At 71.9% G+C, this 222,595-nt stretch carries 213 protein-coding genes and 10 pseudogenes (2 of these 223 running past the window's edge); 119 read left to right on the top strand and 104 right to left on the bottom strand.

Annotated features, from left to right (window positions below):
• Positions 1-6: the 5' portion of a Tat pathway signal sequence domain protein gene (locus FBY22_RS12765; RefSeq protein ID WP_142145150.1), read on the bottom strand. The gene continues 1,368 nt to the left of window position 1, outside the view; 6 of the gene's 1,374 nt are visible here — the first part of the coding sequence; it begins with the start codon at positions 4-6; its stop codon lies off the left edge, out of view.
• 183 nt (positions 7-189) lie between these two features.
• Between FBY22_RS12765 and FBY22_RS12770 the strand changes: the two genes are divergently transcribed.
• Together FBY22_RS12770 and FBY22_RS12775 are read left to right on the top strand one after the other, a co-directional pair.
• Positions 190-795 (top strand): PadR family transcriptional regulator, encoded by a 606-nt coding sequence (locus tag FBY22_RS12770; RefSeq protein WP_142145152.1) that lies wholly within the window; start codon positions 190-192, stop codon positions 793-795.
• A 158-nt stretch (positions 796-953) separates the two neighbouring features.
• Positions 954-1,655, top strand: coding sequence for an SDR family oxidoreductase (locus tag FBY22_RS12775; protein ID WP_142145154.1), 702 nt, complete (start codon positions 954-956; stop codon positions 1,653-1,655).
• A 4-nt stretch (positions 1,656-1,659) separates the two neighbouring features.
• Here FBY22_RS12775 and FBY22_RS12780 read toward each other — a convergent pair whose 3' ends face one another.
• Complete coding sequence (locus FBY22_RS12780) at positions 1,660-2,067, bottom strand: ATP-binding protein (RefSeq protein WP_142145156.1); 408 nt, start codon at positions 2,065-2,067, stop codon at positions 1,660-1,662.
• A 387-nt stretch (positions 2,068-2,454) separates the two neighbouring features.
• On the opposite strand from FBY22_RS12780, the gene FBY22_RS12785 reads away from it, so the two are divergent.
• Positions 2,455-2,961 (top strand): MarR family winged helix-turn-helix transcriptional regulator, encoded by a 507-nt coding sequence (locus FBY22_RS12785; protein WP_142145158.1) that lies wholly within the window; start codon positions 2,455-2,457, stop codon positions 2,959-2,961.
• 93 nt (positions 2,962-3,054) lie between these two features.
• Here FBY22_RS12785 and FBY22_RS12790 read toward each other — a convergent pair whose 3' ends face one another.
• The gene (locus FBY22_RS12790; protein ID WP_260844817.1) at positions 3,055-3,348 is read right to left on the bottom strand and encodes a hypothetical protein; all 294 of its coding nucleotides are present in this window, start codon (positions 3,346-3,348) and stop codon (positions 3,055-3,057) included.
• Positions 3,349-3,540: 192 nt separating this feature from the next.
• Between FBY22_RS12790 and FBY22_RS12795 the strand changes: the two genes are divergently transcribed.
• Positions 3,541-4,401: a fructosamine kinase family protein gene (locus FBY22_RS12795; RefSeq protein ID WP_142145160.1), complete on the top strand. Its 861-nt coding sequence runs from the start codon at positions 3,541-3,543 to the stop codon at positions 4,399-4,401.
• A gap of 15 nt (positions 4,402-4,416) precedes the next feature.
• On the opposite strand, the gene FBY22_RS12800 is transcribed toward FBY22_RS12795, so the two are convergent.
• A complete protein-coding gene (locus tag FBY22_RS12800; protein ID WP_142145162.1) occupies positions 4,417-5,373 on the bottom strand; it encodes a LysR family transcriptional regulator in 957 nt (318 codons plus the stop codon).
• Between the two features lie 121 nt (positions 5,374-5,494).
• Here FBY22_RS12800 and FBY22_RS12805 point away from each other — a divergent pair, with 121 nt between their 5' ends.
• Together FBY22_RS12805 and FBY22_RS12810 are read left to right on the top strand one after the other, a co-directional pair.
• Positions 5,495-6,190 (top strand): type 1 glutamine amidotransferase domain-containing protein, encoded by a 696-nt coding sequence (locus FBY22_RS12805; RefSeq protein ID WP_142145164.1) that lies wholly within the window; start codon positions 5,495-5,497, stop codon positions 6,188-6,190.
• A gap of 115 nt (positions 6,191-6,305) precedes the next feature.
• Positions 6,306-6,779: a carboxymuconolactone decarboxylase family protein gene (locus FBY22_RS12810; protein WP_142145166.1), complete on the top strand. Its 474-nt coding sequence runs from the start codon at positions 6,306-6,308 to the stop codon at positions 6,777-6,779.
• A gap of 74 nt (positions 6,780-6,853) precedes the next feature.
• Here FBY22_RS12810 and FBY22_RS12815 read toward each other — a convergent pair whose 3' ends face one another.
• The 5 genes from FBY22_RS12815 to FBY22_RS12835 all read right to left on the bottom strand — a co-directional run bounded on the left by FBY22_RS12815 (position 6,854) and on the right by FBY22_RS12835 (position 13,700).
• A complete protein-coding gene (locus tag FBY22_RS12815) occupies positions 6,854-8,599 on the bottom strand; it encodes an RICIN domain-containing protein (RefSeq protein WP_142145168.1) in 1,746 nt (581 codons plus the stop codon).
• Between the two features lie 107 nt (positions 8,600-8,706).
• Positions 8,707-9,468, bottom strand: coding sequence for a carbohydrate ABC transporter permease (locus tag FBY22_RS12820; RefSeq protein WP_384811192.1), 762 nt, complete (start codon positions 9,466-9,468; stop codon positions 8,707-8,709).
• 56 nt (positions 9,469-9,524) lie between these two features.
• Positions 9,525-10,496: a carbohydrate ABC transporter permease gene (locus tag FBY22_RS12825; RefSeq protein ID WP_142145172.1), complete on the bottom strand. Its 972-nt coding sequence runs from the start codon at positions 10,494-10,496 to the stop codon at positions 9,525-9,527.
• 7 nt (positions 10,497-10,503) lie between these two features.
• Positions 10,504-11,727, bottom strand: coding sequence for an extracellular solute-binding protein (locus FBY22_RS12830; protein ID WP_142145174.1), 1,224 nt, complete (start codon positions 11,725-11,727; stop codon positions 10,504-10,506).
• Between the two features lie 53 nt (positions 11,728-11,780).
• Positions 11,781-13,700: a glycoside hydrolase family 127 protein gene (locus tag FBY22_RS12835; RefSeq protein WP_142145176.1), complete on the bottom strand. Its 1,920-nt coding sequence runs from the start codon at positions 13,698-13,700 to the stop codon at positions 11,781-11,783.
• Between the two features lie 220 nt (positions 13,701-13,920).
• Between FBY22_RS12835 and FBY22_RS12840 the strand changes: the two genes are divergently transcribed.
• On the top strand, positions 13,921-14,943 hold the full coding sequence (locus FBY22_RS12840; protein ID WP_142145178.1) for a LacI family DNA-binding transcriptional regulator: 1,023 nt from the start codon (positions 13,921-13,923) through the stop codon (positions 14,941-14,943).
• Positions 14,944-14,991: 48 nt separating this feature from the next.
• On the opposite strand, the gene FBY22_RS12845 is transcribed toward FBY22_RS12840, so the two are convergent.
• Entirely contained in the window at positions 14,992-15,834 is an 843-nt protein-coding gene (locus FBY22_RS12845; protein WP_142145180.1) for a helix-turn-helix transcriptional regulator, read from the bottom strand.
• A 103-nt stretch (positions 15,835-15,937) separates the two neighbouring features.
• Between FBY22_RS12845 and FBY22_RS12850 the strand changes: the two genes are divergently transcribed.
• Positions 15,938-16,645, top strand: a complete 708-nt coding sequence (locus tag FBY22_RS12850; RefSeq protein ID WP_142145182.1) for an SDR family oxidoreductase — start codon at positions 15,938-15,940, stop codon at positions 16,643-16,645.
• Here FBY22_RS12850 and FBY22_RS12855 read toward each other — a convergent pair.
• The 3 genes from FBY22_RS12855 to FBY22_RS12865 are packed head-to-tail and all read right to left on the bottom strand — an operon-like array spanning position 16,612 to position 19,806.
• Entirely contained in the window at positions 16,612-17,409 is a 798-nt protein-coding gene (locus tag FBY22_RS12855) for a GntR family transcriptional regulator (RefSeq protein WP_142145184.1), read from the bottom strand. The genes FBY22_RS12850 and FBY22_RS12855 overlap by 34 nt on opposite strands.
• Entirely contained in the window at positions 17,402-18,568 is a 1,167-nt protein-coding gene (locus FBY22_RS12860; protein WP_142145186.1) for an acyl-CoA dehydrogenase family protein, read from the bottom strand. The genes FBY22_RS12855 and FBY22_RS12860 overlap by 8 nt, the downstream gene beginning before the upstream one ends.
• Positions 18,569-18,624: 56 nt before the next feature.
• On the bottom strand, positions 18,625-19,806 hold the full coding sequence (locus tag FBY22_RS12865; RefSeq protein ID WP_260844818.1) for a CaiB/BaiF CoA-transferase family protein: 1,182 nt from the start codon (positions 19,804-19,806) through the stop codon (positions 18,625-18,627).
• A 140-nt stretch (positions 19,807-19,946) separates the two neighbouring features.
• Between FBY22_RS12865 and FBY22_RS12870 the strand changes: the two genes are divergently transcribed.
• Positions 19,947-20,198 (top strand): hypothetical protein, encoded by a 252-nt coding sequence (locus FBY22_RS12870; protein WP_186363010.1) that lies wholly within the window; start codon positions 19,947-19,949, stop codon positions 20,196-20,198.
• Positions 20,199-20,262: 64 nt separating this feature from the next.
• Here the strand turns inward: FBY22_RS12870 and FBY22_RS12875 are convergent, their stop codons facing one another.
• Positions 20,263-21,504 (bottom strand): MFS transporter, encoded by a 1,242-nt coding sequence (locus FBY22_RS12875; RefSeq protein ID WP_142145190.1) that lies wholly within the window; start codon positions 21,502-21,504, stop codon positions 20,263-20,265.
• A 184-nt stretch (positions 21,505-21,688) separates the two neighbouring features.
• Between FBY22_RS12875 and FBY22_RS12880 the strand changes: the two genes are divergently transcribed.
• Entirely contained in the window at positions 21,689-22,609 is a 921-nt protein-coding gene (locus tag FBY22_RS12880) for a LysR family transcriptional regulator (protein WP_142145192.1), read from the top strand.
• 578 nt (positions 22,610-23,187) lie between these two features.
• On the opposite strand, the gene FBY22_RS12885 is transcribed toward FBY22_RS12880, so the two are convergent.
• Both FBY22_RS12885 and FBY22_RS12890 read right to left on the bottom strand, forming a co-directional pair.
• Complete coding sequence (locus FBY22_RS12885) at positions 23,188-24,399, bottom strand: MFS transporter (RefSeq protein ID WP_142145194.1); 1,212 nt, start codon at positions 24,397-24,399, stop codon at positions 23,188-23,190.
• 168 nt (positions 24,400-24,567) lie between these two features.
• Positions 24,568-25,026: a MarR family winged helix-turn-helix transcriptional regulator gene (locus tag FBY22_RS12890; RefSeq protein ID WP_142145196.1), complete on the bottom strand. Its 459-nt coding sequence runs from the start codon at positions 25,024-25,026 to the stop codon at positions 24,568-24,570.
• 147 nt (positions 25,027-25,173) lie between these two features.
• On the opposite strand from FBY22_RS12890, the gene FBY22_RS12895 reads away from it, so the two are divergent.
• Together FBY22_RS12895 and FBY22_RS12900 are read left to right on the top strand one after the other, a co-directional pair.
• Positions 25,174-25,707, top strand: a complete 534-nt coding sequence (locus FBY22_RS12895) for a 2'-5' RNA ligase family protein (protein ID WP_142145198.1) — start codon at positions 25,174-25,176, stop codon at positions 25,705-25,707.
• A gap of 19 nt (positions 25,708-25,726) precedes the next feature.
• Positions 25,727-26,080, top strand: a complete 354-nt coding sequence (locus FBY22_RS12900; RefSeq protein ID WP_142145200.1) for a hypothetical protein — start codon at positions 25,727-25,729, stop codon at positions 26,078-26,080.
• 31 nt (positions 26,081-26,111) lie between these two features.
• Here the strand turns inward: FBY22_RS12900 and FBY22_RS12905 are convergent, their stop codons facing one another.
• Entirely contained in the window at positions 26,112-27,128 is a 1,017-nt protein-coding gene (locus FBY22_RS12905) for a helix-turn-helix domain-containing protein (protein WP_142147578.1), read from the bottom strand.
• A gap of 475 nt (positions 27,129-27,603) precedes the next feature.
• Positions 27,604-28,578: an alpha/beta hydrolase gene (locus FBY22_RS12910; RefSeq protein ID WP_142145202.1), complete on the bottom strand. Its 975-nt coding sequence runs from the start codon at positions 28,576-28,578 to the stop codon at positions 27,604-27,606.
• Between the two features lie 215 nt (positions 28,579-28,793).
• Here FBY22_RS12910 and FBY22_RS12915 point away from each other — a divergent pair, with 215 nt between their 5' ends.
• Positions 28,794-29,675 (top strand): LLM class F420-dependent oxidoreductase, encoded by an 882-nt coding sequence (locus tag FBY22_RS12915; protein WP_142145204.1) that lies wholly within the window; start codon positions 28,794-28,796, stop codon positions 29,673-29,675.
• An 8-nt stretch (positions 29,676-29,683) separates the two neighbouring features.
• Here the strand turns inward: FBY22_RS12915 and FBY22_RS12920 are convergent, their stop codons facing one another.
• Positions 29,684-29,878, bottom strand: coding sequence for a hypothetical protein (locus FBY22_RS12920; RefSeq protein ID WP_142145206.1), 195 nt, complete (start codon positions 29,876-29,878; stop codon positions 29,684-29,686).
• A 118-nt stretch (positions 29,879-29,996) separates the two neighbouring features.
• Between FBY22_RS12920 and FBY22_RS12925 the strand changes: the two genes are divergently transcribed.
• Entirely contained in the window at positions 29,997-30,902 is a 906-nt protein-coding gene (locus FBY22_RS12925; RefSeq protein WP_142145208.1) for a LysR family transcriptional regulator, read from the top strand.
• A 124-nt stretch (positions 30,903-31,026) separates the two neighbouring features.
• Here the strand turns inward: FBY22_RS12925 and FBY22_RS12930 are convergent, their stop codons facing one another.
• A complete protein-coding gene (locus tag FBY22_RS12930) occupies positions 31,027-31,590 on the bottom strand; it encodes an NAD(P)H-dependent oxidoreductase (RefSeq protein ID WP_142145210.1) in 564 nt (187 codons plus the stop codon).
• Between the two features lie 100 nt (positions 31,591-31,690).
• On the opposite strand from FBY22_RS12930, the gene FBY22_RS12935 reads away from it, so the two are divergent.
• Positions 31,691-32,371: a TetR/AcrR family transcriptional regulator gene (locus FBY22_RS12935; RefSeq protein ID WP_174267133.1), complete on the top strand. Its 681-nt coding sequence runs from the start codon at positions 31,691-31,693 to the stop codon at positions 32,369-32,371.
• A gap of 329 nt (positions 32,372-32,700) precedes the next feature.
• On the opposite strand, the gene FBY22_RS12940 is transcribed toward FBY22_RS12935, so the two are convergent.
• Together FBY22_RS12940 and FBY22_RS12945 are read right to left on the bottom strand one after the other, a co-directional pair.
• Positions 32,701-33,834: an NAD(P)/FAD-dependent oxidoreductase gene (locus FBY22_RS12940; RefSeq protein ID WP_142145212.1), complete on the bottom strand. Its 1,134-nt coding sequence runs from the start codon at positions 33,832-33,834 to the stop codon at positions 32,701-32,703.
• A 37-nt stretch (positions 33,835-33,871) separates the two neighbouring features.
• Positions 33,872-34,543: a TetR/AcrR family transcriptional regulator gene (locus FBY22_RS12945; RefSeq protein WP_142145214.1), complete on the bottom strand. Its 672-nt coding sequence runs from the start codon at positions 34,541-34,543 to the stop codon at positions 33,872-33,874.
• A 161-nt stretch (positions 34,544-34,704) separates the two neighbouring features.
• Between FBY22_RS12945 and FBY22_RS12950 the strand changes: the two genes are divergently transcribed.
• From FBY22_RS12950 to FBY22_RS12960, 3 genes are read left to right on the top strand one after another with little or no spacing between them, the layout of a single operon-like run.
• Complete coding sequence (locus tag FBY22_RS12950; RefSeq protein WP_142145216.1) at positions 34,705-35,751, top strand: LacI family DNA-binding transcriptional regulator; 1,047 nt, start codon at positions 34,705-34,707, stop codon at positions 35,749-35,751.
• A gap of 17 nt (positions 35,752-35,768) precedes the next feature.
• A complete protein-coding gene (locus tag FBY22_RS12955; protein ID WP_142145218.1) occupies positions 35,769-36,947 on the top strand; it encodes a 4-hydroxybenzoate 3-monooxygenase in 1,179 nt (392 codons plus the stop codon).
• Between the two features lie 28 nt (positions 36,948-36,975).
• Positions 36,976-38,412, top strand: coding sequence for a benzaldehyde dehydrogenase (locus FBY22_RS12960; RefSeq protein ID WP_142145220.1), 1,437 nt, complete (start codon positions 36,976-36,978; stop codon positions 38,410-38,412).
• A gap of 24 nt (positions 38,413-38,436) precedes the next feature.
• On the opposite strand, the gene trxA is transcribed toward FBY22_RS12960, so the two are convergent.
• A complete protein-coding gene (gene trxA / locus FBY22_RS12965; protein WP_142145221.1) occupies positions 38,437-38,823 on the bottom strand; it encodes a thioredoxin in 387 nt (128 codons plus the stop codon).
• A 123-nt stretch (positions 38,824-38,946) separates the two neighbouring features.
• Here trxA and FBY22_RS12970 point away from each other — a divergent pair, with 123 nt between their 5' ends.
• Positions 38,947-40,380 carry an NAD(P)/FAD-dependent oxidoreductase gene (locus FBY22_RS12970; RefSeq protein ID WP_142145223.1) on the top strand — a complete coding sequence of 478 codons (1,434 nt, stop codon included), beginning with the start codon at positions 38,947-38,949 and terminating at the stop codon, positions 40,378-40,380.
• Positions 40,381-40,405: 25 nt separating this feature from the next.
• Here FBY22_RS12970 and FBY22_RS12975 read toward each other — a convergent pair whose 3' ends face one another.
• Complete coding sequence (locus FBY22_RS12975; RefSeq protein WP_142145225.1) at positions 40,406-41,050, bottom strand: peptide deformylase; 645 nt, start codon at positions 41,048-41,050, stop codon at positions 40,406-40,408.
• A gap of 147 nt (positions 41,051-41,197) precedes the next feature.
• On the opposite strand from FBY22_RS12975, the gene FBY22_RS12980 reads away from it, so the two are divergent.
• The gene (locus FBY22_RS12980; RefSeq protein WP_142145227.1) at positions 41,198-42,634 is read left to right on the top strand and encodes a PepSY domain-containing protein; all 1,437 of its coding nucleotides are present in this window, start codon (positions 41,198-41,200) and stop codon (positions 42,632-42,634) included.
• A gap of 61 nt (positions 42,635-42,695) precedes the next feature.
• On the opposite strand, the gene FBY22_RS12985 is transcribed toward FBY22_RS12980, so the two are convergent.
• The 3 genes from FBY22_RS12985 to FBY22_RS12995 all read right to left on the bottom strand — a co-directional run bounded on the left by FBY22_RS12985 (position 42,696) and on the right by FBY22_RS12995 (position 44,043).
• Positions 42,696-43,043: a tetratricopeptide repeat protein gene (locus tag FBY22_RS12985; RefSeq protein ID WP_142145229.1), complete on the bottom strand. Its 348-nt coding sequence runs from the start codon at positions 43,041-43,043 to the stop codon at positions 42,696-42,698.
• Between the two features lie 68 nt (positions 43,044-43,111).
• Positions 43,112-43,555, bottom strand: a complete 444-nt coding sequence (locus FBY22_RS12990) for a helix-turn-helix domain-containing protein (protein ID WP_142145231.1) — start codon at positions 43,553-43,555, stop codon at positions 43,112-43,114.
• Complete coding sequence (locus tag FBY22_RS12995) at positions 43,552-44,043, bottom strand: MarR family winged helix-turn-helix transcriptional regulator (RefSeq protein WP_142145233.1); 492 nt, start codon at positions 44,041-44,043, stop codon at positions 43,552-43,554. The genes FBY22_RS12990 and FBY22_RS12995 overlap by 4 nt, the downstream gene beginning before the upstream one ends.
• A gap of 147 nt (positions 44,044-44,190) precedes the next feature.
• Between FBY22_RS12995 and FBY22_RS13000 the strand changes: the two genes are divergently transcribed.
• On the top strand, positions 44,191-45,156 hold the full coding sequence (locus FBY22_RS13000; protein WP_142145235.1) for a pirin family protein: 966 nt from the start codon (positions 44,191-44,193) through the stop codon (positions 45,154-45,156).
• A 170-nt stretch (positions 45,157-45,326) separates the two neighbouring features.
• Positions 45,327-45,590: pseudogene (locus tag FBY22_RS13005) on the top strand (hypothetical protein); the annotation flags it as partial.
• 24 nt (positions 45,591-45,614) lie between these two features.
• On the opposite strand, the gene FBY22_RS13010 reads toward FBY22_RS13005, so the two are convergent.
• Both FBY22_RS13010 and FBY22_RS13015 read right to left on the bottom strand, forming a co-directional pair.
• Positions 45,615-46,436 (bottom strand): SCO6745 family protein, encoded by an 822-nt coding sequence (locus FBY22_RS13010; RefSeq protein ID WP_142145237.1) that lies wholly within the window; start codon positions 46,434-46,436, stop codon positions 45,615-45,617.
• 59 nt (positions 46,437-46,495) lie between these two features.
• The gene (locus tag FBY22_RS13015) at positions 46,496-47,329 is read right to left on the bottom strand and encodes an alpha/beta hydrolase (RefSeq protein WP_313905380.1); all 834 of its coding nucleotides are present in this window, start codon (positions 47,327-47,329) and stop codon (positions 46,496-46,498) included.
• Between the two features lie 165 nt (positions 47,330-47,494).
• Between FBY22_RS13015 and FBY22_RS13020 the strand changes: the two genes are divergently transcribed.
• From FBY22_RS13020 to FBY22_RS45720, 7 genes and pseudogenes are all read left to right on the top strand, one after another.
• On the top strand, positions 47,495-48,694 hold the full coding sequence (locus FBY22_RS13020; RefSeq protein ID WP_142145240.1) for an acetyl-CoA C-acyltransferase: 1,200 nt from the start codon (positions 47,495-47,497) through the stop codon (positions 48,692-48,694).
• Positions 48,694-49,320: an HAD family phosphatase gene (locus FBY22_RS13025; RefSeq protein WP_142145242.1), complete on the top strand. Its 627-nt coding sequence runs from the start codon at positions 48,694-48,696 to the stop codon at positions 49,318-49,320. The genes FBY22_RS13020 and FBY22_RS13025 overlap by 1 nt, the downstream gene beginning before the upstream one ends.
• A gap of 102 nt (positions 49,321-49,422) precedes the next feature.
• Positions 49,423-50,115, top strand: coding sequence for a TetR/AcrR family transcriptional regulator (locus FBY22_RS13030; RefSeq protein ID WP_142145244.1), 693 nt, complete (start codon positions 49,423-49,425; stop codon positions 50,113-50,115).
• 137 nt (positions 50,116-50,252) lie between these two features.
• Positions 50,253-50,498, top strand: a pseudogene (locus FBY22_RS45910) (SDR family NAD(P)-dependent oxidoreductase); the annotation flags it as partial.
• 14 nt (positions 50,499-50,512) lie between these two features.
• Positions 50,513-51,664: pseudogene (locus FBY22_RS13040) on the top strand (acyl-CoA dehydrogenase family protein); the annotation flags it as partial.
• 1 nt (position 51,665) lies between these two features.
• A pseudogene (locus FBY22_RS45715) lies at positions 51,666-51,905 on the top strand (SDR family NAD(P)-dependent oxidoreductase); the annotation flags it as partial.
• 97 nt (positions 51,906-52,002) lie between these two features.
• Entirely contained in the window at positions 52,003-52,449 is a 447-nt protein-coding gene (locus tag FBY22_RS45720) for an SDR family oxidoreductase (RefSeq protein ID WP_313905381.1), read from the top strand.
• 21 nt (positions 52,450-52,470) lie between these two features.
• Here FBY22_RS45720 and FBY22_RS13050 read toward each other — a convergent pair whose 3' ends face one another.
• The 3 genes from FBY22_RS13050 to FBY22_RS13060 are packed head-to-tail and all read right to left on the bottom strand — an operon-like array spanning position 52,471 to position 55,106.
• Positions 52,471-53,118 carry a dihydrofolate reductase family protein gene (locus FBY22_RS13050; RefSeq protein WP_142145246.1) on the bottom strand — a complete coding sequence of 216 codons (648 nt, stop codon included), beginning with the start codon at positions 53,116-53,118 and terminating at the stop codon, positions 52,471-52,473.
• 27 nt (positions 53,119-53,145) lie between these two features.
• Complete coding sequence (locus tag FBY22_RS13055) at positions 53,146-53,814, bottom strand: TetR/AcrR family transcriptional regulator (RefSeq protein WP_222127754.1); 669 nt, start codon at positions 53,812-53,814, stop codon at positions 53,146-53,148.
• Positions 53,811-55,106, bottom strand: a complete 1,296-nt coding sequence (locus tag FBY22_RS13060; RefSeq protein WP_142145248.1) for a CdaR family transcriptional regulator — start codon at positions 55,104-55,106, stop codon at positions 53,811-53,813. Before FBY22_RS13060 ends, FBY22_RS13055 begins: the two co-directional genes overlap by 4 nt.
• Positions 55,107-55,293: 187 nt before the next feature.
• On the opposite strand from FBY22_RS13060, the gene FBY22_RS13065 reads away from it, so the two are divergent.
• The 5 genes from FBY22_RS13065 to FBY22_RS13085 are packed head-to-tail and all read left to right on the top strand — an operon-like array spanning position 55,294 to position 60,221.
• A complete protein-coding gene (locus FBY22_RS13065; RefSeq protein WP_142145250.1) occupies positions 55,294-56,052 on the top strand; it encodes an ABC transporter ATP-binding protein in 759 nt (252 codons plus the stop codon).
• On the top strand, positions 56,049-56,861 hold the full coding sequence (locus tag FBY22_RS13070; protein WP_142145252.1) for an ABC transporter ATP-binding protein: 813 nt from the start codon (positions 56,049-56,051) through the stop codon (positions 56,859-56,861). Before FBY22_RS13065 ends, FBY22_RS13070 begins: the two co-directional genes overlap by 4 nt.
• 5 nt (positions 56,862-56,866) lie before the next feature.
• Complete coding sequence (locus tag FBY22_RS13075; RefSeq protein WP_142145254.1) at positions 56,867-57,748, top strand: branched-chain amino acid ABC transporter permease; 882 nt, start codon at positions 56,867-56,869, stop codon at positions 57,746-57,748.
• Complete coding sequence (locus tag FBY22_RS13080; RefSeq protein WP_142145256.1) at positions 57,745-58,938, top strand: branched-chain amino acid ABC transporter permease; 1,194 nt, start codon at positions 57,745-57,747, stop codon at positions 58,936-58,938. Before FBY22_RS13075 ends, FBY22_RS13080 begins: the two co-directional genes overlap by 4 nt.
• A 5-nt stretch (positions 58,939-58,943) precedes the next feature.
• Entirely contained in the window at positions 58,944-60,221 is a 1,278-nt protein-coding gene (locus tag FBY22_RS13085; RefSeq protein ID WP_142145258.1) for an ABC transporter substrate-binding protein, read from the top strand.
• A gap of 301 nt (positions 60,222-60,522) precedes the next feature.
• On the opposite strand, the gene FBY22_RS13090 is transcribed toward FBY22_RS13085, so the two are convergent.
• Together FBY22_RS13090 and FBY22_RS44135 are read right to left on the bottom strand one after the other, a co-directional pair.
• On the bottom strand, positions 60,523-60,720 hold the full coding sequence (locus FBY22_RS13090) for a carboxymuconolactone decarboxylase family protein (RefSeq protein ID WP_142145260.1): 198 nt from the start codon (positions 60,718-60,720) through the stop codon (positions 60,523-60,525).
• Between the two features lie 81 nt (positions 60,721-60,801).
• Positions 60,802-61,302: a hypothetical protein gene (locus FBY22_RS44135; protein WP_174267049.1), complete on the bottom strand. Its 501-nt coding sequence runs from the start codon at positions 61,300-61,302 to the stop codon at positions 60,802-60,804.
• On the opposite strand from FBY22_RS44135, the pseudogene FBY22_RS45915 reads away from it, so the two are divergent.
• Both FBY22_RS45915 and FBY22_RS13100 read left to right on the top strand, forming a co-directional pair.
• A pseudogene (locus FBY22_RS45915) lies at positions 61,270-61,344 on the top strand (helix-turn-helix domain-containing protein); the annotation flags it as partial. The gene FBY22_RS44135 and the pseudogene FBY22_RS45915 overlap by 33 nt on opposite strands.
• A gap of 178 nt (positions 61,345-61,522) precedes the next feature.
• Positions 61,523-63,943, top strand: coding sequence for a SpoIIE family protein phosphatase (locus tag FBY22_RS13100; protein WP_174267134.1), 2,421 nt, complete (start codon positions 61,523-61,525; stop codon positions 63,941-63,943).
• A 16-nt stretch (positions 63,944-63,959) separates the two neighbouring features.
• Here the strand turns inward: FBY22_RS13100 and FBY22_RS13105 are convergent, their stop codons facing one another.
• Together FBY22_RS13105 and FBY22_RS13110 are read right to left on the bottom strand one after the other, a co-directional pair.
• Positions 63,960-65,576: a cation acetate symporter gene (locus FBY22_RS13105; RefSeq protein WP_142145265.1), complete on the bottom strand. Its 1,617-nt coding sequence runs from the start codon at positions 65,574-65,576 to the stop codon at positions 63,960-63,962.
• Complete coding sequence (locus tag FBY22_RS13110) at positions 65,573-66,082, bottom strand: DUF485 domain-containing protein (RefSeq protein ID WP_142145267.1); 510 nt, start codon at positions 66,080-66,082, stop codon at positions 65,573-65,575. The genes FBY22_RS13105 and FBY22_RS13110 overlap by 4 nt, the downstream gene beginning before the upstream one ends.
• Before the next feature lie 214 nt (positions 66,083-66,296).
• On the opposite strand from FBY22_RS13110, the gene FBY22_RS13115 reads away from it, so the two are divergent.
• Positions 66,297-67,304, top strand: coding sequence for an NADP-dependent oxidoreductase (locus FBY22_RS13115; RefSeq protein ID WP_174267135.1), 1,008 nt, complete (start codon positions 66,297-66,299; stop codon positions 67,302-67,304).
• A complete protein-coding gene (locus tag FBY22_RS13120; protein WP_142145269.1) occupies positions 67,301-68,104 on the top strand; it encodes an SDR family NAD(P)-dependent oxidoreductase in 804 nt (267 codons plus the stop codon). The genes FBY22_RS13115 and FBY22_RS13120 overlap by 4 nt, the downstream gene beginning before the upstream one ends.
• On the opposite strand, the gene FBY22_RS13125 is transcribed toward FBY22_RS13120, so the two are convergent.
• On the bottom strand, positions 68,028-68,309 hold the full coding sequence (locus FBY22_RS13125) for a hypothetical protein (protein WP_313905382.1): 282 nt from the start codon (positions 68,307-68,309) through the stop codon (positions 68,028-68,030). The genes FBY22_RS13120 and FBY22_RS13125 overlap by 77 nt on opposite strands.
• Positions 68,310-68,814: 505 nt before the next feature.
• Between FBY22_RS13125 and FBY22_RS13130 the strand changes: the two genes are divergently transcribed.
• On the top strand, positions 68,815-70,587 hold the full coding sequence (locus FBY22_RS13130) for a hypothetical protein (RefSeq protein ID WP_142145271.1): 1,773 nt from the start codon (positions 68,815-68,817) through the stop codon (positions 70,585-70,587).
• A 31-nt stretch (positions 70,588-70,618) separates the two neighbouring features.
• Here the strand turns inward: FBY22_RS13130 and FBY22_RS13135 are convergent, their stop codons facing one another.
• Entirely contained in the window at positions 70,619-71,182 is a 564-nt protein-coding gene (locus FBY22_RS13135; protein WP_142145273.1) for an ABATE domain-containing protein, read from the bottom strand.
• A gap of 177 nt (positions 71,183-71,359) precedes the next feature.
• On the opposite strand from FBY22_RS13135, the gene FBY22_RS13140 reads away from it, so the two are divergent.
• Positions 71,360-72,196, top strand: coding sequence for a prephenate dehydratase (locus FBY22_RS13140; protein ID WP_142145275.1), 837 nt, complete (start codon positions 71,360-71,362; stop codon positions 72,194-72,196).
• A gap of 320 nt (positions 72,197-72,516) precedes the next feature.
• Here FBY22_RS13140 and FBY22_RS13145 read toward each other — a convergent pair whose 3' ends face one another.
• Positions 72,517-73,005, bottom strand: a complete 489-nt coding sequence (locus tag FBY22_RS13145) for a TetR/AcrR family transcriptional regulator (RefSeq protein ID WP_142147586.1) — start codon at positions 73,003-73,005, stop codon at positions 72,517-72,519.
• A 385-nt stretch (positions 73,006-73,390) separates the two neighbouring features.
• Between FBY22_RS13145 and msrA the strand changes: the two genes are divergently transcribed.
• The 4 genes from msrA to FBY22_RS13165 all read left to right on the top strand — a co-directional run bounded on the left by msrA (position 73,391) and on the right by FBY22_RS13165 (position 76,463).
• Positions 73,391-73,906: a peptide-methionine (S)-S-oxide reductase MsrA gene (msrA, locus tag FBY22_RS13150; protein ID WP_142145277.1), complete on the top strand. Its 516-nt coding sequence runs from the start codon at positions 73,391-73,393 to the stop codon at positions 73,904-73,906.
• A gap of 180 nt (positions 73,907-74,086) precedes the next feature.
• Complete coding sequence (locus FBY22_RS13155) at positions 74,087-75,529, top strand: aldehyde dehydrogenase (RefSeq protein WP_142145279.1); 1,443 nt, start codon at positions 74,087-74,089, stop codon at positions 75,527-75,529.
• Between the two features lie 182 nt (positions 75,530-75,711).
• On the top strand, positions 75,712-75,909 hold the full coding sequence (locus FBY22_RS13160; protein ID WP_142145281.1) for a hypothetical protein: 198 nt from the start codon (positions 75,712-75,714) through the stop codon (positions 75,907-75,909).
• 107 nt (positions 75,910-76,016) lie between these two features.
• Positions 76,017-76,463 (top strand): VOC family protein, encoded by a 447-nt coding sequence (locus FBY22_RS13165; RefSeq protein ID WP_142145283.1) that lies wholly within the window; start codon positions 76,017-76,019, stop codon positions 76,461-76,463.
• Here the strand turns inward: FBY22_RS13165 and FBY22_RS13170 are convergent.
• Positions 76,438-77,361: a helix-turn-helix transcriptional regulator gene (locus tag FBY22_RS13170; protein WP_399211024.1), complete on the bottom strand. Its 924-nt coding sequence runs from the start codon at positions 77,359-77,361 to the stop codon at positions 76,438-76,440. The genes FBY22_RS13165 and FBY22_RS13170 overlap by 26 nt on opposite strands.
• Before the next feature lie 104 nt (positions 77,362-77,465).
• Here FBY22_RS13170 and FBY22_RS13175 point away from each other — a divergent pair, with 104 nt between their 5' ends.
• From FBY22_RS13175 to FBY22_RS13190, 4 genes are all read left to right on the top strand, one after another.
• Positions 77,466-78,164, top strand: coding sequence for an SDR family NAD(P)-dependent oxidoreductase (locus tag FBY22_RS13175; RefSeq protein WP_142145287.1), 699 nt, complete (start codon positions 77,466-77,468; stop codon positions 78,162-78,164).
• An 81-nt stretch (positions 78,165-78,245) separates the two neighbouring features.
• On the top strand, positions 78,246-79,601 hold the full coding sequence (locus FBY22_RS13180) for a hypothetical protein (protein WP_142145289.1): 1,356 nt from the start codon (positions 78,246-78,248) through the stop codon (positions 79,599-79,601).
• 4 nt (positions 79,602-79,605) lie between these two features.
• Positions 79,606-80,292: a transcriptional regulator gene (locus FBY22_RS13185; protein WP_142145291.1), complete on the top strand. Its 687-nt coding sequence runs from the start codon at positions 79,606-79,608 to the stop codon at positions 80,290-80,292.
• Positions 80,289-81,272 (top strand): threo-3-hydroxy-L-aspartate ammonia-lyase, encoded by a 984-nt coding sequence (locus tag FBY22_RS13190; protein WP_142145293.1) that lies wholly within the window; start codon positions 80,289-80,291, stop codon positions 81,270-81,272. Before FBY22_RS13185 ends, FBY22_RS13190 begins: the two co-directional genes overlap by 4 nt.
• Here FBY22_RS13190 and FBY22_RS13195 read toward each other — a convergent pair.
• Positions 81,267-81,662 carry a nuclear transport factor 2 family protein gene (locus tag FBY22_RS13195; RefSeq protein ID WP_142145295.1) on the bottom strand — a complete coding sequence of 132 codons (396 nt, stop codon included), beginning with the start codon at positions 81,660-81,662 and terminating at the stop codon, positions 81,267-81,269. The two genes, FBY22_RS13190 and FBY22_RS13195, sit on opposite strands and share 6 nt — an antisense overlap.
• Positions 81,663-81,794: 132 nt before the next feature.
• On the opposite strand from FBY22_RS13195, the gene FBY22_RS13200 reads away from it, so the two are divergent.
• Positions 81,795-82,157: a cupin domain-containing protein gene (locus tag FBY22_RS13200; protein ID WP_142145297.1), complete on the top strand. Its 363-nt coding sequence runs from the start codon at positions 81,795-81,797 to the stop codon at positions 82,155-82,157.
• 3 nt (positions 82,158-82,160) lie between these two features.
• On the opposite strand, the gene FBY22_RS13205 is transcribed toward FBY22_RS13200, so the two are convergent.
• Both FBY22_RS13205 and FBY22_RS13210 read right to left on the bottom strand, forming a co-directional pair.
• Positions 82,161-83,516: a VWA domain-containing protein gene (locus FBY22_RS13205; protein ID WP_142145299.1), complete on the bottom strand. Its 1,356-nt coding sequence runs from the start codon at positions 83,514-83,516 to the stop codon at positions 82,161-82,163.
• Positions 83,513-84,370 carry a MoxR family ATPase gene (locus FBY22_RS13210; protein ID WP_142147588.1) on the bottom strand — a complete coding sequence of 286 codons (858 nt, stop codon included), beginning with the start codon at positions 84,368-84,370 and terminating at the stop codon, positions 83,513-83,515. The genes FBY22_RS13205 and FBY22_RS13210 overlap by 4 nt, the downstream gene beginning before the upstream one ends.
• A 137-nt stretch (positions 84,371-84,507) precedes the next feature.
• Here FBY22_RS13210 and FBY22_RS13215 point away from each other — a divergent pair, with 137 nt between their 5' ends.
• The 3 genes from FBY22_RS13215 (at position 84,508) to FBY22_RS13225 (ending at position 86,787) form a co-directional block, all read left to right on the top strand.
• Positions 84,508-85,098, top strand: a complete 591-nt coding sequence (locus FBY22_RS13215; RefSeq protein WP_142145301.1) for a TetR/AcrR family transcriptional regulator — start codon at positions 84,508-84,510, stop codon at positions 85,096-85,098.
• Positions 85,099-85,137: 39 nt separating this feature from the next.
• Positions 85,138-85,713, top strand: a complete 576-nt coding sequence (locus tag FBY22_RS13220) for a hypothetical protein (protein WP_142145303.1) — start codon at positions 85,138-85,140, stop codon at positions 85,711-85,713.
• Positions 85,714-85,821: 108 nt separating this feature from the next.
• Complete coding sequence (locus FBY22_RS13225) at positions 85,822-86,787, top strand: MC/SLC25 family protein (RefSeq protein WP_142145305.1); 966 nt, start codon at positions 85,822-85,824, stop codon at positions 86,785-86,787.
• Positions 86,788-86,922: 135 nt separating this feature from the next.
• Here the strand turns inward: FBY22_RS13225 and FBY22_RS13230 are convergent, their stop codons facing one another.
• The 6 genes from FBY22_RS13230 to rhaI all read right to left on the bottom strand — a co-directional run bounded on the left by FBY22_RS13230 (position 86,923) and on the right by rhaI (position 94,584).
• A complete protein-coding gene (locus FBY22_RS13230; RefSeq protein ID WP_142145307.1) occupies positions 86,923-87,585 on the bottom strand; it encodes a lactate utilization protein C in 663 nt (220 codons plus the stop codon).
• Positions 87,582-89,060 (bottom strand): LutB/LldF family L-lactate oxidation iron-sulfur protein, encoded by a 1,479-nt coding sequence (locus tag FBY22_RS13235; RefSeq protein ID WP_142145309.1) that lies wholly within the window; start codon positions 89,058-89,060, stop codon positions 87,582-87,584. The genes FBY22_RS13230 and FBY22_RS13235 overlap by 4 nt, the downstream gene beginning before the upstream one ends.
• A complete protein-coding gene (locus FBY22_RS13240) occupies positions 89,057-89,812 on the bottom strand; it encodes a (Fe-S)-binding protein (RefSeq protein WP_142145311.1) in 756 nt (251 codons plus the stop codon). The genes FBY22_RS13235 and FBY22_RS13240 overlap by 4 nt, the downstream gene beginning before the upstream one ends.
• 72 nt (positions 89,813-89,884) lie before the next feature.
• Entirely contained in the window at positions 89,885-91,321 is a 1,437-nt protein-coding gene (locus FBY22_RS13245) for a rhamnulokinase family protein (RefSeq protein ID WP_142147590.1), read from the bottom strand.
• A gap of 8 nt (positions 91,322-91,329) precedes the next feature.
• Positions 91,330-93,369: a bifunctional aldolase/short-chain dehydrogenase gene (locus FBY22_RS13250; protein WP_142145313.1), complete on the bottom strand. Its 2,040-nt coding sequence runs from the start codon at positions 93,367-93,369 to the stop codon at positions 91,330-91,332.
• A 54-nt stretch (positions 93,370-93,423) separates the two neighbouring features.
• Complete coding sequence (gene rhaI, locus FBY22_RS13255) at positions 93,424-94,584, bottom strand: L-rhamnose isomerase (RefSeq protein WP_142145315.1); 1,161 nt, start codon at positions 94,582-94,584, stop codon at positions 93,424-93,426.
• Positions 94,585-94,867: 283 nt separating this feature from the next.
• On the opposite strand from rhaI, the gene FBY22_RS13260 reads away from it, so the two are divergent.
• From FBY22_RS13260 to FBY22_RS13300, 9 genes are all read left to right on the top strand, one after another.
• A complete protein-coding gene (locus FBY22_RS13260; RefSeq protein ID WP_142145317.1) occupies positions 94,868-96,385 on the top strand; it encodes a sugar ABC transporter ATP-binding protein in 1,518 nt (505 codons plus the stop codon).
• Positions 96,382-97,422 (top strand): ABC transporter permease, encoded by a 1,041-nt coding sequence (locus FBY22_RS13265; RefSeq protein ID WP_142145319.1) that lies wholly within the window; start codon positions 96,382-96,384, stop codon positions 97,420-97,422. The genes FBY22_RS13260 and FBY22_RS13265 overlap by 4 nt, the downstream gene beginning before the upstream one ends.
• Entirely contained in the window at positions 97,415-98,407 is a 993-nt protein-coding gene (locus FBY22_RS13270) for an ABC transporter permease (RefSeq protein WP_142145321.1), read from the top strand. The genes FBY22_RS13265 and FBY22_RS13270 overlap by 8 nt, the downstream gene beginning before the upstream one ends.
• Before the next feature lie 29 nt (positions 98,408-98,436).
• Complete coding sequence (rhaS, locus tag FBY22_RS13275; protein WP_142145323.1) at positions 98,437-99,516, top strand: rhamnose ABC transporter substrate-binding protein; 1,080 nt, start codon at positions 98,437-98,439, stop codon at positions 99,514-99,516.
• Between the two features lie 33 nt (positions 99,517-99,549).
• Positions 99,550-99,870, top strand: a complete 321-nt coding sequence (locus FBY22_RS13280; RefSeq protein ID WP_142145325.1) for an L-rhamnose mutarotase — start codon at positions 99,550-99,552, stop codon at positions 99,868-99,870.
• Positions 99,871-99,910: 40 nt separating this feature from the next.
• On the top strand, positions 99,911-101,323 hold the full coding sequence (locus FBY22_RS13285; protein WP_142145326.1) for a BNR repeat-containing protein: 1,413 nt from the start codon (positions 99,911-99,913) through the stop codon (positions 101,321-101,323).
• 82 nt (positions 101,324-101,405) lie between these two features.
• On the top strand, positions 101,406-102,431 hold the full coding sequence (locus FBY22_RS13290; RefSeq protein WP_142145329.1) for a LacI family DNA-binding transcriptional regulator: 1,026 nt from the start codon (positions 101,406-101,408) through the stop codon (positions 102,429-102,431).
• A gap of 100 nt (positions 102,432-102,531) precedes the next feature.
• Entirely contained in the window at positions 102,532-103,833 is a 1,302-nt protein-coding gene (locus tag FBY22_RS13295) for an alpha/beta fold hydrolase (RefSeq protein WP_142145331.1), read from the top strand.
• 18 nt (positions 103,834-103,851) lie between these two features.
• The gene (locus FBY22_RS13300; protein WP_142145333.1) at positions 103,852-104,595 is read left to right on the top strand and encodes a PIG-L deacetylase family protein; all 744 of its coding nucleotides are present in this window, start codon (positions 103,852-103,854) and stop codon (positions 104,593-104,595) included.
• 17 nt (positions 104,596-104,612) lie between these two features.
• On the opposite strand, the gene FBY22_RS13305 is transcribed toward FBY22_RS13300, so the two are convergent.
• Positions 104,613-104,813 carry a DUF5999 family protein gene (locus FBY22_RS13305; RefSeq protein WP_142145335.1) on the bottom strand — a complete coding sequence of 67 codons (201 nt, stop codon included), beginning with the start codon at positions 104,811-104,813 and terminating at the stop codon, positions 104,613-104,615.
• 189 nt (positions 104,814-105,002) lie between these two features.
• Here FBY22_RS13305 and FBY22_RS13310 point away from each other — a divergent pair, with 189 nt between their 5' ends.
• A complete protein-coding gene (locus tag FBY22_RS13310; protein WP_142145337.1) occupies positions 105,003-105,782 on the top strand; it encodes a phosphotransferase enzyme family protein in 780 nt (259 codons plus the stop codon).
• Between the two features lie 62 nt (positions 105,783-105,844).
• Positions 105,845-106,675, top strand: a complete 831-nt coding sequence (locus tag FBY22_RS13315; RefSeq protein WP_142145339.1) for a pentapeptide repeat-containing protein — start codon at positions 105,845-105,847, stop codon at positions 106,673-106,675.
• Here the strand turns inward: FBY22_RS13315 and FBY22_RS13320 are convergent.
• Positions 106,637-108,142, bottom strand: coding sequence for a cytochrome P450 (locus tag FBY22_RS13320; protein WP_142145341.1), 1,506 nt, complete (start codon positions 108,140-108,142; stop codon positions 106,637-106,639). The two genes, FBY22_RS13315 and FBY22_RS13320, sit on opposite strands and share 39 nt — an antisense overlap.
• Before the next feature lie 107 nt (positions 108,143-108,249).
• Between FBY22_RS13320 and FBY22_RS13325 the strand changes: the two genes are divergently transcribed.
• Complete coding sequence (locus FBY22_RS13325; protein ID WP_142145342.1) at positions 108,250-108,858, top strand: TetR/AcrR family transcriptional regulator; 609 nt, start codon at positions 108,250-108,252, stop codon at positions 108,856-108,858.
• Positions 108,859-108,944: 86 nt separating this feature from the next.
• The gene (locus tag FBY22_RS13330) at positions 108,945-109,670 is read left to right on the top strand and encodes a DUF2470 domain-containing protein (RefSeq protein WP_142145344.1); all 726 of its coding nucleotides are present in this window, start codon (positions 108,945-108,947) and stop codon (positions 109,668-109,670) included.
• Here the strand turns inward: FBY22_RS13330 and FBY22_RS13335 are convergent.
• From FBY22_RS13335 to FBY22_RS13345, 3 genes are all read right to left on the bottom strand, one after another.
• On the bottom strand, positions 109,638-110,873 hold the full coding sequence (locus FBY22_RS13335) for a lactonase family protein (RefSeq protein WP_142145346.1): 1,236 nt from the start codon (positions 110,871-110,873) through the stop codon (positions 109,638-109,640). The two genes, FBY22_RS13330 and FBY22_RS13335, sit on opposite strands and share 33 nt — an antisense overlap.
• A 627-nt stretch (positions 110,874-111,500) precedes the next feature.
• Positions 111,501-112,547: a hypothetical protein gene (locus FBY22_RS13340; RefSeq protein WP_142145348.1), complete on the bottom strand. Its 1,047-nt coding sequence runs from the start codon at positions 112,545-112,547 to the stop codon at positions 111,501-111,503.
• A 58-nt stretch (positions 112,548-112,605) separates the two neighbouring features.
• On the bottom strand, positions 112,606-113,877 hold the full coding sequence (locus FBY22_RS13345) for an aromatic acid exporter family protein (protein WP_142145350.1): 1,272 nt from the start codon (positions 113,875-113,877) through the stop codon (positions 112,606-112,608).
• A gap of 123 nt (positions 113,878-114,000) precedes the next feature.
• Between FBY22_RS13345 and FBY22_RS13350 the strand changes: the two genes are divergently transcribed.
• Both FBY22_RS13350 and FBY22_RS13355 read left to right on the top strand, forming a co-directional pair.
• Complete coding sequence (locus FBY22_RS13350) at positions 114,001-114,585, top strand: TIGR03086 family metal-binding protein (RefSeq protein ID WP_142145352.1); 585 nt, start codon at positions 114,001-114,003, stop codon at positions 114,583-114,585.
• Positions 114,586-114,681: 96 nt separating this feature from the next.
• A complete protein-coding gene (locus tag FBY22_RS13355) occupies positions 114,682-115,584 on the top strand; it encodes a DUF3626 domain-containing protein (protein WP_142145354.1) in 903 nt (300 codons plus the stop codon).
• On the opposite strand, the pseudogene FBY22_RS44830 reads toward FBY22_RS13355, so the two are convergent.
• Positions 115,536-115,722: pseudogene (locus FBY22_RS44830) on the bottom strand (diguanylate cyclase); the annotation flags it as partial. The gene FBY22_RS13355 and the pseudogene FBY22_RS44830 overlap by 49 nt on opposite strands.
• Before the next feature lie 220 nt (positions 115,723-115,942).
• A complete protein-coding gene (locus FBY22_RS13365; protein ID WP_142145356.1) occupies positions 115,943-117,580 on the bottom strand; it encodes a glycoside hydrolase family 13 protein in 1,638 nt (545 codons plus the stop codon).
• A 134-nt stretch (positions 117,581-117,714) separates the two neighbouring features.
• Between FBY22_RS13365 and FBY22_RS13370 the strand changes: the two genes are divergently transcribed.
• From FBY22_RS13370 to nrfD, 8 genes and pseudogenes are all read left to right on the top strand, one after another.
• Positions 117,715-118,752 carry a LacI family DNA-binding transcriptional regulator gene (locus FBY22_RS13370; protein WP_313905385.1) on the top strand — a complete coding sequence of 346 codons (1,038 nt, stop codon included), beginning with the start codon at positions 117,715-117,717 and terminating at the stop codon, positions 118,750-118,752.
• Between the two features lie 35 nt (positions 118,753-118,787).
• Positions 118,788-119,161: pseudogene (locus FBY22_RS44835) on the top strand (hypothetical protein); the annotation flags it as partial.
• 26 nt (positions 119,162-119,187) lie between these two features.
• A complete protein-coding gene (locus FBY22_RS13380) occupies positions 119,188-120,153 on the top strand; it encodes a phosphotransferase family protein (protein ID WP_142145358.1) in 966 nt (321 codons plus the stop codon).
• Positions 120,154-120,243: 90 nt separating this feature from the next.
• Positions 120,244-121,533, top strand: coding sequence for an ROK family transcriptional regulator (locus FBY22_RS13385; protein WP_142145359.1), 1,290 nt, complete (start codon positions 120,244-120,246; stop codon positions 121,531-121,533).
• Between the two features lie 153 nt (positions 121,534-121,686).
• Positions 121,687-121,920 carry a hypothetical protein gene (locus tag FBY22_RS13390; protein ID WP_142145361.1) on the top strand — a complete coding sequence of 78 codons (234 nt, stop codon included), beginning with the start codon at positions 121,687-121,689 and terminating at the stop codon, positions 121,918-121,920.
• Between the two features lie 12 nt (positions 121,921-121,932).
• On the top strand, positions 121,933-125,178 hold the full coding sequence (fdh, locus tag FBY22_RS13395; RefSeq protein WP_142145363.1) for a formate dehydrogenase: 3,246 nt from the start codon (positions 121,933-121,935) through the stop codon (positions 125,176-125,178).
• Positions 125,175-126,020: a 4Fe-4S dicluster domain-containing protein gene (locus FBY22_RS13400; RefSeq protein ID WP_142145365.1), complete on the top strand. Its 846-nt coding sequence runs from the start codon at positions 125,175-125,177 to the stop codon at positions 126,018-126,020. The genes fdh and FBY22_RS13400 overlap by 4 nt, the downstream gene beginning before the upstream one ends.
• Positions 126,017-126,988, top strand: coding sequence for an NrfD/PsrC family molybdoenzyme membrane anchor subunit (gene nrfD / locus FBY22_RS13405; protein ID WP_142145367.1), 972 nt, complete (start codon positions 126,017-126,019; stop codon positions 126,986-126,988). Before FBY22_RS13400 ends, nrfD begins: the two co-directional genes overlap by 4 nt.
• Before the next feature lie 139 nt (positions 126,989-127,127).
• On the opposite strand, the gene FBY22_RS13410 is transcribed toward nrfD, so the two are convergent.
• Positions 127,128-128,156, bottom strand: coding sequence for an SDR family oxidoreductase (locus FBY22_RS13410; protein WP_142145369.1), 1,029 nt, complete (start codon positions 128,154-128,156; stop codon positions 127,128-127,130).
• A gap of 160 nt (positions 128,157-128,316) precedes the next feature.
• Between FBY22_RS13410 and FBY22_RS13415 the strand changes: the two genes are divergently transcribed.
• Both FBY22_RS13415 and FBY22_RS13420 read left to right on the top strand, forming a co-directional pair.
• Positions 128,317-129,147 carry an alpha/beta fold hydrolase gene (locus FBY22_RS13415; RefSeq protein WP_142145371.1) on the top strand — a complete coding sequence of 277 codons (831 nt, stop codon included), beginning with the start codon at positions 128,317-128,319 and terminating at the stop codon, positions 129,145-129,147.
• A gap of 36 nt (positions 129,148-129,183) precedes the next feature.
• Positions 129,184-129,840, top strand: coding sequence for a M15 family metallopeptidase (locus tag FBY22_RS13420; protein ID WP_142145373.1), 657 nt, complete (start codon positions 129,184-129,186; stop codon positions 129,838-129,840).
• Here the strand turns inward: FBY22_RS13420 and FBY22_RS13425 are convergent.
• From FBY22_RS13425 to FBY22_RS13440, 4 genes are all read right to left on the bottom strand, one after another.
• On the bottom strand, positions 129,837-130,796 hold the full coding sequence (locus FBY22_RS13425; RefSeq protein WP_142145375.1) for an SDR family NAD(P)-dependent oxidoreductase: 960 nt from the start codon (positions 130,794-130,796) through the stop codon (positions 129,837-129,839). The two genes, FBY22_RS13420 and FBY22_RS13425, sit on opposite strands and share 4 nt — an antisense overlap.
• 244 nt (positions 130,797-131,040) lie before the next feature.
• Positions 131,041-132,249 (bottom strand): aromatic acid exporter family protein, encoded by a 1,209-nt coding sequence (locus FBY22_RS13430; RefSeq protein ID WP_142145377.1) that lies wholly within the window; start codon positions 132,247-132,249, stop codon positions 131,041-131,043.
• 61 nt (positions 132,250-132,310) lie between these two features.
• Positions 132,311-132,967, bottom strand: a complete 657-nt coding sequence (locus FBY22_RS13435; RefSeq protein WP_142145379.1) for an HAD family hydrolase — start codon at positions 132,965-132,967, stop codon at positions 132,311-132,313.
• A gap of 62 nt (positions 132,968-133,029) precedes the next feature.
• Positions 133,030-134,070, bottom strand: a complete 1,041-nt coding sequence (locus tag FBY22_RS13440) for a PHP domain-containing protein (RefSeq protein WP_142145381.1) — start codon at positions 134,068-134,070, stop codon at positions 133,030-133,032.
• Positions 134,071-134,180: 110 nt separating this feature from the next.
• Here FBY22_RS13440 and FBY22_RS13445 point away from each other — a divergent pair, with 110 nt between their 5' ends.
• Genes FBY22_RS13445 through FBY22_RS13455 form a run of 3 tightly spaced genes read left to right on the top strand, consistent with a single transcriptional unit; the run spans position 134,181 to position 136,292 of the window.
• Positions 134,181-134,984, top strand: coding sequence for an SDR family oxidoreductase (locus tag FBY22_RS13445; RefSeq protein WP_142145382.1), 804 nt, complete (start codon positions 134,181-134,183; stop codon positions 134,982-134,984).
• Positions 134,985-134,994: 10 nt separating this feature from the next.
• The gene (locus FBY22_RS13450; protein WP_142145384.1) at positions 134,995-136,005 is read left to right on the top strand and encodes a DNA topoisomerase IB; all 1,011 of its coding nucleotides are present in this window, start codon (positions 134,995-134,997) and stop codon (positions 136,003-136,005) included.
• Positions 136,006-136,055: 50 nt separating this feature from the next.
• Positions 136,056-136,292 (top strand): hypothetical protein, encoded by a 237-nt coding sequence (locus FBY22_RS13455; RefSeq protein WP_142145386.1) that lies wholly within the window; start codon positions 136,056-136,058, stop codon positions 136,290-136,292.
• A gap of 15 nt (positions 136,293-136,307) precedes the next feature.
• On the opposite strand, the gene FBY22_RS13460 is transcribed toward FBY22_RS13455, so the two are convergent.
• Both FBY22_RS13460 and FBY22_RS13465 read right to left on the bottom strand, forming a co-directional pair.
• Complete coding sequence (locus FBY22_RS13460) at positions 136,308-137,537, bottom strand: lectin (RefSeq protein WP_142145388.1); 1,230 nt, start codon at positions 137,535-137,537, stop codon at positions 136,308-136,310.
• Positions 137,538-137,676: 139 nt separating this feature from the next.
• Positions 137,677-138,297 (bottom strand): VanZ family protein, encoded by a 621-nt coding sequence (locus tag FBY22_RS13465; RefSeq protein ID WP_142145391.1) that lies wholly within the window; start codon positions 138,295-138,297, stop codon positions 137,677-137,679.
• Between the two features lie 247 nt (positions 138,298-138,544).
• Between FBY22_RS13465 and FBY22_RS13470 the strand changes: the two genes are divergently transcribed.
• From FBY22_RS13470 to FBY22_RS13495, 6 genes are read left to right on the top strand one after another with little or no spacing between them, the layout of a single operon-like run.
• Positions 138,545-138,727 (top strand): hypothetical protein, encoded by a 183-nt coding sequence (locus FBY22_RS13470; RefSeq protein WP_142145393.1) that lies wholly within the window; start codon positions 138,545-138,547, stop codon positions 138,725-138,727.
• Entirely contained in the window at positions 138,724-139,176 is a 453-nt protein-coding gene (locus FBY22_RS13475; protein ID WP_142145395.1) for an MrpF/PhaF family protein, read from the top strand. Before FBY22_RS13470 ends, FBY22_RS13475 begins: the two co-directional genes overlap by 4 nt.
• Positions 139,169-139,429 carry a hydrogenase subunit MbhD domain-containing protein gene (locus FBY22_RS13480; RefSeq protein WP_142145397.1) on the top strand — a complete coding sequence of 87 codons (261 nt, stop codon included), beginning with the start codon at positions 139,169-139,171 and terminating at the stop codon, positions 139,427-139,429. The genes FBY22_RS13475 and FBY22_RS13480 overlap by 8 nt, the downstream gene beginning before the upstream one ends.
• Entirely contained in the window at positions 139,426-140,166 is a 741-nt protein-coding gene (locus FBY22_RS13485) for an MnhB domain-containing protein (protein ID WP_142145399.1), read from the top strand. Before FBY22_RS13480 ends, FBY22_RS13485 begins: the two co-directional genes overlap by 4 nt.
• An 8-nt stretch (positions 140,167-140,174) precedes the next feature.
• A complete protein-coding gene (locus FBY22_RS13490) occupies positions 140,175-140,522 on the top strand; it encodes a sodium:proton antiporter (RefSeq protein WP_142147594.1) in 348 nt (115 codons plus the stop codon).
• Positions 140,522-142,294, top strand: coding sequence for a complex I subunit 5 family protein (locus FBY22_RS13495; protein WP_142145401.1), 1,773 nt, complete (start codon positions 140,522-140,524; stop codon positions 142,292-142,294). Before FBY22_RS13490 ends, FBY22_RS13495 begins: the two co-directional genes overlap by 1 nt.
• On the opposite strand, the gene FBY22_RS13500 is transcribed toward FBY22_RS13495, so the two are convergent.
• The gene (locus FBY22_RS13500) at positions 142,295-142,957 is read right to left on the bottom strand and encodes a DUF4230 domain-containing protein (RefSeq protein ID WP_142145403.1); all 663 of its coding nucleotides are present in this window, start codon (positions 142,955-142,957) and stop codon (positions 142,295-142,297) included.
• Positions 142,958-143,102: 145 nt separating this feature from the next.
• On the opposite strand from FBY22_RS13500, the gene FBY22_RS13505 reads away from it, so the two are divergent.
• Entirely contained in the window at positions 143,103-144,293 is a 1,191-nt protein-coding gene (locus tag FBY22_RS13505; protein ID WP_142145405.1) for a cytochrome P450, read from the top strand.
• Here FBY22_RS13505 and FBY22_RS44840 read toward each other — a convergent pair.
• Positions 144,220-144,447 (bottom strand): annotated as a pseudogene (locus FBY22_RS44840) (hypothetical protein); the annotation flags it as partial. The gene FBY22_RS13505 and the pseudogene FBY22_RS44840 overlap by 74 nt on opposite strands.
• Between FBY22_RS44840 and prs the strand changes: the two are divergent.
• A pseudogene (prs, locus tag FBY22_RS13515) lies at positions 144,442-144,942 on the top strand (ribose-phosphate diphosphokinase); the annotation flags it as partial. The pseudogenes FBY22_RS44840 and prs overlap by 6 nt on opposite strands.
• Before the next feature lie 47 nt (positions 144,943-144,989).
• Here prs and FBY22_RS13520 read toward each other — a convergent pair.
• Together FBY22_RS13520 and FBY22_RS13525 are read right to left on the bottom strand one after the other, a co-directional pair.
• Positions 144,990-145,370, bottom strand: a complete 381-nt coding sequence (locus FBY22_RS13520; RefSeq protein ID WP_260844821.1) for an anti-sigma factor antagonist — start codon at positions 145,368-145,370, stop codon at positions 144,990-144,992.
• 205 nt (positions 145,371-145,575) lie between these two features.
• Entirely contained in the window at positions 145,576-146,013 is a 438-nt protein-coding gene (locus FBY22_RS13525) for a MarR family winged helix-turn-helix transcriptional regulator (RefSeq protein ID WP_142145411.1), read from the bottom strand.
• A gap of 103 nt (positions 146,014-146,116) precedes the next feature.
• Here FBY22_RS13525 and FBY22_RS13530 point away from each other — a divergent pair, with 103 nt between their 5' ends.
• Entirely contained in the window at positions 146,117-147,571 is a 1,455-nt protein-coding gene (locus tag FBY22_RS13530; protein ID WP_142145413.1) for an aldehyde dehydrogenase, read from the top strand.
• Positions 147,572-147,611: 40 nt separating this feature from the next.
• Positions 147,612-148,718, top strand: a complete 1,107-nt coding sequence (locus tag FBY22_RS13535; RefSeq protein WP_142145415.1) for an NAD(P)-dependent alcohol dehydrogenase — start codon at positions 147,612-147,614, stop codon at positions 148,716-148,718.
• Between the two features lies 1 nt (position 148,719).
• On the opposite strand, the gene FBY22_RS13540 is transcribed toward FBY22_RS13535, so the two are convergent.
• Positions 148,720-149,670 (bottom strand): NADP-dependent oxidoreductase, encoded by a 951-nt coding sequence (locus FBY22_RS13540; protein ID WP_174267136.1) that lies wholly within the window; start codon positions 149,668-149,670, stop codon positions 148,720-148,722.
• 71 nt (positions 149,671-149,741) lie between these two features.
• Here FBY22_RS13540 and FBY22_RS13545 point away from each other — a divergent pair, with 71 nt between their 5' ends.
• Both FBY22_RS13545 and FBY22_RS13550 read left to right on the top strand, forming a co-directional pair.
• The gene (locus FBY22_RS13545; RefSeq protein WP_142145417.1) at positions 149,742-150,701 is read left to right on the top strand and encodes a GlxA family transcriptional regulator; all 960 of its coding nucleotides are present in this window, start codon (positions 149,742-149,744) and stop codon (positions 150,699-150,701) included.
• A gap of 68 nt (positions 150,702-150,769) precedes the next feature.
• On the top strand, positions 150,770-151,624 hold the full coding sequence (locus tag FBY22_RS13550; protein WP_142145419.1) for a hypothetical protein: 855 nt from the start codon (positions 150,770-150,772) through the stop codon (positions 151,622-151,624).
• 7 nt (positions 151,625-151,631) lie between these two features.
• Here FBY22_RS13550 and FBY22_RS13555 read toward each other — a convergent pair whose 3' ends face one another.
• A complete protein-coding gene (locus FBY22_RS13555; protein WP_142145421.1) occupies positions 151,632-152,195 on the bottom strand; it encodes a TetR/AcrR family transcriptional regulator in 564 nt (187 codons plus the stop codon).
• Positions 152,192-152,554, bottom strand: a complete 363-nt coding sequence (locus tag FBY22_RS13560) for a DUF1304 domain-containing protein (protein ID WP_142145423.1) — start codon at positions 152,552-152,554, stop codon at positions 152,192-152,194. Before FBY22_RS13560 ends, FBY22_RS13555 begins: the two co-directional genes overlap by 4 nt.
• A 287-nt stretch (positions 152,555-152,841) precedes the next feature.
• On the opposite strand from FBY22_RS13560, the gene FBY22_RS13565 reads away from it, so the two are divergent.
• Genes FBY22_RS13565 through FBY22_RS13585 form a run of 5 tightly spaced genes read left to right on the top strand, consistent with a single transcriptional unit; the run spans position 152,842 to position 157,237 of the window.
• Positions 152,842-154,620: an ATP-binding protein gene (locus tag FBY22_RS13565; RefSeq protein WP_142145425.1), complete on the top strand. Its 1,779-nt coding sequence runs from the start codon at positions 152,842-152,844 to the stop codon at positions 154,618-154,620.
• Between the two features lie 5 nt (positions 154,621-154,625).
• Positions 154,626-155,036 (top strand): roadblock/LC7 domain-containing protein, encoded by a 411-nt coding sequence (locus FBY22_RS13570; protein ID WP_030043913.1) that lies wholly within the window; start codon positions 154,626-154,628, stop codon positions 155,034-155,036.
• Positions 155,033-155,404 carry a DUF742 domain-containing protein gene (locus tag FBY22_RS13575; protein ID WP_058921397.1) on the top strand — a complete coding sequence of 124 codons (372 nt, stop codon included), beginning with the start codon at positions 155,033-155,035 and terminating at the stop codon, positions 155,402-155,404. Before FBY22_RS13570 ends, FBY22_RS13575 begins: the two co-directional genes overlap by 4 nt.
• Positions 155,385-155,993, top strand: coding sequence for an ATP/GTP-binding protein (locus FBY22_RS13580; RefSeq protein WP_142145427.1), 609 nt, complete (start codon positions 155,385-155,387; stop codon positions 155,991-155,993). Before FBY22_RS13575 ends, FBY22_RS13580 begins: the two co-directional genes overlap by 20 nt.
• Positions 155,990-157,237: a cytochrome P450 gene (locus tag FBY22_RS13585; protein WP_142145429.1), complete on the top strand. Its 1,248-nt coding sequence runs from the start codon at positions 155,990-155,992 to the stop codon at positions 157,235-157,237. The genes FBY22_RS13580 and FBY22_RS13585 overlap by 4 nt, the downstream gene beginning before the upstream one ends.
• 78 nt (positions 157,238-157,315) lie before the next feature.
• On the opposite strand, the gene FBY22_RS13590 is transcribed toward FBY22_RS13585, so the two are convergent.
• The 3 genes from FBY22_RS13590 to FBY22_RS13600 form a co-directional block, all read right to left on the bottom strand.
• Entirely contained in the window at positions 157,316-159,046 is a 1,731-nt protein-coding gene (locus FBY22_RS13590) for a hypothetical protein (protein ID WP_260844824.1), read from the bottom strand.
• Between the two features lie 524 nt (positions 159,047-159,570).
• Positions 159,571-161,205 (bottom strand): amidohydrolase, encoded by a 1,635-nt coding sequence (locus tag FBY22_RS13595; protein WP_142145431.1) that lies wholly within the window; start codon positions 161,203-161,205, stop codon positions 159,571-159,573.
• An 11-nt stretch (positions 161,206-161,216) separates the two neighbouring features.
• A complete protein-coding gene (locus FBY22_RS13600) occupies positions 161,217-162,719 on the bottom strand; it encodes an APC family permease (protein ID WP_142145433.1) in 1,503 nt (500 codons plus the stop codon).
• Positions 162,720-162,844: 125 nt separating this feature from the next.
• On the opposite strand from FBY22_RS13600, the gene FBY22_RS13605 reads away from it, so the two are divergent.
• Both FBY22_RS13605 and FBY22_RS13610 read left to right on the top strand, forming a co-directional pair.
• Positions 162,845-163,573 (top strand): TetR/AcrR family transcriptional regulator, encoded by a 729-nt coding sequence (locus tag FBY22_RS13605; RefSeq protein ID WP_142145435.1) that lies wholly within the window; start codon positions 162,845-162,847, stop codon positions 163,571-163,573.
• Positions 163,574-163,688: 115 nt separating this feature from the next.
• Complete coding sequence (locus tag FBY22_RS13610; RefSeq protein WP_142145437.1) at positions 163,689-164,081, top strand: VOC family protein; 393 nt, start codon at positions 163,689-163,691, stop codon at positions 164,079-164,081.
• Positions 164,082-164,137: 56 nt separating this feature from the next.
• Here the strand turns inward: FBY22_RS13610 and FBY22_RS13615 are convergent, their stop codons facing one another.
• Both FBY22_RS13615 and FBY22_RS13620 read right to left on the bottom strand, forming a co-directional pair.
• On the bottom strand, positions 164,138-164,422 hold the full coding sequence (locus tag FBY22_RS13615) for a DUF4235 domain-containing protein (RefSeq protein WP_142147600.1): 285 nt from the start codon (positions 164,420-164,422) through the stop codon (positions 164,138-164,140).
• Between the two features lie 49 nt (positions 164,423-164,471).
• A complete protein-coding gene (locus FBY22_RS13620; protein ID WP_142145439.1) occupies positions 164,472-165,485 on the bottom strand; it encodes a glutathione S-transferase family protein in 1,014 nt (337 codons plus the stop codon).
• A 148-nt stretch (positions 165,486-165,633) separates the two neighbouring features.
• Between FBY22_RS13620 and FBY22_RS13625 the strand changes: the two genes are divergently transcribed.
• Positions 165,634-166,554, top strand: a complete 921-nt coding sequence (locus tag FBY22_RS13625; RefSeq protein WP_399211052.1) for a cation diffusion facilitator family transporter — start codon at positions 165,634-165,636, stop codon at positions 166,552-166,554.
• A gap of 132 nt (positions 166,555-166,686) precedes the next feature.
• Here FBY22_RS13625 and FBY22_RS13630 read toward each other — a convergent pair whose 3' ends face one another.
• Positions 166,687-167,139, bottom strand: a complete 453-nt coding sequence (locus FBY22_RS13630) for a nitroreductase family deazaflavin-dependent oxidoreductase (RefSeq protein WP_142145443.1) — start codon at positions 167,137-167,139, stop codon at positions 166,687-166,689.
• A gap of 260 nt (positions 167,140-167,399) precedes the next feature.
• On the opposite strand from FBY22_RS13630, the gene FBY22_RS13635 reads away from it, so the two are divergent.
• Together FBY22_RS13635 and FBY22_RS13640 are read left to right on the top strand one after the other, a co-directional pair.
• Positions 167,400-168,599 (top strand): cytochrome P450, encoded by a 1,200-nt coding sequence (locus FBY22_RS13635; protein WP_142145445.1) that lies wholly within the window; start codon positions 167,400-167,402, stop codon positions 168,597-168,599.
• Between the two features lie 12 nt (positions 168,600-168,611).
• On the top strand, positions 168,612-168,806 hold the full coding sequence (locus tag FBY22_RS13640) for a ferredoxin (protein ID WP_142145447.1): 195 nt from the start codon (positions 168,612-168,614) through the stop codon (positions 168,804-168,806).
• A 155-nt stretch (positions 168,807-168,961) separates the two neighbouring features.
• Here the strand turns inward: FBY22_RS13640 and FBY22_RS13645 are convergent, their stop codons facing one another.
• Positions 168,962-169,522 (bottom strand): TetR/AcrR family transcriptional regulator, encoded by a 561-nt coding sequence (locus tag FBY22_RS13645; protein WP_142145449.1) that lies wholly within the window; start codon positions 169,520-169,522, stop codon positions 168,962-168,964.
• A 113-nt stretch (positions 169,523-169,635) separates the two neighbouring features.
• Here FBY22_RS13645 and FBY22_RS13650 point away from each other — a divergent pair, with 113 nt between their 5' ends.
• The 3 genes from FBY22_RS13650 to FBY22_RS13660 all read left to right on the top strand — a co-directional run bounded on the left by FBY22_RS13650 (position 169,636) and on the right by FBY22_RS13660 (position 171,686).
• Positions 169,636-170,094 carry a nuclear transport factor 2 family protein gene (locus tag FBY22_RS13650; protein ID WP_142145451.1) on the top strand — a complete coding sequence of 153 codons (459 nt, stop codon included), beginning with the start codon at positions 169,636-169,638 and terminating at the stop codon, positions 170,092-170,094.
• Between the two features lie 9 nt (positions 170,095-170,103).
• On the top strand, positions 170,104-170,637 hold the full coding sequence (locus FBY22_RS13655) for a flavoprotein (protein WP_142145453.1): 534 nt from the start codon (positions 170,104-170,106) through the stop codon (positions 170,635-170,637).
• 77 nt (positions 170,638-170,714) lie between these two features.
• Positions 170,715-171,686, top strand: a complete 972-nt coding sequence (locus FBY22_RS13660; RefSeq protein ID WP_142145455.1) for an aldo/keto reductase — start codon at positions 170,715-170,717, stop codon at positions 171,684-171,686.
• On the opposite strand, the gene FBY22_RS13665 is transcribed toward FBY22_RS13660, so the two are convergent.
• Positions 171,687-172,505: a phytanoyl-CoA dioxygenase family protein gene (locus FBY22_RS13665; protein ID WP_142145458.1), complete on the bottom strand. Its 819-nt coding sequence runs from the start codon at positions 172,503-172,505 to the stop codon at positions 171,687-171,689.
• 73 nt (positions 172,506-172,578) lie between these two features.
• Here FBY22_RS13665 and FBY22_RS13670 point away from each other — a divergent pair, with 73 nt between their 5' ends.
• Positions 172,579-173,484, top strand: a complete 906-nt coding sequence (locus tag FBY22_RS13670; protein ID WP_142145459.1) for a helix-turn-helix domain-containing protein — start codon at positions 172,579-172,581, stop codon at positions 173,482-173,484.
• Positions 173,485-173,875: 391 nt separating this feature from the next.
• Complete coding sequence (locus tag FBY22_RS13675; RefSeq protein ID WP_260844827.1) at positions 173,876-175,756, top strand: RICIN domain-containing protein; 1,881 nt, start codon at positions 173,876-173,878, stop codon at positions 175,754-175,756.
• Between the two features lie 21 nt (positions 175,757-175,777).
• On the opposite strand, the gene FBY22_RS13680 is transcribed toward FBY22_RS13675, so the two are convergent.
• From FBY22_RS13680 to FBY22_RS13690, 3 genes are all read right to left on the bottom strand, one after another.
• Positions 175,778-177,031 (bottom strand): SLC13 family permease, encoded by a 1,254-nt coding sequence (locus FBY22_RS13680; RefSeq protein ID WP_174267200.1) that lies wholly within the window; start codon positions 177,029-177,031, stop codon positions 175,778-175,780.
• Between the two features lie 81 nt (positions 177,032-177,112).
• Positions 177,113-177,799, bottom strand: a complete 687-nt coding sequence (locus FBY22_RS13685; protein ID WP_142145465.1) for a DUF4232 domain-containing protein — start codon at positions 177,797-177,799, stop codon at positions 177,113-177,115.
• Positions 177,800-177,926: 127 nt separating this feature from the next.
• The gene (locus FBY22_RS13690; protein ID WP_142145467.1) at positions 177,927-179,303 is read right to left on the bottom strand and encodes a serine/threonine-protein kinase; all 1,377 of its coding nucleotides are present in this window, start codon (positions 179,301-179,303) and stop codon (positions 177,927-177,929) included.
• 19 nt (positions 179,304-179,322) lie between these two features.
• Between FBY22_RS13690 and FBY22_RS13695 the strand changes: the two genes are divergently transcribed.
• Positions 179,323-179,892 (top strand): RNA polymerase sigma factor, encoded by a 570-nt coding sequence (locus tag FBY22_RS13695; RefSeq protein ID WP_142145469.1) that lies wholly within the window; start codon positions 179,323-179,325, stop codon positions 179,890-179,892.
• A 33-nt stretch (positions 179,893-179,925) separates the two neighbouring features.
• On the opposite strand, the gene FBY22_RS13700 is transcribed toward FBY22_RS13695, so the two are convergent.
• Positions 179,926-182,298, bottom strand: coding sequence for a SpoIIE family protein phosphatase (locus FBY22_RS13700; RefSeq protein ID WP_142145471.1), 2,373 nt, complete (start codon positions 182,296-182,298; stop codon positions 179,926-179,928).
• 255 nt (positions 182,299-182,553) lie between these two features.
• Here FBY22_RS13700 and FBY22_RS13705 point away from each other — a divergent pair, with 255 nt between their 5' ends.
• The gene (locus tag FBY22_RS13705; RefSeq protein ID WP_142145474.1) at positions 182,554-185,652 is read left to right on the top strand and encodes a glycoside hydrolase family 2 TIM barrel-domain containing protein; all 3,099 of its coding nucleotides are present in this window, start codon (positions 182,554-182,556) and stop codon (positions 185,650-185,652) included.
• Between the two features lie 156 nt (positions 185,653-185,808).
• Positions 185,809-188,052, top strand: a complete 2,244-nt coding sequence (locus FBY22_RS13710) for a glycoside hydrolase family 9 protein (RefSeq protein WP_142145476.1) — start codon at positions 185,809-185,811, stop codon at positions 188,050-188,052.
• 6 nt (positions 188,053-188,058) lie between these two features.
• Here FBY22_RS13710 and FBY22_RS13715 read toward each other — a convergent pair whose 3' ends face one another.
• Together FBY22_RS13715 and FBY22_RS13720 are read right to left on the bottom strand one after the other, a co-directional pair.
• A complete protein-coding gene (locus tag FBY22_RS13715) occupies positions 188,059-189,531 on the bottom strand; it encodes a cytochrome bc complex cytochrome b subunit (protein ID WP_399211059.1) in 1,473 nt (490 codons plus the stop codon).
• Entirely contained in the window at positions 189,528-190,280 is a 753-nt protein-coding gene (locus FBY22_RS13720) for a sigma factor-like helix-turn-helix DNA-binding protein (protein ID WP_142145478.1), read from the bottom strand. The genes FBY22_RS13715 and FBY22_RS13720 overlap by 4 nt, the downstream gene beginning before the upstream one ends.
• A gap of 174 nt (positions 190,281-190,454) precedes the next feature.
• Here FBY22_RS13720 and FBY22_RS13725 point away from each other — a divergent pair, with 174 nt between their 5' ends.
• The gene (locus FBY22_RS13725) at positions 190,455-191,066 is read left to right on the top strand and encodes a hemerythrin domain-containing protein (RefSeq protein WP_142145480.1); all 612 of its coding nucleotides are present in this window, start codon (positions 190,455-190,457) and stop codon (positions 191,064-191,066) included.
• A 167-nt stretch (positions 191,067-191,233) separates the two neighbouring features.
• Here FBY22_RS13725 and FBY22_RS13730 read toward each other — a convergent pair whose 3' ends face one another.
• Together FBY22_RS13730 and FBY22_RS13735 are read right to left on the bottom strand one after the other, a co-directional pair.
• Positions 191,234-191,956 carry a 2OG-Fe(II) oxygenase gene (locus FBY22_RS13730; RefSeq protein WP_142145482.1) on the bottom strand — a complete coding sequence of 241 codons (723 nt, stop codon included), beginning with the start codon at positions 191,954-191,956 and terminating at the stop codon, positions 191,234-191,236.
• Between the two features lie 14 nt (positions 191,957-191,970).
• On the bottom strand, positions 191,971-192,462 hold the full coding sequence (locus tag FBY22_RS13735) for a methylated-DNA--[protein]-cysteine S-methyltransferase (protein WP_142145484.1): 492 nt from the start codon (positions 192,460-192,462) through the stop codon (positions 191,971-191,973).
• Positions 192,463-192,608: 146 nt separating this feature from the next.
• On the opposite strand from FBY22_RS13735, the gene FBY22_RS13740 reads away from it, so the two are divergent.
• The 3 genes from FBY22_RS13740 (at position 192,609) to FBY22_RS13750 (ending at position 195,318) form a co-directional block, all read left to right on the top strand.
• Positions 192,609-192,854 carry a hypothetical protein gene (locus FBY22_RS13740; protein ID WP_058921364.1) on the top strand — a complete coding sequence of 82 codons (246 nt, stop codon included), beginning with the start codon at positions 192,609-192,611 and terminating at the stop codon, positions 192,852-192,854.
• Between the two features lie 3 nt (positions 192,855-192,857).
• On the top strand, positions 192,858-193,235 hold the full coding sequence (locus FBY22_RS13745; protein ID WP_142145486.1) for a toxin Doc: 378 nt from the start codon (positions 192,858-192,860) through the stop codon (positions 193,233-193,235).
• Positions 193,236-193,716: 481 nt separating this feature from the next.
• Entirely contained in the window at positions 193,717-195,318 is a 1,602-nt protein-coding gene (locus tag FBY22_RS13750) for an RICIN domain-containing protein (protein ID WP_142145488.1), read from the top strand.
• Between the two features lie 83 nt (positions 195,319-195,401).
• On the opposite strand, the gene FBY22_RS13755 is transcribed toward FBY22_RS13750, so the two are convergent.
• Together FBY22_RS13755 and FBY22_RS13760 are read right to left on the bottom strand one after the other, a co-directional pair.
• Positions 195,402-196,571, bottom strand: coding sequence for a lactate 2-monooxygenase (locus tag FBY22_RS13755; RefSeq protein WP_142145490.1), 1,170 nt, complete (start codon positions 196,569-196,571; stop codon positions 195,402-195,404).
• Positions 196,572-196,668: 97 nt separating this feature from the next.
• Positions 196,669-197,226: a hypothetical protein gene (locus tag FBY22_RS13760; protein WP_142145492.1), complete on the bottom strand. Its 558-nt coding sequence runs from the start codon at positions 197,224-197,226 to the stop codon at positions 196,669-196,671.
• Between the two features lie 325 nt (positions 197,227-197,551).
• Here FBY22_RS13760 and FBY22_RS13765 point away from each other — a divergent pair, with 325 nt between their 5' ends.
• Complete coding sequence (locus FBY22_RS13765; RefSeq protein ID WP_142145494.1) at positions 197,552-197,971, top strand: subtilase-type protease inhibitor; 420 nt, start codon at positions 197,552-197,554, stop codon at positions 197,969-197,971.
• Between the two features lie 136 nt (positions 197,972-198,107).
• On the opposite strand, the gene FBY22_RS13770 is transcribed toward FBY22_RS13765, so the two are convergent.
• The 7 genes from FBY22_RS13770 to FBY22_RS13795 all read right to left on the bottom strand — a co-directional run bounded on the left by FBY22_RS13770 (position 198,108) and on the right by FBY22_RS13795 (position 203,428).
• Entirely contained in the window at positions 198,108-198,485 is a 378-nt protein-coding gene (locus tag FBY22_RS13770) for an STAS domain-containing protein (RefSeq protein WP_142145496.1), read from the bottom strand.
• 144 nt (positions 198,486-198,629) lie between these two features.
• Positions 198,630-198,827 (bottom strand): CDGSH iron-sulfur domain-containing protein, encoded by a 198-nt coding sequence (locus FBY22_RS13775; protein WP_142145498.1) that lies wholly within the window; start codon positions 198,825-198,827, stop codon positions 198,630-198,632.
• Complete coding sequence (locus FBY22_RS13780; RefSeq protein ID WP_142147604.1) at positions 198,808-199,470, bottom strand: HemK2/MTQ2 family protein methyltransferase; 663 nt, start codon at positions 199,468-199,470, stop codon at positions 198,808-198,810. Before FBY22_RS13780 ends, FBY22_RS13775 begins: the two co-directional genes overlap by 20 nt.
• Before the next feature lie 12 nt (positions 199,471-199,482).
• Positions 199,483-200,496: an iron-containing redox enzyme family protein gene (locus tag FBY22_RS13785; RefSeq protein ID WP_142145500.1), complete on the bottom strand. Its 1,014-nt coding sequence runs from the start codon at positions 200,494-200,496 to the stop codon at positions 199,483-199,485.
• Between the two features lie 82 nt (positions 200,497-200,578).
• Positions 200,579-200,749 carry a hypothetical protein gene (locus FBY22_RS44140; RefSeq protein ID WP_174267137.1) on the bottom strand — a complete coding sequence of 57 codons (171 nt, stop codon included), beginning with the start codon at positions 200,747-200,749 and terminating at the stop codon, positions 200,579-200,581.
• Between the two features lie 15 nt (positions 200,750-200,764).
• On the bottom strand, positions 200,765-201,772 hold the full coding sequence (locus tag FBY22_RS13790; RefSeq protein WP_142145502.1) for a Ppx/GppA family phosphatase: 1,008 nt from the start codon (positions 201,770-201,772) through the stop codon (positions 200,765-200,767).
• A 153-nt stretch (positions 201,773-201,925) separates the two neighbouring features.
• The gene (locus FBY22_RS13795) at positions 201,926-203,428 is read right to left on the bottom strand and encodes an MFS transporter (RefSeq protein WP_142145503.1); all 1,503 of its coding nucleotides are present in this window, start codon (positions 203,426-203,428) and stop codon (positions 201,926-201,928) included.
• Between the two features lie 187 nt (positions 203,429-203,615).
• Here FBY22_RS13795 and FBY22_RS13800 point away from each other — a divergent pair, with 187 nt between their 5' ends.
• Positions 203,616-204,143, top strand: a complete 528-nt coding sequence (locus FBY22_RS13800; RefSeq protein ID WP_142145505.1) for an SRPBCC family protein — start codon at positions 203,616-203,618, stop codon at positions 204,141-204,143.
• A gap of 7 nt (positions 204,144-204,150) precedes the next feature.
• On the opposite strand, the gene FBY22_RS13805 is transcribed toward FBY22_RS13800, so the two are convergent.
• The 5 genes from FBY22_RS13805 to FBY22_RS13825 all read right to left on the bottom strand — a co-directional run bounded on the left by FBY22_RS13805 (position 204,151) and on the right by FBY22_RS13825 (position 211,222).
• Complete coding sequence (locus FBY22_RS13805; protein WP_142145521.1) at positions 204,151-206,967, bottom strand: NHLP bacteriocin export ABC transporter permease/ATPase subunit; 2,817 nt, start codon at positions 206,965-206,967, stop codon at positions 204,151-204,153.
• Position 206,968: 1 nt separating this feature from the next.
• Positions 206,969-209,191 (bottom strand): NHLP family bacteriocin export ABC transporter peptidase/permease/ATPase subunit, encoded by a 2,223-nt coding sequence (locus FBY22_RS13810; protein ID WP_142145523.1) that lies wholly within the window; start codon positions 209,189-209,191, stop codon positions 206,969-206,971.
• Positions 209,188-209,994, bottom strand: a complete 807-nt coding sequence (locus FBY22_RS13815) for an HlyD family efflux transporter periplasmic adaptor subunit (protein WP_142145525.1) — start codon at positions 209,992-209,994, stop codon at positions 209,188-209,190. The genes FBY22_RS13810 and FBY22_RS13815 overlap by 4 nt, the downstream gene beginning before the upstream one ends.
• A gap of 120 nt (positions 209,995-210,114) precedes the next feature.
• Positions 210,115-210,330, bottom strand: coding sequence for a hypothetical protein (locus FBY22_RS13820; protein ID WP_058921350.1), 216 nt, complete (start codon positions 210,328-210,330; stop codon positions 210,115-210,117).
• A gap of 478 nt (positions 210,331-210,808) precedes the next feature.
• The gene (locus FBY22_RS13825; RefSeq protein ID WP_142145527.1) at positions 210,809-211,222 is read right to left on the bottom strand and encodes a PaaI family thioesterase; all 414 of its coding nucleotides are present in this window, start codon (positions 211,220-211,222) and stop codon (positions 210,809-210,811) included.
• A 191-nt stretch (positions 211,223-211,413) separates the two neighbouring features.
• Here FBY22_RS13825 and FBY22_RS13830 point away from each other — a divergent pair, with 191 nt between their 5' ends.
• A complete protein-coding gene (locus FBY22_RS13830; RefSeq protein ID WP_174267138.1) occupies positions 211,414-212,868 on the top strand; it encodes a S1 family peptidase in 1,455 nt (484 codons plus the stop codon).
• Positions 212,869-213,577: 709 nt separating this feature from the next.
• A pseudogene (locus FBY22_RS45725) lies at positions 213,578-213,922 on the top strand (LuxR C-terminal-related transcriptional regulator); the annotation flags it as partial.
• Here the strand turns inward: FBY22_RS45725 and FBY22_RS13840 are convergent.
• The 4 genes from FBY22_RS13840 to lanKC form a co-directional block, all read right to left on the bottom strand.
• Complete coding sequence (locus FBY22_RS13840; protein WP_313905391.1) at positions 213,845-215,881, bottom strand: ATP-binding cassette domain-containing protein; 2,037 nt, start codon at positions 215,879-215,881, stop codon at positions 213,845-213,847. The pseudogene FBY22_RS45725 and the gene FBY22_RS13840 sit on opposite strands and share 78 nt — an antisense overlap.
• Positions 215,878-217,602 carry an ABC transporter ATP-binding protein gene (locus FBY22_RS13845; protein WP_142145531.1) on the bottom strand — a complete coding sequence of 575 codons (1,725 nt, stop codon included), beginning with the start codon at positions 217,600-217,602 and terminating at the stop codon, positions 215,878-215,880. The genes FBY22_RS13840 and FBY22_RS13845 overlap by 4 nt, the downstream gene beginning before the upstream one ends.
• Positions 217,603-217,711: 109 nt before the next feature.
• Positions 217,712-217,828, bottom strand: coding sequence for a SapB/AmfS family lanthipeptide (locus FBY22_RS13850; RefSeq protein ID WP_030937754.1), 117 nt, complete (start codon positions 217,826-217,828; stop codon positions 217,712-217,714).
• 75 nt (positions 217,829-217,903) lie between these two features.
• Positions 217,904-220,468, bottom strand: a complete 2,565-nt coding sequence (gene lanKC, locus FBY22_RS13855; protein WP_142145533.1) for a class III lanthionine synthetase LanKC — start codon at positions 220,466-220,468, stop codon at positions 217,904-217,906.
• Positions 220,469-220,655: 187 nt separating this feature from the next.
• On the opposite strand from lanKC, the gene FBY22_RS13860 reads away from it, so the two are divergent.
• A protein-coding gene (locus tag FBY22_RS13860) for a SpoIIE family protein phosphatase (protein WP_142145535.1) crosses the window boundary here: on the top strand, positions 220,656-222,595 show its 5' portion. The gene runs 520 nt beyond the window's last position; the window shows 1,940 of its 2,460 coding nt (coding positions 1-1,940); it begins with the start codon at positions 220,656-220,658; its stop codon lies beyond the right edge, outside the window.

A 222,595-nucleotide genomic window follows, 5' to 3' on the forward strand; every position in this document is an offset into this window, starting at 1 on the left:
GGTCATGGGTCTCCTCGGGAGTGTGGGAAGGAGCTGCTCTTGAGAGCGCTCTCAAAGATGCGCGCTCATTGTGCTGTGGGGGTGGTGTTTGGTCAACGCCTCTCACGCTGGGACGACTTGGCGGCCATGTTTCCCGACCCCGTCCATCAGTCACCGTGTTGATTAGTCAACGCGGTGTAATTTGGGTCGATGGCATTGCGCAACGCGGTGATGGCCGCACTCCTGGAGGGCGAGGCGTCCGGCTACGACCTCGCCAAGGGCTTCGAGGCCTCCGTCGCCAACTTCTGGATGGCGACACCGCAGCAGCTGTACCGGGAACTCGAGCGCATGGAGAGCGAGGGGCTCGTCTCGGCGCGGGTCGTCCACCAGGAACGCCGCCCCAACAAACGGCTGTTCTCGCTCACCGAGGCCGGCCGCGAGGTGCTGCGCGACTACGTCCTCGCCGCCCCGTCCAAGCCGCTGGCGCTCCGCGACGAGCTGATGGTCAAGGTGCAGTGCGTGGACATCGCCGACGCGGACGCCGTCGACGCCGTACGGGCCGCGGTCGCCGAGCGCGTCGAGCGGGCCAGGACCAAGCTCGGCCGGTACGAGCGGCTGCGGGAGCGGCTGCTCGACGGACGGGACGAGGACGAGTACTTCGCCGAAGTCGAACGCATCGGCCCCTACCTCACGCTCCTGGGCGGCCTGGCCCTGGAGCGCGCCAACGTGCAGTGGGGGGAGACGGCTCTGCGGCGGCTCGACGGCCGCGCGCAGACGCTCCGGCAGTCGCGGACCGGCGCCGGCGGCCGCCCGTGAGCAGGGTCTGGAGCACTCCCGCGTTCTTCCGCGGACAGCCGACGGCCGAGGTGTGACCGTCGGCTCACCCGTCTGCCTTGAGACTCGGAAACCGATCGGTTTACAGTGAGTGGAAACCGATCGGTTTACCGAGAGATCATCGAGTTGGGGAGTCAGTCATGACCGCGATCAAGGACGCTGTCGTTCTCGTCACCGGCGGCAGCCGGGGCATCGGCAAGGCGCTGGTGGAGGAGCTGTACGCGCGAGGCGCCGGCAAGGTGTACGCGACGGCCCGCGACCCGCGCACGGTGACGCACCCCGACACCGTACCCCTGGCGCTGGAGGTCACCGACCCGCAGTCCGTGGCGGCGGCCGCGGCGCAGGCCCAGGACGTCACCGTCCTGGTCAACAACGCCGGAGTCTCCGTCGGCGGCCCCTTCCTGACCACCCCGGTGGACGACGTGCGCCGCGAGTTCGAGATCAATTTCTACGGGCCCCTGCTGGTCACCCGCGCCTTCGTGCCGGTCATCGAGCGCAACGGCGGCGGGCACGTCCTCAACGTCCACTCCGTGCTGTCCTGGCTGGGCAACGCCGGTTCCTACAGCGCGTCGAAGGCCGCCCTGTGGCAGCAGACCAACTCACTGCGCCTGGAGCTGCAGCCGCGCGGCATCGCGGTGACCGGCCTGCACGTCGGATACGTGGACACCGACCTCACCGCACGCATCGACGCACCCAAGTCCGCCGCCCGCGACGTCGCGGCGCTCGCCGTCGACGGCATCGAGACCGGCGCGTACGAGGTGCTGGCCGACGACCTGTCGCGGCAGGTGAAGGCGGGCCTGTCGGGCGAACTCGCGGCGCTCTACCCCCAGTTGGCGCAGTAGCGCCTCATGGGGCGGCGTCGCCCACCAGCGCCCACACGGTCTTGCCGTGCCGCCCCCGGTGCCGTACGCCCCACGTCCGCGCCACCTGGTCGACCAGGTGCAGACCGTGGCCGCGCTCGTCGTCCGCGCCCTGCGCGGCCTGCAGGACGGGCTGCGCGGGGCTCGCGTCGGAGACGGCGATGAGGCACGAGCCGTCCGCCCGCGCCGTCACTGACAGCTCGAACTCCCGCTGCAGTATGGGGCCGTGCCGGACGACGTTGGCGGCCAGCTCGGAGGCGAGCAGCACGACGTCCTCCGTGAGCGCGTCGTCCTCGGCGTACCCCCAGGTGGCCAGATGCTGCCGGACTTGATGCCGGGCGAAGCCGACCGAAGCCGGATGCCTGGGCAGCCGCAAGGCCTCACGTCTCAGCACGAGCGTCCCCTCCTCGATCGACGCCGAAAAGCCCCCCACTGGAAGAGCGCACAGTGGCAGATCAACGTCACCGCGCCCACGACGCGCAAAGCAATCCGGCCAGTGCCGGACCTTCGGTGAAATGCCGGAACGCCTGAGCGCACCTCCCTGCGGTCGGTGAGCGGAAGATCGTCGCGGTTATCGAGAGCTGCAGGTCATAGGGTATTTGGCACGATAGGGAGCCGGACCGTGGGGGTGCGGGTACCGGTGGGCGGGGTGACAGGGCGACAGTCGTCGGCGCGTGGTCAGAATGGCCGACTCGCGCGGGTTCAAAGGTGTGCGTCGTCGGGGTCACCGGCCACGGAGCTGTGAGTGAACCTTCAAACGGGAGCTGGCTAGAGTGAGCGCATGTCCGTGACGCCGCGCTGGCTCGACGCCGAGGAGCGACGGGCCTGGCTGGCCTACGTCGACTTCTCCACCCTGCTCGCCGACCATCTCAACCGGCAGTTGCGGAGGGACGCCGGTGTGACGCACGCCGACTACAGCCTGCTGGTCCATCTCTCCGCGGCGCCCGACGGCACCCTCGGCATGTCCGACCTGGCCCAACGGCTGAAGATCACCCGCAGTCGGCTCACCCACGCCGTGAACCGGCTTCGGGAGGCCGGATTGGTGGACCGGCGCGAGGACCCCGCCGACGGCCGCGGCCAGCTCGCCGTCCTCACGGGCGAGGGACGGGCCCTGCTCGAGCGGGCCGCGCCCGGCCATGTGGAGGCCGTCCGGCAGGCGGTGTTCGACGCCCTGACACCGGAGCAAGTCCGGCAGTTCGCGCAGATCGGCGAGGCCATCAGCGACGCCCTGCACCGGGCCGAGAACGGCGGGACGGACCCGGCGACGCTGCCGTGGCGGCGCCGCTGAGCGCCCCGGACACCCTCAGTCGCCGACCGGCCCCGGGCCCGCGCGGGCCGGCTCCGGACGGTGTCCCGTACGCCACGCACCGGACGGGGCTGCTCAGGCGCGCGCGTCCCCTCCCATCATCTCGTCGAGGTGGGTGGTCTCCTCCTGCCGGTACGTCCGCGGCCTGCGGCGTCGGCGGTGGAGCGACCCGCTCAGCATGGCCAGGGCCAAGCAGAAGAGGAGCGCCAGGGCCAGGCCGGAGCAGAAGACGGCGAGCGTGTTCATCGTGGCGATGTGGTGACCCAGCACCGACACGGTGTACTCGGGCCCCCCGGACAGGTTGCCGGCGATCACCAGAGCGGTGAAGGCACCGGTGGCTCCGAGGAGGAGCAGTCCGATGAACAGCATCCGAGTCACCTCCTCACAATGAGGTCTTTCACTGCCACGGGTACCCCTGACCGGGCGGTCCATGAGCGCGGGCACGGCCGACCGTCCCGGGCGGGGACCCGTCCGTACGCTGGAGCCCGTGCGCCTCTTCCCCTCCCGCGTGACACACCTCGTCCGGACGCCTTCCGTCACGACGATGAGCGGAGCCGTCACGTGAGCGCGCGAACGCCGGGCGCGGTCGCGGCACGGTTCACCGGGTGCGGCGTGCTGGGCGAGCGGCGGCTGTCGGGGGCGCTCACCGAGGTCGGCCTCGACGGCGGACGGACGGTCGTCGTCAAGCGCGGCGACGCTCCGGGCGCGGTGCGTGCCGAGGCGGCCGGGCTGCGCTGGCTGGCCGCGGCCGACGCGGTCCGGGTGCCCGAGGTACGGGGACACGACGAGAACTGGCTGGTCACCGACCTGGTCCCGCGCGGTCGGCCGACGGCCGCGGCGGCACGGGCGCTGGGGCGTGGGCTGGCCGCTCTGCACGCCGCCGGCGCCCCCGCGTTCGGCGCGCCGCCGCCGGACGGCCCCGTGGACGCGTACATCGGCCTCGCCCCCATGCGCAACACCACCGGCACCGACTGGCCCCACTGGTACGCCGAGCACCGTGTACTGCCGTACCTTCGCTCAGCCGTCGACGACGGCACGATCCGCCCCGCCGAGGCGGCCGTGGTGGAACGCGTCTGCGAACGGCTGCCCGAACTCGCCGGCCCCGCCGAGCCGCCCGCCCGTCTGCACGGCGACCTGTGGAACGGCAACGTGCTGTGGGGCGCCGACGGACACGCCTGGCTGATCGACCCGGCTGCGCACGGCGGTCACCGGGAGACCGACCTGGCGATGCTCCACCTCTTCGGCTGCCCGCACCTGGAGGACGTCCTCGACGGCTACCGACGGGCGGCGCCGCTCGCCGACGGCTGGCGGGAGCGCGTCGCACTGCACCAGCTGTTCCCGCTGCTGGTGCACGCGGTGCTGTTCGGGCGCGGCTACGCCGAGCAGGCGCTGGCGACGGCACGGGCCGCCTTGACACGATGACCGCGAACGCGGGCTTCACCAGTCCCGTGCCGCCCGCAGCAGATGGTCGCGTACGAGGTCCACGTGCGGGTTGGCCGAGGCGCCGGGGCGCTGCACCAGGAAACCGGTGTTGATCGGCGGGTCGTCCGGGTCGTGCAGCAGGACCAGCGCGCCGGAGGCGAGATCGGCGGCGCAGAGGTAGCGGGGGAGGACCGTGAAGCCCGTACCGCCGAGGACCGCCGCCCGGACCGCGTGCAGGTCGGGCACCGTGACCGCGGCCTGATGCACCAGCCGCCGGCCGAAGACATGGCGCCAGTAGCGGCGGACGATCGGCAGGTCCTCGGCGTACGCGATCAGCGGGACGCCGTGCAGGGCGGCGGGGCCGTCGGCGGCGACGCGGGCCGGGCCGCCGACGCGCTCCGCCCACGCGGGGGAGGCGACCAGGATGAACTCCTCGTCGGTGAGAGGGGTCGCCGCCAGGGCGCGGCCGCGCGGCCGGAAGGTCGCGATCAGCAAGTCGTAGCGGCCCGCGCGCAGCTCGTCGAGGAGGGGCTCGGTCAGGCCGGGCGTGACCCGCAGGCGTACCCCCCGGGCGACCAGGGGCGCGAGCCCCGGCAGGACGCAACGGGTGAGCAGTTCGTTCGGCCCGGCCAGGTGCACCGGCTCCGGCGGCCGGCCCTCGCCCGCGAGCCCGGGGCCGGTGACCGCGGCGAGGGAGTCCAGCGGCTCCACCACGCGGGAGGCGAGCTCGTCGGCGTAGGGGACGGGGGAGGCCCCGCGGGCCTGCCGCTCGAACAGCTCCCGGCCCAACTGCCTTTCCAGCGTGCGTACCTGTGTGGTGACGGTCGGCTGCGACAGGCCGAGCAGGCGGGCCGCGGCCGTGAAGGAACCGGTGCGGTAGACGGCCAGGAACGTGCGCAGCAGGTTCAGGTCCAGCGCCGCCGCGCCCACCTGCTCCGATCCCTGCCGACCATTGGTCTCCCTATGCCTCATATGTATGAGCCTATTGGAATCCAATGGGTGGGTGAGGTTACGGTCGGTGCATCGCCGTGCCGGCGATCCGCTCGCGCGAGGTCGGCACGGCCCCCCACCGGCGACCACCGAGAGAGACACCATGTCGAAGATCCTGTTCGTGATGACCGGCGCCGACCACTGGACGCTGGCCGACGGCACCCTGCACCCCACCGGCTTCTGGGCCGAGGAGGCCGTCGCCCCCTACGAGGCGTTCAAGGCCGCCGGCCACGAGATCGTCGTGGCCACCCCGGGCGGCGTGGTGCCGACCGTGGACAAGGGCAGCCTCGCGGCCGAGGTGAACGGCGGCCAGGAGAACGCCGACCGGATCGCCGGTGCGCTCGACGCAGCGGACGAGCTGCGGAACCCGATCCGGCTGGAGGACGTCGACCTCGACGACTACGCCGCCGTCTTCTACCCCGGCGGCCACGGCCCCATGGAGGACCTCGCCGTCAACGCCGACTCCGGCAGGCTGCTGACCTCGGCCCTGGAGTCCGGCAAGCCCCTCGGGGTCGTTTGCCACGCCCCGGCCGCCCTGCTCGCCGCCACCGGCGCGGACGGCGCCAACACCTTCGCCGGATACCGGGTGGCGGCGTTCACCAACGCAGAGGAGACCCAGGCCGGCTTCGCCGACAAGGCCAAGTGGCTGCTGCAGGACCGGCTGACCGAGGCGGGCGTGCAGGTGCAGGCGGGCGAGCCGTGGGCGCCGAACGTCGTCGTCGACCGCAACCTGGTCACCGGCCAGAACCCGGCGTCCTCCGCCCCGCTCGCCGCCGAACTGCTGAAGGCGCTCGGCTGAACCCCGGCCCCGCGGCTCCACTTGGTGAGGCGCAGGTCACATTCCGTCCTGTCACATCCCGTCGGGCTGCTCCGTCAATGAGGTGCAACCCACGACGACGACACAGGAGCGGACCATGGAAGCTCGCCTCAACCTCTTCGAGAACCCCGTTGCCGCCAAGATCTTCCGGTACGTCAACTCCGCGGGCCGGGCGCTCTCCGAGTCCACGCTGCCGGCGGCGACGCAGGAACTGGTGAAGCTCCGGGCCAGCCAGATCAACGGCTGCGGCTTCTGCACCGACATGCACACCAAGGACGCCCTGGCCGCCGGGGAGACGCAGCAGCGGCTCAACCTGGTGGCGGCCTGGCGCGAGGCCAAGGTGTTCACCGAGGCCGAGCGGGCCGCCCTGGAGCTGACGGAGCAGGGCACCCGGATCGCCGACGCGGCCGGCGGCGTCCCGGACGAGGTGTGGGCCAACGCCGCCAAGCACTATGACGAGGACCAGCTCGCGGCCCTGGTGGCCGCCATCGCCCTGATCAACATGTACAACCGGTTCAACGTCCTCGTGCAGCAGCCGGCCGGCGACTACCAGCCCGGCCAGTTCGGCTGACGACGGACCCCGACACCGGGCGTGCGAAGCGCACGCCCGGCGTCGGGTCTTCGACCGGGCCACCCCGGCCCGGCTCAGCGGGAGGTGAGCCTCCACAGGTGGTCGGCCGTGCCGTTGTCGGTCCACTGCAGGACCTGGGCGCCGGAGGCGGTGCTCATGTTGTTCACGCCGAGCAGCAGACCGCTGTTGTAGTTGGCGATCTTGTAGTAGCCGCTGCCGTCCGGGACCAGCTGCCACAGGTGGTCGGCCGTGCCGTTGTCACCCCAAATCACCGCGGTTCCGCCGTCACTGGTACTCATGTTGGTGATGCCCAGGAGCAGACCGCTCGCCTGCTGCTGGATCTTGTACAACCCGTTTCCGGCGGCCACCAGGGTCCAGTGCTGGTCGGTACCGGTGCCGGCGGTGGCCTGGACGACGGCGGTGCCCTGCGCGGTGCCCGCGCCGCTGGTGTCCAGTGCCAGCCCGCTGTTCTTGTTGGTGATCTGGTAGCGCCCGGCAAGCGAGGTCGCGGTACCGCTGGGGGTGATCACCAGGTGGTAGCCGTCGGAGGCGTTCATGGTGACGGGCACGGTGATGGACCCGCCGGTCACCGTGTAGTCGGCGTCCGAGACGGTGATCGGGCCGGAGACCGCCGTCGTACGGCCCTTGGACGGGGTGTACTCCAGCTTGACGTGCACGGTGGAGCCGAAGGCCGACAGCGAGGACAGGCCGTTGACGGTGACCGCGCACGAACCGGTGCAGCCGCCGGTGACGACGCTGATCTGGTTGCCCGAGCCGTTCAGGGAGGCGAAGCCGTCGATGCCCGTCTGCGCCGGAGGCGTGGTGACCAGCATGTTCCCCGACATGTCGCCGTACCACTTGTAGAGCCAGTACGAGCCGTTCGGGGAGGCGCCGGTGTCGGTCAGGGTGTCGCCGAGGGTGCCGTAGTGGTTCCAGAAGGCCAGCTCGGCGTCGTGAACGCCGGTCCGCTCGAACTTGGCGACATAGCCGACCAGCGGTCCGGGCACGCCGACCTCGCTCGGGGTGCCGTACTCCTCGATCGCGATCGGCCGCGGGCTGATGCCGAGACTCGACTCCAGCGCGCGGTAGGCGGAGACGTGTGCGGCGATGTTCTGCGAACCCTGCAACTCGTGCCAGGCGATGATGTCCGGCACCGTGCCGCTCGCCTTGGCGTCGGTGAGGAAGGTGCTCATCCAGGACTGGTTCCAGGCGGAGTAACTGGGGCCTTGGATGGGCGTCTTGGTGTCCTTGGCGCGGACCTCCTTGTACGTCCGTGCCCAGCCGGCGTCGAACGCGCCCGCGTTGGTGGTGTCCCAGGTCCAGTCGGGCTCGTTCCACAGCTCGTACGCGGCGATGTTCGTGGCGCCGGAGGACTGCACGGAGGCGATCTGCTTGTCCACCGCGGACAGCCAGTCGCTCCAGCTCACCCATTTGTAGGGGAAGTTCGGATACCAGTCCGGCATCCGCACGACCACCTTGGCGCCCGCCTTCGCCGCCTTTGCGGCCACCACCAGGGCGTCGCCCGCCGGTTTCGGTTCGCCGTTGGGCAGCTGGGAGCCGCCCGGGGCCATCTGGACGAAGGTGTTGGGCTTGAGCGGGGTGACCAGGCTGTCGGCCGGGGTGCTCGCGTCGGCGAGACCGTAGAGGCTGCCGGTGGCCACGTGGGTGACCGGGCGCAGGGTCTGGGCGGCGTTGACGACCAGGTTGGTGGAGGCGGTGGGGGCCGCCTGGGCGGGGAAGGCGGTGGCGAGCGCGGCCGCGGTGAGGGCGGCGGCGCCCAGTGCCGCGGTCAGGCGTACGGGGGGTCTTGTGCGGCTCATGGCAGGGGTTCTCCTCACGGAGTCGGTTGGGGGGGGCGCCCCTTCAGGGGTGCGGGGAACTGCGCGAGCAACCACGGCGAGGCCGCGGACGACCGGCGACGAACGGCCTAGTCCTTGACGGCGCCTGCCGTCACACCCGCGGCGACGTATCGCTGCGCGAGCACCAGCAGGACGGCCGCGGGCACGGACGCGACCACCGCGGTGGCCATGATCGCGTTCCACTCCTGGTTGTTGTTGCCGATGTACTTGTAGATGCCGAGGGTGATCGGCCGTAGATCGCCGCCGCCGTCGAGGGTGTTGGCGAAGACGAAGTCGGACCAGGCCCACAGGAAGCTGAACAGGGACACGGTGACCAGGGCGTTGCGGCTGACCGGCAGCACGACCGACCAGAAGGTGCGGAAGGTGCCGGCGCCGTCGATCCGGGAGGCGGCGATCAGCTCGCCGGGGATGCCCGACATGAACGCCGTGAAGATCATGACGCCGAACGGCACGGCGATGGTGGAGTCCGCGATGATCAGCCCCCACCAGGAGTTGAGCAGACCGAGGTCCAGGAAGATGCCGTAGAAGCCCATCGCCATGACGATCCCGGGGACCATCTGCGCGATCAGCAAAGCCAGTCCCAGGCCGCCGCCCCCGCGCGGGCGGAGTTTCGCCAGCGAGTAGCCGGCCGGGGCCGCGAGGACGAGGGTCAGGGCGACGGTGCCCAGGCCGATCAGCAGGCTGGTGCCGAGGTACGGCAACTGGTCGTCCAGGACGGCCCGGTAGCCCTCGAAGGTGGGGTGCAGCGGCAACAGGTCGGGCGGGTCCTTGCGCATGTCCTGCTGCGGGGTGAGCGAGACGTTCACCATCCAGTACACCGGGAACAGCATGAGCGCGGTGAGGACGACCCCGATGACGGTGTGACGGCGGCCGGTGGAGGGGGACTTCACGCTTCCTGCCTCCTCTGGACGCGGATGTACAGCAGCCCGAAGACGAGTGCGATGAGGATGAGGATGTTGCCGACCGCGGCCCCTGGGCCGAACTTGGGCAGCAGGGTGCCGAATCCGAGCTGGTACGACCACGTCGCCAGGGTCGAGGAGGCGTCGCCCGGACCGCCCTTGGTCATGATCCAGATCAGGTCGAACACCTTCAGCGTGTAGACCAGCCCGAGCAGCAGGGTGATCGCCGACACCGGGCGCAGCAGGGGGAAGGTGATCCGGCGGAACTGCTGCCAGGCGCTCGCCCCGTCCAGGGACGCCGCCTCGTACAGCTCGGCCGGGATGTTCTGCAGTCCGCTGTAGAGGATCACCAGGTTGAACGGGATGCCGATCCAGATGTTGGCGACGATCACCGACGTCAGCGCCCAGTCCGGCGAGGTCAGCCAGCCGACCGGCGCCACACCGAAGAAGTGCAGGAGGTAGTTCACCACACCCGACTCGCTGTTGAACATCCACGACCACGTCGACGCCGACACGATCAGCGGCAGCAGCCACGGGATCAGGAACAGCGCGCGCAGGGTGGGCGCGAGCCGGAAGTGGCGGTTGAAGAAGACCGCGAGGGCGAGCCCGATGGCGTACTGGAAGGCGATCGACACGAAGGTGAAGACCATCGTGTGCCGCATCGCCGGACCGAACGTCGGATCGTCCAGCACCGTGCGGAAGTTGTGCCAGCCGGAGAACGGCGCGTCGCCCGCCACGAACGACCGCACGGTGTAGTCGCGCAGGCTCAGGTCGAGGTTGCGGTAGAGCGGGTAGAGGTAGAAGGCGGCGAGGTAGGCGAGCAGGGGGGTGACGAAGGCGAGCGCGGTCAGGCGGCTCCTGCGCCGCTGACGGCGGCGCAGGGACGGTGCGTCGGCGCCGCTCGCCCCCGCCGCGGCGGCCGGTGCCCGCCGCGGACGGTCGACCCGGGCGATGGTCATGCCGGTCCTAGCCCTTCTGCGCGCTCTGCTGGGCGGTGGCCAGGGCGTCCTGCGGGCTCTTGCTGCCCGACAGCGCCGCCTGGACGGCGGTCCACATCGGCTGGGAGATCGTCGGGTACTTGGTGCCGAGGCCGCCACTGGTCCGGCCTCGGGCCGCGGCCACCGCGTCCACCCACGGCTTGAGCTTCGGGTTCTGCTTGACCTGCTGGGCCTGGACGGCGGCCGTGGGCGCGACGTACTGCAGTGTCGTGTCGGTCGGCAGCAGGTTGGCGTCGCTGGTCAGACACGCGACGATCTTCTTGCTGACGTCATAGCGCCCGGTGTCCTTCTGCACGGGCACGGTCACGAACTCCCCGCCGGTCGGCACCGGTGCCGAACCGCCGTTCTGCGCGGGGATGTTGATGATGCCGTAGTCGAAACCGGCCTTCTCCGCGTTGCCCAGCTGCCAGGTGCCGTTCTCGCCGAACGCGTAGTCGCCGGTGGCGAACTCCTGCCAGCTGGTGGTCTGCGTGTTCTGCAGGACGTCCTTGGGCGCGTACCCCGAGTCGACCCACTGCTTCCACAAGGACAGCGCGGCGACGCCCCTGGCGGAGTCGAGCTTCGTCAGATCGCCGCCCGCGCCCCAGAACCAGGGCAGGAACTGGAAGCTGCCCTCCTCGGTGTTGATCGCCGAGAACGTGATGCCCTTCTTGCCGGCCCCGTTGACCTTCTTCAGCGCGGCCGTGAGGGAGTTCCAGTCCTTGACGGACGCGGGGTCGACGCCGGCGGCGGAGAGGACCTTCTTGTTGTAGTAGAGGGCCAGGGTGTTCGCGCCGATCGGCACACCGTACGAGGCGCCGTCCAGGGTGCCCGCGCCGATGATGTTCTTCTGGATCGACGCCGTGTCGAGCCCCAGGTCGCTCGTCTTGTTGAGGATCCCCGCCTCCACCAGCGTGGAGACGACCGGGTTGTCGACGAGCATCACATCCGGCGCGTTGCCCTGCTGGGCCGCCAGCAGGGCCTTGTTGCCCAGGTCGGTGGTGTCGTAGGAGGTCCGCTTGAGCTTCACCCCGGCCTTGGTCCCGCACGAGGTCACGAGCTTGCCCCAGGCCGAGGAGGCGTTGAACTGGGGGTAGGGGTCCCAGAAGGCGTACGTGCCCTTGGACCCGCCCGACGAGGAGTCCGAGGAGCTGGAACCGCCTCCGCAGGCGGTGAGGGAGGCGAGGGTGCCGACGGCGGCGAGTGCTGCCATGAGGGTACGGCGGGTGGGTATCACGGGGTGACCTCGTTGTCGTAGGGCGGGTGTCAGGAGGTGGGGAGCCAGACGCGCATGCTGCCGTCCTCGCGGTTGGCCCAGGCGTAGTAGGGGATCGCGGTCAACTCGACGGGCTCGCCGTCGGGTTCGGAGGCGGCCTCGGTGTCGGCGGAGGCGTACGGCCACCAGCCCCGGTCGGGGGTGCGGCGCCGCCGCCCGGCGGCCACCACGGTGGTGACGCCGCCGAGCAGGTCCGGCCGGTGTTTCACGGCGAGCGGGCGGGAGGTGTCCAGGACGATGTCGTCCAGCCCGCCGCCGGGATGGTCGACCTGCTCCAGGCAGTGGACGAGCGGCCCGCGTTCGATCGCCACACAGCCGCGTACGGCGTCCACCCGCGGGTCGGCCGCGGTCAGCCGGGGCTCCATCGAGAGCTCCAGCACGACCCGGTCGCCGGGCGCCCAGGTCCGCTCCAGCCGCAGCCAGCCGTCGTCCGCCGCGCGGTCGTACGTCTCCCGACCGCACCGCACCCGGACGTCGCGGCACCACTGCGGGACGCGCAGGGACAGCGTCCAGGGACGGTCGGTGGGCGTGCCCTCGACGGTGAGGGCGACCGTGCCGTCCCAGGGATAGTCGGTCTCGGCCCGCACGACGATCGGCCCGGTGGTGTAGCGGCCGGTGACGTACTGGTGGATCTGCAGGCCGTCGTCGTCGCCCGAGGCGAGATAGTGCTCCAGGCCGGCCAGCAGGCGCATCACGTTCGGCGGGCAGCAGGCGCAGCGGAACCAGCGGGTGCGGCGCGCTGACTGGTCGCCACCCGGGTCGGTGTGACCGTCGCGGACCTGGAGCGGGTTGACGTACAGCCAGCTCTCGCCGTCCAGCGAGACACCGGCCAGAAAGCCGTTGAAGAGGGTGCGTTCGACCAGGTCCGAGTAGCGGGCCTCACCGGTGAGCAGGGCCATGCGCCAGCTCCACTGGATCGAGGCGATCGCGGCGCAGGTCTCGCAGTAGGCGCGCTCGTTGGGCAGCTCGTAGGGGTCGCCGAAGTCCTCCCAGTCGTGGTGGGCGCCGAGGCCGCCGGTGACATGGGTCTTGGTGGTGGTCATGGCGTGCCACAACCGCTCGGCGGCGGACCGCAGTTCGGCCTCGCCGGTCTCCGTGGCCAGGTCCGCGACGGCGGCCAGCAGGTACAACTGCCGTACGGCATGGCCCTCGACGTTCGTCGCCTCGCGCACCGGCACCCGGTCCTGGCAGTAGGCCTCGCCGCCGAGCAGCCCGTGGCCGTGCCGGTCGACGAAGTAGCCGGCAAGGTCGAGGTAGCGGCGCTCGCCGGTCTCCCGGTACAGCTCGACCAGGGCGGTCTCCACCTCGGGGTGGCCGTCGATGCCGTCGATCTCCTTGCCGCTGCCGGGCGGCCCGAAGACCGAGTCGATGTGGTCGGCGAACTTCACGGCCACGTCGAGGAGTTCGGTGCGCCCGGTGGCCCGGTGGTGGGCGACGGCGGCCTGGACGAGATGGCCCGCGCAGTACAGTTCGTGGCCCCAGCGCAGGTCCTGGTAGCGCTCGCCGCCCTTGACCAGCTGGAACCAGGTGTTGAGGTAGCCGTCGGGCTGCTGGGCGGCCGCCACCAGGGAGACGATCCGGTCGACGTCCGCCTCCAGCTCCGGCGACCGGCCCTGGGCCAGCTGCCAGGACGCGGCCTCCAGCCACTTGTAGACGTCCGTGTCCACGAACGGGTACGCGCCCTGGAACTCGCCCTCGGACGTGCCCGCCGCGAGCCGCAGGTTGTGCAGGTTTCCGGCCGAATCCAGCAGGCCGGGGCCCTGCGGGATGGACGTGCCGGCATTGACCTCGCGACGCAACTGCCAGAAACCGTCCGCCACTTCGGCCGTGGCGGGGCGCAGCGCGGCACGGGCGTCGGGACCGAGCCGGATCGGGCCGGCGGGGTGCTGGGCCAAGGGGGTGCGGGGCATGGCTCTCCGGAGGTGGATGGCGTGGGAGCGACACTGCGACTGGACAACGATTTGAGCAACCGTTTTCCTCGTCGAAGAGTAGAGGGGAGGCAGAGGACCCCGGTCAAGCCTCCTGCGTAGGATTTCTCTTGTTTCCCAAGGACTGGCACTCGGTGCGGCCGCCTGCGACCATGGGCGGCGGTCGACCCGTCGGACACCGCCACTGAGAAAAGGATTGCCCGTGCCTGAAGCCGCTCCCCGTTCCCCTTCCGCAGGCCGGGCGAAGCTCGCCGACGTCGCCGCGCTCGCCGGTGTCAGCGTGGGCACGGCCTCCAAGGCGTTGAGCGGCAGTGGCCGGATGCGTCCGGAGACCCGGCAGCGGGTGCTGGACGCCGTGGAGCAGCTCGGCTTCCGGCCCAACCAGCACGCGCAGAGCCTGCACACCGGCCGCAGCTGGACGGTCGGGCTGATGACGACCGACGGCATCGGCCGCTTCAGTACGCCCGTCCTGCTGGGCGCGGAGGACGCGCTCGGCGCCGGGAAGATCTCCGTGCTGCTGTGCGACACCCGGGGCGACACCATCCGGGAACAGCACCACCTGCGCAACCTCATGGACCGGAGGGTCGACGGCATCATCGTCACCGGCCGCCGCACCGACGCCCGCCCGCCGCTGAACGGCGTCGACGGCATTCCGGTCGTCTACGCCCTGTCGCCCTCCACCGACCCGTCCGACACCTCGGTCGCTTCGGACGACCGGGGCGGCGCACAGCTCGCCGTCGAGCACCTGATCGCCACCGGGCGCACCCGGATCGCGCATGTCACCGGCCCCGAGCACCACGCCGCCGCCCGCGACCGCGCCCGCCATGCCGTCGACGTCCTCGACCGCTCCGACCTGCGACTCTCCGGCGGCCGCGTCCACTTCGGGGAGTGGAGCGAGGCGTGGGGGCGGCGGGCGGCGGACGCGGTGCTGCGCACGGCGCCCGACACGGACGCCTTCTTCTGCGGCAACGACCAGATAGCCCGGGGAGTCGCCGACGCGCTGCGCGAGCGCGGCCTGGAGGTCCCCGGCCGGATCGCCGTCGTCGGCTACGACAACTGGGACACCATGGCCCTGGCCTGCCGCCCGCCGCTCACCACGATCGACATGAACCTCACCGAGATCGGCCGCATCGCCGCACTGAAACTACTGGAGGCCATCGACTCCGCCCCGGCACCGGGAGTGCACACGGTGCCGTGCCGGCTGGTGGTGCGGGAGTCGACGTGAGCGGCCGGGCACGGCGGTCCCGGGGAGCGTCGGTGCGGTGGGTTCCGCCTACCCCTGGTCGATCAGGTTCTGAGTGCCGAGTACGGACAGTAGTTCCAGTTTCTGCGCGGCCTCCGTGCCAGGCTCGGCCGAGTAGACGAGGATGTGGAGGTCGTTCTCCTCGACCCGTAGCAGGTCGCAGTCGAGGGTCAGCAGGCCCACCTGCGGATGGTCGATCGTCTTGCGGGAGGCCTGGAGCCGGCCGACGACACCCGCCTCCCACAGCTCCGCGAAGCGCGGGCTGCGTGCCCTCAACTCCGCCACAAGGTGCAGGAGTTGGCGGTCGGCCGGATAGCGGGCGGCGGTCGACCGCAGCTCGGCGACCATCCCGGCCTCGAAGGAGCGCCGCTCCTCAGGAGTGTGCCGCACCCGGCTCGGCACCCCCATGAAGTTGCGCCACGCGCCGTTGCGTTCCGGGCCCCGCAGCCGGGACGGATCGCCCATCAGCGCCGCGTACATCGGATTGGCCAGCAGCAGGTTCATCGCCGCGTCGGTGACCCCGACGGGCGTGTCGACCAGCCGGTCCAGCAGCCGCTGGACGCTCGGCGTGATGTATCCGGGCACCACGTCCGGTCCCGGCGGAACCAGCTCCGCCAGCCCGAACAGATACGCCCGCTCGTCCCCCGACAGCCTCAGCGCCCGCGCCAGCGCCTCGACGACCTGCGCCGAGGGGTTGACCGCCCGGCCCTGTTCCAGGCGCGTGATGTAGTCGACCGAGATCCCGGCCAGCATCGCGAGCTCCTCGCGCCGCAGACCGGCCGCCCTGCGGTGGCCTCCCGAGGGCAGTCCGGCCGCGTCCGGGGAGACCCGGTCGCGCCAGCGCCGCAGTGCCTGTCCGAGTTCCGTGGCCATGCCGCCCAGTGAACACCGGCCACCGCGGATGTGCCTGGTACCGGCAGTCCCAGGAAGGGGAGGCGACTGGCTGCCCCCTTCGCGCCGCGGCACGGTGGACGGCATGACGACAACACTCATCACCGGAGCGAACAAGGGTCTCGGCCGCGAGACCGCCCGCCGGCTCGTCGCCGCGGGGCACACCGTCTACGTCGGCGCCCGGGACGCGGAGCGCGGCCGCCGGGCCGCGGAGGAACTCGGCGCCCGTTTCGTGCAGCTCGACGTCACCGACGACGCCTCCGTCGAGGCGGCGGTCAAGACCGTCGAGGCCGCCGGCGGCCTCGACGTGCTGATCAACAACGCCGGAATCGAGACCCGCACCGACGACAACAGCGTGCCGGTCGCCGAGACCGTGACCGCCGACCACATGCGCACCACCTTCGAGACCAACGTCTACGGCGTGGTGCGGGTTCTGCACGCCTTCCTTCCCCTGCTGCGGCGCTCGGCCGCCCCGGTCGTGGTCAACGTCAGCAGCGGCCTGGCCTCGCTGACCAACCTCTCCGACCCCGCTCACCCCGCCCACTTCTACCCGGGCGTCGCCTACCCGACGTCCAAGGCGGCGGTCAACATGCTCACCGTGCAGTTCGCGAAGGCGTTCCCGGACATACGGATCAACTCCGTGGAACCGGGGTTCACCAAGACGGACCTGAACGGCAACACCGGCACCCAGAGCGTCGAGCAGGGCGCCGAGGTCATCGTCCGCATGGCGCAGATCGGCCCGGACGGCCCGACCGGCGGCTACTTCGACGTCGACGGGCCGCTGCCCTGGTGAGTCACGGGTGAACCGGCCGGGGCACCGCTGCGTCGCAGCCGTACGCGATACGAGTAGTGCTCCGGCAGGAAGTGGCTGACGGAGAGCTCGACCTGCTGCCCGCCGACCGTCCGGTAGACGCGGTCGATGCGCAGCAGGGGGCGGCCGGGTGCGCAGCCGAGGTGCTCGGCGAGGTCCGCCGTGGCCTCGGCGACCGTGATGCTCTGCTCGGCCTCGGCGATCGGTTCCGGCAGCCGCTGGTCCAGCAGGCCGATGACGGTGAAGGCGTGCGGTCTGCCCGGAAGCGTCAACTCCTCGACCGTTTCCAGGAGTCGGCCGACGGCGGGCGGCAGCCAGACCGACGTGTGGCAGAACGCGACGTCCTCGTGGAGCCGCAGGAACGCCAGCTTGTGCACCCGGTCGGTGGGCAGGCCGAGGCGGCCCGCCACGTCGACGTCCACCCGGCGGTGCAGCGGTGTGACGACGTCCATGCGGGTGTCGATGGACAGCCCCATCAGGTCGTCGACCGAGCCGAACTGCCGTAGGTACTGCTCCTCCCGGGGGGTCGCGAACGTGCCGCGCCCCGGCACCCGGTACACCAGCCCCTCGGCCACGAGGTCCTGGAAGGCCCGCCGTACGGTCTGGCGGCTCACCCGGTACGTCTCGGCCAGCTCGGCCTCGGTGGGCAGCCGCACCCCCTCGGGATGCTCGTGGCGCAGGATCGACGTCCGCAGCCGGTGGGCGAGCCGGACGTACGCGCTCTCCCGCTGCGGCCGCTCAGCCATCGAGGCCGCCCCGCGCCACCAACTGGGCGGCGATGACGTTGCGTTGGATCTCGTTGGTGCCCTCGCCGACGATCATCAGCGGGGCGTCCCGGAAGTACCGCTCGACGTCGAACTCCGTCGAGTAGCCGTAACCGCCGTGGATCCGGACCGCGTTGAGCGCGATCTCCATCGCCGTCTCGGACGCGAACAGCTTGGCCATCCCCGCCTCCATGTCCACCCGCCGTCCGGCGTCCGCCTCCCGGGCCGCGAACAGGACCAGCTGGCGGGCCGCGGTGAGCTTGGTCGCCATGTCGGCGAGTAGGTTTCCCACGGACTGGTGGCGCCAGATCGGCTTTCCGAAGCTCTCCCGCTCCTGGGCGTGGCGCAGCGAGTCCTCCAGGGCGGCCCGCCCCACGCCCAGCGCCCGGGCGGCGACCTGGAGGCGGCCGGTCTCCAGCCCCTTCATCATCTGCGCGAATCCCTGTCCCTCCGCGCCGCCCAACAGGGCGTCCACCGGCACCCGGTGGTCCTCGAAGGACAGCTCGCAGCTCTCCACCCCCTTGTACCCGAGCTTGGGCAGGTCCCGGGAGACGACCAGGCCGGGACCGTGCTCGGCCAGCAGGACCGAGACGCCCGCGTGGCGCGGCCGGGCGGCAGGGTCGGTCTTGCACAGCAGCGCGATGAGGCCGGCGCGGCGGGCGTTGGTGATCCAGGTCTTCGCCCCGTCGACCACGTACTCGTCGCCCTCGCGGCGCGCGACGGTCGTCATGGCCTGCAGGTCCGAACCGCCGCCCGGTTCGGTGAGGGCCATCGTCGCGCGGATCTCCCCGGTGGCCATCCGGGGCAGGTACCGCCGCTTCTGGGCCTCGGTGCCGTACGACAGCAGCAGTTTCGCCACCACGGTGTGCCCGCCCATCGCCCCGGCCAGGCTCATCCAGCCGCGCGCCAGCTCCGCGGTGACCAGCACGAAGCAGGGCATGGAGACCGGGTTGCCGCCGTACTCCTCGGGGATCGCCAGCCCGTAGACGCCGAGTTCCTTCATGCGCTCGATGAGGGCCTCGGGATAGGTGTCGGTGTGCTCCAGCTCCCGCACGACGGGTCTGACGTCCTTGTCGACGAACTCGCGCACGGTCCGTACGACGAGCCGTTCGTCGGCGGAGAGGATGTCCAGGACGCTCATCGGCGGGTCTCCACATCATCCGGAACGGCGGCGGTGCTCGGGGTCGTCGAGGCGGTTCAGACGACGGCGTCGGCGCGCAGTGCCTCGATGTCGGCGCGGGTAAGGCCGAGTCCGGCGAGGATCGCGTCGGTGTGCTCGCCCACGTCCGGTACGGGGTCCATGCGGGCGGGCAGCCCCGCGAGGTCGGCCGGCGGAACCAGCGCCTGGACGGTGGCGCCGGGCACGGCCACCTCCTGCCAGCGTCCGCGCTCCGCCAGCACCGGGTGGTCGAGGAACGCGGCGACGTCGTTCACCCCGGCGCAGGCGATGCCGATGCCCTCCAGGTCCTTGAGGATCTCCTCGGCGTCGGAGCGGGCGAGGCGCTCGGCGACGATGGCGTTCAACTCGTCCCGGTGCGCCACGCGTTGGGATCCCGTGGCGAAGCGCGGGTCGTCCGTCAACTCCGGCCGCCCGAGGAACCGCCCGCACAGGGCCGCCCATTCGCGCTCGTTCTGGATGGAGAACAGCACCTGCTTGCCGTCGGCGGTCGGGAAGGCGCCGTAGGGGGCGATCGTGGGGTGCTGGGTGCCGAGGCGGGCGGGCTGACTGCCGCCGTAGCGGGTGTAGTTGGCCGGCTGGCCCATCCACTCGGCCAGCGCCTCGAACAGGGACACCTCCACGGGGTGGACCCGCCCGGTCGTGGCCCGCGTGTACAGGGCGGTCAGGACGCCGGTGTACGCGTACATCCCGGCGGCGATGTCGGCGACGGAGATCCCGACCCGGGCGCTCTCCTCGGGCGTCCCGGTCAGCGACACCAGGCCGGTCTGGCACTGCACCAGCAGGTCGTAGGACTTGCGGTCGGCCCACGGGCCACTGGTGCCGTAGCCGGAGATCGTGCATGGGATGAGCCGCGGATACCGATCGGCCAGCGCGTCCACGCCGAGGCCGAGCCGGCCCGCTGCGCCCGGCGCCAGGTTCTGCACCAGCACATCAGCGTCGGCGAGGAGTTGGTGCAGGATCTCCATCCCGCGCGGGTCCTTCAGATCCAGGGTGAGGGACTCCTTGGAGCGGTTGAGCCACACGAAGTAGCTGGAGTGGCCGTGCACGGTGGTGTCGTAGCGGCGGGCGAAGTCGCCCTCACCCGGACGCTCCACCTTGATCACGCGGGCGCCGAGGTCGGCGAGCTGACGGGTCGCGTAGGGCGCGGCCACGGCCTGTTCGAGGCTGACCACGGTGATGCCGGACAGGGGGAGTCGCACGGTCGGCCTCCGGGTTGGGTCCGGCAATTTGTACGGCCAAATCCGCGGACCTGTCAACGACGGACACCATCGTGGACCTGCGGAGGGCGCACAGCGCCGCATCCGCACGATGCGCGGGCTGTGTACGCGACAATGCGGCAATGGACGTCGAGGGCTACCCGGGGCTGGTGGTGCACGGCCCGCTGCTGATCCTGGTGATGCTCGAACTCCTCCGCCGACGGCAGCCGGAACGGCCCGCGCGCTCCGTCTCCTACCGGCTGCTCAAGCCCGTCTTCTGCGGGGAGCGCCTCCTGGTGTGCGGTGGCCCCGAGGGCGCGGGAGCGACGGCGGCAATGCGCGTCGCGAGCCACTGTGAGGACGCCCACGCCCGGGCGGAGGTGGGCTTCGACTGAGTCCCCGACCGGCGCGCCGGGGTCACCCCTGCGTCCCCGACCGGCGCCGGCGGAACCCCTGCCGTCAGGCCGCTTCCTCCGCGCGCAACCGCGCGGCGGCCGGCGAGGTGTCGATCCGTCGGGGGAGCAGCAGTGGTGTGACCAGTACCAGTACCCCGGCGATCGCGATCGCCGTGCGGGGTCCGGTCAGGCCGGCCAACAGGCCCCACAGGGCCGTCATCGCGGCGGTCGTCGCCTTGTTGGTGACCGACCACGCGGAGAGCGTGCGCGCCACCCGGTCCGCGTCCGTCTGCCGCAGCCGCGTGGTGGCGTACACCGGGTTGAAGACGGCACAGGACGTGATCACGCCGAGTTCCACGGCCATGACGAGTACCAGTCCGGCCGTGCCCGGCCCGACGAAGGCCAGGCCGATCGGCCAGCACGCGCGCAGCCACCCCGAGGTGAGCAGCACCCGCCGCTCCCCGAAGCGCGGCACGAGCCGGCGGGCCAGCCGTGAGCCGATCAACCCGCCGACGCTCGGTACGGAGAACGCCAGACCGTACTGCCAGGCCGAGAACCCGAGGTCACCGACCATCAGCACGGCGAGCAGCGGGGCCGACACCATGATCAGGGCGTTGTAGAGCGCCGTGTTGAGGAACAGCGGGCGCAGCACCGGATGGGCCAGGATGTACCGCCAGCCTTCCAGCAGCCCACCGGCCGGCGCCGGGCCCGTGCGTACGGGGGGAGTCTCGGTGCCGCCGATCGCGCGGATGCCGACGGCCGACAGCAGGAAGCTGACCGCGTTGGCCAGTACGGTCATGACCGGCCCGAACACGCCCATCGCGGCCCCGCCCAGTGGCGGCCCGAGGATGGTCGCCGTCCACTGCGTCGCCTCGAACCGCGCGTTCGCGGCCAGCAGGTCCTCCGGCGGCAGCAGCGACTTGACGAAGGCCCCGCTCGCCGCCGTGAAGCCGATGTCGGCCGCGCCGACGACGACCGCCACAACCAGCAGTTGTACGAAGGTGAGGGCGTCGAACGCGTAGGCGGCCGGAACGGTCAGCAGCGCCAGGCAGCGGACCAGGTCCATGGCCATCATCACGGGCCGCTTGCCACGGAACTCCATCCACGGCCCGAGCGGCGTCGCCACCACCGCGCCCACCGCCAGCCCGGCCGCGGACAGCACCGCGACCTCGGTCGCCCCCGCGTGCAGCACGATAACCGCGATCAGCGAGAACGCGTCGAAGGCGAGCCAGGTGCCGAGCGCGCTGACGGCGTACGCGGCCCACAGCCACTCGAACCGCCGCCCCAGCGATCGCCCGCCCCGCATGCCCGTCTCCCAGCCCCGCCCGAATCCGACCGGCGCCATCAAAGCCGCTCACAGCGCCCGGGAGCAAACAACCGACACACCGGGCTCGCGACAACCGGTGGTTGTGGACGGGCGCGGTCCGCGGCAACCTCTGGTGGTGGGCGGGCGCTCGGTGTCGCGCCGCCCGACGCTGTAGAAAAGGGCCGTGGATCTCGACGCAGTACGCACCTTCGTGGCCGTCGCGGACGCCGGGCAGTTCCGGGAGGCCGCCCTCACCTTGGAGATCACCCAGCAGGCCGTCTCCAAGCGGGTCGCCGCGCTGGAACGGGACCTCGGAGCGCGCCTGTTCACACGGACCGCCCGAGGCGCCCGGCTCACCGTGGACGGACAGGTCTTCCTGCCGCACGCCCTCGACCTCCTGCGGGCCGAGGAACGGGCCGCGGCCTCGGTGAGACCGGGGCGGCGCGCCCTGCGCGTCGACGTGATCGGCCGCCGCCTGGCACCTGCCGACCTGGTACGGGACTTCCACCAAGCGCACCCGGAGGCCGCGCTCGACGTCGTGACCCTCTTCGACGCCGACACGGCGATCTCCGCCGTGCGCTCCGGCACGATCGACACGTCCTTCCGGGCCCTCACGCTCCCCGCACGCCGGCTGCCCGACGGGCTCGCCGCGGCCCGTGTCCACGACGAGCCCCTGGAGCTCCTCACCGGCCCCGGGCACGCGCTCGCCGCGGCCGGCGCCGTCACCCCCGCCCAGCTGGCCGGGCACCGGATCTGGATGCCCGGCAACGTCGCCGGCACCGAATGGGCCGCCTTCTACGACGACCTGGGTGCGGCCTTCGGTTTCACCATCGAGGTCACCGGTCCCGACTTCGGCACCGAACCGCTCCTCGACACCATCGCCGACTCCCCGCACCTGGCGACGTTCGTCGGCGTGCAGACCCGCATGGTCTGGCCGGCCGGCCACGGCCTGCGCCGCATCCCGCTGCGCGATCCCACGCCCGTCTACCCGCACTCGCTGATCTGGCGCGCCGACAACCCGCACCCCACCCTGGCCGCCCTCCGCGCCCACCTCGGCACCACCCGGCAGAGCGAGGACACGTGGACTCCGAAGTGGGCCCGCTGAGCCCCCGGCCATGGCTTCCGGCGCGTCCCGCGCGGTGCCGACCCGGTTGTGGTTCCCCGCGCTGAGCCGGCGCGGCCATCGCCACCCGCGCATCCCCCGTGGCCCCGGCCCAGCCGCAGTTCCCACGCATCCGGCGCAGGGGCTCTGGGCACGGCTTCCCGCGTTTCTCGCACGGAGCCGGCTTGATCACGATTCCCTGCGAGCCGGCGTGGCCTTCGCGTCCGGCGTGGATCCCGGTCCGGTCGCGGTTTTCCTGCGGATTCGGTGTGGCTCTCGCGTCCGGCGTGGATCCCGGTCCGGTCGCGGTTTTCCTGCGGATTCGGCGCGGCCTTCGCGTCCGGCGCGGAGCCCGGCCCGGTCACGGTTCCCGCGCGGAGTCGGCCCCGTAAAGGCTTCCCGCGCATCCCGTGCCGAGGCTCCGTGGTCGCGGCTCCCCGCGTATCCCGCGCCGAGCCGGCCTGGCCACGGCTTCCCGCATCCCGGGCGGAGCCGGCCCGATCGCGGCCCAGCGCAGAGCCGGCCCGGTCATCGCTCCCTCCGCACCCCCGCACCCGCACCCGCGCCCGCGTCGGGCGTGGTCAGTGGCGTGCCGGGACGGCGGCGCTCTCGGCCGGGGTCGAAGCCGCCACGACGCGGCCGGTCGAGCGGGTGCGGCGGTCGAGGAAGGCGGCGAGGAAGGACAGGAGCAGGGCGCTGCCCGTGAGGAGCGCGCCGACCCAGTTGGGGGAGGTGTAGCCGAACCCGGCGGAGATGACGACGCCGCCCAGCCAGGCGGCCAGCGCGTTGCCGAGGTTGAAGGCGCCGATGTTCGCGGCGGACGCCAGCGTCGGCGCGGCAGAGGCCTGGTCGAGCACCCACTTCTGCAGCGGCGGCACGGTGGCGAAGCCCAGGGCGCCGACCAGGGTGAGGGTGATCGCCGCGAGCACCTTGTCGTGCGCGGTCGCCGTGAACACCAGCAGCGTCAGGGACAGCGCGCCGAGGGCGGTGAACAGCATCGGCATCAGGGCCCGGTCGGCGAACCGGCCGCCCACCAGGTTGCCAAGGAACATCCCGGCCCCGAACAGCACCAGCAGCCAGGTGACCGCGCCGGCCGAGTAGCCGGCGACCTCCGTCATCATCGGCGTGATGTACGTGACCGCGGCGAAGACTCCGCCGAAGCCGAGGACGGTCATCGCCATCGCGATCCAGACCTGCGCGTTGCGGAAGGCGGCGAACTCCGTACGGACCGTGGCGGACTCCGGGCGGCCCGCCTCCGGAACCAGCTTGGCCACCCCCAGCAGACCGGCGATGCCGAGTACCGCGACGGCGGCGAACGTGACCCGCCAGCCGGCGGCCTGACCGATGTACGTACCCAACGGCACTCCCACCACATTGGCCACGGTCAGTCCCGTGAACATCAGGGAGATCGCGGAGGCCTTCTTCTCGGGCGCGACCAGTCCGGCCGCGACCACGGACCCGATGCCGAAGAACGCGCCGTGCGCGAGGGAGGCGACCACTCGGCCGGCGAGCATGACGCCGAAACTCGGCGCGAGGGCGGACAGGGCGTTGCCCACCACGAACAGGCCCATGAGGAACATGAGCATCTTCTTGCGGGACACCCTGGTGCCCAGCACGGTCAGCAGGGGAGCGCCGAGGACGACGCCCAGGGCGTAGCCGGAGACGAGCAGGCCGGCCGTGGGGATGGAGACGCCGAAGTCCCCCGCGACCTCGGGCAGCACGCCCATGATCACGAACTCGGTGGTGCCGATCCCGAAGGCCCCTATGGCCAGGGCCAGGAGGGCGAGAGGCATGGAAAGAACCTTCCAGGCGATTGCGTGTGTCGCTTACAAGCGTCGACAATAGTTGCGTGCGCGGGCTAAATGCAAGCGCACGTAAAGCTGAGAGCGGGTAGTGGGTGTGTGCAAGTATGTGGGCACAGCAAAGCCCCCGACGCTCTGCCGCTCGCGGGGGCTGTGATCTCAGGCGGGAACGCGGAGCGTCTCGACCGCCTTGACCAGCGGTGCCAGCTCCGGGTTCCGGGCGGCTTCGTCCAGGGCCTCGCGCAGGGCGGCCTCGTTCGTGGGGCGGGCCTGCTCCAGCAGTTCGAGGCCGGAGTCGGTGACGTTGGTGTAGATGCCGCGCCGGTCCGTGGGGCAGAGGTAGCGGGTCAGCAGCCCGCGGTCCTCGAGCCGGGTGACCAGGCGGGTCGTGGCGCTCTGGCTGAGTACGACGGCGTCGGCGACCTGCTTCATCTGCAGATGGCCGCCCTCGCCGTCGTGCTGCCTGCTCAGCACGTCGAGCAGTGAGTACTCCCGCACGCTCAGACCGTGCGCGGCCTGCAGCGCACGCTCGATGTGGGCCTCGATCCTGCCGTGCAGCAGCGAGAGGGCGCACCAGCCCTGAGCGAGGGCGGTGAGCGCCGGATCTGTCGCGGTCATGGGGCCCTGGTCCTCCGTCCCGAAGTGCCTGCGGTCCAGGATAGGGCACCGATGAAATTGTCGGCTCAAGCACATATTCGGCGTCTGCAATCGATGTGTCGGGAAACCGAGTCGCGTCGACCGGGATCTTGCTGGTACACCCATGGCATGGCAGCCGACGATTCCGACCGCTTCGTACCGGGGCAGACGGCACTCGTCGTGCCCGTACCGGAGGCGGAGCCCGCCGTCCGGAAGTGGCGGGAGCGCTACGACCCCGCCGCCCGGGCCGGTGTCCCGGCACACGTCACCGTGCTCTTCCCGTTCCTGCACGCCTCCCTCGTCGGCCACGGGACCTGCGCCGTCCTCGACGAGATCTTCGGGCGTCACCGGTCCTTCGACGTACGGTTCGAGACCTGCGGACGCTTCCCCGGGGTGCTCTACCTCGCCCCCGACCCCGAACTCCCCTTCCGCCGGCTCACCGAGGCGGTCGTCGACCGCTGGCCCGAAGTCCCGCCGTACGGCGGCAAGTACGAGGCACACCCGCATCTGACGGTCGCCCAGGGGCAGGACGACGCGGTGCTCGACGAGATCGAGACGGGCCTGCGGGGCGCCCTGCCGTTCACCGCACGTGTGCCCACGGTTGATCTTGTGGTGTTCAGCGGCGCGGAGTGGCAGCATCGGGCGTCGTTCGCACTTCGGTAGACACGTCCAGGAGAGCACCATGGCCGGCCCGCGCCCCACGACCACCCTCTGGCGACCCACCGGCCCCAAGGAACTCGACCTGGTCCGCGAACTCAACTGGCGTGCCTGGCCGCCTCGGCTGCCCGAGCAGCCGATCTTCTATCCGGTGCTCAACGAGGACTACGCCGTCAGGATCGCCCGGGACTGGAACGTCAAGCACGACGGCGCCGGATTCGTCACCCGCTTCGAGATCGACTCGGAGTTCGTGAGCCGCTATCCCGTGCGGCAGGCGGGCGGCGAGACGATCCTCGAACTGTGGGTGCCCGCCGGGGAACTCGACGAGTTCAACGCCCACATCGTCGGCGAGATCCAGGTCGTGCACGAGTTCAGGTAGGACGACGACGGCCGCTGCTCGGTGACTTGCGTCAGGGCCGCGCCAAATGCCGCATGGTCAGGGCCAGTTGCAGTCTCAGTCGGCCCTGCGGGGTGCGTAGGGGCCAGCCGAGCAGGTGCTCGGCCTGGGTCAGCCGGTCCTGGAGCGTGGAGTGGTGCACATTGATCTCGGCGGCCGCCGCACGCTGGCTCGCCGTCGTCGCCACGGCGTGCAGGGTGGCGAGCAGTCCGGGCACCGCGGCGGCGGCCGCCTCCACGGCGCGGACGTCGGGCGGCGGCTCCGCGCCCCGCGCCACCAACTCGGCGAGCAGGGCGACGCCTCCGAGCTCATCGGCGTACACCACACGGGGACCGGGGTCCTGCCCGGTGCCCTCGGCGGTGAACCGCAGGGCGGTGCGGGCGGCGGCCCAGGAACGGGCCAGCTCCAGCACCGGGACGGCGGGGCCCACGCCGAGGCGTCCCGCGGGCAGCTCGGCTTCGGCGGCACCCGCCGCCAGGACACGGGGCCGGCCGTCGGACGCGGCGAGCGCACGCAACCGTACGGCGGGATCCGCCGGATCGACCCCCAGCCGGCGTGCCGCGTGCAACCGGGTCGGCTCGGGCGCCGTTGCGTCCAGCAGCATCTCCACCAGCGCCGGATCGTCGGCGGGGGAGGCCGGGGCGCGGCCCCGGGTCCGGTCCAGGACCAGCCGTATCGCACCGGCCGCCCGCTCCAGGATCACCGCGTCGACCACGCTCGGCGGGGACGCCGTCCGCTCCAGCCACAGCACGGGAGCACCGCCGGGCTCCAGCGGCGCGCAGGGCCAGTCCGGGTCCGGCGGGGTCCCGGTGTCAGTGTCGTCGCGCGTGCCGTCCGGCTCCACCCGTACCCGCACCCGCCGATCGGCCTCGACGAGCCGCGCCGCACACCCGGCCAGCACCGCCGCGCCGCGGACCAAGGCCTCCAGCCCGGCCCTGGTCTCGGCCAGCCGATCGAAGTAGGAGATGACCTGCACCGCGGCCCCGGCATCCGGGTCCAGCGCGGTCAGCCGCCCCGCCAGCTCTTTCATACGCACATGGTGCGCCACCCGACGACCACCGCGGGAGCCCCGCGGCCCTTCCGACGCAGGTGACCCGGCGCTTCCCGCCCGGCGCCGACGGCAGACCCCGGTCGGTGCCCCGCGCCAGGGACCGCACCCCCGCCGGCGGGCCGCGCAGGGCCCGCGGATGAGCACCCTCGGTGCACCCACCGTCGCGCCGTACCCGGAGCGCACCGCCCCTGCCGCACCGGCGGGCCGCGCAGGGCCCGCGGATGAGCACCCTCGGTGCACCCACCGTCGCGCCGCACCCGGAGCGCACCGCCCCTGCCGCACCGGCGCCCCCGGTCGGTGCCCCGCGCCAGGGACCGCACCCCCGCCGGCGGGCCGCGCAGGGCCCGCGGATGAGCACCCTCGGTGCACCCACCGTCGCGCCGCACCCGGAGCGCACCATCCCCGCCGCACCGGCGCCCCCGGTCGCGGCATCCTGCGAATCCGTCCCGCCCCCTCAGTCCTTGAGCAGCCTCCGCAACCAGTCCAGGTGGGCGGCGCGGGCCGACCGGGAGAGGGGTGCCTGGGGGGCGAAGCCGTCGAAGCCGTGGAAGCCGCCGGGCCAGACGTGCAGTTCCGCGATGCCGCCGGCCTGCCAGATCCGGGAGGCGTAGGCGACGACCTCGTCCCGGAAGGTCTCGGCGGAGCCGACGTCGAGGAAGGCCGGCGGCAGAGCGGTCAGGTCCTCGGCACGGGCGGGTGCCGCGTACGGGGAGACGTCCGGGCCGCCTCGCGAGGAGCCGAGCAGCGCCGTCCAGCCGGTCTCGTTGGCCGTGCGGTCCCAGACGCCGAGACCCGCCATCTGGTGCGTGGACGGGGTGTCGTTGCGGTCGTCGAGCATCGGGCACATCAGGACCTGGCCGATCAGCAGCGGCCCCTGGCGGTCCCGGGCGAGCAGCGCCAGCGCCGCGCTCAGCCCGCCACCCGCGCTGGCGCCCGCGACGACGATCCGGTCCGGGTCGGCGCCGAGCTCACCGGCGTGCTTTGCCGTCCACACCAGACCGGCGTACACGTCCTCGATCTGCGCCGGGTACGGATGCTCCGGCGCCAGCCGGTACTCCACCGACACCACGACCGCGTCCAGTTCCTTCGCCCAGGCCAGCGGCACGTCCACGCCGACGCGGTTGTTGCCCAGAATCATGCCGCCGCCGTGCACGTGGTAGATCACGGGCCGCGGACCCGCGTCGGCCGCACCCGAGGGGCGGCAGATCAGCAGCGAGATGTCGGGCGCGTCCTCGGGGCCGGGCACTACGCGGTCCTCGACCTCGAAGAAGCCGCCGAGGGTCAGGTCGAGATCGGCCAGCATCTCGATGCCCGGACCCTGGCGCGCCGTCTCGATCTCGTCGGGGGTGATCGACGGGCCCACCACCTCCTTGATGAGTTCCAGCGCGGCGGCCAGCTCGGGGTCGAACGGGGGCGGGACCAGGGTCATGATTCTTCTCCTCACGCACGGCGCGGCGGCTCTGGCTGCCATGATTCACGCACCCCCCACCGCCCCGTCCGCCGCCGCCCGGCGGAACCTGCCCGCCGAACGGCGGGTGCCCGGCCACCGCCCACGCCGACGGACAGGGCGCGCTTGACTTCGAGAGCGCTCGAAGACCTAGCGTCGGCCGCGATGGATGCAGGTCCGGCGAACGGGAGACCGACATGCGGGTGGGCGTACACATCAACCGGTTCGACCACAGCGGCGGCGGGGACGCGCTCGGCTCCGAGCTCGCCGCCGCGGGCGCCGCGGCCGAGGCGGCCGGGGTCAGCTGGCTGTCGGTCATGGACCACTACTTCCAGATGGAGTTCAACGGTGGTGCCGAGGACCCGATGCTGGAGGCCTACACGACCCTCGCCTACCTCGCCGGCCACACCTCCACGGTCCGGCTCGGCGCGCTCGTCACCGGAGTGACGTACCGTCATCCCGGCCTGCTCGCCAAGATCGCCACCACGCTCGACGTGCTGTCCGGCGGCCGGGCCACCCTCGGCATAGGCGCCGCCTGGTACGACCGTGAGCACGAGGGCCTCGGTGTGCCGTTCCCGCCGCTGGCCGAGCGCTTCGAGCGGCTGGAGGAGACCCTGCGGATCTGTCTGCAGATGTGGGACCCGGAAGCCGTCGGGCCCTTCGAGGGCCGGCACTACAGGCTCGCGGAGACCCTGTGCGTCCCGCCGCCGGTCAGCAGCCCGCACCCCGAGATCATGATCGGTGGCGGCGGCGAGAAGAAGACCCTGCGCCTGGTCGCCCAGTACGGCGACGCGTGCAACCTGTTCGCCACCTCACCCGAGGAGGTCCGGCACAAGCTCGACGTGCTGCGCGGGCACTGCGACGCCCTGGGGCGCGACTACGACCGCATCCGCAAGACCATGGCCTACATGGGCGACGCCGCCACGGACGGCGACCTCGACGCGTTCCTGCGGGACATCGGCGGCTACACCAAGCTCGGCCTCGACACGGTGATCCTGGCGCCCCGGCTCGGTGAGACCGCGGCCTGGATGGAGCGTTTCGTCGCCCCGGTCACCGCGCGCCTCGCCGAACTGGACTGAGAGCGCGGTCAGTTCGGACGGCTGCGGGAGACGACGCGCGTGCCGCATCCGTCGACCATCCGGACCTGCAGCGAGCCGCAGGCGCAACGGGTCCACAGCGTGCTGCCGGCGGCCGTGACGTGCCGGGACACCACCCGGAAGGGCTCGGCGCCGTCGGGCCAGCCGCAGTGCGGGCAGGCGGCGGCGCCGGTGGTGCTGGTCATGGCGGCAGACTCCTCGTACCTCGGGGGCGGTTGACCGTCGCGACACAGCCAGGGTGCGGCACGGAATTCGTACACGTCCAGGTTGACTTGTCGGAGCCGACCTTGAAGCCTGGCCTTCATGATTGACCTGCGCCGGCTCCACGTCCTGCGGGCGGTCGCCCACTACGGCACGGTCACCGCGGCCGCCCGCGCGCTGCACTTCACTCCCTCCGCCGCCTCCCAGCAGATCCGGCAACTCGCCCGAGAGCTGGGCGTCGACCTCCTCGAACCGCAGGGACGCGGGGTACGGCTCACCCCGGCCGCCCTGACCCTGCTCGCGCACGCCGACGCCATCCAGGCCCGCTGGGAACAGGCCGAGCTGGACCTGCGCGCCGATCACGCCGACCCTGCCGGACCCCTGCGCGTCAGCGGGTTCCCGGTGGCCGTGTCGGTGCTGCTCGCGCCGCTGGCGGCCCGGCTGCAGGAACGGCATCCGAGGCTGACCGTCCGGGTCCGGGAGGCGGCCCTGCCGGAGAGCTTCGACCTGCTCTTCGAGGGGGAGACCGACCTGGCGGTCGTCGAGGCCACACCGCTCAACCCGCCGCTGAGCGACGCCCGCTTCGACCAACAGGCGCTCCTGGACGACCCGTTCGACCTAGTCGTACCGCAAGAACATCCACTGGCCGGGCGCGAGCGCGTCGATCTCGCCGACGCCGCGCACGAGACGTGGATCGCGCCCGTGCCGGAGAGTCCGTGCCGCCTGCACGTGATGTCGGCGTGCGGCAGGGCCGGCTTCAGCCCCCATGTCGTCCATCACGCCCTGGACTGGAACGTCATCGCCCACCTCGTCGCCAACCGTCTCGGCGTGGCCCTCATCCCACGACTGGCCCACCTCACCCCTCACCTGCCGATCACCCGGGTGCGCTGCACTGGCAACCCCCACCGCAGTCTCCTCACGTGCACGCGCAGAGGCGCCCGTGAACGCCCGGCGGTCGCGGCAGCGCTCGAGGAACTGAACCGACTCGCGCCGACGGCGGTGGCGTGACGGAGGCCGGCGGCCCGCGCGCCGGACGCGCGGACCGGTCGTACGACGAAGGGCCGGGCCGCGTCGGATCCAACCCCGATTGGATCCGACGCGGCCCGGCCCCTGCCGGTCGTGCGGCCCGGTGTCAGGCGGCGACGGCCTCGCCCGCGTGGCCGTGCAGGCGGGCGACGACCTCGGTCAGCTGTGCGGCGACCTCGGCGTCGTCGGCCGGGTGGGTCTCGGCGAAGCGGGTCAGCGAGCCGGGGATGGACAGCTTGAGGTCCTCGATGACCTTGCCGCCGGCGATGCCCACGGCCTTGCGGGCCTCGTCCTGCGCCCACACGCCGCCGTACTGGCCGAACGCGGTGCCGACCACGGCCACCGGCTTGCCACCGAAGGCGCCGGCGCCGTAGGGGCGGGACAGCCAGTCGATGGCGTTCTTCAGGACGGCCGGAATGGTGCCGTTGTACTCGGGGGAGAAGAGCAGGAACGCGTCGGAGGCCTGGGCGGCGGCGCGCAGCTCGGCCGCGGCGGCCGGGACGCTGCCCTCGACGTCGAGGTCCTCGTTGTAGAACGGGATCTCGGACAGACCCTCGAAGATCACGACCTCCGCGCCCTCGGGCGCGAACTTGACGGCCGCCTCGGCGAGCTGGCGGTTGGTCGAACCGGCGCGGAGGCTGCCGACGAGCGCGAGGATACGAACAGACATGCGAACTCCAAAGAAAGCTGAAACGGTGCCGTCATAATCCGGACCGGGGTCCGTTTGATTTCTAGCACCTTAACCGGACTGCGGTCCAGTTTTGTTCCCGATGCTTTACGCTGTCTTCATGTCCGCCTCCGTGCCGCCCTTCCCGGCCTCCCAGGAGCCCGTCGGCGAGGCCGAGTTGTTGCAGCTCGGATCCGTCGGGGACGAGCCCTGCCTGCGTGCCGACGCCGCCCGCAACCGAGCCGCGCTGCTGGAGGCGGCCTCCCGGCTGATCGCCGAGCACGGCGCGGCCGGGGTCACGATGGAGGCGGTGGCCGCGGCGGCCAAGGTCGGCAAGGGGACCGTCTTCCGTCGCTTCGGCGACCGCACGGGTCTGCTGATGGCCCTGTTGGACCACTCCGCGAGGAAGTTGCAGGCCGACTTCCTCGGCGGCCCGCCGCCGCTGGGCCCCGGCGCGCCGCCCCTGGAGCGGTTGCGGGCGTTCGGTGTGGCGCTGCTGTACCGCTCGGCCGAGCAGCTCGATCTCCAGCTGGCCGCGCAGCCCGAGCCGGCCCGCCGGTTCGCTCACCCCTCGATCCGGGCGCTCACGACGCACGTGATGGTCCTGTTGCGGCAGATCGTGCCGGACGCCGACTGCGAACTGCTCGCCCAGGCGCTGCTGGGGTACCTCGACCCCGCGCTGATCCACCACCTGACCAGCCAGCGCGGGATTCCCCTGGAGCGGCTGGAGCGAGGCTGGGTGGACCTCGTCGCCCGCGTGACGGGAACAGAGCCGCCCTGCTGAGCCCGCTCGGTCGTGGGCGGCTGCCGAAGCTGTTGTGCTTAACCGGCTCAGCCTTGGGCGCCTGTCGAGCCGCCTGGCTGAGCGTGCTGCGTCGTCGGCGGCTGCCGCAGCTGCCGTGTTGAGCCGGCTCAGCTGCGGGCGCCTGTCGAGCCGCCTGGCTGAGCCCGCTCGGTCGTGGGCGGCTGCCGAAGCTGTCGTGTTGAGCCGGCTCAGCCTTGGGCGCCTGTCGAGCCGCCTGGCTGGATCCGCTCAGGCGTGAGCCGGGACTGAGCCGCCCCGCTGGGCCTGATCAGTCGTGGGCCGGTGCCGAGCCGCCCGGTGCGGTCCGCTCAGCCGTGGGCGGTGAACAGGTCGGCCAGCCGCTGCGGGGCGTCGGCCCGGAAGAGCGAGTCGCCTTGCCGCGCCGACTCGGCCGCGGACCGCTCGCTGCGTGGGAACAGCTTCTCCTCGTAGGCGGCCAGCGCGGCCTCGGTGTCGCCCGGGTGGGCGGCGAGGGCCAGTCCGAGTTCGGCGCCGTCGAGCAGCGCGAGGTTGGCACCCTCGCCGGCGAACGGGGACATCAGGTGCGCGGCGTCGCCCAGCAGGGTCACGCCCGGGACACGCTGCCAGCGGTGTCCGACCGGCAGCGCGTGGATGCGCCGCGGGACGAGGGCGCCGTCCGCGTCGGCGATCAGAGACCGCAGGCTCTTGTCCCAGTCGGCGAAGTGCTCAAGAACCCTGGCCTTGGCCGCCTCGGTGTCGGTGAAGTCGACACCGTCGAGCCACTCCTCGGCGCTCACCAGCGCGGCGTAGACGTGCAGGCTGCCGTCGGTCTCCCGGTGCGCGAGGAAGCCGCGGCCCTCCCCGAGGGCGAACAGCATGCCGTCGCCGACCACCTCGGCGCTGACCGGGTGACGCAGATCCGCGTCGTGCAGGTCCACCTCGACGAACGACACACCGGTGTAGGCGGGCCGGGCGTCGGAGACGAGCGGGCGCACGCGTGACCAGGCGCCGTCGGCGCCGACCAGCAGGTCCGTGGTGAAGACCGTGCCGTCGGCGAGCGCCACCTCGTGCCGGCCGTCGCCGAGGGGCCGCGCTCCGGTGACCTTGGCGCCCCAGCGGACGGTGCCCTCGGGCAGTGAGCCGAGCAGCAGGTCGCGCAGGTCGCCGCGGTCGATCTCGGGACGGCCCCCGGCGTCGTCGTCCGGCTGGTCCAGGACGACCGTCGCGTCCTTGTCGAGGACCCGTACGGCCTGCCCGCCCTGATGGACGAGGGCCAGGAACTCCTCGTACAGCCGCGCGGCGCGCAGCGCCCCCTGTCCCGAGTCGTCGTGGATGTCGAGCATGCCGCCCTGGACGCGCGCCGTGGGGGAGGCGTCCAGGTCGTAGAGGGCGGCCTCGATGCCGTGCACGTGCAGCACGCGGGCGAGGGCGAGGCCGCCGAGTCCGGCGCCGACGACGGCGATGGGGTGGTGTGTGGTCATGGCCTACTCCTTGGGACGGTTCGGTGCGGCAGGAAGGTCATTCGGGTACGGCGGTGCGCTCGATGCCGGCGATGAGCGTCCGCCGCCCCCAGGCCAGGCGTGTCTCGGGCGTCCCGGACAGGAGCGCGTCGCCCAGGGCGGAGATGCGCGGATGCGTACGTTCCGGGACGTCGCGCAGGGCCCCGCGCAGGGCGTCCCAGTCCTCCTCGGAGGCCGTCTCGGCGTGCTCGGCGGCGGACGCCGTCGCGTGCTGCAGCAGCAGGTCCACACCCCACGCGGCCTGCGCGGGCGGGACACCGCCCTCGTCCAGCAGGGCCAGCAGCGTCTCGATGAGGTTCAGGTAGTGCGGGCCGCTCGGGCGGGCGCTCAGCGCGGAACGGGCCAGGCTCGGGTGCGCGAAGAGCATCTCGGTGTACGAGTCCAGCACCCGCTCCAGACGCTCCCGCCAGTCACCCGCGGCCGGCGCCCGCCCGACGGTGCCGAGCAGTTCGTCCAGGACGGCCGCGTGCAGCTCGGCGGTGTTGCGGACGTAGACGTACAGCGAGGCGGGGCCGGTGTCGAGCTCCTGCGCCAGGCGCCGCATGGTCACCTTCTGCAACCCCTCGGCCCGCAGGATCGCGACGGCGGCGGCCACGATGCCCTCCCTGCTCAGAGCGGGCTTGGCCGGGCGCTCCCGGCGGCTGCGCGGGGTGTCGGATCGATCTGTCATGGCTCCAAGGTAACGAACATGTTCGTTGCGAACAAGTTCGTGACGAACATGTTCCCAAAGTGACCGGACAACGCGCTCCGACGACCTGGCCCGAACTCGCTCTCTACCGACTTGATTGCGAAGTTCCCGCACCCGGATCACGGGCGTCGGGTTCTGCGAAGATGCGGTACGTCATGGTGCAGATACCGAAAACGCCCGCGCCCTCGTCCCCGGCACCACGGCCCGTGCCGACGAGCGCCGATGTGGCCCGCCTGGCCGGAGTCTCGCGCGCGACCGTTTCCTACGTCCTCAACAACACCAGCTCCGTCCGCATCAGCGAGCCCACGCGCCGCCGCGTCCACGAGGCCGCCAAGGAACTCGGATACGTCCCCCACGCCGCCGCCCGCAGTCTGCGCGCCGGGCACAGCCGCATCGTTCTGATGCCCGCGCCCGACGTCCCGGTCGGCCCGCTCTACAGCCAGTTCATCAGCGAGCTGCAGTGGGCGCTCGGCCGCCTGGACTACACGGTCGTGCAGTTCGGTTCCGTCGGTCTGTACGGCGACGAGGCCGTCCGCGCCTGGGCCGAACTGCGGCCCGTGGCCGTGCTGGTGCCCGGCCGGGGTCTCGGTCCGCAGGGCGTGAAGGTACTCAAGGGCTCCGGCGCCCGGGCCGTGGTCACCCTCGGCCCCGAGCCCGTCGACGGCGCCCACGCCCTGCTGATGGACCACGAGGCCGTCGGACACTGCGCGGGCAGCCACCTCCATGACCGCGGCCGGCGCCGCATCGGGGTGATCGTGCCCCGGGAACACGGGCTGGAGTCCTTCTCCGTGCCCCGCCTCAAGGGCGTGCGCGACGCCCTGCACGGCACCACCGCGACCCTCACCGAGCTGCCCCTCGCCTACGAGGAGGACTCGGCCGCGCGCCTCGCCGCACGCTGGCGCGATCTCGACCTGGACGCCGTGTTCGCGTACAACGACGAGTACGCGATGCTGCTGATGCGCGCCCTGCAGGACGAGGGCGTGCGCATTCCGGAGGAGGTGGCCGTCATCGGTGCCGACGACCTCATGCTCGGCCGGCTGCTCAGGCCGCGGCTGAGCACGGTCCACATCGAGCTGCCGTCCGGCCGCGACCTCGCCGAACTGGTCGACCGCGCGGTCCGCGACCCGGCGGCCGCGCCCGAGACGCACAAGGTGCTGGGCGCCACGGTGGTCCGCCGCGACTCCAGCTGACACCACGGGAGGCGCGCATGCGCACGACGGTCGGCATCATCGGCGCGGGCCCAGCCGGACTGCTCCTCGCCCGGCTGCTGCACCGCACCGGCATCGACTGCGTCGTCCTGGAGGCCAGGACGCGGGAGTACGTCGAGCACCGCCAGCGCGCCGGAATGCTGGAGCAGGGCACGGTCGACGCCCTGCGCGAGGCGGGGGCGGCCGACCGCCTGAACGCCGAGGGGCTGGTCCACCAGGGCATCGAGCTGCGCTTCGACCGCGAACGCCACCACATCGACTTCCCCACGCTCACCGGCGGCCGCACCGTCACCATCTACGCCCAGACCGAGATCGTGAAGGACCTCGTCGCCCTCCAACTGGCCGAAGGGCCGCCGCTGCTGTTCGAGGCGGAGGCGCTCGCCATCGAGAAACCGGACAGCGACACGCCCGTCGTACGGTTCGTGCACGAGGGCCGGGAGCAGACGCTCACCTGCGACTGGGTGGCCGGCTGCGACGGCTTCCACGGCATCTCCCGCGCCGCGTTCCCGGCCGCCGCGGGCCGGGCGTACGCGCACGACTACCCGTACTCCTGGCTCGGGATCCTCGCCGACGTGGCCCCGTCCTGCGAGGAGCTCGTGTACGCGCGCGGGGAGAACGGCTTCGCCCTGCACAGCATGCGCTCGACGCAGGTCTCCCGGCTCTATCTCCAGGTCCCCAACGACACCGACCCCGGCGGCTGGCCGGACGACCGCATCTGGGACGAACTCGCCGCCCGCTTCGCCGTCGACGCCGACTGGACCCTGCGCCGCGGTCCCGTCACCGCCAAGTCGGTGACGCCGATGCGCAGCTACGTCCACGAGCCGATGCGCCACGGCCGCCTGCTGCTGGCCGGCGACGCCGCCCACATCGTCCCGCCCACCGGCGCCAAGGGCCTCAACCTGGCCGTCTCCGACGTCCGGGTCCTCGCCCGCGCCCTCGCCGAACTGCACCGCAGCGGCTCCGAGCAGCTCCTCGACCGCTATTCGCAGATGTGCCTGACCCGCGTGTGGCAGGCCACGCGATTCTCGTACGAGATGACTAAGATGTTGCATGCTCAACCAGATGGGGACGCGTTCGAGACCCGACTGCAGCTCGCACGGTTGCGCCGGATCACCGCTTCCCGCCACGCGGCGGCCGAACTGGCCGCGAACTACACGGGACTTCCGCTCATGATCTGAGCCCCCGGTGACGAAACGGAGAGCCGTCATGCCGCTGCTCGACCCGAAAACCTGGCAAGCCCGCCCGCTGTCGGGACCGGAGTACGCCGTCACGGAGCCCGCCACCGGGGACACGCTGGCCACGGTCACCCTCGCCGCCGCCGAGGACGTCGGCACCGCCGCCGAGGCCGCCCGCGTCGCCCAGGCCGAGTGGGCCCGCGTCCCGCACTTCGTCCGCGCGGGCGTCCTGCGCAAGGCCGGCGACCTGTTCGCGGCGCACGCCGACGAACTGCGCGAGTGGCTCGTCCGCGAGTCCGGCTCGATCGCCGGCAAGGCCGACTTCGAGCTGCACGTCGCCGCCCAGGAGTGCTACGAGGCCGCCGCACTCGCCTCCCGCCCGGCCGGACAGATCCTGCCCAGCGAGGCACCACGCCTGTCGTACACCCGCCGCGTCCCGGTGGGCGTCGTCGGCGTGATCTCCCCGTTCAACGCGCCGCTGATCCTGTCCATCCGCTCGGTCGCCCCCGCCCTGGCGCTCGGCAACGCGGTCCTGCTCAAGCCGGACCCGCGGACCGCCGTGTGCGGCGGGCTGTCCCTGGCCGCGGTCTTCGCCGAGGCGGGCCTGCCCGAGGGACTGCTGCACGTGCTGCCCGGCGGCCCCGACGTCGGCCAGGCACTCGTCGCCGACCCCCAAGTGCCGGTCATCTCGTTCACCGGCTCCACCGCCGCGGGCCGCGCCGTCGGTGAGGCCGCCGGACGCCACCTCAAGCGGGTCCACCTGGAACTGGGCGGCAACTCCGCCCTGGTCGTCCTGGAGGACGCCGACATCGACGCGGTGATCTCCACGGCCGCCTGGGGCTCGTTCTTCCACCAGGGCCAGATCTGCATGACGACCGGCCGGCACCTCGTGCACCGGTCGCTGTACGAGGACTACGTCGAGCGCCTCGCCGCCAAGGCCGACTCCCTCGCCGTCGGCGACCCCCATCGCGAACAGGTCCACCTCGGCCCGATCATCGACGACCACCAGCTCACGAAGATCCACGGCCTGGTCGAGGCCAGCACCTCGCACGGCGCCAAGCTGGCCGCGGGCGGCACCCACGAGCGGCTGTTCTACCGGCCGACGGTCCTCGCGGGCGTCGACGACCACACCCCCGCGTACGCCGAGGAGGTCTTCGGCCCGGTCGCGCCCGTACGGTCCTTCGCCACCGCCGACGAGGCGGCGGCGCTGGCCGCGGCGGGCGAGTACGGCCTGTCCCTGGGCATCGTCACCCGCGACACCGGCCGTGGCCTGGACCTCGCCGAGCGGATCCCGACCGGCATCGTCCACATCAACGACCAGACGGTCAACGACGAGGCCGTGGCACCCTTCGGCGGCGTCGCCGCCTCCGGAACCGGCGCCCGCTTCGGCGGCGAGGCCAACCTGGAGGCCTTCACCGACATCCGCTGGACGACGGTACGCGGAGACGTCGCGCCGTACCCGTTCTAGCCGTTCCCCGTCCGCAGGCGGTCGTTACCGGCCGTTCTGCTCGGCCTGCGCCTGCTGCTCGGCGACCGACTTGCGGACCTCGTCCATGTCCAGCTTGCGCGCCTGCCCGATCACGTCCGTCAGGGCGGCCTCGGGCAGCGCGCCCGGCTGCGCGAACACGGCCACCTGATCGCGGACGATCATCAGCGTCGGGATCGACTGGATGCCGAAGGCCGCGGCCAGCTCCGGCTGCGCCTCCGTGTCGATCTTTCCGAACACCAGGTCCGGGTTCTCCTCGGCCGCCTTCTCGTAGACCGGCGCGAACTGACGGCACGGCCCGCACCAGGACGCCCAGAAGTCGATCAGGACGAAGTCGTTGTCCGTGACCGTCTGGTCGAAGTTCTCCTTGGTGAGCTCCACGGTGCTGCTCATGACCTGAATCCCTCTTCCTGCTGTCGGGGCGAAGCCACCGGCACAAACGCGGCCGTGCGGTCACCTATTCCGCCAGCCCCTACCCGTGTGGTCTCAACGCACACCACCCACCAGACTGACCCCATGACGGAAACGGAAACCTTCGCGTACGACGTCGTGGTGCTCGGGGCCGGCCCGGTGGGGGAGAACGTCGCCGACCGCACCCGCGCGGCCGGCCTGTCCACCGCGGTCGTCGAGAGCGAGCTGGTCGGCGGCGAATGCTCGTACTGGGCCTGCATCCCCAGCAAGGCCCTGCTGCGCCCGGTGATCGCCCGCGCGGACGCGCGGCGCGTACCGGGCCTGCGCCAGTCGGTGCAGGGCCCCCTGGACGCCGCCGCGGTCCTCGCGCACCGCAACTACTACACCTCCGACTGGCACGACGACGGCGCGGCCCAGTGGCTGGAGGGCATCGGTGCCGACCTGCACCGGGGCCACGGCCGGCTGACCGGCCCGCGCACGGTGACCGTCACCGCCTCCGACGGCACCCGGAAGGTGCTCACCGCCCGGCACGCCGTCGCCGTCTGCACCGGCACCGACGCCGTCCTGCCCGACCTGCCGGGGCTCGCCGACGTCAAGCCGTGGACCAGCCGCGACGCCACCAGCGCGCAGGAGGTGCCCGGCCGTCTCGTGGTCGTCGGCGGGGGAGTGGTCGCCACCGAGATGGCCACCGCATGGCAGGCCCTCGGCTCGCAGGTCACCGTCCTCGTCCGGGGCAAGGGCCTGCTCAACCGCATGGAGCCTTTCGCCGGGGAACTCGTCGCCGAGGCCCTCACCGAGGCCGGCGCGGACGTGCGCACCGGCACGTCGGTGGAGTCGGTGACCCGCGAGAACGGCACGGTCGTGGTCGTGACCGACACCGGCGACCGCATCGAGGCCGACGAGATCCTCTTCGCCACCGGCCGCAGGCCGCGCACCGCCGACATCGGCCTGGACACCGTCGGCCTGGAGCCCGGCGGCTGGCTCCCGGTCGACGACAGCCTGCGCGTCACCGGCAGCGACTGGCTCTACGCCGTCGGCGACGTCAACCACCGCGCGCTCCTCACCCACCAGGGCAAGTACCAGGCGCGCATCGCCGGTGCCGCCATCGCCGCGCGCGCCTCCGGAGTCCCCATCCTGGAGTCGGACCCCTGGGGCGCCCACGCCGCCACCGCCGACCACGACGCCGTCCCCCAGGTCGTCTTCACCGACCCGGAGGCCGCGGCCGTCGGCCTCTCCCTGGCCGAGGCGGAACAGGCCGGCCACCGGGTGCGCGCCGTGGACGTCGAGATGTCGTCGGCCGCCGGCGCGGGCCTGTACGCCGACGGCTACAAGGGCCGCGCCCGCATGGTCGTCGACCTCGAGGAGGAGATCCTGCGCGGCGTGACCTTCGTCGGCCCCGGCGTCGGCGAACTCATCCACTCGGCGACGATCGCGGTCGCCGGCCAGGTGCCCATCGGCCGCCTGTGGCACGCGGTGCCGTCGTTCCCGACGATCAGCGAGGTGTGGCTGCGGCTGCTGGAGGCGTACCGGGACAACTGACGTCACCGGCAGGGCACTCGGCAGGTCACGGCAGCCGGAAGCCGAGTGCCCTCGCCGCCTCCTCCGGCGTCGGCTGCGTCCACAGCCGCGCCATCGCCTCGTTCGACGACAGCGAGCGCGGCTCCGCCCGGTCGAGGTAGAGCATCCCGTCGAGGTGATCTGTCTCGTGCTGAACGATCCGGGCCGGCCACCCGCTGAACACCTCGTCCACCGCGCGCCCGTGCTCGTCCTCGCCCGTCAGCCGCACCTGCGCGTGCCGCGCCACCACGGCCTGCCAACCCGGCACACTCAGGCAGCCCTCGAAGAAGGCGGCCCGGGCGGGCCCGACGGGCTCGTACGAGGGGTTCACCAGCACCCGGAACGGCTGCCGCTCCCGGCCCCTGGCCAGGCGGATCTCCTCCGGAACCGGTGCCGGGTCCTCGATCACCGCGATCCGCAGCCGCACTCCGACCTGCGGCGCGGCCAGGCCCACGCCCGGTGCCGCGCGCATGGTGACGCGCAACGCCTCGACGAAGCGGGCGAGCAGCGCGGGATCGAGCTGGCCGTCGAAGCGTGCGGTGCCGCGGCGCAGCACCGGATCACCGGCCGCGACGATCGGCAGCGGGCCGTCGGCGGCGAGGAGTTCCTCGACCTGCTCGGCAAGGGACGCGTGGTCACGGGGAGTTGCCATTCGGCAAGCATCGCATGACGTCCCCCGACCGGCCTTTCGCCGTGTGGCGCACGCCACTTGTCCCTCCGGGAACTCAGGGCCCCCTCCCTCCGACTACTGGACCACTACAGCCACACTCCCGTCCCCCGCCCCCGGAGAAGCCCGCCGATGTCCACCGCTCCCTCGCCCTCCCCTCATCTCGGCTCCGCCCGATCGGGGGGAGCCCCGTCGGACGAGGTCCCCCCGACCGGCCCGGCCCCGGCAGCGCGCCCCGGCCGGTGGGCGCCCCTGCGTCCCCTGGTGCTGCGCCTGCACTTCTACGCCGGTGTGTTCGTCGCCCCGTTCCTGCTCGTCGCAGCCGTCACCGGCTTCTTGTACGCGGGCGCCTTCCAGGCCGAAAAGCTCGTCTATGCCCATGAGTTGAGCGTCGCCGAGGTGGGCGACGCCAAGCTGCCCGTCTCCCGGCAGGTGGCCGCCGCCCGCAATGCCCACCCCGAGGGCACGGTGTCGGCGGTACGGCCCTCCCCGGAGGCCGACGCCACGACCAGGGTGCTGCTGTCCGGCGTCAAGGGTGTCGATCCCGGCCACACGCTCGCCGTCTTCGTCGACCCCTACACCGCCGAGGTGCGCGGCGCCCTCGAACAGTACGGCTCGACCGGGGCGCTGCCGCTGCGCACCTGGATCGACGAGTTCCACCGTGACCTGCACCTGGGCGAGAACGGCCGCCTCTACAGCGAGTTCGCCGCGAGCTGGCTGTGGGTGATCGCGGGCGGCGGCCTGGTGCTGTGGTTCTCCCGGCGCCGGGCCCTGCGCAAGGTGCGCGGCACCCGTGGCCGGCGCCGCACTCTGGGACTGCACGGCACGGTCGGCGCATGGGCCGCCGCCGGCTTCCTGTTCCTGTCGGCGACCGGCCTGACCTGGTCGACGTATGCCGGAGCGAACATCGAGGAGCTGCGCACCTCGCTCGGCCAGGCCACCCCGTCCGTCTCCGCCGTGGCCGGCGGCGAGCACTCCGGTCATGGCGCCTCCGCCACGACCGGTTCCGGCGAACGCGGTGTCGGCCTGGACAAGGTGCTCGCGGCGGCCCGGGCGCAGGGCCTGACGGACCCGGTGGAGATCGTGCCGCCCGCCGACGAGAACTCCGCGTACGTCGTGCGGCAGGTCCAGCGCAGCTGGCCGGAGAAGCAGGACTCGGTCGCCGTCGATCCGGCCACCGGCGAGGTCACCGACGTGCTGCGGTTCGAGGACTACCCGCTGCTGGCGAAGCTGACCCGATGGGGCATCGACCTGCACACCGGCATCCTGCTCGGCCTGGTCAACCAGATCGCCCTGATGCTGCTGGCGCTCGCCCTGGTGATGCTGATCGTCTGGGGCTACAGCATGTGGTGGCAGCGCGGCCGCGGCTCCGCCTTCGGCCGGCCCGTCCGGCGCGGAGCCTGGCAGCAGGCACCCCCGGCGATCCTCGTCCCGGGCGTCGCCGTCATCGCCGTACTCGGCTACTTCGTGCCGCTGCTCGGCATCCCCCTGGCCGCCTTCGTCGTGGTGGACGTCGTGCTGGGCGAGATCGCGCACCGGCGCGGCCGGCGCACAGGGGCCCTGAAGTAGCCGACGGGCCCGGTTCCTGTAGGGAACCGGGCCCGGCCGTACCTCCGTCGCACGGTCTCGCTCAGACCTGCTCGAAGTCGCCCGCCAGCGCCGAGGCGATGCGCAGGTGCGTCTCAGCCTCCTCTGGCCGCCCCTGGCGCTCCAGCGTGCGGCCGAGCATCAGCCGGGCGTAGTGCTCGACCGGGTCGCGCTCGACGAGGACGCGCAACTCGGCTTCGGCGCGCTTGAGTTGCGCCGAGTGGTAGTAGGAGCGGGCCAGCAGCAGCCGTGGGCCGGTCTGCTCCGGCACCTCCTCGACCAGGCCGCCCAGCACACGCGCCGCGGCGGCGAAGTCCTTGGCGTCGAAGAACATCAGCGCGCGCTCCCAGCGCTCCGCCGGTGTCCCGTGGTCGTAGTACGTCATGTCCACTGCTGCCTCCTTCGGTCTGCGCAACCGTGGAGGGCCTTCGCCTATTCCGTACGGCGTCGAGGCGGCCGTCAGGCCCCCATCGCCGCGAGTTCGGCGTTGGCCCGCTCGGTCACCAGGGCCAGGACGCGGCCGGCGGCGGCGAGGTCGTCCGCCGGTATCCCGGACCAGACCCGGGCCGAGAGCTCCCCGGTCTCGGCGCCGACCTCGGCGTAGAGGGCATGGCCGGCGTCGGTGGCCCGGACGCGGGCCGCCTCGGCCGTCAGCAGTCCCTTGCCGACCAGTTCCCCGACGACGTCCCGCACCTCGGCGGCGTCCACCTTGAGCGAGCCGGTGACCTGGTTGACGAGGGCGTCGCGTTCGACCGGTGCCTCGGCGACGACCACGGACCTGAGGATGATCTGCTGCTGGAACGTGAGTCCGTGCCGGCTCAGCACGCTCTCCAGGGCGGCGCGGGCGGCGTAGTGGGCCAGGCCCAGGGCCCGGGCGTCGGCGACGGGCGCGGTCGTGGTCATGACTGCTCCTTCTCGTTCGGGATGTTCTCGCTGAACGGATCAAGAGGTGCGTCGAGCAGGGTGGCCAGGTCGCGGGTGAACTGTCGGGCGCGGGGGGCGTCGCGGCCGCCGAGCGGCGCCAGCAACTGCTCCAGGAGCCCCTGCACGACCTGGACCGCACGCCGGGTGACGTCCTGGCCCTGCTCGGTGAGGGCCAGCTGGACGGCGCGTGGATCGCGGGGGTCCCGGGTGCGCTCCAGCAGACCGGCCGACTCCAGACCGCGCGCCAGCTTGGACACGTAGAGCGCCTCCAGGCCGGTGTGGTCGGCGAGACGGCGCTGGCTGGGACGCTCGCCGCCGCGCTGCATGCCGTACAACGAGGCCACCAGGGAGTACTGGGCGTGGGTGAGCCCGAGCGGGGCCACCGCCCGGTCGACCGCGACCCGCCACTTCATCGACAGACGCCAGACCAGGAACCCGGGCGTCGCCTTCTCGGAACCACTGCTCATGGCAAATACGGTACATGGCTATTATGTACATGGCTACTAAATTACCAAGCCCCCTGGTCGACAGCTGTTTTCCCGTGAGCCGGGGGGAGCGGTACCGCCCGGGCGACGGACTGACGGGACCGCCCCCGCGGGACTAGGTTGGGCTGCATGAGCAATCTTGATCGCGAGGCGGTTCCCGCCCTGTGCGGCGGCCGTGGCTTCGTGGTGGCGGAGCCCGTTCGCGAACTCCTCAGCCCGCGCCGCGTCAAACTCGGCGAGTCGACCGAAGTGCGCCGTCTCCTGCCCAACCTCGGCCGCCGCATGGTCGGCGCCTGGTGCTTCGTCGATCACTACGGCCCCGACGACATCGCCGACGAACCGGGCATGCAGGTCCCGCCGCACCCGCACATGGGCCTGCAGACGGTGAGCTGGCTGCACCAGGGCGAGGTGCTGCACCGCGACTCCACCGGCAGCCTGCAGACGATCCGCCCCCGTGAACTCGGGCTCATGACGTCGGGCCGGGCGATCAGCCACTCCGAGGAGAGCCCCCGTGGGCACGCCCGCTTCCTGCACGGCGCGCAACTGTGGGTGGCCCTCCCCGACGGCCACCGCCACACCGACCCGCACTTCGAGCACCACGCCGAACTGCCCGTCGTCACGGCCCCGGGCCTGAAGGGCACCCTGATCCTCGGCGGCCTCGACGGCGCGACCTCGCCCGGTACGACGTACACCCCCATCGTCGGCGCCGACCTGGCGCTCGCCGGCGGGGCGGACGTACGCCTACCGCTGGAGCCGGACTTCGAGTACGCCGTGCTGTCCATGTCCGGCGAGGCCCATGTCGATGGTGTGCCGGTACTGCCCGGCTCGATGCTCTACCTCGGCTGCGGCCGCACCGAACTCCCGCTGCGCGCCGAGTCGGACGCGGGCCTGATGCTCCTGGGCGGTGAGCCGTTCGAGGAGGAGCTGATCATGTTCTGGAACTGGATCGGGCGGTCCCAGGAAGAGATCGAGCAGGCGCGCCGGGACTGGACGGAGGGCACCCGCTTCGGCGAGGTCAAGGGCTACGACGGCGCGCCCCTGCCCGCTCCGGAGCTGCCGCCCCTGCCGCTGAAGCCACGGGGGAGAGTGCGCTGACCAGCTGAAACGCGTCAGCGTTGGTGGCCGCAAGGCGGAAGGCGGTCGGGTAAATCTCACTGTCTTCCACCTGCTTGCCGGAGGGCCTCTGAACCGCTGGCTGGCTCAGGCCGGTGCAGTTGGCGATTCCACGGTGTGGCTGTCTGCGGGCGGCTGTGGCTGGACTCTTGACCATCACGGTCACCGGCAAGCTGACCCGCGCCAACTGGGAGAACGGCACCTACACCGGATACCAGGACCGGCCCGTGCAGCTGCAGTTCCGCAAGAAGGGCAACGCCGCCTACACCACGCTGAAGACCGTCACCAGCGGGAGCAACGTAACGCTGACGACCACCACCAAGGCCAGGACCGACGGCTACTTCCGCTTCGTCTTCGCCGGCACGCCCACCACCGGCCCGGCCGCGGCAACCGGGGACTACGTCGACGTCACATGAGGGTGCCGGGCGGACAAGGCCGGGTCAGCCGAGCTTGAGAAGACCGGCTTCGAGGACGGCTCGTCCGAAGGAGCCGGCGAGTTCGGCGAGACGCTCGCAGTCGGCGTCACCCAGGGCGGCGTAGGCGGGAAGGGCCAGACGGTCAGTGCGGTCCTCGATGTGCCGGCGCAGGGTGACGCCCTCCGCGCTGAGGGAGTCGCCGTCGAGGAGGCCCCGCTCACGGAGGCTCTCCTGGGTGCCGGCCCACTCCTCCTCGGACCATGCGCGGCTCATCTTGAGGAAGCCGACGGGAATCTCACCCGTGGCGGCGTGCAGCACGAGGGCTTCCAGGCCCCCGACGCCCTCGCTCAGCAGGCACGCCACATGGCCGTCGCCACGGAACTCCCGGAGCAGCGTCTGGGCGTGCCACAGGCGCAGCACCGGTTCCTCCGGCCAGGGCAGAGCGGCGTGCGCAGCGAACAGCGGACGGCCCTGAGCGTGTTCGCAGGCCGCCTCGGCGGCCCGCCGGGCCAGCGCCAGGACCTCGTCCAGCTCGGGCAGTTCGTGGATTCCCGCCCGCCGCAGGGCTTCGCCAGCCGCGGCGTACCGGGCGTCCAGCACCTGCTGCGGCGTCGTCGCGTCCCAGGCGCCGTCGAGCGCCTGCCGTACGAGACCGGGGTTGAAGTTGTAGAAGGTCGAGATGACCAGCTCGGCGGAGGCCCGGCCGAACGCGGCGCTCCGCGAGGTGAAGTAGCCTGCGCGTCCGCTCAGTCCGAGGTCGGCGTACCGTCGCCTCGCCTCGGGGACGAAGTAGATCATGCCGTGCACGGGCTCGAGTCCGCGCCAGGCCGCACGCGCTGTCTTCACGGGTCACCTCTTCGGAGAGTCGGCCAACGGGGTGTTCGCTGTGGTTTCGTACTCGGGTACTAGCCGTGCGTTCTCAGGTGTTCGAGCAGCAGACGGTTCAGCGCGTCGGGTGCCTCCTCGGGGACCCAGTGGCTGACGCCCTGGAGGGTTTCGAAGCGGTACGGCCCCTCCACCCACCGCCCGGTCCCGTGTGCCGGCGCCGGGCCGAACGCCCTGTCGTTCGTGCTCCAGACGTACAGCGTGGGCACCTCGATCGTGCCGATCCTGCCGTCGGGGCGGCCTGCCCGGTACCAGTTCAGCGCGGCGGTGAGAGCGCCCGGCCGGGTCAGGTGCCGTATGTAGGCCTCGACACTGTCCTGCGGGACCGCCCCGGCGTAGAGGGCGCGAAGCAGTTGGGCGTCGTGGGCCAGCATGCGCTCCTCCGTCGCGGGGGTCTCGCCCCAGTCGATCATGTAGTGCGAGCGCTCACGCTGGTCATCGTCGGTGCGCAGGGCGGTGGCGAGGGCGCCGGGGTGCGGTGTCGAGACAACCGTGAGGGTGCGTACCCGGCCGGGGTGGGCGTCCGCGGTCCACCAGGCCACGGCGCCGCCCCAGTCGTGGCCGACCAGGTCGAACGTCGACCACCCCAGTTCCTCCGTGATAGCGACCACGTCGTCGACGAGAAGGCTCATGCGATAGTCCTCGGCCCGCTCGGGGCGGGCGCCGGGGGAGTAGCCGCGCTGATCGGGCGCCACCACCCGGTAGCCCTGCACGGCCAACGCCGCGATCTGCCGTTCCCAGGCCAGCCCCGTCTGAGGGAAGCCGTGCAGCAACAGCACCGGCCGGCCCTCCGGTGGGCCCGCCTCGATCGCGTCGAAGACGCCCGCACTGGTGGAGATGCTCAGCTCGGTCACGACCCGCCCTTCCATACCGACTGGTCGGTAGCCTTCAGGTGCAGAGGCGGACTGTCAAGGCCGCGGGCGCGTCTGCTTCCCGGCGGACGCAGTACCCCCTGCATTGAACTTGACGCCGGATTCAACTATAAGGTGGCGTCGGACCACCGGAGACAGTGAGGCGACATGAGGGAAGCAGTCATCGTTTCGACGGCACGGACGCCGATCGGAAAGGCGTACCGCGGCGCGTTCAACGCCACCCAGACGCAGGAACTCGCCTCCCATGCCCTGGCCCACGCCGTACGGCGTGCCGGGCTTGAGGGAGGCGAGGTCGAGGACGTGCTCTTCGGCTGCGCCGCGCAGCAGGGGGCATCCGGTTTCAACGTCGCGCGCCAGGCAGTTCTCCGCGCCGGGCTCCCGGACACCGTGTCGGGGATGACGATCGACCGGCAGTGCTCGTCGGGCCTGATGGCCATCGCGACGGCCGCCAAGCAGATCGTCGCCGACGGTATGCAGGTCACGGTGGGCGGTGGCGTCGAGTCGATCTCCCTCGTGCAGAACGAGCACATGAACACCCACCGCATGACGGATCCCTGGCTGGTCGAGCGCAAGCCGAGCATCTACCTGCCGATGCTGCAGACGGCGGAGATCGTCGCCGAACGCTACGGCGTGAGCCGGGAGCGTCAGGACGAGTTCGCGCTGCTGTCCCAGCAGCGCACCGCGGCGGCGCAGGAGGCCGGCCGGTTCGACCAGGAGATCGTCGCCCTCGACAGCGTCAAGAAGGTGCTCGACAAGCAGTCGGGGGAGGTGCGGCACGAGAAGGTCACCCTGACCCGGGACGAGGGCAACCGCGCGTCGACGACGCTCGAAGGCCTGGCCGGCCTGGCGCCGGTGCTGCCCGACGGCCAGGTGAGCGCGCAGTCCAGCGTGACGGCGGGCAACTCCTCGCAGCTCTCGGACGGGGCTTCGGCGTCGGTGCTGATGGAGTCCAGGGAGGCCGAGGGCCGCGGACTGGAACCGCTGGGCGTCTACCGGGGCATGGCCGTCGCCGGTTGCGGCCCGGACGAGATGGGCATCGGGCCGGTGTTCGCCATCCCGAAGCTGCTGAAGCAGCACAACCTCACCGTCGACGACATCGGCCTGTGGGAGCTCAACGAGGCGTTCGCCTCCCAGGCGTTGTACTGCCGCGACGAACTGCACATCGACCCCGAGCGGTTCAACGTCAATGGCGGCGCGATCTCGGTCGGTCATCCGTACGGAATGACCGGTGCCCGACTGGTGGGACACGCCCTCGTCGAGGGCAAGCGCCGCGGGGTCCGGTACGTGGTGATCTCGATGTGCGTCGGCGGCGGAATGGGTGCCGCCGGACTGTTCGAGGTCGCCTGATGGAGAAGACCAGAACCGCGGTCCTGGTCGACTTCGGCGGAGTCATCACCTCCAGCGTGCTGCAGGCGTTCACCGACTTCGGCGCCTCCCTCGGCGGCGATCCGCGCCTGCCGTTGGAGCTCCTCAGCCGGGACCAGCCGTCACGCACCCTGCTGTCCGACCACGAGTGCGGCCGTATCGACGCCGAAGCCTTCGAGCGGGGATTCGCCCAACGTCTCCGGGCTCACGGTGCCGACGTCCAGGCCGAGGGACTCACTGCCCGCATGCAAGCGGGCATGTCGATCGACCAGGACATGCTCGCCCTGCTCGGCGATCTCCGAGCCGCCGGGCATCCCGTCGCGCTGGTGTCCAATTCCTTCGGTACCGGTACCTACGACGGTGTCGATCTGGCCTCGCTCGCCGACGTGGTCGTCATCTCCGCCATGGTCGGGATCCGCAAACCCTCCCGGCGGATCTACGCGATCGCCTGTGAACGTCTCTGCGTCGACCCCGAGGAGGCGGTCATGATCGACGATCTGCAGCAGAACCTCGACGGGGCGGCACGGATCGGAATCGGCGGTGTACTGCACACCAGCGCCGCCGACACCCGCCGCCGGCTCGCCGAACACTTCGGGATCGACGCCTGATCGATCGGCCGATCGGGAATTGCTGGATGTGCCTCTTCTTCGACCTTCTTCGGACGTACGCGATTTGTGACTGTGGCGTCGGATTCAAGTAAAGTTCCCGCGATGGACACCACCGCGCCCGAGGAGATCGACGCCGAGCAGCCGCCCCCGATGGCGCCCCTGTCGCACCTTCGCGAGCCGCCCACGACGAAGCGCGGAGCGCGGACGCGGGCCGCTCTGGTGAAGGCCGCGCGGAAGGTGTTCGAACGGGACGGCTACCTCGACGCCCGCCTGACCGACATCACCAAAGAGGCGCAGTGCGCGGCGGGGTCGTTCTACACCTACTTCGCGGGCAAGGAAGAGGTGCTCGCCGCCGTCCTCCTTGAGGCGCAGGAGGACATGCTGCACCCCGGCATGGCCCGGGTGGAGGATGCCGACGACCCCTATGCGGTGCTCGAGGCGAGCAATCGCGCGTATCTCCAGGCGTACAAGCGCAACGCGAAGCTGATGGCGCTGCTCGAGCAAGTGGCGCAGGTCGAGCCGGAGTTCCGTACATTCCGGAGCCGGCGCGCCGACGCGTTCATCCGCCGCAATGCCCGCGGTATCGCCGACCTGCAGGCGCGGGGTGTCGCTGACCGGGACGTCGATCCGATGCTGGCCTCCCGTGCGCTGTCGGGCATGGTCAGCGTCATGGCCTACAACGCCTTCGTGCTCGGTGAGCGCGAGGAAGAAGGCACGCCGGTGGACTTCGAGAAGCTCGTGTCCACGGTCAGCCGGCTCTGGGCGAATGCCCTGCGGTTCCCTGACCACCGCTGACGCGGCAGCCTGAGCCGGGGCGAAGCCCACCACCCCCGGTGTGGGGTGACGTACGCCCAACTGTTGAACTTGACGTCGGATTCAACTGTACAGTTCGGGCGGACGGAGCACGGTCCCCCATCTCGGAGAGGTTCGCTGTGAACGTTGCACGAAGAGTCGCCATCGTCACCGGTGGTGCCGGCGGTATCGGCAGCGCGCTGGTCGCGCGGCTCGCTCGCGAGGGTGCCCGGGTCGTCGTCACGGACCTCGACGCGGACAGCGCGCGGGCGGTGTCGGACAGGGTCAACGCCGACCATCCAGGGAGCACTGTCAGCGCCGGCGCGGACGCGTCGGACACCCCCCAGATCCAAGAGCTGATCGACCTGGCGGAGAGCACGTTCGGCCCGGTCGACCTCCCCCCGCCGAGTCGGTCTACCACGAGCAGATGCGCGCCTCCGGTGACCCGCACTTCCAGCCGCCGATCCTCGAGGAACTCAAGGCGGAGGCACGGCGACGCGGACTGTGGAACCTCTTCCACCCGCACCCGCACCCGGCGTGGGGGCCGGGGCTGACGAACCTCGAGTACGCGCCGCTGGCGGAGATCATGGGGCGCAGTCACATCGCCTCCGAAGCGTGCAACTGCAACGCTCCCGACACCGGCAACATGGAGGTGCTCACGCTGTTCGGCAGCGACGAGCAGAAGGAGAAGTACCTCAAGCCCCTGCTCGACGGGACGATGGCCTCGGCCTTCGCGATGACCGAGCCGCAGGTCGCCAGCTCCGACGCCACCAACATCGAGCTGCGGATGGAACGCGACGGCGACGAGTACGTGCTGAACGGCCGCAAGTGGTTCGCGTCCAACGCCCTGCACCGCAACTGCAAAGTACTCATCGTCATGGGCAAGACCGACCCCACCGCCGCTGTGCACCGGCAGCAGTCGATGATGGTCGTCCCCATCGACGCCCCCGGGATCACGGTGATGCGCGGCCTGCCGGTCTTCGGCTACCAGGACCGCGAGGGACACGCCGAGATCGACTTCACCGACGTACGGGTCCCGGCCAAGGACCTGCTCAAGGGTGAGGGAGAGGGCTTCGCGATCAGCCAGGCCCGGCTCGGACCCGGTCGGATCCACCACTGCATGCGGGCCATCGGCGCGGCCGAGCGGGCGCTGGAGCTGATGTGCCGGCGCGCCCAGTCACGGGTGACCTTCGGCAGCCCGGTCGCCGAACGGTCCAACATCCAGGACTGGATCGCGGAAGCACGCATCGACATCGAGATGATCCGGCTGCTCACGCTCAAGGCCGCGTACCTGATGGACACGGTCGGTAACAAGGAAGCGCGCACCGAGATCGCGGCCATCAAGGTGGCCGCACCGAACATCGCGCTGAAGATCGTCGACCGCGCGATCCAGGTGTACGGCGCTGCGGGCGTGACCGAGGACTTCCCGCTGGCGATGATGTACGCCCACCTGCGGACGTTGAGGCTGGCTGACGGTCCCGACGAGGTCCACAAGCGGGCCATCGCCAAGCAGGAACTGCGCCAGTACCGCGACGCGGCAGTGGTGAGTTGACATGGCCGGACTGGATCTCACCGGCCGCACCGCCGCCGTCACGGGTGCCTCACGCGGTATCGGGCTGGCGATCGCCCAGGCCCTCGCCGCAGCCGGCGCGAACGTCGTCCTCACCTCCCGCTCCCAGGAGGCGGCGGACGCCGCGGCGGCCCGGGTCGGCGGCACAGCGGTCGGCGTCGGGGCCCACGTGCTCGACGAGGAGGCGGCCCGGCGCTGTGTCGAGCTGACGCTCGGACGGTTCGGCAGCCTGGACATCCTCGTCAACAACGCGGGGACCAATCCGGCCTTCGGGCCCGTCATCGACCAGGACCACGGCCGGTTCGCCCAAGACCTTCGACGTGAACCTGTGGGCTCCCGTCCTGTGGACGGGCCTGGCCACCCGGGCCTGGATGGGCGAGCACGGAGGCGCGGTCGTCGACACGGCATCGGTCGGCGGCATGGCCTTCGAGGCGAACATCGGCCTGTACAACGCGTCGAAGGCCGCACTGATCCATCTCACCAGGCAACTGGCCCTGGAACTCTCACCGAAGGTCCGAGTCAACGCGGTGGCACCCGGTGTGGTGCGTACCAAGCTGGCCGAGGCCCTGTGGAAGGAGCACGAGCAGGCCGTCACCGCCTCGACGGCACTGGGGCGTATCGGGGAGCCCGCCGACATCGCCTCGGCGGTCGCCTTTCTGGTCTCGGAAGCGGCGAGTTGGGTCACCGGCGAGACTATGGTGATCGACGGCGGCCAACTCCTGGGTGACGCGGTCCCGTTCAGGCAAGGAGCCGGTATCGGCATCTGAGGCGTGTTGCACAGAGGCGGTTCAGAGACCTGCGCGGCTGAACGTCACATGCGTGACCCCGCTGGGCGAGGAGGTGGCCTCGACCCGGTAGTCCTTCTCGACGCTCTCCAGTCCGTCCCAGAGGCGTACGCCCCGGCCGAGCAGGATCGGGACCACCACAACGTGCAGATGGTCGATGAGCCCGGCGGCGAGGAAGTCGCGGATCACGGTGGGTCCCCCGCCGATGCGTACGTCCTGGCCGCCCGCGGCCTCGCGGGCCGTCTCCAGCGCCTTGGCGGGCGAAGTGTCGAGGAAGTGGAACGTCGTGCCGCCCTCCATCCCGATCGACGGGCGCGTGTGGCGGGTGAGGACGAAGGTCGGGGTATGGAAGGGCGGGTTGGGCCCCCACCACCCCTTCCACTCCTCGTCGTCGTGCCATCCGGGGTAGCCGTACTTCCCGGCGCCCATGATCTCGGCGCCGATCCCGGGCGTGAACTGCCGCACGAAGGCGTCGTCGAGGCCGCTGGTCCCGCCCGGCTCGCCGGTCATCTCGTGCCACCACCGGGTGGCGAACATCCACTCGTGCAGCTTTTCACCGGCATGGCCGAACGGCGCTTCCTGGCCCAGACCCTCACCCGTGCCGAAGCCGTCGAGCGAGAGGGAGAAGTTGTGGACGCGGGCGAGTGACATGGCTGGCGACTCCTCTTCTTCTGCTGGTCACGGGCCGGGCGGTGCCGACAGATGGATCAGGATGCCGCACACCTCGTCCACTATCTCCCGGGCCTCCGTCTCATCCCGGCAATCGCCCAGCTCGCGCGCCGCCCCGCCGATGACGGTGGTCAGAACGCTCACCCGGACCCGGCCGGCGCGTCGTCGCTCGTCCACCTCCAGCAGCCGGGCGTTGCGCCGTACCCATGCGCGGTCCCACTGGCGGCGCAGCGCGTCGAAGCCGGCGGGGCCGTCGTCCTCCACGAGGAGCATGCCGAGCCTGCGATTGTCCCAGGCACCCTCCAGATACGCCCTGGTTCCCGCCACGAACAGAGCGATGGGGTCGTCCACACCACGGCCGCGCTCGGCGGCCAGCGTGGCCGCCGTCCTGCGCTCCTGTTCCTCCCGGAACTCCTCCCACAGGGCCAGGTAGAGCCCTCGCTTGCCGCCGTAGTGCTGGAAGAGGCTGCCCACCGGGATGCCGGAGCGCGCCGCGATCTCGGTGAGGCCGGCCTCGGTGTAACCGCGCTCGGTGAACACCTCCAGCGCGGCGTCCAGCAGCGCACGCCGGACCGTTCCGTTGTGCTCCGCGTGCCCCTCCGGCAAGGCCGACTCTCCCTGCTCGCCCGGCAGTTGATGTGCCGCCTCGGTTCCGGCGGACTCCACGATGCCGCTCACCGGCCCTCCTCACCTTCCCTGGCCCCGTCGCGGATGGCGAGGGCGACCAGTAGTTCCAGCAGGTCCGCGATCCGGCGCGGATTGCGGCCGGTGCGTTCCTCGATCCGGCGCAACCGGTAGTGCGCCGTGTTGTGATGCACCCGCAGCCGGTCGGCGGCCAGCCGCAGATTGAGGTCGGCCTCCGCGAAGGCCCGAATGGTGGCGGCCAGCGTGTCGCCCCGCCTGCGGTCCTCCTCCAGCAGCACCCGCACCCGGGGATCGACCAGCTGACGGGCCAGGTCGTCGGCCCGCAGCGCGAGGTAGTCGAACGGGGAAAGCCGCGGCAGCGCAGCCACCCCGCCCCCGCTCGGCACCAGGTCGAGGGCGGCCCGCGCCTCCTCGTACGCGCGCGGCAGTTCACACGCGCCCTGCGCGACCGTACTGATCCCCATGGAGAGCATGGTCCCGCCCCGCGCGAGCCGCTGCTGCACGGCCTCGAAGTGGGCGCATGTGTCGTCCGGGGTCATGCCGGCCCGGACCACGGGCACGGCCACCACCTCTTCGTGGCGCACGACGACCAGGGTCCGGCCCGCCCACGGCCCGGCCACGCTGATCGACGCGGTGGTGGCATAGCCGTGCTCGGCCGACGTGAGGTCCCCGGTGCGGGTGTCGCCCACACACACCGCCACGACCGCCATCATCGGCGAGTGCGGCCCGATGCCGTACGCCTGCGCGGCGGCGGACAGCGGACCGCGCGTCGGTGCCACGCCGGCCAGGAGCTGGTCAAGAAGGTCCCGGCGCTCCCGGTCCGCGTCCGCCACCACGTGCTGCTGGTACTCGACGTAGGCCTGCGCGGCATGAGTGCTGGCGTAGTCGACGTACCGCATCAGCGGGGTGACCAGGGACAGAGCGGCCTGCTGGGCCTCGGCGGACGTGCCGGCGCAGTCCAGCAGCGCGTCCCACAGCACCTGCCGACCGACCCGGAAGGCACTGATCCAGTCCTCCAGGGCGAACCCGGCCCGTGCCCGCCGCATCGCCGCGGCGCGGCTGAAGACCAGGTCCTCGGGGGCGATGCCCCGATCCCCGGCCAGCGCCGCCAACTGCATCCGGTAGTGCTCGAGCACCTGCTCCCGTACGTCCGCGAAGAAGCGTTCGTCCTGCAGTGCGTACGACGGGATCTCCGCACGCATCACCCCCACGGCGGTGTCCGCCACCTCCTCGACCCGGTCATGGACGGCGTGCAGGATCCGCCACCGCTCCCGGCGGAGCGGTTCGGAAAGCAGGGGAGCGCCCAGAGCGGGCCCGTGAGGCATGGCGCCGATCGTCGCCGCCCGCCTCGTGCTCCGTCAACAGGCTCGGAGTGAGACATCAAGCGTTATCTGTGCGCGGCGCACAGTCCGACGGCCGGGAAGTTGGGTGCTCGCACCCAATGTGCGCCCCGAACGCCCCCACCTACTGTGACGCTCTCCCACCCCCAAAACGTCGGAAGGGGCGTCACTCATGCTCGCGGTCGACGGTATCACCGTGCGTTTCGGCGGGATCACGGCACTTGACGGTGTCGCGTTCACCGTCGAGCCGGGCACCGCCGTAGGGCTCATCGGACCGAACGGAGCCGGCAAGACCACCTTGTTCAACTGCCTCACCAGGCGCTGTACCCCCGACGGGGGATACGTGCGGTTCGAGGGCGAGGACCTGCTGGCCCTTCCTCCGCACGCCGTGGCTGGGCGCGGCATCGCCCGCACCTTCCAGAACCTGGGCCTGTTCCCGCGGCTCACGGTCCGGGAGAACGTCATGGTCGGCGCCCACAGCCGGGGGCACACCGGACACCTCGCCGCGGCACTCCGGCTGCCCCGCGTCCGGCGGGAGGAGAGGGAACTGTGTGATCAGGCGGACGACCTGCTACGGCGGCTCGGTCTGGCGGACGTCGCCGACCACCCCGCCGCCGGGCTGCCGTTCGGCACGCTCAAGCGCGTCGAACTCGCCCGGGCCCTCGCCGTACGGCCCCGGCTGCTGCTGCTCGACGAACCCGTCAACGGGCTCAGCCACGGCGAGGTCGGCCAATTCGCGGATCTGGTCCGGTCGGTGCGTGAGGAGTTCGACCTCACGCTCGTGGTGGTCGAACACCACATGGGCTTCGTGATGGGCCTGTGCGACAAGGTGGTCTGCCTCGACTTCGGCCGCAAGATCGCCGAGGGCACGCCGGAGGAGATCCAGCGCGATCCGGCGGTCGTCGAGGCGTACCTGGGAGTGGCCGCATGAGCGAGCCCACCACCACTGAGACCACGCAGCCGGAGGTCCCGACTGCGGAACCGGACTTCCTGAAGGTGTCCGGACTGCATGCCGGATACGGCCAGGCCCGCGTCCTTCAGGGCCTCGACTTCTCCGTCGCCCGCGGCGAGGTCTGCGCGATCCTCGGACCCAACGGCGCGGGCAAGACCACAACACTGCGGGCGCTGAGCGGCATGGTCCGCGGCCGCGGCTCGGTCACCGTGAACGGCACGGAACTGCTGTGCCGTTCGCCCGAACAGGCCGCCCGGCTCGGCGTGGCGCATGTGCCCGAGGGGCGGGGCACCTTCAATGAGCTGACCGTCGAGGAGAACCTCCGCGTCGGCGCCCACCTGCGCACCGGCTCCGGATGGCGGAGCCGCGCCGAGCGGGCGGCCGTGGCCGCCGACCTGGACCGGATCTACGGCCACTTTCCCAAACTGCGCCAACGCTCGCGGCAGGCCGCCGGCAGCCTCAGCGGCGGGGAGCAGCAGATGCTCGCCATCGGCAGGGCCCTGATGCTGCGGCCCTCGCTGCTGCTCCTCGACGAGCCGTCCCTGGGCCTCGCGCCACTGGTCACCCGCGAGCTGTTCGAAATCGTCCGTGCCGTCAACGAGGAGGAACGCACCACCGTGGTCGTCGTCGAGCAGAACGCCCAGCTCGCGCTGGACATCGCGCACCGGGCGCACGTCCTGGAGGCCGGCCGCCTGGTGCTGTCCGGGCCGGCCCAGCAGATCCGCGAGGACGGGCAGGTCGCCGAGGTCTACCTCGGTGTCTCCCTCGGCTCCCGCAAGGCCGGGTGAGCGCTGTGACCGACTTTCTCCAGCAGCTGGTGGAAGGACTGGGCTCCGGCGCGGTGTACGCCAGCCTGGCTCTGGCCCTCGTACTGATTCACCGGTTCACGGGCGTCGTCAACTTCGCGCAGGGCGAGCTGGCCATGCTCTCCACGTATGTCGCCTGGCAGTTGGTGGCATCCGGGATGCCGTTCTGGCTGGCGCTGCCGGTCACCCTCGCGGTGTCCTTCGCCGGCGGCATGCTGGTCGAGCGGATCGTCATCCGCCCCGTGCAGGGCGCGCCCGAGCTGACGGTGGTCATCGTCACCGTCGGCCTGTTCATCTTCGTCAACGCGCTGGCCGGCCTCATCTGGTCGTTCACCGTCAAGGACTTCCCGCAGCAGTTCCCCGACGGCGGGCTCGACCTGGCCGGGGTACGCGTGGACTGGTCGACGCTCGGGATCCTCGGCGTGGTGGGCGTCGTGATGGGCCTGCTGTATCTGCTGTTCCAGCACACCTCCATCGGCCTGGTGATGCGGGCCGTCGCCTGCAATCCGGCCTCCGCACGGCTGTCGGGCATCCGGGTGGGCCGGGTCCTGATGCTCGGCTGGGGGCTGGCCGCGACGGTCGGCGCCGTGTCGGGCGTGCTCGTCGCCCCACTGCTGTTCCTGGAGCCCAACATGATGGGCGGGGTGCTGATCTACGCCTTCGCCGCGGCCACCCTCGGAGGCTTCGACAGCCCCGTCGGCGCGGTCGTCGGCGGCCTGTTCGTGGGCGTCGCCGAGACGCTGACCGGGGCGTACGTCGATGTGGTCGGTGCCGATCTGAAGGTGGGCGTGCCCCTCGTGATCATTCTGGCGGTGCTGCTGGTGCGGCCCCAGGGTCTGTTCGGACGAGCGGCGGTGGAGCGCGCATGAGCACCCTCACCACGGCACTCGGCACCGACCGGGCCCGGCGGCTGCGAGCCGCGCTCACCGCGCTGCTCGCGGTGGCGGTCGCCTGCGGCGCACCGTTCTACTTCGCCCCTTTTCAGGTCTTCCAGCTGACCATGGTGCTGCTGTACGCCGTCGCGCTGGCCGGGCTGAACCTGCTGGTCGGCTTCGGCGGGCAGATCTCGCTCGGGCACGGCGCGTTCTTCGCGGCGGGGGCCTACTCGGCGGCGATCATGCTCGACCGGTACGACACCGGCCACCTGGCCACGCTTCCGGTCGCGGCCGCCGGATGCTTCCTGCTGGGCCTCGGGTTCGGAGTGCCCGCGCTGCGGCTGCGTGGGCTGTATCTGGCCCTGGTCACCCTGTCGTTCGCGGTGTTCCTGCCGTCCCTGCTCAAGCGGCTCGAACCGGTGACGGGCGGCTCCATGGGCCTGACCGTGGACAAGCTGCAGCCACCCGCGTGGAGCGGTCTCGCCGAGGACCAATGGATGTACTTCGTCGTCCTCACCGTCGCCGCGGTGGCCCTCTTGCTCGCTCGCAACCTGCTGCGCTCCCGGGTCGGCCGGGCCCTGCTCGCCGTACGGGACAACGAGAGTGCCGCCGAGGTCATGGGCGTACGCCTGTCGCTGCACAAGACGCTCGCCTTCGCGTGGAGCGCGATGTTCGCTGGTGTCGCCGGGTGCCTGTACACCTGGGTGATCGGCTTCGTCTCGCCCGACTCCTTCAGCTTCGTGCTGTCCATCACCCTGCTGGCCGGCCTGGTGGTCGGTGGGCTCGGCTCGCTGTACGGGCCCCTGCTGGGCGCGGCGTTCGTGATGTACGTGCCGAGTGTCTCCCAGGACCTCAGCGAGGCCGCGCCGGGAGTGGTGTTCGGCCTGCTGATCATCACGGTGATGTTCGTGGCCCCGACGGGACTTGCCGGTCTGCCGGGCCGTGTCCTGGGAGCCATAGCCCGCCGCCTGCCCCGCACCACTGCCACAGCCACGGCCACCGCCACCGTTCTCGACCGGACACCCGAGGCTGAATCCGCGCTCGACGCGGAGCCGGACTCCCCACCCGACGCGGAGCCGAACTCGCAGGCCGAAACCCGACCCTCCGCGACGCTCACCCCTGCGGACCCCGCAGTAGCCGACGCCGAACCCGTGGGCGCCCCGCCCCGCACGGAAAAGGACTGAATCACATGCGTAAGACCACCGCTCTGCGGGCTGCCGCAGCCGCCACCGCCGCCCTGCTCACCGCGACCGCCTGCAGCAGTCAGCGAGGGCAGGACACCCAGGACACCGCCGCCGACGGCGCGTGCAAGGGGCAGCAGACCACCGGCATCACGGACAAGACCATCAAGCTCGGCGGGATCTACCCGCTGTCGGGACCGGCCTCCGCGTACGGCACGATCAGCAAGGGTGTCGCCGCCTACTTCAAGTACGTCAACGACAAGGGCGGCATAGACGGCCGCAAGGTGCAGTTCGTCGTCCGTGACGACGGCTACCAGCCGCCCAAGGCGGTCGAGGAGGCCCGCAGACTCGTCGAGCAGGAGAAGGTCTTCGCGGTGTTCCAGACGCTGGGCACCCCGTCCACGGCGGCCGTGTGGGACTACCTGAACAAGCAGAAGGTGCCGCAGCCCTTCGTCGCCACGGGTGCCTCCGTCTGGGGCAGCGACGACAAGCACCCCTGGACCATCGGGTGGCAGCCCAACTACGTGGCCGAGGCACGGGTATACGCCAAGTACCTCAAGGAGGAGAAGCCGAACGCCAAGGTCGCGGTCCTCTACCAGAACGACGACTTCGGCAAAGACCTGCTGGGCGGGTTCAAGAAGGCCGTCGCCAGCAGCGGCATCAAGGTGGTCGCCGAGGAGAGCTACGAGGTCACCGACCCGTCCGTGTCCGCGCAGATGGCGAGCCTGGCCCGCTCCGAGGCGGACGTCCTGCTCGACATCACCACCCCGAAGTTCGGCAGCCAGGCCCTCGCCGCCGACGCCAAGAACACCAAGTGGAACCCGCTGCACATCGTCAACAACGTGTCCTCGTCCGCCGCCGTGCTCCAGCCTGTCGGGTTCAAGAATGTCCAGGGTGTGGTCTCGGCGACCTACTTCAAGGACCCCGCCGACCCGCAGTGGGCCGACGACCAGGAGATGAAGGCGTACCAGGACGCACTGCACAAGTACGCGCCCGGCTCCGACCCGGCCAACCAGTTCAACGCCTACGGCTGGGCCGTCGCCTCCAGCCTGCACAAGGCGCTGGACGCGATGAAGTGCCCGACCAGGGAGGGGCTGCGGGACGCGGTGCGTGACCTGAAGGGCGTGAAGGTGGGGATGCTGCTGCCCGGCGTCACGCTGTCCACGGGCCGCGACGACGCCTTCCCGATCGAGACGATGCAGCTGATGCGGTTCAAGGGCGAGCGGTGGCAGCTGTTCGGCAAGCCGGTGGACACCCGTAAGGAGTTCGGCCCGCTGGCGAAGTGAGCCGGCGGGGGCGGTCCCGGTCGATGCCCTGACCCCTCGGGACCGCCCCCGCCCCCGCCCCGTCAGCTGAGGTGGAGCGGACCGGCGGCATCCATGCCGGCGGCCCTCGTGCTCAGACGGGGCGCCCGAGGCATCGCCGTGACCAGGTGGCCGCGGGCAGGCGTGCGTCCCGGTGCAGTTCGTCGGCGGCGAGCAGCAGATGGGCGTCGGCAGGCGCCCACCCCTGGGCGTCCGGGCCTGCGCCGATCCGCCGGATCTCCTCGTCGGTGACCCCGGCGGCCCGGGCCAGCGGTACATGCCGTCAACATTCGTAGGCTGCCCGGGTGTTGTACGCGGTGCGCAGGATCAGCAGTTCCCTGGTCCGGGAGGGAAGACGGCCGTCGCGCAGCAGATGGCTGCCGAACGGCAGGAAGTGCCGGAACAGGTCGGGGTGCCGTACCAAGGTGGTGAAGACGTTGGTGAGGCGGCCGTCGGCGTCGCGGGGAATCAGGGCGAGCAACTCCCGGGTGGCCGGTCCCAGTCGTCCTCGGCCGGCGGCGTGAGCCGTGGGCCGGTGTCGGCGCCGGCGTGGTGGGGGTGGTCATGGTGCTCGTCGGTCATGGCGGTCTCCGCGCCGTACCGGGCCGTCAGAGCCGTACCGAACGGCGGCCTCGGTCCTGACGTGCTCGTACGCTCCCTGGAGTCCCACGCCCGCAGGACCGGCCGAGGCGCGCTGCTCACCGTGCTGGACGACGCCGTCGCCGGAGTCGTCGAGGCGAAGCCGGAGACGGGCGACCTGGAGGTGACGGCGGGGCTCGGCCCGCCGACGGACCTCACCGCGGCGCACCGCTCCTTCCGTACCGCCGGCCGGCTGTTGGATGCCGCCCGTGCGTACGGTCTGCGCGGCGTGTACGACCTGAGCGACCTGTCCTGGCGCGTGGCCGTCGTCTCCGAACCGGAACTCGCCGAGTTGCTGATCGACCGCTATCTGCGCCCACTGGAGGCGGAGGGTGAGTTCGGAGCGCTCATCGAGGAGTCGGTGCGGGGATACCTGCAGAAGGGGCGGCACATCCGTGAGGTCGCCCGCAGCGCACACGTCCATGTCAACACCGTCCGCTACCGGCTGCGCCGGTTCGAGGAGCTGACCGGTGTCGGCCTGGGCAGTGCGGATACAGCTGTGGAGCTCAGCTGGGCCCTGGCGGCACGCGACCTGAGGACACCCCCGCGCGGCCCGGCGGGCCCTGTTCATGGCGCGGTCCCGTGGCGGCGGGCTACGGACGTTGTCAGAGTGGGACTGTGCCGGTACAGCGGTGGAGAAGCGGATGACGGAGTTCAGCGAAAGCCACGACGATCCGTTCGCCCTGCACCTCGTCGCCCTGGCGGTGCTCGACGACCGGGGAGTCGTGATCGGATGGAACCGGCGGGCGCAGGAGCTGCTCGGCCATTCCGACACGGCCGTGCTCGGCCGTCCGGCCTTCGAGGTCCTTGTCGGCCCGAGCGAAATGCCGGCCGCCAGGGAGGCCGCGGCAAAGTGCAGGAAGGCCGGCGGCTGGTTCGGGGTGCTGAAGGTGCGCCACCGCGACGGGCGGCTCGTGGAGATGGGGCTCAGGGCCCATGCGCTCTCCCGCGACGGCCAGGCCTCTGAGTGGCTACTGGCCGGGGCACTCGCGGCCGACGTCCTGGAGTGGCAGCGGGACCGTGCGGTCCTCGACGGTCTGTACCGCCAGTGCCCGATCGGACTGGTCGTGCACGGCACCGACCTGAGGCTTCTCAGGGTCAACCGGGCCATCGAACGCTTCAGCGGCGTCCCCGCGGCGGGCTTCGAGGGGCTGCCCAGCGGGCAGATGCTCATCCCCGACGACGCACGCAAGGCCCTGGACCGGGTGCGCCAGGTGATGGAGACCGGCAGACCGCTCGTCTACTCCGAGCAGTTCGTCCGCCTGGAGCAGGATCCGGGACGGGAACGGGTCGCCCTGGTCTCGTCCTTCCGCATGGAGGATCCCGCGGGCCGCGTCCTGGGCGTGGCCGAGATGATTGAGGACATCACCGACCGTCATCGGGCCCAGCGCCGGCTCGCGCTCCTCGACCAGGCCGGCAGCCGTATCGGAACCACCCTCGACGTGGCGGAGACCGCCAGGGAACTCGCCGAGGTGATGGTGCCCCACCTCGCCGACCACGCGTCGGTGGACCTGCTCCAGCCGGTGACGCGCGGCGAGGAACTGGCACCGGCCCTGGCGGGGCCCGTCGTACGGCTCGGCGCCAGCAGCGTGGGGGCCCAGCAACCCGGCCCACCGCACCCCCACGGCGAGCCGGTGGACTTCGCGTCCGACTCACCCCAGGCCAGGTGCCTGTCCGAAGGGCGGCCCGTCCTGGAACCTGTGCTGCCGCCCGAATCGCTCTCGACGGAAGGCCACCAGGGAGCCCACGCTCCGGACCTGAGCGTCCACTCGCTGATCGTCGTACCCCTCGCCGCGCGCGGCATGGTGCTGGGCGTGATGACCCTGTGGCGTTCGCGCCGCCCCGACCCCTTCGAGGCGGACGATCTCACCCTCGCCCAGGAACTCGCCTCGCGCGCCGCCGTCGCCATCGACAACGCCCGGCGCTTCACCCAGCAACAGCAGACCGCGTTCACCCTGCAGAGCAGCCTGCTGCCCCGGGCGGTCCCGGACCAGCCGGCCGTCGAGGTGGCCCTGCGGTATCTGCCGGCCAGCGCGGCTCCGGGCCTGGGCGGCGACTGGTTCGACGTGATCCCCCTGTCCGGGGCCCGGGTCGCCCTCGTCGTCGGCGACGTGGTGGGACGCGGCATCCACGCGGCCGCCACCATGGGCCGGCTGCGCACTGCCGTACACACCCTCGCGAGCCTCGACCTGGAACCGGACGAGGTCCTCTCCCGGCTGGACGACATGGTCAACCTGCTGGCCGTCGAACAGGAGGCGGCGGGCGAACGGCCCGTCGGCGAGCAGGTCGTCGGCGCCACCTGCCTGTACGCCGTGTACGACCCGGTCTCGCGGCGGTGTTCCGTGGCCCGCGCCGGCCACCCGCCGCCCGTGGTGACCACTCCGGACGGACACGTCGCACCGCTCGACCTGCCCGCCGGCCCGCCGCTCGGCCTGGGCGGCCTGCCCTTCGAGGCCCGGGAGGTCGAACTGGCCGAGGGAAGCCTGCTGTGCCTGTACACCAACGGCGTCATCGGCGAACGCCACCTCGACCCCGACGCGGGCCTGTCCAAACTGTGCGCGGCGCTCACCCGCCCGGCGGACGCCCTGGAGCGAACATGCCAGGCTGTGGTCGACTCGCTCGTACCGTCGCGCCCCAGCGACGACGTCGCCCTGCTGATCGCCCGTACGCGCATGCTGCCGCAGGACGACGTCGCCTCGTGGCAGCTGCCGCCGGAGCCGGCCAGCGCCGCCCGCGCACGGGCGCTGACCTCGGCCAAGCTGACCGAATGGGGTCTGGAGCATCTGGCGTTCACCACCGAGCTCATCGCCAGCGAACTGGTCACCAACGTGTACCGGTACGCCAGCGGCCCCGCGACTCTGCGGCTGATCCGTGAACGGACCCTGGTGTGCGAGGTCAGCGACACCAGCCACACCTCCCCCCACCTGCGCCGCGCCCGTACGACCGACGAGGGCGGGCGCGGCCTGTTCCTGGTGGCGCAGATGGCCGAACGCTGGGGCACCCGCTACACCCGCGAGGGCAAGACCGTGTGGACCGAGCAGTCACTGACCGGCATGCTCACCTGACCCTCTCAGGCCGCGGTCATTCCGCTGCGGCGAGCAGCCGTGCCTCGCTCTCGTCGTACAGTCGCCGGTTCACCCGGCTGTCGGCGGCGCGGCGCCGGTGGTCCAGGCGGCTGCCCAGCCACCCGGCCAGGTAGCCGAACGGGATGGAGATCAGCCCGGTCGACTGCATCGGGAACAGGTCGAAGTCGGCGTTCGGGAAGACGGCGGACGGTGTGCCCGAGACGGCCTTGGAGAAGATCATGAGCAGCAACGCGCAGGCCGCACCGCCGTAGAGGGTGGCGAGCAGGCCGGTGCGTGTGAATCCGCGCCAGAACAGGGAGTAGGTGAGCGCGGGTGCCACCGCCGACGCGCCCACGCAGATGGCCAGAGTGGTCAGCACACCGACGTTCCAGTTCTGGACGACCGTGGCGAGCCCGATGGCCACGGTTCCCACGCCCACGCTCGTCCACGCCGCCACCGTCATCTCCGTACGCGGCTCGGCCTGTCCCCGCCGGGCCGCGTGGGCGAACAGGTCGTGGGCGAGCGAGGAGGCCGCGGCCAGAGTCATCCCCGCGACCGACGACAGCAGGGTGATGAACACCATGCCCGCCACGGCCGAGTAGAGAATCGTCGTGCCCGCGGAGGAGGAGGCTCCGCCGAGCACCTGCGACAGCATGAGCACCGACGTCCGGCCCTGCGGGTCGGCCGCGGTGATGTCCCGCGATCCCACCAGCGCCGCCGCGCCCGTACCCATGACGATCACGAGCAGACAGAACGTGGTGACCGTGCCGACCGCCCACGACATGGAGCGACGCACGGCCGGCACGTCCTGCGCGGAGTACAGACGCATCGTGATGTGGGGGAGACAGGCCACGCCGAGGACCACGGTGATCTGGAGACCGACGAAGTCCAGCCGGTCGACGGCCGAGGTGCCCAGCTGAAGGCCCTGCTGGAGGAAGGCCGGGCCCGCGCCGCTGCCCTGCTGCGCCGCCCTGAGGACGTCGCCGGGATTCCAGTCGAAGCGGTTCAGCACCAGAGCGGCGATGACGAAACTGGTGCCGATCAGTATCACGATCTTGATCATCTGGATGAGCGCAGTGCCCCGCATACCGCCGAGCGCCGCGTAAATGATCATCAGGCTGCCGACGATGACGATGCAGGCCGTCCTGGCGCCCGCCACGTGCGGGATGTCCAGGATGAAGGTGAGCAGTGACCCGGCCCCGGAGAGCTGGACGACGAGGAAGGGCACGGTCGCCGAGAGCGTCACGACGCAGGCGGCGACCCGCACCGCCCGCCCGGGCATGTTGCGGGCCAGGACGTCACCCATGGTGAATTGGCCGGCGTTGCGCAGGGGTTCGGCCAGCAGGAACATCAGCAGGACCAGGGACAGGGCCGTGCTGACCGCGAGGACATAGCCGTCGTAACCGGCGAGCGCGATGATGCCCGTCGTGCTCAGGACCGTGGCCGCGGAGATGTAGTCGCCCGCGATCGCCAGGCCGTTCTTGAGCGGGGTGAGCGAGCGGTAGCCGGTGTAGAAGTTCGTCAGGTCGTCGCGTTCCGGTCCCGCCATCACGCACATCATCAGCGTGAGGGTGACCAGTGTGGTGAACAGGACCAGGACGACAGCCTGCGTCCCGGGGCTGAAGTCGTTCATCTCGCCGTCCCCGCGTTCAGGCCGGCGGGGACCGCCCGCTCCCTGACGGCCAGGGCCAACGGATCCACCGAGCGCTGTGCGCTGCGTCCGTACCAGGAGACCGCCGCGAAGGTGACGACGAGCTGGAAGACCCCCAGGGCCATTCCCAGGCTCAGCTCCCCGGCGACACTGGCCCCCATCAGACCGGGCGCGTAGCAGGACAGCACGACATACACCACGAAGGAGCCGAGCGCGGTGAGGGTGGAGATCCGGCGGAGCGTGCGGTAGGCCGAGCGCAGGGCGGCGAGGTCGGCGTTGGGCCGCTGGGTCTCGTGCGCGTACGGCTCGTCCCAGGAAGCCTGTCCGTACGGCTCGGCCCACGAAGCCTGCCCGTACGATTCGGTCCAGGGGGCTTGCCCGTACGGCTCGTACCGCGGGGCGTGGTGTCCGTACCGCTGGTGCTCGGTGTGGGGCGGCGGCCACCCCGTGTCCGAGGGTGGATGCCGGTTCTCGTCGGCGAATGTCATCGCAGGGCCTTCCGCTACGGCGATGGCTGTGAGCGGGGCACGATACCGACTGGTTGGAATGCTCAAAAGTTCATCGCGGGTCACGTTTCGGGGTCGGTACGGCTCTCTGGATACAAGTCGCCGCGCGACGTGCCCCGTGTGTGGCGAACGTCATGCACCAGGCATACCTACTGGTCGGTACCCTGCGGCGGAGCCGTGAACGACAGGAGGCGCGATGTCTGCGACCAACCGCCAGATCCGTCTGGCAGCCCGCCCCGTGGGCGAGGTCAAGCCCGAGGACTGGGAATACTTCTCAGGGCCCGTCGATGAGCCGGGCCCGGGCCGATTCGCGGGCCGGACGCGCGTCATCTCCCTGGACCCGGCGATGCGGGGCTGGCTGGACGACCGTCCCTCGTATCTGCCGCCGGTGGGCATCGGCGAGGTGATGCGCGCCGGGTCGGTCATCGAGGTCACCGCGTCGAATCACCCCGACTTCCAGCCGGGCGATCACGTGGTCGGCACGTTCGGCGTCCAGGAGTATGTGGTCTCCGACGGCAAGGGTGCCCTGAAGGTCGACACCTCCCTCGCCCCGCCCTCGACTTATCTCGGCGCGCTGGGCATGCCCGGCATGACCGCCTACTTCGGTCTGCTGGACGTCGGGGCGCTGGAGGACGGTGAGACCGTCGTGGTGTCGGGGGCGGCCGGGGCGGTCGGCACGATCGCCGGCCAGATCGCCAAGGCCAAGGGCTGCCGGGTCGTGGGCATCGCCGGAGGCCCGGACAAGTGCGCCATGCTCGTCGACGAGCTGGGATTCGACGCGGCCATCGACTACCGCGCCGAAAACGTCAGGAAGGCGCTGAAGCAGCACGCTCCCGACGGCATCGACGTCTACTTCGACAACGTCGGAGGGGACGTCCTCGACGCGGCCCTGACGAGGCTGGCGATGCACGCGCGGGTCGTGGTCTGCGGTGCGATCAGCCAGTACAACAACGCCACGCCGGTCAAGGGCCCGTCCAACTACCTCTCGCTGCTGGTGCGCCGCGCCCGCATGGAGGGCTTCGTCGTCTTCGACTACGCCAAGCGCTACGCGCAGGCGGCGCAGGAGATCTCCGCCTGGATCGGGGCCGGCCGCATCAAGGTCAAGGAGCATGTGGTGAAGGGGAGCGTGGACGACTTCCCCGAGACGCTGGGGATGCTCTTCCGCGGGGAGAACGTAGGCAAGCTTGTCCTGGAGCTGGCATGACGGCCGTCGAGAGCGCCGTCGCCACCCGGCCGGGACAGGCGGACGGCGCCGCGCTCCACGGCAAGGTGGCGATCGTCACCGGCGGTGCCAGTGGACTGGGCCGGGCCGCGGCACTGGCGCTGGCGGAGGCGGGGGCGCGCGTGGTCGTCGCGGACCTCGACGCGCGGGGCGGCCGCGAGGTGGCCGACATGGTCGGCGGCCGTTTCCGCGCCTGCGACGTCTCCGATCCCGACGCCAACCGCGCGCTGGTGGACTTCGCCCAGGAGCAGTATGGCGGCGTCGACTTCGCCTTGCTCAACGCCGGAGTGGCGACCGGATGCGGCGTCGGTGAGGACTTCGACCTGGCACGCTATCGCCGCGCGATGGGAGCCAACCTCGACGGCGTGGTCTTCGGCACCCATGCGGTGCTGCCGGCGCTGCGGGCCCGCGGGGGAGGGGCCATCGTGGCGACCGCATCCCTGGCGGGCCTGGCCGCCGTACCGCTCGATCCCCTGTACGCGGCCAACAAGCACGCGGTCGTAGGGCTTGCCCGCTCCCTGGGGCCGGCTCTCGCGGCGGACAACGTGCGCTTCAACGCCGTCTGCCCCGGCTTCGCGGAGTCGCGGATCATCGATCCGCTGCGCGACATGCTCTCCAAGCAGGGGCTGTCGGTCATTCCGGCCGAGGTCGTGGCGGACACCGTGCTGCGGATCCTCACCGGAGACGGCACGGGGGAGTGCTGGTTCATCCAGCCCGGCCGCGATCCGGAGCCGTTCCGGTTCCGTACGGTCCCTGGTCCCGGCGAGCCTGTCGGCGTCTGAGAAGACCGTCAGGCGATGGTGGGCTGAGAGGCGAACGCGCGCTCGAGCAGTGCGTACAGAGTGTCCTGCTCCTGCTCGCGAGTCTGCTCAGCCCGGCCAGCGTCTTGTTCGTCTTCCCGCGGATCACGTCGATGACCTGCTCGCCCTCCTCGGTGAGCAGGACGTTCTTGACGCGCCGATCGGAGGGGCTCGGCTCGCGGCGCACCAGGCCGCGCTTCTCCAGCCGGTCGACGAAATCGTGTGGGCACTTCGATCACCGCGACCGCGGATGCTCACACCCTTGAAAACGAACCCATCCCACGAACCAGGACAGCGGAAACGGCTACGACGGCGCGCCCCTGCCCGCTCCGGAGCTGCCACCCCTGCCGCTGAAGCCCCGGGGGCGGGTGCGCTGCGTCAGATGTTCAGGATGCGAGCAGGTCGACGCTGCCAGGGGCGATCACACGCATGAAGACGATTCACGCAAACCGCTTACCGACTACAGCCTTGTAGACACCGTCTGAACTGTAGACGATCGAGGAGGGGCGTCCGTTCCCGTCCATGACCCGAACGGCGGACAGCTGAATCCCTGTCAGGTCCCGTGGCCGACGGACCCCCGGTCCTGCGGAACCTCGTGCCGCGGCTCGTCTCCCGCACGGCGCACTCGGCGGATCTCCGGTGGCCGTACGTACGCGGCCGGCGCCCAATGGGGGCGAGACAGGAGGTGGTCCATGGCTGACACCGACCGCGCCGGAACGAGCGTCGGGATCCGGCGCCGTACCGCCACGGATCCGGTGGCGCCGCCCGCACCCCCGACCCGGACACGTGGAGTTCCGCAGGCCGCGCCCCGGCAACTGCACCGGGGCATGACCCTCGTCGCCACGATCAGCTTGTTCATCGGCACCCGAGCGGCCTGGACCGACGCGATGCTCTCGCGCCCGCTCGTCGCCGGGGTCATCTCGGTCTGCTACGCCTCGATCCTCCTCTGCGCCGTTCTCGGGCTGGTCGTGCGCACCCGCCACGGGCTCGTCCGGGTCGACGCGGCCGTCCTGGTCACCGCCGTCGTCCTGGTGACGTGCGGCTACCTGCTGGATCACATGGGCAGCGACGAGGGCGTACTGACCGCTCAGGCGGCGAACGAGCTCTTGCACGGCCACCCGGTGTACGGACAGCCGTGGCCCTGGCTGTTCGGAACCCCGCGCGTCGGGATCACCAAGACCATGTCGGGCGGCGCGGACTACACGTACGGCTATCCGCCGCTGACGGCGCTGCTCGCGGCACCGGTGCACGCCGTCGTCCACGCGACGGCGGCCGCCACCCTGGTCACGACCTCCGCCCTCCTCCTCTCCTCCGTCCTGCTGTGGCTGCTGCTGCCGGCGCCGTGGCGCTCCGCCGCCACGGCCGTCTGCCTCGGCTTCGGGTTCCTGCCCCACTACGCCTATCTCGGCTACCCGGCCGTCACGGCCCTCGCGCTGCTCGTGCCGGTGGTGGTCCGCTGGCCCGACACGGGCCGGGACGGGCACCTGGGACCGGGAGGCGTGCTGCGCGCGGCCTGTCTGGGCGCGGCCGGCGCCGCCCAGCAACTCGCCTGGTTCCTGGCTCCGTTCCTGCTGATCGGTCTCTACGCCGTCCGGAGGGGCGAACTGGGCCCGCGGCGCGCCCTGGCGGTCACCGCCCGCTACGCCGCCACCGCCGCCCTCACCTGGTCCGCCCTCAACGCCTACTTCGCCGCCCAGGACTTCTCGGCCTGGCTGGACGGCATCCTCCTGCCGCTGCGGCAGAAGGCGATCCTGCACGGGCAGGGCGTGATGGGCGTCTCCTACTACTTCACCGACGGCAGCAGCCGCCTCGACTACTACTCCCACGGCAGCCAGCTGCTGCTGTTCGGCCTGCTCGCGGTCACTCTGCTGTTCGTCCGGCGACTGGGCCCGGCCATCACCGCCCTGCCCTGGCTGGCGTTCTACCTGGCCACGCGCTCCCAGGACGGCTACTTCCTGATGATGACCCCGCTGTGGCTGGCGGCCGTGGCCACGGTCCCCGCGGCCGCCTTCGCCACCGCCTGGCAGCCGCGTGTGCCGCGCCTCACCGGCCGGCGGGCGAAGGCCGCCCTGGCGGCCGGGCTGCTCACCCCGGCCTTCGTCTGCGTGCTGGTCGCCGCCGCGAGCCCTCCGCCCCTGCACATGAGCCTCACGCCCCGCTATGCCACGCACGGCTCACGCGTCGGCGTCACGGCCATCCGGCTGCGGGCCGTGAACACGACGGGCACGACACTCTCCCCGCACTTCGCCAGCCGCAGGGGTCAGGGCGCCTCCGACTGGTGGACCGTCGCGTCCGGCCCCGCCACTCTGGCGCCGCACGCCTCCGCCGACTACGTCGTCGAGCCCCCTGGCGGCTTTGACCCCGTGCCGGGCGGGCGTTCGCGGACCTATCTGATCGCCGTCACCGGAACCCCGATGACGATCACCACCGCCGACATCCCGGCAGCCTCTCCCGCGACACGGTGAGGGCCGGACTCCCGAGGACCGTGGGTGTCCGTCAGCGGGCGGCCACGTCGGGCGCGGTCTTCTTCCGCGCGCGGTAGGCGGCGGCCTTGATCTTGTTGCCGCACGACTCCATGCCGCACCACTGGCGCCGCATGCCCCGGGAACGGTCGATGTAGACCCTGGTGCACTCGGGGTTGCCGCACTCCTTCATCAGCGGCACGTCAGGGCCGCTGAGGAGCTCCACGGCCTGCCGGGCGACGGTGGCCAGCGCTTGTTCGGGCGTGGCTTCCGTGTGCCTGCCGGTCAGGGTGAGCTGAGGGGTGACGGGGGTCTTGCGTGCGGCGGCGTTGAGCACGGCGAGTGCCTGCCGGTCGAACTCCTCGCCGAGCCGGCGGTCGGTCACCAGTCGGTAGACGGCCTCGCGCACGGTGATCGCCGCCTGGACGTCGTCCTCCCCGCCGGGCGTGATCGTGTCCACGAGCCCGGACTCCAGGTACCAGGCGTTCAGCCGGTCCGGTGTCACGAACATCTCGAAGCGGGTGGAGCGCCGGGCCCGCAGTGTGGCCGCGAGGTCGAGAGCCGGGTGCCCGCACACGAAGACATGATCAAGATTCACGTCACCATTTTGACAGGTGACCAAAGGGTGGTGCAAACCGGCAGGCCGGACCAGAGCACCGTCAGGCACCCTGGTGAATGCGAGCGAGGCACTTTCACCGATACTTCAGCGGTGCGGCAGCCGACCGACCTCTCTCCTGCCCACGACAGAACCTGCCCCCAGGAAGGCTGAACCACGGTGACGACCGCCGCATACCAGGGTGAACCCGGATCCAACTCGGCGACCGCCGCGCGCGCCCTCTACCCCGACGCCGGGCACATGCCCTGCACGAGCTTCGAACAGGCCCTGGACGCCGTGACCCTGGGTGCCGCCGACGTCGCCGTCATCCCCGTCGACAACTCCGCGGCCGGCCGCGTCGCCGACGTACATCACCTGCTGCCGGAGTCCGGCCTGTTCATCGTCGCCGAGCACTTCCTGGCCATCCGCTTCGATCTGATGGGCGCGCCCGGCGCCACCCTCGACCAGGTGGAGTGCGTACGCAGTCACGTGCACGCGCTCGGGCAGTGCCGCAAGGTGCTGCGGGAGGGCGGCTGGCGCACCCTCGTCAGCGACGACACGGCCGGTGCGGCACGCGAGGTGGCCGAACTCGGCGACCCGCGGCACGCGGCGCTCGCCCCGCCGGCCGCGGCCGAGCTCTACGGTCTCGAGGTGCTGCGCGCCGAGGTCGAGGACGACCCGGACAACACCACGCGGTTCGTCGTCCTCTCCAGGGAAGCCGCCCTGGCCCCGCACACCGGGCAGCCGACGATGACGAGCCTGTTCTTCAGCGTCCGCAACATCCCCAGCGCCCTGTACAAGGCGCTCGGCGGGTTCGCCACCAGCGGCGTGAACCTCACCAAGATCGAGAGCTACCAAATGGGCGCGGGGCTCAACGCCAGCCGCTTCTACGCCGAGATCGAGGGGCACCCCGACGACGAGCGCATCGCCCTCGCCCTGCACGAACTGCGCTTCTTCTCCACCGAGGTGCGCATCCTCGGCGTGTACCCGGCGCACCCGCACCGGCTGGCCGACTGAGCGCCCGGCCAATGGGTCGGTGCGGCCGAATCGGTGCGTAACGGAATGTGGCGGGGCCGCCGTTGGTTTCCCGGAGCACTCACCGACGGAAGACGCCTTGACCCACTCCGACCCCACCGACCAGCCGCCCCGACTCCGTCGCGTCCGTCTGCCCGGAACCGTGTCGCCGCCCCGTCAGGCTGCTGCCCGGCGCCCGGCGGGCGAGCAGGACACGCAGCAGACGTCCGGTGCGGAGGCGGCTCGGCAGAACATGGAATGAACCTCACCCGACGGCCCTCGGGGGCACCTGAGTTCAGGTGTTCCCGAGGGCCGTCGGCGTGTCAGGACGTCCCGAGGCCGTTGAGGAGGGTGTCGACGACGACGTCCGCCGCCTGTCCCGGGCTCAGTTCGGGCAACTGCCGGGAGACCAGATGCATCAGCTGGGGCAGCATCGCGCTCGCCCAGCCCTGCGGGAGTCCTGGGCGCAGGAGGCCCTCGTCGGTGGCGCGTCGCAGGAAGGCGTCCATCTCCTCGATGGCCGCGTCACGGCGGGCGTGGACGCTTTCGTCGGCCAGCATCCGGTTGAGGTCGACGGGCCAGGTGCGGTTCACGGCGATGATGTTCTCGACGTAGCGGTGCAGGGCGACGGCCACGGGTGCCTCACGCAACCGGGCGTCCTCGATGGCGAGTTCGATCGCCGTCAGGCGGGCTTCGTAGATGGCCGTGAGGAGGTCCTCGCGGGAGGCGAAGCGGCGGTAGACGGTGCGCCGGTCGACCCCCGCCTCGGCGGCGATGCTCGCGATGCTCGCGCCGGGGTCGGCGGCCAGCATGCGTGCGCCGGTGGTCAGGACCGCTTCCAGATTGCGCGCTGCGTCGGCTCTCACCGCACCGAGTCTAGTGGCGGGATGTGATGCCTGAGACATCTAGTGTCTCAAAAGAGATGAGGTATGGGTGGAAAATGCTACACGTATGTAACAGATCGCTGAAGGGTCTCCTCCTCACCCTCTCCTCGGAGCGAGACGTGAGCCTCTCAGGAATTTTCCTCGCCGCTCGCAGTGTTCTGTCTCTGCCGGCTTCATCACCACTTCGACGGGTGACGAATCTGACGGCTTGATTATCACCTGTCGATATGGTGACGAGCGGGGAGCCGTTCGGGCCGCCGACGTGCGAGCCTGGAGCCCTGCGCGAACGACGTGAATGGAAAGGTGAGGTGCCATGAGCGACGCCGAGGAGAGGGCGCTGCTGGCGGGTGGCTGCTTCTGGGGCATGCAGGAGCTGATCAGGGCGCTGCCCGGTGTGACCCGTACGCGGGTGGGCTACAGCGGCGACAACGACAAGCCCAACGCCACCTATCGCGACCACGGAAAGCACGCGGAGTCGATCGAGATCACCTTCGATCCCACGGTCACCGACTACCGCACGATCCTGGAGTACTTCTTCCAGATCCACGACCCGAGCACGCGGAACCGGCAGGGCAACGACATCGGTCTCAGCTACCGCTCCGCGATCTTCTACTTCGACGAGGAGCAGCGCCGCGTCGCCGAGGACACCATCGCCGACGTCGACGCGTCCGGCCTGTGGCCGGGGCCGGTGGTGACGGAGGTGGTGCCGGCCGGTCCGTTCTGGGAGGCGGAGCCGGAACACCAGGACTACCTCCAGCGCTACCCGGACGGCTACACCTGCCACTTCCCGCGCCCGGGCTGGCGCCTGCCCAGGCGCGCCGAGGTCTGACCACCCAATCGCTGAACCGACCCCTGGGCTCCCTTCGCCCAGGGGTCGACTTGTCTCCGCTCTCATCCACCTCCCGGGGCGCGCCCGAGGGGAGCTAAAGAGAAGAAGTGCTACTCTGATGTGACAGTTAATGCTGTCAGTCGCATGCATCGCATCGATGCACCGAAAGAGAGAAAGCACATGCTCATCTACGACAGGCTTTTCATCGGAGGTTCCTGGGCCGAGCCGACCAACCGGGAGCTGCTCGACATCGCCTCTCCGCACGACCGGTCGGTCATCGGTCGCGCCGCACAGGCGCAGCCGGCGGACATCGACCGGGCGCTCCAAGCGGCCCGCACGGCATTCGAGAAGGGCGAGTGGCGTCTGGCCCCACCGGAGCAACGCATCGCGGTCCTGAGGCGGTTCAGCGCACTGCGCGAGGAGAACGCGGAGAAGATCGCCCACCTGATCTCGCTGGAGAACGGATCGGCCGGCTGGTTCACGCGTGCCGGGCAGCCGGGTCTGACCCGGCAGGCGAACGCCTACCTGAAGGCGGCCGAGGAATTCGGCTGGGAGGAGACGCTCGTGCCCTCCGACCCCTCGTCCCCCGTACGCAGCGTGGTGCGCCGCGAGGCGGTCGGCGTCGTCGCCGCGGTGATCCCCTGGAACTCACCCTTCTCCTCGGCCACCGCGAAGATCGTCCCCGCGCTGCTCGCGGGAAACTCCGTCGTGCTCAAGGTGTCCCCGGAGAACTCGCTGAGCATGGGCTTCCTCGCCGAACTGCTGGAGCGACTGGACCTGCCGGAGGGGGTGATCAGCGTGCTGCCCGCGGACCGGGAGACCAGTGAGTACCTGATCTCGCGCCGGGAGGTCGACAAGATCGCGTTCACCGGCTCGACACGGGCCGGCCGCCGCATCGCCTCGATCGCGGGCGAGCAGCTCAAGCGGGTCAGCCTGGAACTGGGCGGCAAGTCCGCCGCGATCATCCTTCCCGACGCGGACATCGAGAAGGCCGTCGCGGGCCTGAAGTTCGGCTCCCTGCTCAACAACGGCGAGTCGTGCATCGCGCAGACCCGCGTCCTCGCCCCGCGCAGCCGGTACGAGGAGGTCGTGGCCGCGCTGAAGGGGCTCGTGGAGTCGCTGAAGGTGGGGGCCCCGGACGACCCCGACACCTTCATCGGCCCGATGATCCGCCCCGACCAGCAGGAGCGAGTGCGCGGTTACATCCAGCTCGGCATCGACGAGGGTGCCCGACTGGTCACCGGCGGTCCGCAGATCCCCGAGGGTCTGGAGAAGGGCAACTACGTCACACCCACCGTCTTCGCCGACGTCGACAACTCCATGCGGATCGCGCAGGAGGAGATCTTCGGCCCGGTCCTGGTCGTCATCGCCTACGACGACGAGGACGACGCCGTCCGCATCGCCAACGACTCCGAATACGGCCTCTCCGGTGGCGTCTGGTCGGCCGACGAGGAGCGCGCCCTGGCGGTCGCCCGTCGCGTCCGCACCGGCACCGTCACCATCAACGGCGCCTCCATCGCCTTCGACGGCCCGTTCGGCGGCTACAAGGCGAGTGGTGTCGGCCGCGAGTACGGCGCCGTCGGGCTCGGCGCCTACACCGAGTACAAGACCATCACCGTCTGACCCTCCGCGTAACCCGTTCGAGCGGTGTTCTGTGACGCGTGAACGGTTCGACTCGAAGCGGTGGGACGGTAATGGATCTATCCGTCACCGGCTTGACAGGTGACGGATGGTTGGGCATGCTGATGAACGTCCGAGGCGACAAAGCCGGACGCCATCCACGAGCGACGAAGTGGAGCACGGTCATGAGCAAGGGGCTCACCAAGGAAGCCGCCGAGGCGGCGGTACGGCACGCGCGATTCGGCAGGCTTCCCGAGCGCATCCGCTTCGAGGACATGACCGAAGCGGTCGAGGCGGCTCCGTCCGGCGCGGCGAACGGGTCGTACGACCCGGAGGCTTCGTGGAAGTACTACTCGTGCCTCGCCCTGGACCTGGGTCTGTAAAACACCCCGCAGACCCGGGTCTGCACCCCCACCCACGCCGCCCGCTGTCGAGGGTCCTGAGTCCGCCGGCGTACGGGAAACGAATCATCGAAAGCGAGATCACGGCCATGGACATGAAGCTCGAAGTCGTCATCCTTCCGGTCGGCGACGTGGACCGGGCCAAGGGCTTCTACGTGGAGCGGCTCGGCTGGCGCCTCGACGCCGACTTCCCGATCGACGACGGTTACCGGATCGTGCAGGTGACCCCGCCGGGCTCCGAGTGCTCGATCATCTTCGGTGAGGGCCTCACCCAGCAGGAGGCGGGCACACTCCACGGTCTCCAGCTGACCGTGACGGACATCCTCAAGGCCCAGGAGGAGCTGGCCTCCCGCGGTGTGGAGGTGTCCGGTCCGTTCCGTGACGAGACCGGGGCCTTCCATCACGCCGGCGACACCCGCCGGGTGCCCGGCGTGCACCCCGAGCGGGCCAGCTACGGCACCTTCGCCGCCTTCAAGGACCTCGACGGCAACGAGTGGTTCCTGCAGGAGGTCACCGAGCGCGCCCCGGGCCGCTGACACCCGTCGCGCCCCAGCCGACCGCGCCGGCCGTGCCGACCGCGCCGGCCGTGGCCCCGCCGTCCAGGGCGAACCTGAAGGCGGCCTCGTCCGGGCCGCCGGGTGCCGCGGACAGAATCACGATCTTCAGCTCGGAGTCGCCGTCGGTCAGGACGTCGCAGTCCACCTCCACGGCACCGGCCACGGGATGCTCGACCCGCTTGCGGTCCTCGCGGTGGGCGGCCACCGTGCCGTTCGCCCACAACCGGGCGAACGTCTCGTTGCCGTCGATGAGCAGGCGGATCAGCTCGGCCAGCCGGGCGTCGTGCGGGAAGCGGCCGGCCGCGCGGCGCAGGTCGGACACGACCGCCAGGTCGGAGGTGTGGCCGTCGCGTACGAGCACCGGCCACAGCGCGATCCGGACGGGGTCGGGGCCGACCGGGAACCGCTCCAGCGCGAAGTTGCGCAGCCCGGGCGGCGCGAGTGACGGGTCGCCGAGCAGCGCCGCCCATCCGGCGTTCCACCGCAGCATCTGCCAGTCGGCCGCGAACACGGCCACCGCGACATCTCCGAGCCGGTCCAGCACGCGCCGGACCCCGGGCGGGATCGTGTCGGGGACGACGCCGGCGTCCGGAGGAGCCAGTCCCGCCAGACGGTGCAGGTGGTCGCGCTCGGCGGACGTCAGCTGCAACGCGTTCGCCAGGGACGCGACCACCTGTGCGGAGGGCGTGGTCGCCCTCCCCTGCTCCAGCCGCACCACGTAGTCGACCGATACACCGGCGCGTTCGGCGAGTTCCTCGCGGCGCAGTCCCGCCGCACGGCGTCCGGGCCCGGAGGGCAGCCCCACCGAGGACGGCGACAGCCGCTCCCGCCAGGCGCGGATCGTCGTACCCAGTCCGACACCGTCTCTCGCCGTCATGCGATCCATCCTGCCCCGACGCCCTCCACGCGGTCCTGGTACTGCCTTTCCTACGGTCGAAGTCTCCCTGGCGCGGCGTGCGTCGACCACTGAACGATCGGGGCATGACCACCACCTTCATCACCGGCGCCAACAAGGGGCTCGGCCACGAGACCGCACGCCGTCTCGTCGCACTCGGCCACACCGTGATCCTGGGCGCCCGCGATCCGGGGCGCGGGGCCGCTGCCGCCGACGCGCTGGGCGCGCGGTTCGTCCGCATCGACGTCACCGACGACGCCTCCGTCGCGGCCGCCGCCGCCGATGTCGCGGCACGCGAGGGCGTGGTCGACGTTTTGATCAACAACGCCGGCGTGCACGGCCCGTACGGCGACCCGGGTGAACTGACCGGCGCCGACGCGTGGAGCGTCTTCGACGTCAACGTCTTCGGCGTGATCCGGACGACCACCGCATTCCTTCCGCTGCTGCGCCGGTCCTCCGATCCGGTCGTCGTGAACGTCAGCAGCGGAATGGGTTCGCTCGCCATCACGCACGACCCGTCGAGAATCGAGTCCTCGGTGATCGCGCCCCTCTACACGGCCTCCAAAGCGGCCCAGACGATGCTGACCACTCAATACGCAAAGGCGTTCAAGGACATTCGCGTCAACGCCGCCGACCCCGGTTACACGGCGACCGACCTCAATGGCCACTCCGGTCCCCAGACCGTCACCGAGGGCACCGACGCGATCGTCCGCCTCGCCACCGAAAAACCCGGTGCCGGCACCGGACGTTTCATCGACCGCGACGGCCCTGTCGGCCGGTCCTGAAATCCGTGGGCGAAAGGCCTCCGGCCGCGACCGGAGTTGGCGCCGGGGCCGATTGTCAGTGCCGCGTCCTACTCTCGCAATATGACCTACAGCGTCTGGCACAGGGGCCTCGGCATCACACTCGACCTGACCGAGGCCGATCTCGGGCATCCGGAATACCCTCGGCTGCTCGACGAGATCTACGGCAATTACCAACCGGATCTTCTCTACTGCCTGGGAGCCCACGAGGACGAGGGGTTCATCTGCCCGGGCTTCATGACCATCCGCAAGGTCGACGGCCGTCCGCACGCCATGCATGTGGCAAAAGGAGAACGCCCCGAGACGAAGGCCGAAAGCGATCTCCACAAGGCGCTGGGGGAATACACGGCGAAGGTCGCCGCGGGGGAGGGATTCCGCGTGACACGGCCGGAGGGGGACGGGCCCGAAAAGGGACGCGCGGATGTCACGGTCGAGGGCGCGGACAGCCATCGCCTCGCCTACGAAATCCAGCTCGCCGCGATAGCGGGCGGTTCCGTCGACGACCGAACCCGGAACGCGCGCCGGGCGGGGCTGACTCCGCTGTGGCTCGTCAACAACGAGAACGCGATACCGATCGACCGCGCCCCCTGGGCCCGGCTGAACGTGCAGAGCTGGCGTGACGTCACCGACCGGGCCGCCCTCCCGGTCCGCGGCGGCGTCAAGCACCTGCACATGTCCCGCTGCGACTGGGGCAACCCGGTGCCCTGCCCGCAGCAGGGCGCCGGCCGCTGCGGCGGCAGGCACGCGCTGTGGGAGCCGGTCCGGGGGCTGTACTACGACGACGTCATCCGGCGCACGGCGACGGGCGAACTGGTCTCGCTGTATCTGCCGCACCCGGCCGGCCGCCGCGGCTGGCACATGTGGGTCACCCCCACCGACAAGGATGAGTTCCTCGAAGGCCGGCCCGAGCCCGACCCGGGCGCGCCGGCGGCACGCCTGGCGGACGCGGCAGGCCGGACGGGGCGTTCCCGTGCCGGTGGAACGGAGGACGGTGTCCGGACCGAGCTGACCCGCGCGCGGGACGACGAACTGCCCATCGACGCCTCGCTGTGGCACACCGAACCCGGGCCGTCCGAGTTCTCCCGGCCCTTCGTCGTCGGCGAGTTCGTCATACCCGGGGACCTGGTGGCCGCCCGCCGCACCTTCACCCGGGCCCTGGAACACGCCGCGGACATCGCCGCGCATCTGCCCAGCGGCGCGGACATCGCGGCCGGCCGCGCCGAGATCACCGGCGGGCAGCGGGAGCGTCTGGCGGACGCGCGGGAGCGGTGCCGGCGCCTCGCCGAGGAGATGCACACCCACCCGTGGTGGGAGACGGTCGGCGACCGCCACGCCGCACGGGAGGCCCTGACGCACGCCGCGACCCACGACAGCCTCTCGTCCTGGACTTTCCGTCCAGGCTTTGGACCGTTAGTCTAGGCGGGTGACCGATGAAGAGACCCTTGATGCGGAGAGGGACGCGATCCTCGCCGCGCTGCGTCCTGTCGCCGACGGGATCGCGGCGACGTTCGGGCCGGTCTGTGAGGCGGTCCTGCACGACTACCGGCACCCGGAGAACTCGGTCGTCGCCGTCGCCGGCTCGGTGACAGGCCGGGCCGTGGGCGGCGCGATGAGCGAGATCGGCATGCGGGTCCTGGCCCGCGGCGACCAGGCCGAGGACGAGCTGAACTACGTCACCCGCACCCGGTCCGGCAAGCTGGTCAAGGCGTCCACCATGGTGCTGCGGGACTCCACGGGAGCGGTCTTCGGCGCCCTCTGCGTCAACGTCGACGTCACCGCGGTCGGGGAGGCCCACGCCTTGCTCGGCGCCCTCGCCGGACTCACCGACGCCGGCGAAACCCCTGTCACCACCTTCGGCAACGACCTCGACTCCGTCGTGGACACCATCCTCGACGCCCACCGGATCGGGCCGGACCGGCCCTGGGGCGGACTCGACCGCGCCCAGCGCCTCGACCTGTTCCGCGGCCTCGACGAACACGGCGTCTTCGCCGTGCGGCGTGCCGTCGAGCAGGTCGCCGCCCGGCTCGGCATCTCCCGTGCCTCCGCCTACAGCTACCTCTCCCAGGCCCGCGCGGCCACCGACCCGACCCCCGCTGGAGGACAGGCGTGACGACCACCACCCCGCCCGTGACCCTGGACGACGTCCGCGACGCCGCCGACCGGCTCAAGGGTGTCGCGCACCGCACCCCGGTGCTGCGTTCGCACACTCTGGACTCCCTCGTCGGCGCCGAGGTCTTCCTCAAGTGCGAGAACTTCCAGCGGGTGGGCGCCTTCAAGTTCCGCGGCGCCTACAACGCCGCCTCCCGGCTCACCCCCGAGCAACTGGCGAAGGGCATCGCCGCCTACTCCTCCGGCAACCACGCCCAGGCCGTCGCGCTGGCCGCCCGCGAACTGGGCAGCACTGCCGTCATCGTCATGCCCGAGGACGCCCCGACCTCCAAGCGGGAGGCCACCGAGGGCTACGGCGCCGAGATCGTCACGTACGACCGCTACACCGAGGATCGCGAGGCCGTCGCCCGAGCTCTCGCCGACGAGCGAGGACTCGCCCTCATCCCGCCCTACGAGCACCCGCACGTCATGGCCGGCCAGGGCACCGCCGCGCTCGAACTCCTCGAAGAAGTCGGCGAGTTGGACGAACTGCTCGTGCCCGTCGGCGGTGGCGGGCTGATCGCCGGGTCCGCCACGGCGGCCAAGGGACTGCACCCCGGGATCCGAGTCCTCGGCGTGGAGCCGGAGGCCGGGGACGACACCAAGCGGTCCCTGGAGGCGGGCGAGCGCGTCAGCGTCCCGGTGCCGCGCACCATCGCCGACGGACAGGCCCTGACCACGCCCGGCGAGCTGACCTTCTCCGTGAACCGCAGGCTGGTCGACAAAATCGCTCTGGTCTCGGACGACGAGATCCGCGCCGCGATGCGCTTCGCGTTCGAGCGGCTGAAGATCGTCGTCGAGCCGAGCGGGGCTACCCCGCTGGCCGCGCTGCTCGCCGGGCGCGCGGGTTCCCTGCCACGCCGGGTCGGTGTCATTGTCTCCGGCGGCAATGTGGACGCGGACCGTTTCGCCCGGCTGTGCGGCCGGGCGACGCAGTCATGACCAGAACTCGTCGACCCTGTCGAGGTTCTCGACGCACTCGTCGAGATCGGTCGCCTTGTCCCCGACGATCCGGAAGACGAGGCAGCCGTCCTCGTCCATGCGCTTGTCCCCGCGCTGTGCGCTGACGTGCTGCATCGCGACGGCATGGCCGCGTCCGTCCACCAGGACACCGCGCAGCTCGACCTCGAAGGTTCCGGCCGTCTCCTCGAAGAGCCGGCGGTAGTAGTCGAGGATCGCGTCGATCCCCTTGCAGTCGCCGGACAGCGGATGACTGCCGGGCACGTGGTGCGTGGCGTCGCTCGTCATCATCGAGCGCAGGGTGTCCATGTCGCCGCGTGAGAAGGCTTCGTAGCCCTTGCGGACGAGTTGTGCGTGGGGATGCTCAGCCACGGTGATCGCCACCTTTCCGGTCGTTCGGCGATTGCGGCCTCACGCGTCATTCTGCGCTCACCCGAATGGCGGTGTCGACCGGACGGGCGGACGATGGTGACGTGGACGGGGCTCGCAATGGAGGGAGCCGTCATGATCGAGATCAAGGCCGTCGAGAAGCCGGACGAACGGCGTGACTTCCCGCGTGGACACCTGGAAGCGGTCCATCTGACCGGGCTCGACTTCGCCGTGGGGACGTTCGAGCCGGGCTGGCGCTGGACGGAGTCCGTGGGGCCCATCGCCGGGACGAAGAGCTGCGAGGTCCATCACAACGGCTACTGCGTCCAGGGACGCATGCGGGTGCGCATGGACGACGGCGCCGAGCAGGAGGTCGGGCCGGGCGACGTGTTCGTGCTTCCGCCGGGACACGACGCCTGGGTGGTCGGCGAGGAACCGTGCGTGGTCTACGACTTCGCCGGCCAGATGGCGACGGACTACGCGAAGGCCAAGGAGTAGCGGTCACACCGGCAGCAGCCGGGCGATCAACGCGCCGAGCTGGCGGGCGTTGCGGCACTCGTGCATCTCCACCAGCTCGGCGTACTCCGGTGCCGCGGAGTCGCCGGTGCCCCACTGCGGGCGCGGCTCGGGGTTCAACCAGTAGACCCGGCGGGCCCGTTCGGCGACCTGCCGGACCGCGGCCAGGTTCGGGTCGCTCATGTTCGTCCGGGCGTCACCGAGCACGAACAGCGTCGTACGAGGGCCGACCGCGTCACCGTAGCGCTCGGCGAACTCGCCCAGGGCGACGCCGTAGTCGCTGCTGCCGTGCCAGCCCGTAAGGGTGGCCTCCGCGCGGATCCGGGCGCCGAGCCCCTCCGGATCGGCCGTGCCGTGTTCCAGCAGACCGGTGACCTCGTCGATGCGATTGACGAAGGCGAACACCCGCACCTTGCTGAACTGGTCGTGCAGGGCCTGCACCAGCAGCATCGTGAAGTCCGAGAACCCGGACACCGAGCCCGACACATCACACAGCAGCACCAGTTCCGGGCGGAAGGGACGGCGCCGGCGCAGCACCGGCTTCATCGGCACCCCCCCCGTCGACAGCGAGCCGCGCAGGGTCCGCCGCAGGTCGATGCTGCCGCGGGCGGCACGGCGCCGGCGCGCCGCGAGCCGGGTGGCGAGCTTGCGGGCGAGCGGCTGAACCGTCCTGCGCAACTCGGCCAGTTGGAGCTTGCCCGCGTAGAGGAAGTCGACGCGGTCGGGCGTCGTGGCGACCGCGCGCCGGGCCAGCTCGTCCCGGTCGCGCCGCTCGGCCACCCGGCGCCGCGCCTCCACGGCCACCATTGAACGGAACACCTCGATACGCCGCCGGAGCTCGTCCTCCAGCAGCCGGTCCGTGAACCCCGACGCGCCGTCCCGGGCCCGTACGCTCTCGCGGACGCGGGCCAGCAGCGTCTGCGGCCGCAGCCGCTCCAGCGCCTGGTACGACGACCACCCCTGCGCCTCGGGCGAGTTGCCGTAACCGCCGAAGCCGTCGACCGCCTCCGCCGCCAACTGCCCCAGCAGCGCCCGGTCGTCGGCGGCGAGGGCCGCCGCGAGCCGGTCGCGCAGGTCCTCCCGGCCGGCCGGCTCGGCCTCGGGCGCACCGATGCCGCGCGGGAAGTACAGGTCGAAGACCGGGTCGAACACCGGCCGTTGGGCCGGGCCGTGCAGCAGCGTCGCGGCGAGCCCCTCGCGCAGCAGTTCGCGGTCCGTGAGCCCCAGCGCCGCCATCGCCTGCGCCGCGTCCACGGTCTCACCGGTGCCGATCCGCATGCCGTGCGCGCGCAGCGCGCCGACCAGCGAGGTCAGCCGCTCGGCGACGCCGGGCGCGGTCACACCGCGTCCAGGTCGAGCTTGGCCGTCGCCTTCAGGACGTCGTCGTGGTGCTTGAGGAGCACGCCCAGGCTGTCGCGTACGACGGTCTCGTCCAGGGTGTCCGCGCCGAGCGCGAGAAGGGTGCGCGCCCAGTCGATCGTCTCGGCGACCGAAGGGACCTTGCGCAGATCCATCGCCCGCAGCGCACCGACCACCCGGACCACGGATGTGGCCAGCGCCTCGTCCAGGTCCGGCACCTTCAGCCGTACGATCCGGCGCTCCAGCTCCTCGTCCGGGAAGCCGATGTGGAGGAAGAGGCAGCGGCGGCGCAGGGCCTCGGACAGCTCGCGGCTGGCGTTGGAGGTGAGGACGACGAAAGGGCGCCGGGTCGCGGCGATCGTGCCGAGCTCGGGGACGGTCACCTGGAAGTCGCTGAGCACCTCCAGCAACAAACCCTCCACCTCGACGTCCGCCTTGTCGGTCTCGTCGATCAGCAGCACCTTGGGGTCGTCGCCGCGGATGGCCGTCAGCAGCGGACGCGTCAGCAGGAACTCCTCGCTGAAGATGTCCGTGCGCGCCTCGTCCCACGTCTCGTCGCGGCCGGCGCTGATGCGCAGCAGCTGCTTGGCGTGGTTCCACTCGTACAGCGCGCGCGACTCGTCGACGCCCTCGTAGCACTGCAGCCGGACCAGCCGGGCGCCCGCCACTTCGGCTACGGCCTTGGCGAGCTCGGTCTTGCCGACGCCGGCGGGGCCCTCCACCAGCAGGGGCTTGCCCAGCCGGTCGGCGAGGAAGACGGTCGTGGCGACCGCGGGCGAGGCGAGGTAGCCGGTGGCGGCGAGACGTGCGGAGACGTCGTCGACGGACGTGAACAACGGGGCCTCCTGGTGGGTGGCGATGCCAGGCCTACTATCTAAGCGCTTGTTCAGCGCTTCTGTCACGGGGTATCCGCTGCTCCGCCAGGTAGACCGATCGGTTTCCTGGGGGGCGGTGGCGGAGGTAACCTCGCGGTATGGCCACTACAGAGAAGGCGTCCGCCACGGAAAAGGCGTCCACCAAGGACCGGCTGCTCGACGCGGCCGCCGAGCTGTTCTACCGCGACGGCGTCTCCATCGGCGTGGAGGCGCTGTGCAGGACGGCCGGTGTCTCGAAGCGGTCGATGTACCAGCTGTTCGAGAGCAAGGACGAGGTCCTCGCAGCGAGCCTGGAGCGCCGCGCCCCCGGATACTCCGCGCAGCTCATGCCCGGCCCCGAGGACGCCGGCACCCCGCGCGAACGCATCCTGTACGTCTTCGAGCAGGTGGAGAAGGCCTCGGTCCGCCCCGAGTACCAGGGCTGCCCCTTCCTGGCCGCGCTCGTCGAGCTGAAGGACCCCGAGCACCCGGCGAGCCGCGTGGCCCGCGCCGCCAAGCAGTGGCTGCAGGACGCCTTCCGCATCCAGGCGGAGCTCGGCGGCGCGCACGACCCGGAATTCCTCGCCCGCCAGCTGATGCTGGTCTTCGACGGGGCCAGTGCCCGCGCCGGCGCCCGCATCGAGACGCTGGACGGCCTGGCCACCGCGACCGTGAGGACGCTGCTGGACGCGGCGGGCGTCCTGGAGTGAGCCGGGCCGATTGTCAGTGGCGGCCGGTACGTTGCGGGCATGGGGATCTACCTGGTGAGTGTCGACGCGGGGGAATGGTTCGCCGACGACGAGGAGGGCGGCAAGGGGGCGGTCGCGGCCGGGCTCGGCGCGGAGTTGAAGCGGCGCGGCCTGCCGCCGTACGAGCCCGCTCCCGGGAGGGGTGCGGCCTCGTGGTTCGAGGAGAAGCTCAGCCCGCCCATGACCGGGTTCGCCGAGGTGTGCCGAGCGCACCTGACGCCCCAGGAGCAACGCGTGCTCGGCGACTGGTCGGTGCTGGTTCCGGTGTCGCTCGACGAGGCGACAGAGCTGCCGATCGGCTCCGCCTACACGGACACGACGCTGATAGCCGGGGCCCCGCAGGTGCTGGCCCTCGCGGAACGTCTGGCCGCGGTGATCGGCCTGCCGGCCGAGGTGCCGGACGCGTCCGAGAACCTCGCCCTGACGTTCTGGTTCCTCGAAGGGGAGGCCGAGGAACTGGCCGCCACCCGTCCCGGGCTGTGGAGCGAGGACCTGGACACGGCCTTCTACGTCGCCCTGTACCTGCGGGCCGCCCAGTTCTCACTGCGGTACGGCTGTCCCATGACCTACTGCTGACGGAACACGCGCCGAGGGAAGAGGACGTCACGGCTCCGTGACGACGGTGACCGTACTGGTGCGGCGCGCCGGGTTTCCCTCACGCCCGCGCACCGGTACACCCGGTACATGGGGGACAGGCATGGGGGGCTCCGCCGCTGGCGGCGCCGGTACAGGGAAGTACTGGACGGGGCCGAGGCCGAGGCCAGGCCCAAAGGGCTGAGGGAACTGGTGCAGCCCGTCGACGAGGTGGCCTACAAGCTGTTCCGCGAGACCTACCCGGAACAACACCTGCATCTTCAGGTGGCCCTGGGCGCCGCGCAGCGTACCTTCGACCGCCGGACCCGTGTCTGCGTGCAGAACGCCCTGAGGTGCGTCGTACGGACGGTGCTGGAGGACCCTCGGCTCGCCGACAGGCCCGATCCGTACCTTGCCGCCTATCTCGACCAGGAGGTCGCCGAGATGCGCGGCTGGCTGCGGCAGGACAGCGTGACGGCCGTCAGCCGGGGACTGAACATCGGCCTGGCGATGGGTGCCGCCGCGGGCATGGCGCTGCTCGTCGCCCCGGTCCTGTGGGGCGTGCCGGTCCTGCGCGTCCTGGGCGTCACCCTCGACTGCGCCAACCGCTGGAGCCTGCTGGGCGCCTTCGTCGCCGGCGGCCTGGGCGCGCTCGGCGCCGTGCTCAGCGTCCTGGTCCGGCTGCGGCTCAGCGTCGAGCAACTGGCGTCCCGGCAGACCATCGGCAAGGAGCGCACCATCCCGCCGGGGCGGCAACTCGCCCGCAGTCTGCGGCACGAGGGCGTCTACCGGGTCTACGTCGGCTGGATCCTCGCCCTGGCGGTCTACTTCCTGCTCAGCGGGGGACTCGTCCCGGTCTTTGAACTGCCCGCCACGACCGCCCAGATCTGCCGGGCGGCACACCATGCGGGATCCGCCGCCAAGGGCACCGACTTCTGGGTCTTCTGGTGCGCGGTCGGATTCGTGTCCGGGTTCAACGAGCGCTGGGCCTTCGGCATCCTGGGCCGCGACGCCACGCACAGGAACACCAAGGCCGGTGCCTCTCAGGCGTCCGCGAGGGAGTCCGAGGACACCTGACCGTGCCCACTCAGGGCTTCGCCGTGGCGCCGCCCGCCCACTCCAGCCCGTCCGGTGTTCGAGGACGAGGCCCGTTCAGGGCCGAAGCGGGGGTCTGGGAGCCGCAGGCCCCCAGGACACGACGCCTGCGTGCGCTCAGCCGCGTGCCTCCGGCGGGCCGCTCACCAGAACCACCTCCAGGGTCCGCGGACCATGCACCCCCTCGACCCGGTCCAGCTCGATGTCACTGGTCGCCGACGGGCCGGAGATCCACGTCAACGGGCGGGTCGGATCGAGGCGTTCGAGGGCCTGCGGCACGGACGGGACGACCTGCTCCGGGACGCGTACGACGCAGATGTGGTGATCGGGGACGAGGGTGATGCGGCGACGGCCCTGGTCGGGGGAGCCGTCGAGCACGATCGTGCCTGTCTCGGCGATGGCGACCGCGCAACCGGTGACGACGCTGTCCAGCGCGTCCAGCTCGCCCGGACTGCTCTCGGCCCGGTCCGCAACCCGCTCGGCGTCCGTGCCGCCGAGCCACCCCGCGTCCAGGCCCGACGGGACCAGCACGCTGTTCGAGCCGCGTTCGCTCAGCAACCGGCCGATCACATCGGCCAGTTCGTCCATGGTGGTGCGGTGCACGACCGCCCGGTAGTCCGCCAGGTTATCCGCCAGCAGGTCCACCGTCTCCTCGATGCTCCGCCCGCCGTGCTCGCGCAGATAGTCCCGCTGGACGGCCTGCTCGTACGGCACGTCGTCCGACGGCACGTCCGCCAGTGCGCGCCGCACCCGGCCCAGAATCCTGTCCCTGCTGCTCACTTGGCACCGCCCTTTCCGCCGCCGGTGCGCTGCCACCAGTCCCGGAACGGTTCCGCCGGCACCGTCGGCAGGTCCCGGCTGCCGCTCCACGCCCTGCCGGGCCCCGGCAGCGTGCGTGGATGGAGCCGGCGGGTGCGCGAGACCACCCGCTGGCCGGTGCGCAGGACCCCGGGATGGCTGAAGGCCCAGCGCGCCGCCCGCATGGCGGCCCGCTCGGCGGCATGCCCCTTCGCCGGCTTCAGCACCACCTTGTTGCCCTCCCGCGTTGCCGGTCCGCCCTCCACGACCCGCTCCCGCAGATGCACCAGCACCTCGGGAATGTCGATGGCGACCGGACACACCTCGTAGCAGGCGCCGCACAGCGACGACGCGTACGGCAGGGAAGCGTCGATCTCGCTTTCCGTGCCCCGGAGTTGGGGACTGAGGATGGCGCCGATGGGGCCCGGGTAGACCGAGCCGTAGGCGTGGCCGCCGGCCCGTTCGTACACCGGGCAGACGTTGAGGCAGGCCGAGCAGCGGATGCAGCGCAGCGCCTGGCGGCCGACCTCGTCGGCGAGGGTGTCGGTGCGGCCGTTGTCGAGCAGGACCAGGTGGAACGTCTGCGGACCGTCCCCGTCCGTCGTGCCCGTCCACATGCTCGTGTACGGGTTCATGCGCTCGGCCGTCGACGAGCGGGGGAGGGTCTGCAGGAACACCTCCAGGTCCTGCCAGGTCGGCAGGATCTTCTCGATCCCCACGACCGAGATCAGCGTTTCGGGCAGGGTCAGGCACATCCGCCCGTTGCCCTCGGACTCCACGACGACGAGCGTGCCGGTCTCGGCGATCAAGAAGTTGGCGCCGGAGATGCCCACCTTGGCCCGCAGGAACTTCTCCCGCAGGTGCAGCCGGGCCGCCTCGGCGAGTTCGGCGGGCGTGTCGGTGAGGCCCTCGGGGGCCGGGCGGCCCCACTCGCTCATCTCCCGGCGGAAGATGTCCCGGATCTCGCCGCGGTTGCGGTGGATGGCGGGGACGAGGATGTGCGAGGGGCGGTCCTTGCCCAACTGCACGATCAGCTCGGCGAGATCGGTTTCGTAGGCACGGATGCCCTCGGCCTCGAGGGCCTCGTTGAGCCCGATCTCCTGCGTGGCCATGGACTTGACCTTGACGACCTCCGACTCGCCGGTCGCCTTGACCAGTTCGGCCACGATCCGGTTGGCCTCCTCGGCGTCGGCGGCCCAGTGCACCGTGCCGCCGGCAGCCGTGACCGACGCCTCCAACTGCTCCAGGTAGCGGTCGAGATGACGGAGCGTATGGTCCTTGATCCGCTTGCCCGCCTCTCGCAGGAGCGCCCAGTCCGACACCTCGGCGACGGCCGCGGCCCGCTTGGCGCGGATCGTGTGAGTGGCGTGCCGGAGGTTGCCGCGCAGGGTCTCGTCCCGCACGGCCTCGTGCGCCGCCTTCGGAAAGGCCGGCATTCCCAGATACGTCCCGCTCATGCCGCCGGCTCCTCCTCCGTGCTCGCCAGGATCTCCGCGATGTGCACCGGCCGCATGTCGCTGCTCAGCCGCGTCATCGTGCCGCCGATGTGCATCAGACAGGAGTTGTCGGCCGCGCACAGCACCTCCGCGCCCGTCGAGGCGGCGTTGCGCACCTTGTCGGCGCCCATGGCCGCCGAGACGTCCGCGTTCTTCAGCGCGAACGTCCCACCGAAACCGCAGCACTCCTCGGCACCCGGCAACTCGACCAGCTCCAGGCCCCGCACGGCCTGCAACAGCCGGCGCGGCCGGTCACCGAGCCCCAGCCCGCGCAGTCCGTGACAGGTCGGGTGATACGTCACCTTGTGCGGGTAGTACGCCCCGACGTCCGTCACCCCCAGCATGTCCACCAGGAACTCGGTCAGCTCGTACGTCTTCGGCACGACCGGCGCCAAAGTGGCCGCGAGAGCGTCCCCGCGGCCCTCGGCCCGCGCCCGCTCACCCATCCGCGGATACAGCTCCCGCACCATCGCCCCGCACGATCCGGACGGCGTGACGATCGCCTCGTACTCCCCGAAGACATCGGAGAAATGCCGGGCCAGCGGCTCCGCCTCATGGCGGTAGCCGGTGTTGTAGTGCGCCTGTCCGCAGCAGGTCTGGGCCATCGGGAAGTCGACCTCGACGCCCAGCCTGGTCAGCAGTTTCACCACGGCGCGCCCGGTGTCCGGATAGAGCGTGTCGTTGACGCAGGTCAGGAACAGGGCGACACGCATCGCGGCTCCTTGTGTTCGATCATCGGATGAGTGCAGCGTAGTCCGGGGTGCGGGGTCTGCGGGAGACCCGGCTCACGCTCCGGCGAGCCGGGCCTGGGCCTCGCGCCAGCGCGCGGTGTCGCCCCGCGGCTCGTAGCGGGTGAGCGGATGGGTACGGGTGAGCAGCCGCCGCCCGCTCGCCAGGTCGCCCACCAGCCCGTGGGCCCGGGCCTGGACCAGGACGTTGCCGAGCGCGGCCGCCTCGGTCGGGCCGGCCACCACGGGCAGCCCGCACGCGTCGGCGGTCAGCTGGCACAGCAGGGCGTTGCGGGTGCCGCCACCCACCACGTGCACGACGTCCACGGGGTGACCGGCCAGCCGCTGGGCGTCCTCGACGGCCTTGCGGTGCGCGAGGGCGAGCGAGTCGAGGATGCAGCGCGTGATCTCGGCGGGTGTTTCGGGCACCGGCTGCCCAGAGGCCCGGCACGCGTCGGCGATCCGCTCCGGCATACGGCCCGGCGCCAGGAACGCCGCGTCGCCCGCGTCCACCACCGACCGCAGCGCCGGCACCTTCGCCGCCGCCGGCAGCAGCGTGCCCAACTCCGGTTCGCCCCAGGCCCGTACGCACTCCTGGAGCAGCCACAGCCCCATGATGTTGCGCAGGTAGCGGACCGTGCCGTCCAGGCCGAGCTCGTTGGTGAAGTTGGCGGTTCGGCTCTCCTCACTCAGCACCGGCGCGTCCAGCTCCAGACCCGCCAGCGACCAGGTGCCGGTGCAGATATAGGCGAACCGCTCCCCGTCGGCCGGCACGGCGGCCACGGCGGACGCCGTGTCGTGCGACCCGACCGCCGTCACGGGCACCGGCCCGCGCAGCCCGGTCTCCTCCAGCACCTCCGGCCGCAGCACGCCCGCCGGATCGCCCGGCCGCCGCAGCGGCGCGAACAGCGCGAGGTCGATGCCCAGCCGGGAGGCGGTGTCGTACGACCACTCGCGGGTGCGCGGGTCGATCAGCTGGGTCGTCGAGGCGTTGGTCAGCTCAGTGCCCTGCTCGCCCGTCAGCCAGTACGAGAGCAGGTCGGGAATGAGCAACAGCCGCTTCGCGGCACCCAGTTGGGCCGAGTCCCGGGCGGCGACCAGCTGGTACAGGGTGTTGAAGGGCGCGTACTGCAACCCGGTCGCCGCGTACAACCGGTCGGCGGGCATGGTCGCCCACACCTTCTCCGCGACGCCCTCGGTGCGGGAGTCCCGGTAGTGCACGGGGTTGCCGAGCAGCGCCCCGTCGGCATCCAGCAGCCCGTAGTCCACCGCCCAGCTGTCGAGGCCGACCGAGTCGACCTGCCCCGCCGTCCGCAGTCCGTCCAGCACACCCCCGTACAGGGCGAGCACGTCCCAGCGCAGGCCCTCCGGAACGCGCACCGGCCGGTTCGCGAACCGGTGCGCCTCGGTGAGTTCCAGGCTGCCGGGGCCGACGCGGCCGACCATGACGCGTCCGCTGGACGCGCCGAGGTCGACCGCGGCGTACGACTTCACGAGCGCGCTCACCGCAGGAAGGCGGCCGCGACGCCGGCGTCGACCGGGACGTGCAGCCCGGTGGTGTGGGTCAACTCCCCACCGGTCAGCGCGAACACGGCGTTGGCCACGTGCTCGGGCAGCACCTCGCGCTTGAGGATGGTCCGCTGCGCGTAGAACTCGCCCAGCTTCTCCTCCGGCACCCCGTACACGGCCGCGCGCTGTGCGCCCCAGCCGCCCGCGAAGATCCCCGAACCGCGCACCACACCGTCCGGGTTGACCCCGTTGACGCGGATGCCGTGCTCGCCCAACTCGGCTGCCAGCAGCCGTACTTGATGCGCCTGGTCGGCCTTGGTGGCGGAGTAGGCGATGTTGTTGGGCCCGGCGAACACGGCGTTCTTGGAAGCGATGTAGACGATGTCGCCGCCCAGCTCCTGCGCGGTCATCACCCGGGCCGCCTCCCGCGAGACCAGGAAGGAACCGCGGGCCATGATGTCGTGCTGCAGGTCCCAGTCCTTCGCCGACGTCTCCAGCAGCGGCTTGGAGATGGAGATACCGGCGTTGTTGACGACCAGGTCGACCCCGCCGAAGGCGAGGACTGCCGCCTTGAACGCCTCGGCGATCTGCTCCTCGGACGTGACGTCGACGCTCACGGCGACGGACTTGTCCGGCCCGCCCAGCTCCTCCGCCACCTGGGCGGCGTTGTCCACGTTCAGGTCCGCGACCACCACGCAGGCACCCTCGGCGACCAGCCGCTGCGCGATCGCCTTCCCGATGCCGCTGCCCGCGCCCGTCACCAGCGCCACCCGCGTCGCCAGCGGCTTCGGCGCGGGCATCCGCTGGAGCTTGGCCTCTTCCAACGCCCAGTACTCGATGCGGAACTTCTCCGACTCCTCGATGGGCGCGTACGTCGACACGGCCTCGGCCCCGCGCATCACGTTGATGGCGTTGACGTAGAACTCACCGGCCACCCGGGCCGTCTGCTTGTCCTTGCCGAAGGAGAACATGCCGACCCCCGGCACCAGCACGATCGCCGGGTCCGCGCCGCGCATGGCGGGGGAGTCGGGCAGGGCGTGCCGCCGGTAATAGGCGGCGTACTCCTCGCGGTACTCGGCGTGCAGCTCCTTCAGCCGGGCGACGGCCTCCTCCAGCGGGGCGGCCGGCGGCAGGTCGAGGACGAGCGGACGCACCTTGGTCCGCAGGAAGTGGTCCGGGCAGGAGGTGCCCAGCGCGGCCAGCCGCGGGTGCTCGGCGCGCGCCAGGAACTCCAGCACGGTCTCGGAGTCGTCGAAGTGCCCGACCTGCGGCTTGTCCTGGGAGGCGATGGCCCGGACGTACGGCGCGAGAGCCGCGGCCCGCTCACGACGCTCCGCGGGCTCCAACGCCGCGTATCCCTCGATCACCGGCCCGAAGGGCTCGGGCCTGCCCCTCTCCGCCAAGAACGCCTCGGCGGTGCGGATGATGTGCAGCGAGTTGCGCTCGCACGCCTCCGAGGTGTCGCCCCACGCCGTGATCCCATGCCCGCCCAGCACACAGCCGATGGCCTGCGGGTTCGCCTCCTTGACCGCTGCGATGTCCAGCCCCAGCTGGAAACCGGGCCGCCGCCACGGCACCCACACCACCGTGTCGCCGAAGCACTCGGCGGTCAGCTTCTCCCCGTCGGCGGCGCAGGCGAGCGCGATCCCGGAGTCGGGGTGCAGATGGTCGACGTGCGCGGCCTCCACGAGCCCGTGCATGGCCGTGTCGATGGACGGGGCGGCCCCGCCCTTGCCGTGCAGGCAGTAGTCGAACGCGGCGACCATCTCGTCCTCGCGCTCCACGCCCGGGTAGACGCCCTTCAGCGCCCGCAGCCGGTCCAGCCGCAGGACAGCCAGTCCGGCCCCGGTGAGCGTGCCGAGGTCGCCACCGGACCCCTTGACCCACATCAGCTCGACGTCACCGCCGGTCACGGGGTCGGTGTCGGTGCCCTTGGCGGAGGCGTTGCCGCCGGCGTAGTTGGTGTTGCGGGGATCGGAGCCGAGCCGATGGGAGCGGGCCAGGAGGGCGGCGGCTTCGGGGTGCGGTGCCATGAGCGGGTCTCTTCCTTGCGTCGTCGGGACGGTGCGGGTGTACGCGAGGCGGGGTCAGGCGCCCCAGCCGGCTTGGGTGCCGCCGACGCGCTCGGCGATGATCCGCTGCTGCCATCCGGAGCGGTGGTAGGCGGCGATGGGGTCGGGGTCGAGGCCCATTTCCTGGCGGGTGTCGGCGAGGAGGGGGCGGACGTCGGTGTTGTAGGCGTCCATGAGGACGGCGTTGGCGGCCAGGACGTCACCGTCGCGCTGGGCGGCGGCGAGGGCGTCGCGGTCGACGAGGAGTGCCTTGGCGGTGGCTTCCTGGACGTTCATCACGGAGCGGATGATGGCGGGGATCTTGGCTTCGATGTTGTGGCACTGGTCGAGCATGAAGGCCACGTCGGAGGTGTAGCCGCCGCCGCGGATGACCTCGTACATGATGCGGAAGAGCTGGAAGGGGTCGGCGGCGCCGACCATGAGGTCGTCGTCGGCGTAGAAGCGGGAGTTGAAGTCGAACCCGCCGAGCTTGTTCTCCCGCAGCAGGGTGGCGACGATGAACTCGATGTTGGTGCCCGGTGCGTGGTGTCCGGTGTCGACGACGACCTGGGCCTTCTCGCCGAGCTTGAGGCAGTGGGCGTAGGCGGTGCCCCAGTCGGGGACGTCGGTGGTGTAAAAGGCCGGCTCGAAGAACTTGTACTCCAGCAGCATCCGCTGGTTCTCGCCGAGCCGCTGGTAGACCTCGGCCAAGCCTTCGGCGAGGCGGTCCTGGCGGGCGCGGATGTCGTCCTGGCCGGGATAGTTGGTGCCGTCGGCGAACCACAGTTTCAGGTCGTGTGAGCCGGTGGCGTCCATGATGTCGACGCATTCGAGCAGGTGATCCAGCGCCTTGCGGCGCACGGCGGCGTCGGGGTGGCAGATGCTGCCCAGTTTGTAGGCGTCGTCCTGGAAGGTGTTGGAGTTGATCGCCCCCAGTTTCACCCCGTGGTCCTGGGCGAACTTCGCCAGCGCGGCGTAGTCCTCGACCCTGTCCCACGGGATGTGCAACGCCACCGTCGGCGCCACACCCGTGACGGCATGCACCTGGGCCGCGTCGGCCAGCTTCTCCTGCGGCGTGCGGGGAACTCCCTGCTGGGCGAACACCTTGAAACGGGTCCCCGAGTTCCCGTACGCCCACGACGGCGTCTCGACTGCCTGGGTCTTCAGCGCGGTCTTCACCGCGGCGAGCTCGGTCACTTCAGGGCTCCTGTGACGTCGGGCCGGAATGTCGTCCGTAAGGCTTCCGGATGAATCGATTCAGGAAGCGAAGCTTAGAACGCCCCGTAGGGGTGTCAAGCGTTCTGGCGCACTCTGTTGCCCGTAGCCTGACCGTGACCTTTGGATCTCGAAGGGTTCTCGAAATTTTTTCGGGGCCCACCCATTGACGTGACATGGCCCACGCGCCTAACGTCCCGGCAACCAAGTTGAAACCTTTCACGACGCCGCGAGGTGCTTCCCGGGCGTCGTCGAGGAGCCCCTCATGACCCACCCGTCCGACACGGGTCCGGCCCCGGTGCTGGCGCTCGAGGACATTTCGAAGTCCTTCGGGGCCGTGCGTGCCCTGCGGGACGTGTCCCTGGAGCTGTTCCCCGGAGAGGTGCACGCCCTCGCCGGAGAGAACGGCGCGGGCAAGTCGACCCTGATCAAGACGCTCGCCGGCGTCCACCGACCGGACGCCGGCCGGGTGCTGCTCGACGGTGAGCCCGTCGTCTTCCACGGACCCGGTGACGCACGCGACGCGGGCATCGCCGTCATCTACCAGGAGCCCACGCTCTTTCCCGACCTTTCGATCGCCGAGAACATCTTCATGGGCCGCCAGCCCCGGCGCGCCCTGGGCCGGATCGACCACAAGGCCACGCACACCGCGACGCTGCGGCTGATGAAGCGGCTCGGCGTCGAACTCGACCCCGACCGCCCAGCGCGCGGCCTGTCCATCGCCGACCAGCAGATCGTGGAGATCGCCAAGGCGCTCTCCTTCGACGCCCGCGTCCTGATCATGGACGAGCCGACGGCCGCCCTGACCGGCAGCGAGGTGGCCCGGCTCTTCGGCGTCGTGCGCACCCTGCGCGAACAGGGCGCCGCCGTGCTGTTCATCTCGCACCGGCTGGAGGAGATCTTCGAGATCTGCCAGCGGGTCACCACCCTGCGCGACGGCGCCTGGATCGCCAGCGAGCCGATCGAGGGGATGACGGAGGACGACCTCGTCCGGCGCATGGTCGGTCGCGACCTCGAGGAGCTGTACCCCAAGCAGGACGTCAAGCCCGGTCAAGTCGCGCTGAGCGTACGGCGGTTGACTCGGGAGGGTGTCTTCACCGACGTCTCCTTCGACGTCCGGCACGGCGAGATCGTCGGCCTCGCCGGACTCGTCGGCGCCGGCCGCACCGAGGTGGCCCGGGCCGTCTTCGGCATCGACCGCTGGGATGCCGGCGAGGTCGAGGTCCAGGGCCGCAGGCTCACCAACGGCGCCCCGTCCACCGCGATGGCCGCCGGGCTCGCCCTCGTCCCTGAGGACCGGCGCGCCCAGGGCCTGGTGATGGGCATGTCCATCGAGCGCAACATCGGCCTCACCGGACTCCGTACGACCGTCCGGGCCGGCCTGATGGACCGTGGCGCCGAACGCGACCGGTCCCTGGACTGGGCGGTCAAGCTCCAGGTGAAGTACGCCCGGATCGCCGACGCCGTCTCGACCCTGTCCGGCGGCAACCAGCAGAAGGTCGTCCTGGCCAAGTGGCTCGCCACCGGCCCCAAGGTACTGATCGTCGACGAGCCCACGCGGGGCATCGACGTCGGCACCAAGGCCGAGGTGCACCGGCTGCTCAGCCGGCTGGCCGCCGACGGCGTCGCCGTTCTGATGATCTCCTCCGACCTGCCCGAGATCCTCGGCATGGCCGACCGCGTGCTCGTGATGCACGAGGGCCGGCTGACCGCCGAGATCCCACGCGCCGAAGCCACCGAGGAAACCGTGATGGCCGCAGCCACCGGGAGGGCCGCCGCATGACGGTGACCACTCCCAACGAGACCCCCGTCGCCGAGGTGCCCAAGTCCAGCGGCACCCGGCTCGTCGACCGCGTCTTCAAGATGCGCGAGCTCGCCATCCTCGTCGTCTTCCTGGTGATGATCGGCATCACCCAGGCCGGCAACAGCGAGTTCCTGTCCGAGCAGGGCATCAAGGACCTGCTGCTGAACGCCACCATCCTGGTGCTGGTCGCCACCGGCCAGTCCCTGGTGGTGATCACGCGGAACGTCGACCTGTCCGTCGGCTCGACCCTCGGCATCTGCGCCTTCGCGGCCGGCGACTACCTGCACGGCGGCGGCAGTTCGGTGATCGCGATCGGGCTGGCGGTCCTGATGGGCATCGGGTTCGGCCTGCTCAACGGCCTGCTCGTCAGCCTCGGCCAAGTGCCCGCGCTCGTCGTCACCCTCGGCACGCTGTACATCATCCGCGGCATCGACTCCATCTGGGTCGGCTCCCGCCAGATCACGGCGGCCGACCTGCCCGGCGGCTTCGTCGACTTCGGCTCCGGCGGCATCTCCGCGGTGCCGTACCTCGCGCTGATCGCGCTGGCCGTGCTGGTGGCGACGGCGTACTACCTCAAGCACTTCGGCAGCGGACGCGAGCTGTACGCGCTCGGCTCCAACCCGGAGGCGGCCCGGCTCGCCGGCATCCCCGTCCGCAAGCGGATCCTGGCCGCGTACACCTTCTGCGGCGGACTCGCGGGCCTGGCCGGCGCCATGTACCTGGCCCGGTTCGGCAACGTCGACTCCGGGACCGGCACCGGCTACGAACTCACCGTCGTCAGCGCGGTCGTGGTCGGCGGCGTGGTCTTCACCGGAGGCTCCGGCAGCGTGTACGGGGCCGCGCTCGGCGCCCTGCTGCTGACCTCCATCAACAGCGTGCTGCCCGCCCTCGGCGTCAGCTCGGTCTGGGTGCTCGCGATCAACGGCATCCTGCTCATCCTCGCCATCGCGGTCGACCGGATCGTCGCGCTGCGCGTGGCCTCCGCCCTGAAGAAGAGGAACGCCCGCAATGCCTGAGTCCCTGACGCGCGCGGTCCGCTGGGACACGGTCGTCGGCGCGCTGCTCATCCTGCTGCTGCTGCTGTCGTTCGGCATCGTCGACGGGTTCGGCAACGCCCTCAACCTGTCGTTCCTGATCGGCAACACCCTGCCCATCGCGCTGATCGCCCTGCCGATGACCCTGCTGGTCGTCGCCGGCGAGATCGACCTGTCCGTCGCCTCCACCGCCGGCCTGTCCGGCGCGGTGATGGGCAAGCTGTGGAACGACGGCATGGCGATCGAGACGATCATCCCGCTGTGCCTGCTGCTCGGTGTCGTGTGCGGGCTGATCAACGGCCTCCTTGTGACCCGGCTCGGACTGCCCTCCCTCGCCGTCACCATCGGCACCCTCGCCGCCTACCGGGGCATCGCGCAGATCGTGCTCGGCTCCGACGCGGTGACCGACTTCCCCACGCAGTACCTGGACTTCGCGTCCGGACGGCTCGGGAACACCTTCCTCCCGCAGGCCTTCCTGCCCTTCCTCGTCCTGCTCGCCATCGCCGTCGTGGTGCTCCACGCCACGCCGTTCGGACGGTCGCTGTTCGCGATCGGCGCGAGCGAGGAGGCGGCGCGGTTCGCCGGCATCCGGGTCAAGCGGCACAAGCTGATCCTGTTCACGGTGACCGGCCTGATGGCCTCGCTCACCGGGATCTTCTGGGCGCTGCACTACGCCAGCGCCCGTTACGACAACGCCACCGGACTCGAACTGTCCGTCGTCGCCGCGGTGCTGCTCGGCGGCATCGATTTCGACGGCGGCCGGGGCACGCTCGGCGGCGCGATCGCGGGGGTCTTCCTCCTCGGAGCGCTGCAGAACGTGATGAGCCTGCTGAACATCTCCGCCCAGTCGCAGATCGTCGTCACCGGCGTCCTGCTCGTCATCTCCGTGCTCGGCCCCCGGGTCGCACGGCAAATCTCCGTCGCGAGGGCGGGACGCAGAGCCGCCGCCTCGACTCCGACGTCGTAACTCCTCACCCTCGTAAAGGAAACCCCATCATGCGCAAGTCATCCGTCCGTCGTACCTGCGCGGCCCTCGCCGCCGGCACCTCGCTCGCCCTCGCGCTGACCGCCTGCGGCGGCACCACCAAGAACAACTCCGGCAGCGACAACGCCTCCGCGTCCTCGACCGCGAAGGCCGACCCGAACGCCGCGCTGAAGAAGGGCCTGACCGTCGGCTTCCTGCCCAAGCAGGTCAACAACCCGTACTTCACCTCCGCCGACAAGGGCGGCGAGAAGGCGCTGACCGAACTCGGCAGCAAGTACAAGGAGGTCGGCCCCTCCAGCGCCACCGACACCGCCGGGCAGGTCTCCTACGTCAACACGCTCACCCAGCAGCAGGTGAACGCGATGGCCGTCTCCGCTCAGGACCCGGGCGCCCTGTGCACCGCGCTGAAGCAGGCCATGAAGAACAACATCAAGGTCGTCACCTACGACTCCGACACCAAGCCCGACTGCCGCAACGCCTTCGTCTCGCAGGCCTCCGCCGAGGACCTCGGCCGCACCGAGGTGCAGCTGCTCGCCCAGCAGATCGGCTACAAGGGCGAGATCGCGATCCTGTCCGCCGCCCAGACCGCCACGAACCAGAACACCTGGATCGGGTACATGAAGGACGAGCTGAAGGACCCGAAGTACAAGAACGTCAAGCTGGTGAAGATCGCCTACGGCAACGACGACGCCCAGGCCTCCTTCCAGCAGACCCAGGGCCTGCTCCAGCAGTACCCGAACCTGAAGGGGATCATCTCCCCGACCACCGTCGGCATCAAGGCCGCCGCCCAGTACCTCTCCGGCTCCAAGTACAAGGGCAAGGTCAAGCTGACCGGCCTGGGCACCCCCAACGACATGCGCAAGTACGTCAAGAACGGCACCGTCGAGGGCTTCGAGCTGTGGGACCCGGCCAAGCTCGGCGACCTGGCCGCCCGCACCGCCGTCGCGCTGTCCTCCGGCCAGATCACCGGCAAGGAGGGCGAGACCTTCAAGGCCGGCTCGACCACGTACACCATCGGCAAGGACGGCGTGATCACCCTCGGCAAGCCGACCGTGTTCACCGCCAAGAACATCGACCAGTTCAACTTCTGAGTCCTGTCCACCCCCGCGGGAGCTGGTACTTCAATGCAGCGCGTCTGTTTCCTCCTCAAGGTCCGTGAGGACCGGCTCGCCGAGTACCGCGAACGCCACGCCGCCGTGTGGCCGGAGATGCGCGAGGCGCTCTCCGCCACCGGCTGGCACAACTACTCCCTCTTCCTGCGCGACGACGGCCTGCTCGTCGGCTACCTGGAGACCGAGGACTTCGACGCCGCGCTCGCCGGCATGGAGGCCACCGAGGTCAACGCCCGCTGGCAGGCGGAGATGGGGCCGTTCTTCGAGTCGCTGGACGGCGCCCGGCCCGACGAGGCCATGAAACCGCTCACCGAAGTGTTCCACCTCGCCTGACCCCTCCCCGCTGATCCTCCCCGCCCCGCTGGAGCCGTTCATGAGAAGACGCACCGTGCTCGCGACCGCCATACTCGCGGCCGTGGCAACACCGGGCATCGCGCGGGCCGCCGACCCCGGCCCCGCCGTGAGCAAGAAGGGCACCACCCGACTCGACTCCCAGGCGATCTTCTTCGTCTCCTACGACGGTCTGGTGAACAACAACTCGTTCCAGAAGAACGGCCTGTTGACGTACAAGGGCTACCAGTACGCCGTCTGGTACACCGCGACCGGCAACGCCGTGGTCGGCCGGCGGGCACTGAGCGCGAGCAGCTGGTCGACGGTCACGCTGTCCCACGTCCTCAAGAGCAGCGACTCGCACAACGTCATCTCCATGGGCGTCTCCAAGGTCGACGGCCGGCTGCACCTCAACATGGACTCGCACAGCGACGGCTACTTCTACGTGAAGTCCGTCGCCGGGCTGGTGGACAACCCCGCCACCACCGCCTGGACCTCGTCCGTGTTCGGCGCCGTCCAGACGTCCATGGACGGCCTCGCCCTCACCTCGCAGTTCACCTACCCGCAGTTCGTCTCCACCCCCGAGGGCAGGCTCCAGCTCAGCTACCGGGTCGGCATCTCCGGCAACGGCCGCAACGCCATCGCCGAGTACGACGGTTCGAGTTGGAAAGCCCTGGGGGAGTGGTCGAGCTCCACGGGCACGTACACCAGCTCGCACGGCTCCTCCACCGCCCGCAACATGTACCTGCACGGCATCGACTACGACGCGGGCGGCCGGCTGCACTCCTTCTTCACCTGGCGCGAGCAGAACGCGGCGGTGATGTGCAACAGCGGCGGCATCACCAACCACGACACCGGTTACGTCTACTCGACCGACCGCGGCCGCACCTGGCGCAACGACGCGGGCGCACTGGTCGCCACCACCGGCACCTCGGACACCGTCGCCGTCACCGACGCCGGCCTGGTCGTCGACTCCCTCAACCCCGACCACTCCCTGATGAACCAGGAGAGCCAGTGGACGGACTCCACCGGCCTCCCGCACGCGATCATCAGCTACGTCCCCGGCCGCTTCGGCCAGTGCACCACCAACTACGTCGCCGACCGCACCGCCAACGGCCGCGCCTTCCACGTCCGCAAGAACGCGTCGGGCACCTGGACCAAGACCGAGATCCCGGTCCCCCTGAACTCCAGCCAGCGCACCAAGCTGGTCCTGGACAAGTACGACAACGCCTACGCGGTCTTCCCCTTCGGCCGGATCGCCGCCGCGTCGAAGGCCTCCGGGTACACCGACTGGACCCTGCTCTACGACGGCAGCGACCTGAACGCCTTCGGCGAGGTCGTCATCGACGAGACGCGGGTGAAGTACGACAACGTCCTGTCGTTCATGTACCAGGAGAAGTCGAGCGGTACGACCCCCTCGGCACTCCATGTCGCCGACTTCGCACTGCCCGCGTGACCGGCGCCGATGTGCGGGGCGATGACGGTAATGTGAAGGTCTTCTTCCCGCCGCTCCGCGTTCCTCTGGAGGTCCCTGCCTGATGGCCCAGTCGGTGGGTATCAAGGACGTCGCCCGTGCCGCCGGAGTCTCCGTCGGCACGGTGTCGAACGTGATCAACCGTCCGGACACGGTCGCCACGGAGACCCGGGCACGGGTGCAGTCCGCCATAGACCGGCTCGGCTACGTCCGCAGCGAGTCCGCGCGTCAGCTGCGCGCGGGCCGCAGCCGGATCATGGGGCTGCTCGTCCTCGACATGGGCAACCCGTTCTTCGTCGACGTCGCCCGCGGTGCCGAGCGCGCCGCGCGCGACGCCGGGCTCGGCGTGATGGTCTGCAACAGCGCGCAGAGCGCCGGCGAGGAGGCCGAGTACCTGTCGCTCTTCGCCGAGCAGCGGGTGCGGGGCGTGCTGCTGACCCCCGCCGACGCGACCGGCCGGAACATCGAGACCTTCCGGCGGCACAACATCCCCTTCGTCCTCGTCGACCGGGTCGCCGAGGGCACCACCGAGTGCTCGGTCTCCGTCGACGACGTGGCGGGCGGCGCCTTGGCCGTGCGCCACCTCGTCGACGCCGGGCACCGCTCCATCGCGTACGTCAGCGGCCCGCCCGGTCTCAACCAGGTCCGCGACCGCCGCACGGGCGCCCTGAACGCCCTCGCCGAGGCCGGTCTCGGCCCGGACAGTCTGCGCGAGCTGCCCACCGAGCGGCTCGACGTGGCCGCCGGCCGCGACGCGGGCGCCCGCCTGCTCGGCCTCGCCGACCGCCCCACCGCCGTCTTCTGCGCCAACGACCTGCTCGCCCTCGGCGTCCTGCAGGCCATGTACGCGGCCGGCATAACCGTCCCCGACGACCTCGCCATCGTCGGCTACGACGACATCGAGTTCGCGGCCGCGGCGGCCGTCCCCCTCACCTCCGTACGGCAGCCCGCCGTCACCATGGGCGCCATGGCCGCGGAGCTGCTGCTGGAGGAGACGGAGGCCGAGACCGGCACGACCCGGCACGAACACCGACGGGTCGTGCTCCAGCCGGAGCTCGTGGTACGGCGCTCCAGCCTCTCGGCCCGCTGATCGTCCGTTCAGTAAATTTCATGATCCCGGAGGTCGGCACGGGCCCGGTCATGTGGTGAAGTGGGACGCGGCCAGAAGACCGTCCGTCCCGGGAGACCCGTTGACCGCCACGTACCGCCAGCCCGGCGTCGTCCTCACCGACCGCCGCTTCACCGTGCCCCTCGACCACGACGACCCGGCCGGGGAGACGATCGAGCTCTACGCCCGTGAGGTCGTCGCGAGCGAGAAGGCGGACCGGAACCTGCCGTGGCTGGTCTACCTCCAGGGCGGCCCGGGCTTCGGCGCCAACCGGTTCGTCGGCAGGCCCTCCTGGCTCGGCCGCGCCCTGAAGGAGTACCGCGTCCTCCTCCTCGACCAGCGCGGCACCGGACACTCCACCCCCGCCAACCGGCAGACCCTGCCGCTGCGCGGCGGCCCCGCGGAACAGGCCGCCTACCTCACCCACTTCCGCGCCGACTCGATCGTCCGCGACTGCGAGGCCATCCGCCCGGCGGTCACCGGCGGCGCCACCTGGACCGTGCTCGGCCAGAGCTTCGGCGGCTTCTGCGCCGTCAACTACCTCTCCCGCGCCCCCGAAGGTCTCACCGCGGCCCTGATCACCGGCGGCCTGCCCTCCCTCGACGCGCACGCCGACGACGTCTACCGCGCCGCCTACCCCCGCGTCGAGCGCAAGGTCGCCGCGCACTACGCGCGCTATCCGCAGGACGTGGAGCGCGCCCGGCGCATCGCCGACCACCTCCTCACCCACGACGTGACCCTGCCCAACGGCTACCGGCTCACCGCCGAGGCCTTCCAGTCCCTCGGCATCCTCCTCGGCGGCGGCGAGGGCAGCCACCGCCTCCACCACCTCCTGGAGCACGCCTTCGTGCGCACCTCGCACGGCGCGGAACTCTCCGACGCCTTCCAGGAGGACGTACAGGCCCTGCTGTCGTACGCCGGTCACCCCCTCTACGCCCTCGTCCACGAGGCGTGCTACGCCCAGGACGAGCGCCCCACCGACTGGTCGGCCGAGCGCGTGCGCGGCGAGTTCCCGCAGTTCGACGCGGCCAAGGCGCTCGCCGGCGACGGCCCGCTGCTGTTCACCGGTGAGTCGATCCACCCCTGGATGTTCGACTGCGACCCGGCGCTGCGGCCCCTTCGGGAGACGGCCGACCTGCTCGCACGGCGCACGGACTGGCGCCCCCTGTACGACCCCGCCCGGCTCGCCGCCAACGAGGTGCCGGTCGCGGCCGCCGTCTACCACGACGACATGTACGTCGACACGGCCCACGCGCTTCGGACGGCCCGCACGATCCGGGGCCTGCGCACCTGGGTGACCGACGAGTTCGAGCACGACGGCGTTCGCGCGGGCGGACAGCGCGTGCTGGACAGGCTCCTCGCCCTCGTCCGCGACGAGGCGTGACCCGGCTAGTCTGCGCGCATGACCGAGCCGATGATCACCCAGCTCCAGCCCCTGCCCGGCGACTGGCGGCGCGCGCTCGCCGTCGTGGCACACCCCGACGACCTCGAGTACGGCTGCTCCGCGGCGATCGCCGCCTGGACCGACGAGGGCCGTGAGGTCGCCTATGTGCTGGCGACCCGCGGCGAGGCGGGCATCGACACGCTGGCGCCCGCCGAGTGCGGGCCGCTGCGGGAACGCGAGCAGCGGGCGAGCGCCGCCCTCGTGGGGGTGTCGGAGGTGGAGTTCCTCGACCACCGGGACGGCGTGGTCGAGTACGGCGTCGCACTTCGCCGGGACATCGCCGCCGCGATCCGTCGGCACCGGCCCGAGCTGGTGATCACGCTCAACCACCGGGACACCTGGGGTGGCGTCGCCTGGAACACCCCGGACCACGTGGCGGTCGGGCGGGCCACCCTGGACGCGGCCGCGGACGCCGGCAACCGGTGGATCTTCCCCGAGCTCACCGAGCGGGGACTGGAGCCCTGGGACGGCGTCCGCTGGGTCGCCGTCGCCGGTTCCGCCTCGCCCACGCACGCGGTCGACGCCACGGCCGGTCTGGAGCGGGCGGTGCGCTCACTGCTCGAACACCGCACCTACATCGAGGCGTTGACCGACGAGGACCCGGAGACGTACGCCCGCGCCTTCCTGACGGAGAACGCCGAGCGGATGGCCGAGCGCTTCGGTGGCAGGCCGGCGGTGGCGTTCGAGGTGTTCGCCCGCTAGCCCGCCCCGGCCGTGGGTCAGGCCGCCACGGCCAGCGGGTCGAGGACGCGGTGCGGGTCGACGACCCGCCCGTCCGGCAGCAGCTCACCGGTGTCGTCGAACACGATCGTGCCGTTGCACAGCAGGCTCCACCCCTGTTCCGGGTGGGACGACACGATCACGGCGCCGTGATGGAGCGGGCTGTCCGCGGTGGGGCACGGTGGCTGGTGGCTGCACATGATCCGACTCCTCGATCCGTCCGGCTCCCGCCCGAAGGGGGCTCGTATCCGTGGTACAGGAGCTTGTTTTCGGTTGTATGAGAGGACCCCCACAACGCCGGAAACTCATCGGTGAGGTTCGGTCGCGCGGCAGGAGGGGCGGGGATCAAATGAGGTGATCCGTACGGGGCGTTCGGCCACACTGTCGGGATGCCGCACGCAGAGGAACAGCAGTTGACCGGCGGGAACGTCAGTGCCGGTGTGGTCCGTGTCGGCGACACCGTGCGCCGGCCCGCGGGACCCTGGACGCCGTCCGTGCACGCCCTGCTCACGCACCTGCACGAGGTCGGCTACCGGGCCGCGCCACGCCCGCTGGGGATCGACGAGCGTGGCCGCGAGGTGCTGAGCTTCGTACCGGGCGAGCTGGTCTGGCCGGACCGGTTCGCCCTGGTGGAGCCGGCGGTGGGGCTGGTCCGGGTGGCGCGCATGATCCGCGACTTCCACGACGCCGTACAGGACTTCACGCCGCCCGAGGACGCTCGCTGGCAGGTGCTCATGGCCGCCGAGGGCGACGACATCATCGCCCACCAGGACCTGGCGCCCTGGAACCTCGTCGCCGGCGAGGGCGGCTGGGCGTTCATCGACTGGGACACGGCGGCTCCCGGTTCCCGCCTGTGGGACGTCGCCTACGCCGTCCGCGGCTTCGTCCCGCTGTCCGCGCACCCCGACTGGCAGACCCCCGACGCCGCCGCCCGGCTGCGCCTGTTCGCCGACGCCTACGGGCTCGACGAGGCCGAACGGCGAGCCCTGGTACCGCTGTTGGGCCGCCGTACCCGCGCGATGCACGACTTCCTGCGGGACCAGAACGAGCTGGGCAACCAGCCCTGGTCCCGGCTCTGGGCCGAAGGGCACGGCGACGCCTGGCGCGAGGACGCCGAGTACGTCGAGGCCCGCGAGGAGCGGTGGCTGAGCGCCCTGCTGACCGGCTGAACCACGGACCGTCGGCCGACGGGAAGGACCGAACCGCTTTCGCTTTCGATAGAGTGTGCGATATGCAAGAGGGGACCGTCGGCCGCGCCGACCTGCGCGGCGACTGCGCGAACTGCTTCGGACTGTGCTGTGTGGCCCTGCCCTTCGCGGCGTCCGCCGACTTCGCCCTCGACAAGCCGGCCGGCACCCCCTGCCCGAACCTCCGCGACGACCACCGCTGCGGCATCCACGCCCGCCTGCGCCAGGAGGGCTTCACCGGCTGCACGGTCTACGACTGCTTCGGCGCCGGCCAGCAGGTCTCGCAGGTCACGTTCGGCGGCCGGGACTGGCGCACGGGCCCGCGGGAGCGTGCCCGGCGGATGTTCGACGTGTTCCCCGTCGTCCGGCAGCTGCACGAACTGCTCTGGTACCTCACCGAGGCCCTCGACCTGCCCGCCGCCCGCCCGGTCCACGCCGACCTGCGCCGGGCCCTGGAGCAGACGCGGGAGCTCACCCGCCTGACCCCCGAGGAGCTCGCCGGTCTTGACGTCGGCGCCCACCGGCAGCAGGTCAACGTGCTTCTGCTCAAGACCAGCGAACTCGTCCGTGCGGGCGTCCGGGGCCGCAAGAAGGACCGCCGCGGGGCCGACCTCATGGGTGCCCGCCTCAAGGGCGCCGACCTGCGCGGTGCGAACCTGCGCGGCGCCTACCTCATCGCCGCCGACCTGACCGGCGCCGACCTGAGGTACGCGGACCTCATCGGCGCCGACCTGCGGGACGCCGACCTGTCCGACGCCGATCTGACCGGGGCGTTCTTCCTCACCCAGCCCCAGCTCACGGCGGCCCGGGGCAGCGAGGGCACCCGTCTGCCCGGCTCAGTCACGCGCCCCGTGCACTGGGCAACGCGGCTCTGACGGGGTCTCCTCGACGGCGGCCGTCGCACCGGCCGTGACCTGGGGCAGCTCCAGGTGCAGCCGCAGCCCGTCCGGCATCAGCGTCAGCCGCTCGGTCACCCGCAGCCGGTAGCCGGGGTCGGGGACGAACGCGTACCGGCGCAGCAGCAGCCCGAGCACCAGCGTCGCCTCGTGCAGCGCGAACTGGCGCCCGATGCACGCCCGCGCCCCCGTGCCGAACGGCTTGAAGGTGTGCGCGGGGCGGGAGCGGACCGCCTTGGGATCGAAGCGGTCCGGGTCGAACCGCTCGGCGTCGGCGCCCCACGCGGCGGGATCGCGGTGCAGCATCGGCGTGAGCACCAGCGTCCAGGCGCCCCGGAGCATCGGGTGCCGCCCGGCCAGCACGGTGTCCTCCAGCGCCTCCCGGGCGTACGCCGGCGCGGTCGGCCACAGGCGCAGCGACTCGTCCAGGATCCGCCGCACATAGCGGAGCTTGGCCACCTGCTCGTAACCGGGCGCCGCGGTGTCACCCCAGACGCGGTCGACCTCGGCGCGGGCGCGGGCCGCGATCTCGGGGTGGCGGGCGAGGTAGTACAGGGCGAAGGAGAGCGCGCCCGAGGTGGTCTCGTGGCCCGCCACCAGGAAGGTGATGACCTGCCGGCGCACGTTCTCGGGCGACAGCCGCTCGCCCGTCTCGGGATGGGCCGTCTCCAGCATCCGGTCCAGCAGGTCGCCGTCCCCGCTCGCCGCGCGCCGGGCGCGGACCAGGTCGTCGACGGTGCGGTTGAGATAGGCGATGTCGGCCTCGTTGCGCTGCGCGGCCCGCCGCAACAGGGCGGGAAAGGGAACGGAGTTGAGCCGCTGGGCGTAGCTGAGCGTGCCCACCATCGCGCTGACGAAGGGGTGCGGCCGGTCGCGTTCGAAGGAGCCGAAGTCATGGCCGAAGCCGGTCCGCGCGATGGTCTCCAGCGTCAGCTTGGTCATGTCGCCGGGCACGTCCACCGCCCGCCCCGCCGACCGCTCGCGGTCCCAGTGGTCGGTCAGCCGTCCGGCAACCTCCAGCATCATCGGGTGGTAGGCCGCCATGGCCTCCCGGCTGAACCCCGGGGCCAGCACATCGTGCGCGAGCTGCCAGTTCGGCTCGTGGTTGTACGCCGTGAACAGCCCGTCGCCGGCCACCGGCCGCAGGTTTGCCACCCCGAGACCCACGTGCTTGGCGAACCGCGACTCGTCCGCGAGGTCGGCCACCAGATCGGCGCCCCAGACGAACACGAACTCCCGGTTGAACGCCTTGCGCCGGTATATCGGCCCCAACTGGCGCGCGAAGCGCAGGGAGTCCTGGAGCGGAGTGGCCCGGTTGACGCCGAGCACGTCCCCGAGCAGCGGGATCCGGCGCGGCGGGTGCGGGATGCGGTGCAGCTCCGGCCAGCCCTCTTCGGCACTGCGGAAGCCGCCCGGCAGCGTCGGCCTCGTCGTGGTCTCCGCCATCACACGATCTCCCTCGATCCAGCGGCAGTCGAGCCAGTTGTACGTGGGTTCAATAGCGCGCCCCAGTCTGGTCCCGCTGTTGAATCGACGTCAAGTAAAGTGCGGGGATGGCCGCGAACCCGGGCGGGCGCACACGCCGCCGACTGAGCACCGAGGAGCGCCGCGAACAGCTGCTCTCGGTGGGGGCGCGGCTGTTCTCCGAGAGCCCGTACGACGACGTCTGGATCGAACAGGTCGCCGAGATCGCCGGGGTCTCCCGCGGACTGCTCTACCACTACTTCCCGACCAAGCGGGACTTCTTCCTCGCGGTCGTCGAGCGGGAGAGTGAGCGGATGCTGCAGATGACGGAGGCGGTGCCGGGGGTGCCGGCCCGCGAGCAGCTCACCGCGAACCTCGACATCTTCCTGGAGTACGTCCACACCCACGCGCACGGCTTCCGCGCCTTCCACCGCGCGGACGCGGCGGGGGACCAGGCCGTGCGACGGGTCTACCGGCGGGCGCTCGGGGCGCAGGAGCGGCAGATCCTGGCGGCACTGGCCCACGACCCGGAACTCGGCCCGATCGCCCAGGCGCGCCCGGACCTCCGGCTCGCCGTCCGTGGCTGGCTGGCCTTCACCACGGCGGTCTGCCTGGAGTGGCTGCGCGGCTCGGAACTGACGCGCGAGCAGGTACGCGACCTGTGCGCCCGGGCGCTGCTGGGCGTCATCGCGGCCTGAGGGGATCCCTTCCGGACGCGGAGGCGGTGTTGGCGTGCACCCCGATCTTCGATAGGTTAGGCAAGGCTTACCTAAGGAGGTCTGGGATGGGTGACAGCCAGAGCTGGACGGCGGCGCCTGCCGCGGCGGAACGGGTCCGCTCGGTGATGGCCGCGGCGTGGTCCTGCGCGATCACCGCGGAGGGCGGCCGCGAGGAGTTCGTCGGCGCGCACACCGTGGCCGAGGACGGCCAGGTGCTGGTGAGCGTGCCCGAGGACAGCGCGCTGCTCGCGAGCGCGATCTTCGCACCCCGTGGGCAGCCGTCCGCCGTGCTGGAGTTCGCCGACGTCGCACCCGTCCCCGTACGCGACCGCATCCGGGCCAGGCTGTGGATGGCGGGGTCCTTCACCCCCGAGGGCGACCGCCTGGCGTTCCGGCCGACCCGGATCGTGCTGCGGCAGTCCTCCGGCGCGGTGGTCGTCGGCCTCGACGAGTTCGCCGTCGCCGCACCCGATCCCCTGGCCCTGGCCGAGGCCCACCTGCTGACCCACCTCGCGGACTGCCACCCCGACGCCGTCGAGCGCCTGACGCGCCTCGTCGACCCCGGCAGCCTGCACGGCGCCGTCCGCGTCCAGCCGCTCGCCGTCGACCGGCACGGACTGACGCTGCGCATCGAACGCGCCCGCGCCCACGGCGACGTACGCCTGCCGTTCCACACGCCCGCCGACGACGTCGCGCAGTTCACCGAGCGCATGCACGTCCTGCTCGGACAGGCGAGTGCGGCCGCCTGCCCCCGAGCCCTACAGCGGCAGCGCACAGACCGCGACCGGTGAGGCGAACGGCTTGCCCGCCAGCCGCAGTTCACCGCTGTCGTCGTCCACGTGGAAGACGCTGACGGTGCCCGACCGCTGGTTCGCCGCGAACAGCAGCGTGCCGTCCGGGGAGAAGGCGATCTGGCGGGGGAAGTCACCGGCCACCGGAACCGTGCCGAGCAGCCGCAGCCGGGCACCGTCCCGCTCGATCGCGTACCGCGCCAGGGTGTTGGCGCCGCGGTTGGCGAGGAACGCGTACGAACCGTTCGCGGTGACCAGGACCTGTGCCGGGTAGTTGGTGCCCGAACCGGAGCCCGTCGACTGCGGCTCGCCGATCGTCAGACGGCCGGTGGACGGCTCGTAGGCGCACACCGTGACCGTGTCGTCGACCTCGTTGGCCAGGTAGGCGTGGCGGCCGCCCGGGTGGAAGGTGAGGTGCCGCGGACCGGCACCCGGCTTCGCCGCGGCCCGCGCGACCTCGGTGAGCGTGCCGGTGCGTTCGTCGAGACGGTAGCTGTACACCGTGTCCGTGCCCAGGTCCACGGCGAGGACGTGGCCGCCGTCGGGGCTGGTGATGAACTGGTGGGCGTGCGGCCCCTGTTGACCGGGGCCGGGGCCCGGGCTGGAGTGCGTGACCAGGTCGGTGCGCTCGCCGAGTCCGCCCGAACCGTTGATGGGGTGCACGGCCACGCTGCCCGAGCCGTAGTTGGCGCTCAGCAGCCAGCGGCCGCTCGGATGCACCGACAGATGGCACGGACCCGCCCCGCCGGTGCTCCGGCTGCCCAGGACCTCGCGGTCGGCCAGGCGCACGGCGGTCACCGCGCCGGCGTCCTGCTCGTCGACCGCGTAGAGCGTGTGCGCGTCCGGGTGCACGGCGAGGTAGGACGGATTGGCGATCCCGCTCACCGTGCCGGTGCCGGTGACGCGGCCGGTCTGCGGGTCGTAGGTGGCGAGGCCGATGCCCTTGCCGCCGCCCTCGACGCTCGTGTAGGTGCCCAGGAAGAGGGGGCGGGGGCCCGACGGCTTCGTCTTCGGGCTCGGGGTCGCCGCCGGCGCGCGGTGCGAGGACGCCGAGGACGCCGCGTGCCGTGACGCCGGGCTGCTCCCGGCATTCCCTGGCGGCGCGCAGGCCGGCAGCGCCGTCACCGCGCCGAGCCCGGCGAGCGCGCCGACGAAGCGGCGCCTGCTCCAGCCGCCGCTCGCCGCTCGTGTCCCACTGCCCATGCCCGCACCTCGCGTGGTCGCCCGCCTCTGCCTGACAAGCCACCTTGACGCGCAGGCCCCACCCTGCGCAAACAACGGGCCCACGTGTTGCACGCCGTGCAATGCCCGCGCACGGCTGCCGGCCACCTGCGCCGCGGACGGTCTGCGTGTCCACGAAGGACGTGCCGGGCGCGGCGAGTCCTGCCCGGTCCCGTGATCACGGCCGCCGACCACCGCCCGCCACCAGCGGTGGCCCTTCCCGCCCGGGAGCTGGTGCCGGGTACAGGCCGTGATGGCCCGTCCCGCCCGGACGTGCGCCGCCGCCGGCCGCAGGCTCGTCGTCGACAAGGCACCGGGGGACTCCCTGCCAGCCGACATCCGGCTCGCGCCCCCCGCATCACCGTCCGGCTCGCGCCCTCCCGCATCCCGTCCGGGTCGCGCCCCCCGCATCCCGTCCGGGCCGGGACCTGCGCGTCATCGTCCGGGCCGGGTCCCGCGCGTCATCGTCCGGGCCGGGCCCCACGCGTCATCGTCTGGGCCGGGCCCCACGAGTTGCCGTCCCGGCCGGGCCCCACGAGTCGCCGTCCCGGCCGGGCCCCACGAGTCACCGCCCGGGCCCGGCCCTGCCACTCACCGCCCCGCGCGGCCCTACCAGTCCCCGTCCTCCACCGGCTTGCCCGGTGCGTCCTTCAGGGGTTTGACCTGGGGCGGGGTGGGGGGCTGCCAGGGGTCGTGGTCGGCGCCGAGCCAGTCGCCGACCGGCTTCACGGCCTCCAGGGTGTCGGTGGGGGAGAGGTCCTGGGCGTCCTGGTCGTAGTAGTCGTACCAGGGCAGTCCCGCGCGGGTGTAGGCGGCGCGGTCGACCGGTGACGGCGGGGGTGCCTCGCCGGTGATGCGGCGCCACTCGGGCGGCGTCACGAGGTGCACGAAGACCCGGCCGGCGGGCTGCTCGGACCAGTCGTCGAGCGGCCGGTCGTCCCGGTAGACCTCCTGCCGCATGGAGCCGCCGACGCCGAGCCCCATGGCCGCCGGGGCCCGCGCGGCGGCGGGAGCGGGAGCCGCACCCGGAGCCGGTGCCGCCATGGGCATCGCGGCCATTCCGAAGCCGCCGCCCGGCGCGGCCGCCCGCGTCCGGGCGAGTTCCGCGCGGCGCCGCTCCGCCTCCCGCCACTCCGCCAGCTTCCGCTCACGCAGCGGGAAGGACTGCAGCTGTACGCCGCCCCAGACCTCCTCGCCGGTGACCTGGCCCTCGACGGTCGCCCCCAGACCCAGCGGCACCGCCACGAACTGGCGGACGGTGCCCTTGCCCGAGTTGATGCCATCCAGCCAGGGCTGACGCGGCAGTACGACGTAGTTCTGCGGCTTGCGCGAGAGCCGGTCGCTCCACGGCCTGCCCGAGACCGCGCAGACCTTGCCCACCCCGACCTGGAGGGCGGCGGGCTCGACCGTGCCCGCGAAACTCAGCCACATCGCCTCGCGCAGGTACACCGGCAGCATCACGCCGCCGCGCGCACGCCACGCCTCGGGCGCCGTGTCCGGATAGTCCGCCACCCGCCGGACCGGGAACTCGCCCAGCCCCGGCGGCAGCGGATGCGTCCCCGTCTCCGGCAGCCGCAGCGTGCGCACGAAGCGCACCGCCACCCCGCCCGGAAGCCGCAGAGTGTTCCCGTCGATCCGCACGCCGCTGTCGGCCATCGGCCCGCCCCCTTCGTTCCACGCTGCCGGGGAGACGTACGCCTCCCCGGTGACCACATCACCTGGAACGACGCCGGGCACCCGCGCGGTTCCGGCGCAGCACCTCCGGAACGCGCAGCCGGCCGGAGTCGCGCAGGCTCTCCCGCAGCCGGGTCAGCCGCGGCATGCGCTCGCGCTGCTCGGCGGAGGCCCGGTCCAGCTCCTCCAGCAGCCGGCGCGAGCGGTGCTCGGTGTCCATCTCATCCAGGATGCGGTTGACCTCGGTCAGCACCGCGCCGTGCAGCTGCCAGCTGCGCGCGTCGCGCTGGACCTCCTCCAGCAGCAGCTGGGCCAGCTTGTCCCGGGTCGTCCCGGCCTGGCGCAGCTCCGCGGCCAGCCGTGCCTCGGCCGACTCGGCGCTGACGCTGACGCTGGTGGTGACGAGGACCGCGAAACTGACCACCGCGTCCGCGATCTCCGACAGCAGCCGCTCCACCGCGGCCCCCGTCTCGCGCGCGAACAGCGGCTCCGGATCGCGCTCCTTGGCGAGGTCGGTGAAGGTACGGGCGAGCACCCGCAGCACCACCGTGCAGATCTCCAGCGTGTCCAGCCCGGTGCGCAGCACGACCCGGTGCAGCAGTCCCTCCCGCACGCGCGGATTGAGCCGCAGACTGTCCTCGGCCTGCCGCAGCGCCGCGTCCACCTCGACGATGTCGTGGTCGAGGCGGCGCGCCTCGTGCAGCCGCTCGGTCGCGTGCTCGACGGGCGTGCGCCCGGAGGCCTCCTCGCCCATGCGCAGCATCAGCTGCCGCACCCGCCGGGCGAGCCCCTCGATCGACTCACCCGCCTCGTCCACCCACACGGGCGGCGCGAGCAGCAGATTGCAGGCCATGCCGACGACCGCGCCGATCAGCGTCTCCACGATGCGGGCCCACGCGGTGTCGCCGACCGTCGTGACGCCGAGGACCAGCATGGCGCTGATCGCCACCTCGGGGACGTACTCCTCGACCCGTACCAGCCGCCCCACCGCCAGCGCGGCCACGATCAGCAGCGCGAGGCTCCACCAGGTCAGACCGACCAGCTGGCTGAAGGCGATGGCGACCAGGACGCCGGCCACCACCGAGTTGACCCGGCGGATGCCGTTCGTGAGCGTGGCGTACAGGGTGACCTGGACGACCAGCAGCGCGGTGAGCGGCGCGGTCAGCGGGGCCGCCTCGGGACTCAGGCGCAGTGCGACGACGTAGGCCACCGTCGCCGCGACGGCCGACCGAAGCGTCTGCACCACCGCCGGGTCGCGTCGGCGCTTCACGTCCCGGACGAGGGACGCCCTCCACTCACGTACATCTGGCACTACGGGCTGTTCCCTTTCCACTGCCTCGAACACGTACGACGTTTCTGTTGAGGACCGTAACTGTCCGCAAGCACACCTAGATTGCTGACGACGGCCGGTGGACGGCAAGAGGGGAGAACGGTGATGGCGGACACCCGGGACTTCGAGGTTCTCACACGTGCGCACTCCCATCTCGGCGACGTGGTCGCCGCGGTGCCCGAGTCGGCGTGGGGAGCGCCGACTCCGTGCACCGAGTGGACCGCGCGTCAGGTCCTCAACCACGCCCGGATCGACCAGCAGGGCTACGGCCTCGCGCTCACCGGCGGCCGGCCGGACTCCGACCCCTTCCACCCGGCCGACGTGCTGGACGGGGACCCGGCGGCCGAGCTCGGCAAGGTGCTGAGCCGGGTCGCGGAGGCCTACGCCGCGCTGCCCGCGGACGCCGAGCAGGTGCCGACGCCGCTCGGCCCGCTGTCCCCGCGGCTCGCCGCGGCGGCGGCCGCCATGGACGCGGCCGTGCACGCCTGGGACATCGCGGTGGCCACCGGCCAGGACCGCCCGCTGGACGTGGAGCTGGCCGAGGGCATCTGGCCGGCGGCGGATCGGCTCGTGGACCACCTCCGGGACTCCTACCAGGTCTTCGCGCCCGCCAGGCGGCTCCCGTACGGCCATGACCGGGCCGAGGCCCTGCTGGCCTTCCTCGGCCGGGACCCGCACTGGACCCCGTGACCGACGGGGACACGGCCCTCCGGTAAATGAGTTGCGGTCGCCCTCGCCGATGAGTGATCTCTTGCGGTGGACGTCCGCACTCACCAGGGGGAGCCGATGGAGCCGACACAGCCCGGTACGGCCCGGGCGCTGCGGGCGCTGCGGCACGTGGCCGCCCGCTCCTCCGGGCCTGCCGTCGGCCCCGGGCCGCGGATCACGCTGAACTTCCACCCCGACCGGGCGGCCGGCGGGCTGCCCATCCTGCGGGCCCTGGCCCAGGACGGCGCCTACCACTCGCAGTTCGTCACCGGCACCAGCAACGGCGGCCTCACCGCGCACCCCGGCGGCGACCGGTGGCGCTGGGAGAGCCGCATCTTCGGGGGCGCCTACGACGACGCCGACCCGCACGAGCGGCCCGTGTACGGCGCGCTGAACTTCCGGCGTCAAGTCGTCGGCGCCGCCCCGCGGTTCGGCTCCTCGCACTTCCGGCTCACCGCCGACACCGTGGACCGGACCACCTTCTGCTATCCCGACAGCGCCGCCGAGCCGGCCGATTTCGGGGTCGCCGCAGGCATGTCGCTGATCGAGCTCGCCGAGGCCGACGAGCAGGACGCCCTCAACGACTACATCGAGGCGCAGGTCCACGGCGGGGTCCTGCTCGCCCGGCACGTCGAGGCGCTCGTCCTGGACGCGAGCTACCGCGGCACCGCCGTCGAGGCCGAGGCCCGCCGGCTGCCCTGCCCTCTCGAATGGCACCCCGGTTACCGCCTGACGGTGGAAGAACTGCGCGAGCACGCGGACTACCGGGGGCCCGAGTACGCCGCCCTCGGCGCCCGGATCGCCGAGGACGGGCGGATCGACCCGCGGATCATCGGGGACGCCGCTCGCACCGGCCGGTACGAGCCGCAGGACCTGAAGATGGTGTGGCACACCCTCGCCCGCTTCGGCGCCCCGGAGGGCGCGGGCACCGCCTACGCGTCCGGCGGCCACACGCCAGGGGTGAGCACGCCGAGCGCGTAGGCGCGCGCCACCGGCTCGGCGCGGTTCGAGGTGACGCCGTCCGCGGTCAGACCGGTCCCCCTGGCGGCCCGCGCGGTGGTCGCGCCCCCGGGCGAGCAGCGCCAGGAAGCGGGCCTCGACGGGCACCACGGGGACCGCTTCCCGGTGGAAGAGCGTCAGGGCGCGATTGCGCCACACCACGGCCTCACTACGGCCCTCTTCCACCCGTCGCTCCCGTCACCCGGCGCGCCCGACGGCCGGATGGTCCCGCGGCGTCGTGCGAGGGCGGGGCGATCCTGCCCGCGGCATCGCGTGACGGCGGCGGGCCCGTCCCCCCCGGCGGCCTGCAACGCCAGGCGAACCAGCATGCCGCGCCGCGCTACACCGCCAGCCAGGCCGCGTGGTCGGGGGCCAGCACACCGTCCTCCACGGGGCCGCTCGCCAGCAGCAGCGACGTGTGCGCGGGCAGTCGGTAGGCCTCGGAGGAGAGGTTGACCGCGCACACGAACCCGGGCTCGCGAGCGAACACGAGCACGCCGGCCGGGGCGTCGAGCCACGTCAGGTCGCCGTCGCCGAGCGCGGGATGCTCGCGGCGCAGCCGCAGGGCGGCCCGGTACAGCTCCAGCATCGAGTGCTCGTCGCCGCGCTGCTCGTCGGCCCCGCGGCCGGCCCAGGCAGCGGGCTGCGGCAGCCAGGGCTCGGCCTGCGCGCCGTCCGGGCTGAAGCCGTACGGCGGGTTCGACCCCGACCACGGGATCGGCACCCGGCAGCCGTCCCGCCCGCGGTCGGTGTGCCCGGAGCGCTCCCAGACCGGGTCCTGCAGCACGGACTCCGGCAGGTCCTCGACCTCCGGCAGGCCCAGCTCCTCGCCCTGGTAGACGTAGGCGCCGCCGGGCAGGGCGAGCATCAGCAGGGCGGCCGCGCGGGCCCGGAGCGTGCCCAGCTCCAGGTCCAGGGGGCCCTCGGGCCGGTAGGGCTCGTTCACCGTCCACCGCCTGGCGGCCTTGCGGCCGTAGCGGCTGGGATGGCGTACGACGTCGTGGTTGGACAGCACCCAGGTGGCCGGCGCGCCCACCGCGCCGAGCATGGCGAGGGAGTCGTCGATGACGGCCCGCAGGTCCTTGGCGTCCCAACTGGACATCAGGAAGTCGAAGTTGAACGCCGTGTGCAGGCCGTCGGCGCGGACGTAGGCGGCGAGCCGTTCGGGGGTGTCCGCCCAGGCCTCCGCGACGAACGACCGGTCGCCCGGGAACTCGTCGGCCACCCGGCGCCAGGACCGGTAGATGTCGTGCACCTCGTCACGGTCCCAGTGCGGGTGGTCCAGATGCCGCCGCGGCCCCCGCTCCTCGACGGGCGGCGGCAGGTCGGGCAGTTCGGGGTGCTTGATGAGCCCGTGCGCGACGTCGATCCGGAAGCCGTCCACGCCCCGGCCGAACCAGAAGCGGAGGATCGACTCGAACTCGGCGCGGACCTCCGGGTGCTGCCAGTTGAGGTCGGGCTGCTCGGGGGCGAACAGATGCAGGTACCACTCGCCGTCGGGCAGCCGGGTCCAGGCCGGGCCGCCGAAGCAGGAGGCCCAGTCGTTGGGCGGTTCAGCGCCGTCGGGCCCACGGCCCGGCCGGAAGACGTAGCGCTCCCGCTCCGGGCTGCCCGGTCCGGCCGCCAGCGCGGCCCGGAACCACGCGTGCCGGTCGGAGGTGTGGTTGGGCACGATGTCGGGGATGACGCGGATGCCGTGCCGGTGTGCTTCCTCGATGAGCAGCTCGGCTTCCTCCAGCGTGCCGAACAGCGGGTCGATCTCCCGGTAGTCGGCGACGTCGTAGCCGTGGTCGGCCATCGGGGACCGGTACCACGGGTTGATCCAGACGGCGTCGACGCCGAGCCACTTCAGATACGGCAGCCGGGAGCGGAGGCCGGCGATGTCGCCGACACCGTCGCCGTTCCCGTCGGCGAAGCTGCGGATGTAGACCTGGTAGATGACGGCATCGCGCCACCAAGGTACGGCGGAGGTGGACATTCGGTGCGTGCTCCTCGGTCGTGACAACGCTTGCAAGCCTGAACCGTCCCGGCGGGGACCGTCAATGCGTTACGGGTCAGTAATGCCCTGGCAGCGCTGTCATGAACCGCGCACACCTGTGCTAGCGTCCGCCCATGCCGCCCGCCCGACGGCACCCCACGATGGCCGACGTCGCCGAACGCGCCGGGGTCTCCGTCTCCACCGTCTCGCGCACCCTGCGCGGGCTGTCGAACGTCTCGCCCGACGTCCGCGCCCGCGTCGAGAAGGCCGCCCACGCGCTGAACTTCGCCGTCTCCCGGCACGCCTCCAGCCTGGTGACCGGCCGGACGGGGGTCGTGGCGGCCCTCGTGCCCACTCTGGACTCGTGGTTCATGGGCTCGGCCCTGTCCGCGCTCGGCCCCCTGCTGCGGGCCGCGGACCTGGAACTGACCGTCTATGTCACGCCAGACCTGGCCGAACGCGCCGCGTTCTTCGAGCGGTTGCCTGCCCGGCGCAATGCCGACGCCCTGCTGGTGTTCTGCTTCGACCTCACCGACGAGGAGAGCGCGCGCCTGGACGACCTCGGCATGCCCGTCGTCTACGTCAGCCAGCACGCCGACGGGCGGCCGAGCGTGTACGTCGACGACGGCGCCGCGGCCCGGGCCGGCACCCGGCACCTGCTCAACCTCGGGCACCGCCGTATCGCCTTCATGCAGAGCGCGGGCCCCACCGGCTTCTCCTTCAGCTCGCACGAACGGCTCCTCGGCCACCGGCGGGCACTCACCGAGGCGGGCGTCCCCGTGGACGACTCCCTCGTGGTGGCCGCACCGGCCGCGGACCGGCGCGCCGTCGCCGAGGCCCTGGGGGACCTGCTCGGCCTGCGCGAGCCGCCCACCGCCGTCTTCGCCGAGCAGGACGAGCTCGCCGTCTCACTGATCTGGACCCTGCGCCGGTCAAGGATCGAGGTGCCCGAGCGGATGTCCGTCCTCGGCTTCGACGACCAGCCGGTCGCCGAGCTGTTCGACCTGACGACGGTGGCACAGTCGCCCTCCGACATGGGCCGACAGGCCGGTGAACTGGTCCTGAGCCTGATCGCCGACCCCGACGCCGATCCCGCCCGGCACGTCCTGCTGCCCACCCGCCTCATCCCCCGCGGCAGCACCGCCCCGGTACCCGGCGCCGACCCCGACTGACGTCCCGCGCAAGGCCTCTGGCGAGGTCTTGAACGGACCTCATGGCCTCCCTGCTCGAAGGTCCCGCACACCCCGGCAACGGTCTCCACCGCGGCACCGGCCACCTCGCCTCCGTGCGGCCCGGAGACCGCGTACGCCCGCGTCCGGCCCTGCCGGGAGGCCTTCCGGATCGATCAGCATCGCGGGCACCGTCGTGCAGCACCGCGTCGCCGTCGAGGCCGGCGAGGTCTGGGAGCTGCTCGGCAGCCGGCGCCCGGGTGTACGTCTGCGGAGACGGTTCGAAAATGGCGCCCGGGGTGCGGAGGCGTTCCGTACGCTGTACCGGCACAACGTGCCGGGTGCGGCCGTGGAGTGGCTCGACGCGCTGATGGTGGACGGCCGTCACGCCGATGACGTGTACGCGGCCGGCCGACCGAGGGGAGAGGTGGGCGCACGGTGGTGGACTCCTGGGAACGCGCCCGGCGCATCCTGCGGGACGCGGGCATCCCTCCCGGGCGGCTGGCCCGCCTGCGCCCCCTGAGCGGCGGCACTTACAACACCGTCGAAGAACTCACCCTCACCGACGGTGGCCGCCACGTGCTCAAGGCCGCGCCGGACGCCCCGGGACTCAGCCACGAGAAACGGCTCCTGGTCGCCGAGGCGGAGTTCTACCGCGGCGCCGGGAAGGCCGGGGTGCCATCGCCCCGCCTGCTCGCGCTGGACGAGGCCGGCGGCGTACTGCTGATGACGGCATCGCCCGGCGGCCCCTGGGACGCCTCGCTCACCGAAGCCGAAAAGGCCACCCTGCGAAGGGAGTTGGGGCGGCACGTGGCCGCCCTGCACCGGGTCACGGGCCCCGCCTTCGGGTATCCCTCCGGCGCGCTCGGCCCCCTGGCCGCGGACTGGCGGACCGCCTTCACGGGGATGCTCGACGCCGTCCTCGACGACGCCCGCCGCTTCGGCGCCCGGTTGCCCAGGCCCGTCGACGAGGTGGCCCGCACACTGGAGTCCGCCCACGGCGCGCTCGACGAGGTCACCGTCCCCGCCCTCGTCCACTTCGACCTGTGGGACGGCAACATCATGGTGGACGGCTCGGCCGGCTCGGTGCGCGTCGGCGGTCTCATCGACGGGGAGCGCATGTTCTGGGGCGACCCCCTGGCAGAGTTCGTCTCCCTGGCGCTGCTCGGCGACATCAGGAAGGACGAGGCGTTCCTCGCGGGCTACCGGGAGGCCGGCGGACGCGCCGAGTTCGACACCCGCGCGCTGCTCCGCCTCGCCCTCTACCGTGCCTATCTCTACCTGATCATGCTGGTGGAGACCGTGCCGCGGGCGATGGGGGAGGAGCAGGTCCGGTGGCGGGAGGAGACGGTCGCGCCGGAGCTCGTCGCGGCCCTGGAGGAGGTTCAGGAACACGCCTCTTAGCTCACATCGTGAACTAAGGGTTGGAGGAATGTCGCGCCGAACCCGCCCGCAGAGGTATGTTGCAGGTCGGCAGGGTTCGGAAGGAGCCATATGGCGGGGCGGAACGGGCGCACCGTGCGCGACCTCAGGCGGGCGAACCGCACGGCGGTGCTGCAACGGCTCTACTTCGACGGACCCCTCAGCCGCTTCGAGCTCGGCCCGGCGACGGGGCTGAGCTCCGGCTCGGTCAGCAATGTCGTCGCCGACCTCGTCGCCGACGGACTGGTCGAGGAGGCCGGCAGCGTCGACTCCGACGGCGGCCGCCCCCGCACCCTGCTGCGGGTGGCCCCCGGCGCGGGCCACATGATCGGCGTCGACGTCGGCGAGACCCGCGTCCGCGTCGAGCTGTTCGACCTCACCCTCACCGAACTCGCCCGCGCCGAACGGCCCCTGGAGCAGCAGCGGTACGAGGTCGAGGTCATCGTCGGCCACATCCGCGACGGGATCGCCGAAGTCCTGGACGAGGCCGGCATCCCGCCCGAACAGCTCCTCGGCGTCGGCATCGGCGTCCCCGGCATCGTCGAACGCACCCCGGACCGCGGCGCCGTCGTGCACGGCCAGACCATCGGCTGGGACGCGGTCCCGCTGGAGTCCCTGCTGCGGACCACCTCCCGGCTGCCGGACTCCGTCCGCTACTTCATCGACAACGGCGCCAAGACCCTCGGCCAGGCCGAGATGTGGTTCGGCGCCGGGCGCGGGGCTCGCAACGCGATCGTGGTGCTCTTCGGCTCCGGCGTCGGCGCCTGCCTGGTCACCCCCGAGGTGGAACACGGGCGCGCGGTCGAGTGGGGGCATCTGACCGTGCGGGTCAGGGGGCGCCGCTGCCGGTGCGGTGCGCTCGGCTGCCTGGAGGCGTACGCGGGTGCGGAGTCCCTGCTGGAGCGCTGGCGCGAAGAGGGCGGACGGCCGCCGGAGGGCGCCGACGAGGAGACGGCGCTGTCCGCGATGCTGGCCGCCGCGTATCCCTCCGGGGGCGGGACGGCCGACCCCGTCGCGCTCGGCGTGCTGGAGGAGACCGCCGAGTACCTGGGCGCCGGGCTCTCCGATCTGATCAACCTCTTCCAGCCCGAGCGGATCCTGATCGGCGGCTGGGGCGGGCTTCAACTCGGTGCCCGGTTCCTGCCCGCCGTGCGGCGGTACGCGACCTCGTACGCCCTGCGCCACCCGGCCGAGAAGGTCGCGATCGAGCTGGGGCGGCTGGGGCCGGACGCGGTGACCGTGGGCGCGGCGATCCTGCCACTGGCCGACTTCTTCGGCCGGGGCGGGCGCCGGCTGGAACCGGCCGCCGAAGGGCCTGTGCCGGCGTGGCAGACGGCTCTGGAGGAGCGGGCCCCGCGGTAAGGGGAGGGCTGGGGGTCGTTCAGCCGCTGCGGCCGTGTTGTGCCTGGCCGCGCCGTTCCCCGCGCCCCTTGCGGGGCGCCCCACGGCCCCATGTTTCGCCGGTCACCGCCGGAGGTACTCGCGTCTCGCTCGACGACGCGAAAGGAGTGCGCCGTGGCGGATCGACACCGTACGGGACAGGACGGCGAACCCGTGCCCAGGGACCTGCCGGACCAGCAGGTCACCGAGGGCGAGGACCCACTGGACGTGCCCATGCCCGCCGCGGACGGCGATCAGTCCGGCTCCGGTCTGCCCGACACCGACGAGGCCGGCACCGGCCGTCAGGGCGAACACCGGTCCGACACCGTGCATCCCGAGCACCCCGAACCGGACGAGTCCTCCGCCTGACAGGGAGCCACCATGGGTATCGGCGACCGGGTCCGCTCCTGGCCCGTCTACCGTCAGCTCGGCGGAACCGACCGTACGGCCCGCGGGAGCGCCGCGAAATCGCCGTACACCGACAAGCTGCGCCCGCGCACCGACAGCGCGGACCGCGTCGTGCAGTCCGTCTGCCCGTACTGCGCGGTCGGCTGCGGGCAGCAGGTCTACGTCAAGGACGAGAAGGTCGTCCAGATCGAGGGCGACCCCGCCTCCCCGGTGAGCCGCGGCCGACTGTGCCCGAAGGGCTCGGCGAGCCTCCAGCTGACCACCGGGCCGGCCCGCGAACACCAGGTCCTCTACCGGCGCCCGTACAGCTCCGCCTGGGAGCCGCTCGACCTGGAGACCGCCATGGACATGGTGGCCGAACGGGTGATCCGCACCCGGCGGGAGACCTGGGAGTGGGAGTACGAGGGCATGCGCACCGCCCGCACCATGGGCATCGCCAGCCTCGGCGGCGCGACCCTCGACAACGAGGAGAACTACCTCATCAAGAAACTGCTGACCGGCCTCGGCGTGGTCCAGGTGGAGAACCAGGCCCGCGTCTGCCACAGCGCCACCGTGGCCGGCCTCGGCACCTCCTTCGGGCGCGGCGGCGCCACCACCTTCATGCAGGACCTGCAGCACTCCGACTGCATCGTCATCGAGGGCTCCAACTTCGCCGAGTGCCACCCGGTCGGCTTCCAGTGGGTGATGGAGGCCAAGAAGCGCGGCGCGCTCATCATCGACGTCGACCCCCGCTTCAACCGCACCAGCGCGCTCTCCGACCTGTACGTGCCGATCCGCGCGGGCACCGACATCGCCTTCCTCGGCGGGATCATCAACCACGTCCTCACCGAGGAGAAGGACTTCCGCGAGTACGTCCTGCGCTACACCAACGCCTCCACTCTGGTCGGCGAGGACTTCCGCGACACCGAGGACCTCGACGGCGTCTTCTCCGGACTCGACGAGGAGAAGACTCACTACGACCCCACCACCTGGCAGTACGAGGGCGTGGAGATCCAGCAGCCCGCGGGCGAGGCCGACGAGCTGTACGAGGAGCGCACCCGCAAGACGGCCGGCGCCGAGGCGCACGGTTCCGGCGGCGCCCGCACCGGACACCGCGCCCCCACCGACGAGACGCTCCAGCACCCGCGCTGCGTGTACCAGGTCCTCAAGCGCCACTACGCCCGCTACACCGCCGAGATGGTCGAGGAGGTCTGCGGCATCCCCCGCGAGACCTTCCGGCGGGTGTGCGACGCTCTGACCGCCAACTCCGGCCCCGACCGCACCAGCGCCTTCTGCTACGCCGTCGGCTGGACCCAGCACACCACCGGCTCGCAGTTCATCCGCGCCGCGAGCGTCCTGCAGTTGCTGCTCGGCAACATCGGCCGCACCGGCGGCGGCATTCAGGCGCTGCGCGGCCACGCCTCCATCCAGGGCTCCAGCGACATCCCCACGCTGTACAACCTGCTGCCCGGCTACATCCCGATGCCACACGCGCACGAGAACATGAACCTCGACAACCACGTCGAGACGACCCGCACGGTCAAGGGCTTCTGGTCGAACATGCGGGCCTACATCGTCAGCCTGCTGAAGGCCTACTACGGCGACGCCGCCACCGCCGACAACGACTTCTGCTTCGACCACCTGCCGCGCCTGACCGGCTCCCACTCCACCTACGACACCGTCATGGCCCAGCTCGACGGCGACTGCAAGGGCTACTTCCTGCTGGGCGAGAACCCGGCCGTCGGCTCGGCCAACACGCGCCTGCAGCGCCTCGGCATGGCCAACCTGGAGTGGCTGGTGGTGCGGGACTTCTCCCTCATCGAGTCGGCGACCTGGTGGAAGGACGGCCCCGAGATCGAGACCGGCGAGCTGCGCACCGAGGACATCGGCACCGAGGTGTTCTTCTTCCCCGCCGCCGCCCACACGGAGAAGTCCGGCTCCTTCACGAACACCAACCGCTGGGTGCAGTGGCATTACGCGGCCGTGGAACCCGAGGGCGACGCGCGCAGCGACCTGTGGTTCATGTACCACCTGGGCCGCCGGATCAAGGAGCGGCTGGCCGCCTCCACCGACCCCATGGACCGCCCCATCCAGGACCTGACCTGGGACTACCCGGTCACCGGCGAGCTGGACGAGCCCGTCGCCGACGCCGTCCTCGCCGAGATCAGCGGCCATGGCCCCGACGACTCCCCGCTCAGCGCCTACACCGAGCTCAAGGACGACGGCTCGACCCGCTGCGGCTGCTGGATCTACTGCGGCGTCTACGCCGACGGCGTCAACCAGGCCGCCCGCAAGAAGCCCCAGTGGGAACAGGACTGGGTGGCCGCCGAATGGGCCTGGGCCTGGCCCGCCAACCGCCGCATCCTCTACAACCGCGCCTCGGCCGCCCCCGACGGCACCCCCTGGAGCGAACGCAAGAAATACGTCTGGTGGGACCCGGAGCAGGGCAAGTGGACCGGGCACGACGTCCCGGACTTCGTACCCGACCGAGCCCCCGACTACGTACCCGACGAGGACGCCGTCGGGCCCGACGCGCTGCGCGGCGACGACCCGTTCATCATGCAGGCCGACGGCAAGGGCTGGCTGTTCACGCCGGCCGGCCTGGAGGACGGGCCCATGCCCACCCACTACGAGCCCCAGGACTCCCCGTTCCCCAACGCCCTGTACCCCTCCACCCCGCGCAGTCCCGTGCGCCAGCTCCTGCCGCGCGAGGGCAACCGTTACCACCCGAGCGGTGACGAGAAGGGCGCCGAGGTCTTCCCGTACATCGTCACCACCCACCGCCTCACCGAGCACTTCACGGCGGGCGGCATGAGCCGCTGGTCGGAGTATCTGTCCGAGCTGCAGCCGGAGTTCTTCTGCGAGGTCTCGCCCGAACTGGCCCGGGAACGGGGCCTGGAGAACGGCGGCTGGGCGACCGTCGTCACCGCCCGCAACGCCGTCGAGGCGCGGGTGCTGGTGACCGAGCGCATGCGGCCGCTGCGGGTGCAGGGCCGGGTCGTCCACCAGATCGGCCTGCCCTTCCACTGGGGGCCCAACGGCGTCGTGACCGGCGACGCGGCCAACGAGCTGACGGCCATCGCCCTCGACCCCAACGCCCACATCCAGGAGGACAAGGCGCTGACCGCCGACATCCGCCCGGGCCGCCGGCCGCGCGGACCGGAACTGTCGAGGCTGGTCGCCGACTACCGCAGGCGGGCCGGCATCACCTCGGACACCGGAACGGAGACACGCAAGTGAGCGAGGAACGCGTCGGGTTCTTCACCGACACCTCCGTGTGCATCGGCTGCAAGGCCTGCGAGGTTGCCTGCAAGGAGTGGAACGCCATCCCCGAGGACGGCCTGTCCCTGACCGCCATGTCCTACGACAACACGCAGGCCCTCGGCGCCTCCACCTGGCGGCACGTCGCCTTCATCGAGCAGCCCCGGCCGGACGGCCGTACGCAACTCCCCGTCGTGGAAGGCGGATCGACCGCCCAGGAGACGGCCGTCGGCGGTGACGGCGAGCTGCGCTGGCTGATGTCCTCCGACGTGTGCAAGCACTGCACGCACGCCGCCTGCCTCGACGTCTGTCCCACCGGTTCGCTCTTCCGCACCGAGTTCGGCACAGTCGTCGTCCAGGAGGACATCTGCAACGGCTGCGGCTACTGCGTGCCCGCCTGCCCCTACGGCGTCATCGAGCAACGGCCGCACGACGGACGCGCGTTCAAATGCACGATGTGCTACGACCGCCTTGGCGCAGGACAGGAACCGGCCTGCGCCAAGGCCTGCCCCACGGAGTCCATCCAATTCGGGCCGCTCGACGAACTGCGCGAGCGGGCCGCCCTCCGGGTCGACCAGCTGCACGAGGCGGGCGTCCCCGAGGCCCGGCTGTACGGCCACGACCCGGACGACGGCGTGGGCGGCGACGGCGCGTTCTTCCTGCTGCTGGACGAGCCCGAGGTGTACGGGCTGCCGCCGGACCCCGTGGTCACCACCCGGGACCTGCCGGCCATGTGGAAGCACGCGGGCGCCGCCGCCCTGTCACTGCTGGGCGGCGTCGCGGCCTGCTTCGTGGCGACGACGGGAAGGGGCCGACGATGAGCGTGATCCAGAACGCGCGGCGCGGCCGGCGTCGGCGCGGCGAGCAACCGGTCGTCCCGCGGGCCGAGTTCCGTTCCTACTACGGCCGTCCAGTCATCAAGAAGCCCTCCTGGGAAGCCACCGACATCGCCGGGTACTTCTTCCTCGGCGGGCTCGCGGGCGCGGGTTCCGTGCTCGCGGCGGGGGCGCACCTGACGGGACGTACCAGCACCGCGACGGCACTGAAGGTGTCCTCGCTCACCGCCGTCTCCCTCTCGGCCGCCGCCCTCATCCACGACCTGGGCAAACCCAGCCGCTTCGCGAACATGCTGCGTGTGTTCAAGCCGACCTCGCCGATGAGCATGGGCTCCTGGCTGCTCGGCGCCTACGGCCCCGCCGCGGGGGCGGCTGCCGCGAGCGCGGTGACCGGCCGGTTGCCGCGTCTGGGGGGCGTGGCAACCGGCGCCGCCGCGCTGCTCGGCCCCGCCGTCGCCACCTACACCGGGGTACTGGCCGCGGACACCGCCGTACCGGCCTGGCACGGCGCCCATCGCGAACTGCCCTACCTGTTCGCGGCGTCCGCGACGGCCGCCGCCTCCGGCATGGCGCTGATGGCCGGACCGGCCGGCGAGAACCTGCCCGCCCGCTGCGCCGCCGGGCTGGCCGCCGTGGCCGACACGGCGATGGAGAAGGCCGCGGAACGGCGGCTGGGCATGGTCGCCGAGACCTGGAAGGAAGGCCGGGCGGGCACGCTGCTGCGCTCGGCCCGCGCGCTCACCATCGGCGGCGCGGTCGCGGGAGCCCTCTTCGGCGACCGCCGTCCGGCCGCGGTCGCCTCCGGCCTCGCCCTGCTCGCCGGCTCCGCCTGCACCCGCTTCGGCATCTTCGCAGCGGGCGTCGCCTCCGCCGAGGACCCGAAGTACACGGTGATGCCACAGCGGGAGCGGCTGGACGCGGCGACGCCCGAGGGGTCTTCGGGGTCTTCGTAGCGGGGCTCAGCCGACCCTGCGTCTCCTCGGGGCGCCGCGTCTTCCTCTGCGTCCCCTCGGCGTCTTCCTCTGAGTCCCCTCGGGGCGCCGCCTCTTCGCTCTGGTGCGGGGCGGCGCCCGAGGGTGCCGTAGCCGGGGCTCAGCCGACCTTGCGTCCCCGCAGCGGTTCCGTGGGGGCGCCCTCGCCCTGCTGGAGGCCGTGCAGGAACTCCCGGAGGACCTCGGTGGCCGAGTGCCGCGGCGCCCAGCCCAGTTCCGTACGCGCGCGCGTGCAGTCCATCAGGGGCAGGCGCAGCACCGCGTCGAACAGGTGCGGCGAGGCGGGCAGCAGGTGCAGGTTCCAGGCCGCGGCGATCGCCGAGCGGGCCGCGGCGCGGGGGAGGCGGACCGGGCGGGTGTCCAGCATCTCGGCCAGCAGCTCCGCGTCGACCCACGGCTCGGCGGCCAGGTTGAAGGCACCGCGGGCCTCCGTGCCCAGCGCCGCGACGTACGCCCTGGCCGCGTCGTCGGTGTGCAGCGCCTGCACCCGCAGGCCGGGGACGTCGGGCAGGAACGGCAGCAGCTCGGGGCGGGCCAGCGAGCCCGGCAGGAAGCGGCCGCCGAAGATCCGGCGCTGCTCGCTGGCCGACTCCCGCTTGAACAGGAACGCCGGCCGCATCCGCACCACCCGCACCTCGGGATGTTCGCGCTCGAACGTGTCCAGCGCACGCTCCAGATACGCCTTCTCCCGGCAGTACGCGGCGTCCGGCCAGCCGTGCGTCGGCCACGACTCGTCCACCGGGCGGTCCTTCGGCCCCGGAGAGTAGGCGCCCACCGACGAGGCGTGCACCAGCGTCGGCACCCCGGCCGCCGCCACCGCCTCGAACACCCGGATGGAGCCGAGGACGTTCGTGCGCCAGGTGGTCGCCGGGTCGTGCGTCGGCTGGAACGCCCACGCCAGATGGATCACCGCGTCGGCGTCCGCGAACTCCTTGACCAGGTCCGCTCCTTCGGACGCCAGGTCGACCGCGGACCAGTCCGTCCGGGGCGGCGACCAGTCGGGGATGCGCCGGGCCAGCCCCAGGACGGAACCGACGTCCGAGTCCTCCGAGAGCGCGCGCACCACGCTGGTGCCGACATTGCCGGTGGCGCCCGTGACCACGATCCTGCTGCCCGCTGTGCTGCTCACCTTCGGCTCCTTCGCTCGCTCGCTCGACGAGCCGACCGAGTACCCGTGCGGCGCGGATTCACCTGCCGCCCGGCATGACCCCGGAGGTAATCGACCCCGGCGGCGGCTGCCGGAACCATGGGGGGCGTACCCACCGCACCGGACCGCAGGAGGTCGTCCCATGCCGTACTTCACCAGCCCCGCCGACGGTACGCGGCTGCACTACGTCGACTACGGACCGGCCGACGGACCGGTGGCCGCCTTCATCAACAGCGCCTACCTGGGCTCCGAGATGTGGGAGTTCCAGATGCCGGCGCTGGCCGCGGCGGGCCACCGCTGCGTGAGCCTGGACCGCCGGGGGCACGGCCGCTCCGACGACGTCTGGAACGGCTTCGACCTCGACACCCTCGCCGACGACCTGTACGGGCTCCTCGACCACCTCGACCTGCGCGAGGTCACGCTGATCGGTCACTCGATGGGCTCGGTCGAGATCACCCGCTGTCTCACCCGGCACGGTGCCGACCGGGTGGCCCGGGTCGCCTTCGTCGCCGGCATCGCGCCGGGCGTGGTGCGCACCGCCGACAACCCGGACGGTCTGGACCCCGACGTCGTGCGCGCCGCCAACGAGGTGTGCCGCCGGGACCGGCCGGCGTTCTTCCAGGACGGCATCGCCGGCTTCTTCGCCGTGGACCGCCCGGGCAACGAGGTGTCCGAGGCGTTCATGCAGTACCTCGTCCAGCGCGCCCAGCTCTCCTCGCCGCACTCCACGGCCGCGGTCCAGGAACTCGTCGCCACCGTGGACGTCGCACCCGAACTCCCCAAGATCGACCTGCCGGTCCTCGTCTTCCACGGCACCCACGACACCTCGGCCCCCCTGGAGACGACCGCCCACCGCGCCACCCGCCTCCTCCCCGACGCCACCCTCAGGACCTACGCCGACGCCGGCCACGGCCTGTTCGTCACCCACGCCGACCAACTGACGTCGGACCTGCGGGAGTTCATGGCGGACTGAGCCCGGCGGTGCGAGGGGCCGGGGGATGATCGGGGCATGAGCGAGATCATCCTGATGGCCGACGCCCGGGTCGCCGCCGTCCCCGTCGAGGACAACGGCGAACCCCTCGTCGACGTACGCGAGGCACTGCTGGTCGACGACCGCAAACACGAGGACTCCCGCGGTGCCGAGGTCCATCTGCGCCGCGGCGTCCTCGAACGCCTCCTCACGGCGCAGGCCCTGCTGCCCGACGGTCTGCGACTGCTCTTCGTGGAGGGGTACCGGCCGCCGCCCCTCCAGCGCCTCTACTTCGAGCGTTACGCCGACGAACTGCGAGCCACCCACCCGGACTGGCCGGCCGACCGGGTGCACAGCGCCGCGAGCCGCTACGTGTCCCCACCCGATCTCGCGCCGCACAGCGCCGGAGCGGCGGTCGACCTGACCCTCGCCGACGCGGACGGCCGTGAACTGGACCTGGGGACACCGATGAACGCCGGCCCCGAGCAGAGCGACGGCGCCTGCTACACCGGAGCCGGGAACATCACCGCCGAGGCCCGGGCCCACCGTGCCGTACTGGGCGAGGCGATGGGCGCCGCCGGGCTGGTCAACTACCCGACCGAGTGGTGGCACTGGTCGTACGGCGACCGCTACTGGGCCCTGGCGACGGGAGCACCCGCCGCCCTGTACGGACCCCGGGATTCGGTCCGCGGCTAGCCCGCGAAGGCGTTCACGCCCGTCAGTTGTGCTGACAGGTCCCACAGGCGGGACGCCTGCGCGGGGTCGGTCGCCCAGGGCTTGACGCCGGAGGTGGCGTCGCCCGTGGCGGGTTCGGCGATGTCGCAGTCCTCCAGGTAGACGCCGCCGAGACCGTCCAGCTGGGGTGAGGTCGCCGCCCAGACCTGGGTGGCCGCGCCCTGCTGGGGGGTCTTGAAGCCCTCGGGGTTGAGGATGTTGCCGTCCGCGTCGATCCACCCGCGCTCCATCATCTCCTCCCGCGGGATGTGCCGCTGCAGCGGCGTGAGGATGCCGCCGGGGTGGAGCGAGAAGGCGCGGACGCCCGAGTCGCGGCCGAGCCGGTCGAGGTGGACGGCGAACAAGACGTTGGCGGTCTTGGCCTGGCCGTAGGCCTGCCACTTGTCGTAGCCCTGCTGCCAGTTGACGTCGTCCCAGCGGATGCCGGAGAAGTGGTGGGCGCGGGAGGAGACGGAGACGACCCGGGCGCCGCCCGGCGCGATCGCCGGCCAGAGGCGGTTGACCAGGGCGAAGTGGCCGAGGTGGTTGGTCGCGAACTGCGCCTCCCAGCCGGGCCCCACGCGCGTCTCGGGGCAGGCCATGATCCCGGCGTTGTCGATGACGATGTCGAGGACGCGGCTGGTGGCGAGGAACCGCTCGGCGAAGGACCGCACACTGTCCAGGTCGCCGAGGTCCAGTTCGTCCACCTCGACGCCGTCGAGACCGGCGAGCGCCTCCTCGGCCGTCGCCCGGCGCCGGGCCGGGACGACCACCTGGGCGCCCGCCTCGGTGAGGGCGCGGGTCGTCTCCAGGCCGAGTCCGGAGTAGCCGCCGGTGACGAGGGCCAGCTTCCCGGTGAGGTCCAGGCCCCGCAGGACGTCGTCCGCGGTGCTGGTCGCGCCGAAGCCGGATCCGATCTTGTGCTGTGGAGTGCTCATGCCGGGAACGCTACGGATTGGAGTGCTCTCGAAGTCAAGTGCGGCCGAGCCGCAGGAAGAGAGAAGCCCCGACCGGACGGGGGGATGCCGGTCGGGGCAGTCGAGGTGTGGGTGCGCACGGTGGTCGCCTCTCGGCGAAAGGCTCCACAGGGCTTCAGCCGAACGATCGTCCCTGTGGGCGGAAGGTGAGGCCCGGGGACACTGTCCCGTCCACACCCACGCCGTGTTCAACGGTCAACCACCCTCAGGTGTTCCGCTGTTCGGCCTCTTCGACGGTGATCTGGGTCACCTGCGCGGCGGCGGGAACGGAGTCCACCCACAGGTTCTCCGCCTGCAGCACCAGCGAGCCGAGCACGGTCGTCCGGTCCGCCCTGCCGGACGCCTGCTCCCGCAGTTCCTCCTGCAGCCGCCGGTGCAGGGCCTGCCGGGCCTCCTCACCCCGGCCGTCCGCCCCCTCGACCCCGCGAGCGTCGAGCAGCCGTACCCCCTCCGCGGCGCACGCCTCGGCGATCAGCTCCAGCAGCCGCGCGTACGTCCGCAGCACCCGCGCCTCCGGCAGGGCCGGCGTGCGCCCGTCCTCGGCCGCGACCACGAGGGTCCGCACCAGACTCCCCACATGCCCGGTGACCCTGCTGAAGCGCTCGTCCTCCGACTCCTCGGGCACCGCCGCGGGGACCCGGTGCAGGGCGCGCAACGGCCGGCTCGTCAGCCGCAGGCTCTCCCGGCTCCAGCGGCGCGCCGAGCGCAGCGCCTCCAGCCGGTGCTCCAGCCGCGCCGTGGCGTGCGACCAGCCGGCCGTGGTCCGCGCGTCCCAGCGCTCGTGCCGCAGGTCGTCCGCGACCGTCCGCAGCACGTCCCCGGCCTCCCGGGCGAGGGCCGCGAGGTTCTCCCGCACGTCCCGCAGGTGGATGGGCGGCAGGATGAGCGCGTTGACGGCCACCCCGATCACCGCGCCCAGCGCCGCCTGCCCCACCCGGTGCCCGACCGCGGTCGCGGTCACGGTGCCCGACGCCAGGGTGAACACCGCCGTGGTCGCCGCGTAGACCCCCTGGTCGCCGAAGCGCGACCAGTTCGACAACAGCATCAGCACCGGCAGGCACAGCGCGAGCGCGCCCAGCGTCGCCCCCGTCAGAGCCTGCGCCGCCGACGCGAACAGGGTGCCGACGCAGATCGCCGCCAGCTGCTGCGCCGCCTGCCGCAACGAGCTGTACACGGTGGCCTGCACCAGGAGCAGCGCCACCCAGGGCGCCATCAGTGCCATCGGGTCGTTCATCCCGTCGCTCGCCACGATCCAGGCGAGCAGCGCCGCCCCGGCCGCCTTGAGCGACTGCACGACCAGGTCCCGTTCCCGCCCCGGTGAACGCCAGGCCGCCCGCGCCGAGCGACCGGCCCTGACGGCCCCCCGCCGCCAGGCGTGTGCCGAGTGCGTGAACACCGCTTTCGTCCTGCTCATGCGCCTACGGGTGTCCAAGATCGCGGCCCCGGAGCGGGGGGAAAGCTGTGACATGCCGCACTCAGGCGAAGGGCCCTTCCTTCAACGAGGCCAGCAGATGCGCCGGATCGTCGTAGACCGTCTCGGCGCCCGCCTCCTCCAGGTCGCGGCGGGGGACGCCGCCGCACAGCACGCCCACGCAGCGCACCCCGGCCCGGCTGCCCGCGCGCATGTCCCACACGGTGTCGCCGACGAACACCGCCCGCTCGGGCGGGACTCCGGCCAGCTCCAGGGCGTGCTCGACCGGCTCGGGTGCCGGCTTGCCCTCGTCGACGTCGTCGGCGCTCGCGGTGGCGGTGATCACGTCGTCGGCCGAGATGGCACGGCGCAGCGCGGACAGCTCGGGGCCGCTCGCGGAGGTGGCCAGCACCACCTGCCAGCCGTCCCGGTCGAGGCGGCGCAGCAGCCGCCCGGCGTCCCGGAACGCGGGCAGCCGGTCGAAGTACTGGCCGTACAACGCCTTGTGCGCGGCGCTCAGTTCGGCGTCCTGGTCCTTGTCCCGCCGCTCGCCGAGCAGCCGGGCGACGAGGTCCTCCGAGCCCAGCCCGATGGAGCGGTGGATGGCGTGCATGGGGATGTCGTGCCCCGCCTGCCGGAAGGCTTCCCACCAGGTCACCACGTGCAGGTGGTTGGTGTCGGCGAGGGTTCCGTCGACGTCGAACACGGCCGCCCGTTCCATGCGCGCTCCTTCTCCCCGGCCGCCCGGACCGGCAGTTTCATCACAGCCGCTCGGGTACCACGTCAGGTGCCCGGCACTCCTGTCGGCAGACTGCGTCGCCCCGCCCAGGCGAGCAGGTCCTCCCGCGACCACGTGTTCACCACGCGCTCGGCCGGCACCCCGCACTCCTCGGCCCGGGCGCAGCCGAGGATCTGCCAGTCCAGCTGGCCGGGGGCGTGCGCGTCGGTGTCGATGGAGAACAGCACGCCCGCCTCCACCGCCCGGCGCAGCAGCCGCCGCGGGGGGTCCAGCCGCTCGGGCCTGCTGTTGATCTCCAGAGCGGTGCCCGTCTCGGCCAGCGCGGCGAACACCTCGTCGGGCTCGAACTCCGACTCCGGCCGGCCCCGCCCGGTCACCAGCCGCCCGGTGCAGTGTCCCAGCACGTCGGAGTGCGGATCGCGGACGGCAGCCACCATGCGGCGGGTCATCGCGCGGGCGTCCATGCGCAGCTTGGAGTGCACCGACACCACGACCACGTCGAGCCGTTCGAGCAGCTCGGGCTCCTGGTCGAGCGAGCCGTCGTCGAGGATGTCGCACTCGATGCCGGTGAGCAGCCGGAACGGCGCCCAGCCGGCGTTCAGCTCCGCCACCACGTCCAGCTGCCGCCGCAGCCGCTCGGGGGACAGGCCGCGGGCCACGGTCAGCCTGGGGGAGTGGTCGGTCAGCACCGCCCACTCGTGGCCCAGCGCCGCCGCGGCCCGCCCCATCTCCTCGATGGGGCTGCCGCCGTCCGACCAGTCGGAGTGCAGATGGCAGTCGCCGCGCAGCAGCGCCCGCAGCCCCTCGCCGCGCCGCTCGCCACGGGGCGCCGCGGCCTCGCTCTCCAGTTTGCCCAGGTAGCCGGGGACCTGCCCGGCCAGCGCCTCCCGCACCACCTGCGCCGTCTTGGGGCCGACCCCCTTGAGCGACTCCAGCGTCCCGGCGTCGGCCCGCTCACGTATCTCGCCCGCGGGCAGCGTCGCCAGGACCCGGGCCGCCGTACGAAAGGCGCGCACGCGGTACGTCGGCGCCAGGGACCGCTCCAGCAGGAAGGCGATCCGCTCCAGAGCCTCGACGGGATCCATGGTCACCTCCACGTCCAGGGTTCCCCAGCCGCGCCCGGGCCGCACTGTTTGCCGGGCCCGCCCACGGGTACTGCGAAGCCTCGCCCTTCAACATCACGAGGAGGTCGACGATGTCCCCATCAGCTCCCGCCGGAGTGGCCGTGGTCACCGGTTCCGACTCCGGCATCGGCCGGGCCACCGCCGTCCGCCTCGCGCAGGCCGGCCTGGACGTCGGCATCACCTTCCACACCGACCACGAGGGCGCGGAGGAGACCGCCGCGGAGGTCCGTGCCCTCGGGCGGCGGGCCGAGGTCGCCCGACTGGACCTCACCGGTCTCCCCGAGGCCGCGGACACCGTGGACGAGCTCGCCGAGCGCCTCGGCCGCCTCGACGTCCTCGTCAACAATGCCGGTACGGGCACCATGACGCCGTTCCTCGACCTGGAGCTCGACACCGTGCGCGAGGTCCTGGACGTCGATCTGATCGGCCCGTTCCTGTGCGGGCAGCGGGCGGCCCGGCACATGATCCGGCAGGGCGACGGCGGCCGGATCGTCAACGTGACGTCCGTGCACGAGCACCAGCCCAGGGTGGGTGCGGCGCCGTACTGCGCGGCCAAGGGCGGCCTCGGGCTGCTCACCCAGGTCATGGCGCTGGAGCTCGCCGAGCACGGCATCACCGTCAACGCGGTCGCGCCGGGCGAGATCGCCACTCCGATGACCGGCCAGGAGGACACCGACGTGCGCGCCGAGTCCCGTCCCGGCGTCCCGCTCGGCCGTCCGGGCGACGCCCGGGAGGTGGCCGCCGTGATCGCGTTCCTCGCCGGACCCGACGCCTCCTATGTCACCGGCGCGTCCTGGAGCGTGGACGGCGGGATGCTCCGCATGGGCCCGCAGGCCGGCTCGCATCTGAAGAGCGACGACTGGCGGCGGCCCTGAACCGACGGCCATGAGACTGCGCACCAGCTCCTGCGAACGCCCCGGGTTCAGCCGCGTCCGCTGGGGCCGCGGCTTCCGCTACCGGGACCAGGACGGCCGGCCCCTCACGGACCCCCGGCACCTCGACCGCATCCGCGCCCTGGTCATCCCGCCCGCCTGGCGGGACGTGTGGATCTGCCCCTGGCCCAACGGGCACCTCCAGGCCGTCGGCACCGACGACGCCGGCCGCCGCCAGTACCTGTACCACGAGCTCTTCCGCGCCCAGCAGGAGCAGGCCAAGCACGAACACGTCCGGGAGGTGGCGCGTGCCCTGCCCGAGCTGCGGGCCAAGGTCGCCGCCCACCTCGCCGGACGCGGACTGTCCCGGCCGCGCGTCACTGCCTGCGCCGTGCGCTTGCTGGACCTCGGCTTCTTCCGCATCGGCAGCGACCGGCACACCCGCCAGAGCGAGACCTACGGTCTGACGACGATGCTGCGCGAGCACGTGACCTGCCGCCGCGACGAGATCGCGTTCAGCTTCCCGGCGAAGGGCGGCACGGAGATCGTCCGGGCGCTCGTCGACGAGGAGGCCCACACCGCCGTACGCGCCCTGCTGCGCCGTCGGCGCGGCGGGGACCGGCTGCTGGTGTACTGGGAGCGCGGAGCCTGGCACGACCTGCACGGCGCCGACCTCAACGAGACCATGCGCAGGCTGTCCGGGACGGAGATCACCGCCAAGGACTTCCGGACCTGGCACGCAACGGTCCTCGCCGCCGTCGCTCTCGCCGTCGGGACGGGGGAGGCCCGCGCCACCCCCACGGCCCGGCGCCGGCAGGTCGCCCGCGCCGTCCGCGAGGTGAGCCACTACTTGGGCAACACGCCGGCGGTGTGCCGGGCCTCCTACATCGACGCGCGGGTCCTCGAACTGTTCGAGGAGGGGCGGACCGTCGCCCCCGCGCTCACCCGGCTGGGCGAGCACGGGCACTTCGGGCCTCCCGCCACCCAGGGCGCCGTCGAGGCGGCCGTGCTGGAACTCCTTTAGGAGTGACGCGACCGAGCCAGGTGGGCCGGTTGCGTCCTACGCTGAATTGCATGACCGAACAAGCAGCTCCCTACATCGCGCACCCGCGGATCATGGTGCTCGGAGTACAGCCGGGCACGCCCCCGTTCCGGATCGTGGAGATCGACGGCGAAGTGGTCGGCGAGGCCAAGGGCATCATCGACGTCCTGGAGGCCGCGGCGGCGTTCGGCATCACGGTCCACGACATGGACGATCCGGACGTGGTGCGCTGGGTCGGCGGCGACAAGTTCACCTGGAGACCGCACTAGGTCCTGCCGAGCTGGTCAGCCGACCGTCCACTTCTGGTTGGCGCCGCCCGTGCAGGACCAGATCTGCAGGCGCGTGCCGTTGGCCGAGTTGTTGCCGGTGACGTCGAGACACTTGTTCGCCTGCGGATTGACGATGTCGTGGGCCCCGGTGACCGTCCACTTCTGGTTCGGGCCGCCGGTGCAGTCCCACAGCTGGACGGTCGAGCCGTCCGCCGTGCCGTTGCCGGTGACGTCCAGGCACTTGCCCAGGGCGCGCAGTGTGCCGTCGGAGCCCACGGTCCACTGCTGGGCGGCGGTGCCGTTGCAGTCGTAGAGCTGGACGGGGGTGCCGTTGGCGGGGTTCGCGCCGGCGACGTCCACGCACTTCCCGGCCAGTCCCCTGATCGCCGCGCCGGTGGCCGTGTCACCCGTGGTGACCGACACCGAGTCCACCACCAGCTGCTGCGGGAAGGCCGTGGAGCCGTCGGGGTCGCCCGGCCAGTAGCCGCCCACCGCGAGGTTGAGGATCAGGAAGAACGGCTTGTTGAACACCCAGGTCTTCCCGCCGAGGTCGGCGGGAGTGCGGCGCTGGTAGACGTTGCCGTCCACGGACCAGGTGATCGAGTCGGGCGCCCAGTCGACGGCGAAGGTGTGGAAGGCGTCGGCGAAGGCTTGGCCGCCCGGCAGGGTGTAGGCGGCGCCGATGCCGCCGGAACCGGAGTAGCCGGGGCCGTGGATGGTGCCGTGCACGGTGGAGGGCTCGAAGCCGACGTTCTCCATGACGTCGATCTCGCCCGAGTCCGGCCAGTTGACCGGCGTGCCCAGCATCCAGAACGCGGGCCACATGCCCTGCCCGCGCGGGATCTTCATCCGGGCCTCGACGTGCCCGTACTGGGCGGTGAACTTCCCCGAGGTGTTCAGCCGGGCCGAGGTGTACTGGCAGGTGCCGTACCAGCACTGGTAGTTGGCGGGGTTCTCGCGCCGGGCGGTGATCACCAGATGGCCCTGGCCGTCCAGTGCCGCGTTCTTGCTGCCCGAGGTGTAGTACTGCCGCTCGTGGTTGTTGACGTTGTCGCCGGTCTCGGTCTGCCACTTCGAGGAGTCGACGGCGGCCCCGGCGGGCCCGTCGAAGGTGTCCGAGAACGTCACCGCGGCGGCGGTGGCCCTGGACGTCTCCGCCTGCGCCGCACCGGTCGCCGCGGTTGCGACCAGGACGGCGGAGAGGGCGGCGAACAGACATCTGCGCAGCAGTCGTGGGGAGGCCACGGCACTTCCTTCCGTACGGCGGCCGGGCGCACACGTGCGCCCGGCCGGGGTGGGGGGTGAAGGCGTCGCCTCTTGATTTAAGAAGTGAGATAAGCCCGCCGTCAATACATTGGTACGGACCGGAGTTCGGGGTTCCCGGTTACGCGCTCTTTGTCCGCTTGGCCGGCCGGGCGGGCACCCGCTCCCGGGCGTGCACCTTGCCCATCCGCCGCCCCAGCAGCAGCCAGCCGATCAGGGCGCCCGTGGTGTTGAGGATGACGTCGTCGATGTCGAAGGCGCGACCGTTGACCAGTGCTCCCTGGGCGAACTCCACGAGCAGCATCACCACGGCGGTCAGCAACAGGACGCGCAGCAGCCCGCGTGCCCGTGGCGCGACGACCGGCACGAGCACGCCGAACGGGACGCCCAGCAGAATGTTGCCGCCGATCTGCTTCACGGTGTCCCGCAGCGCCGGCTGCTCCATGTAGGCCCGGATCGAGCGGCCCGGATGCAGGTTGGTGTGCACCAGCGAGGTCGAGGCGGGGGAAGGCTCCAGCGTCAGCTTGGCCAGCACGACCGCGAACGCCACCATGGCCGCGAACGCGCCCAGCATCGCCAGCACCCGGATCGGCCAGGGGAGCACGTGCCGCTCGCGCGGCTCCGGGCGGGGCGCGGGACGCGCCTTCGCCTTCTTGACGGACTGCGCACTCGTCTCCGGCTTCGCGGCCTTGGCGGTGCGCAGGCGTAAAGCGGACAGCGGGCGCACTGCTGCACGGGCCATCAGGTCCTCCAGTCTTCAACTTGCCTGCGTTTCAAGGCGTTTACCCCCTCGCCGCCCGACGATGCCGCCGCATCCGCGGTCCGGGCCGGGCGCCCGCCCGGTTTCCCCTCCCGCTGTGGGGGCACTCCGGGCGATGAGCCGAGCGCGCCGCCACCAGCGGCACCCGTCGTGATGCTTGGATGCCGCGCAGGGACAGACCGGACATCTCGCCGGCACGGTGAGCGAGCGGAGCCCGAGGAGGTGGCGCATGACCCCGCGGACGGCACTCCTCGCCCTGGCCGAACTGCTCGCCTGGTGGGTCGCGCTCGCCCTCCTGTGGCTGGTCCTCATCAGCACGGTGGACACCCTGGAACTCGCCGTCGGCGCCGGCTGTGCCGGCGTGGGCGCCCTCGCCGCGCGGGCCGCCCGGCGGGCGGTGACCGGATCGTGAACGGCTGGACGCTGGCCGCGACCGTCGGGCTCGGCGCCGGCCTGGGGGCGGCCCTGTGGGGTGTGAGCACCGGGCCGCTGCGGCGCCGGGTCGTGGCCCAGAACCTGTCAACTGCCCTCGCCTGCCCCGGCCTGCTCCTCCTGTCCCAGGCCTACGGCCGCCCCTCCTACGCGGACCTCGGCCTCGTCCTCGCCCTGCTCGGCCCCGTCGGCACCCTCGTCTTCGCCCGGTTGCTCGCCGACGAACTCGCCGAGGACCCCCCGCGCGCCTGGGGAGCGACATGGGTGGTCGCCGGACTGGGCGCGGCCGCGGTCATCGCGCTGTGCGTGGCCACCGGGCCCGGCCGGGCCATGGTCAAACTGCTGGTGATCGGGGCGCTGTTGATCAGCGGGAACATCCTCGCCTCGCGTGCGCTGTCCGGAGGGTTCCGGGGGGTGCGCCGTGGCTGACGCGGTGATCGTCGTGGCGCTGCTGCTGGTCGCGGCGGCCTCGACGGCGGCGGTGGCGACTCGTGATCCCGTGCGCCAGGCCCTCGTCCTGGCCGTCCTCGGGGTCGTGCTCGCCGTGCTGTTCACCGTCCTGCAGGCACCCGACGTCGGCCTGTCGCAGCTGGCCGTCGGCTCCGCCCTGACCCCGCTGCTGCTGATGCTCACCGTCCGCAAGGTCAGGCGGCGCGGCCGGGACAAGGACGACCGCCGGTGACCCGGCGCGGCCGACTGTGGGTGCTGCTGGCCGGCGGCGCGGGCCTCGCCGCCCTGCTCGTCGCGGCCTGCCTGAGACTCCCCGACTTCGGCGGGGACCGGCACCCCTACGGCGACCGGGCCGTGCGCGCCTCGCTCGCCCGGCACACCGCCAACACCATCTCATCGGTCAACTTCGACCAGCGCGCCTTCGACACCCTCGGCGAGATGACCATCCTCTTCTCCGCCGTCCTCGGCTGTGTCGTGCTGCTGCGACAGACCCGCGACGAACACCGCGCCCGCCCCCAACCCGCCGAAGTGGCCCGGCCGGTACGCCACTACGCCCTCGTCGTCCTGCCCGTCGCCCTGCTCAGCGGGCTGTACGTGGTCGCCCACGGCCAGCTCAGCCCGGGGGGCGGCTTCCAGGGCGGCGTCGTCGCCGCGACGGCCCTGCACCTGCTCTACCTGGGCGCCGACTACCGGGCCCTGGAACGGGTCCGCCCGATCGGCGTCTACGAGGTCGGCGACGCGCTGGCCGCCTCCGCCTACCTCGTCACCGGTCTCGCCGGACTTGTCGGAGGCACCGCCTTCCTGGCCAACACGCTGCTGCCGTACGGCACCTTCAACACCCTGTCCTCCGGCGGCACCGTCCCCCTGCTCAACGCGGCCATCGGCATGGAGGTCGCCTGCGCCGTCGTGATCCTGCTCGCCCGCTTCCTGGACCAGGCCGTCGAGATCGAGGAGGACGACGGGACGTGAACGCCGTGATGGACGTACTGCCCTACCTGGTGGCCGCATATGTCTTCCTGGTCGGCTGCTACGGCCTGGCCACCAGCCGCAACCTCATCCACGCCGTCGGCTGCCTGTCCGTCTGCCAGGCCGCGACCTACGTCCTGCTGCTGGCGGTCGGTTACCGGGACGAGGCCACCGCACCCGTCTTCTCCGACATCGATCCCGGCTCCCGGCCGGTCGTCGACCCCGTCGTCCAGGCGCTCACCCTCACCGACGTCGTGGTCGGCGCCACCGTCACCGCCCTGCTGCTGGCGCTCGTCGTGCAGGTCGCCAAGCGCCACGACACCGTCGACCCCGACGAGCTCTCCGAGCTGCGCGGCTGATGAACGACCTGCTCCCGCTCCTCGTCGCCGTCCCCCTCCTCGGTGCCGCCGTCCTGGTCGCCGTGGGGCGCCGGCTGCCCCGGGTCGTCGCCGAGTCCGTGGCCTGCGCCGTGTGCGCGGCAACCGCCGGGCTCGCGCTGGTGCTGCTCCTCGACTCCTCGCCGCCCATGACCGAATGGGTCGGCGGCTGGCAGCCGGTGAACGGCGAGAGCGTCGGCATCGTCCTCGTCGGGGACGGCCCGGGCCTCGGCATGGCCGCGCTGGCGTCGCTGCTGACCCTGGCGGCGATGGTGTACTCCTGGCACTACTTCGACGAACCGCCCCGCCGCCACGCGGGCTCCTTCCCCGCCCTGCTGCTGCTCTTCCAGGGCGGCATGTGCGGCTTCGCGATCGCCGGCGACCTGTTCAACATGTTCGTCTGGTTCGAGCTGATGAGCGTCGTCGCCTACGCCCTCACCGGCACCCGTGTCGAAGAGGCCAAGGCCGTGCAGGGCGCCCTCACCTTCGGCGTCGTCACCTCGCTCGGCGCGTACGCCATGCTGATGGGCATCGGGCTGCTGTACGCCCGCACCGGCGAACTGGCCCTCACCCAGATCGGGCGCGGCCTGGACAGCGCCGCCGTGCACGGGGGACCCGACGCGCTCACCCTCGCCGGTTTCGTCCTCGTCCTGACCGGCCTGCTGGTCAAGGCCGCCGCCGCGCCCTTCCACTTCTGGCTGCCCGACGCGCACGCCGTCGCGCCGACGCCCGTGTGCATGCTGCTGTCCGGCGTCATGGTCGAGCTCGGCACATACGGCGTCTGGCGCGTGTACGGCACCGTCTTCTCCGGCCCGGGCGGCGTCCCGGCGGCCGACGCGGAGCGGGTACTGCTGGTGCTCGGGACCCTGACGGCGCTGGTCGGTGCCGTGATGTGCTGGTTCCAGCGGCACATCAAACGGCAGCTGGCCTTCTCGACGGTCGCCCACACCGGGCTGTTCCTGATCGGCCTCGGCGTGCTGACGCCGGAGGGCGATGACGGGGTCGCGCTGTACATCCTCGGCCACGCCGGGGTGAAGGCCGCCCTGTTCGCCTGCACCGGCGTCCTCCTCGACCGCTTCGGCAGCGTCGACGAGTACGCCCTGCACGGCCGCGCCCGGCGGCTGCGCGGTGTCGCCGTGCTCTACGGCGTGGGCGGCCTCGCGCTCGCCGGGCTGCCGCCGTTCGGAACGGGCCTCGGCAAGACCGTCACCGAGGAGGCCGTGGGCGGCCCGCTCACCGTGCTGTACGTGCTGGTGAGCGCGGTGACCGGCGCGGTGGTGCTGCGAGTCACCGCGCGGGTCTTCCTCGGCCTCGGGCCCCGGCCCGAGGAGGACACCGAGTACGAGACGACCGGCTCCGGCGAGCAGCCCGAGACCGGGAGCCGGCTCGGCCGCGTCCCCGACACGATGAGGTCGGTCCCCGCGGTGCTGCTCGCCGCCTCTCTCGCCGTCGGCGTGGCCCCCGGCTTCGCCGGGCTGGTCGCGCACGGCGTCAACGAGGCCGGCGCCGGCGGAGCCGTGGTCTCGGCTCCGCACTGGACGCCGGCCGGGGTGTTCCTCGCCCTCGCCTCGACCGCGCTGGCCGGGGGCCTCGCGGCCCTCGCCGTGGCCCGGCCGAAGCTGCTCGCCGGCGCCTACCGCGCCTCGCGGCTGCGGCGCCTGCAGTCCGGGCACCTCGGTGACTACGTGGCCTGGATGCTGGTCGGCGCCGCCCTGCTCGGCGCGCTGGCCCTGCCCGGGGTGCTGGGCGGCTGATCAGCTCCGGTAGGAGACGTGCACCTCCTTGAAGCCGAGCGAGTGCAGCAGCCCTTCGAGCATGTCGGTGGTGTTGCTCTCGGCGCGCTTGGTCAGTCCGCTGTCCTTCGCGGCGTCGCCGATGTGCTTGACCGCGGCCTTCTGCACGGCCTGCTCGCTGTTGGGGTTGTCCGAGAAGAGGTCGCCCAGCCGGTCCAGCAGACCGCGCTGCTTGGAGACCGCGTAGGAGCGGTCCGGGTCGAGGGCCGGCTTGCCCAGGGCCGCGTGCGGCAGCCGCAGAGTGGCGGACGTGCGGTCGCCGTTGACCGTCACGTCGTCCTTGCCGACCCTGCCCAGGTCCACATAGGCGTCGACGGTGCCCGCGCCCACGTAGAGGACACGGGTGCCGCGGATGGCGTCGGGCAGGTACTTGGTGTCCTTCTCCAGGTCGACCACGACCTGGAAGTTGCCGGAGGCGGCGTCGTAACGGCTCATGTCCTGGATGGACTGGAGCAGTGTGGGGCCCGTGCGGTCGTGGGTCTCGGTGCCGAACAGGTCCTTGAGGCCCGGCAGCACGGCCAGCCGGATACCGGCGAAGAACACCACGAGCACCAGCACGACGGCGCTCACCGCCTTCGCCCAGCCGGGCATGCGCCTGGACACGCGCCTGATGGGAGTCGTCATGGCGACGGCCCTCCTTTCCACTGACACGCATGCCCGCCAAATGCCCGGCCAGACCGTCTCGTTGGCCGATTGACACCCTTGGTCGAGGCAGTCGGGGCGCATTAGCGTGAGGGGACCGTCCGAACCGGCATGCCGGGAGCCCCGGATGACCACAGACAGCACTTCCCGCCCCTTGTGTCCCATGCACCGCGTCGACCTCCCCGAGGCCGGGCCGCCGCGGCCCGCCGCCCTCGGCACCGGAACCCCGGTGTGGCTCGTCACCCGGTACGCCGACGTACGTCAGGTGCTGATGGACCCGCGTTTCGACAGAAGATCGCTGTACGCCGACGACGCGCCGCCGCTGCTCGTCGTACCGAACCTGCTGGACGACCCGAACGGTCTGCTCAACATGGACGGGGAGGCGCACCGCAGGCTGCGCGGCACCGTGCAGCGGGCGTTCACACCCCGGGCGATCGCCCGCTGGCGGCCCTGGGTGGCCTCGACCGTCGACGCGCTCCTCGACGACTTCGCCGCGCGCCGGCCGCCGGCCGACATCATCGAGGGCTTCACGCGGCCGCTGCCCGTGTCGGTGATCTGCCGGCTGATGGGCCTCGACCACCTGGACCGCGAACGCATCCGCCACTGGGCCGACCACGCCCTGACCGGCGGCGCCCACACCCGTGAGGAGGTCTCCGCCGCGCTGGCCGAGTTCACGGCCTTCGGCGCCGACCTGATCGCCGAACGGCGCGAGTCTCCCGGCGACGACCTGGTGAGCGGTCTCGTCGCGGCGGGCGACAGCCTCGACATCGACGAGCGGCAGCTGGTGCGCCTCGTGTGCGGGCTGGTGGTGGCCGGTCACGAGACGACCATGACGGCGCTCGGCAACATCGTCGTCTACCTGCTCACCGACGCCCGGGACGTCTGGGCCGGACTCGCCGCCGACGAGGAGACGGCGGCGGGCGCGGCGGAACAGCTGCTGCGTGCCGTCCCGCTCAGCGAGGGCCGCGTGCTGCCGGGACTGATCCGCCGCGCCGTCGAGGACGTCGAGGTCGGCGGCGTGGCCATCCCGGCGGGCGCGGTGGTCGCCGTGCAGACCAACTCCGCCGTCCGCGACCCCGACGTGTTCCCGCCCGGCCCGCCGGACCCCTTCACCCCCCTGACCTCACCGACCCTGATCTTCGGCGCCGGACCCCACCACTGCCTCGGCGCCTGGCTCGCCCGGCTGGAACTCGGCCTCGCCCTGCACCGGCTGGCCTCCCGACTCCCCGGCCTGCGCGCCGAGTTCACGCCCCAGTCGATCGAATGGCGGGAGGGCCAGTTGACGCGCAGCCCGCGCAGACTGCCGGTGTCGTGGTGAACGCCCCGCGCTGCGGTCGCAGTTCACGGTCGCCCGACGGCCGCGACCACCACACCCCCTCGCCGTGGGTGAGTCCCGGCAGCCGCAGCTCGACCTCGCGCACCCGGCGGGCCGGCACCTCACCGGTGATCACCCAGGAGGTGCTCCCGCCCGACACTTCCGGCGGTACGACCTGTCCCGCACCACCGTCGTCTCACCGGATCTCGGCAACGCCAAGGAGGCGGCCGCGTTCGCCCGGATGATCGGCGCCCAGGTGGCCGCCGGCGCCAAGCAGCGGTACGCCGACGACCGGGTCTCCATCAGCTCGGTCATCGGCGAGGTCGCCGGCCGGGACGTCATCGTGCTGGACGACGAGATCGCCAAGGGCAGCACGGTCCTCGAACGCCTCCACCGGCTACGGGAGTTGAAGCCCCGCTCGATCCGGGTGGTCTGTACGCACGGGCTGTTCGCCGCCGGGGCGCTCAAACGCATCGGCGAGCAGCCCGACATGCTGGAGATCGTGTGCACCAACACCGTGCCGGTCCCGGAGGAGGAGCGCACCGAGAAGCTGCGGATCCTCACCGTCGCCCCGGCGCTCGCTGAGGCCGTGCGCCGCATTCACAACGGCGAGTCCGTCAGCGCCCTGTTCGACGCGCCCGGGGGCGAATAGACGCGCGGGACCATCGGTCACATCGACCACGGGAAGACCGGCGGCGCTCACAACGACCCGGACGTGGCCTCGGGCTGCCCCAGGGCCGCGTCCAGGGTCGCATGCGGGGGCAGCAGTTTCGCCAGCCCCGTGACCCGCAGGATGCGCAGCGTCAGGGGGTGTGTGCACACCAGCCGCAGCTCGCCGTCCCGGTCGAGGGTCCGGGTGCGGGCCCGGTACAGCAGGCGCAGTCCGGAGCAGTCGAAGAAGTCGACGGGCCGCAGATCGATGATCAGCCGGACGTCCGGGCGCGCCGTAACCCGGTCCAGGTACGGACCGATCTCCGCGGCCGCCGCGATGTCGATCTCGCCGCGGAACTCCAGCACCGTGTGTCCGCGATCCTGTCGGACCCGCAGATGCCGCGTCAGCGGCGCCGGTTGCTGCTCCACGACGACATCGCCTCCACCTGCTCCGACGTTGCGGGTTTGCAGGTCACCGGGGGCCGGGGTGACAACGTTCCGTGAGCCTATGAGCGTCGGCCCGTCCCCTGGGTCCCGAGTGAGCGCAAAAGCGTTCCCCGCCCTGCAAGTTACCCTCGATGGAGTGAATTTGAGCATGTTCGATTGACATATGTCTTCGAATTGCGGTGAACGCCTACGACAGCGCGTGCCAGGCCTTGGACAGGGACTGGCGGAACTGCTCGGTCTGGTGGGCCGTGAGATCGCGGACCATGCGCTCTTCCAGCTCCCGCACCGGCTCCGCGTGCTGTGCGAGCAGCTGCCGGCCGGCGTCGGTGAGCAGGATCAGCAGCTCCCTGCGGTTGCGCGGATTGCGCTCCCGGCGCACCAGTCCGCGGTTCTCCAGGGACCGTACGAGGTCGGCGATGGACTGCGCGGTGACGAACGAGTCGCGGGCGAGCTGGGCGGCCGACAGTCCGTCGTGGCGCTCCAGGACGGTGAGCGCGGTGTACTGCAGCGCCGTGATGCCCGCCGGCCTGACCAGCTCGTCCAGGTGCGAGCGCACCACGAGCTCCACCTGCTTGACCATGTAGAGCAGGGACGGCGATGTCTTCGTAGCCTGGGAGTCGAGCATGGGTTCAGCCTAGAGCATTGACAGGAAACCTGTCCGTAATGAAACTGCGAACCAACAGGATTCCTGTTTGTTGAAATCTTGGCGAAGAGGCTGAGGAGTGGCGATGACCACCTTCGAGATCGAACCCGGACGGCTGTTCGTCGGGGGCCAGTGGCGCGATGCCGCCGACGGAGCGCGCACCGAGGTGGTCGACCCGTCCCGGGGTGCGGTCCTCACCACCGTCGCGGAGGCGGGCGCCGCCGACGTGGACGCGGCGGTCCGGGCCGCCCGGGAGGCCTTCGACGGCGGAGCCTGGTCCGGACTGAGCGGGCGCGAGCGCGGCCGCGTCCTGCTCCGGGTGGCCGAGCTGATCCGCGAGAACGCCGACGACATCGCCCGCCTGGAGAGCCTGGACGTCGGCAAGCCCATCTCGCTCTGCCACGCCGTGGACGTCACCAACGCCGCCAACGACTACGAGCACTTCGCCGCCCTCGCCCACTCCCTCGACGGCGCGGTCCGCGACACCCCCATGAACGCCCTCGCGTACACCAGGCGCGAACCGCTCGGCGTGGTCGCCGCGATCACACCATTCAACTTCCCGCTGATCCTTGCCGGTTCGAAGATCGGCCCCGCGCTGGCGGCCGGCAACACGGTGGTGCACAAGCCCGCCGACGAGACCCCGCTCAGCGCCCTGTACATGGCCCGCCTCTTCCAGAAGGCCGGCGTCCCCGACGGCGTGGTCAACGTCGTCACCGGCACCGGAGCGGTGGCGGGCGAGGCCCTGCTGCGCCACCGCGGCATCGACAAGGTCGCCTTCACCGGCTCCACCGCGGTCGGCCGCCATGTGGCGGGCGTGGCCGGCGAGGCCCTCAAGCCCGTCACCATGGAACTCGGCGGCAACGCCGCCCACATCGTCTTCGAGGACGCCGACCTGGAGAAGGCGGTCGGGGCGATCATCAAGGCGTTCGTCTTCAACACCGGCCAGTTCTGCATGGGCGGCCCGCGCCTGCTGGTGGCCCGCCCGGTCTACTCCACCCTGCTCGGCATCCTCGCCGAGGCCGTCCCCGGCGTGCCCGTCGGCGACCCGCGCGACCCCGGGACCGTCGTGGGCCCCATGGCGGGGGAGAAGCACCTGAGGAAGGTCGAGGAGTACGTCGACCTTGCCCGCAAGGAGGGCGGCCGCATCGTGGCCGGCGGTGAGCGGCTCGACCTGGACGGCGGCTACTACTACAAGCCCACCGTCATCGCGGACCTGTCGAACGACTCCCGGGTCGTGCAGGAGGAGATCTTCGGACCCGTCCTGACCGTGCAGCCCTTCGACACCGAGGACGAGGCGGTCGCGCTCGCCAACTCCACGCCCTATGGCCTGGCTTCGGGTGTCCAGACCGCCCACCTCGCCCGCGCCCACCGCATCGCCGAGCGGCTCCAGGCGGGCATCGTGTGGATCAACGACTGGGCCATGCTCGACCCCGCGGTGCCCTTCGGCGGCGTCAAGGACTCCGGTTTCGGCCGCGAGTACGGACCCGAGGCCCTCGCCGCCTACACCAAGGTCAAGTCCGTCGTCGTCTCGCTCGACTGATCCCGGCTGAACACGCCCGAACCACAAGGGAGTTCGTACGATGTCCATCACCACCCGCGCCGCGGTCGTCGAGTCCGGCGGTACGCCCTTCACACTCGCCGACGTCGAGCTCGACGAGCCCGGACCGCACGAGGCCGTGGTCCGCATGGTGGCCACCGGCCTGTGCCACACCGACCTCGGGGTGGCGAGCGGCGGCCTGCCCTTCCCGCTGCCCGGCGTGCTGGGACACGAGGGAGCGGGTGTCGTCGAGGCCGTCGGCCCGGCGGTCACCGGCGTGGCGCCCGGCGACCATGTCGTGCTGTCGTTCACCTCGTGCGGCGAGTGCCGCAACTGCAACGGCGGCCATCCCGCCTACTGCGCCACCTGGCTGCCGCTGAACCTGATCGGGGGCCGCCGCGCCGACGGCAGCAGCACGATCAGCCGCGACGGAGAGCCCCTCGGCGGCCACTTCTTCGGACAGTCCTCCTTCGCCGAACGCGCGCTGGTGGACGAGCGCAGCCTCGTCAAGGTCGACCCGGACGTGCCGCTGGAGGCGATCGCCCCGCTGGGCTGCGGTGTGCAGACCGGTGTCGGCGCCGTCTGGAACGTACTGAAGCCGGCCACCGGCGGCACGGTCGTCGTCCTCGGCGCCGGCGCCGTCGGGCTGTCCGCGGTCATGGCGGCCGCCCTGACGCCCGCCACCACGATCGTCGCCGTCGACCGGGTCACGGAACGCCTGCTGCTGGCAAGGGAGTTGGGAGCCACCCACACCGTGAACGCCGCGCAGGAGGAACTCGGCGAAGCGCTCGCCGGCATCACCGGGGGCCAGGGCGCGGACGGGGTCGTGGAGACCACGGGCAACGTCGGCGTCCTGCGCCAGGGCGTCGACGCGCTCGCCGCCCGCGGCACCCTGGTCGTCGTCGGCGCCCCGCCCTTCGGTACCGAGGTCGCCCTGGACGTCAACGGCCTCCTCGGCGGCAAGCGGGTCGTCGGCCTCACCCTCGGCGACGCCGAGACCCAGTCCTTCATCCCGTCCCTGGTCCGGCTCGTGAAGGACGGCCGGCTGCCGCTGCACCGCCTGATCAGCACCTATCCGTTCGCGGACATCGACCAGGCGGTGCGGGACATGCGCGCGGGCAAGGCAGTCAAGCCCGTGCTGACGTTCTGACTCAGCCGACCGTCAGGACCAGCTTCCCCGTGGTCCGGCCGGTGTCGCCGAGCCGATGGGCCTCGGCGGCGTCGGCCAGCGGGAAGGTGCCGGCGATCGTGGGGCGCAGCTTCCCCGCCTCCACCAGCTCCGCGATCGCCGTCATGCCGCTGTGCGAGGCGTCCACGAGCATCCGCAGCGACCGCACACCGAGCCGCTCGGCCTCCTCGTGGAAGTCGTCGGAGCCGACCGGCAGGATCGACACGAGGATGCCGCCCGGACGCAGCACCCGCAACGAACGCGTCGAGGTGTCGCCGCCGATCGTGTCCAGGACGACGTCCACGTCCTTGACCGCCTCGGTGAAGTCCGTCTCCCGGTAGTCGACCGTCTCGTCGGCCCCGATCCCGCGCAGGAACTCGTGCTTGCCCGCGCTCGCCGTGCCGATCACGTACGCGCCGCGCGCCTTGGCGATCTGCACGGCCACGTGCCCGACCCCGCCGGCCGCCGCGTGCACCAGCACCCGCTGCCCCGGCCGCACGTCCGCGTACTCCACCAGCGCCTGCCACGCGGTCAGTGACACCAGCGGCAGCGCGCCCGCCTGCGTGTGGTCGATCGAGGCCGGCTTGTGCGCGAACCACCGCGCCGGGCCGGTGACGTACTCGGCGTGCGAGCCGTGGCCGAACGGGTAGGACAGCATGCCGAGGACCTCGTCGCCGGGCCTGAAGCGGGCGACGCCGATCCCGACGGCCTCGATCACGCCGGAGACGTCCCAGCCCAGCACGAAGGGCGGCTCGCCGAGGAAGCCGCCGGTGGCGCGGTGCTTCCAGTCGGTCGGGTTGACGCCGGCGGCGCGTACGCGCACCAGCACCTCGTTCGTGCGCGGCTCGGGGCGCGGCAGCTCCACTTCCCTCAGTACCTCGGGACCGCCGAGGACGTCCTGGCTGATGGCTCGCATCGTCTTCACAGTGCTCATGGTGAACCAGCCTGCCGGGATCCGCCGCCCCGGGAAATGGCACGATTGCCAACCTTCGATAAGATCGTGCCATGCGTGGTGAACAGCGGGTGGAACGGGTCGTCGTCCTGGCCCTGGACGGTGTGTATCCCTTCGAGCTCGGCATCCCCAGCCGGATCTTCGGCACCGCCGACGGCCGGTACGAGGTGCTGACCTGCAGCGTCGACGGTCAACCGGTGCGCTCCTGCGCCGACTTCACCATCGGCGTCGAGCACGGCCCGGAGATCCTGGCCACGGCCGACACGGTGGTGGTCGCCTCGATGACGACCTCGCGCATCCCCGCCGAGCTGCCCCCGGAGGTCTCCGACGCGCTCGCCCGCATCCGTCCCGACGCCCGCATCGTCTCCATCTGCACCGCCGCCTTCGTGCTCGCCGCGGCCGGTCTCCTCGACGGCCGCAAAGCCACCACGCACTGGCAGGTCACCGACGCGTTCCGGCGCCGCTACCCGCACGTCGACCTGGACCCGGACGTCCTGTTCGTCGCCGACGGCCGCATCCTCACCTCGGCCGGCGCCGCCTCCGGCGTCGACGTCTGCCTGCACATCGTCCGCACCGACCACGGCAGCGAACTGGCCAACGCCGTGGCCCGCCGCTGCGTGGTCCCGCCCTTCAGGGACGGCGGCCAGGCCCAGTACATCGAGCAGCCCGTCCCGGAGAACGGCGCCGCAGGTACGGCGGCCACGCGCGCGTGGGCACTGGAACGCCTCGACGAGCCCCTCACCCTGACCGACCTCGCCGGCCACGCCCGGATGAGCCTGCGCACCTTCGCGCGCCGCTTCAACGACGAGGTCGGCATGAGCCCCGGCCGCTGGATCGTCCAGCAGCGCGTCGCCCGGGCCCGGCACCTGCTGGAGTCCAGCGACCTGTCCGTCGACCAGATCGCCGGCCACGTCGGCTTCGCCACCGGCGCCTCCCTGCGACAGCACCTGCACGCCGCGATCGGCGTCTCGCCGCAGACGTACCGCCGTACGTTCCGCACGGCGGCCAGATAGGCCCGAACGTTCCGTGCCGCGCCGGCGTCGGAGGAGCGGAAGGCGGCGACGGGGACAGGGGTGGAGCGATGCGCGCGGGACTGGTGGCGACGACGGTGCTGGTGGCGACGGCGGTGGTGGCATGCGGTGCCGACGAGGGACCGGACCTGGTCGTCACCGGCACCCCGCCCGCCGCACCCTACGGCGGGCCGCTGCACGTGCCCGTGAAGCACGTCGACGAAGACGGCGTCCGGGCCGCACGCGCCGGGTCGGGAGCCGCCGGCCGGGCGCTGGAGTGCGACGGCGAGATGTACTCGGGCGGAAGCAGCGGCCCCTGGAGCAAGGGCGACGGAGGCGCGACGCCGCAGGAGGGCCTCGAGGTCTACTTCGACATCGAGCAGCCCGACGTCCCGCAGTACGGCTACCGCGTCGAGCGCGGGGAGGCGGACCGCGTCCTGTACTCCTTCGACGTCGGCGGCAGGACCAAGGTGGCGGTCGTGGTCGCCAAGGACCAGAAGGGCAGGCCCGGTTGGGGTCCGGAGACGAGCGCCTCCTGCGACCCGGCGGAACTCCCGGCGAGCTTCACCGACACACGGGCGTACGAGATCTGGACCGACCGCAGCGGCGAGCGCGTGCCGGTCAGCAAGGTGACCGGCGGCACCGGCCCGGCCCACTGCGACTGGCAGAAGGCGCACTTCCTGTCGCTGGGCGAGGGCAGGAACGGCAGGACGTACGCGCGTGACCCGGACGGAGTGCTGCCCGACGGCATGCTCGGCGTCCCGTACGACGGTGACGCGCGGATGCCCGCCGACGCGCACGACACCGGATACCGCTACCACGAACGGCGGTTGTGGCTCACCGACGACCCGTCGAGGGTCTACGTCCGCACGCCCCACGGCGTGGAGGCCTGGCCGCGGGTGAAGGACGGGTACGGCTGCAAGTGAGCGGATGTCAGCGGCTGGCGTGCAGGGCGACCAGCAACTGCCAGACCTCGTCGGCGATTTGGGCGCCGTCACCGTCCAGCAGGCCGTGCAGCCAGTCGGCCAGCACCCCGGCGAAGGTGGCTGCCACCGCCGAGGCCACCAGCGGGGCGTCCGCCGCGCCCGCGCGCTCGCGTTCACGCAGGCTGTAAGCGCGCAGATCCCGGTGCAGCACCCGGCCGAGCGGACCGCCGCCCCCCGGGGTCAACAACTCGCGGTACAGGCCGGCGTGCGGGGCCAGCGAGGCGAAGAACTCCGCCAGCGCGGGCGGCGCGTGCACCGGATCGGGCCTGCCCGTCCAGGAATGCAGCGCCTCGACGGCCTCCCGTACGACGTCCGCGCACGCGTCGACCGCCAGTGCCTCCAGGCCGTCGTAGTGGACGTAGAACGTGGCCCGCCCGATCCCGGCCCGCCGCACCAGCGCCGCGACGCCGACCTCCGTCAGCGGCCGCTCGGCGCACTCCGCGAGCAGCGCCTCGCGCAGCCGCGCCCTGGTGCGCGCGGCCCTGGGGTCCTCGGGGGCGGGGCGGGTCACTGTGCGATCAGGACGGCGGCCAGGGCGAGGGCGCCGGGCAGGGCCTGGGCGAAGAGGATGCGGCGGTTGGCGGTGACGGCGCCGTAGACACCGGCGACCACGACACAGGAGAGGAAGAACACCTGGGCACGGTAGCCGGTCGGGTCCGCCGCGATCAGGCCCCAGACCAGGCCGGCCGCGAGAAACCCGTTGTACAGGCCCTGGTTGGCGGCCATCGGCGCGGTCGCCCGGGCCATCTCCGGGTCGAAACCGTGCAGCGACTTCCCCGGCCTCTTCTGCCACAGGAACATCTCCAGCACCAGGATGTAGGCGTGCAGGGCGGCCACCAGCGCGACCAGGACATCAGCGAGCGTCGCCATGGCGACCTTCCTTTCATGGACAGGTGTCCACTATAGCTGGACACCTGTCCATGAAGTAAGGGGGTGGTGCAGCCGGGCGACGGGAGCGCGGTTCCTGGCGGAGAGTGATGGAGCCCTCACCTCCGCGGGGTGTTCGAGGTTGATCCTTTCGGGTTCAAACCCGATAAGCTCCGGTTCGGCGCTGCGAGTTGACGGATCGCGTCCGTTCACTTCGTGGTGCGCACCCATGAGTGCGGAACCCCGTTGTACACCCCCCTTGTTCGTTCGTGTTGCTACGAAGGATGCAGATGGAACTCGCCACTCCGCCGCCGGCGGCGCGGGCCCCTGTCGCCTGGTACAGCTGGTGGTTGATGCCACTGGCCTTAGGAGGCGGGACGGTAGCCGCCACGTTCATGAGCTCCGAGCGAATAGCCGCCGGCGTCGCGGGCGCGGCGGCGACCGCCGCGAGCGCCGTCTGTGTACGGCTGCTGGTCCGCACCCGGGCCCAGCTCAACCGCTCCGAGAACTCCTTCCGCACCACGCAGGCGGAGCACTCGCAGCAGTGGCAGCAGCATGTGTCGGCGCTGGAGCGGAAGTTCACCGCCGAGCGCGCCTCCCTGGAGGCCCAGCTCAACGAGCAGTCCAGCGGCTACGAGGCCCAACTCGCCGAGCAGAGCTCGACATACGAGGCCCGGCTCGCCGAACAGACCCGCGCCTTCGAGGCGCGGCTCGCCGAGCAGATCGAGTCGTACGAGGCCCGGCTCGCGGAGCAGAACGAGGCCTGGCAGGAGCAGCTGGCCCACCAGCACGCCGCCGTCGCGCGGCTCGCCGACGAGCAGTTGCCCGAGGCGCTGAAGCAACTGCGCGCCGGTGAGGCGATCGACGACCTGCTGCCCGTCGGCAACCAGTGCGCCAAGGTCAGCTCCGACCTGCAGGCCGAACTGCGCAAGGTGCTGCGCACCGCGCTGATCGGTGTGGAGGAGGAGTTCAACCGCTCGACCTCCGCCGAGCAGGCCGTGATCAGCATCGGCAACCGCATCCACGTGCTCACCAGCAAGCTCCGTGGCCGGCTGCACGAGATGCAGGGCGAACACGGCCGGCTGCCCGCGGTGGCCCGCGGTCTGATGGAGCTCGACCAGCAGCTCGGCCCCGCCGACTCGCTCGCCGCCAGCATCGGCGTACTCGGCGGATCGGACCGGCCCGGACGCCAGTGGCAGGAGCCGCAGCGCCTGCTGAGCGTGGTGCGCGGCGGCATCGGCCGGATCAAGGACTTCCACCGCGTCGAGGTACGGCACCTGCCCGAACTCGGCGTGGACGGCGGCCTGGTGGACCACCTCACGCTGGTCTTCGCCCACCTGCTGGACAACGCGGCCCGCTACTCGCCGCCCACCGAGCCGGTCATCGTCTCCGGCAAGGAGGTCCCCAACGGCGTCGGGATCGAGATCCAGGACTCCGGCAAGGGCCTGAGCGAGGAGAAGAAGCGGGAGGCCGAGGAGGCACTGGCCGGCACCGCCGCCGGACCCGGCATCGGCGGCATCTCCGAGGACGCCAACATCGGTCTGCGCGTCGTCGGGGCCCTCGCCCGTCGCTACGGCATCCGCGTCACCTTCGCGGACTCGCCCTGGCTCGGCACCTCGGTGGTCGTGGTGGTCCCGCACAAGTACTTCAGCCCGCTGCCCGCCGCGACCCCGGTGACCGCCCAGGCACCGGCGGCCCCGCAGGCGCAGGCGCAGGCGACCGAGGCGGCCCCCACCGCCCCGTCCTCGCCCGCCCTCACGGCGACCGTCGCGGCCGCCGCCGAGACCGTGACCGAGGCCGGTGACGGCGTGGACACCACGCCCGGCGGACTGCCCCGACGCCGCAGCAAACGGCACGAGACGGCACGGCACGAGCCGGCCGGCCGTGCCGGGCGGACCGGGGAGAACGCGGTCCACGCCGTCCCGCCGGACGCCTCGTTCGCGGGCCTGGCCGCCTTCGCGACCGCCGGCCGCACGTCCGCCGAGGAGCCCACCGGGGAGTCAGCCGAGGGGGACACCGCGCCTGACGGCCGTGAGTCCACCGAGCACCGCACTGAAGAGAGCGACTAGTCCACATGACGCAACAGGGAACCGACGTGAGCTGGGCGCTCCGCGATCTCGTGGAGTCCATCCCGGAGATCCGCTTCGCCCTCGTGGCCTCCAGTGACGGCAAGGCCATCACCTCCTTCGGCGCCGAGGACCCGGACGACGTGGACCGGTTCGCCGCCGTGGTGGCCGGACTGCAGGCGCTGGCCCAGCCGGTGGCCGAGCAGTTCCCCAAGTACGCGGGGCAGCTGCGGCTGGCGATGATCGAGGTCGACGGCGGCCATCTCTTCGTCGTACGCGCGGGTGTGGAGACGTACCTCGGTGTCCTTGCCCGGGAAGGCCTCGACCAGGGGCTGCTCGGACACCAGATGAGGGATCTGGCCCGCAGGATGGGTGAACTCCTCGGCACCACTCCGCGCCTGGAGGAGCACTCTGGATGAGTGCTCCCCGCCGGCCCACGAATCCGTCCGGTCTCGAGCGCTACTACGTCCTCACCCGGGGGCGCAGCGGACCGGGCGGTTCGGCGTCGAGTCTCGACGTGGCGACCCTCATCGTCTCGGTGACCGCCCCCGTACCGGGCATGCAGCACGAGCACGAGGACATCCTCCGGCGCTGCCGCGATCCGCTGTCGGTGGCCGAACTCGGCGCCCACCTCGGATTGCCCTTCAACATTCTCGCGGTGCTGTTGGCGGATCTGCTCGAGGCAGGCCGCGTCGAAGCCCGTGACCCCATCCCGGCGCACGACGCCGGCCGCGGGCCCGACCTCGCGCTCCTTGAGGAGGTACTCAGTGGACTTGAACGGCTTTGACCACCCCGGGCGCCCGGCCGCCGGGGGCACCACCCGCTCGGTGAAGGTGATGATCGCCGGCGGCTTCGGCACCGGGAAGACCACCATGGTCCGCTCGGTCAGCGACATCAAGCCGCTGACCACCGAGGAGACGCTCACCCAGGCCAGTGCCGACGTCGACCACCTCATCGGCGTCGCCGACAAGACGGAGACCACCGTCAGCCTGGACTTCGGCAAGATCAGCCTCAACGACAGCCTGATGCTGTACCTGTTCGGCACCCCCGGACAGGAGCGGTTCTGGTTCCTGTGGAACGGCCTGTTCAAGGGCGCGCTCGGCGCGGTCGTCCTGGTCGACACCCGGCGCCTGGCCTCCAGCTTCCGGGCCATAGAGGAGATGGAGCGGCAGAACGTGCCCTTCGTCGTCGCCCTGAACGTCTTCCCCGACTCCAAGGAGTACCCGGTCGAGGAGATCCGGGACGCGCTCGACATCCCCGCACACATCCCGGTCGTGGCCTGCGACGCCCGCGACCGGGCCTCCAGCCGTGACGTGCTCGTCGCGCTGATCCACCACCTGAAGGACCGCTCCGCCGTCGCACTGGAGTCCCGATGAACGCGCAGCCCTTAAACGATCCCGACACGCCGAGCGGGTGCCCGGTCGCGCACGGGACCGACCTCACCCGGCTGTTCGGGCCGGAGGCGTCGACCGATCCGTACGGCATCTACGAGCGGCTGCGCAAGGAGCACGGGCCCGTGGCGCCGGTGCTCCTCGAGGGCGACGTGCCCGCCTGGCTGGTGCTCGGCTACCGCGACAACCGGCGGGTGCTGGACAACCCGCGCCAGTTCAGCCGGGACGCGCGGATCTGGCGGGACTGGCGCGAGGGGCGGATCCCGGAGACGCACCCCCTGATCCCGATGGTCGGCTGGCGGCCCGACTGCGTCTCCCAGGACGGCGAACCGCACCGCCGGTTGCGCGGCGCGGTGACCGACGGGCTGCTCGCGGCGTCCAGCCGGGGTGTGCGGCGACACGCCACGTACTTCGCGAACAAGCAGATCGACGCGTTCGCGGACGCCGGGCGCGCCGACCTGGTGGCCGACTACGCCGATCTTCTGCCGATGCTCGTGCTCACCCGGATCCTGGGCCTTCCCTCGGCGGACGGACTGCGCCTGATCGAGTCCTGCGCCCAGGTCTTCAAGGGCGGCGAGGACGCCCTGGAGCACAACGGCCGGATCATCCAGATCCTGTCGGAACTCGCCGAGCGCAAGCGGGCGGAGCCGGGCTCCGACTTCGCCACCGCCCTGCTGGAGCACCCGGCCGGCCTCGACCACGACGAGGTCGTCAGCCATCTGCGCCTGGTGCTCATCGCCGCCCACACCACCACCAGCAACCTGCTGGCCCAGGTCCTGCAGCGGGTCCTCACCGACGCGGGCCGGCTGTCCGACCTGGTCAGCGGGCAGCTGAACATCTCCTCCGTGGTGGAGGAGATCATGTGGGACACCCCACCGCTGGCCGTGCTGCCCGGCCGGTTCGCGGCGGCCGACCTGGAGCTCGGAGGCCATCACATCCAGGAGGGGGAACTGCTCGTCCTGGGCCTGGCCGCCGGCAACCTCGACCCGGAGGTACGGCCCGACGCGGCCGTCGCCGTGCAGGGGAACCAGTCCCATCTGGCGTTCAGCGCCGGGCCGCACGAGTGCCCGGGGCAGAACATCGGGCAGTCCATCATCGAGATCGGCGTGGACGTCCTGCTGCACCGGCTTCCGGACCTGCGGCTGGCCGTGCCGTCGGAGGAGCTCTCCTCGACCGCCTCCACCTGGGAGTCCCGGCTCGACAGCCTGCCGGTCGAGTTCTCCGTCTGACCCCGGCACCACCGCTGCCCGGCCGGTCCCCCCGGCCGGGCAGCGCCGTCTTTCGGGACGGTTCGCGCATGCGCGGTGTCAGCCGTCGAGCCAGTCGCCCGCGACGTCCGACGGACGGTGTCCCGTGGCGTTCCAGAGGAAGTGGGGGTGTGCGCAGCCGAACATGTAGGCGAGCAGGGTGGTGTCCTCCCGCCCGGTCCGAGGCTCGTGCAGGGTGTGGAACATCTCGGACCCGACGACGCCGGCGTCCTCCTGGACCTGACGGGCGCGGTCCGTGGAGCCCGCCGCGGCGGACGCCTCCACGGCCGCGATGTAGGTGCGCCGCAGGATCTCCCAGGTGCTGTCTATGTCGCCGTACCACGGACCGTGCAGCGCCTCGAAGGCATGCAGCTCGGCGTCGAACAGGGGCCAGGTGTCGGGGTGTTGGGCCCGGCAGCGGGCGGACAGCTCGGCGGTGCGGGCGCTCAGCGCCGGTACGGTGGCCCGCGGCGCGATGGTCAGGTCGGTGCCGTGGGTGAGGATGCCGCTGCACGGGTTGGGCTGCAGGTCGCACAGCGCGCAGGAGTCGGCCGGGGGGAGGCCCTGGGTGATGCCGTCGAACCACAGCGCGTGGCGTCCCGTGAGCCCCATCCAGACGATGGTGGTGGTCATCAGCCAGGTGTTCCACATCGGGGGATGCGCCTCGGGCGTGCAGCCGTACTTGACGAGGGCCATGGCGCAGGCGGCGTAGAGGGCCTTGGTGTGGGTGGGCATGTCGGCGAGCCAGAAGTTGCTTATCTCGCCGGTGAGGGCGTCGGCTCGTACGTCGGCCATGTCGTCGATGACGCGGCACAGCAGCAGGGAGGCGAGGTGTTCTTCCTGCCAGAGCTCGGTGTCGGGGGAGACGTGCCAGAACAGGCAGTCCAGCATCTGCAGGGCCGAGTAGGTGCTCTGGCTGAGCGGGTTGGTCTGCGGGAGGGTGACGTCGCCCGCCGCGTGCTGCTGCAGCCAGTACTCGTCGACGGATCGCTTGTGGGCCGCGAAGAGCCCGGAGACCAGGGCCCGTGCGCTGTTGGTGCTGAAGTTCTCGGCCAGGCGGTCTTCGACGTGCCGGGTGAGGCGCGCGGTGTCGATGGTGTCGATCACGCGTTTGTACTCGTGGAAGACGAGGATGTCGTCCTCGAAGCGGTGGCGGTGGCCGAGGTCCCGTTCGAGGTCGTTCATCTGCCGGGTCCAGGACCATCCGCCGGTCAGGACGCTGTCGAGCTCGGTGCGGTTCGGCCAGGTCTTGACGGTGAGGGGACGCCCGGCGCTCTGCCGCCAGCGGTAGTCGTCCAGCGTGCGTGCGGGCGGCGTGGGCAGCCGACGGCACAGCGGGCAGCCGCAGGCGGTCGACCGCTCCTCCGCGCGCGGCGGGGTCAGCGCCCGGCTTCTCCAGGCCCCTTCGAGCATCGCGCAGGTCAGCCGGCAGATCTCGATGTCGGTGCCGACCTGGGGGAAGGCCGCCTCGATCAGCCGCAGGCCGGTGTCGAGACGCCTCAGCCTGCCCATGCCCTCCTCGTCGGGCGGGAGGAACGCGGGCCGCGCCAGATGGAGGGCCCCTTCCACGCGCAGTGTCGTACTGGGGTGGGGGGAACCGAGCGCGTCCAGCCGCTGCCGAACGGCGTCCTGATACCCGCGGTACTCCTCCGTACTGCCGTTGATGCGTGACAGGAAGAGGCGGGTCAGGGCTTCCCCGGCCTCCGTGGGCTGGAGCGGGGCGTCCGGCCGCGCCGGGAGCGAGGTGTCGGCGGACGCCTCCGGAACGGCACCTACGAGTCGAGAATTCACACAGGTCTCCCATCAACTGTGGTCGTGGAAAAGGAACCGATCGACCGTGGTCGTCGGCCGGTCGGATCCGCGAACTTCTACGCCCTCCGCGCAGGCCTCGCCGGAGCCGGACACACGCGTTCGGCTCCGCTCCTGGTGCGTACGCCCGTGAGGGGGCACGGCTGCTGCGCTTGCGCGGCGAGGAAGTGGGGGCGGACAGCCCTGCTGTCCTTTGCGGACGAACCGCTCGCAACCCGCTCGGTTCAGACGAGGAGCGCGGAGAGGGGCGGACGGTTCTGGGCGTACCCCAGATGTCCGTTGACGGGAGTGTCGAACGGGAGGCCGAACCTGGCGTCCTTAGGCATGCGTTTCCTTCCGGGAGCCGGAACAGGCAGAGCCCCCCCGGCCCTGCGAACGGGCGGCCTGCTGGCCGCCCGTGCACTCGAACTCAGCTTCTATGGCCGAAAGTTGAACCGAGAAGCGCTACGAGACTGCCCAGAGCCTAAATGATCTACGCGTGACCTCACCGTGATATCCGTTACTGCTTACGCCTCTTGAGCTGCGTACACTGCCTCCCCTCCCACGAAGGTCATCGCGACCCGCGTCCGCCCGATCTCCTGCGGCGGTGCGGCGAAGGGATCGCGGTCCAGCACCACGAGGTCCGCCAGTTGGCCGACCCGCACCCGTCCGGTGTCGTCGAGATGGTTCACGTACGCCGATCCGGCCGTGTAGGCCGTCAACGCCTCGGTGAGACCGATGCGTTCGGCGGGCAGGAACACGGGGGCGCCGTCGCTGTCGGGCGCGAGGCGGTTGACCGCGACGTGCACTCCCTGGAGCGGATCGGGGCTGCTCACCGGCCAGTCGCTGCCCGCGGCGAGCCGCGCCCCGGAACGCAGCAGCGAGCCGAACGGGTACTGCCACGCCGCCCGTTCGGCCCCCAGGAAGGGGATCGTCAGCTCGTCCATCTGCGGTTCGTGCGCGGCCCACAGGGGCTGGAGATTGGCCGTGGCGTCCAGCTCGGCGAAGCGCGGCACATCCTCCGGGTGCACGACCTGAAGGTGTGCCAGGTGCGGCCGGGTGTCGCTCGGTCCGTTCGCCGCCCGGGCGGCCCCGATCGCGTCCAGGGCGTCGCGCACGGCCCGGTCGCCCAGCGCGTGGAAGTGGCACTGGAAACCGAGCCGGTCCAACTCCTCCACGTACTTGGGAAGTTGATCGGAGTCGATAAAACTCTTGCCGTGGTTGGCGGTGGCGCAGCCGCACCGGTCCAGGTACGGATCCAGCAGCGCGGCCGTGCCGTTCTCGGCGACCCCGTCCAGCATCAGCTTCACGGTCCCCGCACGGAACCGCCCGTGACTCAACGCCTTCCGTTTCTCCACGAGTTCGGGGATCTGCTCGGCCCCGCGCTCCCGGTCCCACCACAGGGCGCCGACGACCCGTGCGGTGAGCGAGCCGTCCCGCGCGGCCGCCAGATACGCCCCGGACGGGTCGTCCATGCCGAGGAAGTCCCCGACGAGCGCGTCCTGCCAGGCCGTGATGCCGAGCGCGTGCAGATGGCGCTGGGCGTGCAGCAGGGCCGCCAGCCGGTCGGCCGCGGTGGCCGGGGGAGTGAGCCGGCCGACGAGCTGCATCGCCCCCTCCTGCAGGGTGCCGCTGGGTTCGCCGGCCGCGTCCCGTTCGATGCGTCCGTCGGCCGGGTCCGGGGTGTCCCGGGTGACCCCGGCGAGCTCCAGGGCGCGGCCGTTGACCCAGGCGCCGTGGTGGTCGCGGTTGGGCAGGTACACCGGCCGGTCGGGCACGGCCGCGTCCAGCAGTTCCCGGGTCGGCGTACCGCCCTCGAAGGCCTCCATGGACCAGCCGCCGCCGAGGATCCACTCCCGCTCGGGGTGTGCGTCGGCGTAGGCGCGGACCGCGGCGACCGTCTCCTCGGCCGTCCTGGCCCCGGTCAGGTCGCACTGCGACAGCTCCAGACCCGCCGGGATCGGATGGACGTGCGCGTCCTGGAAGCCGGGCAGCAGCAACCGGCCCGCCAGGTCGACGCACCGGGTCCGCGGTCCCCTGAGTGCCAGCACCTCGTCGTGCCCCACGGCCGTGACGCGGCCGCCGGTGACGGCCACGGCGGTGGCGGTGCGGCCCTCGGGGGTCAGGACGGGGCCGCCGGTGAAGAGGAGGTCTGCGTGCATGGATCCGTTTCCTAGGAGATGGTGGTCAGCAGGGCGGGCGCGTCCGCGTCCGTGCCCTCGCCCGTGCGGAAGTACGGGGACCTGCGCGCCCACTTGGCCCATGCGGCGGCGACGAAGCCGGACCCGATCATGAGCAGGGGAGTGAGGAGCAGGAACCACCCGTTGTCCGCGCGGAGTTCGAGATGGTCGGTGGAGGAGTAGAAGCTCCAGCCGAGATAGCCGCCGAGCCCGAGCAGTGCCGTCGCGCTCAGCGTGGGAAGCACCACGGCCCGCAGACCCTGACGCCAGTCCTCGCGCAGCAGCGAGCGGAAGCGTACGGCCGCCGCCAGCGCCGTCAGGGCGTACGACAGGGCCACCACGATGCCGACGGCGTTCACGGTCGCCATGATCATGTCCGCGAGCCGCGGGATCACCAGGGCGAGCGCGGCGACCGCCGCCGCAAGCGCGCCGATCAGCAGCGTTCCGGCGGCCGGGGTGCCGTAGCGGGCGCTGACCTTGGACCACACCGGCCCGAGCGTACGGTCCCGGCTCATCGCGAACATGCCGCGGGCCGTCGGGATCACCCCGGCCTGCAGCGAGGCCACCGCCGAGAACATCAGCGCCACAAGGGGCAGCGCGGCCAGCGGCTGCGCGGCCAGCCGGTCACCGAAGTACGCCAGCCCCTGGGCGCCGTGACCCGCCAACTCCGGCTCCGAAAGGACCCGTTGGAAGGCGATCGAGCCGAGCAGGAACAGGGTCAGCATGGTCAGGAGCGTGATGAAGCCGGCCCGGGAGGCGTCCCGCGGCTCGCGCACCTCCTCGTTGACGCTGAAGGCGGCCTCGAAACCCCAGTAGCAGAACACCGACAGGATCAGGCCCTGGGCCAGCGCCGACGCCGAGGGGATCGCGAACGGGTCGAACCAGCTCCAGCTGAAGGCGTGCGGGCCGGTGACGATGCCGTAGCCGCAGAACCCGAGCAGGACGACGTACTCGAAGACCAGCAGCCCCGTCTGCAGACGCGCCGCCGTGCGGACCCCGGTGACGGCGGTGACGGTCACCGCCACCAGGACGAAGATGCCGAGGGCGGTGGTCTGCGCCGTCGAGCCCGCGTCCAGCGCGAGTCCGCCGATCCGGTGCACTCCGGCCTCCCCGGCCAGCTGGATCAGCGCCGAGCCGGTGACCGCGGTCGTGTACGCCAGGAACGCCACCGTCGCCACGATGTTCACCCAGCCGACCAGGAAACCGAGCCAGGGACTGAGCGAACGGCCCACCCACACATAGCCGTTGCCGGCGTTCGGCTCGACGCGGTTGAGCCGGGAGTAGGCGCCGGCGATGCCCAGCACGGGCAGGAACGCCAGCAGCATGATCGCCGGCAGGTGCAGACCGACCACCCCGGCCGTCACACCGAGGCCGATGCCGATGCTGGTGGTCGCGGCCGTGCTGGACGCGGCGATGGCGACGCCGTCGAGGACGCCGAGGGACTTGCGCAGCGCGGGCCGCGCGGGCGGCGCTGCGCCGAGGGACTGGTCGGACATGGGCGGGTCTCCGCTCGCACCGGGGGGCCTGGCTGGCCCCGGTGACCGCACATGAAACTGCCCGGGCACTTAACAGGTCAACGCTGTTGTCATAAGGTGCGGGCACCGGTCCCAGGAGGCAGTCCATGAGCGAGCGTGTCGTTCCGCCCGACGCCCGGCGGCGCAGGCGCCCCACCAAGCAGGGCGTCGTGCTGTCCGAGGAGCTGATCGTGGCGACCGCCCTGCGTCTGATCGAGGAGCACGGCGCCGACGCCCTGTCGGTACGCCGCCTGGGCCGCGCCCTGGGGGCCGACCCCAGCTCCCTGTACCGCTACTTCCGGCACACCGACGACCTGATGCTCGCCGTCGCCGACGAGCTGATCGGCCGCACCCTGCGCACCTGGCGGCCCACCGGCGACTGGCGCGCCGACCTGCGCGACCTCGGCCTGCGCATGCACGCCAGCGCCCTGGCGCATCCACGGGCGGCCGTCCTGAGCTCCTACCGCGTCACCGGGCGCGCCCACGAGATCCAGGCCGTCGAGACCGTCCTCGGCGTGCTGCGCGACGCCGGCTTCCCCGACGCCGAGGCCGTGCGCGTCTACCACGCCTTCATCGACCAGGCACTCGCCTTCGGCGCCCTCGACTCGGCGAGCACGGCCCTGCCGAAGGCCGCCCGGGAGGCGGAGGCGGCCGTGTGGAGGGCGACGTACGCCAGGTTGCCCGCCGCCACCCACCCGCACATCGCCGCCGCGGCCCGTCACCTCGTGCACGACATGCCGCGCAGCTCCTACCCGGCCGCCCTGGATCTGCTGCTGAGCGCGGCGGCCGCCCGGCTGGCGGAAGCACGGACGCCGGAACGGCCCGCCCGAGGGTGACCGGCAGGACGCGGCCCGGCATCGGCGTGCGACTGAACCGGCCGGGCCGGGATATCCGGAGGAGGAGGGCGGCGGGACACGACCTGCCCCGCGCCCGGGACCCTTCGGAGGAGACATGCCGCTGGTTGACGCGGGCTACGTGGTGCTCGACTGTGCCGAGCCCGAGAAGCTCGCCGTGTTCTACAAGGAACTTCTGGACGCCGAGGAGACCGACGCGACCGCCAACCGGGTGGAGATCAGGGGTGCCGACGGCATCCGTCTGGCCTTTCGCCGCGACGTCAACGCGACGCCGCCGAGCTGGCCGCGCCCCGAGAACTCCCTGCAGGCCCACTTGGACTTCCACGTGAGCGACCTGGACGCGGTGGAGCGCAAGGTGGTCGAACTCGGCGGCCGCCCGCTCGACACGAAGGACGCGGCCGGACTTCACGAGGAACGCGGCTACGCCGACCCGGCCGGGCACTCTTTCACCCTCCGCCGCGCCACACCGACGGCCCCGAAGCAGGGGTGAGGAGTGCGGCGGACAAGGAAGAGGGGCCGGCATCCCGTGGATGCCGGCCCCTCTCGTCAGTCCCGGCCGCCCTGTTCGCTGGTCGGCCAGACGCCCGTCGAGCGTTCGATGGCCTTGGCGCCGCCGCGGTCCACCGCGCTGCGCACCACGGCGAAGATCGCGCCCTGGACCGCGGCGGCCAGCAGGATCTCTCCCCAGCCGCGGTCCCGGTCCAGGGCGTCCGGCGCGTCCTCCTCGTGCCGGATCGCCATCCACGTCTTGCGGAACGCCATCCCCGACAGGGCGCCGCTCACCCAGCCCAGCGCGAAGCCCAACGGCTTGTAGGCGAGGGGCAGTTTCATCTTCTTCTTGTTCTTGGCCACGTGTGCCTCCTTGCTCGATCCTGCTCGATCAGGGTCGCCCCTGCGCCGGGATTCCCTCTCCCGCCGGCACCGGCCCCGGAGGCGTTCCGTCGCCGAACGGCCGGCCGCCCAGTTCCTGCCGGAAGTGGGGCGCGAGCCAGCCGGACAGCTCCGGTCCGAGGGGCACGATGCGGGTCGGGTTGATACCGCTGTGGACCTGGTAGTAGTGCCGTTTGATGTGGTCGAAGTCGACCGTGTCCCCGAAGCCGGGGGTCTGGTAGAGGTCGCGGGCGTACGCCCACAGAATCGGGTTCTCCGTCAGCTTCCAGCGGTTGCACTTGAAGTGGCCGTGATAGACCGCGTCGAAACGGACCAGTGTGGTGAACAACCTGATGTCCGCTTCCGTGATCGTGTCGCCGACCAGGTAACGCTGCTCCTCGAGCCGCGCGCTCAGCATGTCCAGCCGCCTGAAGACCCCGGCGCACGCGCCCTCGTACTCCTCTTGGTCGGTGGCGAAACCGGCCCGGTACACACCGTTGTTGACGTCCTCGTAGACCTCTGCCATCACCGCGTCGATCTCGTCGCGCAGGGCGTGCGGATACAGGTCCGGCGCTCCGTCGCGGTGCAGGGCGCTCCACTCGGTGGCGAGGTCGAGGGTGAGCTGCTGGTAGTCGTTGGTGACCAGTTGTCCGCTGGGTAGGTCGACGATCGCGGGCACGCTGACCCCGCCGGGGTAGCCGGTCTCCCGCTTGTCGTAGGCCTCGCTGAGATATCGGATGCCGAGCACCGGGTCGCGACCGCCGGGATCGAGCGTGAAACGCCAGCTGCGGTCGTCCTGGATCGGGTCGGCGATCGCCATCGGCAGCGCGTCCTCAAGGCCCAGCAGCCGCCGGGAGATCACGGCGCGACTCGCCCACGGACAGGCACGGCTGACCACCAGCCGGTAACGGCCCGCCGCCACCGGCCAGCCGTCCCGCCCGTCCGCGGTGATCCGGTCCGCGAAGTGGCTCTTGGACCGCTTGAACGCCTTCTTGCCGTAAGAGTCGTTGCCCCCGCCGCCCATGGTTCCTCCCTGCGATCGTGTGCGCCCTGCTCACCGCGTTCCCCGAATTCCCTGCCCCGCACGGTATGAGTCGACCCCGTACGGGCAGTCGGCGTACGTGAGCAGGACAACTTCGGACAATAAAGCTGACAGGCGGACCCGCGTCACCGTGCTGGTGGCGCTCGCGGCGAATCTGGTGATCGCCGCGGCGAAGGCGGTGGGCGGCCTGGCCGCCGGATCACCGGCCCTGATGTCGGAGGCGGCGCACTCGGTGGCGGACAGCATGAACGAGGTGTTCCTGCTTGCCGCCCTGCGCCGCAGCCGCCGTCCGGCCGACAAACGCCACCCCTTCGGTTACGGCAAGGAGCGTTTTTTCTGGTCGCTGCTCGCGGCCGTGGGCATCTTCGTCATGGGCGGCTGCTTCTCCTTCTTCCAGGGCCTGGAGGCCCTGCGCAACGGCGCCGAGGAGAAGACCAGCGGCTATGTGGCCGGTCTGATCGTGCTCGGCGTGTCCTTCCTCGCCGAGGGCGTGTCGCTGCTGCGGGCCGTGCACCAGGTGCGCCGGCAGGGCGGGACCGGCGGCGGAATGCGCGACCCGGCGCTGCGCACGGTGGTCGCCGAGGACGGCACGGCGGTGCTGGGCGTGACGCTCGCCGCCATCGGCATGGCGCTGCACATGGTCACCGGTGAGGTGGTGTGGGAGGCGTCCGCCTCCTTCGGGATCGGTGCCCTGCTGGTCTTCGTCGCCTTCCACCTGGGCCGCGAGGCACGTGACCAGCTGATCGGCGAGGCCGCGGACCCCGAGGCGGCCGACCGCATCCGGGACCTGCTGCAGGAGCAGCCGGAGATCGACAGCGTGGAGGCGCTGTTCACCATGAAGACCGGCCTGGACCAGGCCCTGGTGGCCGCTCGGGTCGACCTCGTGCCGGGCCTGGACAGCGAACAGGTCGAGGAGGTCGCCGTCCGGATCAAGCGGACGGTCGCGGACTCGGTCCCGGAGGCCGACCAGATCTTCCTGGACATCACCGACCGGCCCGCGGAAGAGGCACGGGAAAGCCCCGCCGCGACGGGGGAGCGCGGGGGGGCCTGACGGACGCGTGCCCGGGGGAGACCCGTTCATGCGCCGGGAAACAGAGATTTTTTCGGAAGGGCGCATCGCGGCTGATCCGGCCAGTCCGGGTCAGCCGGCCCGGATCAGCCGGACCCGATCAGGCAGCCCCGTTCAGTGGTCGCCGTCGGCCGGTTCGAGTACGAAGACGGGGATCTGCCGGTCGGTCCTCTTCTGGTAGTCGGCGTACGGCGGAAACGCCTCGACCGCCCGCTGCCACCACTCGGCCTTCTCCGCACCGGTGACCTCACGGGCCGTCATGTCCCGCTTGTCCGGGCCGTCCTGCAGCTCCACGCGCGGATCGGCCTTGAGATTGTGGTACCAGACCGGGTGCTTGGGCGCCCCGCCCTGCGAGGCCACGACCGCGTACCGCCCCTCGTGCTCGACACGCATCAGCGGTGACTTGCGGATCTTCCCGCTCTTCGCGCCGCGGGTGGTGAGCACGACGACGGGCAGGCCGGTGTCCCGCAGCGTCGTTCCCTTCGTACCGCCGGAGCTCTCGTACAGCTCCACCTGATCGCGCACCCACTTCTCCGGGCTGGGTTCGTACTCGCCCTCAAGAGGCATGACATCCGTCCCATCGTCGAGTCCTACGACTTGCCGGCACGCCGCTTCAACACCGCCCCGTGCCGGAATCATCCCTACCGCACACCTCGCCGTCCGCAATCGGAGGGGTTGGTTCCGTCCGTGGGTTTTCGAATCATGTGCGACCAACTCCGGCCAGAATGCCCCCGCCACCGATGTGGCCGAACTTCCCGTCGCCCTATAGATGCCCCGGGCATCTAATGAAGATCTGCGCGACGCACTCTTCGTCTGCGAGGTCTTCCATGACGCAAGCGGAACCCGTGGCCTTCCCCCAGGACCGCACCTGCCCCTACCACCCGCCGACCGCCTACGAGCCCGTGCGCGGCACCCGCCCACTGGCCCGGATCACCCTCTACGACGGACGTCCCGCCTGGTTGGTGACCGGTCACGCCCTCGCCCGGGAACTGCTCGCAGACCAGCGCCTGTCCACCGACCGCAACCACCCCGACTTCCCGGCGCCCACCGAACGCTTCGCCTCGGTGCGCAACCGGAGGCTCGCGCTGCTCGGCGTCGACGACCCCGAGCACCGTGTCCAGCGCCGCATGATGGTCCCCAGCTTCACCCTCCGCAGGGCCGTCGACCTCCGCCCGCAGATCCAGCGGATCGTGGACGGGCTGCTCGACGACATGATCGCCCAGGGGCCGCCCGCCGAGCTGGTGAGCGCCTTCGCGCTGCCCGTGCCCTCGATGGTGATCTGCGCGCTGCTCGGCGTGCCCTACGCCGACCACGAATTCTTCGAGGGACAGTCCCGCCGGCTGCTGCGCGGCCCGAAGGTGACGGATGTGCAGGACGCGCGCGATCAACTGGACGCCTACTTCGAGGACTTGATCGACCGCAAGCTGAAGCAGTCCGAGCCCGGCGACGGCGTGCTCGACGAACTCGTCCACCGGCAGCTGCGGGAGGGCGTGCTGGACCGGCAGGACGTCATCGCGTTCGCCACCATTCTGCTGGTCGCCGGCCACGAGACCACGGCCAACATGATCTCGCTCGGCACCTTCACCCTCCTCCAGCACCCGGAGAAACTGGCCGAGTTGCGGGCAGACCCGGAGCTGATGCCCCAGGCGGTCGAGGAGCTCATGCGCATGCTGTCGATCGCGGACGGTCTGCTGCGCAGGGCGACGGAGGACATCCAGGTGGGCGACACGGTCATCCGCTCCGGCGACGGGGTGCTCTTCTCGACCTCCGTCATCAACCGGGACGAGGACGTCTACGCCGACCCCGACACCCTCGACTGGCACCGCCCGGCCCGCCACCACGTGGCCTTCGGCTTCGGCATCCACCAGTGCCTCGGCCAGAACCTGGCCCGCGCCGAACTCGACATCGCCCTGCGCACCCTCTTCGACCGGCTGCCGGCCATGCGCCTGGCCGCCCCGGCCGACGAGATCCCCTTCAAGCCCGGCGACACGATCCAGGGGATGCTGGAACTCCCCGTGACCTGGTAGAGGCTCACGTCCATGCGCATCGACATCGACCAGGACGTCTGCATCGGCGCCGGCCAGTGCGCCCTGTCCGCCCCGGGCGTCTTCACCCAGGACGACGACGGATTCAGCACCCTGCTGCCCGGCCGCGAGGACGGCGGCGGGGACCCGATGGTCCGGGAGGCGGCCCGCGCCTGCCCGGTGGGCGCGATCACCGTGACCGACGGCTGAGGCGTACGCCCCGAAGCCGACACACCCGCCGCGGCGTGGCGGCCACGCAGCCGCTTGCTCGCCCGATGCGACGGCCCGGCAGCCCGGTCGCTCATTCGGGGCGACGGGCCAGCAGCCGGTTGTCCACCCGGCGTGGCGGCCCCGCGGCCGGTTGCTCACCCCGCGCGGCAGCACCGCAGCAGTAGTTCCGCCGCCGTGCGGGCCTGGCGGGCGGGCTCGGTGCTTCGGGTGATGCCGGCGGTCACCATGGCGCCCTCCGCCAGCAGGAACAGCTGCCCGGACAGCGGGCCGGGCAGCCCGGCGGCGGACACCAGCCCCTCGACGTACTTCCGGAACTCCCCCTTGTGCAGGCGCACTTGGGCCACGACGCGCTCCGACGTGGCCCCGAGCTCGCCGTAGGAGTTGATCCACGCGCACCCGCGGAAGCCGTCCTCGGCGAACCAGCCCTCCAGCCAGTCGAAGACCGCCAGGAGCCGCTCCTCGGGATCCTCCCGGCGCGCCACGAACTCGGCGAGCCGGCCCCGCCAGCGCGCGTCGCGCCGCTCCAGATACGCCTCCACCAACTGCTCCTTGGCCGGGAACAGTCGGTAGAGCCGCTTGAGCGAGACACCCGACGCCCCCCGGATGTCGTCCATGCCGACGGACTGGATGCCCCGCCCGTAGAACAACTCCTCGGCCGCGTCCAGCACCTGCTCACGGGCGGCGGAACTGTCCATGACGACCATGCCGGGTGCGACCTTCCTTGACGTGAGAACGAGCGTTCTCCTAGGGTAGCAGCAGACCGGAGAACGCCCGTTCTCCACTGCCGTCCGCCCGCCGAGGAGGCACCATGGCCGACCGTCCGCCCCTTCCCCCCTTCACCCGCGAGACCGCCGCGCAGAAGGTGCAGGCGGCCGAGGACGCCTGGAACACCCGCGACCCGCACAAGGTGGCGCTCGCCTACTCCGAGGACTCGGTCTGGCGCAACCGCGACACCTTCGTCACCGGCCGCGAGGAGATCGTCGCGTTCCTGACCCGCAAGTGGCAGCGCGAGCTGGACTACGCCCTGCGCAAGGACCTGTGGGCCTTCGACGGCAACCGCATCGCCGTCCGCTTCCAGTACGAGTGCCACGACGCCGACGGCCGGTGGTGGCGCTCCTACGGCAACGAGCTGTGGGAGTTCGACGAGCACGGCCTGATGACCCGCCGCGAGGCCAGCATCAACGACGTGCCGATCGAGGAGGGCGAACGCCGCATCCACGGACCCCGGCCGGAAGCCGAGCGCGGGCGGTCCTTCCCCCTTCAGTAGGGTTCCCGGATGACCGAACAGGCCGGGAAACCCTTCCTCTACGTCGTCGTCTGCGCCGCCGGCATCGCGGCGGACGTGGGCAGGCTGATCACCGCCGCGCAGCAGCGGGACTGGGAGGTCGGCGTGATCGCGACGCCCGTCGCGACGAACGGCTTCTTCGACACCGAGGCCGTCGGGGCGCAGACCGGCCGCCCCATACGCTCCGCCTGGCGCACCCCGGGCGATCCGCGCCCCTTCCCGCCGCCCGACGCGGTCGTGGCGGCTCCCGCCACCTTCAACACGGTCAACAAGTGGGCGGCGGGCCTCGCCGACACCCTCGCCGTGGCGACCCTGTGCGAGGCCTGCGGCCTGGGCGTCCCGGTCGCCGTCCTGCCCTGCGTGGCCGACGCCCTGGCCACCCACCCCGCCTACCGGGACAGCCTCGTACGGCTGCGCGACATGGGCGTCCGGTTCGGCGAGCGGTACACCGGGGAGCCGGGGCGGGACGGTGTGCGGCCGGAGTTCGGCTGGGAGCGGGCACTGGACCTGCTGGACGGCGGCTGACGTCCCGCGTCGGACATGGGGCGCGCGCGAAGTCGTACGCTCCCCTCGTACCCCACCCGAAGGCAGGAGCAGTAACGATGCAGTACGTGAAGCTCGGTTCGACGGGCCTGGACGTGTCGCGGATCTGTCTGGGCTGCATGACCTACGGCCTGCCCGACCGAGGCGTGCACGAATGGACCCTCGGCGAGGAGGATTCGCGGCCGCTGATCCGGCAGGCGCTGGAGGCCGGCATCAACTTCTTCGACACGGCGAACGTGTACTCCGACGGCACCAGCGAGGAGATCGTCGGCAAAGCGCTGCGCGAGTACGCCAACCGCGACGAGATCGTGCTCGCGACCAAGGCACACGGCCGCACGCGGCCCGGCCCCAACGGCGCCGGCCTGTCCCGCAAGGCCATCATGACCGAGATCGACCACAGTCTCGGGCGCCTGGGCACGGACTACGTGGACCTCTACCAGATCCACCGTTTCGACCCGCACACCCCGGTCGAGGAGACCATGGAGGCCCTGCACGACCTGGTGAAGGCGGGCAAGGTCCGCTACATCGGGGCGAGTTCGATGTACGCCTGGCAGTTCTCCAAGATGCAGTACACCGCCGAGCGGCACGGCTGGACCAAGTTCGTGTCCATGCAGAACCACTACAACCTCCTCTACCGCGAGGAGGAACGGGAGATGCTGCCGCTCTGCGCCGACCAGGGCGTCGGTGTCCTGCCCTGGAGCCCGCTGGCCCGCGGCCGGCTCACCCGTGACTGGGGCACGGTGACCGACCGCAGCGCCAACGATGACTTCGGCAGCCGCCTCTACCCGGAGGGCGACCGCACCATCGTCGAGGCGGTCACCCGGATCGCGAACGACCGGGGCGTCCCTCGCGCCCAGGTGGCCCTCGCCTGGCTGCTGCACCAGGAGACGGTGGTGGCCCCGATCATCGGCGCGGCCAAGCCGCACCACATCGAGGACGCCGTGGCCGCGGTCGAACTCCGGCTCAGCGAGAAGGAGATCGAGGAACTGGAGCGGCCGTACACCCCGCACCCGATCGTGGGCCACGGCTGACTAATGGGGCCCCTGCGGCGCGAACTCCGTGCCGCACGGGCCCGCCCCCTCGCTCTCCGGCAGCACGACCCGCTCGCCGCTCATCGCCATCGTGCGGTAGTACGCGCCGATCCGCTCGGCCGACCGGCCCACGTAGTGCCCGATGAACGACCGCCGGAACCGGTCGGCGGTGCGGTTGGGCTGCGAGCCGTGCACCACGCTGCCGTTGAAGAACAGGACGTCGCCCGGCGCCATGTCGACCGGCACGGCGGTCAGCCCCTCGGGCGGCGCGACGTACTCCCGCGCGAACGACACGTCCGCGTCCGCCTCCTCCGGGCAGAACAGGTCCATCAGGTGCGTGCCCGGCACCACCTCAAGACCGCCGTTGTCGCGGTCGATCACATCGCAGGCCACCCAGGCCGCGACACAGGTGCCCGGCTCCACGCGCAGATAGAAGTTGTCCTGGTGCAGCGCCTGCCCCCGGGCGCCGGGCGGCTTGAAGTAGAACATGCTCTGCGCGGCCAGCACCTCCTCGCCGAGCAGCACCTCCAGCACCGTGCGCAGCCGGGCGTCCAGCAGGACGCGGCGCGCCCGCTCGTTGATCTCGTGCGGCTGCATCACCCTCGGGTAGGCGGCCAGGGGGTCGGTGCCCGCCCGCGGCTGGAAGTGCCCCGGCACCGGGCCCCCCGCGTGCAGCGCCGTGAACTCCGCGCGCAACAGGTCGATCTCGTCGTGCCCGAACAGCCCGCGCAGGACGGTGAACCCGTCCTCCTGGAACTGCCGCAGCCCGTCCGCGGTCAGCGGTGAACCCTCGACGGCGCCGATATCCGTGGCTGTCATCCTGCTCCTCCTTCTCGGGACTTTCAGAGGTGTCATCCGCCTTCTAAGCTAGGCGGCTGCCACGCACCGGAGGATGCCCGTGAACGCTGACCGATTGCCCGAGGCTGCTGCGCCGCCGCCGGGCCTGGTCGTGATCGGCCGCTACGACGAGCTCCCGGGGTACGGGATCAGCCGCCCGGGCGGAGCCGAGAGCTGGCTCTTCCTGTGGACGACCGGTGGCCGCGGCCGGGTGCGCCAGGGGCGGGCGGAAGTCACGGCCGGCACCGGTGACCTGGTCGTGCTGGCACCCGGGGCACCGCACCGGTACGCCGTCGAACCGGGCGCCGAGGGCTGGCGGTTCTGGTGGGTCCACTGCCAGGGCCGGCCGGCCTGGACACCGTGGCTGCGCCCGTACGACGCCGGCGACGGCCTGTACGCCGTCACACCGGCCCCCGCCGCCGTGCACGGCCGGGTGGAGACCGCCTTCGGGCGGATGCTCGCCGACGCGCGCTGGACCGGGACCGAGGCTCCGCCCGCGACCGCACCCCGCCACGACCGCGTGGCCGTGGCGCACGGGACCGCCGCCCGCGAACTCGCCCTGTCCTCCCTGGAGGAGATCGTCCTGCTCACGGCGGCCACGGCCCGGCCGCCCGCGACGGGGCCCGGCATCGACGAGCGGGTGCGCCGGGCCGAGGCGCTCATCGCCGCCGACCCGGCCGGCCCGCACACCGTCCGCTCGCTCGCCGCACGGGTCTCCCTGTCGCCCTCCCGCTTCGCCCACCTGTTCACCGAGCAGTTGGGCCGGTCGCCGATGCGGGCGCTGCGCGAGGCGCGGCTGCGGCACGCGGCCCTGCTGCTGGAGGGCAGCGACCTGTCCGTGGAGCGGGTGGCGGCGGCTTCGGGGTTCGCCAGCCCGTTCCACTTCAACCGGGTCTTCCACGACCGGTACGGGGTGCCGCCCGGCGTGTACCGGGCGTGCGGGTCAATGGTTGGCGAGTGAGCGGGCGTACGCCGGAGCGCCAGAGGGCGCATGTGGTGAGGCGGGTCGGTCAATGGTTTTCGCGCGGTGTCCCGGTCGTGTGACGCGAATAACGTTCCGCGGCATTGACGTTTCGTCAATATCGCACGCCGGGCACGGAATGCACAAAACCGCGAGATCCCTTGTTCCGCTTCGCTGACCTGTGCAAAGGTGTGCGTCGGCGGCGCACAGAAAACGCATGTTTTCACTGTGCGCGCGAGGCCTCTCCCGTTCGTCCCGGGCTCCAAAAGAGCCGTTTCCGGCAGACGTTCGAGATGCCGAACCCTGTACGAGTGGATGTCGTCGCCTTGTCGACGTATCCCCATACCAATTGGTATGGACTTTATGTGCGTGCCCCGAGAGGAATGCAGCCGTGAACGACGCCGGCCTGTCGAATTCCCCCACATCTGCCCGCCGGTTCGAGGTGACGGACGAGCAACTGAGTGCCGAACTCAAGAAGTGGACCGGATCGTCGCCCGCGCTGCAGCCCGTCGGTGAACTCCTGGACCGGCACTGGGAGGCGGGGTTCGCCTACGCCCGGTTGTGCACCGACGGCACGCCCTCAGCGGGAATGCTCACGACCGCCGCCTTCACCCGGCTCTTCGGCGAGACACTCCGGCAGAACGGCCCCACCTCCGCCTGGCGCCCCCAACTCCTCGTCACCGTGCGCCGTATCGCCGCCGAATGGGACAACGACCACCGTCGCGAACACCTCCACCCGCAACTGCGCTCCGAGGCGGACGGCGGGGAGCACGTGGCGGCCCGGCTGCTGCCGCCACCCCACCGGCGCCTGCTGTCCGGGGCGTTCCAGCGGCTGCCCCAGTCGTCCCGCTGCCTGCTGTGGCACGTCGAGGTCGAGGCCGAGCCCATCGAGATACCCGGCGCGCTGCTCGGCCTGGACGCGGAGGACGCTCGAATCGAACTCGGACGGGCCCGCGAGCGGCTGCGCGAGGAGTGCCTCCAGGTCCACCGCGAACTCGCCCCCGAGCAGGAGTGCCGGCGCTATCTGCGCATGCTCGACGTGACCTACCGGCGCGGCGGAGCCGACGTCGACCCCGACCTGGCCGCGCACCTCGCCCGCTGCCGGCACTGCCGGTACACCGCGGACCAACTCGCCCAGTTCAACCAGGCGATCGGCCTCGCACTGGCCGAGGCGGTCCTCGGCTGGGGCGCCCAGGCCTATGTGGAGTCCAGACTCGCCGGCCCCGTCGAGGGCAGCGCGCTGCCCGAGGAACTCCGCCCCCCGGTGATGGCGGGCGAGCCCTTCTTCGCGCCGCCCGGCATGCCCCCGGCCCCCGCCCGGACCGTCGCCGGCGGCGGACCCCGCCCCGGCGGCGGTACCGCCTCCCGCCGGTCGGACCGCAAGGCCGCCCGGCGCGCCGCGGCCCGCCGCCGCAACCTCACCGCGGCCGTCCTCACGGTGAGCGGACTGATCGTCATTCCGCTCGTGCTGTGGGCCGTCCTCGGCAACGGCGACCACACCACGCCGGCCGGCGGCGGCCACCCCTCCCGGACGCCCGGCCCGGCGAAGAGCACCCCGACCGGCAACCCGTCCTGGATCAGCGCGAGCGAGGCGTCCCAGGGCAACGTCCAGGGGCGGCTGCACAACGTCGGCTCCGGCCTCTGCGTGTCGGTCGTCGGCAAGAAGGCCGTCGAGGGCGCCGAGACCGAACTGGCCTCCTGCTCCTCGGCCGGCACTCAGCAGTGGCGCTACGAGACCGACGGCCGGCTGCGCAGCGTCGCCGACCCCGAACTCTGCCTCGACTCCCACCTCGGCTACTCGGTGGTGCTCGCACCCTGCACGGGCGGCGTCCAGAAGAACATCCGCTACGACTTCACCCTGCGGGGCGCGCTGGTGCCGCGCTGGAACCAGGACCTGGCCATGGCCCCCGCCGCCACCGACGGCTCGGGCGCCCTGGTGCTCAAGACCCGCCAGGACAGCGGCGTGCAGCGCTGGGCCTTCGACACTGTGAAGGCCGACCTGCAGATGCAGGTCGTCAACTGGGACGAGGACACCACGCCCGTTCCGACACCCACCCCCACGCCCACGCCCAAGGCGGCCGACAAGCCGACGCCCTCCGCCACCCCGACGACCGCGCAGCCCGCGCCGACACCGTCGAGCGGCTACCCGACGAACCCGTACTGCTACTACAACCCGTACTACTGCGGCGCGGGCGGGTACGGCGGCGGCAATGGAGGCGGCTACGGCGGTGGTGGCTACGGCGGTGGTGGCTACGGCGGAGGCCGCCACTGACCCGGCGAGGCGCCCGGCGGCTCAGCCCACGACCTGCAACGACAGCCACAGCGCCGCCACGGCCGGCACCAGGGCGGCCGGGGTGGCCAGCAGGCCCAGCCGGGTGAACTCCCCGAGGCCCACGTCGTGTTCGTGCCGGTGCACGATCCGCCGCCACAGCAGCGTGGCCAGCGAACCGGCGTACGTCAGGTTGGGGCCGATGTTCACCCCGAGCAGCACCGCCAGCACGGCGCCCGGCCCGGCCGCGGCGGTCAGCGGCAGCAGGACCAGGACCGCGGGCAGGTTGTTGATCAGGTTCGCCAGGACGGCGGCCAGCACGGCGACGCCGAGCAGCGCGAGCAGACCGGAACCGGACGGCACAATGCGGTCGAGGGCGTCGGCCAGGCCGTTGTCGACCACCGCCCGCACCACGATCCCCAGCGCGAGCACGAACGCCAAGAACGCCGGCGCCGAGGCCCGCACGACCGTCAGCGGCGTCGCCTTCCGCCGTACGAGCGAGCGGCCGGCCAGCACCAGCGCGCCCGCGGCGGCCACCCAGGCCGGCTCCACGCCCACGGCGGAGGCCACGGCGAACCCGGCCAGCGTGCAGCCCACGGTGACCAGCGCGAACAGGGGCAGCTCAGGTGTCTCGCCCGGCCCGCAGGGCTGGGCGGCGATCCTCAGGTCGTCGCCGAAGAAGCGGCGGAACACCACGTACTCGGCGCCGATCGCGACGAGCCACGGCAGCGTCATCAGCAGGGCGAACCGGGTGAAGCTCAGCCCGCTCGTCTCGAACGCGAGCAGGTTCGTCAGATTGGACACGGGCAGCAGCAGCGAGGCTGTGTTCGACAGATGGGCGCACGCGTACAGGTGCGGCCTGGCCCGGACGCCCGCCCGGGCCGCGGTGGCGAACACCACCGGCGTCAGCAGCACCACCGTGGCGTCCAGGCTGAGCACGGCCGTGATCACCGAGGCCAGCATGAACACCGCGCCCAGCAGCCGCCCCGGGGAGCCCGCGGCCCGACGGGCCATCCACGCCCCGCACGCCTGGAAGAGCCCCTCGACGTCACAGAAGTGAGCCAGTACCAGCACGGCAGCGAGAAAGCCGACGACGGGCCCGAGCCGCGCGGCCTCCTCCCGCGCGTGGCCGAGCGAGATCGCGCCCGTGGCGATGACGAGCCCCGCGGCGGGAACGGCCAGCACCGCCTCCGGCAGGCCCTTCGGCCGCAGGACGGCGAAGGCGAGGACGGCGACGAGCAGGAGGACGGACAGCGTCTCGGCGAGCGGGGTGTTCAGGGCAGGGTCCTTCGGAGCGGATCGGGGCGGGATGATCCATCAAAGCAGCTCACGGTAAGAAAGCGCTCCCGCCCCTACCGCTCAGGCGCCGGAGCCCGGGTTGAACACCGTCAGGAACACCGAGGACGAGTTGCCCGACACGGGTACCTGACCGCCCGTCCACGTCACCTTCAGGGAGGCCCGCTCGTCCGGCGGAGTCACCAGCAGCGCCGCCGGGGTGGCCGGGTCCGCGCCGCTGACCTCCGGGTTGGAGAAGGTCAGTCCCGCCCAGGCACTCCGGCCCGGGGCCAGCGTCACGGTCGTCGGGGTGCTCCCCGACTCGCGCTTGGGATCCGGTCCCAGCTGCTTGCCCGACGCGTCGACGAACGCGGCGCCCGGGAAGCCGCGCACCGTGCAGGTACGGGAGGAGGCGTTGGTCAGCACGATCGGGAAGTTCTCCTGCCCGGCCCCGGGGTCGTTGCGTCCTACGGAGGCCCGCAGCTCGGAGGTGTGGCACCGACCGGAGGCGCCCGCCGCCGAGGTCGCGGTCTTGGACGGCTTGACGGTCGCGGCCTCGCCGGACGGGCCCGTCGACTGGGTCGCGGAGTCGGTCGCCGTCGCGGGCGCGCTCGTGGAGCCGTCCGTGGCGGGCGCCGCCGTGCCGGGCAGGGTCGTCGGAGAGCTCGCCGTGCCGTCGCCGCCGCTGCCGCAGGCCGTCAGCAGGCCGAGCAGCGCGGCCGTGCCCGCGAGCAGGGCCGTCCGCTGGACGGAGGGGGACTTCTTCGCCATGGTCCTCAGCACTCCCAGTGTCTTCACGCACCCGCCGCGGCGGGTGGGTACGGCGCTCTGTGCCCCGTCATGTATGTCCGATGCGCGCCGGGACGAAAAAGTTCTGGCGCGAGAAGAGTGTGCCTGGTCAGTTTCCGAGGTGTACCGAAGTCAGGACATGATCGGTTGCCGTCGCCCCGCCCCGCTCGCGGATCTGCACGTACACGCCCGGCCGCCCGGTGCCGTGGGCGGGGGCGAGCGCGGCCTCGGTGACGGACCCGCCCGAGCCCAGGCAGCCGCTCCACACGCGGACCCTGCCGTGCCACACGGTGCCCGAGTACCCGTGGGCGCCGTCGTAGTGGCAGCCGGGGTGGGTGAGGGCGTCCACCGCCGCCGTGAGATCCCCGTCGCCGGTCCGGCCGACGAACACGCCGTTCACTTCCGCCGTCAGGTCCTGCCACCTCGTCAGGTCGTCCGCGACGACGAACCCCGGCTGGTGTCCGGCGGGCAGGCCCAGCACGCGCGGATCCCATCCCGAACCGCGCAGCTGCCGTCCCCAGGCACGGGGCACCTCGGCCGCGACCCGGCCCGTCGCGTCCGTCGCGCGCACGTCGGCGGGCGGGGTGGGGGAGCGGTCCGACACCGCCAGTGGTACGGCGACCGCGGTGGCGGTGGCGCACACCGCCAGGGCGCCGGCCAGCGCCAGGACCCTTCGGCGCGGGCGGGGCCGGTGTCCGGGGGCGGCGAGGCGCTCCAGCTCCTCGGCGAAGGCCCGCGCGCTGGGCCAGCGCCGTTCCCTGTCCGGCTCCAGCGCCCGCAGCAGCGCCCGCCGCACCGCCGGGTCCAGCCCCGGACGCAGCCGGTCGGGCCGCGCGATCCTGCCGGGCTCGCCCGGGACCGCGCCGGTGACCAGGTGGTATCCGAGCGCCCCCAGGCTGTACACGTCGGCGCGCGCGTCGATGCCGCTGCCCGCGGTGGCCTGCTCCGGCGGCCGGTAGCCCGCCGACCCGGCGGCCTGGGTGAGGCCGGACGCCTGTGCCAGGCTCTTGGCCAGCCCCAGGTCGGCCAGCAGCACCCGCGAGCCGCCGCCGGGGGAGGCGCACAGCAGTACGTTGCTCGGCTTGATGTCCCGGTGCACGATCCCCGCCTCGTGCAGTGCGGCCGCGCCCCGGGCGGCCGACGCCGTCAGCCGCAGCGCTTCGGGCACCGGCGGCACACCGGCGGCGACCAGGTCGGCGAGGGTGCCGCCGTCGGCGTACTCCATGACGAAGTACGGCCTTCCGTCCGGCAGTTCACCGATGTCGTGGACCTGCACGACCCGATCGGAGCCGGCCTGCCGAAGCATCCGCGCCTCCGCCAGGAAGCGCTCGCGGACATCCAGACGGTGGGACCAGTTGTCGGCGAGGACCTTGACCGCCACCGGCGCCCGCAGCTCGTCGTCGTGCGCCAGCCAGACGGTGCCGAACGCGCCCGCGCCAAGGCGCCGTTCGAGCCGGTAGCGCCCGATCCGCTCGACGGAGTGCATACGACTATCATGCCTGGCCGTGGACCGATCCCGAGCAGAACACCTGGTCGCGCCAGTCGAGGACCTCGCCCGGCACGCGGCGGCCGGGGACCGCGCGGCGCTGGAGGAACTGCTGCAGGCGGTCCGGCCCGAGGTCCTGCGGCGCTGCGGCCGGTTCCTGCCCTGCCGGGAGGATGCCGAGGAGGCGGCCCAGGACGTCCTGCTGCAACTCGCCAGGAAGATCGGCACGTTCGAGGGGCGCAGCCGCTTCGGCACCTGGCTGCACACCGTCGTGGCCAACTGCTGCCGGCAGAAGTACCGGGAACTCAAACGGCGGTCCGCCGAGGTGCCCGCCCCGGCGGAGGAGGTGCCGCGGGCCGACCCGCGCACCACCAGCGTCATCGCCGGCTCCCGCGTCGACCTGCTGGAGGCGCTGGAGCGGCTGGAGCGCGAACACCCGCAGCTCGTGGAGCCGTTGGTCTACCGGGACATCTGCCAGCTGGAGTACGCAGAGGCCGCCGAGCGTGCCGGGATTCCGCTGGGTACGTTCAAGTCGCGGCTGCACGAGGCGCGCCGGCAGGTCAGGCCCTGGCTGGCGGACACGTCCTGAGCGGGCGCGGCGCCGACCGTGGCTCCGGCGCGGTCACTCCGCGTCGAGCAGTCCGATCTCCGCCCAGATCGTCTTGCCCTCCGCCGTGTGCCGGCTGCCCCAGCGCTGGGTGAGCTGCGCGACCAGCAGCAGTCCGCGGCCGCCCTCGTCCCACGTCTTGGCGCGCCGCAGGTGCGGGGCCGTGTGGCTGGTGTCGGACACCTCGCAGATCAGCGTGGCCGCGTCGTGGATAAGCCGCAGCCGGATGGGGTGGGCGCCGTACCGGATCGCGTTGGTGACCAGCTCGCTCACCACCAGCTCGGCGGTGAACGCGGCCTCCTGCAGGCTCCAGTTGTCGAGCTGCTCGACGACCTGCTTGCGGATCGGGGCGACCAGCGCCGGGTCGGCGGGGATGTGCCAGGTCGCCACCTGGGAGGCGGGCAGACCGCGGGTGCGGGCCAGCAGCAGCGCCACGTCGTCCTGGGCGCCGCCCGGCGGCAGCAGGGCGTGCAGGATCCGGTCGCAGGTCTCGTCCAGCGAGTCGGAGTACGTGGCCAGGGCGTCGCACAGCAGCCGGTGGGCGGCGTCCACGTCCCGCTCGCGGGTCTCGATCAGGCCGTCCGTGTAGAACGACAGCACGCTGCCCTCGCGCAGGTCCAGCTCGGCGCTCTCGAACGGCAGCCCGCCCAGACCCAGCGGCGGCCCGGCCGGCAGCTCCACCTGATCGGGCGCGCCTCCCGGCGGGACCACCACCGGCGGCGGATGGCCGGCGCGGGCGAGCGTGCAGCGCCGCGACACCGGGTCGTAGACCGCGTACAGGCAGGTGGCGCCGACCTCGCCGGGACTGCCGTCGCCACCCGCCTCGTCGGACAGCCGTACCACCAGGTCGTCCAGGTGGGTCAGGAGCTCGTCCGGGGCGAGGTCGATGTCGGCGAGGGTGCGCACGGCGGTGCGCAGGCGGCCCATGGTCGCCGAGGCCTGGATGCCGTGGCCGACGACGTCCCCGACGACCATGGCCACCCGCATCCCGGACAGCGGGATCACGTCGAACCAGTCGCCGCCCACCCCGGCGCGCGCCGCCGGGAGGTAGCGCGAGGCGGCGTCCACGGCGGCCGTGCGCGGCAGCGAGCGGGGCAGCAGACTGCGCTGCAGGGCGAGGGCGGTCTCCCGCTCCCGGGAGAAGCGGCGGGCGTTGTCGATGCACACGCCGGCCCGCGCGGTGATCTCCTCCGCCAGCAGCACGTCGTCCGCCGTGAACGGGTCCGGCCGCCGGAACCGGGTCAGGACCGCGACCCCGAGGGTCAGCCCGCGGGCCTGGATGGGCACCGACATCGTGGAGTGGATGCCGTACTCCCTGACCCGGTCGGCGCGCGCCTTGTGCCAGCTCAGCCACTGGTCGATGTCTCCCTGGGCGACCGAGGCGACGATCGTGCGGCCCGCCGTCAGCGAGTCGGCCTGGGGCGAACCGGCGGGGTAGTGCTCGATCTGCCCGGGCTTGAGGACGGCTTCCGGGGTGCCGGGGTTCACCGAGCCGTGCGCGGCGCGGCGCAGGCCGATCGGGGCGCTCAGCCGCGGCGCGAGCTCGCCGTGCTCCGTCGGGTCCAGCAGGTCGATGCTGACCAGGTCGGCCAGGGCCGGGACGAAGACGTCGGCCAGCTCCTGCGCCGTACGGGCGACGTCGAGGGTGGAGCCGATGCGCACGCTCGCCTCGTTGACCAGTTGCAGCCGCTCCCGGGCGAGGTAGTTGTCGGTGAAGTCGTGGGCGGCCAGGCACACGCCGCGCACCTGCCCCGCCGCGTCCCTGACCGGGGCCATCCGGGCGAGCCAGGCGTGTGCGCTGTCCTCACCGCCGGTGCGCATCCACGTCTGGACGTCCAGCGCCCGCCCGCTGGTGAGCACCCGGAGCATGTGCCGCTCCAGTTCCTCGCTCTCGGGCCTGCCGCCGATCTCGGGCAGGCGCAGTCCCTGCATGAGGTGCTCGGGCAGCCCGATCACGTCGGCCATGGCGTCGTTGACCCGGCGCAGCCGCAGCCGGTCGTCGTAGACGGCGACGGCGCAGGGCGACTGGGTGAGCGCCGCCGTGGCCAGCGGGTCGTCCGCGGGGGGCGGACCGCCGCCGTCCAGGGGGCTCACCACCAGCCAGCGGCCGGGGCCGCCGACCCGCGCGGGCCAGTGATGCGCGAGCAGCCAGGTGGAGACCTCGTGGCCGTCGCGGTGGCGCAGCGTGACCGTGCCGTCCCAGCGGGGGCCCAGGGGCGTGGGGACCTCCGTATCGGCCAGCAGACCATGGGCGGGGCGCCCCACGACGTCGCCGGCCGGCCAGCCCAGCAGGAGCTCGGCGCCCGCGTTCCACTCGACGAGCGTGCCGGAGTCGTCGACGACGGCCCGAGCCGTCGCGGCATCGTCGAACGGATACTCCGGGCCCATCGCCACTCCATCGCGAACACTCACAGTGAACCGCTGGGTCACTTCGGTTCCAGACTAGTCCGTCGGCGTCCGACGCGGACGCCGAACCCCGTCGCCCGCGCGGCGGGCCGGTCAAGGGGGAAATCCGGCCGTTGCGCCCTCCTGAGGCAGAACGCGCTTGCCGCACCCTTGACGCCGCCGACTGGCCCTCCGTCAGAATCTGTTTGTTCACGATCAGTTGTGAGTACTTCTGGGCCCTGATGAGGGAGAGCCGTCATGACGGTCACTCGCAGATCGGTTTTGCTCGCCTCCACCGCCGCGCCGGCGGCCGGAGTGCTCCTCGCCACCCCGGCGGCCCGGGCCGCCGAGGCCGCCGGGAGCGCTTCCGGCCGGCTGACGGTGGCCCTGCGTGACGGCTGGCGCTTCGCGCTGGTCGACCCGGGCGGCATCACCGATCCGACCGGTGCCTACGCGGGCGCCCCCGACCCCGGTTACGACGACTCGGCGTGGCGCGAGGTCGCCGTCCCGCACGACTGGAGCATCGAGCAGACCCCCACCACCGAGCACGGCACCACCAGCGGCACCGGCTTCTTCCCCGGCGGCCTCGGCTGGTACCGCCTGGCCTTCACCCTCCCGGCCGCGCTCGCCGGCAAGCGGATCTCGGTGGAGTTCGACGGTGTCTACATGGACTCCTACGTGTACTGCAACGGCACCCAGGTCGGCCGCCATCCCTACGGCTACACCGGCTTCGCCCTCGACCTCACCGACGTCGTGCACACCGACGGCACGACCACGAACGTGATCGCCGTCAAGGTCCAGAACCAGCTCCCCAGCAGCCGTTGGTACTCGGGCAGCGGCATCTACCGCGAGGCCCGCCTGGTGATCACCGAGCCGGTGCACGTGGAGCGCTGGGGCACGTACGTCACCACGCCCGACATCACGACCGAGCGGGCCGTCGTCAGGGTGCGCACCGCGGTGGTGAACGAGTCGGGCGCCGCGAGCCGGGTCGAGATCAGGTCGGCGGTGAAGGACCCGCGCGGCCGCACGGTGGCCCGTGCGGCGACCACCGTCACGGTCACCGACAGAGCGGCCGAGACCCATGAACTGACCGTGCCGAAGCCCCTGTTGTGGGACTTCGCGACCCCGGAGCACCGCTACACCCTGGCGACCGAGCTGCGCGTCGGCGGCAGACCCGTCGACACCCGCGACACCACCTTCGGCATCCGCGACTTCCGTTTCGACCCCGACGAGGGCTTCTCCCTCAACGGCACCCCCGCCAAGGTCAAGGGCGTCGACCTCCACCACGACCAGGGCGCCCTCGGCGCCGCCGTCAGCATCGACGCGGTCCGCCGGCAGATGACCATCATGAAGTCGATGGGCGTCAACGCCTTCCGCACCTCCCACAACCCGCCCTCGCCGCAGATGATCCAGGTCTGCGAGGAACTGGGCATCGTGATGATGGTCGAGGCCTTCGACTGCTGGAGGACCGGCAAGACCAAGTACGACTACGGGCGGTTCTTCGACGAGTGGTGCGAGAAGGACGCCACCGAGATGGTCCTGGCGGCCCGGAACTCGCCCGCGGTGGTGCTGTGGTCCATCGGCAACGAGATCCCCGACTCCACCTCGACCGCCGGCCTCGCCATGGCCGACCGCATCATCGGCGCCGTCAAGGCAGCCGACGACACCCGGCCGCTGGTCATCGGCTCCGACAAGTACCGCAACCCGCCCGCCAAGGGCTCCGCGGCCGACCTGATGCTGGCCAAGCTCGACGGGCTCGGCCTCAACTACAACACGGCCAGGTCGGTCGACGCGCTGCACGCGGCCTATCCGCACCTGTTCCTCTTCGAGTCCGAGTCGTCGTCGGAGACCTCGACCCGCTCGACGTACCAGGAGCCCGAACACCTCAACACCGGCGAGAACCACACCCCGGGCAGGCGCGCGACCTCCTCCTACGACAACAACCTCGCCTCCTGGACCATGAGCGGCGAGTACGGTCACAAGAAGGACCGGGACCGGAAGTGGTTCGCCGGGCAGTTCCTGTGGTCCGGCATCGACTACATCGGGGAGCCGACCCCGTACAACGTCTTCCCGGTGAAGGCCTCCTTCTTCGGCGCGGTGGACACGGCCGGCTTCCCGAAGGACATGTACCACCTCTTCCGCAGCCAGTGGACGGCCGAGCCGATGGTGCACCTGCTGCCCATGAGCTGGAACCACGAGCAGGGCGACACGGTCGAGGTGTGGGCCTACTCCAACGTCGAGACGGTCGAGCTGTTCCTCAACGGCAAGTCGCTCGGCACCCGTTCGTTCGACACCAAGAAGACGGTCGACGGCCGGACCTATCTGGAGACCACCGAGGCGACCGGCGACGACAAGACCTTCACCGGCGGCCCCTACCCCGGCAGTTACACCAGCCCGAACGGCAGCGCGGGCAAGCTCCACCTGATCTGGAAAGTGCCGTTCGCACCGGGCGAGTTGAAGGCGGTGGCCCGGCGGAGCGGCAAGACGGTCGCGACCGACGTGCTGCGGACGGCGGGCAGGGCGCACGCCGTACGGCTCATCCCCGACCGCGAGTCCGTCGCCGCGGACGGGCGGTCGCTGCTGTTCGTGACGGCCGAGATCGTCGACGCGCGCGGGGTGGTGGTGCCCGACGCCGAGGACCTGATCACCTTCGACGTGGACGGTGGCTCCCTCGCCGGACTCGACAACGGCCGCGAGGAGAGCGCCGAGCGCTACCAGGCCACCACCCGGACCGCCTTCCACGGCAAGGCGCTCGCCATCGTGCGCTCCGGCACCGAGGCCGGCCGGTTGAAGGTGACCGCGCGGGCCCAGGGCCTGCGGGCCGGTACGGCGGCCGTGCGTACCACCCCGGCCCGCTCGGCCGCGACGACGCCTCCGCCCAAGTTCGCCCCCGAGCAGCCACCTGCCCCGAACCACCCTCTGGCGGACGCCAGTTACTCCGGACGCCCGGACACCCTGCCCGCCGCGATGCTCGACGGCGACGCGGCCACCGGCTGGTCCAACGCCTTCGCCAAGTCGGCCACCGCCCTGCTGCCCGCGTTCGGCGGAGCCCGGCCGAAGGACTGGGTGTCGGTGGACTTCGGCAGGCGCCGGACCATGAGCCGGGTCGAGGTCTCCTTCACCGTGGACGCGACGCACGGCCTGCCGGCGTCCGTCGAGGCGGCCGTGTGGGACGGCGACGCGTTCGTGCCGGTCACGGGGGCATCCGTCGACTGGGCCGGCACCTCGGACGCGCCCAGCGTCATCGCCTTCGACGCGGTGACCGGCTCCCGGCTGCGGCTCACCCTGACCAGCCGACACCCCGGTGAGGCCGCCGGCGCGGTGCGGATCAGCAAGCTGGAGGTGCCCGCCGGCTGACGTACCGGTCGACGGCCCGGGCGGGAACCAGTCCCGTCCGGACCGTTGACGCGGTGTCATGGCGCCAACAAGCATGTGCTGCGTCCGCATCTGGGAGCGCTCCCATCGCTGGGGTGATTGGGAGCGTCCCCGCACCTCCGCCCGAGGAGCCCAGACGTGAAACGACGCAGAACCGTCCTGCTGGCCCTGACCGCCCTGCTGGGCGCGGCGCTGACCGGCCTGCCCGCCGGCCCGGCCGTCGCCGACGAGGTCGAGCAGCTCAAGAACGGCACCTTCGACACCACCACCGATCCCTGGTGGACGACGACCAACGTCACCGCGGGACTGTCCGGCGGGCAGCTGTGCGCGGATGTGCCCGGCGGCACCACCAACCGCTGGGACGCGGCCGTCGGCCAGAACGACGTCACCCTCGTGAAGGGGGAGTCGTACAAGTTCAGCTTCAAGGCGTCCGGTTCGCCCGCGGGGCACGTGGTGCGGGCGATCGTGGGCCTGCAGGTGTCGCCCTACGACACCTACTTCGAGGTGAGTCCGCAGCTCAGCGTCTCGGGCGACACCTACGCGTACACCTTCACCTCGCCCGTCGACACCACCCAGGCCCAGGTCGCCCTCCAGGCCGGCGGCAGCGCGGACGCCTGGCGGCTGTGCATGGACGACGTCTCGCTGCTGGGCGGTGTCCCGCCGGAGGTGTACCACCCCGACACCGGCCCACGGGTGCGCGTCAACCAGGTCGCCTATCTGCCCTCCGGCCCCAAGAATGCCACCCTGGTCACCGACGCCACGGCGAAGCTTCCCTGGCAGCTGAAGAACGCGGGCGGCGCGACGGTCGCCCACGGCTGGACCGTGCCGCGCGGCACCGACGTCTCCTCCGGGCAGAACGTCCACTCCATCGACTTCGGCGGCTACCGCAAGGCCGGCAAGGGCTACACGCTGGTCGCGGACGGGGAGACCAGCCGGCCGTTCGACATCGGCGGAAGCGCGTACGAGCGGCTGCGGCTGGACTCCGTGAAGTACTACTACACGCAGCGCAGCGGCATCGCGATCCGTGACGACCTGCGCCCGGGATACGCCCGCCCCGCCGGCCACCTCGACGTGGCACCCAACCGGGGCGACTCGAAGGTCCCCTGCCAGCCCGGCGTGTGCGACTACACCCTCGACGTCACCGGCGGCTGGTACGACGCCGGCGACCACGGCAAGTACGTCGTCAACGGCGGCATCGCCACCTGGGAGCTGCTGAGCACCTACGAGCGTGAACGCCTGGCCCTCACAGGCGAGTCGGCGAGACTGGGCGACGGCACGCTGGCCATCCCGGAGAGCGGCAACAAGGTGCCCGACATCCTCGACGAGGCCCGCTGGGAGCTGGACTTCCTGCTGAAGATGCAGGTCCCGGACGGACAGCCGCTGGCCGGCATGGCCCACCACAAGATCCATGACGCGCAGTGGACGGGCCTGCCCCTGCTGCCCAGCGACGACCCGCAGAAGCGCGAACTGCACCCGCCGTCCACCCAGGCCACCCTGAACCTGGCCGCCACCGCGGCGCAGGCCGCTCGCCTGTACCGGCCCTACGACCGCGCCTTCGCCACGAAGGCCCTGACCGCCGCACGCAAGGCCTGGTCCGCCGCGCTCGCCCACCCCGCCATGTACGCCTCGGCGAGCGACGCCACCGGAGGCGGCGCGTACGACGACACCAACGCCACCGACGAGTTCTACTGGGCGGCCGCGGAGCTGTATCTCACTACCGGGGAGAAGCAGTTCGCCGACTACGTGCTGAACTCGCCCGAGAACACAGCCGACATCTTCGGCCCCAATGGCTTCGACTGGGGCCGGACGGCGGCCGCCGGACGCCTGGACCTGGCGATGGTGCCCAGCAAGCTGCCCGGCCGTGACAAGATCCGCCGGTCCGTGGTGAAGGGCGCCGACCGCTACCTGGCCACGCTCGCCGCCCAGCCGTACGGCATGCCGTATGCCCCCGACAAGAACCTGTACGACTGGGGCTCCAGCCACCAGGTCCTCAACAACGGGGTCGTCCTGGCCACCGCCTACGACATCACCGGCGCCTCCAAGTACCGCGACGGCGCGGTCGAGACCATGGACTACATCCTCGGCCGCAACGCGCTGAACCTCTCGTACGTCACCGGTTACGGCGAGGTCAACTCCCACAACCAGCACAGCCGTTGGTACGCGCACGAACTCGACCCGAACCTCCCGAACCCGCCGAGCGGGACCCTGGCCGGCGGAGCGAACTCCTCCATCCAGGACCCCTACGCGCAGAGCAAACTCCAGGGCTGCGTCGGTCAGTTCTGCTACATCGACGACATCCAGTCCTGGTCGACGAACGAGACGGCCATCAACTGGAACGCGGCCCTGGCCCGGATGTCCTCCTTCGTGGCGGACCAGGGCTGAGGCCCCTCAGGGCCGGGGCTCGCGCTCCACGAGTTCCCTCTGCCGCCGGTGGGCAGTGAGGGTGTGCAGCTCGGCCTGGTCGAGCGGCTGGTGCACCTCGACGTACTCCCCGTGCGGCAGCCGCTTGATCACGCCGGTCTCCCGGCCGTGCAACACCAGTTCCGCGTCGCGGAGTTGAAGCCCGAGGCAGATGCGGCGGGTGATGACGAAGACGACTGCCGGGAGCACGAAGACGGCGACCCGCACCGTCCAGGTGACCGTGTTGATGGACAGGTGCAGCCGGGTGGCCACGATGTCGTTGCCGCCGCCCGCGAGCAGGATCAGATAGAGGCTGATCCAGGCCGCGCCGATCGCGGTGCGGACCGGACGGTTGCGCGGGCGGTCCAGCAGGTGGTGCTCGCGCCGGTCACCGGTGACCCGGGCCTCCAGGAACGGGTAGACGCCGATGAGGACCAGCAGCAACGGGAACACCATGATGGGTATCAGCACCCCGAGGACCAGGGTGTGGCCCCACAGCGTGACCTCCCAGCCCGGCATCACCCGCACCAGGCCCTCCGCGAAGCCCAGGTACCAGTCGGGCTGGGCACCCGTGGAGACCTGGTCGGGGCGGAAGGGGCCGTAGACCCAGACCGGGTTGATCGTCGCCACCGCGGCGACGAGCGAGAGCGCGCCGAAGACGAGGAAGAAGAAGCCGCCCGCCTTCGCCAGGTACACCGGCATGAACGGGGTGCCGATCACGTTGCGTTCGGTCCGCCCGGGGCCCGCGAACTGGGTGTGCTTGTGGTACACGACCAGGATGAGGTGTGCCACCACCAGCGCCGCCATGATGCCCGGGATCAGCAGGATGTGCAGCGAGTAGAACCGCGCCACGATGTCGTGGCCCGGGAACTCGCCGCCGAAGAGGAACATCGACAGGTACGTCCCGACGACCGGCACCGACAGCAGCGCCCCGTTGACGAACCTCAGGCCCGTGCCCGACAGCAGGTCGTCCGGCAGCGAGTAGCCGAACAGGCCCTCGAACAGGCCGAGGAACAGCAGCGTCCAGCCGAACACCCAGTTGACCTCGCGCGGTTTGCGGAACGAGCCGGTGAAGAAGTGCCGCATCATGTGCGTCAGCATCCCGGCGACGAAGACGAGCGCCGCCCAGTGGTGCAGCTGCCGGATCAGCAGCCCGCCGCGCACGTCGAAGCTGATGTGCAGCGTGGAGGCGTACGCCTCGGACATGCGGACGCCGTTGAGGGGGACGTAACTGCCGTGGTACGTCACCTCGTTCATCGACGGGTGGAAGAAGAGGGTGAGGTAGACGCCGGTCAGGACGAGGACGACGAAGCTGTACAGGCAGATCTCGCCCAGCAGGAAGGACCAGTGGTCCGGGAAGACCTTGCGCAGGTACTTCCGGCCGAGCGTGTGGATGCCGAGCCGGCCGTCGAGCCAGTCGGCGACGCGCTCGCCCCTGCCGGACGTGCGGATGTCGGTCACTCCTCCTCCTTGTGCACGTGCGTGAGCTTGTCGGGGTTGGTCACGATGTACAGGCCGCTGACCCGGTCGCCCTCGGGCGTGAGGTCCATGACCATCACGGCGTACGGGGAGTCGCCCTGGAACACCACGGCAGCGTCGTCGCCGTTGACCCGGCGGTAGCGCAGCTCCAGGCCCTGCTCGGCGCGCCGGCCGGCGTAGGAGGCGATGAGGCGGACGGCCTTGTCCCGGCCGTGCACCGGGCGCAGACCGGCCGGCTTCCGCTTGCCGCCGCCGTCCGTCCACACAGTGACGTCCGGTGCGAGGATCTCCATCAGCTCCCCGATGTCCCCGCCGAGCGCGGCCCGCACGAACCGCTCGGTCGCCTCCCGGCGGACCCGGGGATGGGCGCGGTACAGCGGCCGCCGCGCGTGCACGTGGGCCCGCGCGCGGTGCGCGAGCTGCCGTACGGCCGCCGGGGTGCGGTCGATGATGTCCGCGATCTCGGTGTGGGGGTAGCCGAAGACCTCGTTGAGGACGAACACCGCGCGCTCCAGCGGGGTCAGCGACTCCAGGACCACCAGCATCGCCAGGGAGACGGACTCGGTGCGCAGGGCGCGGCCGGTCCAGGACAGCCAGGTCTCCTGCAGGACGTCCTCGGTGTCGGCGACGGAGCCCAGCACGTTGTAGACGAGGCTGAACAGCAGCTCCCGATGCTCCATGTAGACGTCGGTCGCCTCGTCCGTGGCCGGACTTCCCGAGTTCTGTGTCATGTCGGTGGGGCCTCCCCGTCGGCGTACTCACTACTGCGAGGCCCGGGAGGGGTCCGAATGTGACATGGGGAGGCCGGAATGTGACCCAGCTCTCAGAAAGACGCGGTCGCGTCACACTCCCCGTCCGCGCCGGCCTCTGGAACGCGAGTCCGACGCAAGGAGACGAGCGATCCGATGAACATCGACTTCACCGCCATGTACGCCTCCCACGACGCCTTCCGCCGCGACCTCGACCGGCTCGCGCGGGCCGTCGCCGCCGGCCGGGCGGACACACCCGGTGTCCGCGCCGGCTGGGAGAACTTCACCCGCCAGCTGCACATCCACCACACCGCCGAGGACGGCGAGCTGTGGCCCCGGGTCAGGGACCGCGTCGCCGGCCGCCCGCGCGATCTCGAGCTGCTCGACGAGATGGAGGCCGAGCACTCCCGCATCGACCCCCTGCTCGCTGCCGTGGACACCGCGCTGGCCGACCGCGCGCCCGAACTGCCGGAGCTGGTGGCGGCGCTCCGGGCCACCCTCGACGACCACCTGAAGCACGAGGAGGACGGCGCACTGCCGCTGATGCAGGACGTCCTCACGGCCGCGGACTGGGCCGCCTTCACCGGCCGCATGCGGCAGACCCAGGGGCTGCGCGGCGCCTCGGTGTTCGTGCCGTGGATCGTCGACGGCGCCCCACCCGCCGACCGCGCGGCCTTCCTCAACGCCGTACCGCCCCCGGTCCGCATCCTCAACAGGCTTCTGTGGCAGGGGAGTTACCGGCGCAGGGGGTTGTGGGCGGAAGCCTAGGGTCTGTCGTTCGGACCAGGTCGGCTGCAGGGGCCGGTGCCTTGCGGCCGAGCCGAGCGGGGCCGTGGGGGAGTCGGCGAGTGACGACAACGCCGCCAGGGGTGCCTCCTCTGGGGGGGGTGGGTGTGCCGGACCCCGCGACGCCGAGCTGATCCGGACGACGGACACTAGGCCGCATCGTGGAAGACGATGCCCAGGGCGCGGCGGTGGCCGGAGCGGACGGTGCTCACGCCGTGCCGCATCGCTCCGGCCGACCAGCCGCGCCGGCCGCGCACGGGCCGGTCCCGGGTCGTGAACACCAACCCGTGACCCTGCGGGAGGGCGGTGGCGGTGCCGCGGGACTGGGCCCTGGACCGCTGCTCGACCATCAGGAACTCGCCGCCCGTGTAGTCGGTGCCGTACTCGTCGAGTCCGACCACCACCTGGAGCGGGAAGAGCAGTTCGCCGAACACGTCCCGGTGCAGTGCGTTCCAGTCGCCCTCGGTGTAGCTGAGCAGGATCTGCGCCGAGCGGTTCTGGCCGGCGGCGTGGCACCGCTCCAGCCAGTCCGCCAGCTCGTCCGGCCACGGCGCCGGACAGCCGAGCCGGTCCGCCCACTCCCGGGCGACCGGCAGCAGGCGCGGGTACAGCGCGGCGCGCAGGGCGGCCACGGGCGCGGGCAGGTCGTGGGTGAAGTACCGGTACTCCCCGGAGCCGAACCGGTGCCGCGCCATGTCGACCGTGGTCCGGAACAGCTCCGGCTTCTCGTACAGCGCGGCCAGGTCGCGGCACTCGGCGGGGGTGAGCAGCCGCCGGGTGGGGGCGCTGCCGTGCACGTCGAGTTCGGCGGCGAGCGCGGTCCAGTCGGTGTCCGCGACACGGTCGCGGGCGCGTGCCTCGGTCAGCGTCATGGCGTCTCCTTCCCTCACGCGAGCATCGGCTGCAGCGCGCCTTCGTGCGTGAGCAGCCGCACCTTGTTCTCGACGCCGCCCGCGTAGCCGCGCATCGAGCCGTCGGCGCCGATCACCCGGTGGCACGGGCGGACGATGAGGAGGGGGTTGGCGCCGATCGCGGCGCCCACGGCGCGGATCTCGGCGCGCGGCACGTGCAGCCGGGCGGCGAGCTCCCCGTACGTGGTGGTGCCGCCGTAGGGGATGTCGTCGAGTGCCCGCCACACCCTGAGCTGGAAGTCCGTGCCCTCGGGCGCGAGATCCAGGTCGAATCGGGTGAGCCGGCCCGCGAAGTAGGCGCCGAGCTGCCGCGCGGCCTCGTCGAGGGGGCCGCCGTCGGGCAACCGCTCGGCACGCTCGCGTGGCGTGTTCCGCTGTCCGGGCAGGGACACGGAGGTGAGCGCGGTTCCCTCGCCGCCCAGCAGCAGTTCCCCCAGTGGGCTGTCGATCGTCGTGTAAGTGGTCATGGCTCCAGTCTGCTGGCCCGCACGGCCTGCGACCGGCGGGAATCGGACGTGGAACTGGGGTCGGCCGAGCGCCGGAAGGTACCACCTCGCAGGTGCTCTGAACAGGGGGTATTTACGATCCAGTACCCCGACGGTACCGTGAGGGCATGCCAGCACTGAATGTGGAGTTCAGCGATCGGGAGCTCGAGGACCTGCGGCAGATCGCCAAGGAACGCGGTACGTCGATGAAGGCGCTCGTGCGGGAGGCCGCCGCCGCCGACATAGCCCGGCACCGGGCCCTGCAAGAGGGTGCAGAAGCGTTTCGCCGCTTCTTCGCCTCCCATGCCGACGAGTTCGCCGCCGCCTTCCCCGACGACGAACCGCCCACCGCGGGCGAGGGGCGGGTCGCCTGACCGATGGCATCCGTCATCCACATCGACGTGCCCTGGCTGCTCCAGCGCCACGAAGAGGTCCTGCCGGACCAGCCCACCGTCAACGACTTCTCCGCGCTGGTCGCCGCCGTCGCCCGCCACCGGGTCGACCCGCCGCGCCTCGGCGTGGACTCCGACCCGGCCTGGCGTGCCGCGGCCCTGTTGCACACCCTCGCGCTGCTCAAGCCGCTGCCGTCGGCCAACGCCCGTTTCGCCTGCGCGACCGCGGTGGCCTACATGTTCGTCAGCGGCGCCGGTATCGACCCGCCCTACGGCGCCCTCGTCGACCTCGCCCGCGACCTGATCTCCGGCAAGGCCGACGTCTACGGCGCGGCCGACCGGCTGCGCTCCTGGCAGATCTGAGACGCCCTTCTGGGCCGCCGACCCAGGGCGGGAGGAACAGGGTCGGCGGCCCGCGCGGCGCAGGAGAGCCGCCGTCCTGCGCGTGGCCTTCTCAAAGGGGTCGCTTCCCAGTGCACTTCGGGATGGTGCGCGCCGGGAGCGTGCGCGGGGCGCCGGCGCGTGCGCCTGTTTCACACGGGGCGCATGGAATGCGGAAAGCTCCAGTGGACGCGGCGTGTCGCTCTTGTATCTGACTTTCTTTCAACGAGGCGGATGTTGCTCAAGTGCCTTGTTGGCTTGGGTGCGTTGTGCAAGGGTGAGCTAGCCGTGCGGGGGGAATGTCCGGGTCTCGTTCGTCCAATCCAGGGGGAGCCGGGTCGGACGGTCGTACCCGAATTCACGCTCCGCGCGCCCGCCGTCCAGAAGGTGTGCACCAACCAGGGGGCCTTTGCGGCGGCCACTGTGCCCGTGTGTCCTATGCGCCTGGGAAGGATTCCGCTCAGTGCCCACCCCCCACCCCCCTCGTCCGCCCCACCCGCCCGTCGGCGGGGTTTCCGGAGAATCCGACGAGCACCTCGCCGCCCGGCTCCGGGGCCGCCCCGACCCGGAGGTGTCCCGATCCGTGGCGCTGCTCATGACACGCCACTGGCAACCCGCCCGCGACTACGCGGGCATCTGTCTGTCCACCCGCGGCGAATCCGCTTCCATGGTGACGTCCGCCGCCTTCCACCAGGTGCTCGACCGGCTGGCGCTGGGCGAGCCGGGCGTCGCCCTGCGCCCCCGCTTACTCGTCGCCGTGCGTGACACGGTGCGGACGTGGTCGGCGGACGACCGGCTGGCCGCCGTTCTGCCGGAGCTGCACAAGCCCTCCGGAGCGCGCGGTATGCGTTCGGCGAAGTTCATGACGCCCGAGAACCGAAAGCTCGCCGACCGTTCATTCCAGGCTCTCCCCGGAGTCGGCCGGTGTTTGCTCTGGCACACCGAGGTGGAGGCGGAACCGATATCCGTACCCGCCGGCCTGCTGGGCATGGATACCGAGACCGCCACGGCCGCGCTCGAACAGGCGTGGGAGAAATTCCGCGAAGGTTGTGTACAAGCCCACCGGGAACTGGCGCCGACCAAGGATTGCCGGTTCTACAACCGTCTCCTCGATGTTCCGATTCGCCGGGGCGGGGCGTTGCTGCCCGATGTGCAGCAACATCTGACGGAGTGCCGCTACTGCCGTTTCGCCGCCGAACAACTGAGCCATTTCGAAGGCGGGTTGGGAGTGCTCCTCGCCGAGGCGGTGCTCGGCTGGGGCGCGCGCCGCTATCTCGACTCCAGACCCGGGCGCGCGAACCTGCCGACGCGCCCTCGGGGCTCCGCCCGGCACGGCGGCGGCCGGCAGCGCATCCTGCCCCGCATCCCGATGCCCGGCCGCGGACCCGAGGGCTTCCCGCGCGCGTCGCGGGCACTGCTGACCGGCGTCGGCGTCGCCTCGGCGGGACTCATCGCCGTGTTCGCCGTCGTCGGCCTGTGGTCCCACGACGACGGGGTCGACCCGGCCGCGTCCAACAGCGCCAGCGACGGGGCGACGCCGGGCACCGGGGCCGACTCCACGCCCAGCACCGCACACCTGCCCTCGGCACCGGGAACGTCCCGGCTGCGCAACGCCGGCGCCGGCCTGTGCCTGGACATCGAGGGTGAGGTGAAGGCGGGGGCCGGGACCGAGTTGGCGCAGTGCTCCCGCGCGGTGACCCAGCAGTGGTCGTACGAGACCGACGGGCTGTTGCGCAGTGAGGCGGACCCGGATCTGTGCCTGGACTCGCACGTCGACGCCGGGGTTGTCGTGCTGGGTGAATGCGCCGGGGACAAGGGGACGCGGCGCAACGACGTGCGCTACGACCTGACCGTGCAGGGGGAGTTGCTGCCCCGCTGGGACGAGCGGCTCGCGCTGGCGGCCACCACGGCCGACACGGACGCCGACATCGTCGTCAAGGTCCGGAACGGCTCCCCGGCCCAGCGGTGGCTGGCCGACCCGGGGGCCTCCGCGAGCCCGGGGTCGCTGTCGATCACCGGCACGGGGCGGCCCCAGGTGCGGTCGGCGGCGGGTCGGGGCGCCTGACGTGTGCGGGCGGGTGTCGCGCGGGGCGAGCGGTCTTCCCGGGCCGCCGCCCTGCGCGAGCCCCGGTCACGCCGAGCTGCGCCTCACGCGCGTTCCTCGATCAGGTCGGCGGGACCGATCGTCGCGGGAGTGGCGTGCCCGGACAGGGCGAGGGTGAGGTCCAGTTCGGCGAGCAGGCAGCGGATCACGTGCTCCACGCCCGGCTGTCCGTCGAGGCCGAGCCCGTAGACGTAGGGCCGTCCCACGAGGACCGCCCGCGCGCCGAGCGCGAGCGCCTTGAAGATGTCGTCGCCGGTGCGGACGCCGCTGTCGAACAGGACGCTCAGCCGGTCGCCGACGGCTTCGGCGACGCGGGGGAGCGCGTCGGCGGCGGCCACGGAGCCCGCGACCTGACGGCCGCCGTGGTTGGAGACGACGACTCCGTCCATCCCGGCGTCGGCGGCGAGCCGGGCGTCGTCGGGGTGCAGGATGCCCTTGAGCACGATCGGGCCGTCCCAGTTCTCCCGCAGGAACGCCAGGTCCGGCCATGTCTTGGCCGGGTCCGCGAACATGCCGACGAAGTGCAGCACGGCCGCGTTCGGGTCCTCGTGCACCGGCTTGGCCAGGGCCGCCTGGAAGGCCGGGTCGGAGAAGTAGTTGGCTGTGCCGACACCGTGCAGGAAGGGCAGGTAGGCCTGGTCGAGATCGCGGGGGCGCCAGGCCAGCAACGGCGTGTCCAGGGTGACGACCAGCGCGGTGAACCCGGCGGCCCTGGCCCGGTTCAGAAAGCTCCGGGCCACCTCGACGTCCTTGGGCCAGTACAGCTGGAACCAGCGCTCGGCCTCTCCCATCGCCTCGGCGACCTGCTCCATCGGCGTGCTGGAGGCGGAGGACAGGATGAAGGGCACGCCCTGTGCCGCGGCGGCCCGGGCGGCGGCCGACTCCGCCTCCGGGTGCATGATCGACAGCACGCCGACCGGGGCCAGGGCCAGCGGGGCGGGCAGGGTCCGGCCCAGCACCTCGACCGACACATCCCGCTCGTGCACGTCCCGCAGCATGCGCGGCACGATCCGGCGGCGCTCCAGGGCCGCCCGGTTCGCGCGTGCCGTGCTGCCGTCGCCCGCGCTGCCGGCCACGTAACCGACCGGCCCGGGGCCGAGCCGCTGCTCCGTCAGCTCCTCCAGCCGGGTCAGATCGGTCGGCAGGCGCGGGACGGCACCTGACAGTCCGTTGAGATAGATCTCGTACTGGAAGTCCGCCCAGTGCTTGGCCATCCGTACGTCCCGCCTCTCCTCGTCGAGTACGCGCCGTGGTGACCCTACTCGGCGGTATGGGCGGGTGCGTGCGGCCCCCGGGTGGGCGAAACCTCCTTCATTCCTCGTCCGTCGGCGCGTCCTCCGGCTCCGGCTCGGCGTCCGGGCCCTGTGCCCGCACCCGCTGGACGTGTTCGAGGGACTCGCGCAGGTCGGCGAGCCAGTCGTCGGTGTGACGCTGCACCAGGCGCACGCACCAGGCGAGGGCGTCACTGCGGCTGCGGGCGACCCCGCCGGCGATGAGGGTGTCGAGGACCTGGCGCTCGGGCTGGCGCAGCCGGGTCATGACGGGCGCGGCGACATGGGTGAACAGGGCGCGCCGGCCGTCGCACTCCACACCCCAGGACACCTTCCGGCGATAGCGGTGCTCCGCCTCGCGGGCCACCTCGATCCGGGCCTCGCGGGTGCGTTCCCGGAACTCCTGGATGCGGCCCTCCACCGCGGCCTCCCGCTCGGCGTCCGAGGCGTCCTCGGCGAGCCGGGGTGCGGAGATTCGGCCGATCACGGTGATCTCCTCGCGGTCGACCGTGACCTCGGGCGGCTCCTCGAAGAGGCCTTCGGGCAGCCGGCCGGTGAGCCAGCCGCGCAGATTCTCTCGCTGCTCGTTCGTAATCATGTAATGACGATTACGCGGCTGTTCCATGAACACAAGGGGCTGCGGGGGAGTCAGCCGAGAGCTCAATCGGAATGTTTCAGGCCTATTAACGAAGCGGTGGAAACCAGCCACTTGGCTGCATCGGGCGATCAAGAACCGCACAGTTACGGGCCCGACGTGTTCGAATTCCGTGACTTCGCGCCACTGATTCAACACGCAAGGTTACTGAATCGCATGGGGTCGAGGTGTGTTTCCGTCGCGGACTCGGCAGACTCGCGGTCGCCGGTTCCGGCACCACCCCTGAACGGTCCGGCACACCCTCGAATCCTGCGGAAGGATGCACACGATGCGGAACACCGCGCGCTGGGCAGCGACCCTCGCCCTCACCGCCACCGCCGTCTGCGGACCCCTCACCGGGGCCGCCCTCGCCACGCCGGCCTCCCTGTACGCCCCCTCGGCCCTGGTCCTGACCGTCGGCCACGGCGACAGCGCAGCCGACGCGACGCCGCTGCGGGCGGTGACCCTGAGTTGCGCGCCGACGCCCTCCGGAACCCACCCGGCCGCCGAACTGGCCTGCGCCGAACTGCGTGCCGCGGGCGGCCTGGAGGGACTGGCGCCAAGAACCGACGTGCTGTGCACCAAGCAGTACGACCCCGTCGTGGTCACCGTCGACGGCGTCTGGCAGGGCAAGCGCGTCTCCTACGAGCGCACCTTCGCCAACTCCTGTCTGAAGTACGCCTACGGAGCCGACGTCTTCGAGTTCTGAGAGACCGGGATCGCGTGGACCCCGTGGTCAACCGGAGCGGCTCGCGGATGGGGAGTGCGGGCCCTCGCCGCGGGGCGGCGACGATCTCGCCTCGGGGATCGGACGGGCGGAGTGGGGCCGCCCGCCGATTCCCGGGTCACCACCGCCCCTCCCCGGACGTACCGGGGAGGGGCGGAAAGCGTTTGAGCAGCCCCGTCCCGGCCAGCAGCCTGCGGATGCGCGGCTGGTCGGAGACGACGCGCAGGCGGCCGCCGCGCTCCCTCGCCCGCGCCTCGGCCCGGCACAGCACGCGCAGCCCCGAGCAGTCGAAGAACTCCACGCGGCGCAGATCCACCAGCACGTCCGGCCGCGGCCCGGCGGTGGCCGCGTCGAGATGTTCACCGAGCGCCCCGGCCGTCGCCAGATCGATCTCGCCGACCGCCACGACCACGGTGAACCGGCCCTCGAACCGAGTGCGGGCGTTGGGGTTCGCCGCGGGCGGTTCGCCCGCACGTTCGTCCGCATCCGGGGTCATGGCCGCTCCACCTCGGCAAGGGGCCCACTCGGTCTCGGTAGTTACCCCGGTGCGGCGTCGAACATCCCTGGAAGGCGAAACGCAAGAGCGGGTTCACCCGACCTGGTGAATTGAAGCGAAAGCGCTTGACTCTCTGGCGGGTGGCTATGCCCGATCGCGGTGGCTTGTGTCGCACCACGGGAACCGGCGGCTCCGCCGGCAGGTGCACAGAGCGACCCGGAAGCGGTCCGAGCGGACGGTGCTGCCGTCCTCCAGCTCCACCTCGACCGGTCCCTCGACGAGCAGGGGGCCGCGACGCTGGATCGTGACCCGGCGCGCGCTGTCAGACGGGGAGTTCGGCACGGACGATCACCAGCTCTTCCTTCTCGTCGTCGGCGGCCAGCATGCCCTGTCTGCGCAGCCAGCCGGCCCGCTGCCGCAGCACGGGACCGAACGGGATGAAGTGACGCTGTGTCACCGATGCCCGCAGGCCCTCTTCGTGCAGATGGGCAAGGGTCCGCTCCGGTCCGCTGAGCGCGGAGTGGATCATCAGCAGGACACCGCCGGGCCGCAGCAGCTCCGGGGCCTCGCGGCAGATCCGGTCCAGGATGAGCCGGCCGTCCCCGCCCGCGTCCCAGGCGCGGGCCGCTCCGCGCGGCCGGGCGCGCTCGGCGGGCGCGGGCACGTAGGGCGGGTTGGACAGGATCAGGTCGAACCGCTGCCCGCGGACCGGCGCGAACAGGTCGCCGCGCCGGATGCGCAGCGGAAGCCCCGCCATCCGGGCGTTCAGGCGCGCGGCGCACACCGCCCGCCACGACACGTCCACCGCGGTCACCCGCGTGCCGCGGCGCGCCGCGGCCAGGGCCAGGGCGCCGGTTCCGGTCCCCACGTCGAGAACGTCCGCGCCCGGCGGCAACGGTTCCTCGAACAGGGCTTCGGTCAGCAGATCGGTGTCTTCCTGCGGGGAGTAGACACCCGGCGGTACCAGTGGATTCACCGGACCCAGGTACCCCGACAATCAGTAAGTATGGGAGATTTCGGAAAGCTGGGAAGAGCGCAGGGAGGAACGGCCCGCCCGCCAGTTCTCCAGCAGCCGGGCGGCGAACCGGTCCTCGACCAGTCCTGTGGTGTCGATGCCGAACACCACGTCCGGCGCCAGATGCGGCTCCTCCTCCAGCAGACCGCCGATGACGTCGTGGCGTACGACCTGCTCGTGGACGGCGTCGGCCTCCACGTGCTCGTCGTAGAAGTGCTCGGCGGCCGGTCCCGCTCCCGTGCGGCGCATCGCGTCGGCCAGTCGCCGCGACCCCGGCGAGGAGGTGATCTCGACGGCCGCGAAGTGGCCGACCAGGGCGCCGCGCAGGGCCCGGTGCAGGCCGAAGAGGGACATCAGGTTGACGGTGGCGAGCATCTCCGCGCTCGCCGCGTCGACATAGCGGCCGTACGTCGTGTCCAGACCCAGGTCCGTCATCAGGTTCGCGAACAGGCGCGCGTGCAGCCGGTCGGGGCGGCCACCGCCGAACTCGTCGAACTCCACCGCCGCCATCGCCGCCTTGGCCCGCCCGGTGAGCCGCGGCAGCACCCAGGCGTGCGGGTCGGCCTCCTTGAGGTGGTACAGCGAGCGGTGGGTGGCGTACTCGCGCACCTGCCACAACTCGCCCTCCTCGCGCAGGAAGTGGCTGACACCGCTGCCCTCCACGGGCTCGACGAGCAGGTCGCCCAGCGCGTCCTCGACCGTGTCGTGCACCGTGGTGTCGGCGCGCAGAGTGGTCAGGAAGCGGTGCTCCAGCGCGGCCCGCGTGCGCAGCAGGTCCGTGTCCCACTCGCGCTCGGGGGGCACGCCCGCGAGACCCCGGTAGTGCAGTTCGTAGCAGAGGTACAGGGCGAGCTGGAGATCGTCACCGTAGGGGTCGGCGGCGGCGACGGTCTCGGGCCGGGGCAGCGGGCCGGTGTCCAGCAGGTAGCCCTTCACACCGGCCGACACCGGCCCCCGGGGCGACGGAAACAGCGGCCCATCATGGTCGTACGACATGCCGGCCGGGTACCCCGGGAAGGCCGTCACCAACGTCTGCCTCCGGGCCGGTGAACCGTGCCACCAGCCGTGACGTCCGGTATCACCTGCCCTCGGACTCCTCCTGGGCGCGCCTGTTGGGCGTGATCGCGTCCGCCGCCTCGCCCTCCTCGTCCCGCTCGTCGCCGGACACCTCGGCGTCCTCGGCCTCCCGCAGGACCTCCTCCAGGGCGGTCTTCGGCGGCCGCTCGGCGTTGTCGTGGTTCTCGGGCACGATGGCTCCCTCGCTTCAGTGGTTGGCGGTGGCGATCCGCAGGGGCAGCGGTTCGGGGGCGCCGGGCGACTCGTCGAGCCGGTTGACCTCCGCCCACCAGGCCGGACCGTCCTCGATGTGGCGCAGCAGGACGCCCTCGCGGATCGCCCAGGGGCAGACGGTGACCGCGCTGAGGCCGGTCAGTTTCATGGCGGTGTGCCCGACCAGCGCGCCGGCCAGGCTCTGTGCGGCGCGCGGCGCGGAGATGCCGGGCAGCCGAGCGCGTTCGGCCGCGGTCAGCGCCGCCAGCCGGTCGACGGCCAGCCGCAGGTCGGCGCGGCGCAGCTGCCGCTCCACGAACGGCCCGTGCCGCCCCGGGGCGGCCCCGCACAGCCGGCCCAGCTGCTGAAACGTCCGGGAGGTGGCGACCGCGGTGCGCGGGCCCTCCCAGCGGATCCGCGCCGCCACGTCCCGCAGCTGGTGGCGGACCTTGCGGCGCAGCGCCCGCACCTGCTCCCAGCTGGGCGGGTCCTCGCCGTGGAAGAACTCGTGGGTCAGCCGGCCCGCGCCCAGCGGCAGCGAGGCCACGAAGTCCGGCAACCGGCCGCGGCCGAAGGCGACTTCGAGGGAACCGCCGCCGATGTCCAGCAGCGCCAGCGGTCCCGAGCGCCAGCCCATCCAGCGTCGCGCCCCGAGGAAGGTGAGCTCGGCCTCCAGTTCGCCGGGCAGCGTGCACAGCTGGACGCCGGTGCGGGACCGGACGGCGCGCAGGACCTCCAGGCGGTTCGGGGCGCTGCGCACCACGGCGGTGGCGAAGGCGAGCGGACCGGCAGCGCCCCAGCGGGCCGCGGTCCGGCTCGCCTCGGTGACCGCCACGACGAGCCGCTCGACATCCTCCTCGGGGATGTCGCTCCCGGGCCGCACGTGCTCCGACAGACGCAGCCGCCACTTGGCCGTGTGGACGGGCAGCGGTACCCCGCCGTCGGCATCCGAAACCACCAGACGTACCGTGTTCGACCCCACATCCACGACGCTGATCCGCATGGGCCGGTGGGTACCCACTTCTGGACACACCAACGCACCCCACGCCCGCGAGGGCCCCACCCTGGCCGGTTCCCGCCGTCGCCGTGGCACGCGGAGGGGCCGCCGTCTCCCTGCGGACGGCGGCCCCTGGACCGAGCGGCTCCTACCGGGTGATCACATGTGGACGACCGGCGCGGCGCCCGGATCCTGCTCCGGCACCCCGCGGCGGAAGAGCAGGAAGGCGATCACGGCGCCCGCGGCGAACATGCCCGCCGACCACCAGAAGGCGGTGGTGTAGCTCTCGATCGTCGCCTGGGCCTGCACCAGCTTGCTGGTGGCGTCCCGGCCGGCCAGGTAGTCGCTCGCGGCGCTCGCGGCGAGGGTGTTCAGCAGCGCCGTACCGATCGACCCGCCCACCTGCTGCATGGCGTTGACCGTCGCGGAGGCGACGCCCGCGTCCTCGGCGGTCACCCCGCCGGTGGCCAGCTGCATGGAGGCCGGCATGACCAGGCCCAGACCGACGCCGGTCACGATCAGCTGGGGGAGCACCGCGCTGACGTAGCTGGAGCCGTTGTCGATACCGGTCAGCCAGGCCATGCCGACCGCGGCCACCGCGAAGCCCAGCGGGACGGCCACCTTCGGCCCGACGCGCGGCAGCAGGACCGTGGTGCCGAGCTGCGCCGCCACCATCAGCGCGCCCACCATCGGCAGGAACGCCACACCGGTCTTCGTCGGGCTGAAGCCGAGGTTCAGCTGCAGGTAGTAGGTGAGGAAGAGGAACACGCCGAACATGCCGCCGGCGGAGATCAGCACCGCGAGGAAGGAGGCCGCGCGGTTGCGGTCGAGCAGGATGCGCAGTGGCAGCAGCGGGTGCGCGGCCCGGGTCTGCCACCAGGCGAAGGCGGCCAGCAACAGCCCGCCCGCTGTCAGAAAGCCCCAGGTGAGGGCGGAGCCCCAGTCGTGCGTCTCGGCGTTGGAGAAGCCGTAGACCAGCGAGAACAGTCCGGAGGCGACCAGGATCGTGCCGGGCACGTCCAGCCTGCCGTTCTCGGCGTCGCGGTGGTTGGTCAGCAGCATCCAGCCGCCCACGAAGGCGACGACGGCGATCAGCACGTTCACGTACAGCGTCCAGCGCCAGTCGAAGGCGTCGGTCAGCACACCGCCGAGCAGCAGGCCCACGGCACCGCCGGCGCCGGCGATGGCGCCGTACACGCTGAACGCCCGGGCGCGTTCCCGTGCGTCGGTGAAGGTCGTGTTCAGCAGGGACAGCGCGGCGGGCGCGAGCAGCGCGCCGAAGGCACCCTGCAGGGCGCGCGCGGTGACGAGCATGCCGAAGCCGTTGGCGGCTCCGCCGAGCGCGGAGACGGCGGCAAAGCCGACCACGCCGACCAGGAAGGCCGTCTTGCGCCCGAACAGGTCGGCTATCCGGCCGCCGAGCAGCAGCAGCGAGGCGAACGCCAGGGCGTACGCGGTGACGATCCACTGCCGGTTGCCGTCGGAGAACCCGAGGTCGGCCTGGGCGGAGGGCAGGGCGATGTTCACGATGGTCGCGTCGAGCACCACCATCAGCTGCGCGACCGCGACGACGGCGAGGATCCACCATCGCTTCGCGGAGGGCGCGTCGGGCGCCTCGACGGCACCGGTGGAGGTGCCGCCGGTGAGGGTCTTCTGGGCCATGGGGGAACCACTCCAGGGAAGCCGTTCGAATGCGGAAGCACGAACCCGGGAACGAAACCGTTTCGTACAGAAGCAGCTTAGACCCCGCCCTAGCGAAACGGCAACGTTTCGCTAGGTGTGGCGTCGGTCTCGTCGGTGCCGGTCTCTCATCGGCCGTGCCACGCTGTTCCCCGGAGGACTGATCACCATGGCCGCAGCGCTCACCGGAACCTGCCCGACCCTCGACGACGGCCGCCGGGCCGTCCGCTTCGCCCGCACCTACGACCTGCCGGTCGAGCGGGTCTGGCAGTTCGTCACCGACGCCGGGGAACTCGCCCACTGGTTCCCCTCCCGCGCCGAGATCGACCCGCGCCCCGGCGGCACCATCACCTTCGGCGCGGACCCGGACATGCCGGAGTCCACCGGCCGGGTGCTCGGCCTGGACGAACCCCGCCACCTGTCCTTCGACTGGGGCGGCGACGAGCTCCGCTTCGACCTCGAGGCACTGGACGAAGGGCGCACCCGTTTCACCCTGACCAACGTCCTGCGGGCCGCCGACACCGCCGCCCGCAACGCCGCCGGCTGGGAGGTCTGCCTGGCCGCACTCGACGCACACGCGCGCGGCGAGCGGTTCGAGGAGCCGCACGCCGGGCCGAGCGCGCTGTGGAAGGAGTTCTACGACGCCTACGTCGAGGCCGGTGTGCCCTCCGGGGCGCCGGTCCCCGGGCTGGACTGACCGCCACTCACGCCATCTGGCGCCGCACCAGCTCGTGCAGCCGCCCGCCCGTGTCCGCCAGCAGCTGCGCCGGCGGGCCCTGCTGGGCGACCTTGCCGTCCTCCATGACGATCACGCGGTCGGCGTCGAGGACCGTCGACAGGCGGTGGGCGATGACGATCCGGGTGGCGTTGAGCGCCTTGGTCGACTCGATCACCGTGCGCTGGGTCTCGTTGTCCAGGGCACTGGTCGCCTCGTCGAAGAACAGGATCCGCGGCCGGCGGATCAGCGCCTGGGCGATCATCAGGCGCTGACGCTGGCCGCCGGAGACGGCACCGCTGCCCGAGACGATCGTGTGCAGCCCCATCGGCATCCGCTTGATGTCCTCGGCCAGGCCCGCCATCTCGGCCGCCGCCATCGCCTCCTCCGGCGTGTACGGCTCGGTGCCGCAGATGACGTCCAGGATGGAACCGGTGAACGGCTGCGCGTGCTGCAGCACCACACCGCACTGCCGGCGCACCGCCGACTGGTCGAGGGCGGCCAGGTCCTGGCCGTCGTACAGGACACTGCCCGAGACCGGCTTGTCGAAGCCGATCAGCAGCCTGAGCAGCGTGGACTTTCCGCACCCGCTGGGGCCGACGATCGCCACGAACTCGCCCGGGCGCACCTCGAAGGACACGTCGTCCAGGACCAGCGGCCCGTCGTCGGCGTACCGGAAGGACAGCCGACGCGCCTCGATGGCACCTGAGAGCGGACCCGGCCGGGTGCTCGCCGTGCGCACCTCCGGCGTCGCCTCCAGCACCGGCTTGATCTCCTCGAACAGCGGGAGAGCGGCCACCGCCGAGACGAACGCGCCGGTCAGCTGGGTGACCGAGGTCAGCAGCATCGTCACCGAGGTGTTGAAGGTCAGGAAGCTCGCCGCCGACATGGAACCGCGCGCCGGACCGGCCAGCAGCATGAACATCAGCAGGGTGCACAGGGGCAGGTAGACCGCGCCCATGACCGTCGTGAGGTTCTTGATGCGGCCGACCTTCTGCTGCAGTTCGCGACTGCGCGCGAACTCCGACGCCCAGGCCGCGTAGGCGTAGTTCTCGGCCGCCGCCACCCGCAGCTTCGGCAGGCCGCGCAGGGTCTGGAACGCCTGGTTGTTCAGCTTGTTGCCGAGCACCACCAGCTTGCGCTGCCAGCGCACCTGCCACAGGCCGAGCCCCAGGAACGCGCCCGCGATGACGACGAGCATGCCGATCGCCGCCAGCGCCATCGACGGGCTGTACCAGAACAGCAGCCCCAGGTTCATCGCGCCGACCGTCACCGACTGGGCGACGACCGGCCCGATGCCCGCCATCATGCGGCGCATCGCGCTGATGCCCATGGCCGCGCTCGCCAGCTCACCGGTGGAGCGCTCGGTGAAGAACTTCGTGGGCAGCCTCAGCAGCCGGTCCCACACGGCCGGCTGCAGGGTGGCCTCGATTCGGCCCTCCAGCCGCAGGATGGTGAGGTTCTCCAGCAGCATGAAGGCGGCCGCCACCAGGCTCGTCACCATCACCGCCAGACAGACCTGGCCGATCAGGTTCGTCTGGGCCCTCGGCACGAACTCGCCCAGCACCCTGCCGGTAGCGATCGGCACCAGCGCGCCGATGGCGACCGTGACGAGGCCGCTCAGGAGCAGGTTCACCAGGTCGCTCCCGGTGCCCCGCATGCTGAACCGCAGCAGCCGCAGCGGGCTCAGCGTCCGGTCCGGCAGCGGCCGGTAGAACATCACCGCGCGCGGCTCGAACTCCTCCGCGTTGGCCTTCTCGACGGGGGTCTCGCGGCCGGTCGCCGGATGTACGGCCACATAGCCGCCGCGCCGCCACAGCAGCGCGACCGGCGCACCCGACAGTGCCCGGTGCCCGACGAGCGGTCCGACATCGTCCCGCCACCAGGGGCCGTCCAGGCGCACCGCCCTGGTCCGGACGCGGGAGGCGATCGCCACCTGCTCCACCGGGTCGAGCCGGTCGCCGCCGGTGCCGGACTGCGTGCGGTCGGCGAGCTGGATGCCGGCCGCCTCGGCGACGAGCTTGCAGGCGGCGTACGTCGCGTCCGCGTCGGCGGCGGTCGTGCGCTTGGACGAGGACTTGCCGATGGAGGCCAGCAGCGTCCGGTCGGCCTGGGCACGGACCGCCTCACCCGCCTTGATACCGGCCGCCGTGCGCGTCTCGTGGGTCCGCTCCAGCTGCTCGATCCAGCGGTCCAGCGTGGTCAGCAGCCGGTACTGCTGGTCGACCATGCTCTGCCAGACCGCGGGGTCCATCAGCAGGTCCGCGGCGGCCTCGGCGCCGTACAGCGAGCCGTACTGGACGCTGCCGGGCGGCACCTGCATCCAGAAGACGTCGTCATCGGTGACCTCGGTGGCGCGTTCGGTGGCCATCGGTGCCTGGAAGAGGACGGACAGGCTGCGGCCGACGCCGAGGGCGAGGGCGTACTCCAGCGGGCTGGTGGTGGGTGGCACGTACTGCGGGTTGCCGTACTCGTCGTAGGACCAGGTCTGGGTGTCGGCCGTCTGGTACAGCTCGCGCAGACCGATGCGGTGCACCACGCAGTCGCGCAACGGGCGTGCCACCAGGGTGTGCTGCGGTCCGGCGACGGGTCCCAGCAGCAGTGAGCCCGCCTCCAGCCGGCCCAGGTGGTGCCAGGTGCCCTGCTGCGCGGCGTCCACCGCGAACAGGTCCAGGCTCCCGGCCGCGACCAGCCACAGCACCTGCGGGCCCTCCAGGTCGAGCCGGGTCAGCCCCGAGCAGTCGACGAAGGTGCCCATGGACCCGAGGGCGCCGAGTACGAGGTCGCCTTCGTGTGCGGTCGTCATCTCATCGCTCCCTGACCAGCGCCGCGTACGCGCCGCCGAGTGCCACCAGGTCCTCGTGCCGCCCGCGTTCCACGATCGTGCCGTGCTGCAGTACGACGATCTCGTCGCTGTCGCGCACGGTGCTGAGCCGGTGCGCGATCACGACACACGCGCAGCCGCGCCTGCGCAGGTTGTCCATGACGACCAGCTCGGTCTCGGCGTCCAGCGCGCTGGTCACCTCGTCCAGCACCAGGATGCTCGGCCTGCGCACCAACGCCCTTGCGATCTCCAGCCGTTGACGCTGGCCGCCGGAGAAGTTGCGGCCGTCCTGCTCGACCTTGCTGTGGATGCCGCCGGGGCGGCGCATCACGACGTCGCAGAGCGCCGCGTCCCGCAGCGCGTCCACCACCGCCTCGTCCGGGACCGACGGGTCCCACAGCGCCACGTTGTCGCGCACCGACCCCTCGAACAGGAAGACCTCCTGGTCCACGAAGGACACGGAGGCGGCCAGCGCCCCGCGCGGGATGTCGTCCAGGCGCCGGCCGTCGATGCGGATCACGCCCTCCCACGGGGAGTACAGGCCCGAAATCAGCCTGGAGACCGTGGACTTGCCGCTGCCTGAGCCGCCGACCAGGGCGACCTGCTGACCGGGTCCGACGGTCAGGTCGAAGCCGGTGAGCAGGGGCTTGTCCAGCGGGTTGTAGCCGAAGGTGATGTTCTGCAGCTCGACGTGGCCGTGCAGCCGGCGCGTCGAGTCGCCGGCGCCGGGGCGGCCGTAGAGCGGGTCGGCCTGGAAGTTCTCGACGTCCTTCAGGCGGGCCACGTCGGCCGCGAAGTCCTGGATGCGGCCCGCCACGCCGTTGAGGCGGGTGATGGGGGCGGTGAAGCGGGTGACCAGCGACTGGAAGGCGACCAGCAGGCCCACCGAGATACCGCCCTCGACCGCGCGCATACCGCCGATCCACAGGATCACCGCGCTGTTCAGCGAGGCCAGCGTCGGCGCGACCACCCCCAGCCAGGCGCTCGGCACACCCAGCCGCTGCTGCTCCTCCAGCGTCGTGGCGTGCTGCCCGGCCCACTTGCGGAAGTAGCCGTCCTCGCCGCCGGTCGCCTTCATCGTCTCGATCAACTGCAGGCCGGTGTAGGCCGTGTTGGTCAGACGGGCGCTGTCGGCACGCAGCTTGGCCGTGCGGGTGGCCCGCAGCCGGATCACCACGCGCATGGCGACGATGTTCAGCAGGGCGACGCCGATGCCGACGAAGGTGAGCTGGGGGTCGTACGTATAGAGGAGTACGGCGTAGAGGACCACGACCACCGCGTCCACGCCCGCCGCCGCGAGGTCGCGGGCCAGCGTCTCGGCGACCTGGTCGTTGGACTGCAGCCGCTGCACCAGGTCGGCCGGGCTGCGCTGGGCGAAGAACGTCACCGGCAGCCGCAGCAGATGGCGCAGGAAGCGGGCGCTGGAGAGAGTGGAGGAGATGATGCGGCCGCGCAGCAAATTCGCCTGCTGCAGCCAGGTCAGCAACACGGTGAGCAGCACGCACGCGCCCATCGACGCGAACAGCACGCCCAGCAGCGAGGTCTGACCTCCGATCAGGAACAGGTCGATGTAGGTGCGGCTGAGCGCGGGCAGCGCCGCGCCGACCAGCACCAGCAGCAGGCTCGCCAGCACCGCGGCCGGCATCGTGCCCGCGGTGCCGCGCAGCCGGGCCGGCATCGCGCCCAGCACGCCCGGCTTGCGGCCGCCCCTGGTGAAGTTCTCGCCGGGCTCCATTACCAGCACGACACCGGTGAAGCTGCCGTCGAAGTCCTCCATGGGCACGAAGCGGCGGCCCTTGCCGGGGTCGTTGATGTACACCCCGCGCCGGCCGAAGCGGCGGCCCATGCCGTCGTAGACGACGTAGTGGTTGAACTCCCAGAACAGCACGGCCGGTGTCTTCACCTCGGCGAGGGCGGCCGTGTCCATCTGCATGCCCTTGGCCGTCAGGCCGTAACTGCGGGCCGCCTTCAGCAGGTTGCTCGCGCGCGAGCCGTCCCGCGAGACACCGCAGGCGATGCGCAGCTCCTCCAGCGGCACGTGCCTGCCGTAGTGGCCGAGCACCATGGCCAGGGAGGCGGCGCCGCACTCGACGGCCTCCATCTGGAGCACCGTCGGTGTGCGGACCGTCTTCGCCTTCCCCGTGGGGACCGGGCGCTTGGGCGGGGCGGAGCGGCGTCTGCTCCGCGTCTCCTGGGTGGCACTCACGGCAGCAGCCAATCGACGGGACGCTGGTCGGCCAGCCGGATCGAGCCCGAGGCCGTCGTCATGGAGGTGAGGTCGAAGGGCGGCCCGCCCTTGGACGACCACTTGTAGCCGCTCTTCGTGGCGGACGACCTGTCCAGCCGCACCGTCACGGCCACCGGGCGGCCCTTCTTGGTGAACTGCTCGCCCAGCTGGCTGTCCCCGAGGAACGCGGCGATCTGCTGGGCGGACTCGGCGGAGCGGTCCACCGACTTCACATGGCCGCGCAGCACGCCGTATTTCTGCGTGGGAACGGAGGAGACGGTGAGGTCGACGGCGGCGTGCTCGGGAATGGCGGCCGCGTTCTCGGCGGGCACGTACACCGTGGCGTACAGCGGGTCCGAGGCGTGGGCGACCTTCTCGACCGCGGCGACGTTCGCCCCGGTCTGGATGATCTGGCCGATGGTGGCGGCGAGTCCGGTGACACGGCCCGCGGCGACCGTACGGACGACCGAATCGCCGTGGGCGGTACGGACCTTCAGGACGGGGGCGTCGGCCGGCAGCCGCTCGCCCTGTTCGGCGAGGACCGCGGTGACCTGGCCGGCGACCGGGCTCTGCAGGATGTAACTGCCCTCGCCGTGGGTGAGGATGGCGGGCGCGCTGACCGTGGAGGCGACCGAACCCGTCACCGCCCACACCGAGGCGGCGGCCACCGCGACGAGGGTCACGGACAGGACCAGCCAGCCCTGGGGGCGGGCGAAGCGCACCGGAAGGTCGAGCTCCTCCGGCGACTGCAGCTTGGCGAGGGCCTGTTGGCGGAACTGCACGGAAATTCCCTCACCTGAAAACGAGGAAGGACCGGCTCGCGCGAGCCGGCTGGTTCACGACATCGGGAAGCCCCGGAGCCGGGAAGAGGCTCCGGGACTCAACGATCACAAAGGGTGCGATCAGAGACCGGCGACCAGGTTGGTGACCGGGGCGGTGTTCAGACCGGTGACACCCTCGACGGTGCCGACAGCCGTGTCGACCAGGCCGGAAACCGGGGCGACGCCGTCCACCAGGCCGGTGACGGTGCCGAGGGCGTTCACGGCCAGGCCGCCGGAGACGTTGTCGAGCTCGGCGTCGGAGATCTCGACGGTCTCAACCTGGGGGGTGGAGTTCATGATGGAACTTCCCTTCATATGGATATTCACATAGGGGGAGCGGCCCCCTCTGGGGGACAGAGCGGCACCGCGACCGCAGGTACCCGGGCTCCGTCTCCGAAGCCCTGCGGCCCCCGCGGTGCGATGGATCAAAGCACGCCGCCGGTCCGCCCTTCCAATCAACCACCCGTCTCACCAGGCAACTTGCGCCGCTGCGGTACCGATGCGTGCAGGACTCTGCACGCGCCGGTGGCAGCTTCTTCACATGCGTCACGGCATCGGCTCGTCCGAGCGCTTGCTGATCGTCGCGCGAATCCGACACTCCTGCCGCAATGGCGTGGGCGTGGCCGGCCGCGTGTGCAGAACTCCCGCACCCCGTGACTTCGTTGAGTATTCAATGTGCAGATTCTCGGTAGCCGGGATTGGGCCCGGCGTTCATGACGGACCGTCGCCGACCGGCTGCGAAACGTGTCGGTCCGGACGCGTGCACGCGACCGTGTCAGCCCAGTAGCGCGTAGACCGTGCTCGCGGTCGCCGCGACTTCCCCCGACCGCTCCTCGGTCATCGTGATGTTCGCGAACGCCATGCGGCGGCCCAGCTTCGTGACCACCGCCTCGATCAGGACATCCGATCCCGTCACCGCGCGCTGGAACGACGTCGACTGCTGAACCGTCGTCATGGGCCCGTACGCCCCGCGCGCCGCCGACACCGCGATCACGGTCGCCGTGTCCGCGGCGGCCATCAGCGCCTGCCCCGACAGCCCGCCGCCCTCCCGTGCCAGCCGGTCCGACCAGGGAAGACGCAGTGTGGCGCGGTCCTCGCCCACCGCCTCCACGGCGAGGCCCAGTCCGAGAATCCAGGGGGCGAAGCAGGCGTCAAGGATCTTGTCGGCTTCGGCGGTCGTCATCGTCATATGGGCGATTGTTCCCCGCGCCGCCGCGCCGGACGCGGTGCATGGCCGATTCCGCATCGGGCCAAGCGAGTTGGCAAACGGAATTGAACGCACCGTGCGGCCCCTGCGTACCAACAGCCATCCAGGCGCCCAGAACGACAACAGCTGCCGAACGGCGGCACAGACTCCGGTCCCCCAGGAGGTCGAGAAGTTTGAGTCACAAGCGAATTCCGAAGCGCAAGGCCGCTATCGCGGCGGGCAGCGTCGTGGCGCTCGGCGCGGCCGCAATCCTGCTGCCGAACGCCAACGCCTCCCAGGACGGCTCGTCGGCCGGCACCGCCCCCAAGACCCTGAAGGCAACGGACGCCTCGGATCTCGCCGCGCAGCTTCAGAACGTGCTCGGCCAGGCCTTCGCCGGTTCCTACTACGACTCGGCCGCACAGCAGCTCGTGGTGAACGTCGTGTCCGGCGAGGACAACAAGGTGGTCGTCGAGGCGAAGAAGGCGGGTGCGAAGGTCCGCGAGGTCAAGAACAGCCTCGCGGCGCTGAAGTCGGGTGCCCAGACCCTCAAGGCCAAGGCGGCCATACCGGGCACGGCGTGGGCCATGGACCCGAAGACCAACAAGCTCGCCGTCACCGCCGACTCCACCGTCGGCGCCGCCGAGTGGAACAGACTGACGTCGACGGTGAAGAGCCTCGGCGCCGACATGGCGACGGTGAAGAGGTCCTCCGGCACCTTCAAGCCCCTCGTGTCGGGCGGCGACGCCATCTTCGCCCAGGCGCAGGGCGGCACGGTCCGCTGCTCCCTCGGCTTCAACGTCAAGGCCAGTGACGGCAGTCCGGCATTCCTGACCGCCGGTCACTGCGGTGTGGCCGCCAAGCAGTGGTCCGACTCCGAGACCGGACAGCCCATCGCCACGGTCGACCAGGCCACCTTCCCCGGCGCCGGTGACTTCTCCCTGGTCAAGTACGACGACCCGAACACCCAGGCGGCCAGCGAGGTCAACGTCGGCAACGGACAGACCGTGCAGATCACCGGTGCCGCCGACGCCACCGTCGGTGAGACGGTCTTCCGGATGGGCAGCACCACCGGTCTGCACAACGGCCAGGTCACCGGCCTGGACGCCACGGTCAACTTCCAGAGCGAGACCGACCCGAACGGCGTCGACACGGTCACCGGCCTCATCCAGACCAACGTCTGCGCCGAGGCCGGCGACAGCGGCGGCTCCCTGTTCACCCAGGACGGCAGCGCGATCGGCATGACCTCGGGCGGCAGCGGCGACTGCACCGCGGGCGGCGAGACCTTCTTCCAGCCGGTGACCACGGCCCTGCAGGCCACGGGCGCCACGCTGGGCGACGGCGGCGCGGGCGCGGGTGCGGGTGCGGGCGATCAGGGCGGCTCGGCCGACCCGTCGGCCTCCGCCGGTGACGGTACGGGCGCCGGCGACCAGGCCGGCGGCGGCGACGCGGTGGGCGGCGGCGCCGACCCGTCGGCGAGCGCGACCGACGGCACGGGTGACCAGTCCGGTGCGGGCGCGGGTGACCAGTCCGGCGTCGGTGCGGGTGACCAGTCCGGCGTCGGCGACCAGTCGGGGGCGGGCACCGGCGACCAGTCCGGGACCGGCGCACAGGACGACGGCTCGGCCTCGCTCACTCAGACCCACTGATCGGCCTTACGCGCGGTTCCGGTCGACGGTGGACGGTCCGGCCCTCCGGCGGGAGGGCCGGACCGCATCGTCTGCGCCGCCGGTTTCGGTCAACTACGACGGGCCGTGCAGACGGCATCGCAGCGGGCCCGTCCGCCCCCCTCACGGCCGCCGGGACGTGCGCCGACATGTGCCGGGCGGGCATGCCGTCACCTTGCTCGCACGGCCGGGAGGCCGAGCGAGGGGAACCGTACGCGTCCCCGGGCCACCCGACGCGGCCGGTCGGGAACGACGAAACGGAGTCCTCGCCGCCGCATAGCGGCGCGTACGCGGGCAGGACGAACCGCCCTCCGGTGAAGACACTCGCGTACCCACCCGCCCCGCACCCATGCCACCCCAACCGATGCGTGCCGCAGCGTATGGGCGCCTCGCATGCGCCCCCGCGCCACCCGATGGCCGGTTCTTCGCGCCCATAGGTGATGACGGGCGCCAACAATGGGCACGCGCTCAACACCATGGAACCGGCGTACGCGAATTGAGGGGGCGGGGAGTGATCCGGGTACTTCTGGTGCACGACGAGTGTCTGGTGCGGTCGGTCCTGGCGGAGTGGCTCCGCCGGGAATCCGATCTGCGGGTGGAGGACACGCCATGGCAGAGCGCGCCGGGCAGGGCGAGGGCGATGCGGCCCGACGTCTGCGCGGTGGACCTGGAATGCGCCGACGCCTACGGCATGCCTCCGCTGGGGGAGCTCTGCCCGCGCAGCCCGGGCCCGGTCCCACCCAGACTTCTGGTGCTTGCCGGTGCGAACAGGCCGGGCCTGCTGAAGCGCGCGCTCGAAGCGGGGGCGCTCGGTTACGTCGGCAAAGAGGGCTCGCCCGAGCACCTGGTGCGCGGCATCCGGCGCGTTGCGGAGGGAAAACGTTTCGTCGACGACTCGCTCGGCTTCGGTTTCCTCAAGGCCGCCGAAATGCCGCTGACGCGCCGCGAGTTGAGTGTGTTATCGCTGGCGGCGGAGGGAGCCTCCGTCGCCGAGATCGCCGGAAGCCTGCACCTGTCCAACGGGACGGTGCGCAACTACATGGCGGCCATCACCCGCAAGACCGGGGCGCGCAACCGCATCGACGCCATCCGCATCTCGCAGGGCGAGGGCTGGCTCTGAGCGCCGCGCCGGTGCGGGCGTCCAGCCGCCGACCAGATCCCGGTACAGCGGCGAGACGTCCAGCAGTTCGTCGTGCGTCCCGAATGCCGTACCCGTGCCGTCCATCACCAGCACCCGGTCCGACCGCCGCGCCGAGCTGATGCGGTGGGCGACGACGACCAGCGTGCCGCCGGGCCGGGCCGCGAAGGCCCGCTCCGCGCGTTCCTCCGCCCGCGGGTCGAGATGGCAGGTCGCCTCGTCCAGGAGGGCGAGCGGGGCGTACGACAGGTAGGCCCGGGTCAGCGCGACGAGCTGCCGCTCGCCCCCCGACAGAGTCGCCGGATCGACGACGGCGCCCGGCCCGCCGAGCCGTTCGAGCAGCGGCCCCATGCCGACCGCGTCCGCCGCGGCGAGCAGTTCCGCCTCCGGAACGGGGTCCGCCCGGAAGTGGCCCAGGTTCTCGGCGACGGTGCCGCTGAAGACGTACGCCTCCTGCGGGATCAGCACGCGCCGGGCCGCGGCCGCCGACGAGGGCACCGGCTCCCCGTACACCTCGATCTGCCCCTTCACGGGCCGCAGCAGCCCCGCGACCAGGCCCGTCAGCGTGGACTTCCCGATCCCGCTGGGACCGACGACGGCCAGATGCGACCCGGCCGCGAGAACGAGGTCGAACTCCTCGACGACGGGAGCGGAGGCGGGGCCGTAGGCGAAGGTGACGCCCGAGAGGGAGACGGCCGCGTTCGCGTGGTGGGCGGGTGCGTCTCCCTGCCGTGCGGCCAACCCCGTTCGGTGGGCGTCCTGTTCACCATCGCGGGTGGCTGCCTCCTCGTGGCGGGCGGACGGTTCTCCCTGTCGTGCTGACAACTCGACCGCCCTTGCGGCCTCTTCACCCCGCGCGGTGGGCCACCGCACGTGCCCGGCGTTCAACTCGGCATGCTCCGCGGCCCCTTCGTCACCCTCGGCATCCTCCGCCCAGGCCGATGTCAGGCGTCGCAGTACCACCGTCAGGCGGGAGCCGCTGGTGCCGAGGCCGTGGACCAGGTTGTGCAGGGCCGGGAGGAGGGACTGGGTGACGTAGGCGAGAGCGCCGACCAGGGCGCCGGTGGTGACGCCGCGGGCCAGGAGCCAGGGGGAGGCGGCCAGCAGCAGGACGATGGGCAACTGTCCGCCGACAGCGAGGGACGCGACGCGCAGCACGCTCCAGCGGGCGAGGGAGCGGGCGGCGCCGAACTCGGTGTCGACCAGGCACCCGCAGTCCTCTGCGATCCGCTCCTCCGCGCCGGTCGCCGTGACGTCCCTCAGCCCCGGACACACGGCGCCGAGTTGCTCGGCGAGTGCCTCGTCGGCCACCAGGAACGCCTCCTGCCGGCGCGCCAGCGGCCGCAGCGTCGCCGCGAACAGGGCCACTCCGGCCAGGAGCGGCGGTCCGACGACGAGCAGCAGCAGCGGGGCCAGCGAGAACAGCCCGACGAGCGCCCCGACAGCGGTGAACACGAACGACCGCGAGACCAACACCAGCCCGGCGAAGGTGTCCCGTGCGATCTCCACCTGCTGGGTCAGCCCGGACAGCGCCCCGCGGTCGGCCTCCCGCACCCCCCGCCGGACCACGCGCTCCACCAGCCGGTCCCGCAGCGGCTCCACCAGGGCGGCGACGGCCGCGTACACCCGCGCGGTGCCGTAGGCGCCCAGGAGCACGCCGATGCCGGCCACGGCGAGCCAGGCCAGCCCGACACCGGCCCGGCCGGCCAGGAACCCCTCGTCGAGCGCGCGCGCCGGGGCGTACCCGGTCAGGAAGGTCTGTCCGGTCTCCAGCACGGACCAGCAGGCGAGCCGTAGGACGACCCGCCACCGGACGCGCAGGAAACGCGCGCCCCGGGACCGGATCCCGGCGCTCATTCCGCACCCCCGGCCGACTCGGCGCTCGCCTCGCCGAACACCGCCCGGTACCCGGCCTCGCGCCACAGCTCCGCGTGCGGTCCGACCGCCCGCACCCGCCCTCCGTCCAGCCACGCCACGGCGTCCGCGCGGGCCGCCGTCGCCGCCCGGTGTGCGATCAGCAGGCGCGTCCCGCCCGAGCCGTGGGCCGACAGGGCCTGCGCGATGCGGGCCTCCGTCACCGTGTCGAGGCTGGAGAGCGCGTCGTCGAGCACGAGCAGGCGACCGTCGTGGGCGAACGCCCGTGCCAAACCGAGGCGTTGGGACTCGCCGCCGGAGCGCGGGGCGTCCTCGCACCGGGTGTCGTAGCCCTGCGGCAGACGGCGGACGAACTCGTCGGCGTGGGCGGTACGGGCCGCCTCGCGGACGCGCGCGGGCGTGGGGGAGGACCGGCCCAGGGCGATGGCGTCCTCGATGGTCGTGCCGAGGAGGGCGGGGCGTTCGAAGGCGTAGCCGACGGCTCGGCGCAGCTGGTCGTGGGACAACTCGCGCAGCGGGACGCCGTCGAGGCGGACCTCGCCGGCGTCGGGGTCGGTGAGCCGGCCGGCGAGGGCGGCGAGCAGCGACTTGCCGCTGCCGGAGCGGCCGACCACGGCGAGGGTCGAGCCGCCGGGGACGACGAGGTCGAGGCCGTCGAGCACGGTGCGGTCGCCCCGGCGCGCCGACACGGCAAGGAACTCCAGCCTGCCGGGCCCGTCGGGCAGCCGGCGGTCGCCGTGGACCGGGGCCGGCCGCGTCAGCACCTCGGCGAGCCGGTCGGTGGCGGCACGGGCGCGGGCCAGGCTCGCGAACTGGCCGACCAGGACGCCCACACCGGTCGCCAGCACCGCGTACCGGGACGCCGCGAGCACCTCGCCCACGGTGAGCCGGTGCCGCAGGAGCAGCACACCGGCGACGGCGACCACGCCGAGCTGCAGCAGCGGCGCGACGGCGGAGGCCTGCCCGGCGGCCCGCCCCTGCACCCGCCACATGCGGTGGCCGGCGCGGGACAGCTCCGGCAGGGGGCGCAGGATCCGCGCCGTCTCCTTGTCCGCCGTACCCGCCGCGCGGACGGTGCGGTGACCGTCCACCGCCTCCGACAGGGCACCCGCGATGCACCCCTGCACCCGCTGGTACTCGGCGACGCACCGGGTCGTGTCCCGGGTGAACGCGCGCAGCAGCAGGGTCAGGACGGGAGCGCCGGCGAGCAGGACGGCCGCCAGCCACGGGTCCACCAGACCGAGGGCCACGACACCTCCCACGGGTGCGGCGAGGGCGGCGAGCAGTGCGGCGCGGGCGGCCGGGGCGGTACCGGACTGCGCCGCGTTGCCGACGAGGCGGGCGATGAGGTCGCCGGGGCCGAAGCGGTCGGTGGCGCGGGGGCCCAGGGCGAGCACATGGCCGGTCAGCCGGCGCCGCAGCCACGCGGTCGTCCGGGCGTCGACGGTGCCCGCGAGCACCGTCTCCACGGAGTCGAACAGGGCCGTCAGCAGGATCAGTGCCGCGCAGCCCAGCACCCAGCGGGTCGCGGGGGCGTGGGCGAGCAGCAGGTCGAGGGTGCGGCCGAGCGCCGCGGGCAGCAGCAGGCCCGCCCCGGTCGAGGCCGTGCTCACCAGGCACAGGGCCACGCACCGGGCCCGGCTGTGCCGGGTGGCGAGCCTCGTCAGGGGCGGTGCTTGTCCGGGGGCGACACCAGTCGTCATACGGCCGCGGCCTCGCATCCAGTATCGAAGGGGCAGCAACGGACCACGGGCGGCCCCTCCCTGGTGGGAGCGGACCGCCCGGGGCCGTGTGCGCACGGTGTTCAGAGCGTCAGAGACAGAGCAGAACGCTCGCGGCGCTGATGCAGGAGAGCAGGCTGGCCGTGCTGGCGCCGCCGCCGCCCGTGTGCTCGTCGGATTCCATGGTCTGCAGGTCGAGCAGTGCCATTTCTTTTCCCTTTCCTTCTCTGTCCACCCGTGGGGACGGGGTTGGGTCACGACTCCGTCAGGTTGCGGAGCCGCGTCATGAGGGCCGCCGTGGCGGCGGGAGGAACGGCAGGTGGGCGGTGCCCGAGGCGGCCGCGTCGAGCGCGAGCAGACAGCCCGCCGTTCCGGTCGAGAGGTCCATGGAGAGCCGCATCATCTGGTGCCCGGGGAAGGCCAGTCGGCCCTCGTACGCCATCGCGTACCAGCCGAGTGCGGCGATCTGTTCGGTCAACTGCCGCCCCGTCGCTGCCGGTTCGGCGGTACGGGCCAGGTGCAGGATCATTCCGGCGCGGCCCTGGAAGAGGCCGGGCTGGGCGTAGAAGCGGGAGGTGGCGGCGGTGAGGATGCCGGCCCGCGCCTTCTCGAACTCCGGGTCGCAGGCGTGCGCGAGGTAGTCGTCGAGCACCATGCCGATGCCGACACTGCCGTCACCGAGGTAGGGCAGGGTCCGCCAGCCCTCGTCGACCTCCAGCCCGCCGCCGCTCTGCTGGACGACACAGCAGTCCAGGTCGCGGCGGAGGGCGGCGCCGGCCGCGTCGAGGAGTCGTTCGTCGCCGGTCCACTCGTACTGCCGCAGCAAGAACAGCGCGGGCCCGCTCGCGCCCCGCAGCAGCCCGGCCCGCCGCCGTCCGCGCGTCTCGGGCAGCGGTTCGGCCAGCCGTCGTACGAGGATGTCCGCGGCCTCGGCCGCCCGTTCGCGCAGCTCCGACTCGCCGGTGGAGTCGGCCAGTTCGCCCAGGACCAGGCCCAGGCCGGCCAGTCCGCCGTTCAGGTCGGAGGACAGCCGCTGCCAGTTCTCGGCCAGGATGCCCTCGACCAGATCGAGGGCCCGCTGCCGGTGGCCGAGGCGGTCCAGGACGTGGGCGACGCCGGCGAGGCCGTCGTAGAGACCGAGCGGTGTGCCCGCCGGTGCCGGGTCCGTGTGGGCGAGCAGCCAGCGCTCGCCCTCCTCGTAGCGTTCGGCGCCGGTCGCGGCGAGCGTGTACAGCACTCCGGCCGCGCCGTGGGCGAGACCGAGTCCGCCGCCGTCGGAGAACTGGGCGATGTCGCCCGGGAAGAGCCGGTCGTCGCGCTCGGGTGTGGCCGAGGCGAGGATCGCCTCGATCATCGAGTCCCGGCTGCGCGGCCAGTCGTCGGGCCGTACCAGGGCCGGCGGTCGCACGCCCCGCGTGATCTCGGCGACCGCCTCGTCCAGGAAGGCGCGCGGCACGTCGGGGAACTGCTCTGCGATCACCTCGGCCAGGTGGGCCGCCTTGCCCCGGTCGACCACGAACAGCGTCGTCACGGGCAGGAACAGGGCGAGGCGCAGACAGGCCAGCGCGTACCGGTCGACGTCGACGCCGGTGCGGTCGGGCGGCGCAAAGAAGCCGGGGTGGGCGACGACCTGGCGACCGCCCTCCTCGATGGGCGCCGCCGCCTCGAAGTCGATCAGGAAGACCGACTCCTCGTCCGGCGCCACCATGATGTTGAAGACGTGCAGGTCGTTGAAGACGATCCCGCGCGCGTGCACCGCCTCCACCGCGCGCTCCACGGCACCGTGGATGCGTACCGCCCACCGCGCGTAGGCGGCCACGGCGTCCGGATCGGGGTCGGGCGACAGCAGCGGATGGCGCTCGGCGAAGAAGGAGTTGAGGGGGCGACCCTCGACGAAGTCCATGACCAGGAACCGGTGGTCGCCCAGCGTGAACCAGTCCCGCACCTCCGGTACCACTCCGGTCCCGGCCACCTGCTCCAGGGCCCGCTTCTCCCGTTCCAGCCGGGCGATCGCGTCCGCCCCGTCGGAGGCCAGTCCCGCGTACGGCCGCCCCTCCTTCAGTACGACCTTGCGCCCGCTGCGGGTGTCGGTGCCCGCGTAGACCCCGCCGCCGTTGGAGAAGTGCAGCGCCTTCTCGATGCGGTACGGCAGGTCGCCGACCGTCGTGGTGTTGCGGGCCGCCAGATGCGGTTCGAGGAAGGCCGGCAGGGTGACCCACTCCGGCACCTGGAAGGACGGCGCCCGCCGGTCCGGCACCAGCCGTCCCTCGCCGTCGCGCACCGCCGGCACCAGCGAGCCGCGCTCGTCGACGGTGAAGGCGCGTGCGAAGGCGCCGTAGCGGACGTAGAGCGGACCGTCACCCCAGCGCAGGTCCGTGAGGATGTACGGCCCCTCGAAGCCCTTCAGCAGCTCGCCCAGCTCGCGCAGCACCTGGTGCAGCTGCTCCTCGTCGGCCGGGTAGACGGTGACGAACTTGCCGCTGTTGTCGCGGCCCGCGTACTTGGTGTTGCGCAGGTGCAGCAGATGCGGCGCCGGCACGAACTTGAAGGGAATGCGGCGCGGCACGCAGTAGTCCCACACGATCGCGGCGATCCGTTCGGCGTTCGCCCGGGTGGCCGAGGCGTGGATCTTCCAGCCCTGCGACGGGCCGGCCACCACGCTGCCGTCCGCCTCGAGCGGCGTCAGCGTCAGCCAGTCGCCGATCCGCGCCATGTCCCAGGCCTCGGGTACCGTCCGGCGCGCCGTGTCGAACTCGGGTGCGGACTGCGCACCGCTCGCCGAGAGCCGGTCCGGCGTCTCGTAGAAGTGTCTGTCCGCCAGCGCGTACACCTCGTACCGCTTGTCCATCGAACCCCCTCTGTGGCCCGCCATCGAGACTTCCAGCCGGGCGGGGGCTCCGGACAGTCACGTGTGTCACGAGACCACCGTGCGGTACGCACGGGTTAAGTCATGTTCGGCGCGTTTCGAGCTGACACGCCTTCTGACCTCCACGGAACGCTCACAGGGGCTGCGCGGGCGGCTGATACGCGCTGTAATGACGGACGTGGTCAGTGAGGGCACGGAGGGACGCAGAACGCGACTTCTGCGTGCCGAAGCCGCCCTGAAAGCGCTCATGAGCGGTCCGCCGTCGCTCGAACGGGTGCGCCGCGTCCTGGAGCAGGCGCTCGTCTACGCCGGCGCGGCCTGCGTCGCCGTGTACGCCCCGGGCCAGGACCCCGACGTGCTGTGCCTGGTGGAGTCGGCGGGGGTGCCGCGCACCCTGTTCGGGCTGCGGGACAGCTATCCCCGCTCCGGCCACTCCGCGGTGGCCGAGGCCCATCGCTCGGGCAGCGCGGTGTGGCTCGCGCCCGAGCAGCTCGCCGAGCACGCCGAGTCCCGGCGGACGCCGTCGCGGGACTTCTATGTGGCGGCGCTGCCCGCGCGAGGCGACGACGGCGGTGGCTGTCTGCTGGCGGTGAGCGAGCGCCGCGAGGGCTTCGACACCGACGACCGCAAGTGCCTGGAGCTGATCGCCGACGCCGTCGGCGCGCCCGCGCCGGTCCGCGCCGCCGAGGGCGGTGAGCTGCCCGCCGGCTCCTTCAGCCTGGCCATGGACAGCGGCCGGGTCGAGGTCGGTGACGACATCCTGGATCTGTTCGCCCTCACCCGTGCCGAGTTCGACGGCAAGGTGGAGACCCTGCTGGGCCTGACCGTGCCCGAGGACCTGCCCTCGCTGATGTCCGTCGTCGAGGCCGACCACATGTCCATCGGCGAGCGCGAGCTGGAGTTCCGGGTGCTGCAGCCCGCGGGCCCGCCGAAGTGGCTGCGGCTGCGCGGCCGCCTGCTGCCCGGCGGCGAGGGCCGCCCGGCCCGGCTCGTGGGTACGGTCGCCGACGCCTCATCGCTGCGCTCCGACGTCACGGACGTGGCGCGGGTGCAGCGTCTGGCCTCCGCCCTCGCCACCGCGGGCACCGTCCGGGACGTCAGCCAGGCCGTGGTCGCCGCGCTGCGCAAGCCGCTGCGGGCGGACCGGATCGCGCTGGCCGAGCTGGAGGGCGAGCGGCTCGTCGTCACGGTCCTCGACCCGCCCGAACCGGAGTCCTGGCCCGAGCTGTGGCGGCTGGAGTGGCGCTCGGAGTGGCCGGACGCCCCCGTGCGCGCCATGCCGACGCTCGCCGCCGCGCTGCGCGATGGCCGCGCCCAGATCTGGCCCGCCGACACCGCCCTGGAGCCCGCGCTGGCCGAGGTCGGTCCCGGCGGCCTCGCCGTGCTGCCGCTGCCCGCCGCGGGCCGCATGGCCGGCGCCTGCCTGATCGGCTGGGATTCCCCGCACGACTTCGGGCCCGACGAGCGCGCGCTGCTCACCGCCTCCGCCGGCCTCGCCGGACAGGCCCTGATGCGTGCCCACGCCTTCGACGCCGAGCACGAGCTGGTCGGCATGCTCCAGCGCCAGCTGCTCCCGCGGCGCCTGCCCACGCTGCCCGGCGCGGTCGCCGTCGCCCGCTACCTGCCCGCCACCGCCGGCCTGGAGGTGGGCGGCGACTGGTACGACGTGATCCCGCTGCCCGACAACCACGTGGCCCTCGTCATCGGTGACGTCCAGGGCCACAGCACCGCCGCCGCCACCCTCATGGGCCAGATGCGCACGGCGCTGCGCGCCTACGCCGTCGAGGGCCACCCGCCGGACGTCGTCGTCTCCCACGCCAACCGCCTCCTGCTGGACATCGAGACCGACCTCTTCGCCACCTGCTGCTACGTCGACGTCGACATGGAGGAGGGCTCCGCCTGGTACGTCCGCGCCGGCCACCTGCCGCCGGTGCTGCGTCACCCGGACGGACGTACGGAGATCCACGAGTCCGACGGCGGGCCCCCGCTGGGCGTGATGGAACGGGCCGACTTCCCCATGGGCGTGCTGCGCCTGAGCCCCGGCACCGTCGTCGCGCTGACCACCGACGGACTGGTGGAGTCCGCCGAGGCCGACATCGACACCGGCAT

The organism is Streptomyces sp. SLBN-31 (genome assembly GCF_006715395.1).
In the GTDB taxonomy this organism is placed as follows: Bacteria; Actinomycetota; Actinomycetes; order Streptomycetales; family Streptomycetaceae; genus Streptomyces.

What these genes read in the sequence shown, in the direction of transcription:
- FBY22_RS13770 (WP_142145496.1), bottom strand. Translation starts at nt 198,485, where the DNA reads ATGACCCCGGATGCGGACGAACGTGCGGGCGAACCGCCCGCGGCGAAC.
- FBY22_RS13105 (WP_142145265.1), bottom strand. Translation starts at nt 65,576, where the DNA reads ATGAACGACTTCAGCCCCGGGACGCAGGCTGTCGTCCTGGTCCTGTTC.
- FBY22_RS13455 (WP_142145386.1), top strand. Translation starts at nt 136,056, where the DNA reads ATGACCGAACAAGCAGCTCCCTACATCGCGCACCCGCGGATCATGGTG.
- FBY22_RS13765 (WP_142145494.1), top strand. Translation starts at nt 197,552, where the DNA reads ATGCGGAACACCGCGCGCTGGGCAGCGACCCTCGCCCTCACCGCCACC.
- FBY22_RS12830 (WP_142145174.1), bottom strand. Translation starts at nt 11,727, where the DNA reads ATGGCAGCACTCGCCGCCGTCGGCACCCTCGCCTCCCTCACCGCCTGC.
- FBY22_RS12770 (WP_142145152.1), top strand. Translation starts at nt 190, where the DNA reads ATGGCATTGCGCAACGCGGTGATGGCCGCACTCCTGGAGGGCGAGGCG.
- FBY22_RS12800 (WP_142145162.1), bottom strand. Translation starts at nt 5,373, where the DNA reads ATGAGGCATAGGGAGACCAATGGTCGGCAGGGATCGGAGCAGGTGGGC.
- FBY22_RS13020 (WP_142145240.1), top strand. Translation starts at nt 47,495, where the DNA reads ATGAGGGAAGCAGTCATCGTTTCGACGGCACGGACGCCGATCGGAAAG.
- FBY22_RS13640 (WP_142145447.1), top strand. Translation starts at nt 168,612, where the DNA reads ATGCGCATCGACATCGACCAGGACGTCTGCATCGGCGCCGGCCAGTGC.
- FBY22_RS12785 (WP_142145158.1), top strand. Translation starts at nt 2,455, where the DNA reads ATGTCCGTGACGCCGCGCTGGCTCGACGCCGAGGAGCGACGGGCCTGG.
- FBY22_RS13130 (WP_142145271.1), top strand. Translation starts at nt 68,815, where the DNA reads ATGGCTGACACCGACCGCGCCGGAACGAGCGTCGGGATCCGGCGCCGT.
- FBY22_RS12825 (WP_142145172.1), bottom strand. Translation starts at nt 10,496, where the DNA reads ATGACCATCGCCCGGGTCGACCGTCCGCGGCGGGCACCGGCCGCCGCG.
- FBY22_RS13385 (WP_142145359.1), top strand. Translation starts at nt 120,244, where the DNA reads ATGGCGGGGCGGAACGGGCGCACCGTGCGCGACCTCAGGCGGGCGAAC.
- FBY22_RS12845 (WP_142145180.1), bottom strand. Translation starts at nt 15,834, where the DNA reads ATGGCCACGGAACTCGGACAGGCACTGCGGCGCTGGCGCGACCGGGTC.
- FBY22_RS13200 (WP_142145297.1), top strand. Translation starts at nt 81,795, where the DNA reads ATGATCGAGATCAAGGCCGTCGAGAAGCCGGACGAACGGCGTGACTTC.
- FBY22_RS13170 (WP_399211024.1), bottom strand. Translation starts at nt 77,361, where the DNA reads ATGACGGCGAGAGACGGTGTCGGACTGGGTACGACGATCCGCGCCTGG.
- FBY22_RS12835 (WP_142145176.1), bottom strand. Translation starts at nt 13,700, where the DNA reads ATGCCCCGCACCCCCTTGGCCCAGCACCCCGCCGGCCCGATCCGGCTC.
- FBY22_RS13595 (WP_142145431.1), bottom strand. Translation starts at nt 161,205, where the DNA reads ATGCACGCAGACCTCCTCTTCACCGGCGGCCCCGTCCTGACCCCCGAG.
- FBY22_RS12820 (WP_384811192.1), bottom strand. Translation starts at nt 9,468, where the DNA reads ATGCTGTTCCCGGTGTACTGGATGGTGAACGTCTCGCTCACCCCGCAG.
- FBY22_RS13610 (WP_142145437.1), top strand. Translation starts at nt 163,689, where the DNA reads ATGCCGCTGGTTGACGCGGGCTACGTGGTGCTCGACTGTGCCGAGCCC.
- FBY22_RS13500 (WP_142145403.1), bottom strand. Translation starts at nt 142,957, where the DNA reads ATGACGACTCCCATCAGGCGCGTGTCCAGGCGCATGCCCGGCTGGGCG.
- FBY22_RS13415 (WP_142145371.1), top strand. Translation starts at nt 128,317, where the DNA reads ATGCCGTACTTCACCAGCCCCGCCGACGGTACGCGGCTGCACTACGTC.
- FBY22_RS12860 (WP_142145186.1), bottom strand. Translation starts at nt 18,568, where the DNA reads ATGAGCGTCCTGGACATCCTCTCCGCCGACGAACGGCTCGTCGTACGG.
- FBY22_RS13745 (WP_142145486.1), top strand. Translation starts at nt 192,858, where the DNA reads ATGGCATCCGTCATCCACATCGACGTGCCCTGGCTGCTCCAGCGCCAC.
- FBY22_RS13840 (WP_313905391.1), bottom strand. Translation starts at nt 215,881, where the DNA reads ATGAGCGCCGGGATCCGGTCCCGGGGCGCGCGTTTCCTGCGCGTCCGG.
- FBY22_RS13470 (WP_142145393.1), top strand. Translation starts at nt 138,545, where the DNA reads ATGACCCCGCGGACGGCACTCCTCGCCCTGGCCGAACTGCTCGCCTGG.
- FBY22_RS13575 (WP_058921397.1), top strand. Translation starts at nt 155,033, where the DNA reads ATGAGTGCTCCCCGCCGGCCCACGAATCCGTCCGGTCTCGAGCGCTAC.
- FBY22_RS12975 (WP_142145225.1), bottom strand. Translation starts at nt 41,050, where the DNA reads ATGGCAACTCCCCGTGACCACGCGTCCCTTGCCGAGCAGGTCGAGGAA.
- FBY22_RS13145 (WP_142147586.1), bottom strand. Translation starts at nt 73,005, where the DNA reads ATGCTGGCCGCCGACCCCGGCGCGAGCATCGCGAGCATCGCCGCCGAG.
- FBY22_RS13525 (WP_142145411.1), bottom strand. Translation starts at nt 146,013, where the DNA reads ATGCTCGACTCCCAGGCTACGAAGACATCGCCGTCCCTGCTCTACATG.
- FBY22_RS12855 (WP_142145184.1), bottom strand. Translation starts at nt 17,409, where the DNA reads ATGGCTGAGCGGCCGCAGCGGGAGAGCGCGTACGTCCGGCTCGCCCAC.
- FBY22_RS12915 (WP_142145204.1), top strand. Translation starts at nt 28,794, where the DNA reads ATGCGGGTGGGCGTACACATCAACCGGTTCGACCACAGCGGCGGCGGG.
- FBY22_RS13720 (WP_142145478.1), bottom strand. Translation starts at nt 190,280, where the DNA reads ATGACACAGAACTCGGGAAGTCCGGCCACGGACGAGGCGACCGACGTC.
- FBY22_RS13805 (WP_142145521.1), bottom strand. Translation starts at nt 206,967, where the DNA reads ATGACGACCGCACACGAAGGCGACCTCGTACTCGGCGCCCTCGGGTCC.
- FBY22_RS13800 (WP_142145505.1), top strand. Translation starts at nt 203,616, where the DNA reads ATGGCCGCAGCGCTCACCGGAACCTGCCCGACCCTCGACGACGGCCGC.
- FBY22_RS12900 (WP_142145200.1), top strand. Translation starts at nt 25,727, where the DNA reads ATGGCCGGCCCGCGCCCCACGACCACCCTCTGGCGACCCACCGGCCCC.
- FBY22_RS13820 (WP_058921350.1), bottom strand. Translation starts at nt 210,330, where the DNA reads ATGAACTCCACCCCCCAGGTTGAGACCGTCGAGATCTCCGACGCCGAG.
- FBY22_RS13280 (WP_142145325.1), top strand. Translation starts at nt 99,550, where the DNA reads ATGCAGCGCGTCTGTTTCCTCCTCAAGGTCCGTGAGGACCGGCTCGCC.
- FBY22_RS13450 (WP_142145384.1), top strand. Translation starts at nt 134,995, where the DNA reads ATGAGACTGCGCACCAGCTCCTGCGAACGCCCCGGGTTCAGCCGCGTC.
- FBY22_RS13235 (WP_142145309.1), bottom strand. Translation starts at nt 89,060, where the DNA reads ATGAGCGGGACGTATCTGGGAATGCCGGCCTTTCCGAAGGCGGCGCAC.
- FBY22_RS13490 (WP_142147594.1), top strand. Translation starts at nt 140,175, where the DNA reads ATGGACGTACTGCCCTACCTGGTGGCCGCATATGTCTTCCTGGTCGGC.
- FBY22_RS12775 (WP_142145154.1), top strand. Translation starts at nt 954, where the DNA reads ATGACCGCGATCAAGGACGCTGTCGTTCTCGTCACCGGCGGCAGCCGG.
- FBY22_RS13545 (WP_142145417.1), top strand. Translation starts at nt 149,742, where the DNA reads ATGCGTGGTGAACAGCGGGTGGAACGGGTCGTCGTCCTGGCCCTGGAC.
- trxA (WP_142145221.1), bottom strand. Translation starts at nt 38,823, where the DNA reads ATGAGCAGCACCGTGGAGCTCACCAAGGAGAACTTCGACCAGACGGTC.
- FBY22_RS12870 (WP_186363010.1), top strand. Translation starts at nt 19,947, where the DNA reads ATGGACGTCGAGGGCTACCCGGGGCTGGTGGTGCACGGCCCGCTGCTG.
- FBY22_RS12850 (WP_142145182.1), top strand. Translation starts at nt 15,938, where the DNA reads ATGACGACAACACTCATCACCGGAGCGAACAAGGGTCTCGGCCGCGAG.
- FBY22_RS13825 (WP_142145527.1), bottom strand. Translation starts at nt 211,222, where the DNA reads ATGACGATGACGACCGCCGAAGCCGACAAGATCCTTGACGCCTGCTTC.
- FBY22_RS13465 (WP_142145391.1), bottom strand. Translation starts at nt 138,297, where the DNA reads ATGGCCCGTGCAGCAGTGCGCCCGCTGTCCGCTTTACGCCTGCGCACC.
- FBY22_RS13220 (WP_142145303.1), top strand. Translation starts at nt 85,138, where the DNA reads ATGGGGATCTACCTGGTGAGTGTCGACGCGGGGGAATGGTTCGCCGAC.
- FBY22_RS13080 (WP_142145256.1), top strand. Translation starts at nt 57,745, where the DNA reads ATGAGCACCCTCACCACGGCACTCGGCACCGACCGGGCCCGGCGGCTG.
- FBY22_RS13740 (WP_058921364.1), top strand. Translation starts at nt 192,609, where the DNA reads ATGCCAGCACTGAATGTGGAGTTCAGCGATCGGGAGCTCGAGGACCTG.
- FBY22_RS13645 (WP_142145449.1), bottom strand. Translation starts at nt 169,522, where the DNA reads ATGGACAGTTCCGCCGCCCGTGAGCAGGTGCTGGACGCGGCCGAGGAG.
- FBY22_RS13100 (WP_174267134.1), top strand. Translation starts at nt 61,523, where the DNA reads ATGACGGAGTTCAGCGAAAGCCACGACGATCCGTTCGCCCTGCACCTC.
- FBY22_RS13630 (WP_142145443.1), bottom strand. Translation starts at nt 167,139, where the DNA reads ATGCCTCTTGAGGGCGAGTACGAACCCAGCCCGGAGAAGTGGGTGCGC.
- FBY22_RS12990 (WP_142145231.1), bottom strand. Translation starts at nt 43,555, where the DNA reads ATGACCACGACCGCGCCCGTCGCCGACGCCCGGGCCCTGGGCCTGGCC.
- fdh (WP_142145363.1), top strand. Translation starts at nt 121,933, where the DNA reads ATGGGTATCGGCGACCGGGTCCGCTCCTGGCCCGTCTACCGTCAGCTC.
- FBY22_RS13755 (WP_142145490.1), bottom strand. Translation starts at nt 196,571, where the DNA reads ATGGCCAAGCACTGGGCGGACTTCCAGTACGAGATCTATCTCAACGGA.
- FBY22_RS13180 (WP_142145289.1), top strand. Translation starts at nt 78,246, where the DNA reads ATGACCTACAGCGTCTGGCACAGGGGCCTCGGCATCACACTCGACCTG.
- FBY22_RS13730 (WP_142145482.1), bottom strand. Translation starts at nt 191,956, where the DNA reads ATGACGCTGACCGAGGCACGCGCCCGCGACCGTGTCGCGGACACCGAC.
- FBY22_RS13495 (WP_142145401.1), top strand. Translation starts at nt 140,522, where the DNA reads ATGAACGACCTGCTCCCGCTCCTCGTCGCCGTCCCCCTCCTCGGTGCC.
- FBY22_RS13305 (WP_142145335.1), bottom strand. Translation starts at nt 104,813, where the DNA reads ATGTGCAGCCACCAGCCACCGTGCCCCACCGCGGACAGCCCGCTCCAT.
- FBY22_RS12995 (WP_142145233.1), bottom strand. Translation starts at nt 44,043, where the DNA reads ATGAGCAGTGGTTCCGAGAAGGCGACGCCCGGGTTCCTGGTCTGGCGT.
- FBY22_RS44135 (WP_174267049.1), bottom strand. Translation starts at nt 61,302, where the DNA reads ATGGACGTGTGCGCTGCGGGCGACCTCACGGATGTGCCGCCCCTTCTG.
- FBY22_RS13000 (WP_142145235.1), top strand. Translation starts at nt 44,191, where the DNA reads ATGAGCAATCTTGATCGCGAGGCGGTTCCCGCCCTGTGCGGCGGCCGT.
- FBY22_RS12970 (WP_142145223.1), top strand. Translation starts at nt 38,947, where the DNA reads ATGACGGAAACGGAAACCTTCGCGTACGACGTCGTGGTGCTCGGGGCC.
- FBY22_RS12805 (WP_142145164.1), top strand. Translation starts at nt 5,495, where the DNA reads ATGTCGAAGATCCTGTTCGTGATGACCGGCGCCGACCACTGGACGCTG.
- lanKC (WP_142145533.1), bottom strand. Translation starts at nt 220,468, where the DNA reads ATGGACAAGCGGTACGAGGTGTACGCGCTGGCGGACAGACACTTCTAC.
- FBY22_RS12790 (WP_260844817.1), bottom strand. Translation starts at nt 3,348, where the DNA reads ATGCTGTTCATCGGACTGCTCCTCCTCGGAGCCACCGGTGCCTTCACC.
- FBY22_RS12980 (WP_142145227.1), top strand. Translation starts at nt 41,198, where the DNA reads ATGTCCACCGCTCCCTCGCCCTCCCCTCATCTCGGCTCCGCCCGATCG.
- FBY22_RS13085 (WP_142145258.1), top strand. Translation starts at nt 58,944, where the DNA reads ATGCGTAAGACCACCGCTCTGCGGGCTGCCGCAGCCGCCACCGCCGCC.
- FBY22_RS13735 (WP_142145484.1), bottom strand. Translation starts at nt 192,462, where the DNA reads ATGACCACTTACACGACGATCGACAGCCCACTGGGGGAACTGCTGCTG.
- FBY22_RS13310 (WP_142145337.1), top strand. Translation starts at nt 105,003, where the DNA reads ATGCCGCACGCAGAGGAACAGCAGTTGACCGGCGGGAACGTCAGTGCC.
- FBY22_RS13850 (WP_030937754.1), bottom strand. Translation starts at nt 217,828, where the DNA reads ATGGCACTGCTCGACCTGCAGACCATGGAATCCGACGAGCACACGGGC.
- FBY22_RS12895 (WP_142145198.1), top strand. Translation starts at nt 25,174, where the DNA reads ATGGCAGCCGACGATTCCGACCGCTTCGTACCGGGGCAGACGGCACTC.
- FBY22_RS12960 (WP_142145220.1), top strand. Translation starts at nt 36,976, where the DNA reads ATGCCGCTGCTCGACCCGAAAACCTGGCAAGCCCGCCCGCTGTCGGGA.
- FBY22_RS13790 (WP_142145502.1), bottom strand. Translation starts at nt 201,772, where the DNA reads ATGCGGATCAGCGTCGTGGATGTGGGGTCGAACACGGTACGTCTGGTG.
- FBY22_RS13690 (WP_142145467.1), bottom strand. Translation starts at nt 179,303, where the DNA reads ATGCACTCCGTCGAGCGGATCGGGCGCTACCGGCTCGAACGGCGCCTT.
- FBY22_RS12875 (WP_142145190.1), bottom strand. Translation starts at nt 21,504, where the DNA reads ATGCGGGGCGGGCGATCGCTGGGGCGGCGGTTCGAGTGGCTGTGGGCC.
- FBY22_RS12810 (WP_142145166.1), top strand. Translation starts at nt 6,306, where the DNA reads ATGGAAGCTCGCCTCAACCTCTTCGAGAACCCCGTTGCCGCCAAGATC.
- FBY22_RS13285 (WP_142145326.1), top strand. Translation starts at nt 99,911, where the DNA reads ATGAGAAGACGCACCGTGCTCGCGACCGCCATACTCGCGGCCGTGGCA.
- FBY22_RS13325 (WP_142145342.1), top strand. Translation starts at nt 108,250, where the DNA reads ATGGCCGCGAACCCGGGCGGGCGCACACGCCGCCGACTGAGCACCGAG.
- FBY22_RS13320 (WP_142145341.1), bottom strand. Translation starts at nt 108,142, where the DNA reads ATGGCGGAGACCACGACGAGGCCGACGCTGCCGGGCGGCTTCCGCAGT.
- FBY22_RS13435 (WP_142145379.1), bottom strand. Translation starts at nt 132,967, where the DNA reads ATGGAACGGGCGGCCGTGTTCGACGTCGACGGAACCCTCGCCGACACC.
- FBY22_RS13070 (WP_142145252.1), top strand. Translation starts at nt 56,049, where the DNA reads ATGAGCGAGCCCACCACCACTGAGACCACGCAGCCGGAGGTCCCGACT.
- FBY22_RS13165 (WP_142145283.1), top strand. Translation starts at nt 76,017, where the DNA reads ATGGACATGAAGCTCGAAGTCGTCATCCTTCCGGTCGGCGACGTGGAC.
- msrA (WP_142145277.1), top strand. Translation starts at nt 73,391, where the DNA reads ATGAGCGACGCCGAGGAGAGGGCGCTGCTGGCGGGTGGCTGCTTCTGG.
- FBY22_RS13265 (WP_142145319.1), top strand. Translation starts at nt 96,382, where the DNA reads ATGACGGTGACCACTCCCAACGAGACCCCCGTCGCCGAGGTGCCCAAG.
- FBY22_RS12885 (WP_142145194.1), bottom strand. Translation starts at nt 24,399, where the DNA reads ATGCCTCTCGCCCTCCTGGCCCTGGCCATAGGGGCCTTCGGGATCGGC.
- FBY22_RS13250 (WP_142145313.1), bottom strand. Translation starts at nt 93,369, where the DNA reads ATGGCACCGCACCCCGAAGCCGCCGCCCTCCTGGCCCGCTCCCATCGG.
- FBY22_RS13025 (WP_142145242.1), top strand. Translation starts at nt 48,694, where the DNA reads ATGGAGAAGACCAGAACCGCGGTCCTGGTCGACTTCGGCGGAGTCATC.
- FBY22_RS13430 (WP_142145377.1), bottom strand. Translation starts at nt 132,249, where the DNA reads ATGAGCAGGACGAAAGCGGTGTTCACGCACTCGGCACACGCCTGGCGG.
- FBY22_RS13315 (WP_142145339.1), top strand. Translation starts at nt 105,845, where the DNA reads ATGCAAGAGGGGACCGTCGGCCGCGCCGACCTGCGCGGCGACTGCGCG.
- FBY22_RS13270 (WP_142145321.1), top strand. Translation starts at nt 97,415, where the DNA reads ATGCCTGAGTCCCTGACGCGCGCGGTCCGCTGGGACACGGTCGTCGGC.
- FBY22_RS13175 (WP_142145287.1), top strand. Translation starts at nt 77,466, where the DNA reads ATGACCACCACCTTCATCACCGGCGCCAACAAGGGGCTCGGCCACGAG.
- FBY22_RS12925 (WP_142145208.1), top strand. Translation starts at nt 29,997, where the DNA reads ATGATTGACCTGCGCCGGCTCCACGTCCTGCGGGCGGTCGCCCACTAC.
- FBY22_RS12890 (WP_142145196.1), bottom strand. Translation starts at nt 25,026, where the DNA reads ATGACCGCGACAGATCCGGCGCTCACCGCCCTCGCTCAGGGCTGGTGC.
- FBY22_RS12935 (WP_174267133.1), top strand. Translation starts at nt 31,691, where the DNA reads ATGCTTTACGCTGTCTTCATGTCCGCCTCCGTGCCGCCCTTCCCGGCC.
- FBY22_RS13785 (WP_142145500.1), bottom strand. Translation starts at nt 200,496, where the DNA reads ATGTCGTACGACCATGATGGGCCGCTGTTTCCGTCGCCCCGGGGGCCG.
- FBY22_RS12950 (WP_142145216.1), top strand. Translation starts at nt 34,705, where the DNA reads ATGCGGTACGTCATGGTGCAGATACCGAAAACGCCCGCGCCCTCGTCC.
- FBY22_RS13240 (WP_142145311.1), bottom strand. Translation starts at nt 89,812, where the DNA reads ATGCGTGTCGCCCTGTTCCTGACCTGCGTCAACGACACGCTCTATCCG.
- FBY22_RS13215 (WP_142145301.1), top strand. Translation starts at nt 84,508, where the DNA reads ATGGCCACTACAGAGAAGGCGTCCGCCACGGAAAAGGCGTCCACCAAG.
- FBY22_RS13615 (WP_142147600.1), bottom strand. Translation starts at nt 164,422, where the DNA reads ATGAAACTGCCCCTCGCCTACAAGCCGTTGGGCTTCGCGCTGGGCTGG.
- FBY22_RS13650 (WP_142145451.1), top strand. Translation starts at nt 169,636, where the DNA reads ATGGCCGACCGTCCGCCCCTTCCCCCCTTCACCCGCGAGACCGCCGCG.
- FBY22_RS13570 (WP_030043913.1), top strand. Translation starts at nt 154,626, where the DNA reads ATGACGCAACAGGGAACCGACGTGAGCTGGGCGCTCCGCGATCTCGTG.
- FBY22_RS12910 (WP_142145202.1), bottom strand. Translation starts at nt 28,578, where the DNA reads ATGACCCTGGTCCCGCCCCCGTTCGACCCCGAGCTGGCCGCCGCGCTG.
- FBY22_RS13155 (WP_142145279.1), top strand. Translation starts at nt 74,087, where the DNA reads ATGCTCATCTACGACAGGCTTTTCATCGGAGGTTCCTGGGCCGAGCCG.
- FBY22_RS12920 (WP_142145206.1), bottom strand. Translation starts at nt 29,878, where the DNA reads ATGACCAGCACCACCGGCGCCGCCGCCTGCCCGCACTGCGGCTGGCCC.
- FBY22_RS13365 (WP_142145356.1), bottom strand. Translation starts at nt 117,580, where the DNA reads ATGTCCACCTCCGCCGTACCTTGGTGGCGCGATGCCGTCATCTACCAG.
- FBY22_RS13540 (WP_174267136.1), bottom strand. Translation starts at nt 149,670, where the DNA reads ATGAGCACTGTGAAGACGATGCGAGCCATCAGCCAGGACGTCCTCGGC.
- FBY22_RS13420 (WP_142145373.1), top strand. Translation starts at nt 129,184, where the DNA reads ATGAGCGAGATCATCCTGATGGCCGACGCCCGGGTCGCCGCCGTCCCC.
- FBY22_RS13440 (WP_142145381.1), bottom strand. Translation starts at nt 134,070, where the DNA reads ATGGATCCCGTCGAGGCTCTGGAGCGGATCGCCTTCCTGCTGGAGCGG.
- rhaS (WP_142145323.1), top strand. Translation starts at nt 98,437, where the DNA reads ATGCGCAAGTCATCCGTCCGTCGTACCTGCGCGGCCCTCGCCGCCGGC.
- FBY22_RS13705 (WP_142145474.1), top strand. Translation starts at nt 182,554, where the DNA reads ATGACGGTCACTCGCAGATCGGTTTTGCTCGCCTCCACCGCCGCGCCG.
- FBY22_RS13120 (WP_142145269.1), top strand. Translation starts at nt 67,301, where the DNA reads ATGACGGCCGTCGAGAGCGCCGTCGCCACCCGGCCGGGACAGGCGGAC.
- FBY22_RS12940 (WP_142145212.1), bottom strand. Translation starts at nt 33,834, where the DNA reads ATGACCACACACCACCCCATCGCCGTCGTCGGCGCCGGACTCGGCGGC.
- FBY22_RS13550 (WP_142145419.1), top strand. Translation starts at nt 150,770, where the DNA reads ATGCGCGCGGGACTGGTGGCGACGACGGTGCTGGTGGCGACGGCGGTG.
- FBY22_RS13685 (WP_142145465.1), bottom strand. Translation starts at nt 177,799, where the DNA reads ATGGCGAAGAAGTCCCCCTCCGTCCAGCGGACGGCCCTGCTCGCGGGC.
- FBY22_RS13670 (WP_142145459.1), top strand. Translation starts at nt 172,579, where the DNA reads ATGCCCGTGAACGCTGACCGATTGCCCGAGGCTGCTGCGCCGCCGCCG.
- FBY22_RS12905 (WP_142147578.1), bottom strand. Translation starts at nt 27,128, where the DNA reads ATGAAAGAGCTGGCGGGGCGGCTGACCGCGCTGGACCCGGATGCCGGG.
- FBY22_RS13115 (WP_174267135.1), top strand. Translation starts at nt 66,297, where the DNA reads ATGTCTGCGACCAACCGCCAGATCCGTCTGGCAGCCCGCCCCGTGGGC.
- FBY22_RS12930 (WP_142145210.1), bottom strand. Translation starts at nt 31,590, where the DNA reads ATGTCTGTTCGTATCCTCGCGCTCGTCGGCAGCCTCCGCGCCGGTTCG.
- FBY22_RS13505 (WP_142145405.1), top strand. Translation starts at nt 143,103, where the DNA reads ATGACCACAGACAGCACTTCCCGCCCCTTGTGTCCCATGCACCGCGTC.
- FBY22_RS12815 (WP_142145168.1), bottom strand. Translation starts at nt 8,599, where the DNA reads ATGAGCCGCACAAGACCCCCCGTACGCCTGACCGCGGCACTGGGCGCC.
- FBY22_RS13725 (WP_142145480.1), top strand. Translation starts at nt 190,455, where the DNA reads ATGAACATCGACTTCACCGCCATGTACGCCTCCCACGACGCCTTCCGC.
- FBY22_RS13535 (WP_142145415.1), top strand. Translation starts at nt 147,612, where the DNA reads ATGTCCATCACCACCCGCGCCGCGGTCGTCGAGTCCGGCGGTACGCCC.
- FBY22_RS13655 (WP_142145453.1), top strand. Translation starts at nt 170,104, where the DNA reads ATGACCGAACAGGCCGGGAAACCCTTCCTCTACGTCGTCGTCTGCGCC.
- FBY22_RS13600 (WP_142145433.1), bottom strand. Translation starts at nt 162,719, where the DNA reads ATGTCCGACCAGTCCCTCGGCGCAGCGCCGCCCGCGCGGCCCGCGCTG.
- FBY22_RS13300 (WP_142145333.1), top strand. Translation starts at nt 103,852, where the DNA reads ATGACCGAGCCGATGATCACCCAGCTCCAGCCCCTGCCCGGCGACTGG.
- FBY22_RS13060 (WP_142145248.1), bottom strand. Translation starts at nt 55,106, where the DNA reads ATGCCTCACGGGCCCGCTCTGGGCGCTCCCCTGCTTTCCGAACCGCTC.
- FBY22_RS13620 (WP_142145439.1), bottom strand. Translation starts at nt 165,485, where the DNA reads ATGGGCGGCGGGGGCAACGACTCTTACGGCAAGAAGGCGTTCAAGCGG.
- FBY22_RS13225 (WP_142145305.1), top strand. Translation starts at nt 85,822, where the DNA reads ATGGGGGACAGGCATGGGGGGCTCCGCCGCTGGCGGCGCCGGTACAGG.
- FBY22_RS13340 (WP_142145348.1), bottom strand. Translation starts at nt 112,547, where the DNA reads ATGGCCGACAGCGGCGTGCGGATCGACGGGAACACTCTGCGGCTTCCG.
- FBY22_RS13845 (WP_142145531.1), bottom strand. Translation starts at nt 217,602, where the DNA reads ATGACGACTGGTGTCGCCCCCGGACAAGCACCGCCCCTGACGAGGCTC.
- FBY22_RS13565 (WP_142145425.1), top strand. Translation starts at nt 152,842, where the DNA reads ATGGAACTCGCCACTCCGCCGCCGGCGGCGCGGGCCCCTGTCGCCTGG.
- FBY22_RS13795 (WP_142145503.1), bottom strand. Translation starts at nt 203,428, where the DNA reads ATGGCCCAGAAGACCCTCACCGGCGGCACCTCCACCGGTGCCGTCGAG.
- FBY22_RS13350 (WP_142145352.1), top strand. Translation starts at nt 114,001, where the DNA reads ATGGCGGACACCCGGGACTTCGAGGTTCTCACACGTGCGCACTCCCAT.
- FBY22_RS12945 (WP_142145214.1), bottom strand. Translation starts at nt 34,543, where the DNA reads ATGACAGATCGATCCGACACCCCGCGCAGCCGCCGGGAGCGCCCGGCC.
- FBY22_RS13290 (WP_142145329.1), top strand. Translation starts at nt 101,406, where the DNA reads ATGGCCCAGTCGGTGGGTATCAAGGACGTCGCCCGTGCCGCCGGAGTC.
- FBY22_RS13110 (WP_142145267.1), bottom strand. Translation starts at nt 66,082, where the DNA reads ATGACATTCGCCGACGAGAACCGGCATCCACCCTCGGACACGGGGTGG.
- FBY22_RS13355 (WP_142145354.1), top strand. Translation starts at nt 114,682, where the DNA reads ATGGAGCCGACACAGCCCGGTACGGCCCGGGCGCTGCGGGCGCTGCGG.
- FBY22_RS12955 (WP_142145218.1), top strand. Translation starts at nt 35,769, where the DNA reads ATGCGCACGACGGTCGGCATCATCGGCGCGGGCCCAGCCGGACTGCTC.
- FBY22_RS13445 (WP_142145382.1), top strand. Translation starts at nt 134,181, where the DNA reads ATGTCCCCATCAGCTCCCGCCGGAGTGGCCGTGGTCACCGGTTCCGAC.
- FBY22_RS13560 (WP_142145423.1), bottom strand. Translation starts at nt 152,554, where the DNA reads ATGGCGACGCTCGCTGATGTCCTGGTCGCGCTGGTGGCCGCCCTGCAC.
- FBY22_RS13700 (WP_142145471.1), bottom strand. Translation starts at nt 182,298, where the DNA reads ATGGGCCCGGAGTATCCGTTCGACGATGCCGCGACGGCTCGGGCCGTC.
- FBY22_RS13760 (WP_142145492.1), bottom strand. Translation starts at nt 197,226, where the DNA reads ATGATTACGAACGAGCAGCGAGAGAATCTGCGCGGCTGGCTCACCGGC.
- FBY22_RS13370 (WP_313905385.1), top strand. Translation starts at nt 117,715, where the DNA reads ATGCCGCCCGCCCGACGGCACCCCACGATGGCCGACGTCGCCGAACGC.
- FBY22_RS13530 (WP_142145413.1), top strand. Translation starts at nt 146,117, where the DNA reads ATGACCACCTTCGAGATCGAACCCGGACGGCTGTTCGTCGGGGGCCAG.
- FBY22_RS13330 (WP_142145344.1), top strand. Translation starts at nt 108,945, where the DNA reads ATGGGTGACAGCCAGAGCTGGACGGCGGCGCCTGCCGCGGCGGAACGG.
- FBY22_RS13425 (WP_142145375.1), bottom strand. Translation starts at nt 130,796, where the DNA reads ATGAGCACTCCACAGCACAAGATCGGATCCGGCTTCGGCGCGACCAGC.
- nrfD (WP_142145367.1), top strand. Translation starts at nt 126,017, where the DNA reads ATGAGCGTGATCCAGAACGCGCGGCGCGGCCGGCGTCGGCGCGGCGAG.
- FBY22_RS13260 (WP_142145317.1), top strand. Translation starts at nt 94,868, where the DNA reads ATGACCCACCCGTCCGACACGGGTCCGGCCCCGGTGCTGGCGCTCGAG.
- FBY22_RS13335 (WP_142145346.1), bottom strand. Translation starts at nt 110,873, where the DNA reads ATGGGCAGTGGGACACGAGCGGCGAGCGGCGGCTGGAGCAGGCGCCGC.
- FBY22_RS13605 (WP_142145435.1), top strand. Translation starts at nt 162,845, where the DNA reads ATGAGCGAGCGTGTCGTTCCGCCCGACGCCCGGCGGCGCAGGCGCCCC.
- FBY22_RS13585 (WP_142145429.1), top strand. Translation starts at nt 155,990, where the DNA reads ATGAACGCGCAGCCCTTAAACGATCCCGACACGCCGAGCGGGTGCCCG.
- FBY22_RS13665 (WP_142145458.1), bottom strand. Translation starts at nt 172,505, where the DNA reads ATGACAGCCACGGATATCGGCGCCGTCGAGGGTTCACCGCTGACCGCG.
- FBY22_RS13030 (WP_142145244.1), top strand. Translation starts at nt 49,423, where the DNA reads ATGGACACCACCGCGCCCGAGGAGATCGACGCCGAGCAGCCGCCCCCG.
- FBY22_RS13660 (WP_142145455.1), top strand. Translation starts at nt 170,715, where the DNA reads ATGCAGTACGTGAAGCTCGGTTCGACGGGCCTGGACGTGTCGCGGATC.
- FBY22_RS13050 (WP_142145246.1), bottom strand. Translation starts at nt 53,118, where the DNA reads ATGTCACTCGCCCGCGTCCACAACTTCTCCCTCTCGCTCGACGGCTTC.
- FBY22_RS13635 (WP_142145445.1), top strand. Translation starts at nt 167,400, where the DNA reads ATGACGCAAGCGGAACCCGTGGCCTTCCCCCAGGACCGCACCTGCCCC.
- FBY22_RS13065 (WP_142145250.1), top strand. Translation starts at nt 55,294, where the DNA reads ATGCTCGCGGTCGACGGTATCACCGTGCGTTTCGGCGGGATCACGGCA.
- FBY22_RS13160 (WP_142145281.1), top strand. Translation starts at nt 75,712, where the DNA reads ATGAGCAAGGGGCTCACCAAGGAAGCCGCCGAGGCGGCGGTACGGCAC.